Annotated in this window: 178 protein-coding genes, 2 tRNA genes, 1 pseudogene and 1 riboswitch (1 of these 182 cut by a window edge); of the genes and pseudogenes, 62 read left to right on the top strand and 119 right to left on the bottom strand. The window is 42.6% G+C overall.

The window, feature by feature from the left end:
• From odhB to ABIE26_RS24645, 4 genes are all read right to left on the bottom strand, one after another.
• On the bottom strand, positions 1–127 hold the start of the coding sequence (odhB, locus tag ABIE26_RS24660; RefSeq protein WP_354376259.1) for a 2-oxoglutarate dehydrogenase complex dihydrolipoyllysine-residue succinyltransferase. It extends 1,106 nt beyond the left edge of the window; the window shows 127 of its 1,233 coding nt (coding positions 1–127); the start codon lies at positions 125–127; its stop codon lies off the left edge, out of view.
• 18 nt (positions 128–145) lie between these two features.
• Positions 146–2,941, bottom strand: a complete 2,796-nt coding sequence (locus ABIE26_RS24655) for a 2-oxoglutarate dehydrogenase E1 component (protein WP_310146453.1) — start codon at positions 2,939–2,941, stop codon at positions 146–148.
• Between the two features lie 65 nt (positions 2,942–3,006).
• Positions 3,007–3,885: a MerR family transcriptional regulator gene (locus ABIE26_RS24650; RefSeq protein WP_310146451.1), complete on the bottom strand. Its 879-nt coding sequence runs from the start codon at positions 3,883–3,885 to the stop codon at positions 3,007–3,009.
• A 99-nt stretch (positions 3,886–3,984) separates the two neighbouring features.
• A complete protein-coding gene (locus tag ABIE26_RS24645; RefSeq protein ID WP_310146449.1) occupies positions 3,985–5,271 on the bottom strand; it encodes a DASH family cryptochrome in 1,287 nt (428 codons plus the stop codon).
• A 163-nt stretch (positions 5,272–5,434) separates the two neighbouring features.
• Here ABIE26_RS24645 and ABIE26_RS24640 point away from each other — a divergent pair, with 163 nt between their 5' ends.
• A complete protein-coding gene (locus ABIE26_RS24640; RefSeq protein ID WP_310146447.1) occupies positions 5,435–6,343 on the top strand; it encodes a TIGR01777 family oxidoreductase in 909 nt (302 codons plus the stop codon).
• A 20-nt stretch (positions 6,344–6,363) separates the two neighbouring features.
• On the top strand, positions 6,364–7,668 hold the full coding sequence (locus tag ABIE26_RS24635; protein WP_310146445.1) for a cryptochrome/photolyase family protein: 1,305 nt from the start codon (positions 6,364–6,366) through the stop codon (positions 7,666–7,668).
• A 10-nt stretch (positions 7,669–7,678) separates the two neighbouring features.
• On the opposite strand, the gene ABIE26_RS24630 is transcribed toward ABIE26_RS24635, so the two are convergent.
• From ABIE26_RS24630 to ABIE26_RS24590, 9 genes are all read right to left on the bottom strand, one after another.
• Positions 7,679–8,578: an FKBP-type peptidyl-prolyl cis-trans isomerase gene (locus tag ABIE26_RS24630; RefSeq protein ID WP_310146443.1), complete on the bottom strand. Its 900-nt coding sequence runs from the start codon at positions 8,576–8,578 to the stop codon at positions 7,679–7,681.
• A complete protein-coding gene (locus ABIE26_RS24625; protein ID WP_310146441.1) occupies positions 8,575–9,081 on the bottom strand; it encodes an FKBP-type peptidyl-prolyl cis-trans isomerase in 507 nt (168 codons plus the stop codon). Before ABIE26_RS24625 ends, ABIE26_RS24630 begins: the two co-directional genes overlap by 4 nt.
• 123 nt (positions 9,082–9,204) lie before the next feature.
• Positions 9,205–10,995: an acyl-CoA dehydrogenase family protein gene (locus ABIE26_RS24620; RefSeq protein WP_310146440.1), complete on the bottom strand. Its 1,791-nt coding sequence runs from the start codon at positions 10,993–10,995 to the stop codon at positions 9,205–9,207.
• 39 nt (positions 10,996–11,034) lie between these two features.
• Positions 11,035–12,213 (bottom strand): acetyl-CoA C-acyltransferase, encoded by a 1,179-nt coding sequence (locus ABIE26_RS24615; RefSeq protein WP_310146438.1) that lies wholly within the window; start codon positions 12,211–12,213, stop codon positions 11,035–11,037.
• 20 nt (positions 12,214–12,233) lie between these two features.
• A complete protein-coding gene (locus ABIE26_RS24610) occupies positions 12,234–14,594 on the bottom strand; it encodes a 3-hydroxyacyl-CoA dehydrogenase/enoyl-CoA hydratase family protein (RefSeq protein WP_310146741.1) in 2,361 nt (786 codons plus the stop codon).
• On the bottom strand, positions 14,575–15,033 hold the full coding sequence (locus tag ABIE26_RS24605; protein WP_310146436.1) for a MarR family winged helix-turn-helix transcriptional regulator: 459 nt from the start codon (positions 15,031–15,033) through the stop codon (positions 14,575–14,577). The genes ABIE26_RS24610 and ABIE26_RS24605 overlap by 20 nt, the downstream gene beginning before the upstream one ends.
• Before the next feature lie 133 nt (positions 15,034–15,166).
• Positions 15,167–16,477 (bottom strand): OmpA family protein, encoded by a 1,311-nt coding sequence (locus ABIE26_RS24600; protein WP_310146434.1) that lies wholly within the window; start codon positions 16,475–16,477, stop codon positions 15,167–15,169.
• 124 nt (positions 16,478–16,601) lie between these two features.
• Positions 16,602–18,317 (bottom strand): gamma-glutamyltransferase, encoded by a 1,716-nt coding sequence (gene ggt / locus ABIE26_RS24595; RefSeq protein WP_310146432.1) that lies wholly within the window; start codon positions 18,315–18,317, stop codon positions 16,602–16,604.
• The gene (locus ABIE26_RS24590) at positions 18,295–20,067 is read right to left on the bottom strand and encodes an AMP-dependent synthetase/ligase (RefSeq protein ID WP_310146430.1); all 1,773 of its coding nucleotides are present in this window, start codon (positions 20,065–20,067) and stop codon (positions 18,295–18,297) included. The genes ggt and ABIE26_RS24590 overlap by 23 nt, the downstream gene beginning before the upstream one ends.
• A gap of 219 nt (positions 20,068–20,286) precedes the next feature.
• Between ABIE26_RS24590 and ABIE26_RS24585 the strand changes: the two genes are divergently transcribed.
• Entirely contained in the window at positions 20,287–20,763 is a 477-nt protein-coding gene (locus tag ABIE26_RS24585; protein ID WP_235012551.1) for a hypothetical protein, read from the top strand.
• 81 nt (positions 20,764–20,844) lie between these two features.
• On the opposite strand, the gene ABIE26_RS24580 is transcribed toward ABIE26_RS24585, so the two are convergent.
• The 6 genes from ABIE26_RS24580 to ABIE26_RS24555 all read right to left on the bottom strand — a co-directional run bounded on the left by ABIE26_RS24580 (position 20,845) and on the right by ABIE26_RS24555 (position 29,130).
• Positions 20,845–22,830, bottom strand: coding sequence for a M1 family aminopeptidase (locus ABIE26_RS24580; protein WP_310146427.1), 1,986 nt, complete (start codon positions 22,828–22,830; stop codon positions 20,845–20,847).
• Between the two features lie 61 nt (positions 22,831–22,891).
• Positions 22,892–23,689, bottom strand: coding sequence for a helix-turn-helix transcriptional regulator (locus ABIE26_RS24575; protein WP_310146426.1), 798 nt, complete (start codon positions 23,687–23,689; stop codon positions 22,892–22,894).
• 186 nt (positions 23,690–23,875) lie between these two features.
• Positions 23,876–25,126 carry an OmpA family protein gene (locus ABIE26_RS24570; protein WP_310146424.1) on the bottom strand — a complete coding sequence of 417 codons (1,251 nt, stop codon included), beginning with the start codon at positions 25,124–25,126 and terminating at the stop codon, positions 23,876–23,878.
• A gap of 89 nt (positions 25,127–25,215) precedes the next feature.
• Entirely contained in the window at positions 25,216–27,018 is a 1,803-nt protein-coding gene (locus tag ABIE26_RS24565; RefSeq protein WP_310146422.1) for a sensor histidine kinase, read from the bottom strand.
• Position 27,019: 1 nt separating this feature from the next.
• Positions 27,020–27,664, bottom strand: coding sequence for a response regulator transcription factor (locus tag ABIE26_RS24560; RefSeq protein WP_310146421.1), 645 nt, complete (start codon positions 27,662–27,664; stop codon positions 27,020–27,022).
• Positions 27,661–29,130 (bottom strand): sensor histidine kinase, encoded by a 1,470-nt coding sequence (locus ABIE26_RS24555; protein ID WP_310146419.1) that lies wholly within the window; start codon positions 29,128–29,130, stop codon positions 27,661–27,663. Before ABIE26_RS24555 ends, ABIE26_RS24560 begins: the two co-directional genes overlap by 4 nt.
• A 149-nt stretch (positions 29,131–29,279) precedes the next feature.
• Between ABIE26_RS24555 and ABIE26_RS24550 the strand changes: the two genes are divergently transcribed.
• Genes ABIE26_RS24550 through ABIE26_RS24540 form a run of 3 tightly spaced genes read left to right on the top strand, consistent with a single transcriptional unit; the run spans position 29,280 to position 32,087 of the window.
• The gene (locus ABIE26_RS24550) at positions 29,280–30,536 is read left to right on the top strand and encodes a hypothetical protein (RefSeq protein WP_310146417.1); all 1,257 of its coding nucleotides are present in this window, start codon (positions 29,280–29,282) and stop codon (positions 30,534–30,536) included.
• A gap of 39 nt (positions 30,537–30,575) precedes the next feature.
• On the top strand, positions 30,576–31,208 hold the full coding sequence (locus ABIE26_RS24545) for a hypothetical protein (RefSeq protein ID WP_310146415.1): 633 nt from the start codon (positions 30,576–30,578) through the stop codon (positions 31,206–31,208).
• Positions 31,209–31,220: 12 nt separating this feature from the next.
• On the top strand, positions 31,221–32,087 hold the full coding sequence (locus ABIE26_RS24540) for an Ig-like domain-containing protein (protein ID WP_310146413.1): 867 nt from the start codon (positions 31,221–31,223) through the stop codon (positions 32,085–32,087).
• Between the two features lie 334 nt (positions 32,088–32,421).
• Here the strand turns inward: ABIE26_RS24540 and ABIE26_RS24535 are convergent, their stop codons facing one another.
• Complete coding sequence (locus tag ABIE26_RS24535) at positions 32,422–34,161, bottom strand: M61 family metallopeptidase (protein ID WP_310146411.1); 1,740 nt, start codon at positions 34,159–34,161, stop codon at positions 32,422–32,424.
• 192 nt (positions 34,162–34,353) lie between these two features.
• Here ABIE26_RS24535 and ABIE26_RS24530 point away from each other — a divergent pair, with 192 nt between their 5' ends.
• Genes ABIE26_RS24530 through ABIE26_RS24515 form a run of 4 tightly spaced genes read left to right on the top strand, consistent with a single transcriptional unit; the run spans position 34,354 to position 40,728 of the window.
• Positions 34,354–35,442 carry an efflux RND transporter periplasmic adaptor subunit gene (locus ABIE26_RS24530; protein WP_310146410.1) on the top strand — a complete coding sequence of 363 codons (1,089 nt, stop codon included), beginning with the start codon at positions 34,354–34,356 and terminating at the stop codon, positions 35,440–35,442.
• Positions 35,439–38,552, top strand: coding sequence for an efflux RND transporter permease subunit (locus ABIE26_RS24525; protein ID WP_310146409.1), 3,114 nt, complete (start codon positions 35,439–35,441; stop codon positions 38,550–38,552). The genes ABIE26_RS24530 and ABIE26_RS24525 overlap by 4 nt, the downstream gene beginning before the upstream one ends.
• Complete coding sequence (locus ABIE26_RS24520) at positions 38,530–39,855, top strand: TolC family protein (protein ID WP_310146408.1); 1,326 nt, start codon at positions 38,530–38,532, stop codon at positions 39,853–39,855. The genes ABIE26_RS24525 and ABIE26_RS24520 overlap by 23 nt, the downstream gene beginning before the upstream one ends.
• A gap of 18 nt (positions 39,856–39,873) precedes the next feature.
• Entirely contained in the window at positions 39,874–40,728 is an 855-nt protein-coding gene (locus tag ABIE26_RS24515) for an N-acetylglucosamine kinase (protein ID WP_310146405.1), read from the top strand.
• Positions 40,729–40,829: 101 nt separating this feature from the next.
• Here ABIE26_RS24515 and ABIE26_RS24510 read toward each other — a convergent pair whose 3' ends face one another.
• The 5 genes from ABIE26_RS24510 to ABIE26_RS24490 form a co-directional block, all read right to left on the bottom strand.
• Positions 40,830–41,360 carry a GAF domain-containing protein gene (locus tag ABIE26_RS24510; RefSeq protein WP_310146404.1) on the bottom strand — a complete coding sequence of 177 codons (531 nt, stop codon included), beginning with the start codon at positions 41,358–41,360 and terminating at the stop codon, positions 40,830–40,832.
• Between the two features lie 265 nt (positions 41,361–41,625).
• Positions 41,626–41,823, bottom strand: a complete 198-nt coding sequence (locus ABIE26_RS24505; protein WP_310146402.1) for a hypothetical protein — start codon at positions 41,821–41,823, stop codon at positions 41,626–41,628.
• Between the two features lie 205 nt (positions 41,824–42,028).
• Complete coding sequence (locus ABIE26_RS24500) at positions 42,029–44,023, bottom strand: OmpA family protein (protein ID WP_310146400.1); 1,995 nt, start codon at positions 44,021–44,023, stop codon at positions 42,029–42,031.
• 38 nt (positions 44,024–44,061) lie between these two features.
• Positions 44,062–45,057 (bottom strand): PorP/SprF family type IX secretion system membrane protein, encoded by a 996-nt coding sequence (locus tag ABIE26_RS24495; protein ID WP_310146397.1) that lies wholly within the window; start codon positions 45,055–45,057, stop codon positions 44,062–44,064.
• A 46-nt stretch (positions 45,058–45,103) separates the two neighbouring features.
• The gene (locus ABIE26_RS24490; protein ID WP_310146394.1) at positions 45,104–55,714 is read right to left on the bottom strand and encodes a putative Ig domain-containing protein; all 10,611 of its coding nucleotides are present in this window, start codon (positions 55,712–55,714) and stop codon (positions 45,104–45,106) included.
• A 302-nt stretch (positions 55,715–56,016) separates the two neighbouring features.
• Between ABIE26_RS24490 and ABIE26_RS24485 the strand changes: the two genes are divergently transcribed.
• A complete protein-coding gene (locus ABIE26_RS24485) occupies positions 56,017–58,563 on the top strand; it encodes a hypothetical protein (protein WP_310146392.1) in 2,547 nt (848 codons plus the stop codon).
• Between the two features lie 55 nt (positions 58,564–58,618).
• On the opposite strand, the gene ABIE26_RS24480 is transcribed toward ABIE26_RS24485, so the two are convergent.
• On the bottom strand, positions 58,619–60,214 hold the full coding sequence (locus ABIE26_RS24480) for a S8 family peptidase (protein ID WP_310146390.1): 1,596 nt from the start codon (positions 60,212–60,214) through the stop codon (positions 58,619–58,621).
• A 131-nt stretch (positions 60,215–60,345) separates the two neighbouring features.
• On the bottom strand, positions 60,346–60,783 hold the full coding sequence (locus ABIE26_RS24475; RefSeq protein ID WP_310146388.1) for an RrF2 family transcriptional regulator: 438 nt from the start codon (positions 60,781–60,783) through the stop codon (positions 60,346–60,348).
• 295 nt (positions 60,784–61,078) lie between these two features.
• Between ABIE26_RS24475 and ABIE26_RS24470 the strand changes: the two genes are divergently transcribed.
• Together ABIE26_RS24470 and ABIE26_RS24465 are read left to right on the top strand one after the other, a co-directional pair.
• A complete protein-coding gene (locus tag ABIE26_RS24470; protein WP_310146386.1) occupies positions 61,079–61,390 on the top strand; it encodes a hypothetical protein in 312 nt (103 codons plus the stop codon).
• A gap of 95 nt (positions 61,391–61,485) precedes the next feature.
• Complete coding sequence (locus ABIE26_RS24465; protein WP_310146384.1) at positions 61,486–62,814, top strand: sigma-54-dependent transcriptional regulator; 1,329 nt, start codon at positions 61,486–61,488, stop codon at positions 62,812–62,814.
• Here ABIE26_RS24465 and ABIE26_RS24460 read toward each other — a convergent pair.
• The gene (locus tag ABIE26_RS24460) at positions 62,799–65,285 is read right to left on the bottom strand and encodes an ATP-binding protein (protein WP_310146382.1); all 2,487 of its coding nucleotides are present in this window, start codon (positions 65,283–65,285) and stop codon (positions 62,799–62,801) included. The two genes, ABIE26_RS24465 and ABIE26_RS24460, sit on opposite strands and share 16 nt — an antisense overlap.
• A 91-nt stretch (positions 65,286–65,376) precedes the next feature.
• Positions 65,377–66,447 carry a patatin-like phospholipase family protein gene (locus ABIE26_RS24455; RefSeq protein ID WP_310146379.1) on the bottom strand — a complete coding sequence of 357 codons (1,071 nt, stop codon included), beginning with the start codon at positions 66,445–66,447 and terminating at the stop codon, positions 65,377–65,379.
• 152 nt (positions 66,448–66,599) lie between these two features.
• Here ABIE26_RS24455 and ABIE26_RS24450 point away from each other — a divergent pair, with 152 nt between their 5' ends.
• The gene (locus tag ABIE26_RS24450; protein ID WP_354376258.1) at positions 66,600–69,569 is read left to right on the top strand and encodes an endopygalactorunase; all 2,970 of its coding nucleotides are present in this window, start codon (positions 66,600–66,602) and stop codon (positions 69,567–69,569) included.
• Here ABIE26_RS24450 and ABIE26_RS24445 read toward each other — a convergent pair.
• Positions 69,550–70,434, bottom strand: a complete 885-nt coding sequence (locus ABIE26_RS24445; protein WP_310146376.1) for a LysR substrate-binding domain-containing protein — start codon at positions 70,432–70,434, stop codon at positions 69,550–69,552. The genes ABIE26_RS24450 and ABIE26_RS24445 overlap by 20 nt on opposite strands.
• Before the next feature lie 113 nt (positions 70,435–70,547).
• Here ABIE26_RS24445 and ABIE26_RS24440 point away from each other — a divergent pair, with 113 nt between their 5' ends.
• Positions 70,548–71,777, top strand: a complete 1,230-nt coding sequence (locus ABIE26_RS24440; protein ID WP_310146374.1) for an MFS transporter — start codon at positions 70,548–70,550, stop codon at positions 71,775–71,777.
• Positions 71,778–71,806: 29 nt separating this feature from the next.
• The gene (locus ABIE26_RS24435) at positions 71,807–72,529 is read left to right on the top strand and encodes a ThuA domain-containing protein (RefSeq protein WP_310146372.1); all 723 of its coding nucleotides are present in this window, start codon (positions 71,807–71,809) and stop codon (positions 72,527–72,529) included.
• A 4-nt stretch (positions 72,530–72,533) separates the two neighbouring features.
• Here ABIE26_RS24435 and ABIE26_RS24430 read toward each other — a convergent pair whose 3' ends face one another.
• The 3 genes from ABIE26_RS24430 to ABIE26_RS24420 form a co-directional block, all read right to left on the bottom strand.
• Positions 72,534–73,013, bottom strand: coding sequence for a hypothetical protein (locus tag ABIE26_RS24430; RefSeq protein ID WP_310146370.1), 480 nt, complete (start codon positions 73,011–73,013; stop codon positions 72,534–72,536).
• A gap of 71 nt (positions 73,014–73,084) precedes the next feature.
• Positions 73,085–73,942: an alpha/beta hydrolase gene (locus ABIE26_RS24425; protein ID WP_310146368.1), complete on the bottom strand. Its 858-nt coding sequence runs from the start codon at positions 73,940–73,942 to the stop codon at positions 73,085–73,087.
• Positions 73,943–73,978: 36 nt separating this feature from the next.
• The gene (locus tag ABIE26_RS24420; protein WP_310146366.1) at positions 73,979–74,971 is read right to left on the bottom strand and encodes a GlxA family transcriptional regulator; all 993 of its coding nucleotides are present in this window, start codon (positions 74,969–74,971) and stop codon (positions 73,979–73,981) included.
• Between the two features lie 152 nt (positions 74,972–75,123).
• Here ABIE26_RS24420 and ABIE26_RS24415 point away from each other — a divergent pair, with 152 nt between their 5' ends.
• The gene (locus ABIE26_RS24415; protein WP_310146365.1) at positions 75,124–76,047 is read left to right on the top strand and encodes an SRPBCC family protein; all 924 of its coding nucleotides are present in this window, start codon (positions 75,124–75,126) and stop codon (positions 76,045–76,047) included.
• Positions 76,048–76,376: 329 nt separating this feature from the next.
• On the opposite strand, the gene ABIE26_RS24410 is transcribed toward ABIE26_RS24415, so the two are convergent.
• A complete protein-coding gene (locus ABIE26_RS24410) occupies positions 76,377–76,844 on the bottom strand; it encodes an Lrp/AsnC family transcriptional regulator (protein ID WP_310146363.1) in 468 nt (155 codons plus the stop codon).
• Positions 76,845–76,990: 146 nt separating this feature from the next.
• Between ABIE26_RS24410 and ABIE26_RS24405 the strand changes: the two genes are divergently transcribed.
• Entirely contained in the window at positions 76,991–78,121 is a 1,131-nt protein-coding gene (locus ABIE26_RS24405) for a histidine decarboxylase (protein ID WP_310146361.1), read from the top strand.
• Between the two features lie 56 nt (positions 78,122–78,177).
• On the opposite strand, the gene ABIE26_RS24400 is transcribed toward ABIE26_RS24405, so the two are convergent.
• From ABIE26_RS24400 to murQ, 3 genes are read right to left on the bottom strand one after another with little or no spacing between them, the layout of a single operon-like run.
• The gene (locus ABIE26_RS24400; RefSeq protein WP_310146359.1) at positions 78,178–78,927 is read right to left on the bottom strand and encodes a Bax inhibitor-1/YccA family protein; all 750 of its coding nucleotides are present in this window, start codon (positions 78,925–78,927) and stop codon (positions 78,178–78,180) included.
• A gap of 50 nt (positions 78,928–78,977) precedes the next feature.
• Complete coding sequence (locus tag ABIE26_RS24395) at positions 78,978–79,547, bottom strand: hypothetical protein (RefSeq protein ID WP_310146357.1); 570 nt, start codon at positions 79,545–79,547, stop codon at positions 78,978–78,980.
• An 11-nt stretch (positions 79,548–79,558) separates the two neighbouring features.
• The gene (gene murQ / locus ABIE26_RS24390; RefSeq protein WP_310146355.1) at positions 79,559–80,365 is read right to left on the bottom strand and encodes an N-acetylmuramic acid 6-phosphate etherase; all 807 of its coding nucleotides are present in this window, start codon (positions 80,363–80,365) and stop codon (positions 79,559–79,561) included.
• Between the two features lie 195 nt (positions 80,366–80,560).
• On the opposite strand from murQ, the gene ABIE26_RS24385 reads away from it, so the two are divergent.
• Positions 80,561–82,141, top strand: coding sequence for a S41 family peptidase (locus tag ABIE26_RS24385; RefSeq protein WP_310146353.1), 1,581 nt, complete (start codon positions 80,561–80,563; stop codon positions 82,139–82,141).
• Position 82,142: 1 nt separating this feature from the next.
• Here the strand turns inward: ABIE26_RS24385 and der are convergent, their stop codons facing one another.
• The 3 genes from der to era all read right to left on the bottom strand — a co-directional run bounded on the left by der (position 82,143) and on the right by era (position 84,964).
• Positions 82,143–83,444, bottom strand: coding sequence for a ribosome biogenesis GTPase Der (gene der, locus ABIE26_RS24380; protein WP_310146351.1), 1,302 nt, complete (start codon positions 83,442–83,444; stop codon positions 82,143–82,145).
• 101 nt (positions 83,445–83,545) lie between these two features.
• The gene (locus ABIE26_RS24375) at positions 83,546–84,052 is read right to left on the bottom strand and encodes a TlpA family protein disulfide reductase (RefSeq protein ID WP_310146349.1); all 507 of its coding nucleotides are present in this window, start codon (positions 84,050–84,052) and stop codon (positions 83,546–83,548) included.
• Positions 84,053–84,085: 33 nt separating this feature from the next.
• The gene (gene era / locus ABIE26_RS24370) at positions 84,086–84,964 is read right to left on the bottom strand and encodes a GTPase Era (protein ID WP_310146347.1); all 879 of its coding nucleotides are present in this window, start codon (positions 84,962–84,964) and stop codon (positions 84,086–84,088) included.
• 111 nt (positions 84,965–85,075) lie between these two features.
• On the opposite strand from era, the gene ABIE26_RS24365 reads away from it, so the two are divergent.
• Positions 85,076–85,151, top strand: a tRNA-Met gene (locus tag ABIE26_RS24365).
• Positions 85,152–85,191: 40 nt separating this feature from the next.
• Positions 85,192–85,263 (top strand) — tRNA-Glu (locus ABIE26_RS24360).
• 117 nt (positions 85,264–85,380) lie between these two features.
• Here ABIE26_RS24360 and ABIE26_RS24355 read toward each other — a convergent pair.
• The gene (locus ABIE26_RS24355; RefSeq protein WP_310146345.1) at positions 85,381–85,653 is read right to left on the bottom strand and encodes a hypothetical protein; all 273 of its coding nucleotides are present in this window, start codon (positions 85,651–85,653) and stop codon (positions 85,381–85,383) included.
• Between the two features lie 185 nt (positions 85,654–85,838).
• Here ABIE26_RS24355 and ABIE26_RS24350 point away from each other — a divergent pair, with 185 nt between their 5' ends.
• The 4 genes from ABIE26_RS24350 (at position 85,839) to ABIE26_RS24335 (ending at position 92,687) form a co-directional block, all read left to right on the top strand.
• On the top strand, positions 85,839–87,203 hold the full coding sequence (locus ABIE26_RS24350; protein ID WP_310146344.1) for an alpha-L-fucosidase: 1,365 nt from the start codon (positions 85,839–85,841) through the stop codon (positions 87,201–87,203).
• Between the two features lie 116 nt (positions 87,204–87,319).
• Positions 87,320–87,429, top strand: a riboswitch (SAM riboswitch).
• A gap of 117 nt (positions 87,430–87,546) precedes the next feature.
• Positions 87,547–91,206, top strand: coding sequence for a methionine synthase (gene metH, locus ABIE26_RS24345; RefSeq protein WP_310146343.1), 3,660 nt, complete (start codon positions 87,547–87,549; stop codon positions 91,204–91,206).
• A 38-nt stretch (positions 91,207–91,244) separates the two neighbouring features.
• Positions 91,245–92,201 carry a methylenetetrahydrofolate reductase [NAD(P)H] gene (gene metF / locus ABIE26_RS24340; protein WP_310146342.1) on the top strand — a complete coding sequence of 319 codons (957 nt, stop codon included), beginning with the start codon at positions 91,245–91,247 and terminating at the stop codon, positions 92,199–92,201.
• 51 nt (positions 92,202–92,252) lie between these two features.
• Positions 92,253–92,687 (top strand): META domain-containing protein, encoded by a 435-nt coding sequence (locus ABIE26_RS24335; protein ID WP_310146341.1) that lies wholly within the window; start codon positions 92,253–92,255, stop codon positions 92,685–92,687.
• Here ABIE26_RS24335 and thrC read toward each other — a convergent pair.
• Genes thrC through thrA form a run of 3 tightly spaced genes read right to left on the bottom strand, consistent with a single transcriptional unit; the run spans position 92,674 to position 97,375 of the window.
• Positions 92,674–93,984, bottom strand: coding sequence for a threonine synthase (gene thrC / locus ABIE26_RS24330; protein WP_310146340.1), 1,311 nt, complete (start codon positions 93,982–93,984; stop codon positions 92,674–92,676). The two genes, ABIE26_RS24335 and thrC, sit on opposite strands and share 14 nt — an antisense overlap.
• Position 93,985: 1 nt before the next feature.
• On the bottom strand, positions 93,986–94,924 hold the full coding sequence (locus ABIE26_RS24325; RefSeq protein ID WP_310146339.1) for a homoserine kinase: 939 nt from the start codon (positions 94,922–94,924) through the stop codon (positions 93,986–93,988).
• 3 nt (positions 94,925–94,927) lie between these two features.
• Positions 94,928–97,375, bottom strand: a complete 2,448-nt coding sequence (thrA, locus tag ABIE26_RS24320) for a bifunctional aspartate kinase/homoserine dehydrogenase I (protein ID WP_310146338.1) — start codon at positions 97,373–97,375, stop codon at positions 94,928–94,930.
• 276 nt (positions 97,376–97,651) lie between these two features.
• On the opposite strand from thrA, the gene rsgA reads away from it, so the two are divergent.
• The 3 genes from rsgA to ABIE26_RS24305 are packed head-to-tail and all read left to right on the top strand — an operon-like array spanning position 97,652 to position 99,353.
• Positions 97,652–98,572, top strand: coding sequence for a ribosome small subunit-dependent GTPase A (gene rsgA, locus ABIE26_RS24315; RefSeq protein ID WP_310146337.1), 921 nt, complete (start codon positions 97,652–97,654; stop codon positions 98,570–98,572).
• 2 nt (positions 98,573–98,574) lie between these two features.
• Entirely contained in the window at positions 98,575–99,027 is a 453-nt protein-coding gene (gene dtd, locus ABIE26_RS24310) for a D-aminoacyl-tRNA deacylase (protein WP_310146336.1), read from the top strand.
• Positions 99,027–99,353 (top strand): nucleotide pyrophosphohydrolase, encoded by a 327-nt coding sequence (locus ABIE26_RS24305; protein WP_310146335.1) that lies wholly within the window; start codon positions 99,027–99,029, stop codon positions 99,351–99,353. The genes dtd and ABIE26_RS24305 overlap by 1 nt, the downstream gene beginning before the upstream one ends.
• A gap of 55 nt (positions 99,354–99,408) precedes the next feature.
• On the opposite strand, the gene ABIE26_RS24300 is transcribed toward ABIE26_RS24305, so the two are convergent.
• The 4 genes from ABIE26_RS24300 to rsmA all read right to left on the bottom strand — a co-directional run bounded on the left by ABIE26_RS24300 (position 99,409) and on the right by rsmA (position 102,136).
• The gene (locus ABIE26_RS24300) at positions 99,409–99,810 is read right to left on the bottom strand and encodes an HIT family protein (protein WP_310146334.1); all 402 of its coding nucleotides are present in this window, start codon (positions 99,808–99,810) and stop codon (positions 99,409–99,411) included.
• Positions 99,811–99,820: 10 nt separating this feature from the next.
• Positions 99,821–100,294: a transcription elongation factor GreA gene (gene greA / locus ABIE26_RS24295; RefSeq protein ID WP_310146333.1), complete on the bottom strand. Its 474-nt coding sequence runs from the start codon at positions 100,292–100,294 to the stop codon at positions 99,821–99,823.
• A 117-nt stretch (positions 100,295–100,411) separates the two neighbouring features.
• Entirely contained in the window at positions 100,412–101,341 is a 930-nt protein-coding gene (locus ABIE26_RS24290) for a 2-hydroxyacid dehydrogenase (protein ID WP_310146332.1), read from the bottom strand.
• Between the two features lie 12 nt (positions 101,342–101,353).
• On the bottom strand, positions 101,354–102,136 hold the full coding sequence (gene rsmA, locus ABIE26_RS24285) for a 16S rRNA (adenine(1518)-N(6)/adenine(1519)-N(6))-dimethyltransferase RsmA (RefSeq protein WP_310146331.1): 783 nt from the start codon (positions 102,134–102,136) through the stop codon (positions 101,354–101,356).
• A 97-nt stretch (positions 102,137–102,233) separates the two neighbouring features.
• On the opposite strand from rsmA, the gene pdxA reads away from it, so the two are divergent.
• The 12 genes from pdxA to ABIE26_RS24225 all read left to right on the top strand — a co-directional run bounded on the left by pdxA (position 102,234) and on the right by ABIE26_RS24225 (position 114,610).
• Positions 102,234–103,313: a 4-hydroxythreonine-4-phosphate dehydrogenase PdxA gene (gene pdxA, locus ABIE26_RS24280; RefSeq protein ID WP_310146330.1), complete on the top strand. Its 1,080-nt coding sequence runs from the start codon at positions 102,234–102,236 to the stop codon at positions 103,311–103,313.
• 71 nt (positions 103,314–103,384) lie between these two features.
• Positions 103,385–103,918: a YceD family protein gene (locus tag ABIE26_RS24275; protein ID WP_084239303.1), complete on the top strand. Its 534-nt coding sequence runs from the start codon at positions 103,385–103,387 to the stop codon at positions 103,916–103,918.
• An 18-nt stretch (positions 103,919–103,936) separates the two neighbouring features.
• The gene (gene rpmF, locus ABIE26_RS24270) at positions 103,937–104,128 is read left to right on the top strand and encodes a 50S ribosomal protein L32 (protein WP_084239301.1); all 192 of its coding nucleotides are present in this window, start codon (positions 103,937–103,939) and stop codon (positions 104,126–104,128) included.
• A 98-nt stretch (positions 104,129–104,226) separates the two neighbouring features.
• The gene (plsX, locus tag ABIE26_RS24265; protein WP_310146329.1) at positions 104,227–105,165 is read left to right on the top strand and encodes a phosphate acyltransferase PlsX; all 939 of its coding nucleotides are present in this window, start codon (positions 104,227–104,229) and stop codon (positions 105,163–105,165) included.
• Between the two features lie 10 nt (positions 105,166–105,175).
• Positions 105,176–106,165, top strand: a complete 990-nt coding sequence (locus ABIE26_RS24260; RefSeq protein ID WP_310146328.1) for a beta-ketoacyl-ACP synthase III — start codon at positions 105,176–105,178, stop codon at positions 106,163–106,165.
• Between the two features lie 73 nt (positions 106,166–106,238).
• Complete coding sequence (gene accB, locus ABIE26_RS24255; RefSeq protein WP_310146327.1) at positions 106,239–106,712, top strand: acetyl-CoA carboxylase biotin carboxyl carrier protein; 474 nt, start codon at positions 106,239–106,241, stop codon at positions 106,710–106,712.
• 14 nt (positions 106,713–106,726) lie between these two features.
• Positions 106,727–108,070 carry an acetyl-CoA carboxylase biotin carboxylase subunit gene (accC, locus tag ABIE26_RS24250; RefSeq protein WP_084239293.1) on the top strand — a complete coding sequence of 448 codons (1,344 nt, stop codon included), beginning with the start codon at positions 106,727–106,729 and terminating at the stop codon, positions 108,068–108,070.
• Between the two features lie 109 nt (positions 108,071–108,179).
• Positions 108,180–109,073 carry a twin-arginine translocase subunit TatC gene (tatC, locus tag ABIE26_RS24245; protein WP_310146326.1) on the top strand — a complete coding sequence of 298 codons (894 nt, stop codon included), beginning with the start codon at positions 108,180–108,182 and terminating at the stop codon, positions 109,071–109,073.
• A gap of 29 nt (positions 109,074–109,102) precedes the next feature.
• Positions 109,103–109,543, top strand: a complete 441-nt coding sequence (gene rpiB / locus ABIE26_RS24240; protein ID WP_310146325.1) for a ribose 5-phosphate isomerase B — start codon at positions 109,103–109,105, stop codon at positions 109,541–109,543.
• Between the two features lie 11 nt (positions 109,544–109,554).
• Positions 109,555–111,144 (top strand): M28 family peptidase, encoded by a 1,590-nt coding sequence (locus ABIE26_RS24235; RefSeq protein ID WP_310146324.1) that lies wholly within the window; start codon positions 109,555–109,557, stop codon positions 111,142–111,144.
• A 98-nt stretch (positions 111,145–111,242) separates the two neighbouring features.
• Positions 111,243–112,631 carry a LutB/LldF family L-lactate oxidation iron-sulfur protein gene (locus ABIE26_RS24230; RefSeq protein WP_310146323.1) on the top strand — a complete coding sequence of 463 codons (1,389 nt, stop codon included), beginning with the start codon at positions 111,243–111,245 and terminating at the stop codon, positions 112,629–112,631.
• A gap of 2 nt (positions 112,632–112,633) precedes the next feature.
• Positions 112,634–114,610 (top strand): alpha-ketoacid dehydrogenase subunit alpha/beta, encoded by a 1,977-nt coding sequence (locus ABIE26_RS24225; protein WP_310146322.1) that lies wholly within the window; start codon positions 112,634–112,636, stop codon positions 114,608–114,610.
• Between the two features lies 1 nt (position 114,611).
• Here ABIE26_RS24225 and ABIE26_RS24220 read toward each other — a convergent pair whose 3' ends face one another.
• The 20 genes from ABIE26_RS24220 to ABIE26_RS24125 form a co-directional block, all read right to left on the bottom strand.
• A complete protein-coding gene (locus tag ABIE26_RS24220; RefSeq protein WP_310146321.1) occupies positions 114,612–115,226 on the bottom strand; it encodes a SprT-like domain-containing protein in 615 nt (204 codons plus the stop codon).
• 19 nt (positions 115,227–115,245) lie between these two features.
• On the bottom strand, positions 115,246–117,354 hold the full coding sequence (gene feoB / locus ABIE26_RS24215) for a ferrous iron transport protein B (RefSeq protein ID WP_409035711.1): 2,109 nt from the start codon (positions 117,352–117,354) through the stop codon (positions 115,246–115,248).
• Positions 117,355–117,366: 12 nt separating this feature from the next.
• Positions 117,367–117,582, bottom strand: a complete 216-nt coding sequence (locus ABIE26_RS24210; RefSeq protein ID WP_310146319.1) for a FeoA family protein — start codon at positions 117,580–117,582, stop codon at positions 117,367–117,369.
• A gap of 251 nt (positions 117,583–117,833) precedes the next feature.
• Positions 117,834–118,241 carry a VanZ family protein gene (locus ABIE26_RS24205; RefSeq protein WP_310146318.1) on the bottom strand — a complete coding sequence of 136 codons (408 nt, stop codon included), beginning with the start codon at positions 118,239–118,241 and terminating at the stop codon, positions 117,834–117,836.
• A 3-nt stretch (positions 118,242–118,244) separates the two neighbouring features.
• Positions 118,245–118,625, bottom strand: a complete 381-nt coding sequence (gene gcvH, locus ABIE26_RS24200) for a glycine cleavage system protein GcvH (RefSeq protein WP_310146317.1) — start codon at positions 118,623–118,625, stop codon at positions 118,245–118,247.
• A 97-nt stretch (positions 118,626–118,722) separates the two neighbouring features.
• On the bottom strand, positions 118,723–125,919 hold the full coding sequence (gene sprA, locus ABIE26_RS24195; protein ID WP_310146316.1) for a cell surface protein SprA: 7,197 nt from the start codon (positions 125,917–125,919) through the stop codon (positions 118,723–118,725).
• A 9-nt stretch (positions 125,920–125,928) separates the two neighbouring features.
• Positions 125,929–126,513, bottom strand: a complete 585-nt coding sequence (gene ruvA / locus ABIE26_RS24190) for a Holliday junction branch migration protein RuvA (RefSeq protein WP_084239271.1) — start codon at positions 126,511–126,513, stop codon at positions 125,929–125,931.
• A gap of 3 nt (positions 126,514–126,516) precedes the next feature.
• Positions 126,517–128,832: an NADP-dependent malic enzyme gene (locus tag ABIE26_RS24185; protein WP_310146315.1), complete on the bottom strand. Its 2,316-nt coding sequence runs from the start codon at positions 128,830–128,832 to the stop codon at positions 126,517–126,519.
• 105 nt (positions 128,833–128,937) lie between these two features.
• Entirely contained in the window at positions 128,938–130,158 is a 1,221-nt protein-coding gene (locus tag ABIE26_RS24180; RefSeq protein ID WP_310146314.1) for a lytic transglycosylase domain-containing protein, read from the bottom strand.
• Positions 130,159–130,231: 73 nt separating this feature from the next.
• Positions 130,232–131,689 (bottom strand): Asp-tRNA(Asn)/Glu-tRNA(Gln) amidotransferase subunit GatA, encoded by a 1,458-nt coding sequence (gene gatA, locus ABIE26_RS24175; protein WP_310146313.1) that lies wholly within the window; start codon positions 131,687–131,689, stop codon positions 130,232–130,234.
• Between the two features lie 40 nt (positions 131,690–131,729).
• Complete coding sequence (locus tag ABIE26_RS24170) at positions 131,730–131,933, bottom strand: Sec-independent protein translocase subunit TatA/TatB (protein WP_084239263.1); 204 nt, start codon at positions 131,931–131,933, stop codon at positions 131,730–131,732.
• Positions 131,934–131,939: 6 nt separating this feature from the next.
• Positions 131,940–132,404 carry a Sec-independent protein translocase subunit TatA/TatB gene (locus ABIE26_RS24165; RefSeq protein WP_310146312.1) on the bottom strand — a complete coding sequence of 155 codons (465 nt, stop codon included), beginning with the start codon at positions 132,402–132,404 and terminating at the stop codon, positions 131,940–131,942.
• 132 nt (positions 132,405–132,536) lie between these two features.
• A complete protein-coding gene (locus ABIE26_RS24160) occupies positions 132,537–133,844 on the bottom strand; it encodes a murein hydrolase activator EnvC family protein (RefSeq protein WP_310146311.1) in 1,308 nt (435 codons plus the stop codon).
• A 22-nt stretch (positions 133,845–133,866) separates the two neighbouring features.
• Entirely contained in the window at positions 133,867–134,658 is a 792-nt protein-coding gene (locus tag ABIE26_RS24155) for a DUF4292 domain-containing protein (RefSeq protein WP_310146310.1), read from the bottom strand.
• On the bottom strand, positions 134,636–135,694 hold the full coding sequence (locus tag ABIE26_RS24150; protein ID WP_310146309.1) for a tetratricopeptide repeat protein: 1,059 nt from the start codon (positions 135,692–135,694) through the stop codon (positions 134,636–134,638). Before ABIE26_RS24150 ends, ABIE26_RS24155 begins: the two co-directional genes overlap by 23 nt.
• A 4-nt stretch (positions 135,695–135,698) precedes the next feature.
• Positions 135,699–136,130, bottom strand: a complete 432-nt coding sequence (gene dut, locus ABIE26_RS24145; RefSeq protein ID WP_310146308.1) for a dUTP diphosphatase — start codon at positions 136,128–136,130, stop codon at positions 135,699–135,701.
• Positions 136,127–137,626, bottom strand: coding sequence for a lipopolysaccharide biosynthesis protein (locus ABIE26_RS24140; RefSeq protein ID WP_310146307.1), 1,500 nt, complete (start codon positions 137,624–137,626; stop codon positions 136,127–136,129). The genes dut and ABIE26_RS24140 overlap by 4 nt, the downstream gene beginning before the upstream one ends.
• Before the next feature lie 25 nt (positions 137,627–137,651).
• Positions 137,652–137,930: an acylphosphatase gene (locus ABIE26_RS24135; protein ID WP_310146306.1), complete on the bottom strand. Its 279-nt coding sequence runs from the start codon at positions 137,928–137,930 to the stop codon at positions 137,652–137,654.
• Positions 137,927–138,874: an NAD(P)H-dependent flavin oxidoreductase gene (locus tag ABIE26_RS24130; RefSeq protein WP_310146305.1), complete on the bottom strand. Its 948-nt coding sequence runs from the start codon at positions 138,872–138,874 to the stop codon at positions 137,927–137,929. The genes ABIE26_RS24135 and ABIE26_RS24130 overlap by 4 nt, the downstream gene beginning before the upstream one ends.
• A gap of 9 nt (positions 138,875–138,883) precedes the next feature.
• A complete protein-coding gene (locus ABIE26_RS24125) occupies positions 138,884–140,065 on the bottom strand; it encodes an amidohydrolase family protein (protein ID WP_310146304.1) in 1,182 nt (393 codons plus the stop codon).
• A gap of 73 nt (positions 140,066–140,138) precedes the next feature.
• Here ABIE26_RS24125 and ABIE26_RS24120 point away from each other — a divergent pair, with 73 nt between their 5' ends.
• The 5 genes from ABIE26_RS24120 (at position 140,139) to ABIE26_RS24100 (ending at position 144,252) form a co-directional block, all read left to right on the top strand.
• Entirely contained in the window at positions 140,139–140,831 is a 693-nt protein-coding gene (locus ABIE26_RS24120; RefSeq protein ID WP_310146303.1) for a helix-turn-helix transcriptional regulator, read from the top strand.
• A gap of 87 nt (positions 140,832–140,918) precedes the next feature.
• Positions 140,919–141,416: a DinB family protein gene (locus ABIE26_RS24115; RefSeq protein ID WP_310146302.1), complete on the top strand. Its 498-nt coding sequence runs from the start codon at positions 140,919–140,921 to the stop codon at positions 141,414–141,416.
• A 73-nt stretch (positions 141,417–141,489) separates the two neighbouring features.
• Complete coding sequence (gene rluF / locus ABIE26_RS24110; RefSeq protein ID WP_310146301.1) at positions 141,490–142,422, top strand: 23S rRNA pseudouridine(2604) synthase RluF; 933 nt, start codon at positions 141,490–141,492, stop codon at positions 142,420–142,422.
• 29 nt (positions 142,423–142,451) lie between these two features.
• The gene (rlmN, locus tag ABIE26_RS24105; protein ID WP_310146300.1) at positions 142,452–143,501 is read left to right on the top strand and encodes a 23S rRNA (adenine(2503)-C(2))-methyltransferase RlmN; all 1,050 of its coding nucleotides are present in this window, start codon (positions 142,452–142,454) and stop codon (positions 143,499–143,501) included.
• Between the two features lie 52 nt (positions 143,502–143,553).
• A complete protein-coding gene (locus ABIE26_RS24100; RefSeq protein ID WP_310146299.1) occupies positions 143,554–144,252 on the top strand; it encodes a ComF family protein in 699 nt (232 codons plus the stop codon).
• A gap of 187 nt (positions 144,253–144,439) precedes the next feature.
• On the opposite strand, the gene ABIE26_RS24095 is transcribed toward ABIE26_RS24100, so the two are convergent.
• Together ABIE26_RS24095 and glyA are read right to left on the bottom strand one after the other, a co-directional pair.
• Positions 144,440–146,752: an ATP-binding protein gene (locus tag ABIE26_RS24095; protein WP_310146298.1), complete on the bottom strand. Its 2,313-nt coding sequence runs from the start codon at positions 146,750–146,752 to the stop codon at positions 144,440–144,442.
• Between the two features lie 19 nt (positions 146,753–146,771).
• Entirely contained in the window at positions 146,772–148,043 is a 1,272-nt protein-coding gene (gene glyA, locus ABIE26_RS24090) for a serine hydroxymethyltransferase (RefSeq protein ID WP_310146297.1), read from the bottom strand.
• 94 nt (positions 148,044–148,137) lie between these two features.
• Between glyA and dxs the strand changes: the two genes are divergently transcribed.
• The gene (gene dxs, locus ABIE26_RS24085; RefSeq protein ID WP_310146296.1) at positions 148,138–150,066 is read left to right on the top strand and encodes a 1-deoxy-D-xylulose-5-phosphate synthase; all 1,929 of its coding nucleotides are present in this window, start codon (positions 148,138–148,140) and stop codon (positions 150,064–150,066) included.
• Positions 150,067–150,070: 4 nt separating this feature from the next.
• On the opposite strand, the gene ABIE26_RS24080 is transcribed toward dxs, so the two are convergent.
• The gene (locus ABIE26_RS24080; protein WP_310146295.1) at positions 150,071–150,820 is read right to left on the bottom strand and encodes a DeoR/GlpR family DNA-binding transcription regulator; all 750 of its coding nucleotides are present in this window, start codon (positions 150,818–150,820) and stop codon (positions 150,071–150,073) included.
• Positions 150,821–150,911: 91 nt separating this feature from the next.
• Here ABIE26_RS24080 and ABIE26_RS24075 point away from each other — a divergent pair, with 91 nt between their 5' ends.
• Positions 150,912–151,469: a 5' nucleotidase, NT5C type gene (locus ABIE26_RS24075; protein WP_310146294.1), complete on the top strand. Its 558-nt coding sequence runs from the start codon at positions 150,912–150,914 to the stop codon at positions 151,467–151,469.
• On the opposite strand, the gene ABIE26_RS24070 is transcribed toward ABIE26_RS24075, so the two are convergent.
• The 7 genes from ABIE26_RS24070 to ABIE26_RS24040 all read right to left on the bottom strand — a co-directional run bounded on the left by ABIE26_RS24070 (position 151,442) and on the right by ABIE26_RS24040 (position 164,284).
• A complete protein-coding gene (locus ABIE26_RS24070) occupies positions 151,442–152,473 on the bottom strand; it encodes a GntR family transcriptional regulator (protein WP_310146293.1) in 1,032 nt (343 codons plus the stop codon). The two genes, ABIE26_RS24075 and ABIE26_RS24070, sit on opposite strands and share 28 nt — an antisense overlap.
• Positions 152,474–152,509: 36 nt before the next feature.
• The gene (locus tag ABIE26_RS24065; protein WP_409035710.1) at positions 152,510–153,913 is read right to left on the bottom strand and encodes an FGGY-family carbohydrate kinase; all 1,404 of its coding nucleotides are present in this window, start codon (positions 153,911–153,913) and stop codon (positions 152,510–152,512) included.
• 3 nt (positions 153,914–153,916) lie between these two features.
• A complete protein-coding gene (locus ABIE26_RS24060) occupies positions 153,917–155,191 on the bottom strand; it encodes a TIM barrel protein (protein WP_310146292.1) in 1,275 nt (424 codons plus the stop codon).
• A 27-nt stretch (positions 155,192–155,218) separates the two neighbouring features.
• Complete coding sequence (locus ABIE26_RS24055; protein WP_310146291.1) at positions 155,219–157,339, bottom strand: bifunctional aldolase/short-chain dehydrogenase; 2,121 nt, start codon at positions 157,337–157,339, stop codon at positions 155,219–155,221.
• A 22-nt stretch (positions 157,340–157,361) separates the two neighbouring features.
• Positions 157,362–158,441 carry an L-rhamnose/proton symporter RhaT gene (gene rhaT / locus ABIE26_RS24050; protein WP_310146290.1) on the bottom strand — a complete coding sequence of 360 codons (1,080 nt, stop codon included), beginning with the start codon at positions 158,439–158,441 and terminating at the stop codon, positions 157,362–157,364.
• Between the two features lie 87 nt (positions 158,442–158,528).
• Positions 158,529–161,555, bottom strand: a complete 3,027-nt coding sequence (locus ABIE26_RS24045) for a glycosyl hydrolase (protein ID WP_310146289.1) — start codon at positions 161,553–161,555, stop codon at positions 158,529–158,531.
• A 14-nt stretch (positions 161,556–161,569) separates the two neighbouring features.
• A complete protein-coding gene (locus tag ABIE26_RS24040) occupies positions 161,570–164,284 on the bottom strand; it encodes a glycoside hydrolase family 78 protein (RefSeq protein WP_310146288.1) in 2,715 nt (904 codons plus the stop codon).
• A gap of 388 nt (positions 164,285–164,672) precedes the next feature.
• Here ABIE26_RS24040 and ABIE26_RS24035 point away from each other — a divergent pair, with 388 nt between their 5' ends.
• On the top strand, positions 164,673–165,914 hold the full coding sequence (locus ABIE26_RS24035; RefSeq protein ID WP_310146287.1) for a sensor histidine kinase: 1,242 nt from the start codon (positions 164,673–164,675) through the stop codon (positions 165,912–165,914).
• Here ABIE26_RS24035 and ABIE26_RS24030 read toward each other — a convergent pair.
• The 3 genes from ABIE26_RS24030 to ABIE26_RS24020 form a co-directional block, all read right to left on the bottom strand.
• Positions 165,911–169,933: a chemotaxis protein CheB gene (locus ABIE26_RS24030; RefSeq protein WP_310146286.1), complete on the bottom strand. Its 4,023-nt coding sequence runs from the start codon at positions 169,931–169,933 to the stop codon at positions 165,911–165,913. The two genes, ABIE26_RS24035 and ABIE26_RS24030, sit on opposite strands and share 4 nt — an antisense overlap.
• An 8-nt stretch (positions 169,934–169,941) precedes the next feature.
• Complete coding sequence (locus tag ABIE26_RS24025) at positions 169,942–171,471, bottom strand: GAF domain-containing protein (RefSeq protein WP_310146285.1); 1,530 nt, start codon at positions 171,469–171,471, stop codon at positions 169,942–169,944.
• 163 nt (positions 171,472–171,634) lie between these two features.
• A complete protein-coding gene (locus ABIE26_RS24020) occupies positions 171,635–172,099 on the bottom strand; it encodes a hypothetical protein (RefSeq protein ID WP_310146284.1) in 465 nt (154 codons plus the stop codon).
• Positions 172,100–172,400: 301 nt separating this feature from the next.
• Between ABIE26_RS24020 and ABIE26_RS24015 the strand changes: the two genes are divergently transcribed.
• The 5 genes from ABIE26_RS24015 (at position 172,401) to ABIE26_RS23995 (ending at position 176,117) form a co-directional block, all read left to right on the top strand.
• Positions 172,401–173,075 (top strand): helix-turn-helix transcriptional regulator, encoded by a 675-nt coding sequence (locus ABIE26_RS24015; protein WP_310146283.1) that lies wholly within the window; start codon positions 172,401–172,403, stop codon positions 173,073–173,075.
• Between the two features lie 71 nt (positions 173,076–173,146).
• Entirely contained in the window at positions 173,147–173,470 is a 324-nt protein-coding gene (locus tag ABIE26_RS24010) for a hypothetical protein (protein WP_310146282.1), read from the top strand.
• A 51-nt stretch (positions 173,471–173,521) separates the two neighbouring features.
• Complete coding sequence (locus tag ABIE26_RS24005) at positions 173,522–174,526, top strand: TQO small subunit DoxD (protein WP_310146281.1); 1,005 nt, start codon at positions 173,522–173,524, stop codon at positions 174,524–174,526.
• Positions 174,527–174,642: 116 nt separating this feature from the next.
• Complete coding sequence (locus ABIE26_RS24000; RefSeq protein ID WP_310146280.1) at positions 174,643–175,464, top strand: alpha/beta fold hydrolase; 822 nt, start codon at positions 174,643–174,645, stop codon at positions 175,462–175,464.
• Positions 175,461–176,117 carry a lysophospholipid acyltransferase family protein gene (locus tag ABIE26_RS23995; protein WP_310146279.1) on the top strand — a complete coding sequence of 219 codons (657 nt, stop codon included), beginning with the start codon at positions 175,461–175,463 and terminating at the stop codon, positions 176,115–176,117. Before ABIE26_RS24000 ends, ABIE26_RS23995 begins: the two co-directional genes overlap by 4 nt.
• Here the strand turns inward: ABIE26_RS23995 and rfbD are convergent.
• The 33 genes from rfbD to ABIE26_RS23830 all read right to left on the bottom strand — a co-directional run bounded on the left by rfbD (position 176,114) and on the right by ABIE26_RS23830 (position 215,349).
• Entirely contained in the window at positions 176,114–176,968 is an 855-nt protein-coding gene (gene rfbD / locus ABIE26_RS23990) for a dTDP-4-dehydrorhamnose reductase (RefSeq protein ID WP_310146278.1), read from the bottom strand. The genes ABIE26_RS23995 and rfbD overlap by 4 nt on opposite strands.
• A gap of 90 nt (positions 176,969–177,058) precedes the next feature.
• Positions 177,059–179,947 (bottom strand): gliding motility-associated C-terminal domain-containing protein, encoded by a 2,889-nt coding sequence (locus ABIE26_RS23985; protein WP_310146277.1) that lies wholly within the window; start codon positions 179,945–179,947, stop codon positions 177,059–177,061.
• A 173-nt stretch (positions 179,948–180,120) separates the two neighbouring features.
• Positions 180,121–181,728: a gliding motility protein RemB gene (locus ABIE26_RS23980; RefSeq protein ID WP_310146276.1), complete on the bottom strand. Its 1,608-nt coding sequence runs from the start codon at positions 181,726–181,728 to the stop codon at positions 180,121–180,123.
• Positions 181,729–181,730: 2 nt separating this feature from the next.
• Positions 181,731–183,683: a polysaccharide biosynthesis protein gene (locus ABIE26_RS23975; RefSeq protein WP_310146275.1), complete on the bottom strand. Its 1,953-nt coding sequence runs from the start codon at positions 183,681–183,683 to the stop codon at positions 181,731–181,733.
• A gap of 174 nt (positions 183,684–183,857) precedes the next feature.
• Positions 183,858–184,694, bottom strand: coding sequence for a formyltransferase family protein (locus ABIE26_RS23970; protein WP_310146274.1), 837 nt, complete (start codon positions 184,692–184,694; stop codon positions 183,858–183,860).
• A gap of 2 nt (positions 184,695–184,696) precedes the next feature.
• A complete protein-coding gene (locus ABIE26_RS23965) occupies positions 184,697–185,263 on the bottom strand; it encodes a sugar transferase (protein WP_310146273.1) in 567 nt (188 codons plus the stop codon).
• 2 nt (positions 185,264–185,265) lie between these two features.
• Positions 185,266–185,955 (bottom strand): PIG-L deacetylase family protein, encoded by a 690-nt coding sequence (locus ABIE26_RS23960; protein WP_310146272.1) that lies wholly within the window; start codon positions 185,953–185,955, stop codon positions 185,266–185,268.
• 40 nt (positions 185,956–185,995) lie between these two features.
• Entirely contained in the window at positions 185,996–186,925 is a 930-nt protein-coding gene (locus ABIE26_RS23955; protein ID WP_310146271.1) for an NAD-dependent epimerase/dehydratase family protein, read from the bottom strand.
• Complete coding sequence (locus ABIE26_RS23950; RefSeq protein ID WP_310146270.1) at positions 186,925–188,091, bottom strand: glycosyltransferase family 4 protein; 1,167 nt, start codon at positions 188,089–188,091, stop codon at positions 186,925–186,927. The genes ABIE26_RS23955 and ABIE26_RS23950 overlap by 1 nt, the downstream gene beginning before the upstream one ends.
• Entirely contained in the window at positions 188,088–189,665 is a 1,578-nt protein-coding gene (locus ABIE26_RS23945) for an alginate lyase family protein (RefSeq protein ID WP_310146269.1), read from the bottom strand. The genes ABIE26_RS23950 and ABIE26_RS23945 overlap by 4 nt, the downstream gene beginning before the upstream one ends.
• Positions 189,662–190,756 carry a non-hydrolyzing UDP-N-acetylglucosamine 2-epimerase gene (gene wecB / locus ABIE26_RS23940; protein ID WP_310146268.1) on the bottom strand — a complete coding sequence of 365 codons (1,095 nt, stop codon included), beginning with the start codon at positions 190,754–190,756 and terminating at the stop codon, positions 189,662–189,664. Before wecB ends, ABIE26_RS23945 begins: the two co-directional genes overlap by 4 nt.
• Positions 190,757–190,776: 20 nt before the next feature.
• Entirely contained in the window at positions 190,777–192,891 is a 2,115-nt protein-coding gene (locus ABIE26_RS23935) for a bi-domain-containing oxidoreductase (protein WP_310146267.1), read from the bottom strand.
• Positions 192,888–193,661, bottom strand: coding sequence for an AglZ/HisF2 family acetamidino modification protein (locus tag ABIE26_RS23930; RefSeq protein ID WP_310146266.1), 774 nt, complete (start codon positions 193,659–193,661; stop codon positions 192,888–192,890). The genes ABIE26_RS23935 and ABIE26_RS23930 overlap by 4 nt, the downstream gene beginning before the upstream one ends.
• A complete protein-coding gene (gene hisH / locus ABIE26_RS23925; protein WP_310146265.1) occupies positions 193,661–194,275 on the bottom strand; it encodes an imidazole glycerol phosphate synthase subunit HisH in 615 nt (204 codons plus the stop codon). Before hisH ends, ABIE26_RS23930 begins: the two co-directional genes overlap by 1 nt.
• Entirely contained in the window at positions 194,272–195,408 is a 1,137-nt protein-coding gene (locus tag ABIE26_RS23920) for an N-acetyl sugar amidotransferase (protein WP_310146264.1), read from the bottom strand. The genes hisH and ABIE26_RS23920 overlap by 4 nt, the downstream gene beginning before the upstream one ends.
• A gap of 142 nt (positions 195,409–195,550) precedes the next feature.
• The gene (locus ABIE26_RS23915; RefSeq protein ID WP_310146263.1) at positions 195,551–196,594 is read right to left on the bottom strand and encodes an acyltransferase family protein; all 1,044 of its coding nucleotides are present in this window, start codon (positions 196,592–196,594) and stop codon (positions 195,551–195,553) included.
• Between the two features lie 36 nt (positions 196,595–196,630).
• Complete coding sequence (locus tag ABIE26_RS23910; protein ID WP_310146262.1) at positions 196,631–197,659, bottom strand: acyltransferase family protein; 1,029 nt, start codon at positions 197,657–197,659, stop codon at positions 196,631–196,633.
• A complete protein-coding gene (locus tag ABIE26_RS23905) occupies positions 197,656–198,774 on the bottom strand; it encodes a hypothetical protein (protein ID WP_310146261.1) in 1,119 nt (372 codons plus the stop codon). Before ABIE26_RS23905 ends, ABIE26_RS23910 begins: the two co-directional genes overlap by 4 nt.
• 23 nt (positions 198,775–198,797) lie before the next feature.
• Positions 198,798–200,045: a hypothetical protein gene (locus ABIE26_RS23900; protein ID WP_310146260.1), complete on the bottom strand. Its 1,248-nt coding sequence runs from the start codon at positions 200,043–200,045 to the stop codon at positions 198,798–198,800.
• A gap of 13 nt (positions 200,046–200,058) precedes the next feature.
• Entirely contained in the window at positions 200,059–201,402 is a 1,344-nt protein-coding gene (locus tag ABIE26_RS23895) for a lipopolysaccharide biosynthesis protein (RefSeq protein ID WP_310146259.1), read from the bottom strand.
• Between the two features lie 2 nt (positions 201,403–201,404).
• On the bottom strand, positions 201,405–202,445 hold the full coding sequence (pseI, locus tag ABIE26_RS23890; RefSeq protein WP_310146258.1) for a pseudaminic acid synthase: 1,041 nt from the start codon (positions 202,443–202,445) through the stop codon (positions 201,405–201,407).
• Positions 202,438–202,908: a GNAT family N-acetyltransferase gene (locus ABIE26_RS23885; RefSeq protein ID WP_310146257.1), complete on the bottom strand. Its 471-nt coding sequence runs from the start codon at positions 202,906–202,908 to the stop codon at positions 202,438–202,440. Before ABIE26_RS23885 ends, pseI begins: the two co-directional genes overlap by 8 nt.
• Entirely contained in the window at positions 202,892–203,446 is a 555-nt protein-coding gene (locus ABIE26_RS23880; protein WP_310146256.1) for a GNAT family N-acetyltransferase, read from the bottom strand. Before ABIE26_RS23880 ends, ABIE26_RS23885 begins: the two co-directional genes overlap by 17 nt.
• A gap of 36 nt (positions 203,447–203,482) precedes the next feature.
• Positions 203,483–204,280: a cytidylyltransferase domain-containing protein gene (locus tag ABIE26_RS23875; RefSeq protein WP_310146255.1), complete on the bottom strand. Its 798-nt coding sequence runs from the start codon at positions 204,278–204,280 to the stop codon at positions 203,483–203,485.
• Entirely contained in the window at positions 204,246–205,616 is a 1,371-nt protein-coding gene (locus tag ABIE26_RS23870; protein WP_310146254.1) for a glutamate-1-semialdehyde 2,1-aminomutase, read from the bottom strand. The genes ABIE26_RS23875 and ABIE26_RS23870 overlap by 35 nt, the downstream gene beginning before the upstream one ends.
• A 4-nt stretch (positions 205,617–205,620) precedes the next feature.
• Positions 205,621–206,541: a Gfo/Idh/MocA family protein gene (locus tag ABIE26_RS23865; protein WP_310146253.1), complete on the bottom strand. Its 921-nt coding sequence runs from the start codon at positions 206,539–206,541 to the stop codon at positions 205,621–205,623.
• A 7-nt stretch (positions 206,542–206,548) separates the two neighbouring features.
• Complete coding sequence (locus ABIE26_RS23860; protein ID WP_310146252.1) at positions 206,549–207,430, bottom strand: aldo/keto reductase; 882 nt, start codon at positions 207,428–207,430, stop codon at positions 206,549–206,551.
• Positions 207,431–207,447: 17 nt separating this feature from the next.
• Positions 207,448–208,638, bottom strand: a complete 1,191-nt coding sequence (gene pseC / locus ABIE26_RS23855; RefSeq protein WP_310146251.1) for a UDP-4-amino-4,6-dideoxy-N-acetyl-beta-L-altrosamine transaminase — start codon at positions 208,636–208,638, stop codon at positions 207,448–207,450.
• Positions 208,638–209,648, bottom strand: a complete 1,011-nt coding sequence (pseB, locus tag ABIE26_RS23850; protein ID WP_310146250.1) for a UDP-N-acetylglucosamine 4,6-dehydratase (inverting) — start codon at positions 209,646–209,648, stop codon at positions 208,638–208,640. Before pseB ends, pseC begins: the two co-directional genes overlap by 1 nt.
• 4 nt (positions 209,649–209,652) lie before the next feature.
• Positions 209,653–210,933, bottom strand: coding sequence for a nucleotide sugar dehydrogenase (locus ABIE26_RS23845; protein ID WP_310146249.1), 1,281 nt, complete (start codon positions 210,931–210,933; stop codon positions 209,653–209,655).
• Positions 210,926–212,011: a Wzz/FepE/Etk N-terminal domain-containing protein gene (locus tag ABIE26_RS23840; RefSeq protein ID WP_310146248.1), complete on the bottom strand. Its 1,086-nt coding sequence runs from the start codon at positions 212,009–212,011 to the stop codon at positions 210,926–210,928. The genes ABIE26_RS23845 and ABIE26_RS23840 overlap by 8 nt, the downstream gene beginning before the upstream one ends.
• 14 nt (positions 212,012–212,025) lie before the next feature.
• Positions 212,026–214,500 carry an SLBB domain-containing protein gene (locus ABIE26_RS23835; RefSeq protein ID WP_310146247.1) on the bottom strand — a complete coding sequence of 825 codons (2,475 nt, stop codon included), beginning with the start codon at positions 214,498–214,500 and terminating at the stop codon, positions 212,026–212,028.
• Between the two features lie 156 nt (positions 214,501–214,656).
• The gene (locus ABIE26_RS23830; protein WP_310146246.1) at positions 214,657–215,349 is read right to left on the bottom strand and encodes a hypothetical protein; all 693 of its coding nucleotides are present in this window, start codon (positions 215,347–215,349) and stop codon (positions 214,657–214,659) included.
• Between the two features lie 201 nt (positions 215,350–215,550).
• On the opposite strand from ABIE26_RS23830, the gene ABIE26_RS23825 reads away from it, so the two are divergent.
• Positions 215,551–215,898 carry a helix-turn-helix domain-containing protein gene (locus ABIE26_RS23825; RefSeq protein ID WP_310146245.1) on the top strand — a complete coding sequence of 116 codons (348 nt, stop codon included), beginning with the start codon at positions 215,551–215,553 and terminating at the stop codon, positions 215,896–215,898.
• On the opposite strand, the gene ABIE26_RS23820 is transcribed toward ABIE26_RS23825, so the two are convergent.
• From ABIE26_RS23820 to ABIE26_RS23800, 5 genes are all read right to left on the bottom strand, one after another.
• Entirely contained in the window at positions 215,895–216,107 is a 213-nt protein-coding gene (locus ABIE26_RS23820) for a hypothetical protein (RefSeq protein ID WP_310146244.1), read from the bottom strand. The genes ABIE26_RS23825 and ABIE26_RS23820 overlap by 4 nt on opposite strands.
• Before the next feature lie 301 nt (positions 216,108–216,408).
• Positions 216,409–216,594, bottom strand: coding sequence for a hypothetical protein (locus ABIE26_RS23815; protein WP_310146243.1), 186 nt, complete (start codon positions 216,592–216,594; stop codon positions 216,409–216,411).
• A gap of 95 nt (positions 216,595–216,689) precedes the next feature.
• A complete protein-coding gene (locus ABIE26_RS23810; protein ID WP_310146242.1) occupies positions 216,690–217,631 on the bottom strand; it encodes a hypothetical protein in 942 nt (313 codons plus the stop codon).
• Between the two features lie 356 nt (positions 217,632–217,987).
• Positions 217,988–218,419, bottom strand: a complete 432-nt coding sequence (locus ABIE26_RS23805; protein WP_310146241.1) for a hypothetical protein — start codon at positions 218,417–218,419, stop codon at positions 217,988–217,990.
• Between the two features lie 16 nt (positions 218,420–218,435).
• Positions 218,436–218,798, bottom strand: coding sequence for a DUF6266 family protein (locus tag ABIE26_RS23800; protein ID WP_310146738.1), 363 nt, complete (start codon positions 218,796–218,798; stop codon positions 218,436–218,438).
• Positions 218,799–219,331: 533 nt separating this feature from the next.
• On the opposite strand from ABIE26_RS23800, the gene ABIE26_RS23795 reads away from it, so the two are divergent.
• The 8 genes and pseudogenes from ABIE26_RS23795 to ABIE26_RS23760 form a co-directional block, all read left to right on the top strand.
• Positions 219,332–219,910, top strand: coding sequence for an RNA polymerase sigma factor (locus tag ABIE26_RS23795; protein WP_310146240.1), 579 nt, complete (start codon positions 219,332–219,334; stop codon positions 219,908–219,910).
• Between the two features lie 185 nt (positions 219,911–220,095).
• A complete protein-coding gene (locus tag ABIE26_RS23790) occupies positions 220,096–220,686 on the top strand; it encodes an RNA polymerase sigma factor (protein ID WP_310146239.1) in 591 nt (196 codons plus the stop codon).
• Positions 220,687–220,794: 108 nt separating this feature from the next.
• The gene (locus tag ABIE26_RS23785; RefSeq protein WP_310146238.1) at positions 220,795–221,934 is read left to right on the top strand and encodes a FecR family protein; all 1,140 of its coding nucleotides are present in this window, start codon (positions 220,795–220,797) and stop codon (positions 221,932–221,934) included.
• Between the two features lie 73 nt (positions 221,935–222,007).
• The gene (locus ABIE26_RS23780) at positions 222,008–225,313 is read left to right on the top strand and encodes a SusC/RagA family TonB-linked outer membrane protein (protein ID WP_310146237.1); all 3,306 of its coding nucleotides are present in this window, start codon (positions 222,008–222,010) and stop codon (positions 225,311–225,313) included.
• A gap of 8 nt (positions 225,314–225,321) precedes the next feature.
• Positions 225,322–226,782 carry a RagB/SusD family nutrient uptake outer membrane protein gene (locus ABIE26_RS23775; RefSeq protein WP_310146236.1) on the top strand — a complete coding sequence of 487 codons (1,461 nt, stop codon included), beginning with the start codon at positions 225,322–225,324 and terminating at the stop codon, positions 226,780–226,782.
• A 52-nt stretch (positions 226,783–226,834) separates the two neighbouring features.
• Positions 226,835–227,599: a hypothetical protein gene (locus ABIE26_RS23770; protein WP_310146235.1), complete on the top strand. Its 765-nt coding sequence runs from the start codon at positions 226,835–226,837 to the stop codon at positions 227,597–227,599.
• A 19-nt stretch (positions 227,600–227,618) separates the two neighbouring features.
• Entirely contained in the window at positions 227,619–229,988 is a 2,370-nt protein-coding gene (locus tag ABIE26_RS23765; protein ID WP_310146234.1) for a Gldg family protein, read from the top strand.
• A 6-nt stretch (positions 229,989–229,994) separates the two neighbouring features.
• Positions 229,995–230,686, top strand: a pseudogene (locus tag ABIE26_RS23760) (hypothetical protein); the annotation flags it as partial.

The following is a 230,686-nucleotide window of genomic DNA, read 5'->3' as shown; positions in this document are numbered from 1 at the left end:
TATCAGACTCTAACTCAGCAATCACTTCATCCATTTCAACTGCATCACCATCATTTTTCACCCAGCGGGATAAAACAACTTCTGTTATCGACTCGCCAACCGGCGGAACTTTTATTTCTATACTCATAACTGATGTATTATTTTTCTAATCTACATTAAATACTTTACTTACTGATTTTTTAGCGATCTTCTTCTCTACTTCAGTAACCGGCATTTCAAAAGCCTTTGCCAGGATATAAGCCTGCTGATCTGCATGTTGCCTGGCATACCCGGTGGCAGTACTGCTGCTTTCCTTTCTGGAAATCAGTTCAATATTGCTAAAAATAGTCTTTCTCAACCTGCGCAATAAATATGGCCATGCCCCCATATTCTCCGGTTCTTCCTGTACCCAAACCGCCTCAGTAGCGTTTTTATATTTTTTATAAACTGCTTCCATTTGCGCAACAGGTGTAGGGTACAGCTGTTCTACGCGAACAATGGCAACATCTTTAATTTTATCTTTTTGCTGTTTTTCCAGCAGCTCATAGTAAATCTTACCACTGCAGAACAATACCCTGGTTACATCTGCTGTTTTTACATTCGAATCAACGATTACTTCCTGGAATTTACCTTCAGTAAATTCAGCCAATGGTGAAACACATAATGGGTGACGCAGCAAGCTCTTAGGTGAGAATACCACCAAAGGCTTCCGGAAGTCGCGTTTAAACTGCCTGCGCAAAGCATGGAAGAAGTTTGCCGGTGTAGTACAGTTGGTTACCTGCATGTTATAATCCGCGCACAATTCCATAAAGCGTTCAATCCTGGCCGAGGAATGCTCAGGTCCCTGCCCCTCATAACCATGAGGCAACAACATCACCAGACCATTCTCGCGCTGCCATTTTGTTTCAGCACTGGCAATATACTGGTCTACTACAATCTGTGCGCCATTAAAGAAATCACCAAACTGGGCTTCCCAAATGGTTAAGGCATTAGGGTTGGCCATGGCATAACCATACTCAAAGCCCAGAACACCATACTCAGACAAGTGTGAGTTGTAAATATCAAATGGAGCCTGCTGATCAGAAATATGTGCCAATGGGATATATTCTTCCTCTGAGTCCTCCAGGGTGATCACTGCATGGCGGTGTGAAAACGTACCACGTTCCACATCCTGTCCGCTTAACCTTACCCTTTTACCTTCGGCCAGCAAAGTACCATAAGCCAGCTGCTCGCCCATAGCCCAATCAAATACATGCGTGGTATTGGCCATTTTACTGCGTTCTTCGAAAAGTTTTTCAATTTTCTTGAAGAATTTCTTGTTTGCAGGTAAAGTACTGATCCGCTTTGCAATCTCCAGCAATGTACTTTCCTTAACAGCGGTTACCGGAGAGCTTTCGAAGTCCTTAGGTGTAGCAATACGCATGTCAGACCAGGCACCGCCAAATTTAACATCCTGATAAGTAGAGGTAATTGCTTTTGCTTCATTCAAACGCTCCTGCAAAAGACCACGGAACTCTTTTTCCATCTCTTTTGCTGCACTTGCTTCTATCGACCCTTCTTTAACCAGCTGCTCAATATAAATATCTCTCGAATTGGCATGCTTCTCTATCGCTTTATAAAGCAGGGGTTGCGTGAATTTAGGTTCATCCGACTCATTATGTCCAAACCTGCGGTAGCATAGAATGTCGATGAACACATCATTTCTGTATTTCTGACGATATTCCATTGCAAGGTTAATGGCATAAACCAAAGCTTCTACATCGTCACCGTTTACATGAAATACCGGCGACAGGGTTACTTTTGCTATATCGGTACAGTAGGTACTCGTACGCGCGTCTTTAAAATTGGTTGTAAAACCAATCTGGTTGTTGATGATCAGGTGAATCGTACCACCGGTTTTGTAACCATCCAGTCCGGCCATCTGAATCACTTCATAAACAATACCCTGTCCTGCAACAGAAGCATCTCCATGGATCAGTATCGGTGCAATGCGGGCATTGTCGCCGCCATATTTAAAATCTATTTTAGACCTGGTCATTCCTTCAACCACACCGTCAACTGTCTCCAGATGGGATGGATTAGGACATAAGCTCAGGTGTACATTTTTGCCATCGTTTGTGGTTACGTCTGTAGAATATCCCAAGTGGTATTTAACATCGCCACCAAACGGAGAATCTGCACTGTAGCTTTTACCTTCAAACTCTGCAAAAATATCTTTGTAAGCTTTTTGCATAATATTAGCCAGCACATTCAGGCGCCCCCTGTGTGCCATACCAATCACAAATTCCTCGATGCCCAGTTCTGCCCCTTTTTCAATTACAGAATCAAGTGCCGGAATCAGCGCTTCTGCACCTTCCAGCGAGAACCTTTTTTGTCCAAGGAATTTGGTTCCTAAAAAGTTCTCAAAGCTAACGGCTTCGTTTAATTTTTTAAGGATCCTTTTCTTTTCATCAATAGAGAAACTTGCCGTATTACGAACACCTTCCATCTTTTGCTCTAACCAGGAGAGCACTTCCGGTGTACGCAGGTATTTATATTCAACCCCTATTGAACGGCAATAGGTTTGCTTTAAAAAAGCAATGATATCACTTAGTTTCGCTGCCCCGATGCCCAATTCAATACTTGCATTGAAAACAGTATCCAGATCTGATTGTGCCAGGCCAAAATTTTCAAGGTCCAGTGTAGGTAAATGCTGGCGCCGCTCCCTTACAGGATTGGTATGGGTAAACAAATGACCTCTTTGGCGATAGCCGTTGATCATGTTTAACACATTAATTTCTTTCAAAAAGTGTTCAGGGGCTTCAGCACTTACAGAAGCTCCTGAAGAATCTCTGCCAAAGTCGAAGCCTTCAAAGAATTTCTGCCAGCCAAATTCTACTGAATTCGGATCTCGCCTGTAAGATTGGTATAGGGACTCTATGTATTCGGCGTTTGCGCCATTGAGATAAGATAAATTATCCATTATATATAAATATGCTATAAGTGATGCAAAATTAGGATTTTACCTTATAAAACAGGCAAACTTCTTTATAATTCTTCAAGAAAATCGACCATGTCACAAACATTTTTTAAAGGTATAAGTTTATCCTTTACAAGAATGTCGAATTCAGAGATCAGGCTCCCTGCAACAAGCAGCGGAACATCTACATGGTCCATTACCCTGCCTATAATTTTGTTAATGTCTTTACCCAGATTTAAAGAGGTCAAAACAATAAATGTATAATCTGGTTTGTAAGATTTAATTAATTTCTGAATGTCAAGATAAGGAATCTCAGAACCCAGGTAAAGCGTCTCATGCCCACACCTTTTTAACAGGTAACGTGCAAAAAGCAATCCGGTTTCATGCATTTCAGTTTCCGGCAGGAAAAGGATAAAACGTAACGCATCCTTTTTTTCTGGCTTTTCTATTTTATCGATCTCTACAATGATACGATCTCTGATGAGATTGGAAGCAAAATGCTCCTGGGAAGGATCTATTGTGCCACTTTGCCACAGCATCCCAACTCTTTTCATAAAAGGGAACAAAACCACATCCATTGTCCTGATCAGGCCCATCTCGTCAATACAGCCCGTCAGTATATTTGAAAAATCATTTTCATCGTATCTCAATGCAGCATTCGAGAGGTTCAGCAACTGTACTGTTTCATTTCCCCACTCGGTATTCAGTTGCTTAACCAAATCTGCAATCTGTTCTTTGCTAAGTTTCGCAATCCGGCTGATTTTATAACCGTTTTCATTTAATGCCACAATATTAAGCAGCATTTTCAGGTCTTCTTCGTCGTAATAGCGGATGTTAGTTGCCGTACGCTTGGGTGGCACCAGGTTATACCTCACCTCCCAAGCCCTGATGGTATGGGCCTTTATACCTATAAGACGCTCTATGTCACTGATGGAATACTTCTTCACATTAATCAAACAACAAATGTTAAACAACTTTGTTTAAAATGCAACTTTTGTTTAACATTTGTCAATGCATTGCAGAATACGAAAGACTATTGTTGCTGATCAGGCAAAAGAAGGGCTGTCGAAAATAACCGTATCAAGAATTTTCAGCTGTTTATCCAGATCAAATGTATTTTTAGATTTGGCATCAATACCAATACCCGCAACATTTGCCCAGTTGCCCCAATTACTGGCTGGAGCATAATCAATTAATTTCTCCTCAAAATAAGCTGCACCGCTGGTCCAGTGTATTTTCAAAACATAGATCAGATAGGTTGCTACCAGTAAACGGCCAATATGAGGAATAAACCCTGTAGCATTCAACTCATACATATATTTGTCTACTATCGGATGTCCTGTATTGCCTGTTTTCCATTTTTCAAGAGTTGGACTAGCAATAGCAGTCAATATATCTGTTTCGGGTTCATCTTCTTTAAAAAAGGATATGCCATGCTTTTTGAACATAAACCGGAAATAATCCCGCCATAGCAAGCCCAATAGGATCTGGTTAAAATTGGCATTTGCTCCATATTTATTTTCAGCCTCCTTCACTTTCCAGTAAACTTTTCTGGGCGAAAGGCACCCAAGGGCCAGCCAGGCAGATAACCTTGAAGAGAAGCCCTGCTTTTCGGGACTGTTCCTGGCGTTTGGTTTAAGATAAACTTCAGAGCCTTCGGCCAATAAATTTTTCAAATGCATCAGTCCAGCTTCTTCCCCACCGGCAGACGGGCGGTCAGTAACTCCAATTTCTACTACCTCCAATCCAAGATCCGTCAAAGAGGGCAGCTCACCCCAGTCCACGTTTTCAACAAAGTCAATTTTATCCGGACTCAAAAAACAGGCTTTAACAATTGCATCCCGCTCCGTCTTCTTTTTAAACTGTGCAAATACGTTGGGAATATCTTTAATCGGGAAAGGCAGATCTTCCTTATTATACAAAGTATGACCTATGAAATGTTTTAAATTGAGCTTGAATGTCCATAAAAGATCTTCCACATGTCCGGAAATTTCAGTTTCTTCTGGCCCAACCTCTCTGTGATGATATACTTCCGTGATTTCAAATTGCTCAACAATTTCTTTGATCTTATCTTCAGGTTTCCCCTGAATCAACAAAATATCACCTCCTAGTTTCTGAAAGGCCAGTCGCAACGCAGCCACACTTTCCAGCAAAAACTGAGTTCTGTATACACCTGTTTTGGTCGTTTCAAATCTTGTAGGCTCGAAATAACGTGGATCAAAGAAATAAACGGGTAAAATACTGTCAGATTTAGCAATGGCTTCAATTAGCATTTCATTGTCATGCAAGCGAAGGTCGTTTCTAAACCAAACCAATATTTTTTTATTCTTCATTAACTGAACCAAACTTTATGATAATTTTCAAAATTATGCCATTTTTTATCTTAAAGCGAATGAAGACACAATCTTTACATAAGCAGAACAAAATATTTACTATAAAAAGATAATTTACCAAACATAAAACACAACAAATAGTTATATAACTAAAAACCTGTAGATGGGCAAGCACATTTTAATAACGGGAGCAACAGGAATGATCGGCAAAAAGCTGATCAGCATTTTACTAAAATCCGGCCATGAGGTTTCCGTGTTATCCAGAAAACAGAAAAAAATCCCAGGTGTAAAGGTGTTTTTATGGGACGTCTATCACCATAAAATAGACCAGGAATGCATGTCTGGCATAGACACCATCATCCATCTTGCCGGCGAAAACATTGCCGCACAAAAATGGAGTCCAAAACGTAAACAGCAAATTATAGACAGCAGGGTATTGTCTACGGAGTTGCTTTACCAAACGATAAAAGAGACTAAAGCCACTGTAAGCAGTTTCATATCGGCATCTGCTGTGGGCTACTATGGCGACAGCGGCGATGAAATCCTGAATGAAGAAAGCCCCCCTGGCTATGGCTTTATGGCAGAATGTTGCCAGATCTGGGAGCAGGCAGTTGATAAAGGAAAGCAGTTGGGCATTCGAGTTGTAAAGCTTAGGATCGGTGTTATACTAGCGGCCAAAGAAGGTGCACTGGCATCTTTTGAAAAACCCATACTTTTTTTTGCAGGTGCAGCACTCGGGTCAGGCAAACAATGGGTCCCATGGGTTCATGTAGATGATGTGGTATCCATGTTTGTTCATGCCCTAACGCAGCGTACGCTTTCAGGTGCGTACAACGCCTGTGCTCCATTTCCCGTAACCAATGCAACTTTAACTAAAGCAATTGCAAAAAAACTGCATCGCCCCGTATGGCCATTTAATGTACCGGAAAAAGCGCTGAAACTTATTCTTGGAGAAATGAGCGATGTCATTTTCCTGAGTACGAATACATCTGCTGAAAAAATACTGGAAACAGATTTTAAGTTTAAATATACCCAACTTAATGATGCATTAACCGATATTTACGGCATCTGAAATTCAGGCTATAAATTTACATGAAAACAGAAATCAGCATCTGCTGGCTGCGCAGAGACTTAAGAATTGACGACAATGCAGCGCTTTATCATGCGCTTAAAAGTAATTATCCCGTATTGCTGCTCTTCATTTTTGATGCAAATATCCTGAAGAAACTCAACGACAGGCAAGATGCACGTGTGAGCTTCATCCACCAAACACTTGAAGAACTTAATGAAAAGCTGAAAGACTACAATTCAGCAATTGAAATCAAGCATGGAACACCAGAAGAGGTATGGGCGGATGTATTAAACACCTACCAGGTTAAAGCAATATATGCCAATCACGATTATGAACCGTATGCCCGGGAGCGCGACGATAACCTGGCCGAATACCTGCGTTCAGAAAACATCGGGTTTAAAACATTTAAAGATCAGGTAATTTTCGAAAAAAATGAAATTACGAAAGCTGATGGTAAACCTTATACGGTATTCACTCCTTACTTTCGACAATGGCAGCAGCAGCTAAACTCTTTTTATCTCAAACCCTATCCGGTAAAAAAGTACCTCGGTAATTTACTGAAGAGGCAATACTTGCCCATCCCAAGGCTGGCAGCTCTTGGCTTTGAGCCATCCGTGCTGAAATTCCCGGGCAAGAATTTTATTGGCAAGCTGGCGGCATATGAACAAAAAAGAGATTTTCCGGCCGAAGATGCAACAACACGTATCGGTCTGCACCTTCGGTTTGGCACCATCAGTATCCGGCGGGCAGTAACAGAGGCACTTAACCAAAAAGCTGAAAAGTGGTTATCAGAGCTGGCCTGGCGGGAGTTCTATATGATGATCCTATGGCATTTTCCCAATATTGTTCATCAATCTTTCAAACCTGCATACGATAAGATCAGGTGGATCAATAACGAATCTGATTTCGAAAAATGGTGCAGTGGCAACACCGGCTATGCGCTGGTAGATGCAGGTATGCGGCAGCTCAATCAAACCGGCTACATGCACAACCGTGTCCGGATGGTGACGGCCAGCTTTTTAACCAAGCACCTGCTTATCGATTGGCGCTGGGGTGAAGCTTACTTTGCAGAAAAACTGCTTGACTACGAGCAGGCCAGTAACGTGGGCGGTTGGCAATGGGCCTGTGGAAGTGGCAATGATGCAGCCCCCTATTTTCGTGTATTTAACCCCGAACTGCAAGCCACGAAGTTCGATCCCGAAAATAAATACATCAATTACTGGGTACCCGAAATAAAACAACAAAAGCATGTACAACCTATTGTTGAACATGCTTTTGCAAGAGAAAGGGCCCTGAGGGTATTTAAAGAAGCCCTGCAGGAATAAACTTTTTTATCTAGTTTGTAATACTTACGACCTCTATGTCAAAGTCCAGGCAGGAATTTCCTGGAATGGTAACCGTTCCCATTCCATCAGTTTGTGAAGACTGCCCATAACCTAAATCAGAAGGTATGAGGAGCCTGATCTTACCACCAGTACCAATTTTTCCTGGCATCACTTTATACCATCCGGGAATCAGTTCATTCAGCGTAAACGTCACTCCATCTGTACTGGAATCAAATGTAGTCCCGCTTAAAAATCTTCCTGTATATTTCACATTTACTTTTGAAGTCTCTTTCAGATCAGTTTTTCCTGTACCTTCGGCTGAAATGATGTAGCGCACACGACTAGGATCTGTTGTAACCTGCAGGTTATTTGCCGTTATGAATTTATTGATCAGGAAATTATCTACTTCTACCTGGTTATTGAACAAAGGCAACGTCAGGTCAATCACAATAATCTCATTAGATTCAACCCCTAAAGCAGTAAGTCCGTTTTTTCCAAAGGCCATCCTTGAAGGCAGAATTACCCTTGCGGAGCCGCCTTTCTTTAATTTACCTAGAGTAATCCTGACTGCCGGTACGGTCAAAAAGCTAAAACGGTCAGTATACCCTAAAAAAGTCCTTGGAATGGTATAATCCCCATTTTTTGTAATGCTGGTACCATCAGCATGTTTAAAATCATAGGTATAATATACAGAATCGGTATTGGCTACCGCTCCACCTGTACCTGGATTAATGATCTGATAATAAAACCCTGAAGGATCTCTGTTTTCCGGGATATTATTTTTAGCAAGGTATTCTTTTATCGAACGCTCGTCTAATGTTTCAATAGATTCGTACTCTTTTTTACAGGAATTGAAAAGAACTAAAGCGCCTAATAAAGCAAAAGTATATAATGATAGTTTTTTAATCATTTTTTTCGTGATTTGGGGTCTTGATTTACAGAAAGTATTTCTAGTGTGATATCTAATATTGAATTTGGGGGGATAATCTTCCCTACAGTAATGCTCCTGTTCTGATAAGCCAGCGGGGAAGGGATCAGTAGCCGCACTTTACCTTCCACTTTTGCCAGTTCCACACCTCTTTGCCATCCCTTTATATAACCAGGGAGGTTGAACTTGAATGTAGTATCTAAGCTCTTGTCAAAATCTACGGTGTCTTTCAGAACCCTGGCTGTATAAAGGGCCCATATGGTATCAGTGGGTTGAATCACCTGATTTTTGCCCGTTTTGATCAGGTTATAATGCAAACCTGAAGCATCTTTTGTAGCTACAATTTTATTGTCAGCAATATACTTGGCAATGATCGCATCATCTATCGCCATCTGCCCTGCTTCATCATAAGGTGCCGGCTTTTCGCAGGCAGCAAATATGCATGCAATAAAAACACCCCCCAACAAAGCACTGGTTTTTAACATAATTCACAAAAATAGTCTTTTATTGCTCATGGAACAATTTTTAACCAATTTTAACAATTACGGGCACAATAAAAAACGCCCATAAATCTGCTACGGGCGTTCAGTTTAATTATGAATTGTTTCTTAGTAGCAATATTTATTGGCGGCTATCAGTTGCTGTGCAACCTTCTGACGGGCTTCTTTCACATTAAAGGCGTCCATTTTGGTAAAGCGCTTTAGGCCTACCATCATCATCCGCTGCTCATCACCCTCTGCAAAAGCCCATAGCGCTTCCTTTCCTGCCTTCTGAACAGCATCAACTGCCTCCACCAGGTAAATGCGCATCATATTCAGCTGTCCTTCGCATGCCGCTTCTCCACGCATGTTTACCAGTTTTTCAGTTCTTAGCAGGGCTGATTCCGCAACGTAAACATAGCTGGCCATATCGGCAATATTCATCAATATTTCCTGTTCTTTCGACAAACTCATCATCAGTTTCTGCACAGCGGCCCCGGCAACCATGAGTGTTGCTTTTTTCAGGTTCTTGATCATCTTTTTCTCCGCAACAAAAAGTGTGGTATCTTCTTCACCAAAATCAGGTATAGACATCAATTCAGCAGCCACGGCAGTAGCAGGTGTCATCAGATCCAACTCGCCTTTCATCGCGCGCTTCAACATCATGTCTACGGTAAGCAATCTGTTGATCTCATTGGTACCTTCAAATATCCTGTTGATCCTCGCATCGCGATAGGCCCTGTCCATCGGTGCATCGGCAGAAAAACCCATACCCCCGTAAATCTGCACCCCTTCGTCTACTACATAATCCAGCGCTTCCGATCCCCATACTTTAAGAATAGCACATTCAACCGCAAACTGCTCTGTCGATTTCAGTTTAGCCTTACCTGCATCCATACCACTTGCAACCAATGCATCATAGGCATCATCAATATTCTGCCCTGCCCGGTAATTGGCCGACTCTACCGCATAAACCTTGGTCGCCATTTCGGCAAGCTTGTATCTTATTGCCCCGTATTTCGAAATCTGACGGTCAAACTGGATACGTTCATTCGAATAATTTACTGCAGTATCAATTACCGCCTTCGACGCGCCTATAGCCGCCGCGGCCAGCTTGATACGGCCGATATTCAGAATATTCACCGCAATCTTAAATCCGTTCTGACGCTCTGACAACATGTTTTCTACCGGCACATGGCAGTCGTTAAAAAACACCTGGCGCGTAGAAGAACCCTTAATTCCCATTTTATGTTCTTCAGGGTTCATGGTAATTCCTCCAAACTCACGTTCAACAATAAACGCGGTTAAGTTTGCGTCGTCATCAATTTTGGCAAAAACGATAAATACATCAGCAAATCCACCATTGGTGATCCACATTTTCTGACCGTTGATCACATAATGTTTCCCGTCTGCCGATAACTTTGCTTTCGTTTTACCCGAGTTGGCGTCCGAGCCCGAGTTCGGCTCAGTCAGGCAATAAGCGGCTTTCCATTCACCAGTTCCAAGCTTAGGAATATATTTGCTTTTCTGCTCGGCAGTACCGTAGTACAAAATAGGTAGGGTTCCAATACCGGTATGCGCCGATAGGGCAACGGCAAAAGAATGCCCCGCACCAATCACATCAGCCACAAGCATAGAAGTGTTGAAGTTTTTGCCAAAGCCCCCGTATTCTTCAGGAATAGATACGCCTAAAATACCCAGCTCGCCAGCCTTATCCATCAGCGACTGCATCAAACCCTCTTCCTGGGCATCTATCCTGTCCAGGTTAGGATATACCTCTGCCGCCAGAAAATCCCGGCAGGTCTGGGCAATCATATTTTGCTCTTCATCAAATTCTTCAGGAATAAATACATCCTGGAAGGCGGTTTCAGTAATCAAAAATTCGCCCCCTTTAATAGTCTTTTTGTCTGTAGTTTCCATTTTATCCCATTATAATGCAGTTATCAATCCTGCTTTAAACTAATACACTTCAAAAATACCCGCAGCACCTTGTCCGGTACCTACACACATGGTTACCATGCCGTATTTCTGGTTTCTTCTTTTCAATTCATTAAATAATTGCACTGACAATTTAGCTCCGGTACAGCCCAATGGATGTCCAAGTGCAATCGCTCCTCCATTTACATTCAAAATTTCCGGGTTTAGGTTCAGTTCCCTTACAATAGCCAGCGATTGTGAAGCAAAGGCTTCATTCAGTTCTATCAATTGTATCTGATCTAAGGTCATACCTGCCTGCTCCAGTGCTTTTGGAATGGCATAAATTGGCCCGATTCCCATAATACGGGGTGGTACGCCTGCAATGCCATAACTCACCAGCCTGGCAATGGGCTCGGCCCCCAGTTCCTTCATTTTCTTTTCAGAAACGACCAGTACAAAAGCCGCCCCGTCTGAAGTTTGCGAAGAGTTCCCAGCGGTAATACAGCCATCGGCAGCAAATACCGGTTTCAGCTTAGCCAGCTTTTCTATAGAAGTATCTGCTCTTGGCCCCTCGTCTGTATCCACTACATAACTACGGGTTTTCTTCTTCATATCTGCATCCAGATAGTTTTCATTTACCGTAATGGGCAATACACCTGCTTTCAGGTGTCCGTTTTTAATGGCCTCAACCGCCTTCTGGTGCGATTGGTAAGCAAACACATCCTGATCTTCCCTGCTCACATTGTATTCTTTAGCCACCGCCTCTGCGGTTAAGCCCATACCCCAATACCAATCAGGGTTCACCCTGGCCACCTCAGCGTTAGGAACAATTTTCCATCCCCCGAAGGGCATGCCCGACATGACCTCGACACCCCCGGCAATGATACAATCGGCCATTCCGCTCCTGATCTTGGCCACAGCCGTTGCTATAGTTTCCAGGCCAGATGCACAGTAACGGTTTACTGTTACGCCCGGAACTTTATCCGTATCCAGGCCCATCAGCGAGATCATTCGGGCAATATTTAAGCCTTGCTCTGCTTCCGGTGTTGCATTACCTACAATCACATCATCAATCTGTTCTTTATTCAGGTTCGGGACAGTTGCCACCAGGTGCCTGATCACATCTGCAGCCAGGTCATCTGCCCGGGTGAAACGAAATACACCACGCGGGGCCTTGCCCACGGCGGTACGAAATCCTGCTATAATATATGCTTCCTGCATGTCTGTATCTTTTTAAAAGCTTAATTTCTAAGCGGTTTACCTTTTGTAACTATACTCTGAATGCGCTCAAGGGTCTTTCTTTCCCCACAAAGCGATAAAAATGCTTCCCTTTCCAGGTCAAGCAAATATTGCTCTGTTACCTCGGTTGGGGAAGACAAATCTCCGCCACACATTACCCAGCCCAGTTTCTCAGAGATCTTCTTGTCGTGTTCAGAAATATAATGCCCCGAGTACATGGTGTTCGCACCGGCATAAATAATACCCAATCCCTGCTTGCCCAGCACTTTAATATCTTTCCTTTGAACGGGTTTGGTGTAACCGGCATCTGCCAGCTCAATAGCTTTTGCCTTTGCATCTGCAATCAATCTGCTCCGGTTCATACTAACGGAATATTTATCTTTCTGCAGGTACCCCAATTCAAATGCTTCTACTGCAGAGGTAGAAACCTTGGCCATTCCTATCGTCAGGAACCTATCCCTTAACACTCCCTGCATAATCTGATCGTCCTTAAATTCATCCGAGGCACGCAGGGCAAATTCTTTTGTTCCGCCCCCACCGGGGATCACCCCTACACCAAATTCAACCAGCCCCATATAAGTCTCGGCGTTCAGCTGCACATGATCGGCGTGTAAGCTAAACTCACAGCCCCCGCCCAGGGTTAAGTTATGTGGTGCCACTACCACAGGTATCGAAGAATACCTGATCCTCATGGAAGTATTCTGGAACATACGAACGGCCATATTCAATTCTTCCCACTCCTGCTCCACTGCCATCATAAAAATCATCCCTACATTGGCCCCGGCCGAGAAATTAGCCCCATCGTTACCAATCACTACCCCTCGGTAATCTTTTTCGGCCATATCAATGGCTTTATTGATGGCTTGTAAAGTATCGCCACCAATTGTATTCATTTTCGAATGAAACTCAACATTGATGATGCCATCACCCAGATCAATGATAGAAGCACCTGAATTTTTCCAAAGCACTTTATTAGCCCTTAAGTTATCCAGAATAATAAATTCTTCGGCACCCGGTACAGCTTTATAGCTTTTGGATGGAATATCGTAATACTTTCTGATGCCATCTTCTACCTTGTAAAAAGAGGTATTACCTGCAGCCAGCATTTCCTGCACCCAGGCCGCAGCCTCGTGCCCATATTTTTTCATGCCTTCAATGGCCGCTGCCACGCCTACCGCATCCCAAACTTCAAAAGGACCAAGATCCCAGGCAAAGCCTGCCCGCATGGCATCATCTATCCTGTACAATTCGTCCGATATTTCAGGAATCCTGTCCGATACATACTCAAACAGACCGAAAAAAGAGGCCCTAAACAGTTCAGCAGCCTTATCCTTTCCGCTGGCAAAAACCTTCATCCGGTCTCTAACATTCTCCATGCTCTTTGTCAGGTCAAGCGTAGCTGATTTGACCTTTTCCTGAGGTCGGTACTCCAACGTTTTCAGGTCAAGCGCCAGGATCTCTGTCTTGCCTTCGGCAGATTTTGTTTTCTTATAAAAACCCTGTCCGGTCTTATCGCCAAGCCATTTATTGGCTTCCATTTTTTCTACATAGACTGGCAGCTTAAACAAATCATGTGCTTTGTCGTCCGGACAATTGTCGTAAAGTCCCTTTGACACTTTGATCATGGTATCCAGGCCTACTACATCGGTAGTGCGGAAGGTGGCTGATTTAGGCCGGCCTAAAGCCGGACCTGTAAATTTGTCAACTTCCTCTACTGTAAGTTCCATTTTTTCTACCAGGTGCAGCAGTGCCATAATCGAATAAACACCTACCCTGTTGGCAATAAATGCCGGAGTATCTTTACATAAAACCGTGGTTTTGCCCAGGAACTTATCGCCATAGTGCATCAGAAAGTCAACCAACTCCGGTTTGGTATAAGGTGTTGGTATAATTTCAAGCAAACGTAAATACCTTGGCGGATTAAAAAAGTGTGTCCCGCAAAAATTTGCCTTAAAATCTTCGCTTCTTCCTTCTGCCATCAGATGGATGGGAATACCCGATGTATTTGAAGTTACCAATGTTCCGGGTTTGCGGTATTGCTCTACCTGTTCAAATACTTTCTTTTTAATGTCCAGATTCTCTACCACTACCTCGATAATCCAGTCGTAACCCGAAATTTTAGGCATATCATCCTCAAAATTACCGGTCACAATCTTAGTCAGAACTTTCTTCGAGTAAACAGGGGAGGGATTTGTTTTTACTGCAGTTTGCAGGGCCGCATTCACAATACTGTTCTTATCCCCTTCTTTGGCTGCAACATCCAGTAAAAGTACCTCAACTCCTATATTCGCAAAGTGACAGGCAATACGGGAACCCATAATACCTGAGCCCAGTACGGCTACTTTATTTATCTTTTTGTTCATCATTTTCAACAGGAATTTTATATGCCAATGTAAGTTTGTTCAATTTTTGCAAGGTCAGCAGCAGGTTGTTTTTTTCTATGGTACTCAGGTTCTTATTTAAATATTCATTAAAAGCAATCACCACTCCCTTTGCCATATGCCTTTTCTCATATCCCAGTGGTGTAAGATAAACTTTAACCGAACGCTTATCGTCTGCAGAAACCTCGCGATATATTAACCCAAGTTCTTCCATATTGTTTAGCATTCTCGATAAACTTGTTGCTTTTACACCAAGCAGGGCAGCAAGCTGTGAAACAGCAGTTCCCTCCTTACCAATATTGATCAGTACGTAGCCGATGGCTTGCGTGATCCCAAAACCTGAGGCAATCTGGTTATATGTATTGGACACATTCTGCCAAACTACCTTCAAAAAATAATCAATTGTTTCCTGCTGTTTCATTAAATACTATGCTTGCATAACAAAGCTATACAATAATATCCTATAATGCAAGTAGATTTGTCAAAATAATTCAACATAAAAAAAGCCTTCCTAAATATTTAGAAAGGCTTTTTAAACTTAATACCAATTCAGACTAGAACAAAGTAAATTCTACCCTTCGGTTTTGCTGACGGCCTGCGGCAGTCTTATTTGAAGCGATAGGCTGGTTCATACCGTAACCTGTGGCTTCAATTCTTGATGCATTGGCACCTTGCGAAACCAGGTAAGCTTTTACCGATTCAGCCCTGTCTTTAGATAACCTCATATTTAAAGCTGCAGAACCTGTATTGTCCGTATGACCCGCAAGTTTCAGGCTGAAGTTTTTTTGGATCAGCAATTCTGCAACACGGTTCAAAGTAGCATAAGATTTTGAACGGATGGTTGCTTTACCCAAGTCAAATTCCAGGTTTTTTATCGCGTCAGCAACCACCTTACGATCAGACTCAGTAATGATTACTTTTTCTACCGGGGCAGGTACTTTCAGTGGGCAACCAGAGCCATCTACTACAGTTCCTGCAGGTGTGCCCGGGCATTTATCCAGTTTATCTGCAACACCATCACCATCACTGTCTTTTAACAAGTCGCCCATCTCAGCCCTTAATTTTGCATTTTCAGCTTTCTGTGCATCCAGGTCACTTTTTAATGCATTGGCTGTTTGTTTTGCCTGCAACGCTTCATCATAAGTTAGCGCCACAGGATTGTGCCATGCGAGTTGCTGTTTTCCACTACCCAAAGCAAATTCCAGACCTGCATAAGCATAGTTGTATTTGTCGTTACTTCCGCGGTAGTAACCATCCAGGTTATCCCCATCAACAAAATTCACAGTCCAACCCAAATCCAGATTAACTTTTTCAGCTACCTTAAATTTAGCGCCCAGACCTACCGGAATGATCAGCTCCTTAATAGTTTTACCACCTGCATAATCGGCAAGAGCTCCGCTACCTGCAGCTGTTTTTACTTTATAGCCTGCTAAACCGGCACCACCTGATGCGTACAATTGCACGGCACTGTTTTTGTTGAACATACTGATGTTAAACAGGTTCACTACAGCATTTAAGCTACCTGAGTAAGAAAGGTCGGTTTCAAAAGCACTAACGGGACTGGTATTGGTACCTCCACCATCCCAGGGCTCAGAATTATCACCTTTCAGCTTTCCTCTAACCCCATCCAAACGCAGCGAGAAATACGGAGTGATTTGTTTTTTAACGTATAAGCCATAACCCAGACTGGATTTCCAGTTCGAGAAATCATTTTTACCTCCAAACGGCGAAACCGGAGTCAATACACCGGCATTTACACCGATAGACCAGGTTGATAAATTAAGCTTTTCCTGTGCCTGTGTTGTGTTCACAAACAGTAAAGCAGCAGCAGCTAAGGGCAAACATTTAAATAATTTTTGTTTCATAACATGAGGGTTAAATAATTAGTAGAATATTTAATTCTAAATATAACTATTCAATTCTCAGGCCAAATCGTAAAACGGCTTGTAATCCTCAAATAAGCGGCAATGCTGAACATAATACTATACATTACCAGCCCAGTGCTGTATCGTCGCCCCGCGGGTCGGCGCCGCCCAGGTAATAGCCCCATTTCGTTTTCAAGATGGCGTCTACCCTTCCAATATCGCTTCTTTCCACAATCCGGTAACCCTTATCCGACAATTTTAACCTGGTTAAGCTATCCAGAGCGCCCTTTTCTACAAACACGGTATCCGGCAACCATTGGTGGTGAAACTTCCTGGCTGCAACAGCCGGCTGCATCTTCTGATCGAATTCAATTACATTTAAAATCGTTTGAAACACCGAAGTAATGATGGTAGAACCACCAGGTGTACCTACAATCATAAACAGTTGACCTTCCTTTTCGATAATAGTTGGTGTCATAGAACTGAGCATCCTTTTCTCCGGAGCAATGGCATTGGCTTCACCGCCCACTAAACCATACATATTTGGAGAACCCGGCTTTACTGAAAAATCGTCCATTTCATTGTTCAGCAAAAAGCCTGCACCTTTAACCACTACAGCCGAACCATAGGAACCGTTTAATGTAGTTGTTAATGACACCGCATTGCCATCTCTGTCTACAATAGAAAAATGTGTAGTCTCTTCATGCTCCTGGCCATTAAGCACACCAGCTTTAATTTCTGAACTAAGGCCGGCCTTGTCCCAGTTAAAACCAGCCATCCTCTTTTTGACATAGGCATTGGCAAGCAACGCGGTTTGAGGCACTTTATAAAAATCAGGATCGCCCAGATACTCGGCCCGGTCGGCATATACCCTTCTTTCGGCCTCCACCATCACCTGAACTGTAGAATCAGCATTCAGACCCCACCTTTTTAAAGGAAATGGTTCCACAGCTTTAAGCAGCTGCAATAAGGCAATTCCTCCGCTTGAAGGAGGCGGCATGGTAATAATTTTATATGCTTTATAGCTACCTGTAACAGGCTTACGCCAAATGGCCTTATAATTCTTCAGATCTTCCAGACTGATGATACCTCCGCCGCGCTTCATTTCAGCTACAATGCTATCGGCCACGGCCCCTTTGTAAAAACCAGCGGCCCCTTTGTCCCTGATCTGTTCCAAAGTATTGGCCAGCTCCGGCTGTACCAAAACATCGCCCTCCACCCAATCACCTTCTTTAACCAGGGCTGTGCCTGCAGGATTATATTTAATAAAACTCTCCCTTAAACGGTTCAGCTCTCTTGCCGTCCTTACACTTATTTTAAAGCCATCCCTTGCCAGCCTTACGGCAGGTGATACCAGTTCTTCCCATTTCAGCTTTCCATATTTCTGATGGGCTTGTGCCATACCCGCCACAGAACCCGGCACACCAGCCGCCAGATGCCCGTATAAACTCCGATCTGCAACCGGATTACCCGCGCTATCCAGATACATATCCCTGGTAGCGAGTACAGCGGCTTTCTCTCTAAAATCCAGTGCATCTATCTCTCCAGTAGCCGAGCGGTAAACCATAAAGCCTCCGCCACCCAAGTTCCCGGCATTGGGGTATACCACCGCCAGAGCAAACTGAACTGCAACCGCAGCATCTACGGCATTACCTCCTTTTTTCAAGATATTAAGGCCAACTTCAGATGCCTCAGCACTGGCAGAAACTACCATACCGTTACGGTATTCGGCACTGTTATTTTTACCGAGCTGTCCGCCAACACAGGAGTATAAAAATCCTGAAACCAAACATGCAAAACCCGAGCGGGTTAAAACCTTAAGCTTTATAGTTTTCAGCATCTTTGTAGATCTTTTCTATCACCTCTGCATTTTTTTCAAGAATAGCTTTTCTTTTCAGGCTTAACTTGGGTGTTAGCTCACCACCGTCGATACTCCACTCTTTAGCCAGCAAAGCAAAGCGCTTAACCTGCTCCCATTTTCCAAATTCTTTAGAACTGTAGGTTATGATCTGATCGTATTTTGCGATCACCTGTTCATTCCTGATCATCTCTTCTTTAGTGGTATAACTGATTCCCTTTTTGCCACACCATGCCTTTAATGCTTCAAAATTTGGCACAATAAGGGCAGACGGAAACTTTCGGTTTTCGCCCAACACCATGATCTGCTCCACCAAAGGTGATTCTTTATATTTATTTTCCAGCATCTGAGGCGCTACATATTTGCCCCCTGCAGTTTTAAAGATCTCTTTTTTCCTGTCGGTGATCTTTAAAAAGCGTCCTTCTTTGATTTCACCTATATCCCCGGTATGAAACCAGCCTTCACTATCTATGTTTTCTGCGGTAAGGTCTTCGCGATTATAATAGCCCTTCATCACATTGTGCCCTCTTGTCAGCACCTCTCCATCTTCGGCTATTTTGATCTCAACCCCTTCGATTACAGGGCCTACAGTGCCAAACATCGTAGCGCCAAAATGATTTACAGTGATTACCGGCGATGTTTCTGTCAAGCCATAACCTTCAAATACAGGCATGCCGGCAGCCCAGAAAATACGTGCCAGGCGTGGGTTTAATGCTGCACCTCCGGAAACAATCACCACAATTTCACCACCCAGTGCTTCCTGCCATTTTTTGAAGACCAGTTTACGGGCGATACCGAGCTTAAAATGATAAAACCAGCCATTATTGAAGTCGAACCGTTCGGCAAGCGCTACCGACCAGAAGAAAATACCACGTTTAATTCCGGCAAGGGCCTTACCTTTTTCCATGATCTTATCGTATACCTTTTCCAGTAAACGGGGTACAGTCGAAAATGCATTTGGTTTCACATATTGTATATCTGCCACAATTGTCTCAATACTTTCTGCATAATACACGGCAATGTCCGTATACATATACAGGTAAACAATCATCCGTTCAAAAATATGCGAGAGCGGCAAAAAACTTAAGCCCCTTTTTATGCCTTCCGGCATTACAACAGCCGAGTGTTCAAAATTCTTCACCAGGTTATTATGGGTCAGCATTACCCCTTTAGGCGTACCGGTTGTACCCGAAGTATAGATCAGTGTCAAAATGTCGTCCGGCCTTATCGCATTACGATAAGGAGCCAGGTCTGTATCTTTTAAGCTTTCACCTGCGGCAACCAGACTTTTCCAATGCGCTGCACCATCCACTTCATTGAAAGTATATATTTTAATTGGACTACTTACTTCCTCACATACAATTTTTAATTTAGTATATAATGCCTCGTCGGCCACAAATATCACCGTGATCTCTGCGTTTTCAATGATAAATTTAATATCATGTTCCGCAAGCGTAGGGTATAACGGTATCTGATAGGCGCCTATCTGCATAATGGCAAAATCGGTAAGGTTCCATTCCGGCCTGTTGGCCGACATTACCCCCACTCTGGAGCTTTTACCAACCCCGATATTAATAAGCCCCCTGCTCAGAGCATCAACAGTGTCACAAAACTCTTGTGTACTGTAGTTTTGCCATGCTCCGTTTACCTTGCCACTAATAAACTCTTTTTTTGGAAAATTCTCTAAATTGTATTGGAGTAAATCAAATACTCTTGTTACCGTTGTAGCCATACATCATCAGCTTATTTAATACATAACCTTGCTTCTCAAACTTAATTAAAAATAATTAATTTTTCCCGCTCTCCGGCCGTCCTTAAAATTTAATGAAAAATAACTAATGGTTTTCTGGTATTTTACAATACAGTCTCTCAAAAACATTTTTTATTTAAATACGGCACAATAGTTGCTGCGCATGGTTCAATAAGAAAATTAAACAAATACATTATGATTATGAAAAAATTACTTTTTACTGTAATTGCTGTTGCTGCATTTTTTACCCTTACAACAAATGAGGCAAGTGCCCAGGACTACAAAAATGCTATTGGTGGACGTTTTGGTAACGCCAATGGTGTGAGTTTTAAAACTGGCCTTAACAAAGGTGCAATGTTGGAACTGATTGGAAACTTTAGAAGCAATAGTGGTGTGAAGTATGCAAACCTTACCGGCTTATACGAAGTTTATAACCCAATTGGCGGTGCTGAAGGTTTACACTGGTTCTACGGTGCGGGTGCTACCATCGGTTCTTACAAAGTCAAAGGTTTTGATGGTGACATCTATCTTTCTGCCAATGGTGTTTTAGGTTTGGATTATAAATTCAAAGGTGCGCCTATCAACTTATCTTTAGACTGGATTCCTGCTTTACAGATCACTCCTGATACAGGTTTCTGGGGTGGCGATATAGGTTTAGGTGTACGTTTCACTTTCTAAGCAGTAATTACCTATCATAAAAAAGCCAGTGCTGAATTCAGCACTGGCTTTTTTATTTTCCAGCTGGCAGCAGGCAAATAGTTAAAAAGACAAACGATCTGTCATGGCCTGCATATGGTCGTTTCCATTGTTTAATTCATCGACCTTTATTGCCTGCTGAACTGCCCAGTTAAAAAGGTCTTTATCTTTTTTCAGGGCAGCAATCTCCGCTATACGGAAGTATGCGTAGGCAAGATAATCCATATTCCTGGAAGCGCAGCGTACTGCTTTCAGGTAATAGTCGAGGCCTTCCTCAGGCTTATTCTGATTGGCTTTCATCCTACCTAACAGATATAGCAGCGCAAATTCAACGCCATATCTATCCGATTTTGAAAGGCTATCGATACAACGGAACGCCAGCTTTTCAGCAGCTGCATATTGCTGGTCCATACGCAGTTTTTGTACTGCCGATACCATAGCCAAAGCTAGTGCCTCGTGCTTCATTTCCTCCTCCCAGTGAATGATGTTAAAACAAGGATCAGCCTTAACCGAAATCACTTTCCTTTTCACCGGAAAATTGATGTCGTTCAGTTTTTTGTTGATTTGCACTTTTTTCAACTCTCTTGCGCCATTTTCGTAGGTAACCAGCAAATCAAGCGGCAACTTATAAACATTGCCTTTTTGCAGCACAGTAACCCGCACGTCATTTTGCTGCTGCTTCCAATTCATCTCCCATTCGGGAACACCCGTTTGCTCAAACCATTGCCTAAAAAACCATTCCAGATCATGGCCGTAAGCCACACTTACTTCTGTTTTAAAGTTTTCCCAATTTAGCCCGGTTTTTTGGTACTTGTCAGCAATCTTAAAAAGCGCCGCATTAAATTTTTGTCTACCTATTGTTTGGGCTAGCAATTCCATTACAAGAAAACCCTTACTATTTGCGATGATATGTTCATTGCTGCCCGTCAATTTTGTCAAGGGCTCATCGTTGCCTGCAGCTGCATTCTTAAGATAGCCCAGGCCAGACTGATCGCTGATATATCCAGGATAGCCTTTTTTACGGTAGTCAATTGCATGTTCGGGGTCAAAATGCCGCACAACCTGCAGCGAGCCGTACTGCGCCATCCCTTCTGAAAGCAGGGCCTCACCTTTATCGCCTTTTGCCATAATCAGGTTGCCCCACCACTGATGTGAAAGTTCATGCCCAAACAAAGCATAATTAAATCGCCTTATGGCATTACTTGGCATCAATATACCGCCAAGCAAACTCGCCCCACCAATCCCTGTCTGTTCTGAAACATGATCCGGAAGTTCAATAATGCTAAAATCAGGGATTTTTAAGGGTCCAAACTGCGTTCGAAGAAAAGAAAGTACCCGATCTGATTGTATGGCAACCTCTTCGTCATAGCGACTGTTAACCAATGTAAAACTGTAGAAAGGTATCGGACCGTTGCGCTTATGCACTATATAATTTCCCACATACAACGAGAAAATATCAGGTTGTGCATATGTAAATGTCGCTGTTTTAGCGTTTGCCACATTTTCAACTGCCGAGGTACTAGCCGCCATTACGGCAGTAAATTCAGGAGCAGTAGTTACACTAATTGTCCCTGTAGCTCTTGTACACTTTGCATTACCCTCTTCGGACGGGCTGTTTAGCTGAGGATACCATGCAGAGCCATAGCCACCAGCCATACAAAAAGTGCTATCAATAAAATACTGAAAACTACGGGCCACCCCGCGCTCATATTGATACTCAAACTCGATTTTCCGGTCTGCAGGCAGGTTTTCAGAAAACCAGAAGCAATACACCACATCTCCGGCGGTATTACGGGAGGTATCGGTTTTGCTAATTGCTACATCTCGGTTAAGCAAGCGAATCAGGGGAGCCATATCCCCTTTAGTCAGCACCAGCTCTACTGATTTTGATGAAGTATGTTCAGTAAAAAAAGATAACGTACCATTTACCTTAAAGCTTTTTTTTTCCAGATCAACCTTCACCTGCATACGGTATTGGAGTTTTTTTTGCGCATACGCGAATGTGCTGAACATCAAAAGGCAACTCAGCACTACATTACAATAGTTCATATTACAACCCATATTTTTTATACAAAGGAAGTAAAGTGCAGAACCGAAAAATTGTATGAGATTAACTTTTTAACACGTCACGGAATTTATGCGGAGATACGGGGTAGTAAATCCGAAACGATTTAATAAAATGTGCAGCATCAGAAAAACCCAGGGTATAAGCAATTTCAGAGATGGAAAGTTTTGAAGCGAATAGAAGCGCTATAGACTTTTTTATGCGCAACCTCAGCTTATACTCTCCTAGGGTAACCCCCTCACGCTCCCTAAATGCCCTTGCCAGGTAAACTGGATGAACAAAGACCCTTTCAGCAATGGCATTTAAAGTATGTGTGATTTCCAATTCGGATTCCAGTATGCTTTTCACTTTGGGCAACCACAATAAACGCGAAGGAACGGTATAGTCCTGATTTTCCGCCAGCCAGTTGAAAATGTACGCTTCAGATAAATCTGGTTCAATGTTCTTGCTAAAGAAATAAAGGAGCCTGTAGAGATAGGTAAATGCCCCCGTTTTATAAATTACGGTCCGCTGCGGCAATGAAGGATTTAGCCCATATGCAATCAGGGTATCGTGTTTAAATTCAATATTCAGACAACTCCCCCCGGTGCCGGGAAAACGGTTTGCATGGTTATAAGCAGAAGGGCGAAAAATAACTTCGCCGGGATTCAGCAGCCCATCCCCCAGCTTATTGACTTCATTGTAATTACCTCTAATCAGAAGACTTAAATACGCGTTTTCATGATAATGTTCATGAATATGTTCAAACGGTGCATAATGTGTAATGTTCATTTTAAATAAAGGATACTCATTAGTCTTTTGCTCTACACCAAAATAATTCCCAGAGGATAATAGGATGGCCATATTCAAGGATTTTACTCAAATATACGGGTAAAGTTAGTTGCCTCTGCAGCAATCGCCTTCAATATTACAAATCAATTTTTTCTTACATGAATTAATTGGAAGGCCTTCACCCCCCAATGCCGGGCCTGCAGCAACGGCTCGCTTTAAACGCCGGCATACGGCAACAGTTCAGCACCATGCCCGGCATTAAATTTTTATGAATTCTACCCGTCTGTTCCTGGTTTTGCCCGCTTCGCTGTTGTCGTCTGCAACCGGCGAGCCGGAGCCTTTACCTTCGGTCTCTATGCGGTCTGCATTGATTTTATAGGTCCTTACCAGCGCACTGCGAACAGACTCGGCCCGTTTTGCAGATAAAATCTGGTTGGCCTCCTGTTTTCCCACCGCATCGGTATGGCCTATAATTCTGATCCTGAGGTCCGGGTTTTCGGCCATCGCCGCTGCCACTTCTTTAATTGTGCCTTCATTGTCCGATTTTACTTCAGCAGAATTGGTGGCAAACAGGATCCCACTGGTTTCCAGCCTACCGGTGGTCAGGAGTTTGGAACGCTTGTCGGAACTCCCCTCTGCAAACCGGAAATTGGATACATAATAACCCAGCTGTTCATTGGTGTAATTAGATGTTGACATGTCAATTTTAAGCTGGTTTAAATTGCCGTTCAATGGCGCCGCCTGTGGCAGGTCAAATACTTTTTCCTTGTCCAGCCATATCCTTACCCTTTCTTTTTGTATGCTGATGGCTACGTGGGTAACGTTGCCTACTTTTCTGTCAAAATTGGCCACCCTGTATTTATCGCTTTCCAGTTTCTTGGCTGCGTTTTCATAAGATGTCAGCTGTACAGCGGCCTCTGAACGGTAAGGGGCTATCCCAAATTTTAAACAATTTTTCAGCCGGTAATCGTACGAAAGAATCTCGCCTTTATTGCCCCGGTCGTAAAAGGCAAAGTTAATAGCAGGCACCATATAGCCCCCCGCCAGCGGCCAGTTCATGATCAGGTCAAACTCAATGGTAGCATTTTCTCCGATGTTAACCACCGGGCTTACAAAGGTACCCGGATAAAGGCGCAGCCAGTTGCCTTTGGCGGTATTTAGGGTAACAATTTCGCCTTTACTTCGGGTGTACCATTTTAAAGGGAACTGGCCCGCTGCATCCTGCGAGAAGTTGTCGGCCAGCAATACCCTGGTACCTGGAACAAAGTCATAAGCAGTGGTACTGGATAATGCCGGGTTGCTGGCAACCGTTCCGTTTTCAGTTGTCGCCGGATTGCTGTTTGCCGCAGCGCCGGCTTCGGTATTCTTTTTGCCTTTTCCCGCTAATGCCTTGTCAACGGTTTTGGAGGCCATGTCTTCAGCTTTTTGTTTCAGCCTGTTTAAAAAGCCTTGTGCCATTAAATTATTGCCGGCCAGCAATAAGGCCGAGATAAAAATTAGTCTTTTCATTTTCTTTGAAATATGATTCAAAATTAAGCCGGAAAAGTAGGCCAAGGAATAGGATATACTGCTCAAGTATCTGGGTAGTACTGCCTATTTTAAGGAGAAAATGGGATATTGACCCTGATTTCGGTAGTGTTTTGGCCATGTTGAACACTGATACTTCCATTAAGCAATTCCAGTCTGTTCCGGATATCGGGCGAATTGTTCATTAGCTGCCGGGTAGTCTGCAGGTCAAACCTGAACGTTATGCTGGTGGCCTGCCGGGTAATGGAATAATGGATTTGTTTAACCGGACTGCTGGCCACAATGCCATCGGTTAACAGCTGCAATATCCTGAAAATATGCATAGACTCGTCTGCATTGAAATACGGGTTGATTTCATCCGCATTCCCCTGCCCGATCTGGTAATCGGCAAAGGTGTCGCTGATGAGCCCCTGGATGCTTTGGGTTAGTCCAAGCAGGTCCATTTGATAGGGTCTGAGACGATGAAGCATGCCACGTACTTCGGCCATGGTAGCTGCTACCTGTGCTATTGGGCGGCTAACCAGGTCCTTTATGGGTGCTGCGCTGAGTTGCTGCAGCCGCCAGGACCGGTTCTTGATCAGGATCAGCTGCTGGCCAATGTTGTCGTGCAGTTCCATAGCTACCCGTTTTTTTTCCTGTTCCTGCCTTTCCAGGAGTTCTTTCAGAAAAGCCCTTTTTTCTTCAATACTCTTCAGCCGGATCTGCTCCTGCTGTTTTCCGTAAAAGTTTAATCTGCTGGCCAGGGCAAACGACAGGATCAATGCTTCCAGCAAGGTACCCCAGTGCATACTGGTCTGGGTAAGCAGGTTATCGGGCAAAATGTTCAGGTCTTTTAAGTTGTATATAGCATTGCCCAGCATTAAAAATCCGAATCCCAGTATAAAATAAATGGCGGGTTTGTAACCATTCCTGAAGCTCTGTATACCAGCCCCAAACCAGTAGACAAAATAGGGGTACATTAAATATTGTATCAGCATAAAGGCATAAGCGCCTTTCCAGAAAATATCGGTAATGAGGATAACCATGGAAAGCAGGCACATGAGCCCCCTTATTTTATAGAAAAATGGACTGTTCTTTTTGGTTTGCAAAAAGGAGTTGGTAAAAAAAATGCTCAAAAGGCTGGCAATGGCAATGATGGTACCTGCGCTGTTTAACCAGATGAGGCTGCTCAGGATGTCGGGCAGGAAGCCATTGTAAAAAAACAGGTTTAAGCTCCAGAAAAAGATATACCCCACATAGTATAGATAAGGCTGTTCTTTAGTAAGTATGTATACAAAAAGGTTGTAAATGGCAAAAGCGATCAGCATGCCGAAAACAATACCATTTAAAAGATCGGTAAGGTAACTCCGTTCAAAGGCCTTTTGCAAGGTAATCACTTTAATAGGCAGCCTGAGTATGTTGTGGCTGCTGGCCTGTATATAAAATTCTGCCCCGGTATGGATGGGAATCGAAACGGGGACCAGCAGATTATTTACCCTTACTTCCCCGTTCGTTTTGGGTTTACTGGCTATCCTGCTGAAAATTTTGACCAGGCGACCGTCTTTTTTCTGGTAAACTACGACCGATTGCAGCACCGGCGGGCTGTCAATCTGAATGTGCCAGTCCCTTTTGTTGCTTTGGTTCAGGATATGGGTTTTAACCCAAACCGAGGCGGTTGTGGCGCCCAAAGACAGGGTGGGAAACTCTGAGCGATTAAAGCTTTTATCCTGCAGCTGGTTAAGCTGCAGATTATTGTCAGCGTCAACCAGGTATAAGGGATGGCTAAGGGTATAGCTTTTTTCACTGTCTTTTAATACCATATCCTGGGCATAACCTGCACTTAGCCCAAACAGCATTACAATCCATAAAAAAGCCTTGATTAACCCTTTGCTCATTTTAGCGGTGTTCAATGGCAAAACGCAGCAGGCTGTTTTTGCCGTTCAGGTTTAATTTTTTCAATATGTTCATCCGGTGGTTCGAAACCGTCTTTTCACTGATGAAGAGTTCATCTGCAATGGCTTTGGTGCTTTTATAGCTCCCTACCATTTTCAGTATTTTAATTTCTGAAGGGGTTAGAGTACTGAGCAGTTCATTGGCCCCAGGATTGTTATTTGCTGCTCTGCGCTGGCTCAGCAAAAACGAACTCATCTCCGGACTGATGTAAGAATTACCTGTCATTACCGCTTCTATAGCCTGGATGATGTCCACTACCGCATTTTCTTTCAGCACATAGCCCGCAACCCCAACATCGAGTGCGCGCAGGAAGGTATCTTTTGCCTTGTGCATCGTTAGCAGGATAACGTTGGCCTCCGGAACCAGTTTAATCAGCTCTTCGGCAGCTACCAGGCCATTCATTTCGGGCATGTCTATGTCCAGTATGCTTACCATCGGATGACGGGTTCTGGCTATAGCCAACGCTTCGAGTCCATTTTTTGCTTCAAAAATTACTTCGTAACCCGGTTCAGATTCTATGACTTCTTTTAGGCCTTTGAGGAAGATCGGGTGATCGTCTGCGATGAGTATAGTTGTCTTTACGTTCATGTCAATATAGTTTGCGTGGGAATTTGTATAAACACTTTAGTGCCTTCATTAAGTTTGCTGCTTATTTTAAGTTCGGCCCTCAGAAGTTTGCAGCGTTCCCTGATACCTGACAGGCCAAGCCCTGATGAGAAGTCTTTGGTATGATATCCCTTACCGTTGTCCTGGTAATGCAGGTTTAAATGACTTGCTGCTGATTTGATACAGATGCTGCAACTGCTTGCGCCTGCATGTTTGATCAGGTTGCTGAGTAATTCCTGGACAATTCTGTACAGATTCATCTGGGCTTCTTTGTCCAGCAACTGCTTTGGATCGTCTATATCCAGATGAATTGTAGTGTCAGCTTCATTAGACATATCCTCTGCCAGGCGTTCCAGAGAGCGCTTCAGCCCGAGGGTGTCCATTTGATAAGGCCTTAAAGAGAAGGATACATTACTGACTTCTTCAATGGCCTTTCCAATGTCCTGGGTGATGCTGTTAAACAAGTCGGGGTTTGCGCCCTGGCTTTGTTTTTCCAGTACATAGATTTCATTTTTGAGCAGCACCAGTTGTTGTCCTATCCGGTCGTTCAGCTCGGCAGAAATACTTTCTTTTTCATTTTCCTGCGCAATGAGGAGTTCTTTGGAGAAACCTGCAGTCTGTTCCAGCATTTCGGTTTGCAAACGCATGGTTTGCTTTTTTGATTCGTTCAGTTTTACAGCCAGCGCAAATGAGAGTACCAGCGATTGCAGGCAGAGCCCCATCTGAAGGCTCATGGAGGAATGAAAGCCTTCATAAAATGCATAACTTAAGGGCACGCAGGCAAAAGCTGCCAGGTGATACAGCAACGTCCTGTACCCTTTCTTTAAATTGACATACACTGTGAGGAGCCAGAATGCGAGCGCCAGCAACAGGTTAATGAGCAGCTGCCCCTGAATGTAACCGTTCCAGATCAGCAAAAAGATGACGCTGAAAAACAGGTAGCCTAAATAAAAGATATAGGACTTATCTCTGATGGCGATGTAGATATACAGGTTGTAGATCATCAGGGCCAGCAAGGCCCCGAACATAAATCCGTTGACAACATTTTTGAAATGTTCTTCTTCGTAAATCGCTTCCAGGGTGCCCACATATACAGGCACTTTGAGCTTATAGCTGTTTTTGATGCGCAGGTAATAACGCCTGCTCTCCCCTTTTTGCAGTTTTAAAGGAAGGATAAATCCATTCACTTTAACCGGGTGGCTAAGCCCGATTCGCTGATGTTCTGTAAAAAGTTCTGCTTCGCTCATTGGTGACGGTACCTGAACATACCAGTCGTTTGAGCTGGAATTGTTGGTTAGGGTGATGCTGATCCAAAGGGCATTTTTATTAAGGCCTGCATCCTGGATCTTATAAAAGGCCTCTGTATTGCGCAGCACAATCTCTTTTGGCGCAGCGTTCAGGCTTGCTGCCAGCAGGATAAATACACAGAAGAGGCGCCGGATAAACATGTTTCAAATATAAATAAGATAAAGGGTTTGAACATGGGTAGTAGTACCTATAAATATGATGGATGTCACTCATTTATCTGTTGCGTTACCCAGTCTAATTTTGACCCCAGATTATTTATTCAACAAATACAAGCCATAAAGATTAAAATATGAAAAAGTTAAGTGTGTACCTGATAGGTACCTTGTTTGTGCTAGGCATACTCGCCTGTAAAAAGGATAAAGTAAAAACCACGGATGAGGAAAGTTCTGAAGTAGTGGCCCTGGTTAGGCCAAAGGGAGTTTCAACGGGAGCAGCGGTTACCCGGCGGATTGGACCAGCAGGTGGAGTGATTGCTTCTTCGGAATGCGGCCTGAGTATCAATATACCTGCTGGTGCGTTGAAAGTGGAAACAATCATTGGTATTGAGCCCATTACCAGAACGAATATCGCGGGAGCGGGAAAATCCTTCAGACTTAGCCCGCATGATGTGCAGTTTGAAAAACCGGTTTCACTGACATATGCATTTTCTGTTGAAACAGACTCGATAGCTATGATAGAAACCTTTGGATTTTCTTACCAGCTGGTAAGCGGAGCCTGGAAGTATGTAGGGGCAAGCAGTTACGATGTTCAGGGAAAGACAGTAACGTTTAAAACGACACATTTCAGTGATTGGTCTATGATGAACCGGGTGTCGCTTTCGCCACTTCATGCCAGTCTGGAGCCGGGAGACAAACAGGAAATTAAAGCGCTGATTTACACGGAATCGAAATACGAAGATCTGCTGGTGCCACTAACAGGTGCTACAGGGACTGAACCGGGCTATCCAGTCGGAACACCTGTACCTTTACCTGCCAAGTACATTAAATCCTGGGATTTGACTGGCCCCGGGAACATCATCAGTTCCAATGGGAATAAGATTACCTATCAGGCTCCTGCTACGGTGAATGGCTTTACGAATGCGACGGTGAGTCTGAACCTCAATGCGCCGGTGACCGGTACGTTTATGTTATTGTCCAATATTGAGATTATGGGTGATGGATGGGCCGAGTTAAATGTCAGCAATGGGAAATTTCCGGTTACACCGGCGGTAAAGTCAGGGCATCGCTGGATCTTATCCAATCCTGACGCTGAGGGTGGCGGCCAGTTTTTGCTAACCTGGAACGGTGGCGTAGGCACTTATGCTTATGATCTGACTCCCACAGGAAACAAGTTTCACTTTCTAATTGGTAATGGAGGATATACCAGCGCTTATGTAGATCAGCTACTCAATGATCTAGTACCAAGCGGTGGCAGCATCAACATCACAAGAATGGATAACAAATGGGTGGAAGGCAATTTTACTGTACCTAATGCAGGCATCGGGCCTTTGCTGATCCAGACCACCAGTATCAATGGCCGTTTCAGGGCACGGGTGTATAATCCTTAATCACCAGAAACATATTTATTCAATTTTAATAGTAAACAAATGAAAACCAGCAAAACAAAAATCTATAGCGGATCAGTCCGCTTATTTTTACCAGTCATTTTATTAACCATAGCGATGCTGGCAGGTACAGCTTACGGTTGTAAAGAAACCGAGGCAGCCTCGCCAGATATTGAAGAGGGCTACGGCAACCATCCCAGATCTGTGGTGCCCGATGAACTTGTAGGCTACTGGATAGCTGGAGTAAGCTCAATCAGCAACTTTTGGGGATATAATGGCACCTATCAAGGTCCAGCAAATGAGATCGCTCTGGGGTATATGCTGTATAAGGACGGGCGTGTAAAGGAGTATTTTTATTATACCAGTACTTCTACCTATTGCCGTACTCAGGTGCTGGGTTATAAGCAAGGAACTGTGAAGATTGATAAAGAAGCGAAAACTTTTGATGTATACTATGCCACTGGTCATTACAGGTCTTTTAATACCTGCGGGTCGGCTAACCCTCCGGGATTTGGGGAAACAAAACAATATACGGCTGCTGAACTTTCTCCCGCGAAGAAATCAACTCTGAACAACTGGAGTATTCAACAGATCAACGGAAAAACGGTATTGGTGGTTCCGATTGGAGATGGCGAAGTACAGCATTACGTGAAATCAACAGAACCGCAGAAATAAATCCCAAAGCATATGTTAGCCATTTTAACAGTAAGAAAGCCATTAGGTTATAGGGTTATGCTGCTTTTATTGATCATCCTGTCAGCCTGTAGCCGGAACATGGATATTCCAGGCCCAACTCTGGTAACTCAAATACAGTTTAAGGAAAATCTGATCACGGTAGCAGTTGGAAAGTCAGCCGAGCTAAAGGTACTCCATTCCCCTTCCGAATTAAATCCTCCTGACTATGACTGGTCGGTATCGGATGCCAATGTCGTTAGGGTAGAAAACGGTATCGTATATGGGCTAAAGGCTGGGGAAACAGAGGTTTCGGTGTCCGCGCAGTACCTGGGATTAAGCGCCCGCATAAAGATCAGGGTTGTTCCGGCAGCTCCGGTTCCGGTTGAATCGGTTTCATTGAATTTACAGCAAATAAATGTGCCGGTTGCGGAAGGCGCACGTCTTGTTTCCCGGATTTTGCCGGCCAATGCAACGGATCAGCAGGTAGTCTGGTCGTCTGCTGATCCGCAGATAGCCGATGTAGATGAGGGCATTGTACTGGGGATAAAAGAGGGGACAACCACCATTAGTGTTACCACTGCAGACGGTCAAAAGACCGCAGCGTGCCAGGTTAGGGTTACCCCTATACAGGTGCACAGAATCATCTTATCTACTACCCGCCTGGCTTTGCTGAAGGAACAGAAATATACCCTGGCAACAACGGTATTGCCTAACGAGGCGAAGGATAAATCATTGAAATGGAACTCTTCCAATGTAAGCGTTGCTACGGTAGACCAGCAGGGAGAGGTTATGGCTAAAGGAAAAGGGACTGCCTTTATCTGGGCGGTATCTGTCAGCAATCCCAGGGCACAGGCGGCTTGCCAGGTAATGGTGGAGTAAATTGAAGCGCTGTAAACCTTTCCATCTCTTGCATGGTGCCTACTGTAATCCTCGTCCATTTTCTCCGCTCTTCATATATTCGGGTTCCCTGAATATTGTTGTCTGTCAACTTTTGAAAATAGTCGCCCTTAAAATTAGCTAATGAAAAGTAGATAAAGTTTGTACTTGAAGGTGTACAACGCAAGTTTAGTTTTTGCAATTCATCAATGTTATATTTTTATCTACAGAGGTTAATCGTGGAGATGATATGCACTTGTTAAGTGTCAAAGTAAGGATAAAGAAATAGACCGTATAAAAAAAGCAAAAAAGAACAGGGAGGCTTTGCCTCCCTGTTTTAAAACAAAACTGCCTTTCTTACTGCCTTTTGCAATTCAGTCGCATTTTCGTCAATTACCCCTGCAAGTTTCACATTCGTGGTGGCTTTAAGCTTAACCTTAATGTCTTTGAGCATACCGTCCCTTGCCACCCTGATCTCTACCACATCGCCTACCTTTTTACTGGTAATGGCCGGCATACGGTCAATCGCCGATTCAATTGGCGTACCGTCCACACTGATCAGCTCATCGTTTACATTTATCCCATCAACCCAGGCTGCCGAATTGCGTGCGATAGCAGAAACAAACATCCTGCCTTCTGTTTTTTTAGAGGCGACACCCAGGTAAGGAATGTTTTTCCCTTCGTTTTCATTTGTAACCTTGACACCAGCGTAGTCAAAATATTTTGCGTACTCAATCACATCTGTACCATTTACGTATCTGGCCCAGAAAGCAGTAAAATCTTTTCCACTGATGTGCTCTACCATCTTCTTAAACTCCGCATCGGTATAGCCTCTTTTCAGTTTTTTGCCCATATCATACATGGCCTTCATTACATCATCAAGGCTTTTTGCGCCTTTTGTGGCATGTGCAATCTCAATATCCATCAGCAAGCCAACCACCTCGCCTTTCGCGTAATAGGAAACAGTGGTATTGTTTGAATTCTCATTAGGCCTGTACAGCTTTATCCAGGCATCGTAGCTGGCTTCAGCAACCGACTGTACCCTGGCGCCCGGAGTGTTGTAAACATTGTTAACCGCTGTAACCAGCTGATCAATACATTCCTTTTCGGTAATGAAGCCTGAGCGTACCATCAGTTTATTCTCATAATAGGCTGTAAAGCCCTCTGCTACCCACAAACTGGTGGTATAGTTCTCGTTATCATAATCAAACGGTCCTAAAGCAATCGGACGCAGCCTTTTTACATTCCAAAGGTGGTAATACTCGTGTGCTACCAGGTTTAAAAAGCCGTTATATCCTTCCCTTTTATCGTAAGCATCCCTGCTGGCGCCTAAAACTGTAGAATTTAAATGCTCCAGCCCTCCGCTCCCCTGTGCGAAATTGTGCACAATGAACGTATAATGTTTATTCGGGTTTTCTCCGTAAATGGCCGTTCCCTGTTCTACAATTTTGGCCATGTCTGCTTTCAGGCGTTCTTTATCGTAATTTCCGCCACCATACATGGCTACTTCGTGCTTTACACCCGAAGCGGTAAACTCAAACACATCCTGGTTTCCAACCTCAATAGGGCTGTCAAACAAAATATCAAAATCGGCCGCAGTATAAGTAAAAGCCTGTCCTGCTAGCGGCTCCAGTCCGGTCGAAACTTTAGTCCAGCCTTTATAAGGAATGATTTTTACAGTACTTGGAAGTTTCAGCATACCATCAGGATACATGAATACCCCGGTAGTCGATAAAAATGCATGGCTTTCGTCTATGAACGAAGTACGTACCGAAACCTCAAAAGCATATACCCTATAGTTTATTTTAATGGTATTGGCTTTAGCTGAATACACCCTCCAGGCATTTTTTCTTACTTTTTCATACTTAAGCGCTTTACCAGCGGTAGTAGCCGCAAAACCTTCCACGCTTTTGGAAAATTCCCGAACCAGGTATGATCCAGGGGCCCAAACCGGCATTTTTACATCTACATAATCCTTAACCAGACCTGAAATGGTCATTTCTACTTCTGCATAATGTGCTTGCGGTTCTTTAAAGCTTACTTCGAACCCTACTTTTACCTGTGATTTGGCTGTCATACCTATTGATAGTAATATTACTAATCCCAATAATGATGTTTTAGTCATGTTTACATTAATTGATACGCCAAACTTAGAGAAATTCCTTCACAATAATTATACGCTGTAACACACTTAATACAACTTGTTTTGTTCTATTTAAATATTTTTGTGTGTTGACGATCTCCGCAACCCAACCATAAAAACTTACAAATGAAACTAAAATACGTCGTTTACACCCTGATCGTTCTGGGGATTGCTTACTTAATCTATTACCGCATTTCCGCCAATAAAAAAATTGCAGAAGAAGGCGGCGGAATGGGCAAAGGTAAAGGCGGGGCTTCAAAAGGCCTGCAGGTAGAAGGCATTGTGGTAAAAGCAAGCGATTTTACCAACGACCTGGACATTACCGGAACACTGGAAGCCAATGAGTCTGTAGAATTGCGCAGCGAAGTTTCAGGACTGGTGACCAGCATCAACTTTAAAGAAGGTGCCCAGGTAAGCAAAGGCCAGCTGCTGGTGAAAATTAACGACCGCGACATACAAGCCCAGCTGCAGGAAGCGCTGACCAAGCAAAAACTCTCAGCTACCAACGAAAACCGCTCGCGGCAATTGCTGGAGAAAGGGGCCATCAGTCAGGAAGAATACGACACCTCATTGGCCGACCTGCAATCGCTTAAGGCACAAACACAGCTGATCAGGGCGCAGCTGGCAAAAACGGCCATCTATGCACCTTTTAGTGGAAAAATTGGTTTACGTTCTATCTCTGTGGGAGGCTATATTACCCCTACCACACTCATTGCAAACCTTTCGAGCGTTAACCCTTTAAAGATCAGCTTCTCTGTACCGGAGAAATACATGGGACAGATTAAAACCGGTTCCGAAATTTCATTTACCACGGATGGTTCCGGCAAAAAGTTTACAGGTAAGGTTTTCGCCATAGAGCCGGGCATCAACACGCAAACACGTACTTTACAGATTAAGGCGCTGGTACCCAATGCCAGCAACGAACTACTGCCTGGTTCCTTCGCTAAGATAAGGCTGGCCCTTAGTACATTGAAAGATGCGCTGCTGATCCCTAACGAAGCCATTATCCCGGTACTTAAAGGTAAAACGGTTTTTGTAAGTAAAGAAGGCAAAGCCCAGCAGATTGAGGTGGAAGCGGGTACGCGCACTGCCGATCATATTGTGATTACATCCGGGTTGAATATTGGTGATACGGTGCTTACCACTGGTGCAATGGCCCTTAAGCCCGATGCTCCCGTTAAAGTTACTGTGGTTAAAAACAAAGCTGCGCTATGAGTATTTCAACCACCAGTATCAAGAGACCGGTCCTGGCCATAGTCATGAACCTGATGATCCTTTTGTTTGGGGTTATTGGTTACAATTTTCTGGGTGTACGTGAATATCCCAATATAGACCCAACGGTCATCAACGTACGGACATCTTATCCCGGGGCCAATTCGGACATTATTGAATCGCAAATAACCGAGCCGCTAGAAAAATCCATCAATGGCATCGATGGGATCAGGAACATTTCTTCTTCCAGCAACCAGGGAAGCAGTAACATTACCATAGAATTTAACCTGGATAAAGACATTGACGATGCGGCCAACGACGTGCGCGACAAAGTATCGGAAGCAGCCAGACGATTGCCCAAAGACATTGACGGCAACCCTGTTGTGAGTAAAGCTGATGCCAATTCTGACGCGGTAATTACCATGACGGTACAAAGCGACAAGCGTAATGTGATGGAATTGAGTGATTACGCAGAAAATGTGATCTCTGACAGGCTACAGACCATTACCGGTATCAGCAGTATTCAAATCATGGGCCAGCGTAAATACGCCATGCGCATCAGGATATCACCGGATAAGCTGGCCGCATATGGCTTAACATCACAGGATATTGTGTCTGCGCTCGACCGCGAGAATGTGGAATTGCCATCAGGCAAGATCACCGGTGCCAATACCGAACTGATCGTAAAAACCCTGGGCAAGCTAACCGACGTAGACCAGTTCAATAACCTGATCCTGAAAAACGATACCGACAATGTGGTAAAGTTAAAAGACGTAGGCTTTGTAGAGCTGGGTTCAGAAAATGAGGAAACAGTGTTGCGTGAGTCGGGCAAGCCCATGGTGGCCGTTGGCCTCATCCCGCAGCCGGGCGCAAATTACCTGGATATCTCCAAAGAGTTCGATAAGCGGTTTGCCCAACTGCAAAAAGATGTACCTCAAGACATTAAACTGAACATCTCCTTAGATACCACTAAGTTCATCAAGGCTTCGGTAACCGAGGTTGCAGAAACCATTGTGCTGTCGCTGATCCTGGTAATCCTGATCATTTATCTGTTCTTCAGGGATTGGGCTATCGCTTTCAGGCCACTTATAGATATCCCCGTATCGTTGGTCTTCACTTTTTTTATCATGTACATTTTTGGATTTTCCATAAATGTACTATCGCTTCTGGCCATCGTACTGGCCACCGGACTGGTAGTTGACGATGGGATTGTGGTGACTGAAAACATCTTTAAAAAAGTAGAAGAGGGCTATTCGCCTTTTGAAGCCGCCATCAAAGGATCGAACGAGATATTTTTCGCAGTAATTTCCATCTCCATTACCCTGGCAGCTGTGTTTTTACCGGTAATATTCCTGCAGGGTTTTGTAGGGCGACTGTTCCGGGAGTTCGGGGTGGTAATTGGTGCCGCGGTGTTGATCTCTGCCTTTGTATCCCTTACCCTGACACCCATGCTGAATGCCTACCTGATGAAAAAGACAGGACATAAAAAGACAAGGTTCTATGAGCTTACAGAGCCTTATTTTGTAAAGCTGAATGATGGCTATGCCGAGAAGCTGAACAAGTTCCTGGACAGAAAATGGCTGGCCATACCCATTATTGCCATTTGTGTGGGCATCATAGTGCTGTTCTGGAAAATACTGCCTAAGGAAACAGCTCCGTATGACGACCGCAGTGCCATCAATATGAACCTCAGCACCCCTGAGGGCTCTTCATTTGTGTATACAGACCGTTTTATGATGAAGGTACAGCAAATGATCTCCGATTCGGTACCCGAGAAAAAGGTTAACATTACGATCACTTCGCCAGGCTTCGGCGGCTCGGGTTCTACCAATAGCGGCTTTGTGAGAATGGGACTGGTTGATCCGGGCGACAGGACACGTTCGCAGGCAGAGATAGCGGCAAACCTGACCAAAATTACCCGTAAATATTCGGAGGGTAAAGTGGTGGTAACCCAGCAGCCTACCATTTCCGTTGGCCGCCGCGGCGGCTTACCCGTAAACTATATTATCCAGGCACAAAACTTTGAAAAGCTGAGGGAGAAAGTACCTCAGTTTATGGACGAGGTATCGAAAGACCCTACTTTTACCACTTCAGATGTAAACCTGAAATTCAACAAACCTGAAATTGACCTGACCATAGACAGGGATAAAGCTAAAAACCTGGGCGTCTCTGTCTCTGACATTGGAACTGCGCTGCAGCTGGGCTTAAGCGGACAGCGTTTCTCCTATTTCTTTATGAACGGCAAGCAATATCAGGTAATAGGACAGTTTGAGGTAGGCGACCGTAAAGATCCCTTAGATCTGAGCTCGGTATACGTTCGGAACGATAAAAATGAACTGATCCAGCTAGACAATCTTGTAACCGCAAAAGAAGAAAGTAGCCCCCCGCAGCTTTACCGGAACAACCGCTTTACGGCCGCCACAGTTTCTGCAGGCCTTGCCCCTGGTAAAAGTATTGGAGAAGGTATTGCCGCAATGGACAGGATCTCTGAAAAAGTGTTGGATGAGTCTTTTTCTACCGATTTGGGTGGCGAATCGAGGGATTTTAAGGAAAGTTCATCCAATACCCTCTTTGCCTTCGGCCTTGCCCTGTTATTGGTTTATTTAATCCTTTCCGCACAGTTCGAAAGTTTTATAGATCCTATCATCATCATTTTAACGGTGCCAATGGCTGTAGCAGGTGCCTTTCTATCGCTCTGGCTGTTCGGACAAAGCTGGAACATCTTCAGCCAGATCGGTACGATCATGCTCATAGGTCTGGTTACAAAAAACGGGATCCTGATTGTCGAATTTGCCAATCAGCTAAAAGAGCAAGGCAAAAGTGTACACGATGCCATAAGAGAAGCTTCGGTTTCAAGGCTAAGACCTATATTAATGACCAGTCTGGCCATTGCCATCGGCGCCCTACCTATTGCTATGGCCCTGGGTGCAGCAGCAAAAAGCCGGATGGGCATGGGGATTGTAATTGTTGGCGGAACAACTTTTGCACTGATATTAACCTTGTTTGTAATACCGGCAATTTACTCGTACTGGTCTAAAGAACACAAAGCAAATACAGAACTGGAACTTTCATTAAAAGCAGCCTTAGAACATGAGAAAGATAAAGAAGCATAGCGCTATTTTAATGCTACTGTCCCTTTTACTCGGCGGGGCTCAGCTGGCTTCCGGACAGGAAAAACTGAGCCTGGAAGCTGCGATTGCCACTGCATTGAAAAACAACTACGACATAAAACTGGTCAACAACGATGTTCAGATCGCTAAAAACAATGCAAATATCGGCAATGCGGGGATGCTCCCAACACTGGATGGCAGCTTTAGCGATGGGGGCAGCAGACAAAACATTACCCGGACGCAAAGCAACGGCAATCAGCAAACACTCGATGGGGTAAAAAACACCAATATGAGTTACGGTGCTGCATTGGGCTGGACAATTTTTGATGGCCTGCAGATGTTTACCAACTATGAGCGGTTAAAGGAGTTGCAGAAACTGGGCGAAGTAAATGCCAGAGCCACCATCCTGACTACGGTAAGCAATGTCATCAACGCATACTATACTGTATTAAAGGAACAGCAGCTGGTAAAAGCAAAAGACACGGCACTGGACATCTCACAGCTTCGCCTAAAAATTGCGGACAATAAATTAGCCATAGGCAGGGGCTCAAAACTGGATGTACTTGCAGCTAAGGTCGATTATAATACCGATACTTCTTCTTATCTGCAGGAGATCAACCTGCTGAAAAATGCGAAGACAGCCCTGAACCAGGTTATGGCACGCGACCTGAATACTAGCTTTACAGTGGATGAAACCATTGCCATTGATACACGGTTAAGTTATCCCACACTGGCCGGGCAGATGGAACAGCTGAACCCCGATCTGCAAAATGCCTTCATCAGTAAAAAGATTGCTGAACTGAACCTGAAACAGGTTAAAGGGCAACGATATCCTGTAGTAGCTATAAACAGCGGGTACGAATTCCAGAAAAGTACAAGCCCCACAGGTTTCAATACCCAAACCCGTTCCAATGGCTTTACTTATGGCCTTACAGCAAGCCTAAACATTTTTAATGGCTTTCTGCAAAGGCAAAACGAACGCAATGCAAAGATTGGCATCAACTCATCAGCGCTTACCCTGGATAAAACAAAACAGCACCTTACCGCACAACTGATCTCTACCTACCAAAGTTATGGGACCAATCTGGATCTCCTGAAAATAGAAAAGAACAACGTGGACATTGCGAGACAGAACCTGGATATCACACTTGAAAAGTACAGACTGGGCAGCATCTCCCCGCTGGAGCTCAGAGAGGCACAAAGAAACTCGATTGATGCGGTAACCCGCTATCTTGAAGCGCAATATCAGGCAAAACTTACTGAAATCAGCCTAAAAGAAATCAGTGGTACTTTAAATATTCAATAAGATTACTATTTTTAGCAAATGATTCTAGTAGCAGACAGCGGTTCTACCAAAACTGATTGGATGGGCTATAGCCCCAATGAACAAATCAGCTTTAATACGCAGGGAATAAACCCTTATTTTTTAAATGCCCACGACATTTTTAAACTTTTTTCCAAGAAAAAAGAGATTGCGGCTTATGCAGGTCAGGTAAAAGAGGTTTATTTTTTTGGGGCTGGCTGTTCTTCACCTGATAAAGTAGAAGTGATCTCCAATGGGATTTCTTCATTTTTCACCAATGCTTACGTTTCTGTTGAACACGACTTGATGGGTTCTGCCTATGCTACCTGTGGCAATAAGAAAGGACTGACCTGCATTTTAGGAACGGGATCAAACATTTCCTACTATGATGGAAAAAACCTGCACCACGGATCTCATGGTTTGGGTTATGTATTAGGCGATGAGGGTTCGGGTACCTGGTTTGGCCGCAAACTGATCACCAGCTACCTTTACAATCAAATGCCACCGGAACTTGCTTTTGAATTTAGCCAGGAATTCCAGATCGATAAAGAAACCGTTATTACCAATATTTACCAAAAGCCAGGCCCAAATACATACCTTGCATCGATAAGCCGTTTTATGGTGAATCATAAGGACCACCCATTCATTATAAATATCCTTCGTGAAGGATTTCAGGAGTTTGTAGATACCAACATCAAAGATTACGGCAATTACAAAAGCCTCGACTGTCATTTTGTAGGCTCGATAGCTTTTATTTATCAGGATATTTTAAGGGAAGTTTGCTTAAACAACCAGGTTAAGCTGGGTCAGATTCTTCAAAAACCGATTGAGGGCATTTACAACTATATCTTAAGAAAAGAAGGCATAACGGTTTAATCGCCCCCTATCCCTGATACATTTTACGCAAAGGTCGCACCACCTTTTACAGAAGCCTGATCTTCTTTCGGGAACAAAAAACATAATAAAGGAGAAATTAACTACGCACAGATGCTTCCTGCATTTTTCTTGTTCATCTCCTTTGCAACCACAGCCGCTACCCAATCCAGTTGCTGCTGTTCATAAGTAGAGAACTGACGGTACTTTTTATCAAGAATGCAAACAGTTCCTACCCTAACACCTTCATTATTAGTTATCGGGGCAGCGGCGTAAAATTTCAAGCCAGATTCGCCTGCGATAAGTGCATTCGACATCAGTTCCGGACTTTCTGCAAATTGTTTAAATGCTCCTGCATTTTCATTAATTATCGCCATTGAACACAAATTGCTTTCTGCTTCAGGCAGCGATGCATTCTGATTTCTATTTTTATCGGCATTTTTCCAAACATGCGATCTGTCAATAAAATTGATAAGTGCTATAGGCGTATTTAACATCGTTGCAGTAAATGCCGCCAATTGATCAAAAACGGATTCTGTTTTAGAATATAAGATTTTATATTTTTTCAGATTTTCTAACTGGTATTTTTCATCCAGCCGTATGTTCTTTCTAAGTCTGTTTTCCAATTTTTTCATATTTAGATGTATAATACCTAGGCAATTACCATACCTTATTTTTTCTCAAACCTTCAAGAACAGCCGCAATATTATATCTATAAATGGAAAGTTGGAATAAACTGCATTTTTGATGATTTATCCTATACTTTTAATCGGAGCGGTTTAAAATGCTATAAAAAACGACAGACAATGTATCTGAAAAATTACAGCAGCAGAAACAACAAAGGGGGCAATTTTTACTCACAATGTTGAATTAAATAGCAAACATCCGCAATCAGACAATTCAGCCTGCATTAGAATCAACCTTTTCGTAGCTATTTAACTCCCATTTGTCCGTATGGTTCTTTTTATAATTCACTTTGTAAGTATGGTTTGGCGGGATCGTAAAATGAAAACTAAATTCCTTAAGCTGACCGTCTTTAGGTATAAAACCTGGCAGCAGCATATCAGCAATAGATTTAATCTGCGTTTCTGAGTACATAAAACATCGTTTAATTAGAGATTTATTTTAAGTGTTTATTATACACAAAAAATGGCTTATTATTGATTATCCAACGGCTATTTAATTTACAATGAGTATACCCCCTTCAGTTATGTAAATAGCCTACTTTACAAATCAGAAACCCCATACAAATTCCGGTAAAACCGGAAATTCATACGGGGCGCTGCTGAGAATTAATATTTGTTTATTTTTTGGTAACCTTAAATTCGGTTCTTCTGTTTAGTGCCCTTCCCGCAGGGTTATCTTTACCGTTTGGAAGTTCATTTGGTGCAACCGGCCTGGTTTCGCCGTAGCCTTTGCTGGTCATCCTTGATAAGGGAATCCCTTTTCCTACCAGGTAATCCACACAGGACTTGGCCCTCCTGTTAGACAGGTCGAGGTTGTAGGCATCCTTACCTTTGCTATCAGTATGTGCACTTAATTCGATCTCTATCGTTGGGTTGTCTACCATAATTGTATAAAGGTGGTCCAGCTTCCCTTTCGAATCTTCTGTCAGTTCAGCTTTATTGAATTCGTACAAAACATCCTTCAATACAATTGGCTTATCTATTTCATAGGGGATCAGGCACAATTCAGGACTAAACAAGGTATCTCTCTGCGCCATCTGCTCATAGCTAAATGAGATATTCTTGCTGAAATATTTTTCCTTCTCGGCAGTCAACTTAAAACCGCGATTGGAATTCACCTGGAAAAGATATTTTCCCATTTCATCAGTAATCACCTTAAACTGCTGTGTAGAATCGCTTAAAGTTATGGTGGCATCTTTTAAAGGTTTCATCGTATTGCAATCCAACAGCGTTCCCTTGATAAAAAGGACTTCCCTTTTAACAAAGAAAATTTCGAGGCAGCAAAGCGATTCCCTGTCGGAGCTGATATAGCCCTCGGAATCTGTATTATTGGTTGGGGTAAAATAAAGGTCATCCTTAGACGAATTGAAAGGATAACCAAGGTTCCTGGCTTCAGACCATTTCGTAAAGTCCCCTTCACTTTCAAAAAAGTCGAACCCTCCCATTCCTACTCTACCATTACTGCTATATAGCAATTTCTTTGTCCCGTTATTGTAATAAGGAGCTTGTTCATCTTCAGCGGTATTGATCACATTACCCATATTGACAGCTACCCCAAGTGAGCCATCAGCGCGGATGGCAGCATACCATAGGTCGTATTTGCCAGTACCTCCCGGACGATCGGAAGAAAAAATCAGATATCTCCCATCGGAAGTAACAAAGGGCTGCATGGAATTAAATCCTTTAACATTGACCTGGTTACCTAACTCTATGGGTTCCGACCAATCCTTTCCTATTCCAGGAGTAGCATTGAGCTGGTATATTTTTTTATTTCCTGTGGTTGTCCAGCTGGTTACATAGGCAACCTTTCCATTAGGATGAAAAGCCGGTGCAGCAGACTCCCTGTCCTTACCATCAACAGCTGTTTTTTTAATTGAAATGTTACCACCCATCGGATTCCCCGAAGCCACATAAACTGCATTTAAAAACGGGGTCTCTTTTTTGGCTACCTTGGCATTTTTATCGGTCAGGATTTCTTTTTTTCCTCCTGTACCTACAGGTCTGGATGAAGTAAAGTAAAAATTACCACCCCTTACGGTAGGCGTATAATTAGATCCTTTATCGTTGATGTTATTCTGAAGCCTGTTCAGTTTAAACAACCTTGGATAGCGCAGTTCATGAAGCGCAAATTTACAGGATGCAATTTCGGTTTTTGCTTTGGTGGTATAGCTATCTTTTACTTTATATCTATCCAGAAATTCATTAAACATGCCAATGGCCTCGTCAAATTTCTGGTTGGAACGCATGGTCTCGGCATACCAGAAGGTGCTGAGTATGTACTTCGGATTTGTAAAATCCTTAGCCACCGCATACCATTTCTCTGCATCTATAGAATTTTTGTAAAGTCTCAAAGATTCGGCAAGCTGAAAAGTACAATACTCAAAATCCTCTCTTTTCGGACTTTCTTCCTTTATCTTACTTTCAAAACCATAGGGAACTACAAAGCCAACACTATCGGCCGAGATCTGCAACGCTTTTTTATAATACTCGGCCGCCGCATAATACTCCTTATTTTGGAAATATACATCTGCCACTCTCTTACTGTTGGTTACAAATTGCGCATGGGCGGCAGAGGCAAGTAAGCATAAGATCAGTAGTATCTTTGTTTTCATCAGTATATGTATTTCAGGTTCTATTTTAATTTTCATTGTTATAGCCTAGGACAAAAGAAATTAGGTCCCAGCACGCCTTTTCTACCGGTAAATGATATCGAAAGTTCCAATCCCCCCTTACTTCCCGTGGCCCGGTTTAAGTTGGAAGTATTGAAATCATAACTCAATCCAAAAACCATATTTCTCAGGTGCAACCCGAAAAAGGCAATTGCCGAATCGTCTACCCGATAATTCGATCCAAAAAGCAGGTCAGATTCTGAGTTGAGCATGAACTGGGCATAGGCACCTGCCGAAATTTCACGTGCGGTTCCCTGTTTCATGTACAAACCATTTGGAGTAATGTCAAATACCTCAGAAATTTTGATACGTGCCCCTCCATGGGCAGCATACCTGATCGGCATACGTACACTATTTCCTAAAAATTTATCAACAGGCCGGGTCAAGTGCGCAGCCATAACACCACCAAATACATTTATATTTTTATCAGGGTTACCATCGAAAAACATCGCCCCGAAGTTAACATCCGGAACCAGGGTGTTAGATGAAGCAAATGATTCGCTGATCCCGAAACTTGGATCATAACCTGTAACAGGGTTAAACTGACTGCCGAGGGTAATTTTAGAAGGATCAAAACTTTTGTTCAGGATACCTGCCTGCAGGCCAAAGTTGATCATGCTCAATCCTTCCTTTCCAAAATGAATACGATAAGCCCCCGAAACCAAAGCACTCAGGTGATTGTAACTGATGTCCCCTGCATTTTGGTTGAGTACCATAGCGCCAAAAGCAAGATTTTTAACAGGTGCCATATCGAAAGATGCACCACCTGTTAAGAATGAGTTGGAAATAGACCCCCACTGTTGTTTCGCATTTAACGATACCCTGTACTCACCATCGGTTACCCCGGTTAAGGCCGGATTTAACCATAGCGGATGCGCATAATACTGAGAGAAGTGAGGATCAATTTGCGCGATCCCCTCTAAAGCACCCAGACTTAAAAATGCAGCAACTGCTATTGTTCTTATTAGTTTCTTCATAACAAATTTGTTTTTCATCAGTATGTATTTGTTTATCAGGTACATTTTATCGTAACAGGGTTATTGTTCCTTTTTTCGTGGTTTTGGTACCATCATTAAATTCAGCTTCCAGATAGTAAACATATACTCCGTTTGGTTGCATATCTCCTTTATGGGTTCCATCCCACCCGTTCTGAATGTTCAGGGATTCATAAAGGAATTGTCCCCATTGATTGTATACACGCAACCTCATCTTGGCAATTGTGTTGCCATATACGTACAGAATATCGTTTTTACCATCATTATTTGGCGTGAAAGTATTTGGAACAAATATGGTATTGCCCAATGGGTTATCAGCTGTTCCATCGATACTGCTGGCATCGCTTAACTGGCAATCCAGCTGCCCTTTGGCCCTCACCCTGATGTTTACTTTCTGATTTGGCTGCAGGCCATTTACAACATGGCTGATCCCTGCAGCGCCGGAACTAGGTGCAATCCACGTAAGTCCGCCATCAACAGAAACCTCATAAGCAGTGGCTCCGGGAACAGCGTTCCAAACAAATGTTACACTTGTTGCTGTAACACCCTGAACAGATACTACCGGTGCTGCAAGCTTGGTCAGTACAGTGACAGTGACAGCAGTACGTGTGCTGCTCACGCAACCTGTTAACAGATTTATACTCGCCACATAGTAAACGGTAGTAGCATTCAATGCCGGAACGTTGAAGATGTTTCCTTCTGCAAGCGCAGTACCTCCTGTTTGAACATCGTACCATGCATATTTAAGGGATGCATTCGGATTGTTTACCGACAATACCGTTCTGCTTCCCGGACATAAAGGATCGTTCGCACCAGATACCGAAACAGGAGGCAGTGGGAGATCTCCGGCATTTACCACAACCGGAGTACGCGAAGTGCTGGTACAGTTGCCCGACCGCGCTTCCACATAGAATGTTGTGGTAGCAGTATTGATCTGAGGCGTTGTAAAGTTCGCACCCGACCCAAGTATAGTGGTACTTGTAGCTGTTGCATACCAGTTATAGGTAACACCTGCTACAGGGTTAGCTACGCTTAACGCCGCTGTACTTCCAATACAGGTATTTACCGTACCGGACACTACCGATGGCGGCAAAGGTTTAGGGGTAACCGTTACAGTTACTTTTACCCTACCTGTTGCACTTCCGCAGCCAGAGGCACTGGTTGCCTGAACATAGTAATCTTTTGTTGCACTAAGTGCATTAATGGTAAATGTTGTACCTGTATTTACCAGTGTTCCACCTGTTGCAGCATCGTACCATTCGTAGTTCACACCTACTTGCGGATTTTGAACACTCAGCACCGTGCCGTCGCCAGAGCAGATTGCCGTGCCGGCAGTTCCTATAATTGGTACATTTGGCAGCGGGTTAACTGTGACCGTAACAATTTTGGCTGATCCCGGAAGGTTGGCACAAACGCCCGTTCCGCTTACGGTTACATAGTACCTGGTGGTAGCAGTTAATCCTGTAGCTGTAACATTTGCACCTGTAAAGGCTACATCCGTTAGCGCCGCATCGCGGTACCAGGTAAATACCGGACTCGTTATTGTAGTACTGCTTGCACTCAGTGCAGCCGAATTCCCGGCACAAATGGTCTGGTCGGCAGCAATAATATCAGTCGCCACAGCATTACGTGTTACCGTTACAGTGACTACTTTAGCCGAAAGCACATCATTCGCGCAGGCATTGCTTCCACTTACAGTTACATAATATCTGGTAGTTAGTGTTAATGCAGGAGTTGTAAAGTTAGGTCCTTCAAATGCCAGATCGGTCAATGAAGCATCACGGTACCATTTGAATACCGGATTACTTACCGTGGTGCTGCTTGCACTCAGTACAGTTGTATTACCAGCACAAATGGTTTTATCAGCCAAGGTAATGTCGGCAGCCGTTGCATTGCGGTTTACAGTCACAGTTACCACTTTAGCAGATAAAGCATCATTGGCACAAACATCTGCCGAGCTTACAGTAACATAGTATTTTGTAGTCACCGTTAAAGCAGGAGTAGTCAGTGAACTTCCTCTTACCGCAAGATCTGTAAGATTGGCATCGCGGTACCAGCTAAATACAGGGTTGGTTATTGTTGTCGTTGAAGCCGTCAGGGTTACTGCGGTGCCCGAGCAGGTTGTCCTGTCGGCCGCAATAATATCTGCAGCGGTAGCATTTCTGTTTACGGTTACAGTAACCACTTTGGCAGCTGCAGCATTGTTGGCGCAGGCATTGCTTCCGCTCACGGTTACATAATATTTCGTTGTTGCAGTTAATGCGTCAGTAGTAAAATTGGCACCTACAAACGGAGCATCGCTTAAGTCTGCAGTTTTATACCAGCGGAACACCGGACTCGTAACTGTAGTACTTGAAGCAGCCAGCGTAGCTGTTGTTCCTGAACAAATAGTCCTGTCGGATGCAGTAATATCTGCAGCGGTAGCATTCCTGTTCACTGTAACTGTAACTACCTTAGCCGACGACGCGTCATTGGTACAGGTACCCGGACCACTCACAGTCACATAATATTTGGTGGTGGCGGTCAAGGCATCAGTTACAAAGCTTGCCCCTACAAATGGTACATCCGTTAATGTCGGTGTTTTATACCAGCTGAACACAGGTGCACTTACCGTAGTGCTTGATGCAGTTAAAGTAGCAGTAGATCCTGAACAGATCGTTTGATCGGCAGCAGTGATATCACTGGCTACCGCGTTTGATTTAACCGTAATAGTAATTTTTGTTCTGCCTGTATTGGTACAGCTGTTGGTATTTACAGCTTCAACATAGTAATCGTAAGTGCCCACACCCAGATTTGCAGGAGTGGTATAACTTATATTATTGCCTACAAGCAGGTTCCCACCAGTAGCAGCGTCATACCAGTTATAGGTAGTACCCGCTACAGCAGTAACTTTTAAAGTCACAGGTGTATTGATGCAGGTTGTTGCCGGATTAGCTGGATCAGGAACCGGTGGAACAGGTAATGGCAATATAGTTACCACTACTTTTACCCTTCTGCTTTCGCATCCGTTCCTGGCAGCTGTTACAAAGAAATCGTAAGTTCCGGCAGCTAAAGAGCCTGGTGTTGTAAATGTTACCCCATCAGCCTGGAACACTGTACCCTGGTACCATTTATAGGTCACGTTGGCTTGCGGATTCGTTACAGCTAAAGTGGCAGACGAGCCCTGACATGCGCTGGCCGTTTGCGCTTGAACAGTCGGCGCTACAATCACACGTTGTGCATAATTTACATCTATAGAAGTAAACGCACCCAGTAGTCCTGAGTTCAGTTTCACTTCTACGGCATCAAACTTACTTGTTGGGACAAAGCTTAGCAGGGCCTGTGTTCCTCCGCTCAGCAGCTCAAGTTTGATCAGTGAACTGCTGATGGTTGTAGCGTCGTTATTACTTACGCCATTGTTATAAGTAGTGATATCAAGAGATGGTAAAACTGCGAGAGAAAGTATTTTACCTGGCGACGAAAGCAGTACACGAACAGTATCTCCAATATTGGAAACACCTGTGAAAGCCAGACGCTGGTAAACTGAGCCCAATACCCCTACAGGTATCACCAGTGAGGAAGCGGTAGACGCATCCTGATCAACTGCCAGTGCCGGATTATACACATCAGCAAGAATTCCTATTCCGTTTACACCATGTGTTTCAGCAACTGCTGCTTCGCAAGGTACAGGAAGAGGGGTACCATCAGGTATGGCTGTTACCACAACCGATGCACGTGCCAGTGTAGTACAGCCAGATGGAGCCACACCTTCTACATAATAAGTTACGTTTCCAGGGGCTGTCAGCGCAGGTGCAGTAAAGCTCGGCCCTGTATGCAGTAAGTTACCTCCTGTCGGAGCATCGTACCAGGTAAACACAACACCTGAAGTACTTGAACTTGCGGTTAAAACTGCCGCTACGCCAACCCTTACAGTAACCGAAGGCGGGGTAATAATAGGCGCATCCAGTGATCCTACATTAATGGTTGCTGTCGCCGCCGCAGAAGCTACTCCGCAGCTGTTTACAGCTTTTACCGAATAGGTTGTAGTTGCAGTAACCCCGGTAATAGTCAGCGATGTCCCATCCTTACCGGTTAGGTAATTATTGCTGCTGTCAAACCACTGATAAGTTATACCCGCAACCGGATTTTTAACACGTAAAATCACATCACTTCCCACACAGGTATTTACCGTTGGAGACTGCAGTTCAGGAACTGCAGGTACTGGTGTTACACTTACATTGATTAAGGTTTTATAGCTCAGACAGCCTGAAGCATTGCTGGCTGCAACGTAATATTTTGTATTGGCAGTTAAGGCAGGGGTAACGAACGAAGTGCCGTCTTTACCTGTGAGGTAAGCGCCTGTTCCGTCATACCATTTATAAGTTATGCCTGCCTGCGGATTAGCGACCTGTAAAGTAGCGGTCTGGGTAGCACAAGCAGTTACATCTGCCGAAACCACTTTTGGTGCCATCAGTACACGTTGCGCATAATTCAGGTCTACAGTTGTCAATACTCCTGCAAGGCCTGCGTTTAGACGTACCTCAACTTTATCAAAAACCTGCGTAGGCACAAAAGAAAGCAGCGCTTCCGTATTTCCGCTTAACAGTTCCAGCTTAATCAGTGGATTACCCAGATTTAAAGCATCATTGTTGCTGGTGTTTCCATTATAGGTCGTTAAGGTAATGCCTGATAGCAGGCCTACCGACAACAATTTACCAGGGGCTGTTAACTGGATCCTTACGGTATCTCCAACAGTTGAAAGTCCGTTAAAGCCTACCCTCTGATACACCGATCCGCCCAGCAAGCCTACTGGCAATACCAACGACGAACTTGTTTTCGTATCATTATCGATGGCCAATGCCGGATTAAACACTCCCGCCAGCAATCCGATTCCATCAACACCATTCGTTTCTGTAATCGCTGCTTCACACGGTACAGGGTTAGGCACCCCACCGTTGTCAACGTTAATAGTCACTTGTACGCGGCTGGCTGATGCACAACCTGTAGTCGTAGAAACTGCCTCCAGGTAATAGGTAGTTGCAACCATAAGTGGAGGGGTTACATAAGTAGGACCCGTGGCTACCGGTGTAGTGGCGTTTGCTGTGTTATACCAGTTAAAAATAACATTGGTTTCTGTAGATGAAGCGTTAAGGATAGCTGTTTGTCCTGGATTAACAGTTGTTGACGAAGCCTGCAACTGCGGCAATACCGGACGAGGGTTTACCGTTACAGCAGCTGTAGCCCGGCTCGCACTGGTACAGTTTCCATTCGCAGCCTCAACAAAATAAGTTGTATTTGCATTTAGTGCCGGAGTGGTAAATACCGGCCCTTCAAAGATGGATGTACCGCCGGTTGATGCGGTATACCATTTATAGGTTGTTCCGGGTACAGGGTTGCTTACCGCTAAAACTGCCGGCGATCCTGCACATACTGCAGATGAAGCGGCCAGTACCGGAACATCAGGGGCTGTAGTTACTGTAACAGTAACCGGTACACGTTGTACATTGGCACAAGTACCTTTGCTAACCTCTATATAATACGTTGTTGTAAAAGTTAATGGACCTGGTGTAGTAAATGTTTCACCGGTTGCCAATGCTGTACCACCACTTGGGGTTGCATACCATTTTAAAGTAGTGCCCCCATTTGCGGTTGCAGTTAATGTAGTACCACTTCCCGCACAGATCAGTGTTCCTGTAGCAGCCACAGTTGGATTAGGATATATGATCTCTGCTCCGTAAATGCTCAGGTTACTTAATGCTGCAACCAATGCGCCAAAGCGGATTTCCACGCGGTCATAAATTCCACCTGCTGCTAAAGTTGCTTTGAAGCGGTTACCGCTCAACAGTTTAAGATCCAGAAGAGATGAATTTAACGGATAGGTACCTACAACAGTATTTCCGTTCATTACTGTTACCGTAATATTACCTAGTAAGCTTAAGTCGGCCAGGCCAACCGGAGTAGCCAGGTCCAGCCTGATGCTGTCTGTTGCAGCTCCCGGACCAGCAAATATCAGGCGTTGGTATCCTGTAGACCCTACACCGACTGCCAGGTTAATTTTAGTAAAGTTATTCGGATCAGCATCCACTGAATTGCCGGGATCCTGAACAGAGCAAAGCAGGCAAATGCCGTCTATACCCGACTGCTGACTTACCGCAGCATTACAATTTGGATTAGCCGGACCATTGGTTACAGTTACAGTAACCGCAGCCCTCACCGGGCTTACACAACCAGAGGCGTTTTCTGTTTCTACATAATAGGTTGTAGTGGTATTTAATGCCGGGGTGGTATAGCTTGTTCCGCTAAAGAATGAAGCTCCCCCTGTTGGAGTTGTATACCATTTTACGGTATTGCCCGCATCAGTGCTCACCAATAATGTAGCCGTCTGACCGGCGCTGATGGTTTCATTTGCAGTAACTACAGTAGCCGGGTTAGGGCTGGCGTTTACCGTAACATTCACCTGCGTCCGGCTGCTTACCGCAGTTCCCGACACGGCCTCCACATAATAGGTTGTGCTTGCATTAAGTGCAGCGGTAGTATAAGTGGTACCTGTAAATATAGCGGTGCTACCTGTCGCAGCATACCAGTTATAAGTAACACCCGCCTGAGCATTTGATACCGACAAAGTAGCTGCTGTTCCGCTGCAGATCACGACGGCATTCACAACCGGTGCAGCAACATTTACAACAATAGTATAATCTGTAGAAGTAGTTAAGCCATTGTTATCCGTTGCAGTCATGGTTACCGTAAATGTTCCCCCCGATAGCGGAGTACCTTTAATTTCACGTGTTGCAGGGGTAAAAGTTAAACCCGGAGGCAAACCTGCAATTGCATAGGTATAGGGCGCGGTTCCACCGGTTACTGCAGGTAAAGTTTGTGCAGGGTATACTGTACCCACCAATCCATTTGGCAATGTAGCCGATGGAAGATTGAGTTCTCCATTTACTTTAATGACATAGATCTGGCTGGCAGTAGCATTGTTCGCATCTGTTACCTTAACTCCAACATTATATGACCCCGATTGCGTAGGCGTGCCGGCAATCTGGCGTGTGGCCGGATTAAAGCTTAAACCCGGAGGCAGGTTTGTTGCCTCGTAAACATAAGGTCCTGTACCTCCTGTTGCGGCTGGAATAGTTTCGGTTGCATAAATGGTTCCTACTGTTCCATCGGCAAGCGTTTTTGCAGCCAGTACAAGTGGGTTTCCAACCACGATGGTATAATTGGTAGTGATCGTATTTCCTTCTGTATCGTTAACCTGTACCGGAACAGTAAATGTACCAGCCTGTGTAGGTGTACCTTTAATCTCCCTTGTTGCCGGATCGAAGGTCAATCCCGGAGGAAGTCCACTTGCCGAATAGGTATAAGAACCACTTCCACCAGTAGCAGCAGGAATAATCTGGGTTGGATATAACGTATTTACAGTACCATTAGCCAAAGTAGCAGCAGGTAGCGCCAGTGGATCTCTCACCACAATAGTATAATCCCTGGTGATACTGTTGCCATTTAAGTCTGTTGCTGTAACATGCACCGGGTAAGTTCCTTTTTGTGTAGGCGTACCTTTGATCTCCCTTGTCGCCGGATCGAAAGTCAGCCCCGGAGGGAGATTAGATGCAGTATAAGTATATGGTGTCGTTCCACCTGTCGCTGCAGGTATAACCTGAGTAGGATAAGTTACACCTACTGTTCCGTTTGGCAGGGCCATTGCCGGAATGGCCATTTCAGGGGTTACCTTTAAGGTATACGCCGTAGTAGCCGTACAGCCTTTACTGTCTGTAGCGGTTATTGAAAAATTAAAGTCGCCTGCGGCTGCAGTCGGCGTACCGGCGATGGTGCCATCGGCCGATAAAGTCAATCCGGCAGGTAAATTACTTCCGGCTGCAAGTGCATAGGTATATGCAGGGCTTCCGCCTGTTGCAGGCGTAATTTGTTTGGAATAAGCAGATGCGATCGTGGCATTGCTCAATGTTGTAGCTGCAAGTACGATCTGAGGGTTTACTGTTACCTCTACAGGTACACGCTCTGTATTGGCACAACTACCTTTGCTTACTTCCAGATAAAATGCAGTAGTCCCTGTTAATGGTGCAGCAGTGGTAAAAGTATTCCCGGTAGCTAGTAAAGTACCTCCTGTTGGCGCTGAATACCATTTTAATGATGTCCCACCATTTGGAGCGGCATTTAAAGTGGTATTGGAATTGTAGCATATAGCCAGTCCGCCCGGAGCAATAGTTGGGTTAGGGTAAATCACCTCTGCACCATAAATCTCTACACTGCTCAATGCTGCCACTGTTCCACCAAAACGCACTTCTACACGATCATATGCAGCACCAGCAGGTAAAGTTGCCTTAAACCGGTTGCCACCTAAAAGTCTTAAATTGATCAGCGCGTTGTTTAGCTGATAGGTTTTAACGATTGTATTTCCGTTCATTACATTCACTGTAATGCCACCTAAAACTGTAGCATCCAATAAACCTGTAGGTAAATTCATATCCAGGCGGATACTATCTGTTGCCAGTCCTGCACCAGGGAAGATCAAACGCTGGTAACCTGTTGCACCTACGCCAACGGCAAGGTTAATGGTCGAGAAAGTTGCCGGATCGTTATCTACTGCACCCATTGGATTGTTTACCGCACAAATCAGACATAAAAGTCCGTTTACACCACTTTCCTGACTATTGGCAGCCTTGCAATTTACTCCTGTAGATACACCCGTTACCGTAATGGTAACGGCAACCCTGTTTGCGCTTGGACAGCCACTTGCACTTTGTGTTCCTACATAATAAGTGGTATTGGCATTGATAGGGCCGGTAGTATAGCTGGAGCCTGTTGCAATTGGTGTACCACCATTGGCAGCAGTATACCAGCTAACCGTACTTCCTGCCGGCGCTACCGCCTCCAGGGTAACCGTTTGTCCCGCAGTAACGGTAATGCTGTTTGTCGAAACCTGCGCATCGGCCGGGATGGGGTTAACCGTTACCGGAACCTCTACTCTGCTTGCACTAACACAAGGGCCGTTTACGGCTTCAACAAAATAAGAAGTATTTGCTGTTAAAGGCGCAGCTGATGTAAAAGTAGTACCAGTGGCAAGGGCTGTTCCCCCCGTTGCAGCCGTGTACCACTGGTAAGTTTGTCCTGCTACCGCATTTGTAACCGTTAAAACAGCAGATGACCCTGAACAGATCTGCGGTGCAGAAACAACCGGTACCGTTGGCGTTGCAGTAACATTCACAATAGCCACATCTGCATCAGATTCACCAACGCAGCCTGCTTTTTGGGCAGATACATAATAAGTATATTGTCCCTGTGGGATATTCGATTCAGAAAAGGAAGATCCGGTACCGCTGGCCAGCAATACCCGTGGGCCTGCCCCTGTTTGCCGGTACCAGTTATAAGTAAAACCTGCATTTGGATTATTAACCGACAGCGAAACCTGGTTACCGCATACGGCTAAAGCCCCACCGGTTAAGCCTGCGAAAGAAGGCTTTTCTACTGTACGTTGTACTTCATGGATGTTTAGTCCACCCGATAAAATATTCCCTCCTACTGCCAGTGTATTGTCTATACTCACCTTAACACGGTCAAATGGTGCTCCAGGCTTAAAAAATACAGGGGTAACTGTAGTATTTGCCAACAAGCCTAACAAATCCAATGTAAGCAGACTACTTATGGGACTTGGCGTACCTACAGGTGTATTGCCATTAAAGGCCTGTACCGTAATTGTATTAAAAAGATTTACATTCAGCACACTTGCTGGTACCGACAAGACTACCTTCGCATAATCATCGGTAGTCGAAAGCCCGTTTAAATATATGGTCTGAGAAATGGTTGATCCAAGGCCTACAACACCTGCCTGAAGCTGAGAGGAAGTGGCCATATTATTGTCTATCGCATTTTGGGGTGTCTTAACCAACTCTGTGAGCGTCACATTTACCCCGGTTGATTCTCCTGTGGTAGCATATATAGCAGGAGCACAATTTTCAGGGGCAACAGTAGATCCATTGTAAACCTTCATTGATATGGTCGAATTCAGATCAATGCTCAGCAGATTGGCCCTCACCCTTAACCTGATCCTTACTGAATTATAAGCTTCAGTTGAAGTTACTGCAAAATAATAATTACCTACAGCATCCTGAACAACACTAGTGCTCACACTGGCAGCAGACACAAGGGTCCCGTTGCCTCCAGCTGAAGCTCCGGAGTAAGCATCTACCTGAACAATCTGATTTTTAATCAGTCCGGTTAAATTACCTACAATTTTGAGCAGGTCCAGACTAAGTCCGGTGGTTGTTGGCACATCAAATCTGATATAAGTTGTTTTCCCTGCAGTTACCGTAGCTGGATACTTCAGCTGCAACCAGGACTCACCTTCTGTACCGCCAACAAGCAAATTGGCATTTATCGAAGTTAGCGTTGCAAAACTGTTGTCAGCAATCGCCGCATTACCAGGACTTACAACAGAACCAGCTCCTGCTCCTGGATTATTATTCTGACTCAGCTCTGCTCCTAGCAGCATGGTATAAGATACCAACCCGCTTGACGGCGTTACTGTTGCATAACTTCTTGCCTGTCCATACGATTTTGAATTTAAGATCGTTATAGATAAAAGGCAGATGAGAAGAAAGAGTGATTTTTTAAACAATTCTAACGGTGTAGATGTCCTTTTCATAGGAGAGGGATTGAGATTATTAGATTTACAGCTACAATTTTAGTCATAGATTGCATCCCATTCTCCGTTCGAATTGTTCATTCAGGCATCCCCCGCCGCTTATTTTTGTTCATTTTGTTCATTTTCATAATCCCAAACATCCCACGAAATTGCGTTATGGCCCAATAAAGCACTGTAGGCTAGGTTTTTGGCCTTTTGTTATCTTTTTTATTCATTTTTTATCAAAATTATCGGTGTTCATTATTCTTACTAAAGCATTATATTCGTTTAGTTGAAATATTTAACGCTCACTTACAAAGTGTATGGATGAAATATCTATCTTAAATGAACTCAAAGGATTAATTCTAATTAAGACAGGAATTAGGACAATTACTCCGGCTGATTGTAAAAGGATATCCATTGAAATCAGCAAGACTTTAAATAAGAACGTTAGTGAAACAACCATTAAGAGGTTATTTGGTTTTGCAGTTGTAAAACACAACTTCTCAAAATTCACGATCACCACCCTATCTGAATATGTTAGTGGTGAAAGCCTCGAAAATTGGCCCTCAGCAATAAACATCAATGCAGAAAATACTCCGCTAAGCTGGACGGCAATTAGAAATAAGGTAAACAAAATCACTGATTTCACATTGAAGGGTGTAAAAAACCGTTCGGGTATGCCTTATAACATGACCATCAGCAGGAAGTTTGCCGAACATGATTTTGAAGACTTCTTTAAGAGTAAACATAGCTTTACAGCTTTTATCTCTCAGCCAGGTTATGGAAAAACCATTCTGCTCAGTCACCTGGCCGAAAAAGTACTTACTGAAGATACACCTCATTATAAAGAGTCTACCATTTTGTTCATTCAGGCATACAGCTTCTTTAATGCTGAACAAGGTTCTCTAAATTTTGAGGATCAGCTCAAATTATTGCTTAACATTTCAAAAAAAGAGAACCTCATAGGTTTTATAGACAATAACTATGCACAATCCGGAGGAAAGTTTGTCATCTTTCTTGATGGCTTCTCTGAGCTTAACCTCAAGAAAGACCTGAAAAAACAGCTGTTCGACAGTATCATCAATTTTCTGTGTGCTATAGAAAATATGGACTCCATTAAACTGGTGATGGGGATGCGTTCTACCACCTGGATCAGGTTCTATGAACTCATCAGGCATTCTGCTTATCTAAAAACAAAATGGTTCCCGGGGAACTACTTTAATGTGAACGATGTATCTAATGTACCTTCTCTTACCGAAAAAGAGGTTGACCTCATTATATCGAAGATAGATGGAATTGATATCAGGGAAATTAATCCAAAACTAAAAGCCCAGTTAAAATTCCCTTTCCATATACAGTTATACTACCAGCTGCGCGAAGAGGACCCCGACTTCAACTATTCAACCAATATTACTTTTCATGAACTGATATCCCGGTTTATACAGGAAAATATCTACCGTTCTAATTACTATACTGAAAAGATCCTGTTCCTGAAAAAAGTCATACAGCTTACCAGCTATGGCAAAAAAGGAAATTCAGTTCCAAAAGACAACCTCATTGCCGAACTGTCTGCCTTTAAAAATGCTTATATGGAGCTGCTATCGGATGGGATTCTTATGGAAGAAAAACGTTACGAAGACTATCATCCAAGAGAATTTGTCAGGTTTATTCATCCACATATATTTGAATATTTTCTATTCATCGAATTGCTCGAAAAATTCCATTTGCAGGTCGACACGGAATTTTTCCAGTACATTCAGAATGAATATGAAACTGAAGCGGTCCGGTTCCAGCTGCTGCAGTGGACAATACGTTTTATCGTCCGGATCGGAGACCTGAAATCCCTTGCCAATGTATTCCATCTGCCATTGAACCATTTCGAGCATGGTTATTTAATCCTGTTCATTGCGGAAAACCTAAAATATCGTGCCCGCTACAGTACCGATACGGTCCAGCTGTTGAAAGAGCATGATTTGCACGAAACCATTATCGGGGAACTGATCAATTTTGATTTTGTGGATTCAGGCTACAAAGAGGCCATAAGTGTTTTACTGGAAATCGCTGATTCAGAAAAACACAGTTTAACCTACCACGCCATTCTTGCCATACTGGACATTCAGAGCCTGAATCAATCTGCAATAAGCAACCGGTTCCAGTTGCTTGAAGGCTTTGATGCCTCTGGCTGGCAGGTAGACCCTTACGAAATCACCTTGTTGGCGCATTCAAAAATCACCGGCAAGCCCATCGAAAGAAATGAACTGATTACGGGACTAGAGAATTTTAAATATCCATTTTTTAAGCCTGGAACCCCACTTGACACCAGACAAGGTATTATTTATTTATCGACCATAACGTTAAACATGTTTTATGGATCGGATGAAGGAAACATTCGATTGATCGATACCATTATCAAATTACATCCGGCTGAATTTTCGAAAAGGTCTGCCTTTACCATTTTGATCATGAACCTTAAGGCGCTATCACTGGCCCAGTCCTGCCCCGGCAAAGAAGCCGATCGGCTTGAAAGGATTCTTTCTAACCTGCATGAACACAAATCGCGTTTTAAAATCACGCAATATGCCGAGTCTCTCCTAAAAATGACCCAGGCCTACCAGCTTAAAAATAAGGGAGAGTACACCAAAGCGTGTCAGTATTGCGAAGAGTGCATACAATTGTTTAAAAGAAATGATCTGAACTTAAACTGCCTGTTGATGTACAATCTGATCATATCTATCTATTCCGATCTGAACTACATTGCCAAGGTAAATGAGTACAAGTACGAGCGGCTTTGCTTTATGGAAGAGAAAAATATTCCTACTACCCTATTCACACTACCAAAGGAATTCACAGATTTCAAACATCATTAACATAAAAAGACCCCTCTAGTTTGTCAAGGGGTCTTTTTATCAGTTAACCTTACTGCTATTTTTTATATTCGGCTGCAAGTTGTAATGCATTATAGGCATTTACAATTCCGCCGGTTACACATAGATCTGCAAAAGGAATGGTTTTAACACCTGACTCGCTTTCAACTTCTACCGATTGGTTTACCTTCACTACGGATTTCATAATGATATCCTTAACCTGTAAAGCAGTTAACTTTGGATAGTAGGAACGGATCAATGCAGCTAAGCCGGCAACAACAGGAGCAGCCATACTTGTTCCATTCAATTTTTCATACTTTGACCCGGGAACAGTTGAATTGATGTTTACACCAGGTGCAAAAACATCCACTTTGGTTTTTCCATAGTTGGAAAAATTAGCTTTTATCTTTCCATCGTTTGTCCAGCCTGAAGCACCAACCGTAATCCAGGAAGCAGCTTTACCCCCACCTACATAGTCAGGATCAGGAAAATTAGGCTCAACCTCCAAATCTTTATTATCGTTACCCGCAGCATGTACCAGCAAAACATCTTTAGAAACTGCATACTTCACTGCTTCGTCAACAATGGTTTTATCCCAGGAATAAGATTTTCCAAAACTCATATTGATCACTTTGGCTCCGTTGTCAACAGCATAACGGATGGAGTTTGCCACATCCTTATCCCGCTCATCACCATTTGGTGTGCTGCGCACACCCATAATAACAACATTGTCTGCAACACCTTTGATACCAATATCATTGGTTCGTACTGCGCCAATGATACCCGCAACATGAGACCCGTGTTTAGCATCCGGGCCAGTCACATCATTGTTTCCATAAAAACGTTCCTTACTGTTGTTAGGATCATCCCCAACAATAGCACGGGGATCATAATCAACATTTAAGTTATATTCAACCTGGTTTTTAAAATGCTCAAAACCCGGGAGGATCTGGCTATTGTAAAACTCATCATAGCTGCTGTTTTTTAATTGGCTAACCATAATCCGCTGGATATTGGTTTCCATATCATTTTCAGGCTTGAATGCCTGAAAATCAGCTACCGTAGGATTTTCCTTACCAATTTTCTTTACTACCGCATCAATAGCCGATTTTATTCCTGAGAAACGCTCAAGACCGGTTTTTGCTTCTGCAAGTTCCTGTTCCAAAGCAGCTTTGTTTTTTTGATAGGCTTCAAATGCAGTAAGGTCACTCGCTTTTACCGAAGTAGCATCGGCATTGGCAAATCTGGCATTGTCCCTTTTTACCAAACGCGTAAGTTCAAGGGTTTCATAGTTAACAGAACCTTTTGATGAACCTAAAAAATTCCAGCCATTTACATCGTCTATATAACCGTTTTTATCATCGTCCTTACCGTTACCTGCCTTTTCTTTCTTATTTACCCATATCAGGGCTTTCAGGTCCTCATGTGCGATATCTACGCCACCATCCAATACGGCCACTATTACAGGAACAGATTTTTTACCTTTGAGCAATTCATTATAAGCTTTTTCGGTACTTATACCAAATGTAGAATCTACTTTTAAATCAAGGTTCTGCCAGTTTGGTTTCTGTGCAAATGATATAAAAGGCAATGCTGTCAGCAACCCCAGATATACCCCCCTGCTGCAGAAAAAATTCATTTTATTCTTATTCATATACATTAAATTTTGATCAAAGTTAATCAATTATAAGACCAAGATTGTAATATGTTATAGGTCAATCTCACCACAAACAAAAAACCAGGGGTACACCCTGGTTTTGATATCAAAAAAATTACCTGTAAATTTTAATGAACTATTTTATCGTCAGTTTCCCTGGCAATCACGTCTGCAATTGAGGTCTGTGCCAGCACCTTTAGTGTAGCATCTCTTACATCGATAAAAGTTTTACGGATACCACAGGTTACCTCGTCATGGCATTCATCGCATTTGCGGTAAAACTTAAGGCTTGCGCAGGGAACCATAGCAATAGGCCCATCGGTAATCCGAAGGATATCGGCCAGGTAAATGTCATTCGGGTCCTTGTTTAAGCTATATCCTCCACCCGCTCCCTTTTTGCTATACAAATAACCAGCATTACGCATATCCAGCAGGATCTGCTCCAGAAATTTTCTGGGTATCATTTCCTGCTCTGCCAGCCTCACTATTTGCATTGGAGGGTTCTCTCTGTTTTTGCCAAGAGCAACCAGTGCCTTTATTGCATATTTCGTTTTCTTAGACAGCATATTAGCAAAGCTAAGAAAAGATTTATGTATTTGTAAAGGTTTTGCTTTACAAACTGTAGCGAGCAAAGGTCTGCTTTATATTGTATCCATTTTTCATCTGTTATAACTTCCTCTATTCCCTGAACACAGCATGAATACTATAGCCACATATTGTGGAATAAGTCAACAACATCAAAAAACACAAAACAATACAACAAACTGAATCACAATTATTTACAACATACCAAATATTGTGGCATCATTATGCACTATACCTAACCGTAATTAATCAGAACAAAAATTTAAAATTATAATTATGAAAAAGATCATTTTATCAGCAGCTATCCTTGCCTTTGCAGGATTAACAACAGTAAAAGCGAATGACGTTAAAGTTCCGGTTGCCATTACCGCTCAGCAAGACAGTGTAACTAAAACACCTGTTGAAGTGAAGGACCTACCGGACGCGGTTAAAACTACGCTGGGATCAGATAAGTATAAAGAATGGATTCCTACCGCAGCATTTTTGGTAACAAAAGCTGATAAATCGGAATATTATCAGGTAGATGTTAAAAAACAAGAAGAAACAGCCTCTTTAAAAATAGGTAAAGATGGCGTAGTGATAGAATAGCCCTATATCCCTAATAATAATAACAATTTCACCTTGCAAAAGCCGGATTTCGTTCCGGCTTTTGTATTTTTGCTATATCTACAGCGAAAATCCCTATGGCAAAAATACTGATCATTGAAGACGATTCCACTTTTTCCCAGGTACTTGAAGGCTTTCTGACCAAATATGGGCATGAAACCCATGTTGTGAATGATGTAAAGAAAACTTTTAAGATAATCGGGCAGCAGGGCTTTGATCTGTTACTGATAGATTATCGTTTGCCTGACGGAACAGGATTGGACATTCTTGCTCACCTCCTTGAGCAGGGAATGCAGCAGCCGGTGATTATCATGACCAGCTTTAACGATGTCAGGACTGCCGTAAAGTCGATACAATTGGGTGCTTTCGACTACATTACCAAACCCGTTAATCCTGATGAGCTCCTGATGATCATCAAAAATGCATTGCGCAAAAAAGAAAAGGGCCACACCAGCAAATCAATAGAACATGACGATGCCATAAAGGGCAAAAGCGCAACCGCAGATAAGTTATATGAACACATTAATCTGGTAGCTCCTACCGACATGTCGGTAATTATTCAGGGAGAGAGTGGTACTGGAAAAGAATATGCAGCCAGGGCATTACACATGCAGAGCAAGCGGAGCAACAAACCTTTTGTTGCCATAGACTGCGGTGCCCTGTCTAAAGAACTTGCTGCCAGCGAACTGTTTGGTCATGCAAAAGGAGCCTTTACCGGAGCGCTGACTGACAAAAAAGGGCAATTTGAGGCTGCAGATGGAGGGACACTGTTCCTCGATGAAGTTGGAAACCTCAGCTATGAAGTCCAGGTAAAAATGCTGCGGGCCCTGCAAGAAAGAACTGTGCAACCCCTGGGCAGTACGAAAACTATTAAAGTAGATGTCAGGATCATTACTGCCACTAACGACGACCTAAAAAACAGCGTCGCTAACGGTACATTCAGGGAAGACCTTTACCATCGGCTCAACGAATTCAAAATTCAACTCCCTGCCCTCAGGGAAAGAGGGAAAGACATCGAACTTTTCATTAGCCATTTCATAAATCTTTCCAATGAAGAATTGGACAGGAATGTAAAGAACATTTCGGCGCAGGCTAAAGACCTGTTATTGCAATACGACTGGCCCGGAAACCTGCGTGAATTAAAAAATGTGATCAAACGCATGGTACTATTGACGCCCGGAGAAACTGCTGAACTTGATTCCCTGCCAGAAGAGATGATCATTTCTGTAAACCAGGCCCCAAGGCTTCAAACATCTGACCTGAAAGCGATCAATGAAATTAACGAGAAGGCCATCATTATTGAAACCCTGGTAAAAGTTAAATACAATAAATCTAAAGCCGCTAAGCTCCTGAATATCGACCGGAAAACTCTATACAGCAAAATGGAGCGCTACGATATAGAGTAAGCTGAAGCCTGCTGCCTTACCAGGTTCAATAGCTGGTTCAGTTGCTGCAATAACCCCAGCACTTTGTTTTTCTGGTGCAGATCTATGGCCCCATCTCCTGAAAGTGCGATTTCCATCAGCCGGAATTCAGCAGCCAGCTTTTTTGACCCGACCTGGGCAATCCTGCCAGCAAGGCGATGGACAATCAGGCTTAAGGTAGCCTTATCATCATTTGTCAAGGCTTCACTTACCGCTTCACTATCTGCCATACAGTCTTCAGAAAACCGCAGCAATATCCTGTTCAGCTGAACTTCATCGTCAAAGGTCATTTTCTTTAATCCGCGGAGGTCAAGCTCTATTCCCAACGCTTGTAGTGATTCGTCTTTCTGCTGAAACACAGCCAAAAGCTCATTTTCCTTAAAAGGCTTCATCAACAGCCCATCGAACCCATTACCGAGAAGAAACTCCCGTTCATCTGGCAAAACCTGTGCCGTCATGGCAAAGATCTTTACGCCTTTGCCTACCCGTTCCCTCATTAACTTACAGAGTTTTATACCTGTCATTTCAGGCATGCGCATGTCCATCAGTATGTATTTCACGTTCCTGTCCCATTCGGCATTCAACAGCTGGGAGGGTGAGTTAAAAACACGCGCAGCAATTTCATGTTGTTGAAGGATCAACTCACAAAGATCCAGGATCAACTGGTCATCATCAACTATCCACACCTTATCTGTGTATACTGGTTTTAAAACACTTGCCGTTTCATATTCCGGCGCTTCGGCAACGGTAAATGTCAGGTAAACTGTAAATACACTTCCTTCATTCTTTTTGCTTTTAACATAAATTCTTCCCCCCTGGTTTTCAATGAGTGCCTTAATGATCGTGAGTCCCAAGCCTGCACCTGTCTTGTTCACCTCTTCATTTTCATCACTATCAACCTGTTCAAACTCATTGAAAATGAGCTTACTTTCTGCTTCTGTAAGCCCTACCCCGGTATCTTTAACCATGAAGCTGAAATGCAAACGCTCTCCCTGACGCTTGTAAAAAACAGACAGGGTAACCTTTCCCGCCGGGGTAAATTTGATGGCATTGCCAAGCAGGTTGTAAAGGATCTGTTTCAACCGGAAAGGATCCCCTTTCATATATTTTTGCCCGTCAAGCACAAAATCAGTATACAGTTCCAACGTCTTCGATTCTGCCTGGGGCCGGATTACCGAAACAACCTCCTCCAGCAGCTGCTCCATATCAAAAACCTTTTCTGAAAAGGTAAACCTGCCGGAGATGATCCTGTTGTAATCCAGTACTTCATTCACAATCTGCAGCAAGTGTTCTGAAGAATGGTAAATTGCATCTACATCCTTTTTTTGCGGGTGGTCCTGCTTTCTGATCAACTCCGAATAACCGATAATAGATTGCAGCGGGGTTCTGATTTCATGGCTCATATTAGAAAGGAAGCGTTGCTTGGCCATGCTGTGATATTCCGCCTCGTCTTTCGCCTGTTCCAGTTCGTTCCGATACTGATTGCTTCTTGTAATATCGGTTAGAATGAAATACAGCAGCAATACGGTAAGCAAAAAAAACACAAGCATAATGATACTAATGGTATTTATTCCTGTGTTTACCACATTTTTTGCCTGCATACCATTCAGCTCTATCTGAGCGACTACCTCGCTTTCCACTTTGCGCAATACATCCAGCATCTGACTGATCAGCTGGTTATTTGCATTGGCAAGCATGGCCTCCCGGTTTAAAAAGCTGGTATTCTTAATGCGTTGTTCCTTTTCAATCACCTTCAAAGACTCGCCAAGGTTTTTGGCCATGCGTTCCTCTGCAGACAAAGCTATGGTATCCCGTTTTACCTTTTCTTCATTGACGATCTTAAAAGAATTGTCGTTGTTCTTTCTGCGGCCAAAAATCTTGCTGAGAAAACTTCTTGGCCGTTCTTCTGTCGGATAGATGGTCGTTGTAGAAGTTTTCTCTTCAGTAGCAACAATCGTACTGTCGGTTGGTTCAGAGCCCTTCGAAACAAGTAAATTCAGGTTCTTAACCTGGGCAGAGAAAGCTTTATTGTTTACCAGCCGTTCCCTGACTTTAAGGTAGTTAATAAACTGTTTATCCCTTTCGGTAAGTAATTTTTTGATGGTTAAAATCCGTGCAAGCTGCAAAGAGTCATCCCGGTACAGCGTACCCAGTGTGTCCAGCACCAGCCTCAATTGCCTCGATTCCTTAAAAAGTTTGCCATAATTACCAGGGTCATTAAAAGCCTGTTTTTTTTGAAGCTGATCCAGGCTGCTGATTTTCCTGGATATAGCATTTACAATCCTGAGCCTTTCGCTGGGTGCAGAGATGTTTTCAACAGTTGTTAACATCTCTTTAAAAGCTACTTTACTTACCCCCCAGGCCATAAACAAGGCAAAGCATGCAAGCAACAGCGCTATGATGATCTTTCCTTTAACTGCCTTGAAAAAACTTTTACGGGGTATAGCATTCATCTTTCTTCCTTATGAAACGCCTTTATGCGAATCGTATTTTAAACCTTCACATTTTACAACGACAAAAAACATGCTACAAATCGGGCAAGCCCTAAAAGGAGCCCAGTGATCTTACTGCTTTGAGGAAATCCCAGGGTTTGGTGGCCCCCTGCTTATGCTCGGCGATAAGCAGTCTTGCCAGCAGTGTTAACCGGACTTCATTCTCGCTAACCGTCCTGTCGCCCAGTGCCACCAGCTTTTCTATGTTTGCAGGATTGGCGGCATCCAGGCCTTCTTTAATACTTTCAAGGCTATTCGGCTCTATGCGGATATAGTTTTCTGCCTTCCCGGCCGAGTGGAACAGCTGCTGTAAAAAGAAATCACTCGTTTCTGCAACACCGCTCATCATGATATCCAGAATTGCAGGCACAATGGCCATAGCACTGCTTTTTTTAAAGTGCTCATAATCATAAGATCTGCGGGAACGCCCCGTTCCCAGTGAAACCAATAAAATATCATTAATCCGGGTCTGGTTAAATGCTTTGGTCACCTCAATCAGTCCACTTAAAGCCGGATTGGTCGCAAACACCCCTCCATCCAGCAGAGGGTAACGTACATTAGCCATTGAATGGATCTCCGCAACGCTGAAATAAGTAGGGGCTGCAGAAGTGGCGCGGCACACATCTCTCAGGTAAAAGTCCCGCGCGTCACCTCTTGCAATGGCACTCTGCTGCCTGAAGAAGTGTGTTTTCCGCAGTTCAATATTGTAGGCACTGATGATACAGGGTTTGATGAGCTGACTAAGCCGGGTATCCTGAAAGTAATTTTTTAATACCCCCTCAAAAATCGCACTGTTGTACCGCTCGCCCGCAAGCCCGAATTTCGCCCTTATCCGTTTAAAGAAACTCATTTTGAAAATCTCATTCCCATGCTTAAGGTACAGATCAAGCGCTTCACGCGCCGAGAAACGGGGCCTTCCCGGATTTTCTTCAGAAGGACATAACAACAAACAGGTAAGAATTCCACCCGTACTGGTGCCCGCAAAAAAATCAAAATAATCGACAATAGCAGCATCCGGGTTTTTACTTTCGCGCTTTAATTTCTCTTCAAGCGCTACCAATATCATCCCGGGTATCACTCCCCTTATTCCGCCGCCGTCAATAGAAAGAATCTTCTTCATCATCAGTAAATATAGGTTTTTGGACATTACTTAGATGTAATTTTAATGTAAATGCTGTCCAAAACAGCTAAAGGTCAAAGCAATAAAAGCCAGAATAGCTGAATACCTGGCCATAAAAATTTACTATTTAATGCCGATTTTTAACAACCATTTATATGCTTATGACCAGGCTAAAACCTTTATTTTTTATACTGCTGATGTGTACGGTCTGCTTTTCGGCCGCTGCCACTCCTGCCACAAACCCCGTTGCAACTATAGAGATCAGCAAAAACGCAACCCATATTGTCAGGATCGCAAATGATACACTTGTGCTCGTTTCCGGAACCACTTACTGTTTTACGGTGGACACACCGGAAGACAAAGGATTGGTTGCTACCACAATTGATGTACAGCAACTCCCGCAGCAAATCCGCTCAAAAGATGGATCACCGCAAAAATATAGGGTAACCGATAAGAACGGCAATGTTAAAACAGATGGACCCCTGGTCAGCGGCGATCAACTCATCGTCACTTCTGTGGATGGGCAGCAAAGCAAAAAATATTTTATCCTGTTAAAACCTATGGCGGTAGGCGGACAGCTCAATCTGCAGCACCAGCAAGCCACTGTAAACAGCAAAGGCAAACTAACACTTTATTTCAGTGCCGGACAACGAACACCTGATGCGACTGTCAGGGTATTTTTGCCTGCAGGGATAAATGTAACGATGGACAATACGACGGTAAATGTCATTGGACGCGGTGATGTGAAGTTAAAAGACCTGTCGTCGCAGTCCATTGGTCGCGTAGGTGGCAACTATTCTTATTCAAAAGTAGGTAATGTACGCATCACCAAACAGGATAACAGCAGTACGGTCCTTACCTTTGACAATCTTGATTTCAGGCCAGCCAACGGACACGATCTGAAGATCGTTATCAGCGATGTAAAACTGGATAAAGCCGGTTTATATTCCTTTAAAGCAGATTACACCACCTCAAAACCAGAAATTCTACATAGTGCCGGCATCGGTGCCGAAACGGCTGTACTCACTGTTACCAATCAAATGAGCGATTTTGAACGCGTATTGTATAAAGATATTCAGTATAAAGATATTCCTGAAAACTATACCAGTGTAAATTTTACCTGGGGCGCTAACGATAATATCAGTAGACTGGCGTTAATGCAATCCTCCGATGATGGCAAAACCTGGAAGGCTTCAAAGGCTGTTATAGATCCTAAAAATTCAAAGGCTACTGTTACCGGCCTGCAAAGCAATAAAATGTATCATTTTAAACTGAGGGTAGCAGAAGGACCAAACAAAGGTTTTTCCAATGTACTGAAGTACTTTTCTGGAAAAATGGACGTGAAAGGCTTTGGGGTGAGGGGTGATGGAAAACAAGATGAGACAGCGGGAATAAATGTGGCCATAGCCTCATTAAATGAAATGGGTGGTGGCACACTGCTTTTTAGTCCGGGTATCTATAACGTAAGAACTGTCCACCTGAAAAGCAACGTTTACCTTTTTTTAGCTAAGGGGGCCACCATCAGGGCCATTAAAGGCGCTGATGCGCCGGAACTAACCTGGTTTAGTGATAAAAAATACCGCTCAGGGCTTTCACCCACAGATGCAGGCCCCTATGCAGATCCGGAAAACTATCTGACCAAACAGGATGTGGGGCATCATTACTTCCGGAACGCTATGTTTTTTGGAGAAAGACTGGACAACATCAAAATTATAGGCAATGGATTGATCACGGGAAATGGAAATCTGGTGACGAGTGATAAGGTCATGAACAATGCCCCTGACAACCGGGCAGATAAAATGTTTAGCCTGAAACTTTGCACCAACCTGGAAATTGGCGGCCTTTACCGCGCTGAGGACCTATGGTATGATCCCGAAAAGGACGAGCCCTACTATATTGGCAAAGATGGCTCCAGGCAGTTCAACGTAGACAACATGCTGCACATCGATCGTGCGGGCCACTTTGTACTGCTTGCAACCGGCACAGATCACATCAACGTTCACAATACTTATTTCGCTAAAGAAAACCAATCCAGCGCACGCGACATTTACGACTTTATGGGTTGTAATCATGTAACAGCAACCAATATCTATTCAAAAGTAAGCTCTGATGACATCATTAAGCCAGGCTCTGACTGCGCCCTGGGTTTTACCCGACCAGCCCGTAATTACAAGGTCAGGAACATCATAGGGGATACCAATTGTAATCTGTTCCAGATTGGATCGGAAACCGCAGATGACATTAAAGACATCTGTGTAGACAACATTTATGTACTTGGCGCAAATAAGGCCGGGTTCTCCATTTCCACGAACGACGGTGCACATATCAGCGACATTCACCTGAACTGCGGGCATACCGGAAAGCTGCATTCCCGGTCTAAGATGTACCGCACCAGAGCGCCCTTTTTTATTTCCATATCCAACAGGGCACGCATTCTTGGGGCTTCTGCTGGCAGGTATAAGTTTATTGAAAATGGGGTCCAGCACGATGAACTGCTGATTAAAAATGTAAATATTGGAAAAGTAGAAAATATTATCCTTAATGGAATAGACATCTACGAAGTGTATGGAGGAAGTTCTTATGGCGGAAAAAACGAACGTTGGAAGGCCTACAACGGCACCCAGGATAAGGCCACTCCTATTATTGCAGGATATAAACTCCCGGATACCGAAACAGTAAACGGGGGACTGGATTTTAAACTACCCAACGGCCTGCATACCGGTTATATCACCAATATCAGCTTTAATGATGTACATGTACTGGTAAAGGGCGGTAATGCTGTAGCCGATACAGCAAACCTGGCACCAGAGCTAGGCGTGGGGCAGTACAATGTTTCCAACCTTAAGGTTCAACCCTCTTATGGTATCTGGGCAAGGCATGTAAAAGACCTTACCGTTAAGAACAGTACTTTCAACTACGAAAAGCGCGATAGCAGGTACGCCATTTTTCTGGATGATGTTGTCGGGGCAAACCTATCTTCATTGAAGGTTGTCCGCGCCAGCGACAACAACACAGTAATAAAACTAAAGGATGCATCAGCCCTGAGTACCGAAAACATCATTTATTTCAATGATAAATGGGGCAATTCACCTGCAACATTACCGGCTATCCGAGCAGGGTTTTAATCAATTCGTTCACAAATAAGGTAGCTGATTTTTTGCGGTACCCACCTTTCTGCCATAATATAAAGGCCTGTTTGTAATATTCCTTGCCCGATATCGGGACAGCCACCAGGTTCTCCCAGGTAATAAGGGCCTTCTCGTTAAGAATGGTAGCCCAGTTCCCTTCATCCACCAGTGAAAGCAGGGAGTGTATATTGTTGAGTTCGATTTTTATTAGTGGTGAAAGGTTTGCTTTATGGAACAACTCATCCAGCAGATCCCTGGAACTAAACCCTTTGCTAGGTAAACACAGTTCTATTTTAGCGAGGTTGGCCAGAGATATCTTTTTAAGGGCAGCCAATGGATGACGTTTAGATACCACCATCATTATCCTGGATGAAAAAAGATGCTCCATCTCCAGACTGGTCCGATCACTATCCGTCTGTTCATGAAAGGCAAGAAGCACATCCAGCTCAGCCTGCTTCAGTTTTTGCTCCAGTTCGGCCGCTGTTCCATATTCGACAACGATCTTAATTCCCGGGTATTTTGAAGAAAAAGGTGCCAGAGCAGGCAGCAATACCGAACTAAAGGCAGAGGTTACCCCTATTCTCAATTCACCGATAACCAGGTTGTTCAATTCAAAAACTGCCTGTTTCGATTTATTTACGCTCAATATGATTTGCCGGGCGTGATGGAGAAAAACACTTCCGGCTTCTGTTAGCCTCACATGTTTACCTATTCTATCAAACAGCAACATTCCCAGTTCCTGTTCAAGTTGCTTGATCTGCTGCGACAAGGTAGACTGTGTAACAAAGCATGCTGCAGCGGCTTCGGTAAAGTGTAGCAGTTCGGCAGCTTTAATGAAATAATTGATTTGTCTGATTTCCATATAGCGGCAACTATCAATCGTTAAAACTAATCAATATCATTAAAACAATCAATTTTATCTATTTAAATCGAATCCCGAAATTTGTGGCACATCATTAAAAACAAAAGACACCTATGTTCAGATCATTAAAGTACCGCAATTTTCAACTCTTCTTTTACGGACAATCCATTTCGCTCATTGGCACATGGATGCAGAAAACTGCGGTAAGCTGGCTGGTGTACAGATTAACAGATTCGGCTATGATGCTGGGACTGGTGGGTTTTGTAAGCTTAATACCCTCGCTCTTGTTGTCGCCCTACGCAGGCAGCTTAATAGACAGGCATAACCGTTATAAAATTCTGCTGATCACCCAGGTCATTTCCATGCTGCAGGCTGGCGCCCTTGCCCTCCTGATATTCTTTAAGTTCTACAACATTCCACTCATTATTGCCCTAAGCCTTATTCAGGGGATCATCAACGCCTTTGATGTCACCTGCCGACAATCCCTGATGGTAGAAATGGTGGAAGATAAAGATGATCTGCCCAATGCGATTGCCCTGAACTCTACCATGGCCAATCTTGCCCGCATTATGGGCCCGGCCATTGCCGGTGTAATCCTCAGTACCCTGGGTGAAGATTTTTGTTTTATCGGAAATTTTGTAAGTTATATACCTGTACTCATCTGCCTGATGATGATGAAACTCAACATCAGGGTATTGCCTCATGGTCAAAAAAGTATCTGGGCAGAGCTTGAGGAGGGCTTCAAATACATTTCCGGGGATAAAGACCTGAGCAGCATGATTGTAATGATCGGAATCAGCAGTCTGTTTGTCATTCCATTCAACACCCTGATGCCCATTTTTGCCAAGGACCTTTTTCATGGCGATGCCGGTACCTTCAGCTGGTTTGAGAGTTCAGCCGGCTTAGGTTCCGTTGTTGCGGCCATGTACCTGGCCAACCTGAAATCAGCCAAGCCTATCATGAAGATCACCATTGTCGCCAGTGCCATATTTGGCGTCAGCCTGATGCTGCTCTCCTGGTCGGGCATTTTGCCATTGGCACTTGTGTTTATGGGATTAAGCGGACTTGGCATGATGGCACAGACCTCATCCATCAATACCTATATTCAAACACATGCGATTCCCGAAATGAGAGGCAGAGCCATCAGCTATTACGTAATGGCCTACCAGGGCATGATCCCTATCGGGAGCCTCCTGATCGGCTGGACAGCACATGCTTTCGGCCCACGACTGGCGGTTTGCCTATCCGGAATGATCGGCCTGCTGGCAACCGTATTGTTTGTGCTCTATAAAACAAAATTTTCAGGTCGGCAAGCGGCCGCCCTTCTGTTAAATCACAAATAGAAAGCTTATCTTCATTAAAATTTAATGCAATGAAGACTATCAGGTTAATCCTATTATTCTGGCTATTCAGTATTACAGCCTTTGCTCAAAAAAAAACACACCTGCTGATTGTTACGGGAGGCCATGGCTTTAAGCAGGCACCCTTTTATCAGATGTTTGACGACCTAAACTTTAGCTACGACAAACTTGAACAGCCCAAAGCCAACGAATTGATCGCCAGCGAGGGTGTAGCCCGCTATGATGCCCTGGTCTTTTACGATATGTACAACAGCATTACCGAACAGCAAAAGCAGGCTTACCTGCGGTTGCTGCAAAAAGGCAAAGCTATGATATTCCTTCACCATGCACTGGTCTCCTATCAGGACTGGGATGAATTTCAACACATCATTGGCGGAAAATACTATGAAAAAGCTACCGTCGTTAATGGCGATACGCTTCAATCCACCTACCAGCACGATGTCACCATTCCGGTAAAAATAGAAAACAAGCGCCATCCTGTAACCAGGGGCATTAACGATTTTGAAATATTTGATGAGGTGTACGGCAAGTTTGGTACTCAACCAGGCATTAAACCTTTGTTGAGCACCAGCCACCCCGGCAGTTCCAGGTATATTGCCTGGACCAATCACTACGGCAACACTGATGTCTTGTTTATCCAACCAGGTCACGGGCCGGAGGCTTTTGCAAATCCCAATTTCAGGAAGCTGCTTCAACAGGGCATCAACTGGTCTGTAAAGCAACATAAAAAATAAATCCTTATTCCTTACACTCTGCAGGACTAAAGATAAACCGGCCTTTGTCAAAGCTGATGGGTTTCCCCTTAACAAAATAAGACCTGCCCATAGTCGTTTCTATCTGCCCAACGCCAAGCACCATTTTACCGTCTTTCTTCAGTAAAGCAAGCGGGTTTTTGTAAACGGTCTTGTTGGTCTCACCTATTTTAAAAGTATAATCAACAAATAAGGTATCGCCACTAAATTTACCCTCTATTTCCCCGTCATTCTTCCCTTTTTCTGCATAATTAATGGTCAGATGGCCGCTTACCTTTCCACTTCCTTTTGTATTTACCAACAGATTCGCAGTGTCTTTTCCGTCGGCAGCAACAAAACACTGTTTACTGATCACCGAATCCGCATCGGCTAAATCGCCTTTCTGTTCTGTATTACTATTGCCACTGCAGCTGAATAACAACGGCAAGGCCATAAACGCAAGGTAGAGGGGGGTGTTTTTCATCATAAAGTTAATTATTGAACAATCGGTTAATTAATTACTTAATATACCCAATAAAAGTCAAATTGTTTTAAACCTTATTGTTTTTTTGGATATAAAAGACGGAATGCATTAAACAATGCCGGATGGCCTGCCGTAGCATGGTCCTCTTCGGGCAGGTAATCAAAATACACTTTCAGGTTTTTAGACTGCCCCCGCTTTATTTTATCGGCCAGCAGCCTGGCATCATCTTCCATGATGTGATTTTTTGAACCGTCGATAGCACCTTCTTTTCCTACACCAATATAGATTTTCGTTGGAATGGCATAATCCGCTTTCAAAATCGCGGGACTGCCCTTTAGCAAAGCGCCGTCTTTCCACCATAAACTCGGACTGATAATGATGTAAGTATTGAACAGTGAAGGTTTTGTGAACAATATTTCAGTTGCCAGCAAGCCGCCTAAAGACTGTCCGATAATGGTTTTATCGGAAGTTGTCCTATACTTCTTTTCGATGAATGGCTGAAGTTCCTTCTCGAGGAAAGCCATAAATTTTTCACTTCCCCCATTCCGGGGGATGATCTTTTGATCACTTTCCCGAGCAGAAGGTGCAGTAAAATCCCTGCGCCTGTTGGTATTGGCAATGCCTACCACTACAGACTGCGGAATCCTGCTGATCCAGGAAAAAGTGTTGTATTGTACCAAACCAACTACATGAATAAAATCTTCATCAGCGGCCCCGTCCAGCAGGTAAATCACCGGATATTGTTTTTTAGGATCATAGTCTTCCGGCAGGTAAATATTGAGGACCCGGTTCTCCTTCAAAATTTCGGAATGCAGCTGATCTACGTAGCCAAGGCCGAATGTTTTGGTATTTTCGGGAATCCATTTAGATTGCGCATTCACGCCAGAAAGTGCAAAAAAAGTAAATAAGGCAATTAGCAATGTGTTTTTCATAGTATATCGTTTGCGCCCGCGGGCGATGCAACGAAATTAAAAATTCCCCAGCGATTTATTGTATTTGCTTTTATATTCAAGGGGCGACATGCCGGTAATTTTACGAAAAACTTCTCTGAAAGCCTTCACATCCGCGTACCCCACCTCGTACATTACCTCGTTGATCGTTTTGCGCGAAGTTTCCAAAGCCTTTTTTGCAGACTCAATCTTTACACGCTGCTGGTATTCTACTGGCGTATTACCTGTTGCTTTAATAAAGCGGCGGTCAAAATTCCTCCGTCCAACAGTAAACCTTTCGGAAAGCTGTTCAACGGAAAGCTTCTCGGCAAAATTCGCTTCAATATATTCCTGTGCCTGCCTGATCACTTCATCTCCATGCGACTTTTGTCCTCTGAAAATGACAAAGTCAGATTGCGTTTGCCGGTCTATGTCAATCTGAAAAATCTTGGAACAATAAATCGCTGTTTGCCGGTCGTAATATTTTTCAACCAGGTAAATCAACAGGTTCAAAAACGAGTACCCCCCACCATTGGTATAAATACCGTCCTCATCTGTAATCAGTTTTTCAGCTTTTAAATTTACCTGGGGAAATAGCATTCGGAAATTCGCAGCAGCATTCCAGTGGATAGAGCAACTCTTTTTATCCAGCAAGCCTGTCGAAGCCAGTATGTACGCTCCGGTACACATGCTGGCAACCTCAGCTCCTATTTTATACTGTTTAAGTATCCAATCGACCAGCACGGCATTGCCCGCTTCCACTTCCTTAAAGGCCGCGGCAATTGCAGGAATAATAATCAGATCGGTTTTGTCTATCGTATCCACATGCACCTGTGGCATAATGGTCAGCAAACCATTCACAAAACTCGATTGCCCGGCTACCCCTGCCAGTTCAATACTGAACACCTCTGGCTGATTGTGTTGTTTCCTATATTTATTGGCCTCTGTAAAAATATGATAGGCCCCCACTATGCAGGATAAAGTATTAGGGCCAGCCTGGGCATCCGGCACCAGTATACTGAGGTGTTTCATAACTATGGATCTGTATGACAAAGTTAAACAAGTCAACTGTCCAAATCAACCCCTTATAAAGTCTATTTTACACCCTCCTTAAGTCATAAGCCATCCGTAAATTTGATCTAATAAAATGAAAACTTGACAATTACATATCAAAAAGCCCAAAGATGAAACAAGAAGATTTCACAACAGAAATTACCGTAGATGCTACCCCCGAACAGGTATTTAAGGCCATTAATAACGTCCGCGGATGGTGGTCAGAAAATATAGAAGGATCTACAGACAAACTCAATGATGAGTTTTTATACCATTACCAGGATGTACACCGCTGTAAAATAAAAATTACGGAAATGGAAATGAACACCAGGGTAACCTGGCATGTGCTTGATAACTATTTTAAGTTTACTACCGACAAAACGGAATGGAAAGACACCAATGTAACTTTTGAACTTACCAAAAAGGGAGAAAAGACAACATTAAAATTCACGCACAAAGGCCTGGTTCCTACCTACGAATGTTACCAGGTTTGCCACGATGCATGGACACATTACATACAGGACAGTTTAAAAATGCTCATTACAACAGGCATAGGTAAGCCTACACCAAAAGAAACCGCAGCGGCTATTACCAGCCAGCCTACGGAAACCGCTGACCAGCAGGCAACAAAAAGCATTTACCACAGGCTATTGATTATGGCACCTGTAGAAACAGTGTATGAGGCCATCACCACCCAAAAAGGCCTGGCTGGCTGGTGGACACCAGATACGATTGCAAAGCCTGAAACCGGAACTATCCTGAGGTTCGGTTTCGGCCCCGACTACTTCAAGGAGATGGAGGTAACGGAACTCAGGCCTTACAGCCTGGTTAAATGGCGCTGCTTAAAAGCTTTTGAGGACTGGATCGGCACTACGCTTACTTTTGAACTGGAAGCACACAAAAAGGGATGTGTTTTATTATTTCATCACGATGGCTGGGCAGCATATACACCAGAATTTGCAAGCTGCAGCTTTGACTGGGCACTTTTTTTCAGGAGCCTGAAATCACTCTGCGAAACCGGAAAGGGTTTTCCTTATCCGGAGTTTAATAAATAATGATACAAGCAAAAATGGTACAGGTTGATAAAAAGTTGCCTGGGGATATAATTATCAAAAAGGCCACTTTTCCCCGGAATGAGCGGATCAGGCTCTGCTTGGGTACTATAACTCAGACAACGGAATCAGATGAGCACGGGATAATGAACTGTTAAGCTAAATGCCTGATTAAGGTTAAGTAAACACCAAATCAAAGGCTGGTCCAAGTCCGCTTCGAAACTTATTGGGATAAAAGTTACTTTTTCCCAGTCAAACCCGAAGCAATCCCGAATCAGTCCTTGATTTGCCCAATAGTTGGTGCTTGGTCGGGGCAAGAAAAACAGAAGACTTTAGTCAATCTCCAATGCAGTCTCTTTTTTAATCTCTTTTAAAATAAAGCTACTGTTCAGATTAGATACATTGGAAAAGGTAGACAGGTGTTGCATCACAAACTCGTGGTAGTCATTTACATCTTTTACGGCAATTTTAAGCACATAATCCTGACTGCCGGCAATGCACATCACTTCAAGCACTTCGTTGAGAGAAACTACGGCCTCTTCAAATTGTTTTAGGGTGTCCAGCGACTGCTGTTTTAAGGTAACGTGACAAAGCACCAGGAGGTGCTTACCCAGTTTAACACGATTTACCAGCGCTACATATTTATCGATGTAACCATCCTGCTTTAGCCTTTTGATGCGTTCGTAAGTAGGAGAAACACTGAGGCCTATCTGCGCTGCAATGTCTTTAGCCGCCAGGGCAGCATCTTTTTGAAGGATGTTAAGTATCTGCTTGTCAAAGTTGTCCAGTTCGCCGGCCATAAAATTTTACTGTTAAAATGAATAATAGTATTGATGTTTAGTTAAAATTCCTGTAAATATCTATTAAATCAGACAATATTACTGAATTTTATTATTAACATAGTTTTAATACTTGTAAATGTACTTTTGTGGCATAAATAATTTTTATGCAAACCAAATTAAATTCTGTCGACTTTGAACGTTTAAATGCTTATATGAAAAAGGCTGAAGAACGTTCTGAACACTTTATCGGCTATCCGATTGCCAGGGATTTTGACTATTCTGAATTGTATCCGCTGTTGAAACTCCCTTTGAATAATGTGGGTGATCCGCAAGTTGAATCTACATACGACCTCAATTCCAGGTCACTTGAACAGGAAGTACTGCAGTTCTTTGCGCAATTGTTTAATGCACCCGAAAACAACTGGTGGGGCTATGTGACCAATGGCGGTTCGGAAGGTAATTTATATGGCCTTTATGTAGCACGGGAGCTGTATCCTAATGGGATTGTTTACTACTCTGAATCCACTCACTATAGTGTCCAAAAGAACATTCAATTGCTGAACCTGAGAAGTATCGTTATCAGTACCGAGGAGAACGGGGAGATGGATTACAACGATCTGAAGCAGATGATACAGATGCACCGCGATCAGCCGGTAATTATTCTGGCCAATATTGGCACTACGATGACGGAAGCCAAGGATGATTTGATTGAAATAAAGAAAATCCTAAGGCAGCTGGCTGTAAAAAATCATTATATCCATTGTGATGCGGCTTTGGCTGGAACTTACAGTGCGGTGCTCGACTTAAAACCGGGCTTCGATTTTACCTGCGGCTCCGATAGTCTGGCTATCAGTGGCCATAAATTTATAGGCTCACCAATTCCATGTGGCTTGGTGCTGGTTAAAAAGAACTATAAGGAAAGGATTGGCAGGTCTATACCTTATATTGGCACCGTAGACACTACCATCACCGGCAGTAGAAACGGGCATAGTCCGGTTTTTTTATGGTATGCCATTAAAAAGATGGGCATAGATGGCTTGAGACAGCGGGCACTGGAAAGCCTGGAAGTTGCCGCCTATGCGGTTGAAAAGCTAAACGAGATGGGCATTAGCGCCTGGAGAAACCCCTCGGCGCTTACCGTAGTGTTTCCGCAACCTTCGCTTAAATTGTGCCTGAAATGGCAGATCGCTACAGAGAACGGACAGAGCCACATCATCTGTATGCCTGGTATTACCAGAAAAAAAATAGATGAGTTTGTATCTGATCTGGTGACTGAAATGGAACTCGTGGTATAAAAAAGAAAGGCCCGGACATAAAATGTCCGGGCCTTTCTTTTTTATATTGTTAAAGACTATCTTCTGTCTCCGAATATTCTTAACAGGTAGATAAAGATGTTCAGGAAGTCCAGGTATAAAGACAGGGCGCCCATAATAGCTAGTTTCTTTGTATCTGCGTCTTCCATTGTTGCACCGCTTTCTTCTATTCCGGCACCAATTCTCTTTAGCTTTTGTACATCATAAGCTGTTAAAGCAGTGAATATGGCAATACCAATGAAAGCCATGAAAAGACTAAAGTTCTCGCTTTGGATAAACATGTTTATTACACTGGCGACAATGAGCCCTACCACACCGATCATTAATATCGGTCCAAATTTGCTCAGGTCTACGTTGGTGGTGTAACCCATAAAGGCCATGATACCAAATATACCCGCAGCGCCTATAAAGCAACTCAAAACAGAGCCAGAAGTGTATGCCAGTAAAATAAAGCTTAAACTAACACCGGTTAATACTGAATAAAGTATAAAAACGCCTACTAAAGCTCCAAAAGAAAGGCGGTTAAGACCTGCACTCATCAATAAAACCAAACCAAGTGGGGCAAACATTGCTACCCAACCCAATATGCCCATTTTGCCGGTCTCCTGGTTAATCAGGTAAGAAAGCACTTCAGGCGTGCTGGCCATGTAATAGGCGGCAAAGCTTGAAATACTTAATGCCACAAACATCCAAAGGAATACATTGGCAAAGAATTTTTTGGCAACTCTACCCGTAATATTTTCTACAAAAACGGATTGTTTTGACCAATCTTGATTGTTGTTGTCCATAGTTATTATAAATTTATTTAAAGGTACTAATTGTTTTACTCATACAAAAGCTATGCCCCGAGCCTTTTTGTCAGGGTTTCTTCAACTTTTTTGAAGAATTGAAGGGGTTTTAAAGTTCTCCATGCCAAATCGTCAAGCTGTCCGCCAAAATTAATATAGTAATCAATATTGTTGTTCCGGAATTCATCGATTACATGCGGCTGGAAATTGATGCCGGTAATCCAGCCATCTTCGACCTCCTGAAACCACTCTTCGTAATAACTGTCTTCGGAGGAATGGAAGTTCAGAACGTTTTCTCCGATCAGAATGAACTTATTGATGCCCTCATCCATCATGAGTTCCAGAATTTCACGCTTCAAAAGCATAATATCATTGCCTATGGCATCGTTCCATTCCCCTATGAATTCAATAATGGCGTATTCTCTGTCATAATCAACAAATAATACTTTCAGGTATAAAGTAGCCGATCCAAAATCATCCCATTGTGGATGGATCAGAAAATTGTACAGCTGTTTATCGAAATAAAACTCCGAATACTCCGTATTGTAAAAAGGCGAACGATCATCTTCGGCGGCAATATAATCATCGCGCCAAAGATAAAAAGGTTCAATTTCGTGCATGGTCCGGAATTTTACTTGTGGCTGGCCTCAACCGCCTTGCGGACACTTCCATAACGAATCAGCAGATCAGCAGCATGATCATGGTCTATATTCAGTTCGTCCATTACCATTTGTGTGCCCCTGTCAACCAGTTTATGGTTGGTCAACTGCATGTCTACCATTTTGTTCCCTTTTACCCGGCCAAGCCTGATCATAACAGTTGTGCTCAGCATATTCAGGACCAGCTTTTGTGCTGTCCCCGATTTCATGCGGGTTGATCCGGTTAAGAATTCTGGCCCCACCACTACTTCTACGGGATAATCGCTTTCAGCGGCAATAGGGCCGCCTTCATTGCAAACAATACAGCCGGTAAGTACACCATTTTCACGGGCTGTATGTAAGCCACCGATTACATATGGGGTTGTGCCTGATGCAGCAAGGCCAATCAGGCAGTCTTTTTCATTAATCTTAAACTCCTGTAGGTCTACCCAGGCCTGGGCTGAATCGTCTTCAGCATTTTCAACTGCTTTTCTTATTGCAGTATCACCACCTGCTATGATGCCTACCACCCAGTCAAATGGGACACCAAAAGTAGGCGGACATTCAGAAGCATCAACTACCCCTAAACGACCACTTGTGCCTGCCCCGATGTAAAATAACCTGCCCCCTTTCATCATACGTTCAGCAACCGCAGAGGCCAGCTTTTCGATCTGAGGAAGTGCTTTCTCTACTGCCTGGGGAACAATTTTATCTTCATTATTTATGCCTGTCAGAATCTCCAGTACCGACATTTTATCGATGTCGTGGTATTTTGATTCCTGCTCGGTTACTCTAATCATAATGCTCTGTTTTCTTTAATTTTTGCTCATTTTCCGATTGCCTCCCGGCAAGCCTTTCACATAAGTCGCTTTCAATTTGGCAAATGTTTCATAAAATTCGGTATTTTCTTCCTAAACGCGAAATATAAGCTTAAAATCAGCACAATATATTTATTTATTGAAGGGTAATTTTATAACTTTACACAGCATTTACCCATGAAGAAAAATACCTCTTATAATGCCCTTATTGCCCTCACTTATTCTGTTACATTAATAGGTGGGATGTTTTTTGGTTACAAATTTTTAAAAGATCAGGGGTATCAATTTCAGAAGCCTGTTCAGTTTGCAGATAGTAACGCCGAAAAGGTGGATGAAATTATCCATATCATCAATAAAAAATATGTTGATGAGGTAAATGCAGACTCGTTGAACCATTTACCTATCGACAGCCTCCTGCACCAGTTGGATCCTCATAGTATCTACCTTCCACCAGCCAAAGCCAGCGAAATGCTGGAAACCCTGGGAGGCAATTTTGAAGGGATCGGGATTGAATATTATATTCTGAATGACACTTTGCTGGTTACCAACGTGGTAAAAGACGGACCTGCATTTATGGCCGGAATAAGGCAGGGAGATAAGATATTACAAATTGATACAGCCGTAGTGAGTGGAAAAGCGCTGCCGCGCGAACAGATGGTAGGACGTATCAGGGGCCGTAAAGGGACTGCTGTAAAATTAACCATTCTGCATCCAGGAGATACACAACGTACAGTATATACAGTTAATCGTAACCGCGTAAAGGTAAGCAGCATTGATGCGGCTTACATGTTGAACCCTGAGACGGCCTATGTCAGGATCAGTAAGTTTGGGGCGGATACAGACAAAGATTTTGTAGAATCGGTAAGGCAGCTCAAAGCAAAAGGGATGAAGAAGTTAGTCCTCGATTTGAGGGACAATGGCGGTGGTTATCTCAGTGCTGCAACCGGACTGGCCAACCAGATACTCGAAGAAAATAAACTGATTGTTTATACGGAAGGTAAACATGAGCCCAGGACAGATTACGTGGCTACCGGCGGAGGAGAGTTTGAGCAAGGGAAACTGGCAGTACTGATCAATGAGAACTCTGCTTCGGCAAGCGAAATCCTGGCAGGGGCAGTACAGGATTGGGGCAGGGGCGTAATTATCGGCAGGCGCTCGTTTGGCAAGGGCCTGGTACAGGAGCAATTTCCCTTTGGAGATGGTTCTGCTTTGAATCTTACCATTGCCAGGTATTACACGCCTTCAGGTAAAAGCATTCAAAAATCTTACAAAAAAGGATACAACGCTTACCAGAATGAAATTGAAGATCGCTTTAATGATGGCGAGCTTACTTCGGATGTAGCTGGCGCAGGAAAAGACAGTCTGCAGCGCAAAAATCTGACCCGTGGCGGTATCCGTCCGGATATTTATGTAAAGCTGGATACGAATGGCTACAATCGGTTTTACGGCAAACTGGTAGCCAAAAAAGTCTTATTCGATTTTGTGTACGATATACTGGGTGCCCGATACAATGCAGAGCAGCTGGAACAGAGAATGGCGAAGTTTGCAATCAGTGAATCAGACTACAGCGATTTTCTAAAGTACATTCAAAAGCGCAATATTCCAATAGATCCGAAGCAGCTATATATAGCCAAGCCTTTGATATATAACGACCTCAAGGTGCTTTTATACAAATACCATTTGGGTGATGCGGGTTATTACAAGGCCCTAAACCTAAATGACCCCGTGGTGAAGCAAGCCGTTACCAGCCTGCAATAACTTATTTCTGTCTGAAATAGATCTGAACCGGTACCCCACTGAAATCAAAATGCTCGCGTAGTTTATTTTCAAGGAAACGCTTATAGGGCTCTTTAATATATTGAGGAAGGTTGCAGAAGAAAGCAAACATCGGAGAACTTGCATTGATCTGTGTAATGTATTTGATCTTGATGTATTTTCCTTTCAATGCTGGCGGTGGGTAATTCTCGATGATAGGCAGCATGACGTCATTTAACTTTGATGTAGGTATCTTCTTGCTTCTGTTTTTAAATACATCTAATGCTGTTTCCACCGCCTGGAATATCCGCTGTTTATTTAGCGCAGAAATGAAAATGATGGGAACGTCGGTAAAAGGCTGCAGTTTCTGGCGGATCTGCTCTTCAAAAACATTCACTGTTTTGCTGTTTTTTTCTATCAGGTCCCATTTGTTGACCAAAACGACAATTCCTTTTTTGTTCTTTTCTGCCAGGTGAAAAATGTTTACATCCTGTGATTCCAGGCCCTCTACGGCATCTATCATCAGGATCACTACATCGGCTTCTTCAAGGGCCTTGATGGTCCGCATGACAGAGTAAAACTCTATGTTTTCCTTAACCTTGGTCTTTTTACGCAGCCCGGCCGTATCAATAAACATAAACTCATGTCCGAATTGGTTGTAATGGATGTGTATAGAATCGCGGGTTGTACCTGCTATAGGCGTTACAATATTTCTTTCTTTACCGATTAAGGCATTGATGAGGGAAGATTTTCCAACATTTGGACGGCCTACAATGGTAATTTTTGGCAAAGTGTTCTCTTCTTCCGGAACATCTTCAAAATGTTTGATCACCTCATCCAGCAAATCCCCTGTTCCGGAACCTGTCATCGAAGAAATGGGGTGGATTTCGCCCAGGCCAAAGCCATAAAATTCAGCGGCATCGTTTTGAAGCTGCGTATTATCAACCTTGTTTACGACAACAAATACCGGTTTTTTGCTTCTTCTCAGCAACTGAGCGATTTCATCGTCGAGATCAGTAATTCCTGTAGTTACGTCTACCATGAACAGCAAAACAGTCGCTTCTTCGATAGCAATAACCACCTGTTCGCGAATAGCGGCCTCAAAAACATCCTCTGAATTGGCTACATAGCCACCGGTATCAATCACAGTGAATTGCTTGTCCGTCCACTCCGCCACACCATAATGACGGTCGCGCGTAACGCCGCTAAAATCATCAACAATAGCTTTACGACTTTCGGTTAAGCGGTTAAAAAGGGTAGATTTGCCTACGTTTGGTCTTCCGACAATTGCGATAATATTTGACATGGGTATTTTATACGAATATTTTAAAAGCCACAAAGATACATAATCCCATCGATATGATTGGGTTTAGTTTTTTGTGGCTTCAAAAAGGTACTTAAACCAGCTTAGGATTTGTATTTTTCCATTAGCCCCTTCAATACATCTTCTGTAAGCTGGTGGTTGTCAAGCAAAGGAAAGCCTTCCCAGATCACAACACCTTTTGGACTAATGAGGATTACATGGGGGATTCCTTTTACCTGTAAGGCATTTTTTAGTGTTGCTTTGGTATCTACAGCCTCGCTGTACTTGATTTTAGGGTTTTCAAATTTCTCCACAGTTTCAGCGGTCTCATCAGATAAGCCTATGACTGCAAGTTTGTCCCCGAATTTTTCGTGAAAATTGTTTAAGGTGGGGATGTATTTTCTGCAAGGCCCACACCATGTGGCCCAGAAGTCTATCAGCACAAATTTGCCCTTTGTTTCTGGCTGGGCACTGATCCATTTTTCTACGACCAGTTCAGGTGCTTTCTGATTAAGGACAGATGAAGCCCATAACTTTTTGTCGTGATTGGATTCCTGTGCAAAAGCCATATTAACGCTTAAAATGGCAATCAATAAAAATAATTTTTTCATGATAAGTATTTAGTCTAATACAAAGAAAAAATGTTATTGGTCATAACCAAAGCTTTTGAGGTAATTTTTTTTGCTGCGCCAGTCGGGCAACACCTTTACAAAAGTTTCCAGAAAAACCTTCTGGTCCAGGAATTTTTCAATGTCCTTACGGGCTTCCATGCCTACTTTTTTTAGACTGGCCCCACCCTTGCCAATCAGGATGTTCTTCTGGGAATCACGTTCTACAATAATTTCAGCACTGATGCGGGTAATGTTTTCTTCTTCTTTAAATGCGGTAATGATTACCTCTGTGCTGTAAGGAATTTCCTTCTGGTAATTGTTGAAAATCTTTTCGCGGATGATCTCTGAAACGAAAAAACGCAGGTTACGATCGGTAAGGTCCTCCTTGTCGTAAAATGGGGCATGTTCGGGCAGGTAATTCAGTACAGTATTTAAGATGCCATCCAGGTTATACTGATGCAATGCCGAAATGGCAAAAATATGTTTAGGTTTTAGCTGTTCCTGCCAGTAGGCTACTTTTTCATCTACCTGTTCCTGGGTCGCATTGTCGATTTTGTTGATCAGGACGATCATAGGGATACTGGTGTGTGTAATTTTCTCCAATACATCGTTTTCATCGTGCTGTTCATTGATATCGGTAACAAACAGGATCAGGTCAGCGTCTGTTAATGCCCCTTTAACAGAATTCATCATAGAATCCTGGAGCCCATACCGGGGTTTGATGATGCCGGGCGTGTCAGAAAAAACAATTTGATAGTCTTCTTCGTTCACGATTCCTAAAATCCGGTGACGGGTGGTCTGCGCTTTGGGAGTGATGATAGAGAGTTTTTCACCCACCAGGGCGTTCATTAGGGTTGATTTGCCTACGTTGGGCTTACCGATGATGCTTACAAAACCTGCTTTATGTGACATGAAAATATTTTTTAAAATAAATTTGCACCACAAAGAAACGAATTATATCTTTGCATTCCAATTCGGAAGAAGAGTTAAGGATTTAACAGAAACTAAAAGAATTGCATATAGTGCGGGGTGGAGCAGTTGGTAGCTCGTCGGGCTCATAACCCGAAGGTCATCAGTTCGAGTCTGGTCCCCGCTACCAAAAGGTTCGCAGCTTTAATACAGCTGAGGCAATCTTAAATGGCCCGTTCGTCTAGGGGTGAGGACGCCAGATTTTCATTCTGGAAACAGGGGTTCGATTCCCCTACGGGCTACAAGACATTAGTCAAAATCATCAAAAAGGCTGTAAATTCAAAATTTACAGCCTTTTGTGCAATATAGGCAATATCATTTTACCAATTCGCTAATCCCTTATCGTATTAGCGCATCAATCAATTTGCCATCTTTTTATTGTCCTTCCCTGTCTTGAAAGTATCATAAAACTCTCCTTTTAGCCATTGTATCTTGCTAACATCATACATGGATGGAGCAATGATGTAATGCCCGGTTTCAGTATCCAGGATTACAACAACATGATCATGCACTTCTGTGCTGAACCTGCCACTCCCCTGCCCTTGTGTACTTTTGAAACTGAAGGCGGTAAACATTAAGCCTGCTGCCAAGACTCCCAATAAGAGGGATTTTACGTCTAATGTAATTTTCATATCTGTAAGATTTTATTTGTGTGTAAATCAAGATACAATCTTTACCGAAGAATGTTGACTTTGCCAGGTAACAATTACACTGATGCTATTTTTTGCAAAAAACGCTTAATTATTTGCCAATATTACTTATTTAAGGTTGAAATTAGCTTGTAATTTTGACACAAACTATTGAAAACCAACCACAAATGAACACGAAAAAACTATTAATGCGCCTGGGTATGATTTTAATGATACTCGTTTCCTCAACATCATCGCAAGCGCAGAAAAAAATCGGAACCGAAACCCCGGAACAAAAAGAAAAAAGAATGAAATGGTGGACAGACGCCAGGTTTGGAATGTTTATCCATTGGGGACTTTATGCCCTGCCTGCCCGTCATGAATGGGTACAAAGCAGGGAAAAGATATCAGAACAGGATTACGATAAATATTTTAAAAATTTTAACCCAGACCAGTTTCAGCCTAAATTATGGGCAAAAAAGGCCAAAGCCGCCGGCATGAAATATGCCGTTTTAACCACCAAACACCACGAAGGCTTTACTTTGTTTGATAGTAAATTTACCAATTACAAGGCAACAAATACCCCTGCCAAAAGGGATCTGGTAAAAGAATTTGTGGATGCCTTCAGGGCAGAGGGCATCAGAATAGGCTTCTATTATTCTCTGATAGATTGGCATCACCCTGATTTTACGGTTGACAGGTACCACCCCTCAAGACCCGCAGATAATAACGACCAGGAATACCTGGCCTTGAATAAAGGAAGAAATATGGCAAATTACCGCAAGTACCTGCACGATCAGGTAACTGAAATCTTAACAAAATATGGAAAAATTGACATCCTGTGGCTCGACTTTTCTTATCCGGGCAAACATGGAAAAGGGAAAGATGACTGGGGATCAGTAGAACTACTGAAACAGATCAGAAAGTTACAGCCCGGTATCATTGTAGATAACAGGTTAGATCTGGCAGCGTACAGCGATGCCGAAGATTTTGAAACCCCCGAACAGGTTAGTGCCAAAAGCTTAGCAAAATATAAAGGGAAGACCTGGGAAACCTGCCAGACTTTTTCAGGTTCATGGGGTTATTACAGAGATGAGAACACCTGGAAAACGAACACACAATTGTTAGATCTATTAATTACATCAGTAGCCAATGGTGGTAATCTGCTGTTAAATGTTGGGCCAACGGCAAGAGGCGAATTTGACAACAGGGCAAACACGGCTTTGGATAGCCTTGGAACCTGGATGCATGCAAATTCAAAATCAGTTTATGACTGCAGTTTTGCTCCAGACAAATTTAAGCCAGTTCCCGGAACACAACTCACTTACAATAAAGTCAATAAAAAATTATACGTTCATCTTTTTGACTATCCTAAAGACGGAAAGCTCCTGCTTGAAGGCTATAAAGACGAGGTTATCTACGCACAGTTTTTACATGACAATTCTGAGCTTTTAACAGATAAAGACCTATCAGTTTCGGGAAATCTGGCACTAAAACTTCCGCTGCAAAAACCAAACTTCACAGTTCCGGTTATTGAATTGAGCCTGAAATAGCCGAGCTGTACAGAATAATATTCCAAAAGTTAAGTTATCTGGCACCCGCTTTGCAATTTTATATGCTTTAAACCGCTTTTTTTTGGAATTGATTTTTCTTTGTTGCACCTTTGTAACGCTTATAGAGAAAGATGGAGGGATTAGACCCTGCGAAGTCTTGGCAACCTGTGCTAACAAGGTGCTACATTCTACAGGAAATGCAGCCGTACTTCCTGAAAGATAAGTGGAAACTGCTCCCCAAACAGATTCTCAGATAAGCTTTGCATGCAATTGGTTCGGCACTTGTTTAGGCCCCGGCCTCTATCAACTTTAGCTGATTGTCTGCTCATATCATTATTGTTAAATGGATATCAGAAAAGAATTAGAGAAACGTATCCTGATCATTGATGGTGCAATGGGCACCATGATACAACGTTACGCCTTAACAGAGGAAGATTTTAGAGGCGAACGGTTCAAAGATCACCCTTGCGATGTAAAAGGGAACAATGACATGCTGAACATTACCCGTCCGGATGTCATTAAAGAAATCCATACCGAGTACTTAAAAGCCGGTACAGACATCATTGAAACCAACACTTTCAGCACTCAGCGCATTTCACTGGCCGACTACCAGATGGAGCCTCTGGCCTATGAAATGAGTTTTGAAGGCGCTAAAATTGCCAAAGAAGCCGTAAATGAATTTATGGCCGCAAATCCAGAGCGCAAATGCTTTGTTGCAGGTGCTGTAGGCCCAACCAACAGAACACTGTCGATTTCTCCCGATGTAAATGACCCGGGTTTTCGGGCCATTACTTTTGACGAACTGGTGGAGGCGTATGACGAGCAGGTACGCGGACTCGTAGACGGCGGTGCTGACCTGCTCCTCATTGAAACGATTTTTGACACCCTGAATGCCAAAGCAGCCATATTTTCGATAAAAAAATATGAAGCTGAAATTGGCCGTAAAATTGAGATCATGATCTCAGGCACCATTACGGATGCATCCGGAAGAACTTTATCCGGGCAAACAGCCGAAGCATTCCTGAATTCTGTTATGCATGCCCAGCCATTAAGCATAGGCTTTAACTGTGCTTTGGGTGCAAAAGATATGCGTCCGCATATTGAAGAACTTTCTGCCAAAGCTGGCTGCTACGTTTCAGCCTATCCAAATGCAGGTTTGCCCAATGAATTTGGCGCATACGATGAGATGCCGCATGAAACAGCCCATCTGGTTGAAGATTTCATCCAGCATGGCTTTGTAAATATTGTAGGCGGCTGCTGTGGTACCACCCCCGATCATATCGGTTGTATAGCTGAAAAAGCAAAAAATGTGGAACCGCGAAAAATACCAGAAATAGCACCTTACCTGCGTCTGAGTGGTTTAGAACCGGTAACCATTACCCCTGAAAGCATTTTTGTAAACATTGGGGAAAGGACCAATATTACCGGTTCCCCTAAATTCAGCAAGCTGATTTTAGGGGGCGATTTTGAAGCTGCCCTTGCCGTTGCCCGTCAGCAGGTGGAAGGTGGCGCCCAGGTAATTGACGTGAACATGGATGAGGGAATGATCGACTCCGAAGCGTCGATGACGAAATTTCTGAATCTGATCGCTTCCGAACCGGATATTTCCAAACTGCCCATCATGGTCGATTCTTCCAAGTGGACGGTAATTGAAGCGGGTCTGAAATGCCTGCAGGGGAAAGGAATCGTAAACTCCATCTCCTTAAAAGAGGGTGAAGATAAATTCCGCGAGAATGCACGAAAAATCATGACCTATGGCGCAGCTGTAGTAGTAATGGCTTTTGATGAACTGGGACAGGCAGACAATTTTGAAAGAAGAAAAGAGATTTGTAAAAGATCTTACGACATACTGGTGAACGAGGTCGGCTTCCCGGCGCAGGACATCATTTTTGACCCGAACATCCTTACCGTAGCAACCGGTCTGGAAGAGCACAACAACTATGCAGTCGATTTTATCAATGCCACACGCTGGATTAAAGAGAACCTTCCACATGCCAAGGTAAGCGGTGGTGTTTCCAACATTTCCTTTTCTTTCAGGGGCAATAATACTGTAAGGGAAGCCATGCACTCTGCATTTCTGTACCATGCCATCCACGCCGGACTGGATATGGGGATTGTAAATGCCGGGATGCTGGAAGTTTACCAGGAAATTCCACCAGAATTGCTGGTGCTTGTTGAAGATGTGCTGCTGAACCGGAGGCCGGATGCCACAGAGCGTCTGGTTGAATTTGCAGACACCATCAAGTCTAAAGGAAAAGAAGTTGTAAGAGATGAAGAATGGCGCAAGGCCGGCGTAGAGGAACGCTTATCGCACGCATTGGTAAAAGGGATCATTGAATACCTGGATGCAGACGTTGAAGAGGCCCGCCAAAAGTATGACAGGCCGATCCAGGTGATCGAAGGCCCTTTAATGGACGGAATGAATGTGGTAGGCGATCTGTTCGGAGCCGGAAAAATGTTTCTGCCACAGGTGGTAAAATCTGCCCGTGTAATGAAAAAAGCCGTGGCTTACCTGCTGCCTTTTATTGAGCAGGAAAAGCTGAACAATCCTGATCAGGACCAGAATTCATCGGCCGGAAAAATACTGATGGCTACAGTTAAGGGCGATGTACATGATATCGGCAAGAACATTGTTGGTGTTGTGCTGGCCTGTAACAACTTCGAGATTGTAGACATGGGCGTAATGGTGCCTGCCCAGGACATCATCAAAAAGGCTAAGGAAATTAATGCCGACATTATTGGCTTAAGTGGCCTCATCACACCTTCACTGGATGAGATGGTACACTTTGCGAAAGAAATGGAGCGTGAAGGCTTTACCATCCCGCTGATGATAGGCGGAGCAACAACCTCCCGTATCCATGCGGCGGTTAAAGTAGCGCCTAATTATTCCGGCCCTGCCATACATGTGCTCGATGCTTCAAGGAGTGTTACTGTTGCGAGTACCTTGATGAACAAAGATACGCGAGATGAGTATATTGCCAACATCAGGGCAGAATACGATAAAGCCCGTGAGGCCCATCTGAACAAACGTTCGGACAAACGCTTCAAAACGATAGAAGAGGCCCGTAAGGGGAACTTTAAAATAGACTCTTCATTGGTTGCCCCTGCTCCGGAATTTACCGGAACCCGGGTATTTGAAAATTATCCCCTGGAAGAGCTGGTTCCTTATATCGACTGGACCCCGTTTTTTCAAACCTGGGAGTTACGCGGCAGCTACCCAAGGATACTGGAAGACAAAACAGTGGGCGACGAAGCCAGAAAGCTTTTCAGTGATGCCCAGGCTTTGCTGAAAAGAATTGTTGAGGAGAAGCTGTTAACTGCTAAAGCCGTAATTGGTTTCTGGCCGGCGAATGCGGTTGGAGATGACATCATTTTAAATGTTGAGGGCAAAGAGGTTGTGATCCATACCCTTCGCCAGCAGGCCGAAAAAACTGATGGACAGCCATATTATGCCCTGTCTGACTTTGTGGCCCAAAAGGAAAGCGGTATCCCTGATTATTTTGGGGGCTTTGCCCTTACTGCGGGGATTGGCTGTGATGAACTGGTAGCTGAATTTGAAGCTGTTTACGACGATTATAACAGCATTATGGCCAAAGCACTGGCCGACAGGCTGGCTGAGGCTTTCGCAGAACGCATGCACGAACTGGTCCGTAAGGAATACTGGGGTTATGCCAAGGATGAAAACCTGGACAATGAAGCACTGATTAAGGAAGAATACGCAGGTATACGCCCGGCGCCAGGCTATCCTGCCTGTCCGGAGCATACTGAAAAAGGGACTTTATTTGCCTTGCTGGATGCAGAGGCCAGAATTGGTCTGAAACTCACAGAAAGCTATGCAATGTACCCCACCGCAGCGGTAAGCGGTTTCTATTTTGCGCACCCACAATCCAGGTATTTCGGCCTGGGTAAAATCACCAAAGACCAGGTAGAAGATTATGCTGTTAGAAAAGGGATGCCGCTGGAAGAGGCGGAAAGATGGTTAAGCCCCAATCTGGCCTATTAACTTTCATAATTATTTAGTACTAATACAAACCAGACACGATGAAGATCACCGATCATATTATAAATGCCAAAGGCAAAACCCTCTTCTCATTCGAATTGCTGCCACCTATTAAAGGCCAGAGCATCAAAGGTATCTTTGATGCCATAGATCCTTTGATGGAGTTTAACCCTCCTTTTATAGATGTAACCTATCTGAGAGAAGACTACATTTACAAGCAGCACGCCAATGGGCTGCTGGAAAAAGTAGCTTACCGCAAACGCCCAAGCACCGTAGCTACCTGCGCTGCCATCATGAATAAATATAAAGTAGATGCAGTGCCGCACCTCATTTGCGGTGGCTTTACCAAAGATGAAACAGAAAATGCATTGATAGACCTGCAATTTCTGGGCATTGACAATGTTCTTGTTTTAAGAGGCGATGCCCGCAAAAGCGACAATGCCTTTATCCCTACTCCAAATGGCCATGCCTATGCTTCGGAACTGTTGCAGCATGTTGTCGATATGAACAAGGGAAAATACCTGCACGATGATATGGAAAGTCCGGAGAAAACGGATTTCTGCATTGGCGTTGCCGGTTATCCGGAAAAACACTTTGAATCGCCCAACCTGGATACTGATTTCAGGTACCTGAAACATAAGGTAGACACAGGTGCAGACTTTATTGTAACGCAAATGTTCTTCGACAACCAAAAATATAAGGCCTTTGTTGATAAATGTAGAGAAAACGGTATTAATGTGCCCATCATACCAGGCTTAAAACCCATTACCAGCAGCAAGCAGCTCATTAGTCTGCCAAAAATATTCCATCTCGACATTCCTGTGGAACTCAGTGAGGCAGTACAGGCCTGTAAATCGGAGAAAGAAGTCAAAGAGGTGGGAATAGAATGGATGATCAACCAATGCAATGAACTGAAAGCAATGGGTGCCCCGGTATTACATTTTTATACCATGGGAAATCCTGAGCCAACCAAAAGAATTGCAAGGGCTATATTTTAATATCAGGCCTCATTATGCATTTCTGGAATACTCTTTGTAACTTTAGTAGATATGAAAAGGTTGATGCTATTGATATTGGTTACTGCAGGTTCTTTAACCGCCTGCACAACAATTAAACCCGGAACTATTGGTAATGGCGGATTATCCCAGCTTGGAGGAAGCTGGGAACTAAGCTATATATCCGGTCCCAGAATAGCGTTTAACGGATTGTATCCGGGTAAAAAACCCACCATCAAATTTGATATTGCAGAAAAAAGGTTCAGTGGAAATACCAGTTGTAATTCTTTTTCCGGGCAACTGATAGCTGATGATTCAGGCATCAATTTCACAAAACCCTTTATAATGACAAAAATGGCCTGCCCCGGTGAGGGAGAGGCCATTTTTGTTGAAATGCTTAAAAAAACTAGTAACTACGAAGTAACCAGTGATAGCACGCTGAACTTTATGATGGGCGACATTGCCATCATGCGCTTTAGTAAGAAGTAAGCAGGTAGTTTTTAAAGGATTCAAAACTGGTATCCATTGTCGTAGCTTGTTTTTCTTTTTCGGCAAGCACCGCAACCTGCTCCGGTACCTGAACATTTGCTTTGATCTCTTTCGGGAAAACATCAGGAAACTTACATGGATGTGCGGTAGACAGGAAAACTCCTGCAGATTCCTGGTCCGCAACCTCCATTCTATATTCCTGCAAGGCCAGCCATGCTATTGCAGTATGCGGACAGGCAACGTAATTGAATTCATTGTAAATGGCGTTGATCCCTTCCAGTGTTTCTTCATCCGTAAAACGATAACCCTTCATGACCTGCTGCAAAGCACGCTTATCCTGATTAAACAGATCCATGATCCTTACCCAGTTACTTGGTGCCCCCACATCCATTGCATTGGCATAGGTCTGTACAGAAGGCCTGGTCTGGTAAAGCCCGGTTTCTAAAAAGCGCGGCACAGTATCATTTACATTGGTAGCCGCCACAAACTGTTTTACCGGCAGCCCCATTTTATAAGCCAGTAAGCCTGCTGCAATATTTCCAAAATTGCCGCTCGGCACTACAAATACGATGTCCTTCTTTCCTTGTCGGCGGAGTTGTGCATAGGCATTGAAATAGTAAAAAGTCTGAGGAATAAGTCGCGCAATGTTAATCGAGTTGGCGGAAGTCAGCCTGAGTTTTTTATTCAGTTCCTCATCTGCAAAAGCTTGTTTTACCAGGTGCTGGCAATCGTCAAACGTACCATCCACTTCGATCGCATGGATGTTTTGTCCATTCGTACACAGTTGAAGTTCCTGAATATCGCTCACTTTTCCTTTAGGGTAAAGAATGGTTACCCGGGTATTTTCTACTCCCAGAAAGCCCAGGGCAACTGCCCCGCCGGTATCACCTGAAGTGGCAACCAGCACATCAAGTATCTGCTCATTTTTCTTTAAAAAATAGCCCATTACCCGGCTCATGAACCTGGCGCCGAAATCCTTGAAGGCAAGTGAGGGGCCATGAAACAGCTCCAGGACATAGTCGTTATCGGCCAGCTTCAGTACCGGTGCATCAAAATTTATCGCATCATCAATGATAATTTTAAGATCGGCTGCAGGAATAGCATCTTTCAATAAGGCGGAAGCTACTTTAAAGGCGATCTGCGGCAAACTGAACTGATCAATCTGATCTATAAACTCCTGATCGAGCCGCGGAATGTCGACAGGCATATATAAACCTTTATCAAGGGGCATGCTGTTAAAAACAGCAGTAGGGAAGTCTACACTTAAGTTATGGTTATTGGTACTGTATAATTTCATTTTAGTCTAGTATTACTGGTCCTTTTTTGTTGACTTCCGAGACGAAAGCCAGGCTATTGATAGCAATGCTTTTCAAGTGCTGCTGTAAGCTTGCTGTAATTTGCAGGGCAGTCTCCTTATCCTTTGTAAGTGCAAATACAGAGGGCCCGGAACCTGAAATCCCAAATCCTACAGCCCCTGCTTTCATGGCCTGGGACCTGAGCTTATAAAAATCAGGGATAAGGATGGATCGGGTAGGTTCAACCAGTACATCGGTCATACTCCGACCTATCAGTTCATAATCATTCATAAACAATCCTGAAACCAGCCCTGCTACATTTCCCCATTGAGTCACAGCATCTTTCAGGAAAACCTTCGACCGGATCATTTGCCGGGCGTCTTTGGTAGGCACATCCACTTCTGGGTATACAATTGCTGCGTGGAGATCAGCAGGAAAAGGAAGGCTGATGATATCCAAAGGGCTGTAACTTCTGATGAGGACGAAGCCACCCATCAAAGCAGGGGCAACATTGTCGGCATGCCCATAACCACATGCCAGTTCTTCACCCTTCATGGCAAAAGGAACAAGTTCTTTGTTACTGAGCGGACTGTCCATTAAGGAATTGATGGCAAAAAGCCCGGCTACGGTGCTGGCAGAACTGGAGCCCAGGCCACTGCCAATCGGCATTTTCTTATGTAATTCTATTTCTACCCCCACTTCGGGCCGGCCAATATGTTCCAGGTACTCACGGGCAATGGCGCTCACCGTATTTTTCTCAGGATTCAGGGGCAGCTTTCCGCCGTCACCGGTAATTTTCAAAAGGGAAACACCTGGTTTATCGTTCAGGCGCATGATCACTTCATCACCGGGTTGGTCTACCGCAAAACCCAGTACATCAAAACCACAAACCACATTGGCAACAGTAGCAGGGGCAAAAACTTTTATAGATCTTTTAGTCATGACTTATCTTTTTCCTACGTTTATAATGTCAGCAAATACACCCGCGGCGGTAACCTCGGCCCCGGCTCCCGGCCCCTTAACCACCAGCGGGCGGTCTTTATAGCGATCGGTGGTAAAAGAGATGATGTTGTCACTTCCCGAAAGCATGAAGAAAGGATGCGCATCATCAACCATTTGCAGGGTAATAGCAACCTTGCCATCTTCCAGTTTACCAATATATCTTAACACTTTTTGGCTTTGTGCAGCTTCATTTTTAAGGTTTTCAAAATAAGCCGCGTTGTTTTGTAATTCTGCATAGAATTCATCCACACTTTTTGCAGCAAGACAGGCAGCTGGGAGCATGCTTTCAATAGTTACATCTTTTTCTTCCAGTGCATAACCTGCATCGCGGGCCAGGATCAGCATCTTGCGCATAAAATCTTTTCCGTTCAGGTCGTCACGCGGATCCGGCTCAGTATACCCCAGGTCCTGTGCCTCTTTTACCACTTCATGAAATAAACGTTCGCCTTTAAAATTATTAAAGATATAAGATATGGTACCCGACAAAATAGCTTCTATACGGGCAATCCGGTCGCCGCTCATCATCAGGTCTTTCAAAGTCCGGATGATGGGCAGTCCTGCACCAACATTGGTCTCATAATAGAAATCTACTCCATGCTTTCTGGCGGCCTGCTTAAAGGCTACATACTGGTCATATTCGGCAGAATTTCCGATTTTGTTACAGGTTACCACGGAAATGCTGGATTGCAGCACATCCAGGTAATGCTGGATGGGGTTGTGGCTTGCGGTATTGTCTACAAACACACAATTGGCCAGGTTCATGTCCTTCATCTGGCCGATAAATTCTGTAAGATCGGCTTTTTGTCCTTTTTGTTGCAGGCTTTTTTCCCAGTTGCTGAGGTCTATCCCTTCCGGGTTGAGGTACATTTTTCGGGTATTGCTTACTCCCATTACCTTTACCTGCAGGTCGTTGTTTTGCGCAAGGAAGGGCATTTGGTCCTGCAATTGCCTGAACAGGGTTTTGCCGATATTTCCGGTACCCAGGCAGAACACGTTCAGCGTTTTTTTAAGGTCGGCATAAAAGGCATCATGTACCGCATTAACGGCCTTCGACAGGTCGGAACGCCCAATGATTACAGAGATGTTATACTCTGAAGAACCCTGCGCGATAGCACGGATGTTCACACCATTTCTTCCCAGGGCACTAAACAAACGTCCTGAAATCCCGGGGGTCCGTTTCATGTTTTCGCCAACGATAGCCAGCACAGAAAGCCCGTTCTCTACCTCCGGATATTCCAGCTTACGGGCCTGAAGTTCAAGCTCAAATTCCCTGTTGATGAGCGAAAGTGCCTTTAAAGCATCTGCAGGTTTAACTGCAAAGGTAATGCTGTGCTCTGATGACGATTGGGTGATGAGTACCACATTGACCTGCTCTCTTGACAACAGAGAAAAAAGCCGGCCGGCAAAACCTGCCTTGCCTACCATACCGCTTCCTGAAAGATTCAGAATACTGATCTCATCAATAGAAGAAATACCCTTGATAGGTAGTTTTGATGTCTGTACCCCATGTTTGATGTAAGTTCCCGGAAAGTCAACATTGAAGGTATTTTTAATGACGATTGGAATTTTCTTCAGGAAAGCAGGGATCATCGTCGGCGGGTAGATCACCTTTGCACCAAAATAAGAAAGCTCCATTGCTTCGGTATAACTTAGTTCAGGTAAAGAAAATGCCTTTTTTACAATTCTCGGGTCAGCGGTCAGCATCCCATCCACATCTGTCCAGATCTCTATTTCATCGGCATTAAGGGCGGCACCCCAGATGGCCGCAGTATAATCGCTTCCGCCACGACCAAGCGTAGTGATCCGGCCTTCGTCGTTACTGGATATGAAACCAGTAACAAACAACAGCTTATCTGCGTTGGATTCGTAGAAATCGCGGATGAGTGTTTCAGTCAGATAGGTATTTACCTTAGCCTGCCCGAAGTTGCTGTCGGTCTTGATCAGTTCAGAACCATCCACATATTCGGCATTGGCAAAATGTTGCCTGGCGATGTGGCTTACCATTACATTTGAACACCGTTCGCCATAACTGAGTATCAGGTCTTTGGTCTGCAGGCTCAGCTCACGCAGGTTGTATACCGATTGAAGGATATCCTCCAACTCATTAAAATAGATTTTCAACCTGGTCAGGACCGGGTTCTGGGCAATGGCTGGCAGCAATGCACGTATCACGTCAAAATGTTTCTGCTCTATCTTTTTAAGGTCATCGGCATAGTCCTGTGCGTTCCGGGCATTTTCGGCCATCTGCAGCAGGGAGTTGGTTACGCCCCCCATGGCCGACAGGACAACAACAGGTTTTTCAGCTCCCTTTCTCTCTTTGAGTATCCCGATCAGGGCTCGTATGCTTTCGACAGAACCGACAGAAGTACCTCCAAATTTTAAAATATTCATAGTTGTTGGTTAAAAAAAAAGCGCCTTCCTGGTTTAGAGGAAGGCGCTTTTTTGTGGTTTTTTATTTTTTTCTCAGCCCACTAGCTTACCCTCCTCCGTGCTATGCCGGTGGTTGTGGTAGTTGTAGTGGTAATGATTGAATTGTTAAACATGTATATTTTACACTATCTGTAATGCGGCGGTAAAGTAAAGCTATATTTTTCTAATTAGCAAATGATTATAAAAATAAATTATTCAGTTTGATGGAGTTGGTATTTATTATCTTTACCCACTTATATGCAAGGATTAGTTATAAAATCAACAGGAAGCTGGTACCAGGTACATGCAGAAGATGGCCAGGATTACGATTGCAGGATAAAGGGAAAATTCAGGATACAGGGCATTCAAACCACCAACCCTATTGCGGTGGGTGACCGTGTAGAATTTGAATTAGAACCAAATTCCGACAATGGCATCATCAATAAGTTGCATGACCGGCGAAATTACATCATCCGTAAGTCGATCAACTTATCTAAGCAGGCCCAGATCATTGCCGCCAATATGGATCAGGCTTTCCTGGTGGTTACCCTGGCTTCTCCACGTACTTCGCTGGGTTTTATAGACAGGTTTTTAGCCACCGCCGAAGCCTATGATATTCCGGCAATACTGATTTTCAATAAGCTTGATCTTTTTCATGAAGAAGGCCTGGCCATTCTTGCCGAATATGCGGCAATTTATGAGAACATTGGTTATCCCTGTTACACGGTATCAGCCCTGAAAGGCACAAATATCTCTTTGATTGAAACCTTATTAAAAGATAAAACCACCTTATTTTCAGGGCATTCTGGCGTGGGTAAGTCCAGCCTCATCAATGCTTTGTTGCCGGGAAGAGACATCAAAACCGGTGAAATATCAGAGTCGAGCGATAAAGGCCAGCATACCACCACCTTTGCAGAGATGCATACCCTGCCTTTCGGTGGCTATCTGATTGATACGCCAGGCATACGTGAATTGGGCATATTTGACATCCGGCCGGAAGAACTGGGCCATTATTTCAGAGAAATGAGGGACATGATGCACGAATGTAAATTCAACAACTGCAGGCATGTCAATGAACCTGGCTGTGCAGTAATAAAAGCAGTTGAGCGGGGCGAGATTGCCCCTAGCAGGTACGAAAGCTACCTGAGTATTTATCACGGGAACGAAACCAGGGCTTAAAGATGCGTGCGGTTATTCAAAGGGTTACAGCAGCAAACTGCGAAGTAGAGGGCATAGTTACAGGAGCTATTGATACCGGTTTTGTGGTATTATTGGGTATTGAAGATGCAGACAATATCGAAGATCTGGAATGGCTGGCCTCAAAAATAGTGAACATGCGGGTATTCAGTGATGAAGCCGGACTGATGAACAAAGCATTGCCCGAAGTTGAGGGGGATATTCTTCTGATCAGTCAGTTTACCTTATTTGCATCTACCAAAAAGGGGAACCGGCCAGGTTTCACAAAGGCTGCAAGACCAGATAAGGCCATTCCTTTGTATGAGGCAATGACCAAGCAGCTCTCAGTATTGCTTGGAAAACCTGTACAAACTGGCGTATTTGGGGCCGATATGAAAATCAGCCTGGTAAATGATGGCCCGGTAACCATAACAATTGACACAAAAAATAAAGAATAATGACCATACAGGAAGCGCAGGAAACCGTAGATCAATGGATCAAAACAACAGGTATCCGTTATTTCAATGAACTGACCAATACCGCCATCCTGATGGAAGAGGTTGGAGAAGTGGCCAGGATCATGTCGCGTAAATATGGTGAGCAGTCATTCAAAAAGAGTGATGAAGCTGTAGACCTGGGTGATGAAATGGCTGATGTCCTTTTTGTGTTGATCTGCCTGGCCAACCAAACGGGCATAGACCTGACAGCAGCTATGGAAAAAAACCTGGCAAAAAAGAGCATCCGAGATGCTGAACGGCACAAGAACAACGAGAAATTGAAATAAACAGAAACGGCAGCATTATTATCATGCTGCCGTTTCTGCTAATGCCTTACAGGCGCTAATCTTTTCCCAGCACAGTTTTTATTTTAACTGCCGCTTCGGCAAGTTCTTCCTGGCTAGGTTTCAGTTTTTCTCTACTGAAATTCATATCGCTGACGTTGTTCATCGGGATGAGATGAATGTGTACATGAGGCACCTCCAACCCAATCACTGCCACGCCTACCTTTTTACATGGGAAAGCCTCTTTTAATCCTGTCGCTACAATTTTAGCGAACAGGGTCAGCCCAAAATAGCTTTCATCGTCCATATCAAAAATATAGTCGACCTCTTTTTTAGGGATGACCAGTACATGCCCCATAACCAGAGGGTTCACATCCAGGAAAGCCAGAAATTCAGTAGTTTCTGCCACCACGTGGGCAGGAATCTCGCCGCTTACTATTTTAGAAAAGATACTTGCCATGTTATAGAATTTATCTGCTGATCTCTAAAATTTCGAACTCTATTTTTCCTGCCGGAACTTCAATTTCGGTTTTATCGCCGACCGATTTTCCCAGTAATCCCTTTGCAATAGGTGATTTTACTGAAATTTTTCCGGTTTTAAGATCTGCTTCCGACTCTGCTACCAACTGGTAGGACATCGTAGCCCCATTCTTTACATTTTTTATTTTTACGATAGAAAGTGCAAGCACTTTTGAAGTATCCAGTTTAGACTCATCGATCAGTCGGGCAGTGGAAAGGGTAGCCTCAAGCTTAGCTATTTTTGCTTCATGCAAACCCTGCGCTTCTTTTGCTGCATCATACTCCGCATTCTCAGAAAGATCTCCTTTATCCCTCGCCTCTGCTATTGCCTTAGAAATTAACTGCCTTCCGGTAGTCTTCAGTTGCTGCAGTTCTTCTTTCAGTTTATCTAAACCATCTTGGGTATAATACGTTACCTCTGTCATAGCTCATTTATTTTTTGTAAGTCCTCTAAAAAACAAACAAGACTATATCGGCTTTTAAGCCTACATAGTCTTGCTTCAATTAAAACGAAGATAATAGCGGGCTACCAGAAAAGCAAATTATTTCTTTAATTCCTTAAGTTTTTCTGCCAGTACTTCCGAAATCCTGCGGTAAGAATCGAAAGTCCAGCCCCCTACATGGGGTGTCAGGATCACTTTTTCTGAAGAACGGAGTGCAGGATACCAATCCTGTGTGCCTAATGCGGGGAATTTCTCTGTTTCCAGTACATCCAATCCTGCGCCCAGTATTTTTCCCTGTTCAATGGCTTGTAATAGGGCTTTGGTTTGCACAATTTCCCCTCTGGCAGTATTGATAAAGAAAATGGGCTTACGGAAATGGAACAGGTATTCCTCATTTACCATATGCCGGGTTTCTTTTGTCAAAGGGATGTGCAGGCTCAGCACATCGCTGTCCTTTACTATTTCTTCCATACTCACCTCTTTTGCCCAGGTATCACTAAAACCTGTTTTATATTTATCATAGGCTATCACTTTAAGGTCGAGCCCCGAAAGTTTTTTTGCAAAGCTCTGCCCCATATGCCCATAACCAATGACACCTACTGTTTTTCCTTTCAGTTCATAGCCACGGTTACCTTCCCTGTCCCATATGCCATTGCGAACTTCGGCATCCGCCCTGCGAAAATTATTCATCAGTGCGAGCAATAAACCAAGGGCGTGTTCACCCACCGCATCCATATTGCCTTCGGGTGCATTCAGAAGTTGAATTCCTCTTTGTTTAGCCGGAGCTTCATCAATATTATCCAGCCCTGCCCCCGCCCTTGCAATAAATTTAAGCCCTGGTGCCGCCGCCAAAAGTTCTTCGTCAATGCGGAATTTTGTACGTACTGCAATTCCCTCATAATCTGCAATTATGGCCATGGTCTCCGCCCTGGTAATTAAAGGTTGGTCGTTCACTTCATATCCCATATCTGCAGCTGCGTCCTTAAACGCGGGGTGCAGGTCGTCAACAATTAAGATTTTTCCTTTCATACTTGGCATTCCTTATTTTGAGAGCTGGGATAAATGAATGGTAAGGTCAATAAAGTCTGCAACGCTCAGCTGTTCTGCACGTTTATCGAAGAATAGATGATTGTCCATTTTATCCTTGGGAACAATCCCTGAAAGTGCATTTCGAAGCGTTTTCCGGCGCTGGTTAAATCCGGCCTTAACGGTCCGCCAGAACAATTTTTCATCACATGGAAGTGTTTCCACTTTATTCCTGCTCAGCCTGATCACTCCCGAATTCACTTTTGGGGGAGGATTAAAAGTCCCTGGTTTTACCGTAAAAAGGTATTCTATATCGTAATAGGCCTGAATCAGTACACTCAAGATGCCATAATCTTTGGTTCCGGCTTTCGAAGCGCAGCGTTCCGCCACCTCTTTCTGGAACATGCCCACCATCTCTACTACATTTGCCCTGTTTTCCAATACCTTGAACAGGATCTGGGAGGAGATGTTATAAGGAAAATTGCCGATGATGGCATATTTCCCTTTAAAAATGGCCGAAAGATCAAGGGCCAGAAAATCTCCATTGATCAGCCTATTGCCCAGTTGCGGATATTTCTGCTGCAGGAAGTGATAGGACTCTACATCAATATCAATTAAAAAGGTTTCCAGGTCTTTCCGTTCCAACAGCAAATCGGACAAAATACCCATACCTGGCCCTACTTCCAATACCTGTGTATATTTATCGGTATGAACAAGGCCATTTACTATTTTTGCCGCGATATTTTTATCGGTTAAAAAATGTTGTCCTAAATGTTTTTTTGCCTTAACCAAACTCATATATTTTGCCCTTAGACTACAAAATAAGTAAAGTTTTATCAGTATCGGGTTAACATTAATTGAAAAACTGTAATTTGCGCCAAATTTCTATTTGGGTATGAGCAATAAAATTAAAATTGGGATAAGCATAGGTGACACAAATGGCATCGGACTGGAAGTGATTTTAAAAACACTATCGCACAACAGCATCCTTGATTACTGTACACCTATAGTTTACGGACATACAAAAGTTGCATCATATCATAGAAAAGCCCTGGGCCTTGCTGATTTTGCATTCAATGTAATAAATGCACCTGATTCGGCCAATCCAAAAAAACCAAACCTGATCAATTGCTGGGAAGAAGATGTGAAGATAGAACTGGGTATATCAAACGATACAGGAGGAAAATATGCCTTGCTATCGCTTCAGAAAGCTACTGAAGCTTTGGTGAAAGGAGAAATTGATGCGCTGGTTACTGCCCCGATCAATAAGCACAACATCCAGTCGGACGCTTTTAAGTTTCCCGGACATACGGAATATTTGCAGCAGCAAAGTAACAGCAATGATGTGCTGATGTTTATGATCAGCGAAGACATACGTGTTGGCGTGGTAACCGGGCATATACCGGTTAAAGATATAGCGCAAAGCATTTCAAAAGAACAGATTGTCAAAAAGCTGGTACTGATGAACGAGAGCCTGAAGAAAGATTTCTGGATTGAGAAACCTAAAATTGCCGTGCTTGGTTTAAACCCTCATGCCGGCGATAACGGTCTGCTGGGGAAAGAAGAAGAAACGGTAATTATGCCTGCCATCCAGGAAGCATTTGACAAAGGTGTGATCTGTTTTGGCCCTTATCCTGCTGATGGTTTTTTTGGAAATGGCAGCTACAAGCAATTTGATGCTGTATTGGCTATGTACCACGACCAGGGTCTGATCCCTTTCAAAACCATCGCATTTGGCAGAGGAGTTAATTTTTCGGCCGGACTAAAGATTGTGCGCACTTCGCCCGACCACGGTACGGGATACGATATTGCCGGGAAAAACCTGGCCGATCCCTCTTCATTTATTGAAGCTGTATTTGCGGCTACCCATATTGTACAGCACAGAAGAGAGCAGGAAGCCATGCTGGGCAACCAGCTGAGAAGCGGCGGAAAAATCACTGAGACCCAGTTCGATATTAAAGATGATGCTTCATAACGGGGCAATTAAATAAAATTTGCAGGCAATTAAAATAATCCATACATTTGCGGGCTAAAATTTTGTTACAATTGAAACCATTAAAACAATTTTCAATCCCCTTTACAGGCTTAAAAATTGGCAAACATCAGTTTGATTTTGAGATTGATAACAGCTTTTTTGATGCGTTTGAGTATTCTCTGGTAAAAAAGGGAAACTTAAAAGCAGAAGTTGAGCTAGACAAACAGGAAACTATGCTGATACTTCAGTTCCGGATTAATGGAACAATAGTATTGGATTGCGACAAGTGTTTAGCTGAATTTGAGGCACCGATAAGCATACAGGAAAGGCAGATTGTAAAGTTTGCTGAAGATGAACTGGAAAGCGATGATCTGGAGATCATTGTACTGAGTAAAAAGGAAAGCGAAATCAATGTAGCTGAACTGATTTACGAATTCATCACCGTATCGGTACCTTATATAAAGATATGTGAAGAGAATGGAACTGGTGTTAAATGCGACCAGGAGATGATCGCCAGACTGGAAAGCTTGGCTGTAGGATCACAACAGGAAGAAGAACAACAAAATGATGACCCAAGGTGGGCGGCATTAAAGAAATTAAAATAATAATTAAATAAATCAGCAATGGCACATCCAAAACGTAAAGTTTCTAAGAGCAGAAGAGATAAGAGAAGAACTCACTATAAAGCAGAAGCTCCTTCTTTAGCTACTTGTCAGACAACAGGTGCAATACACACTCCTCACCGCGCTTATAACGTTGATGGTAACTTATACTACAACGGTAAATTGGTTATTGAAAACACTTCAATAGGTTAATTTTCTTGAAAAATAGTTTGTGTTTTAAGTCCTGTATAGTTTAACTTAGAGGCCTTAATAAAGCGGCAATTTTGCCTGGTACACAAACTGATTTTACTATGAAAATAGGTCTCGATATAATGGGCGGAGACTATGCTCCTAAAGCAAATGTTTTAGGAGCAATAGCAGCTCATCCATTGTTATCTCCGGATGAACACTTAGTGCTTATCGGAGATACCCAGCAGATTAAGCCCCTCCTATCCGAAAACGGATTCAATCCTGATCACTTTGAATATGTTCATACCGAAGAAGTAATTGGTATGGGCGAACATCCCACTAAGGCTATTGTTCAAAAGCCTAACTCAAGCATTTCTGTTGGGTTCAATTTACTGAAAGAAGGTAAACTGGACTCCTTTGCCAGCGCCGGGAACTCCGGAGCAATGCTTGTAGGTGCTGTATTTAGTGTAAAAACTATTCCTGGCATCATCAGACCTTGTCTTTCTACTTTTCTTCCAAAATTAAGCGGTGGTGTAGGCCTTATGGTTGACGTTGGCGCCAATGCTGATTGTAAACCGGATACCTTACTCCAGTTTGGCGTTCTGGGCAGTCTTTATGCCGAAAATGTGATGGGCATCAAAACGCCTAAAGTAGCATTGATGAATATTGGTGAAGAAGATGAAAAAGGCAATATGCTGAGCCTGGCTACTTTTCCTTTAATGAAAGACACCCGGCTGTTTAATTTTGTGGGCAATGTGGAAGGAAGGGATTTATTTAACGATAAGGCCGACGTTATTGTTTGTGATGGATTTACAGGAAATGTAATGCTCAAACTTGCTGAATCGTTTTACGTTTTGACCTTAAAAAGAGGTTTAAAAGATGATTTCTTTGACCGCTTTAACTATGAGAACTACGGAGGAAGCCCTGTTTTAGGGGTAAACGCCCCTGTAATCATCGGCCATGGCATTTCGAGCCCTCTGGCTGTGAAAAACATGATCCTGCAGTCCAGAGACATGATTACAACTGGCCTGGTTGGTAAAATACAGGCCGCATTTAAATAATTTTAACAAAATGAATAAAATTCACGCTGCGATTACAGCTGTTCATGGTTATGTACCAGACTATGTGCTGACCAACAAAGAGCTTGAATCGATTGTAGACACTACCGATGAATGGATTACATCCAGAACAGGGATCAAAGAGCGAAGAATATTAAAAGGCGAAGGATTGGGCACCTCGGATATGGCAGTACATGCTGTAAACGGACTGCTTAAAAAACGCGGCATCAGCGCTGAAGAAATTGAACTGATCATCTTTTGTACAACTACTCCTGATATGCCCTTTCCGGCATCAGCCAATATACTGGCCGATAAAATCGGCGCAAAAAATGCCTGGGGTTATGATCTTCAGGCGGCCTGTTCCGGATTTATTTTCGGATTATCAACTGCCTCGCAGTTCATTGAATCTGGCAAGCATAAAAAAGTTCTGGTTGTAGGAGGCGATAAAATGTCGTCTATTATCAATTATCAGGACCGGACTACCTGTATCATTTTTGGTGATGGCTGCGGCGCAGTACTCCTTGAACCCAACGAAGAAGGGCTTGGCGTGATGGATTCTATTCTGAGGACAGACGGTTCCGGGAAACAATTCCTGCATCAGAAAGCTGGCGGTTCTGCCAGGCCTGCAACCCATGAAACCATAGATAATAATGAACATGTGGTTTACCAGGAAGGTCAGGCGGTGTTTAAATTTGCCGTTACCAATATGGCCGATGTAGCTGCTGAGATCATGGAACGCAATAGCCTGACTTCAGAAGACGTAACCTGGCTGGTTCCACATCAGGCCAACAAACGTATTATTGATGCTACAGCTTCCAGAATGGGTGTAGGCTCAGAGAAAGTGATGATCAACATTCAACGTTATGGCAATACCACAAACGGAACTATTCCGCTGTGTTTATGGGAGTGGGAAAATCAACTGAAAAAAGGCGACAATGTAATATTGGCCGCATTTGGAGGAGGCTTTACCTGGGGTTCCGTTTATTTAAAATGGGCCTACTAACTTTATAAAATAAATAATCTTAACTTAGATAGTTCTTAAGACGTACTATTTTTTCTACTATAACACCTAAAAAATGGATATTAAACAAATTCAGGAACTTATTAAATTTGTTTCTCGTTCGGGCGTAAATGAAGTTGCTATTGAGCAGGAAAACTTCAAAATCACAATCAAAACCAACCAGGCTCCAACAATTGTTCAGGCAACTGTACCTCCCCAGATTGCGCCTGCTGTTGTGCCGGCTGCTGCTGCACCACAACCGGTTGCCCCAACAGAACCAAAAGCTGCACCTGTTGAAGATACTTCAAAATACATCACCATCAAATCGCCAATGATTGGTACTTTCTATCGTTCTGCAAGCCCGGAAAAACCATCATTTGTAAATGTTGGCGATGAAATTGCTTCAGGTAAAGTGGTATGTATTATTGAAGCCATGAAACTTTTTAATGAGATTGAAAGTGAAGTATCAGGAAGAATCGTAAAAGTTCTTGTTGAAAACGCATCTCCTGTGGAATACGATCAACCTTTATTTTTAGTAGAACCGATTTAATCGGAAGGAAGTATATGTTTAAAAAAATACTAATTGCCAACAGGGGCGAGATTGCCTTGCGCATTATTCGTACCTGTAAAGAAATGGGCATCAAAACTGTAGCTGTGTATTCTACTGCCGACAGGGAGAGTTTACATGTGCGCTTTGCTGATGAAGCTGTTTGTATTGGTCCTCCACCAAGTAAGGACTCTTACCTGAGCATTCCAAATATCATTTCTGCTGCTGAACTGACCAATGCTGATGCCATACACCCAGGTTACGGTTTCTTATCTGAAAATGCTAAGTTTTCTTCCGTTTGCCGCGATTATGGGATCAAGTTTATCGGCGCAACTCCAGAGCAGATCAATTCAATGGGTGATAAAGCATCAGCCAAAGAAACCATGAAGCTGGCGGGCGTACCTACCATCCCGGGATCGGAAGGGCTGCTTGAAAACGTAAAAGAAGGAATCAGACTGGCAAATGAAATCGGCTATCCGGTAATTCTAAAAGCAACTGCCGGTGGCGGTGGCCGTGGAATGCGTGTGGTTTGGAAAGATGAAGACTTTGAAAATGCCTGGGATAGTGCCAGACAAGAATCAGGTGCAGCCTTTGGCAACGATGGACTTTACCTGGAAAAATACATTGAGGACCCACGCCACATCGAAATACAGATTATTGGCGACCAGTATGGCAAAGCCTGTCATTTGTCTGAGCGCGACTGCTCTATTCAGCGCAGGCACCAAAAGCTGGTAGAAGAAGCACCTTCGCCGTTTATGACCCCTGAACTTCGTGAAAAAATGGGTGAAGCAGCCATAAAAGGAGCCATTGCCGTACAGTATGAAGGTGCAGGAACCATAGAATTCCTGGTCGACAAGCACCGCAATTTCTATTTCATGGAAATGAACACCCGTATCCAGGTAGAGCATCCGGTAACCGAAGAAGTGATCAACTACGATCTGATCAAAGAACAGATCAAAGTCGCTTCAGGTGTTCCCATCTCCGGAAAAAACTACATGCCGGATATGCATGCTATTGAATGCAGGATAAACGCGGAAGACCCTTTCAACAATTTCAGGCCTTCGCCAGGTAAAATTACCAATTTCCACTCACCGGGTGGCCATGGCGTAAGGGTAGATACGCATGTTTATGCAGGCTATCAAATCCCTCCAAATTACGATTCGATGATTGCCAAACTGATCTGTGTTGCGCAAACCCGCGAGGAAGCGATCAGTACTATGGAACGCGCACTGAGTGAATTTGTGATAGAAGGTGTAAAAACTACGATACCATTTCACCTGAAATTAATGAAAGATCCTAACTTTAGGGCCGGTAACTTTACGACTAAGTTTATGGAAACTTTCGAGTTTTCAGAAGGATAAACTCACTGATAAAATATAAGTTATACAGTTGAAAAACTATTTGTCAGATTTTAACCGTAAATACCATTCTAAATAAAAGAATGGTATTTTTGTTTTACAAATAACACACATGAGTGAAAATAAAAAGCGCGACCTGATTGGGGCCATAAAAGAAAAAGGAAAAACTTTAGAGGCTGAGATGTCCTTCTTTGACCATATTGATGTACTCAGGAAGCATTTACTTCGTGCGTTACTGGTTGTTGTGCTGCTTACCGCCGGGGCATTCTGGTTTTCAGATTTTATATTCAATGAGCTGATCATGGGGCCGAAGAACCCCAATTTCTGGACCTATAGAATGATGTGCAAAATGGCCGAAGCATGGCCGAGCCTCATTGGCTCTGACTTTTGTATTACCCATATCGATGCCAAGATCATCAATACAGAAATGGCCGGACAATTTACGCTGCAGATCAATGCCTGTGTAATGGTAGGCATAGCGTTGGGCATTCCATACATACTTTTTGAAATCTGGCTCTTTGTTAAGCCTGCATTGCATGCAAATGAGCGCAAATCTGCCAGCAGTTTTGTAACCTTTGCCTCTGTCCTGTTCTTTATTGGCATTCTGTTTGGGTACTATATTGTGTGTCCATTGTCTGTTAACTTCCTGACAAATTTTACAGTAAGCCCCGACATAGAAAATACCTTTACCATCTCTTCTTATCTTTCTTCAGTAGCGACACTTACCATCGGTTCAGGAATCATTTTTCAGCTTCCGGTAGTCATCTATATCTTGTCTAAATTCGGAATCATGACACCTGCATTTATGCGTTCTACCAGAAGGTATGCAGCAGTAGTTATTCTGATAATTGCAGCTGTTGTAACCCCTACCCCAGATATCCTGACCATGCTTGTAGTCGCATTGCCTTTATTTATTCTTTATGAACTGAGTATATTTATCTCGGCAAATATCGAGAGGAAAAGGAACAAAGAACTATATGGCGTAGCCAAAATAAAGAAATCGTAAACACTATCAACCAAATATAAATAACAGAAATGTCAGCAGATACAAAATTTAAAATTGCAATTGGCGCAGATCATGCCGGTTTTGAATACAAAGAACTCTTAAAATCATTTTTAAACGGGCATGAACTGAAAGATTTTGGCACCTATTCGGCCGACTCTGTTGATTATCCTGATTTTGCCCATCCGGTGGCAGAAGCAGTGGAAAGCGGCGAATATAATTTTGGGATATTGGTTTGTGGTAGCGCCAATGGGGTTGCCATCACCGCCAACAAACATCAGCAGGTCCGCGCCGCCATCTGCTGGCAAAAAGAAATTGCCGAACTGGCAAGACAGCACAACAATGCGAACATCATTTGCGTACCCGCCCGTTTCGTTTCTGAAGCGCTGGCTAAAGAAATGGTTACTGCCTTCCTGAATGCCGCTTTTGAAGGTGGAAGACATGCCACAAGAGTGAACAAAATGTCATGCTAAACCAAAAGACGATGAAAAAGCACTTAATTTATACCGGCCTTGTCTTATTAATGGGCTGCACTGCCATTGCACAAAATAAGGACGCCATAAGGTTTAGTCAGACGATCAATAAAGACAATGCCTATAAGCACCTCTCCGTACTGGCCTCTGATGCTTACGAAGGCCGTGAAACCGGCACAAAGGGAGGTTGGATGGCTGCGGATTACATTCGCGGGCATTTTAAAAACCTGGGTTTAAAAGGCCCTGTAAACGGCGATTATTTTCAGCCGGTTGATATGGTTACTTTTGGCACGGCTCAGATTTTAACAGTAGAGGGGCAGCCTGCAGAACCCCTGAAAGATTTTTATATCATGCCATCTTCAGTATCCGGAAGTGGCTTTGCCTTTAATTGCGGACAGGTACTGTTTGCCGGTTATGGTTTGAATAAAGAAGGTTATAATGATTTTGAAAACCAGAATGTGACCGGGAAGGTAGTCATGATCTTTAAATCAGGCGATCCGGCAGGTTCAACTGCAAAAAATGCAGGCGGAAATATAAACAGCAAGATCAAATACCTGTCGGACAATAAAGCGAAGGCAGTGTTGGTTATAGACCCTCTGGTAGACAATATGCCTGATAACTTAAAAAGTTATCTGCAGTCGGGACAAATGATAATGAAAACCAAAGAAAACATTGAACGCATGAACAGCCCGCAGGGGACACCAGTGGTTTATATTGGGACTGCCATTGCCAACCAGCTGCTTAAAGCGGCAAAGACCAATGTTGATGCGGTAAAAAAGAAAATAACAGAGAGCGGCAAACCCGCTTCGCAGGAACTGCAGATTGCTGTTACTGCAAGTGCACAAAGAACTGAAACAAAAGTAAGGGCCGAAAATGTGCTGGGCTTTCTGGAGGGTTCTGATCCTAAATTAAAGAAAGAAGTACTGGTGATTACCGCGCACTACGATCACATTGGAATCGATGCAAATGCCAAAGGTGACGATAAGATCAACAACGGGGCGGACGATGATGGCTCAGGAACAACAGGTGTACTGATGATCGCCGAAGCTTTTGCCAAAGCAAAAAAAGCCGGCAAGGGGCCTAAGAGGAGCATACTGTTTATGACCGTAACGGGTGAAGAGAAAGGCTTGCTGGGCTCGGAATGGTATTCTGAATACCCTGTATTTCCACTGGCCAACACCATCACCAATTTAAATATTGACATGATCGGACGGGGCGACAAAGACCACGCATCTGACAACAATTTTGTGTACATCATTGGCTCGGATATGTTAAGTACCGACCTGGACCGCATAGGTAAAAAAGCAAATAAGGATTATGTAAAAATGAACCTCGACGAGCGGTACAACAACCGTACAGATCCGAATCGCTTTTACTACCGTTCAGACCATTACAACTTTGCCAAACACGGCATCCCGGTTATCTTCTATTTCAACGGTGTGCATGAGGATTATCACCAGCCTGGCGACGAGATCAGCAAGATAGATTTTCCGATGCTGGCCAAAAGATCGAAACTGGTGTACTTCACGGCCTGGGAACTCGCAAATGGCTTGAAGCGCCCTGTAGTTGACAAGAACGAAGACGGCACCCGAAAAAAATAAATTACAAAGAACCTGTCCTTAGCCGGCAGGTTTTTTTTATGCCATATATCTCTGGCATAACAAATGCTTAATGTGATTTATTTTTATATTTGAAAGATATGAAGGTATCTGAGGAATTTTTGGTGAAGGCGGATGAAAAAGCCTTTGATTTAGGACATCGCAAAACAATTAACTTCAATATTGGCAGGTACAACACTGCTGTAGAGCGTGGACTGTCCAAGTTTGAAAACCTGGAAAATTCCAAGAAGAAAGCCCATGTCATCAAATGGCGGGTGATGGAGAACCTGGATAAATATCTGCCCGAGTTTGAATCCAACTTTCAGCGCCGCGGGGGGAAAGTCATCTGGGCAACAGATGCACAGGAAGCACAAAAAGAAATCCTCAACATCATCAATAAGAGTGGAGGCAAGACGGTCATCAAGTCAAAATCCATGACCACCGAGGAAATCCACCTTAATGAATTTCTTGGAGAACATGGGATAGAATCGCTGGAAAGTGACCTTGGGGAGTATATTGTTCAATTGCTGGGGCAACACCCCTACCACATTGTAACACCTGCCATGCACCTCAGTAAAGAGGACATTGCCAAACTGTTCCATGAAAAATTTGGTACCCCCTTAGATTATACACCCGAGCAGCTTACCCATAAGGCCCGGGAACTTTTAAGGGAGAAATATCTGAATGCAGATATTGGTATCAGCGGAGGGAACTTCCTGATTGCAGATACCGGAAGCATTGCCTTAACCGAAAATGAAGGAAATGCACGATTGTGTACTACTTTTCCAAAAATACACATCGCAATAGTAGGCATTGAAAAAGTCATCCCTTCTATGGCCGATCTCGACCTCTTCTGGCCCTTACTTGCCAGTCATGGTACAGGGCAGAATTTAACCGTTTACAATACCATTTTAAGTGGTCCCAGACGTGGTGATGAAACAGATGGGCCAGAGGAAATGTATGTGATTTTGCTGGACAACGGCCGCACCAATTTGCTGGCACAGAAAGAGCAGCGCCAGGGACTGTATTGTATCCGTTGCGGGGCCTGTCTTAATGCCTGTCCGGTTTATAAAAACATTGGCGGCCATACTTACAATACAACTTATAGTGGACCTATCGGTTCTATCATTACCCCTCATTTAAAGGGGATGAAAGAGTTTAAGCACCTGAGTTATGCTTCGAGTTTGTGTGGAAAATGCTCGGAAGTCTGCCCTGTTAAGATAGACATACACAAAATGCTGCTGCTTAACCGAAGGGACGCAGCCACACAGCATGAAAACACAAAAACAGAAGAAATCGGCTGGAAAATCTGGAAGATCGGCATGCTGAAAAGAAAAAGGATGGATGGCTTTAGCGGTAAAATAAAGAACTTCTTTCTGAAATTCATGTTTAAAAAGATCTGGGGTAAATACCGCAATATGCCTGAGGTTGCCCCCAAGTCTTTTGCTAAGTTGTGGGAAGAAAGAAATAAAGACACAAAAAACCAGTAAACATGACTTTCGACCGAAAAGACAAGGATAACGTTACTTTGCTGAATTTCTATTTACAGTTGCTTTATCCACGTATGGTCGAAGAAAAAATGCTGATTCTCCTGCGTCAGGGCCGCATAGGAAAATGGTTTTCGGGGATAGGTCAGGAAGCTATTGCCGTTGGCAGTACCATGGCCATGAAAAGCGAGGAGTATATCCTGCCCATGCATCGGAACCTTGGTGTTTTTACCTCCCGGAATGTTCCCCTTACACGACTCATGGCACAATGGCAGGGCAAGCTAAGCGGCTTTACCAAAGGACGCGACCGCTCTTTTCATTTCGGCACACAGGAGCATAAGATCATTGGTATGATCTCTCATCTGGGGCCTCAAATGGCACTTGCGGATGGCATTGCACTGGGAGATCTGATTGCCAGTAAAGAAAAAGCGACATTGGTATTTACCGGTGAAGGTGCAACCAGTGAAGGTGATTTCCACGAAGCCATAAATGTGGCGGCTGTATGGAACCTTCCCGTCATCTTCCTTATAGAAAACAATGGTTACGGGCTTTCCACGCCGGTTAACGAACAATACAAATGCAAAAACCTGGTAGACAGAGCTATCGGCTATGGAATAGAGGGCTTACAGGTAGATGGCAACAACATCCTTGCGGTATACGACCTGATCGATTCGGTGGCGACAAGAATGCGGGAAAACCCGAGACCAGTGCTCATTGAATGCCTGACCTTCCGGATGCGTGGTCATGAGGAGGCCTCGGGTACAAAATATGTTCCTCACGAACTGCTTGAGGAATGGGCAAAAAAAGACCCTATTCTGAATTTTGAGCAATACCTGCTGGAACAGGATATCCTTACTCCTGATGCAGTTGCCGAAATCAAGGCAAACCTAAAAATGGAGATTGAACAGGAAGTTGAAGCAGCCTTCAATGAGCCTGAACCCCTGGCCAAGGAGGAAGAGGAATTGAAAGATATGTATTTTCCTTACACAAGCGATCCGGTAAGTCCGGAAGGACCAGTAAAAGAACTGCGTTACCTCGATGCCATTTCAGACGGGCTCCGCATTGCGATGCAGAAACATACCAACCTGGTACTGATGGGTCAGGACATTGCTGAATATGGTGGCGCATTTAAGATTACCGAGGGTTTTGTTCAGGAGTTTGGCAAAGCCAGAGTACGCAATACACCTATCTGCGAATCTGCCATAGTAGGTGCAGGCCTGGGACTTTCAATTAATGGCTTCAAGGCCGTAGTAGAAATGCAGTTCGCAGACTTTGTTTCCTGCGGATTTAATCAGATTGTAAATAACCTGGCCAAAACACACTACCGCTGGGGAGAAAAAGCCGATGTTGTAGTACGTATGCCCACAGGTGCAGGTACCGGGGCCGGTCCTTTTCACTCTCAAAGCAACGAGGCATGGTTTACAAAAACGCCTGGACTAAAAGTAGTATATCCCGCTTTTCCTGCTGACGCCAAAGGGCTATTGCTGGCTGCTATTGAAGACCCTAACCCCGTGATGTATTTTGAGCATAAATATTTATACCGAAGCTTAACCGGGCCTGTTCCGGAAGGCTTCTATACGATGGAGATCGGAAAAGCAAATGTCTTGAGGCAAGGCCAACAATTGTGCATCATTACTTACGGACTGGGGGTACACTGGGCACTGGATTACCTGGACGAAAATCCTGACATTTCAGCCACTTTGGTTGATCTGCGGAGTCTCCAGCCCTGGGACAAAGAAACAGTAAGTGCGGCCGTTAAAAACACCGGCAGGGCCCTTATTTTACATGAAGACACCTTAAGCTGTGGATTTGGTGCCGAACTGGCTGCCTGGATCTCTGAGCATTGCTTTAAATACCTGGATGCACCGGTTATGCGCTGTGCAAGCAGTGATACCGCCATACCAATGAATAAGGCGCTTGAAGACGGGTTCCTGGCAAAAAGCCGCTTAAAACATACCCTCAATCAACTATTGGCCTACTAACTTAGGTTCCCGTTGCAGCCATGCTAACTTCTGCAAGCGGATTGAAGAGATAAATATTGCCATTATCCAGGCATATGCAACGATAGCGCTTCCTCAGCTTCTCTCCTTTTTTAAACTGGCGGCCATCCTTAATGCTGAATACCGCGTTCAAGGGTAATTCTTCCAATCGGGATACATCCATATGCCGGTCGTATTTCTTTAAGGCACGTGAAAGTTTCAGATCGGTACAGCTGGCCGCAGAAGGATTGTTCAGATAACCAACAATTGCCTTCTTTAAATCTTCGGGAAACACGTCCTTTTCTAAAAAGGGTGCCATCATCCTTTTAAAATTATGCTTCCACTCGTTACCATGAGGTTTAACCTTGTTGCGATGATCGTTCCAGGTCAACAAATGGGCAAACTCATGTACCGTGGTTACCAGGAACGCATAGGCATTCAGGTTGTTATTTACAGAGATCTTATGCCCGGCATCCCGGAAAGGGTGACGGTAATCGCCCAACTTTGTAGCCCTGCCCTTGGATATTTTAAATTCACATTGAAAATAATCGATCCATTTTGCTATGACCGGGGCTGCTCCGGGAGGCATATATTGTGATAAAATGCTTTCCTTTTCCACAAAGGCCAATATAACTAAATTACTTCAAAAATTGATAGGCAATAAGGGCTGCAACATAGGCCATAGCTGTCATATATCCCAATTGTATCATTGGCCATTTCCATCCCTTTGTTTCGCGGTATACAATGGCGATGGTACTCATACATTGCATGGCGAAGGCGTAAAACAACATCAGGGAAATACCGGTAGCAAAGGTATAAACAGGCAGCCCTGTCTTACTGTTCACGGAAGCGGCCATTCTTTCACGTATGGTTTCACTATCTTCATCTCCCCCATCAACACTGTAAATGGTGGCCATAGTACCTACGAAGGCTTCGCGGGCAGCAAAAGAGGTGATCAAAGCTATACCTATCTTCCAATCGTAACCTAAGGGGCGTATAACCGGCTCTACAGCATGTCCGAGCAATCCGACATAAGAGTTTTCCAGCTTTTCTGTTGCGATCAGCGTCTCCACATGTTTGATATTAGCCTTTGGATCTGCCAGGGCAGACGCATACTTCTGATCAATTTCTTCAAATCGGTTTCCCGGGCCAAAAGAAGCCATCACCCAGAGTATAATAGAAATTGCAATAATAACCTTACCTGCTTCAATCACAAAAGTCTTCGATTTTTCATACATGGTGTAGATTACATTCTTCCATCTCGGTGCGCGATATATCGGCAGCTCCATAATGAAATACGACCTTTCTTTTGTTTTGATGATGAGCTTCATTACCCATGCCACCAGAATGGCAGCCACAAAACTGATCAGGTACATCACCATCAAGGCCAGCCCTTGCAAATTAATGATGCCAAAAACGGTATCCGCAGGAATGATCAGCGAAATGAGCAAAATATACACCGGAAGCCTGGCAGAACAACTGATCAGCGGTGTAACCATTATGGTGATCATCCGGTCTTTCCAGTTTTCTATATTTCTTGCCGCCATAATTGAAGGAACGGCACAGGCCAATCCGCCAATCATAGGAACGACTGATTTACCGTTCAGTCCTACTTTACTCATGACCTTATCCATCATGAAGGTTACCCGGGCCATATAGCCAGTATCTTCTAAAATCGAGATAAAAGCAAACAGTATCGCAATTTGTGGGATGAACACAAAGATACCTCCCAGCCCGGCAACCACCCCATCCAAAAGCAGATCCGTCAGCATTCCGGCAGGCAAATGCTCATGTCCAAATCCGGTAACCCAGCCAAACCCATTTTCAATCCACTCCATAGGATAGGTTGCCCAGGCAAATATGGCATTGAAAATGATAAAAAGGATCAGCATGAATATAGCAAAGCCCCATACTTTATGTGTGAGTACTGCATCCAACCTATCGCTGAAAGAGTTTTTAGGTTTGTTATTTGGTATCTCTGTAACCACATCAGTTAAAATATTGCTCAGATGTTTATAACGTGCTATGGTTTCTTCAGCCTGGATTTTAGAGGACTCGAAACCATTAGACTGCTCTATATGTTCAATTTCCTCTTGCTCAGCATTGTCAAAAAAACTCAGATGCTCATGCTGGTGCAATACCTGCAATGCGAAATAATTGTTGCTGGAACTGAGTTTATGTTTAATGGCGTTTATGGCCTCCGGTGCCAGAAAATTAACATCAAAATCACTTACCTGGGTAGCAATATTCGTATGTTCTATAGCTTTTTTTAACGCATCGATGCCAATATTGTTCCGGGCAGAAATTGGAACAACCTGAACACCGAGTTTTGCCGCCAGTTTATCTATACTGATCTTTATTCCCTGCTTCTCCGTCAGATCGATCATATTCAGGGCAAGTACCACTGGAATTCCCAGGTCGGCAACCTGCGAGTACAGCAGCATATTGCGTTTCAGGTTAGAGGCATCCACAATAAGCACAATTACATCCGGGTAACTCTTGCCTTTTGCGTCAGCAAGTACCTGGAATACGATGCGCTCATCGGCACTTTTAGGGTACAGACTATAAGTACCGGGCAAATCGGTGATCTGTGCCTGCCTGCCGTCGGCCAATCGGGTATAGCCTGTTTTCTTATCAACTGTAACTCCGGGAAAATTTCCTACTTTTTGATTTAATCCCGTCAGGCGGTTAAAAAGGGTAGATTTACCAGTATTGGGATTACCAACTAATGCAACTTTAATATCCAAGACCAAGTAATTTTATTGAACAATAATAACAGCAGCCTCAGTTTTGCGCAAGCAAAGCTGATAACCTGCAACACGGATAGCTATAGGACATCCTAGTGGTGCAAAGCGCTCAACAGCCACCACTTCACCTGGCAAACAACCCATTTCCATTAATTTTACAGACATTTCCAAATCTGTAAATGCTACTATAGTTCCTTGTTCTCCTGGATTCAGCTGCGAAAGTTTCATCGTATAAGGTTTGTGTTAATATGCTATAGGGCGCAATTTAGACTTAATTTATAATAATTCCAAATAAAGACCCTGCCTGAGGGTACTCTGACAGGGTCTTTATTTAGTCATTTTTATACTGAGCTATTCTTCGGTTAAAATCTGATTCTTAACGTTGAGGATAATTGTTGTAGCGCACCGGCGGGCATTTACAGCCGGAATTAAAAATACCGCAACTGCTTATTGTACAAACAAGTACCAGAATCGCCAGTTTAACTGCTGCTCTTCTCATTGTAATTGGATTTATGTAACAGTATATAACTGAAAACGCCCATAAAAACACCGATCATATCACAGCCAAAATCCCACCATTCGGCAGAGCGGTAGTTAAAAAATTTCCATTGTAACATTTCTATTCCTGCGCCAAGTGCAGCGGTGATCACGATGATCTTAAAAATGGTTAAAGAACGGAAACTGTAATTGTGTTGGTGCCTGATCTTTCCGTAAAACAGCAATATGGTGAGCACATAAAAAAATCCCATATGGGCAAATTTATCAAAGCCTTCAAAGAAGAAGCCTGTTCCGTTACCTGCAGGCATCTTTATACTGCAAAGCACCACCACCACTATAGCCCAGATCACGGCCCATAGCTGATATTTCAATTGCCCTAAAATGTTCATTTACTAGGCGCCTACAAGAGCTTTGTAAGCATCAGCCGTTAACAGGCCTTCAACCTGCGCTGCATCTGCAACAGCTACTTTTACCATCCAGCCCTGGCCATAAGGATCAGTATTTACCAGCTCAGGATTATCGTTTAATGCCGCATTGGTTTCCAATACAGTACCAGTAACTGGCATAAACAAATCTGAAACCGTTTTAACAGCTTCAACAGTACCAAATACATCATCCTTAGCTACCTCATCACCTACACTATTGATATCGATGTATACAATATCGCCAAGCTCACGCTGTGCAAAATCTGTGATGCCTACGTAAGCCTCATTACCTTCAATCCTAACCCACTCGTGGTCTTTTGTGTACTTTAATTCTGATGGAAAATTCATTGTTTTATTTTATTTATTTTGCAATTCTTTGTTAAGCCGCAGCAGGTCCGCGACCTACCGCTCCAAAGGTAATTAAATCTGCCCATTTAAAACAACTCTAATTCAGTGTAATCCTCAGGCTAAAACCAAAATTACTGAAGGATGTGTTAAAGGTTTGGGAAGTATAAGGCTTGGTAACATTTGAATCATAGAACACCCTGATGTTAAAACGCTGGTTCAGGATGTAGTCTACACTAGGCCTCAAAGTAATGTTTTTAGCACCAGATGAAACTTCTGCTTCAATCACATCGGCTCTGTAAATAACTGTTTTGTTATCCCGCACTGCGATATCAAGCTTAAAGTCCATGTTGTTATCTGTTTTTAAACCCTTAAACAAGCCAAAAGGGAAACGGAATTTGGTAGTTCGGTAGCCCAGGCCGAAAACCATATTATTTTCCGACAACTGCGCAAGCTGACTATTAGCCATACTCAATCCCAGCAATCTCGTCCTGCCCAGCTCAAAATTAAGGGTCATGTTGTTTTTCAACCTGGTGTCTACACCGATCAGCGGAGAAAATTGTTCTGCAATGGTTACCTGGGTATATTGGTAAAAAGGCAGGAAGTTTCCGTTTTCGTCTTTACTGCTCACAAAGCCGTTCGTTTCCCTGTAGCGGATCAATGAGTTAAAGCCGTTAACACTGTATACAGAACGATAGGAATGACGCAGGTCAATAGAGCTGAAACGATCAGCCAGGAAAGGAATCCTGGTTAATCCTCTATAGTTTAAGCGCCAGTTCGGCAATGGGATTTTTGGCAAGGAATTCAGGCTAATGGATGAAGCACTTTTTCCGGTATAAGCAGCCAGGAATGCAGAAACAATTACATCTTGTGAATTTTTGTCATAACCATCTGCATAGCCAGATGGGCTAAGCCCTCCTGAATTCACATTGGTTTCGCCCAGGCGTTGTGAAATCACCTGCCGGTTGTCCATAAACTGTCTGAACAATTTAGAGAAAGTACTGCCCTGCTTTTCTGAAAATGCTGTACCCAATGAAATGAAAGAGACACTGTAATCGCCGGTAGTAAAGGGGCTCAGGTTATCAAAATCCCGCTGTGCCTGGTCGTACCTGAAATTGGTGGAGTAGTTCAGTGTACGATTTTTATTGGCCGTTAAGGTAATGCTTAAATCTTTGATTGGCTCAACCAAACCAGTTATGCTCAGATCTTCCCGTAAGGTATTGATATATAGCTGATTTTGCAGGGTATCCCTGGTAATCCAGCCATTGTTTAGCGCCATTTGCCGGATGTCACGCTGACTACCGAAAACAAATCCCAATCCCGGTGCCCCTGTAGCCTCGTCCAAACCAAAATAACTCACCCTTGGCAGGTAACCAGGTAAAAATGTACCCTTGGTTTGTGTAAACGCTGCATTAACGTTTTTAACACTTGTCAGTAATCCTACAAAGAATGAAGTTGCTCCCGGTACCTGTTTATCGCCACTGCCTCCGGCACGTCTTACAAAACCAAATTTATTGTATAAGCCCGCCAGGTTTAAAGTAGGGTTTACCTGTATCGTACGCGAATTCTGAATGGTATTGCCCAGATCGATCTGAGGATCCCTTAAGGTCGACAGCGGTTCAGTCTGCCAGTTGAAATTGGTACCGTAACGTGTTGCCACCGTTACCCAGTCCATGCCCGGAATTTTGTTCATTGGCAGCGAATAGGTAATGTTCATGTTATGGTTATAATCGGTAGTCCGGCCCAAACGCTTCAGGTTCTGCCATACCGTATCTCTCTTCAACCCTTCAATCCTACCCTCCGGTTCGTCAATAATGGAATAGTTGGTGGCATCAAAATCCAGGGTCAGGGATTTGGTCAGGTTCCAGGAAATACCGTATACCCGTGTTACCAGGAAATTTTTGTTAAAGGTAGTATTGATCGGGATTGCATTGTTAGGATCGTTGTTCCTCAGGCTGTTTTCTGCATAATAACGGTCAACATCTATCCTGAAATTGATAGCACTTGGCAGGATGCTAAAGTTAAAATCCTTCAGCAGGGCCAGGGTATTTGATTTAATGATCTTATTAAAAGGCTCAATAGACTTCGGTTGTCCCGAGTAATTGTAAGCCAGCGAGCCCCGGTAAGTTTTTTGTGTGTTGTTTTCGTTGATAAAATCACGGTGCGATAATTTCGTATAGGCATAACTTACATTAAAGTTCTCAATGTCCCATAACTGCGGCTTCTTGTCCGGATTGGTACGTTCCTTCCTTACATTGGTAAAGTTGATGCTGTTCCTGGTGGTATAATCCTGCGCGTATTCCAAGATGGCCTTCTTCTCCGATTTAGAGGCCTTATCCAATGCATTTTTCAGTTCGATGTCCGGCATCTTAGGGTCGTATTGAGGCGTGCTGACCTGGCTTGAATGGCTCACAAACATCGGGATTTTAATACCGCTTTTCTGAGGGAAAAACTTACCCAGTTCCACACTGGACGAGATATCAAAAAATACATTATCTGCCCGGTTCCGCTCGCTCACCCTCGTTTCCAATGCACCAAAACCGATGGTCGATTTACTTCCCGACACATTTACATCCGCAAAATCGGCCAGCTTTGCGTTCATCCTCGCAGTTGCTGCCCAGCCTCCGCGCTCATCAAATTCCGTAAGCCGCATTTCATTGAACCATAACTGCGCATTTTTGTCCAGCCCATCATCCCCTGCAGGATTAGCACCGTTACGATAAGGGTTCATCACACCAAGCATGTAAACCCTTACTTTACTCATATCCGGCTGCCCCTTCACAATAATCGTCTTCCCATCAACCACATAGGTAAAGGGCTTACTGATGTTCCAAGGCAGGCCATCGCTGTCCAGCGCATTGTTACGGGCAATCTTTGCCTTCTGGAACAGCTCTAGCTGGATGTCCAGTTTGTTCTGATCCGGCCAGATCGAATAGGGATCACTTGTCCCCGGCCTGGTAACCTTTAATGGTTGTGAATATTCATAATAGTTGTCCTGATTATCTGTCCCTATCCTTAAAAAGGCATTCAGCTCATTATCGTTGATCGGTGAATTGCCCAAGGCCTCCAGGTGAATGTACATCTCCAGATGTTTATACGACCTGAAATCGTTCAGCGCAGTTTTAAATGCTGCCCTTCCATAACCATCTCTCAGGTTTTTAATGGTTACCGCCAGCGATTGCTCATTCTGACGGGTATCCCCTCTGTAATTGCTAAAATCACGTTCCCTTTCTATGCCTGGCGGGATCACGTAAGGGATAGGGGTACGCTTGCCGTTCTCTTCAATGTTTACTGTAGAAATTTCTATGGTCGAATTATCCGGACCGGCATTCTGCAAGGCAGGATCAAGGATGATCTGCGAAGCTTCGTTCTTTGCGTTGTATTGCCTCCACTCGCCCCTTACCAACTGTATCTTTCCAAAACGGAGTACAGCGGTATCGGCAAAATTGGTCATGAACATCCGCACAAAACGAATGGATTTGAAGTCCTGAATATTCCCTACTCTTTGCGTGTGCTGCGCCAGTGGAATCCGGATCTGGTACCAGGTTACTGCCTGCGTTTGCCCGTTTGCCAATTTAACCTGCGAAGTGATCTTATCGGTTACAAAGTTCTGCCCCACCATCAGGTCGCCCGGACGCATGGAAACTTTGTATTCAAAATATTCATCGCTCTGGGTCATGTTGTTGTCCCTGTTGATGTCTTCTCCATCAGGCAGGGAAGTAGAGGCAGAATTGTCTACGCCAAAATCTTCCTGCGATTGCTGTGCGGTCTTAGAGTTGCCTTCCGGACCGTTATATCGCTGATAGCGTTTCAATATGCCCGCATTTGCCTGGTCAAGTGCCCTTCCCCTGAAATAGACGTAATCATCTGACGAAGGGTCGTTGTCAAGCTCTGCTGCCGCATCCGGATTCAGTTGTGCTTTAATCTGGTTGATCAGGATAGAAAATTTTGTTTTCTCATCTGCATTCGACAATCCGTCCAGACCAACATCCTGCACCTTCCTTGCAGCAGGGTCGTTGTCAAAGGCCTGCACCACCGGCTGCAACTTTGGTACCCTGCCCCATCTGGTCTCATCATACTTAGATGGGTCGCCATCAGCTGGCAATCCGTTTTCAAGGGATTTCCGGCCATCTTTCAGGATGTCTTCAGAGATGTTCCCCAAATTAAAATACAGATCGCCACCCGCCGAGTTGGGTTTATAAATAAAGGGATCCATTACCCAAAGTTCAATATACTCAATGTTCAGCGCTTCGAAATCATTGGTTTCTATCCTCCTGAACAAGCCGCCCCAACGCGAGCGCGGATTGGTAAGCGTGCCATTTGCATTAAAACCGGTAGTGGTATAATTGTAAGGCCCGCGGAGTGTAGGGTAAAAAGCAACGTCGAGGGTGGGTAAAGTAATGGCCTGTCCTGTACTGGTTTCCTTAAAAGGAAAAACTTCCTGCTCAATAATTTCACGTACGTAATGATTGGAAAGTTCATTCCGGTTGTTTCTCAGGTTATCCGGAATATTTCCTGTACTCCTGTTGTAGAAAAGAGGGTCGATATTGTAAAAGGCTATCCTTGCCCTGTTGAAACCATAGCTCAGGTCATCTATCCTGCTCGCCTCAGGAAAAAGCTGTGGTGTTCCCGACAACTGCCAGGCTACCGCACTTTTCAGGTCTATCACCGAGCGTGAAGCCTCAAAATCATCCAGATAACTCACTCCTCCTTTTTTTCCTCCAAAATTCAGCGCACTTGGATGCCCGGGTATCAATTGCGCAAATTCCCCGGCAAAAGTAATACTGGAGGGCGCCTTGGTTGAGATGAGCGGGAGTTTATCTACCAGCTTGGTCAGAAACCGTGAAGGCGAACTGTAGTTCATGTCCAGCCCCCACATCGTATTCGAAATTGGCTCCTCGCCAATGTTCACTTTAGCCGTCAGCGGCTTCTCCGTCAGGTTCATCAGCGTACCGCCCAGGTTCAGCTTGTTGTTCACCTTATAATCCAGCCTTGTCCCGAACAAGGAGCGCTGCTGCAATCCGAAAAGCTCATTATTTTCTGTGGATATACGGATAGGCTGCCCCGAGCTCAGCAAGGCCGGGTTAATGATCCTGACCCTCCCCCCCTGGTAATCTACAGTGAAATCTACCCCCTCCTGCAATGGAATTGTTCCGGCAAAAACTTTTACCGAACCTTCCGGAACATTAATGGCATTTAAACTGAATTCTGAGGCAATTTCCGATTGATATGCTCCTTTGATCACGTACCTGTTCCTGTTGCTGAACAGCTGCTGGGCAATCACCTTTGTCGAATCATACAATGCGGTAAAGGTATATTTATCAATCAATGCCTGCTCAGTAGGCAAAAACTGGTCGGCAAGGTCTTTTCCAAACGGTTCTATCAGCGGGAAAATGATGCGCCCATTCAGCGGATCTATTGTGATATAACCATTAACGGTATTCAGCGAGAAATTCAGCTGTGTATTGCTATTGTTCGTGCTTCCCGAATTCGGACTGTTAAAGGATGGGTTCTGCCCATTATTTGCTGAAGTACCAAATGGCCTGTTCTCTGTCTCAAAATCAAAAACTCCATCAGGTTTACGTTCTTTCTGTTGGTTCAGCCGATCAAGCCCCGTTACCTGTATCCATTGTTTTCCGTTCAGGGGCCTGCGGTCGGCATCCAGTTTCTCCCCCTCCTGTATCAACGGCTTTTCCACACCGGTCCGTTCGTCGATCCGGAATATATCCAGTTTAAAGTTTTGCTGGCTGATCTGATAACCGCCAATGGAATAGATATTTTTCATCATCAGGTCCCAGGTAGGCAGACTGGTCTTGATCACATCATTTTTCAGCAATTTGGTGTACAACACCTTAGGCTTTTCGGGGTCAAATGGAACATCGGTCGAAAATTCCCCCACCTGGTACTCCACCCCGTTAAAAGTATACCTGTAGGCAACTGCAAGTACCTCATCCGAGTTCAATGCATTGTTCAGGGAGATATAACCCAGCTGGGGATGAAAATAATACTCCCTATCGGTCAGCTTTCTGGCGTAGGTAAGCTTGGCATAATTATCCGTACCACCCGTTGGCGCAAAATAAGAAATAATCTCGTTGGAGTTCGTCAGCCTGGAATTGGCAGGAATTTTACTCAAAAGGTCGTTTGAGCTCCTTGGAAACTGGGGGTTTGAAAAAGCCGATGGAAGCACCGAAGCTCCGCCTGCAATACCACTGTTGTAAGGCTGATTTTCCGCCATGTCAAGAAAAGCGAGTACATCCCTTGAATCCTGGGTATTGCCAGATTTATTGGTGATCCAAACCTCCATTCTGGTGATCTGTACACCAGAAGTAATGGTTGGTGCATTCAGCTGCGATTTATTGTAATTGTCCCTGAAATACCTCGCCAGGAAAAAGTGCTTGTTGGCCTCATAGTTATCCGCATTCAGCCTGAACTCATTTTGCTGCGCCCCGTTATTGATCTGGATCTGTCTGGATTGCGATTTCTGCTGTGTAAACACCGTAGCCACATTTAACTTACCAAACTTGAGCTGGGTTTTTACCCCGAACAAAGCCTGGGTACCATTAATGAGCGTGGTATTTAAAGGTAAGCTTACATTACCTGCCTCAATTTTCTGAATGATATCGTCTTCACCACCAGTATAATCCAGTTTTACCTGATTTTCAAAATCAAACTGAGCTTCAGTATTGTAGTTCATGTTGATTTTCAGCTTGGTACCGATGTTACCAATCACATCCATTTGAATGCGCTGATTAAAATCAAAATTCCCCTGTACACGCTGACGCTCATTAAACAAGGGGTTTTCGTTCTTATTGATCCTGCCTAAAAATGTAAGTTCAGCTTCTCCCCGGGGCTGTATATCAATGGTAGTTCCACCGAAAATCTTTTCAAAGGCCCTGCTGTTTATCTTCAGGCTTGGAATGATACCTGTTCTGCGCACATCATTAACCTCCTGGTCAGACAAGGTTCTCCAGTTTTCGCGTTTGATCTCGCTGTTTACCAGGCGCATGTATTCCTCTACAGTAAGGTATTGAACCGGTCCAAAAGGCTTATCTCCAAGCAGTTCCTGGATGACGTATCTTTTGTTTAAAGCGTCGTATTCAACTTTACGGTGTAAATTGTCTGGCAAAGGGTAAAAAGGAGTCGTTAAAGACCTGATGCCAAGCCTCTTCTTCTCCTTCAGGCCGAAGGAGTTTCTTGCGGTGTCCTGCCTGGATTTTTGCGGTGTAACCTGCGAAAAAGCCTGTTGTCCGCCAAAAGTAACCGTCAGGAAGAGAAATAGCGTTAATAAGTTTTTCAAGGGCAATTTTTATAAATTCTTCAATGCTATTTTTATCATTTGTTCAACAGACAAATCTTGCCCACCTACTTTCACCGCATTGTCTATTGCCTTTTCAGAAGCAGGTTTCGCAAATCCAAGCATCATTAATGCCGATAGCGCCTCTTCTTTTACTGTATTGTTTAACGGAGCAGCCATCAATGAGCCTGATCCTTCTTTTTTTAATTTGTCCTGCAGCTCCAAAACCAGGCGCTGCGCAGATTTTGCACCAATCCCCTTAATCCGCTGGATCAATGCAAGGTCTGCATTCACTATTGCCGTCTGGATTTCAGCCGGTGTGATCGAGGAGAGCATCATTCTACCCGTATTCGGACCAATGCCCGAAACAGAGATGAGGTGTAAAAAAAGCCTGCGCTCACCCTCGTCGGCAAAGCCGTAAAGGGTGTGCGCATCTTCTTTTACATGCAACCAGGTATAAACCTTACACCTTTCGGTATCGGCCAGATTGCTATAAGTATTTAAAGATATATTCAAATGGTAGCCAACACCACCCGCCTCAACAACGATATACGTAGGGCATTTAAAAGCTAGCTTGCCATCAATATACTCAAACATATTCTATTTCTTAGCTGTTCTTTTTAAAAATCCGCCCTTTTTAGGGTTTGCTTCCTGTTCTTTTCCCTGAACATCCAGTACTGCTAAGGTAACCATATTTACAATCTCCCTAACCGAACTTCCAAGTTGAACAATATGAACAGGTTTGTTTAAACCCAGCAAAATAGGCCCTATGGCCTCTGCTTCGCCCAATTCCTGTAAAAGCTTATAGGCAATATTGCCCGATTCCAGGTTAGGGAAGATCAGTGTATTCGCAGGTCCGTCTACCAACCTGCTGAACGGAAAATTGTCTTTCAGCAAGGCATTGTTAATGGCAAAATTCCCTTGCATTTCTCCGTCAACCATCACTTCAGGATGTTTTTCATGTAATATTTTAACTGCCTTTCTTACCTTTTCCGGAACAACGCCCTGGTTAGAGCCAAAGTTGGAATAAGACAACAGTGCTACACGCGGATGAATATTGAATTTGCTTACCGATTGTGCAACGAGCAGCGTCAGGTCTACCAGTTCCTCTGCCGTAGGGTCAACGTTTACTGTAGTATCCCCAAAAAACACAGGCCCTTTTTTGGTCATCATCATGTACATCCCTGCTACCCTGTTTACACCCGGGGCAGTACCAATTACCTGCAAAGCAGGCTTAATGGTCGACACGTAATTTCTGGTCAGACCAGAGATCATGGCATCGGCCTCACCAAACTCTACCATAGATGCACCAAAGTAGTTTCTGTCGCGCATCAGTTTGGTAGCCTCAAACAGTGTCAGTCCGCGGCGCTGTCTTTTTTCGTAAAGTGCCTGTCCGTATTTCTGCATCAACTCAGGCTCTTTAAAAGTATCAATAATGGTCACACCTTCCAGATCGAGCGCGCTTTCTTCTATGATCCTTTCAATAACGTCCTTGTTCCCCAATAAAATAGGTATGGCAATGTTCTCGTCTTTTACGATCTGCGCTGCCTTTAATATTTTATAGTGATCTGCTTCGGCAAAAACCACACGCTTAGGATCAGATTTAGCCTTATTGGTAATCGCACGCATAATGGCATCGTCCATACCCAGGCGGTGCTTCAGCTCCTCTTCGTAAGCATCCCAGTCGGTAATCACTTTCCTGGCCACTCCCGATTCGATTGCGGCTTTGGCTACAGCGGCCGAAACATTGGTCATCAACCTTAAGTCCATCGGCTTAGGGATGATGTATTCTTTACCAAATTTGATGTTCTTTTCATTATAGGCCATATTTACAGCCTCAGGAACAGATTTCTTAGCCAGTTCGGCAATTGCCCTTACTGCCGCAATCTTCATTTCCTCATTTATAGCGGTGGCCCTCACATCAAGCGCTCCTCTGAAAATATAAGGGAAACCCAACACATTGTTTACCTGGTTAGGATAGTCAGAACGGCCGGTAGCCATAATGATGTCCTTACGGGATTTAATGGCCAGTTCATAAGCAATTTCCGGATTTGGGTTGGCCATGGCAAATACAATAGGGTTTTTGGCCATAGACTTCAGCATTTCCTCTGTTACGCAATCTGCAGACGACAATCCGATAAATACATCAGAATCTTTCATTGCCTCTTCAAGCGTATCCAATTTTCTGGATGTAGCAAACTCGGCTTTGATCTCGTCCAGGTTCTCCCGGTCATTCCGGATCACCCCTGTTCTGTCGCACATCACAATATTTTCTTTCTTTGCACCTAAGGAAACGTACAAGCGTGAGCAGGAAATGGCCGCAGCACCTGCACCATTTACCACGATCTTTATTTTGTCCATTTTCTTTTTCTGCAACTCACAGGCATTTAACAATGCCGCAGCAGAAATAATGGCTGTACCATGCTGGTCGTCGTGCATCACCGGAATATTCATTTCCGCTTTTAACCTGCGTTCAATTTCAAAACACTCAGGTGCCTTAATATCTTCCAGGTTTACCCCGCCAAAAGTAGGCTCAAGGGCCTTTACAATCTTAACAAATTCGTCAACATTTGTGGTATCCAGTTCCAGATCAAAAACATCAATATCAGCAAATATTTTAAACAAAAGGCCCTTGCCCTCCATTACCGGTTTACCCGCCTCCGGACCAATGTTACCTAAACCCAAAACTGCGGTACCATTGCTGATTACTGCTACAAGATTTCCTTTGGCAGTATATTTATAAACGTCTTCTGTATTTTCGGCTATCTTTAAACAAGGCTCTGCAACTCCCGGTGAATACGCAAGTGCCAGATCTCTTTGAGAATTTGTTGGCTTGGTTGGTATAACCTGAATTTTTCCGGGCCGCCCTTGCGAGTGGTAGTCCAGTGCATCTTGTTTTCTATTAATCTTACTCATAAAATGATCCTATGTAAGGGGCCAAAGTTACAATTCTTTTGATAAGCCATAAATAAAAAAACGCAGATAAAATTTAATCCGGAAAAAGAGCGGCACAACCTGAGCCTAACCTTTAAAAGGTTTTGCAGCATGCCTGCTTTCGGCAGTATTGAATATCTTTAGGCGCTGGCCCGGCACAATAGAGGAACTTTTCAGGTTATTCCATACTTTCAGGTCCTGCACCTCTACGTGATACTTATCGGCAATAACACTTAGATTTTGCCCCTGCAGCACTTTATGGTACACCACAGCAGGCTTTGCCGGACTGGTACTTCTGGCTTTACGCTTCACTCTTCCATCGTTGGAAGCCAGGACCACATGTCTGTCTACATCTGCTTCCGTCTCATTCAGCAGCTCATAAATCCGGGTAAAGCTGGCGAGGTTCACTTTTGGTAAAATTACCCGCTTGGGTGCATCTTCAGTCCCGTTCACAATCTTCTTCTTATAAGATGGGTTCAGGTTCAGCAACTCCTCTGTCTCTACGTTCATGGCCTCGGCCAGTGAAGTCAGAGATACAAAGCGACTTACCTGGATGGTATCGGTATTTTTTAGCAAAGCGGGTTTCTGGGTTTTAATCTGGTGATTTCCCGAGTAGTTCATTACATAAACTGCAGCAATAAAAGCAGGCACGTAGTTGCGCGTTTCCATAGGTAAAAAGCGCCTGATCTCCCAGAAATCCCTGGAGTCTGCTTTTGCAATGGCCTTATTTACATTCCCCATACCACAGTTATAGGCGGCAATGGCCAGCAGCCAGTCGCCCAGTTCTTCGTAAGCATCCCTGAAATAGGCAGCAGCAGCATAACTGGCCTGAATAGGATCTTTACGCTCATCAACAAAGTTATCCATATTTAAGCCGTAGCCTTTTGCTGTAGCAAACATGAACTGCCACAATCCGGTAGCACCAACTCTGGATACCGCATGCGGATTCATGGAGGACTCAATAATCGGAAGGTATTTGATCTCCTCCGGAATATTGTAGCTTTTTAATGCTTTTTCGAAAATTGGAAAATAATAGCCGGATAATCCGAGCATCTTCCCCATCATATCCTTACGTCCGGCATAAATGTCAATGTACTTTTGTACAAATTCATTGTAGCTAAGCGGCACCGTTTTTTCTATGGAATCCAGCCTGGCTTTGTAAATATAGTTATGATTGTAAAAAACAGTTTCATCCACCATTGGTACATAGGTGGTATCGGTTAAATTAAGGCTCCTTGTTTGTGCTGTTGCAGAAAGACAGCTCAGGATCAGCATGCAATAAAATACACAACGTACGACTAGTTTCATAGGCACATCATTAGTTTTTTAATGTTTATGTTCTGTCACAGGCATTTGGTGGTGCAAAGGCTTATGGTTTGGTTTAATGGTTAATCAATTGCCTGGCATTTAAAAAAGTGTGGGACAGAGACAACAGCTCCTGTTCCGCGAAATGCTTGGCCATTAACTGTACACTTAACGGTAAACCGTCGGTATTATTGCCCAAAGGAATAGCAATTGCCGGAATTCCTGTCAACGAGGCCAGTACGGTAAATATATCCGCCATATACATGACCAGGGGATCATCAATATTTTCTCCTATATTAAAAGCTGGCGTCGGGGTTACAGGGCTGATGACCACATCAAAATGGCTCAGCATCTCCTCCATCTTTTCCCTGATCAGGCGCCTCACTTGCTGAGCTTTCTGATAATAGGCATCATAATAACCCGCACTCAGTACAAAAGTGCCCAGTAAGATCCTTCGTTTTACTTCTTCACCAAAGCCTTCTGCCCTCGACAATTTATAGAGTTCATTTAAACTTCCCGCTTCCAGGTTACGATGTCCGTAATGTACCCCATCATAACGTGATAAATTGGATGAAGCCTCTGCAGTCGTCAGCACATAATAGGCTGGCACCAGGTAATCCAGTAAATCAAAAGACACATATTCTACGGTATGTCCCTGCGCTTTAAATTCCTCAATCGCTTCAAGTATACTATTTTTGATATCAGCATCCAGGGCATCGCTCTCCAATGTTTCCTTTAAAACTGCAATTTTCTTAGGCTCCTGCGTTCCCTGCGTGCCGGCATCCTTCAAAGCCTTCTGATATGCACCAACAGGCAATCTGGAGACTGTACTGTCGTAAGCATCGGCCCCTGCCAGTACTTCCAGCAAAATGGCCGCGTCGGCAACTGAAGAGGTGATGGTCCCGACCTGGTCAAAAGATGAGGCATAGGCGATCACACCGTATCTTGAAATCCGGCCATAGGTAGGTTTCAAGCCTATACAGCCACAAAAAGCGGCAGGCTGTCTTACCGAACCTCCCGTATCCGTTCCCAATGCCGACAGGCATAAATCTGCCTGCACAGCAACCGCCGAACCGCCCGAAGAACCTCCGGCAACCTTCTCATGAGCTGCTGCATTTTTTACCGGACCATAGTAAGAAGTTTCATTGGAACCGCCCATGGCAAACTCATCACAGTTTAACCGGCCTATAATGACCGCATCTTCTGCAATCAGCCGCTCAACCACGGTCGCAGAATAGGGGGAAACAAATTCCTCAAGCATTTTTGAAGAAGCACTGACCTGATGGTCCCGGTAACAGATATTATCTTTGATACCAATAACCATTCCGGCAAGTTTGCCCTGTAAACCTTTATCTATCTTTTCCTGCACAAGCTTCGCCTGGCTGGCCGCAGAATAAAAAAACACCTCGTTAAACGCATTGAGGTGTTGATGTTCTTCTATTTGCTTAAAATAATGGTCTAATAACCCGGGTACGCTGAGCTTTTTTTGCTCAATAAGGGTTTGTATCTCTGCTAAGGAGCTATACTTCTTCAAAATAAAGAATACATTAAATTAAAAAATCAGATTGGTAATCCTATACAGGTTTGTTGGTGTTGCTGCGGTTTTGCTCAACCGGATCATCAGCACCATCTTTACCATCTTTAAATTCTTTAATCCCTTTCCCAAGACCACGCATCAGCTCAGGAATTTTTCTACCACCAAAAAGTAATAGTACAATTACCAGGATTATGGCAATTTCCGGCCCGCCAAGCATGGCTAATATTGTTGTGTCAAACATGATGTTTTAATTAATTTTAGTTTTATCTGTTTCTGTTTTAGTGTGTTCGTTGCTATCTGCAGGACTGTGCGCTGTACCTGGTTTTGTTGTATCTTCAGTATGGACCGCAGCCTGTTGCTTATCAAAATTTGCAGCCTCACTGTAAGGCTCATCATGCCCCGAATAAGGATCTGGCGTGTAGGTACCATCATTTGGGGTATGGTCGTATGGATGATTCCGGTTAGAAGGTTCGTCATTAAATGCCGATTTAAATTCGTTGATCTCATCATTTATACCTACGGAATTGATGTTCCTGTGGATTTCACGTTTTACGCCATCAGATGCATCTTTAAATTCTCTCAATCCTTTTCCCAGCCCTCTTGCCAGTTCAGGCAATTTTTTACCTCCAAATAACAAAAGTACAACGGCAAGGATCAGCATGATCTCTCCACCGCCCATATTTAAGAATTCAACTAACGTACCTGTATACATCTTTCGCTCTGTTTTTACCTCTTTAACACAAACTTAGCAAATATTGTTGCCAATAGCAATATTTGCGATCTCTCCGACACCTTAAAAACAACTAAATACAGTTGAAATATCATCATTTGATTGCAATAGTCTTTACCTCGCAATCCAGGCTTCAGGATTTTGTTTGGCTGTTCCTCTAAAAATCTGGAACTCCATTTGCGGCACCCCAGCGTTAAGCGCCACACTACCTATAGTTTGCTTGGTTGCAACCTTATCACCTACTCCTACACTTACAGTCTTTAAATTTGAATAAACCGTAAAAAATTGACCATGCCTGATCAGTACATAATACCCCCCCATTATACTGCTCACCATTCTCACTTCGCCGTTAAAAACAGCCCTTACCGATGCTCCCTCCGCCGTTTGAATAGTAATTCCCGGTCTGTCATAATTAGCCTGGCCAATCTTATGGCTCCCAAACCGCTCTGTAATTGTTCCAGCAGCTACAGGCCAAGGTAATGAACCTCGATTGCTTTCAAATGCTGCAGACAATTTGGCCGCCTCAGGAGTTGCCGCCAGGTAATCACCGCCTGCCTTAGGTTTTGCAACGGGCGGGGCAACAGGTGCAGGCCTGTTTTCGGCCTTGGCTTTGGCTGCTGCAGCGGCGGCAGCGGCTTTGGCTTTTGCTGCAGCAGCCCTTGCGGCTTCTTCAGCACGTTTTCGTTCCAGTGCAATCTCACGTGCAATAGCAGCCCTGATGCTCCTGTCGATCTGCGCCTGCTGCTTTTTACGATTCGCTATATCTTGTTTAAACTGTTTTTCTTGTTTGGCATACTTGTTCAGTACGGCCGATTGTTCCGACTTGTTCTTGCCCAGCTTGTCTTTTTCGTTTTCCTGTTCGTGCAGCAAATTGCTTTTTTCTTTCAGGTTTTTATCCAATACAACAATTTTATTGTTCAGGTCTTTTTGTGTACCCTGTATATATCCCGCCTGTTTTTTACGGTATTGTCCAAATTGCTGCAGGTACTTAATACGCTTATAAGCCTGATTAAAATCTTTGGCCGCAAAAATAAACATCATCTTATCATAGGCATTCTTATTGCGCTGTGCAAAGCGGATCATCGCTCCATACTCTTTTTTAAGCTGGCTAAGCTGCCCTTTAAGACTGATCACCGTGTTGGTATTTTCGTGAATCTGGTTATCCAGGTTTTTGATTTCCGAGTTGATCACCGTGATTTTATCCTGCATCAGGTTAATCTTTGCATTTAAAGCGCTGATCTGTCCCAATGTCAGTTTCTTACTTTTTGCAGTTTTGGTCAGATTGCGCTGCAGGAGTTCAATCTCCCTTTGTATGGCTTCTTTTTTTCTTTTGAGCTCCGCACTGCTTTGGGCAAATACGGCCGATGTAACGAAGGTAAAGAAAACAAATAATAAGAGTATAAGGGATTTGCGTAGCTTCATTGGGTCAAAAGTATAAAAAAAATCAATTTATTACTTCATACTTCCCTGGAACACTAAACGGAAAATCAAGCGGAAGATTGCGCTCAATTTTTGAAAAGTTGAGCTTAAGCCCTATGTTTTTAGTCCCCGCCATAGAACTGATCTGCATGCTCGAAGGGAACAGCTCTTCTGCTACTTTCTGGTAATCGCCATACACAACTTTCAAGGCTTTACCCGATCTTACATCATTCAGGTTGTTTTCCTGCACTTTCATCAAAGTATTGAACAATACCCTGTAAGCCAGGTCCTGCTGCTGTCCTTTTAACTCCCATACCCCATCCTTCTGCTCCAGTTCAGATTGTTCGGTCATAAAATCATCTATCGTATTTCCTAAAAATATAGACTGCAGCAATTTAAAATTCACCTGTTTATTGGTGAAGGTATGAACATAGCTAAAAGGTTTTTTCAGATATACATTCTGAAAGTTGTTTCTGACCTTAAGGCTATCGGGAGTAATCAATACCCGGGCAACTTCAATTCCGGCAATGGCAGTTACACTGATCCAGATCATTTCATCTTTCTTCATCCTGATGTTCATGCTTACATTGTTTGTGTTGCCATTGATATCCAGACTGGCCTTTCCTTTTAAAGCAAGGGTATTAAATGCAAGATCGTTCTTTTTCAGCAAAGCCAGGTTTTCTGCTTTTTTGCTGCCTATTACCTTTGATGCATCTGTAGGAGGGGCAACAACCACTGCTTTCTTTACTTTACAGCCCAGCAAAGTACCTACAACCAATGCCATGCATATCAACCTATTCCACATACTTCTGCTCATTGATCTTCTTATTTAATTTTTCCGATCCCATACCGGTTGCTTTCGCTTTTTTCCATTGCTGTAAAGCCAGGTCTTTGTCCCCTTTCAAATACAACACATCACCATACAATTCCATGTAAAGGCCATTTCCTTCATCCAGCTGTAAGGCCGACCTGATATTTACCAGCGCTTCAGTGTACCTGGCTTCCCGCTGTAAAGCAATAGCCAGGTGGTAATACAACACCGCTTGATTTGGATAAATCCCCAAAGCATCATCAGCCGTTTTCAGTGCTTCTTTGTACAGTCCCAGTGCAATTTCGATATTCAGCGTACGTTCCCAGGCCGCATAGATCTGGTCCGTATTTTTCAATATCGATTTATACTGGATCAGCGCGCCATTCAGGTCGCCCTGTTTATACAGCTTTTCTGCCAGCAGCAGTTTAGACTGATCTGGTGTAAGCGAAGCCTCTGCCTGTCTGTTATCCTGCTGCGTCGTTCCGTTACCCTGTGTTTTTTCTGCGGTTATCCTTTGTTTCGCATGAACCAGCGCCTCTGAACTGCCAAATTTCTTTTCCAGCTCCTCATATCCTTTCATGGCCTCTTCAGTTTTACCTGCAAGCAACCAGGCATTGGAACGGTCAAAATAATAAGCTTCAGTTTGCGGAGAGAGCCGGATCATCTGGTTCAAGACCTTAACCAAAGCCTCCATATCCCCTTTTCGCTTGTACAATTCGGCCATCAGCAGCCAGTACCAGATGTTATTGGCATTAACAGCAGTTGCCTTTTTGATGGCCATTTCGGCCTCAAACAGTTTGTTCTGCCGGTAGTTCAGCACCGCAATTTCGTAATGAACAGCTGAATTATTAGGATCAATGGCCAGTATTTTGGTAAAACTCTCGTTTGCTTTATTATAGTCTTCACTCAGTTTGTCCCTGAGACCGGCAAAAAAAAGTGTTTTTATCACATTGCTGTCTACCTGCACAGCTACCGGCGGTTGCTGTGCGGCCGCTGCAATTGTACAGCCCAGTAAAGTCCATAAAAACACCATGTATTTCATCTGTTTATTTTCCTGTATGTCCGTAACCACCTGTACCACGTACCGTATCACTCAGTTCTTCAACGGCGTTCCATACCACGGTTTCATGCCTGGCTATTACCATCTGTGCTATCCTGTCGCCATTGTTGACAACAAAATCTGTGTCCGACAAGTTCACCAGCAGCACTTTCAGCTCTCCGCGATAATCGGCATCAATGGTACCCGGTGCATTCACAATACTGATCCCATGCTTATAAGCCAGGCCACTGCGCGGACGGATCTGCGCTTCATATCCTACCGGAAGTTCAATATATAAACCTGTTGGAACCAATACACGCTGCAAAGGTTTAATCGTAATTTCTGTTTCTATAAAGGCACGAAGGTCCATTCCTGCAGCATGAGCAGTTTCATATTGCGGCAGGGGGTGTCCGGAATGGTTAATGATATTGATGTTCATCGTTTTTTCAATATAAGTTTCAACTGGTCTTTCTCAAAATAAACAACGCCTGCTAAAAATAGCAGCAGCAGGGCATTGCCAATATAAACATTCCGCTTAAACACCCAAAAAGAAAGCACCACCAGCAGTACTGAAACCAACAGGTAAGCCACAATCCTTTTCAGATCGTAAGGTATAGGATAATATTTCTGCCCCAGCACATAAGACATCATCATCATTACAAAATACGCCAGCATAGATACCCAGGCTGAGCCCATATAGCTGTACCTTGGGATCAGCACAAAATTCATTACTATAGTAATAACGGCCCCGGCAATAGAAATGTATAAGCCAAACCTTGTTTGATCAGATAAACGGTACCAGATGGAAAGGTTCATGTAAATCCCCAGACAAACATAACCGAATAAGAGATATGGAACTGCCGGCAGGCCTACCCAATATTCAGCAATGTGAGCCTCGTCCCTGCTTATAAAATATTTAAGTATCTCTATATTGGCAACCAGTGCTACAAACAACAGCGCCAGCGCGACTACAAAATAATGCAGGATAATGGCATAGGTCTTTTTTGCATTCTCATTTTTGGCAAAACTGAAAAAGAATGGCTCGGCACCCAGCCGGAAAGCCGTAATAAATATGCTCATAAATATGGCGATCTTACAAACCGCCCCATATATCCCTACCTCCCTGTCGGCAATCCCTTTCGGCAAAAGCTCACTCAATACAATCTTATCCAGGTTTTCATTTACAATGAACGAGAGGTTGGCCACCAGAATAGGCCAGGAATAGGAGAACATCTTTACAAAAAGCGCTCGATCAAACCTAAGCTGCAGTTTTAAAAATTCGGGTAAGAGCATCAGCAAGGTGGCTGCACTGGCAATAAGATTAGAGATGAACACATACCCCACCCATTTTCCGCGGTACCAGGAGGCCAGCCATTCGGCCATTGGCCATTGGTGTTTAATAATAACCGGAACAATAAAGATGAAGATCAGGTTAAAGCCGACAAAACTCCCGATGTTCAGGAATTTAACCAAACTGTATTTAAAGGCCTTATTTTCTGCTCTTAACTTAGCAAAAGGGATTACACAAATGGCATCTATAAATAAAATGCCTATAAAATACTGCACATACTTGATATAGTCAGGCAGCTGTGCTGGCTCGGCAGACAAGTAACCTGCTATTGGTTTTACAAACACAAAGCCCGTAACCAGGAACAGGAGCGAAATAAAAGCAATGCACAAAAAAGAGTTGTTGTAGACCTCCTGTTTTTTGTCTTCATGCTTATTGAGGTACCGGAAATAGGTACTCTCCATACCAAACGCCAATATCGCATTGATCATTGATGCATAGGCATACATTTTTGTAAATATGCCATATGTTGCCGAGGCATAAGCCTTGACAAAAAGCGGTGTTAAAATAAAATTAAACAGCCGCGAAAAAACAGTACTGATGCCATAAACAGCCGTTTGGCCTAAAAACTTCTTTACTACCGACATCTTATAGCTTTAACAACATATACCTCTATTTTTTAACGATCACAAAATCCTTAAAATCTTTCAATTCTCCTTCAGTAACCTCACAGCTGTCTACTCTTGCCCTGTCAGGACCATCGTTACACCATTCCAAAAAGGTATCCAGTTCCCATTGTTCAGCTTCGGCCTCCATGTATAACGAACCATCGGGTTCATTTCTTACAAAACCTTTGATGCCCGACTGGTCGGCTACATATTTTGTGGTCTGCCTGAAAGTCACGCCCTGCACCTTTCCTATAAGCTTTATATTTAAATGTACTTTATTCATATATTAAAATTCCTGATCCGCAGGGTTTCCGACAAAAAGCCCTCCCAGATCTCCTCTAAAATTACTGCCGCTGGTTTCACTTCTTTCAGCATTGCCGATACCTGCCCGATCTCCAGTTCACCTTCCTGCATATTTCCTTCAAACATACCCAATTTTGCGCGCGCTCTCCCTAAAATATTCACCAGTTCTTCTGCACTCGCTCCTTCCGCTTCTGCCCGGGCAACGGCATCGGCAAATTCGTTCTTCAGCAAACGCACCGGTACCAGCTTTTTCATCCTCAGCTGGGTATCCCCTTCAGCAGCATGGACAATCCGGTCTTTAAAGTGCGGATGTGCAGATGACTCTTCTGCAACAGCAAAAGCCGATCCGATTTGTACACCCTCTGCACCCAGGGCCATGGCTGCAAGCATTGCCCTTCCGCTGCCAACCCCACCGGCCGCAATTACCGGTATCTTCACTGCATCACATACCATAGGGATCAGGCACATGCTGGTGGTTTCTTCGCGGCCGTTATGTCCTCCGGCTTCAAATCCCTCCGCAACAATAGCATCTACACCACATGCTTCGGCTTTCAATGCAAATTTGGTATTGGCAATTACATGCACTACAATGATCCCCTTTTCCTTTAAAAATGAGGTCCAGCTTGCAGGGTTACCGGCAGAGGTGAATACAATGGGCACCTGTTCCCCGGCAATGATCTGCATGATTTCCTGTATATTCGGATATAGCAGGGGTACATTTACAGCAAAAGGTTTTGAAGTCGCAGCTTTACATTTGCGGATATGCTCACGTAGTACTTCCGGGTACATTGAGCCGGCTCCCAGGATGCCTAAACCACCTGCATTGGAAACTGCGGATGCCAGTCGCCAGCCACTGCACCAGATCATCCCTGCCTGTATAATGGGATATTGTATGTTAAAAAGTTCAGTAATCCTGTTCTTCATAAATCTGCATTATTTTAATAAGCGCTGTAGCTTATTGCCTAAAATCACTGTTCCATCCTTTTCCTCAAAGCTAAGCAGGTTTACGCCGGGCTGCTTGCCGGGTTCAAAGCTACCAAACTGCTCCGTTATCCCTAAAAATTCTGCACCATTAAATGTAGCCCATTTCAGCAATTCCTCGGTAGGGATACTAAAATGCTCCTGCAGTACATTCAACTCCGAAAGCAAATCCAGACTGGTATTGCTGGCCAGGCTATCTGTTCCTATTGTGATCCTCAGCCCGGCCTTGCGCATCATGTCTACATCAGGCAGGCGGTTCTCTATATATAAATTTGCCCTGGGGCAAAGGCACCAGTAAAGATTTGGATGAATGGACACTGCAAAAGCGGCATCAGCTGCTGAGGTATAAGTATTGTGGACCAGCAAGGTTTTTAACTCTGGCGGCAGCAAGGGTAAATAAGTCTGCAGCGATGTCTTTCCCGATGGCTGATAAAAGCCTATGTCCTGTCCCAGAAATTCAAAAAGACCTAAAAAGCCGCCTTTTTTATCTTCAAAAAAAGCATTTTCATCTTTAGTCTCCTGGTTATGAATGCTGATCGGCCCACCTGCTTCAGCTGCATATTGAGCAAGCACCTTAAACAGCGCGGCCGACACGGAGTACGGAGCATGAGGCACCAGGGACACGGGCAGCAGTTCAAACTCCGCTTTTAACTGTTTCGCCCTTTCCATGATGGCGTCAGCCTGCTCGGGCCTGAATCCCATAATCTCAAGAAAAGTGTGGTAATATAGTTCTGAATGCTGTTTGATGTGCTTTGTAACCGGCTGATTGGAAATATCACCCACAGCCACAATGCCCTGTGCATACATGACCGCATCAGCCTTAGCCATAGCCTCCTCCCGTTCCTGCTCATTGAAGTTTCTGAGTTTGATCACCAATTGTACAAACTCCGGTAAGCCGGTATGCTGCGGAATCTGGTCTTTCAAATGAGAAAGCTCCAGGTGGCAATGTGTGTTTACAAAGCCCGGAGCCAGTAGGCCCTCATAATGTCGTACATTTTTCAGCTGATTCTCCCTGGCTTCTTCCGCTGTAAAAACACCATTTATCGCGCCTTGTTCATCAAAAGTTAAGACGCCATTTTTTATGGGCGGGGCAGAAACAGGATAAATGTATGTTGCTGAAACAGGAGATATCATATGCAAATTAAAGAATTTTTTATGCAAACGCCCTGCCCATCTCTTATATTTGTGCAACACCATTCCAGCTCCCATGAATCGTATAGACCGCCTTTTTGGCATACTTGTACTACTGCAAACCAAGAAATATGTTACTGCAGAAAAAATTTCTGAACAGTTCGGGATCAGCGTACGTACGGTCTATCGCGACGTAAAAGCGCTTTTGGAACAAGGGGTGCCCATCAGCTTTGAGCAACCCAAAGGTTATTTTATTGTACAGGGTTATTTCCTGCCCCCGGTCTCTTTCACTTCTGATGAGGCCAATGCACTACTGATCATGGAGCGCCTGGTTTCCCGCTTTGCAGACAAATCTATTTTTACCAATTATACCACCGCCCTCAATAAGGTAAAGGCTGTACTGAAACATTCGCAAAAGGAAAAATTGGAACTGCTCAATGACAGCATCAAGTTTCAGCTGCACCATGAAATGATCAATGAGGAATTTGACCATCTGGCCGGTCTTCAAAATGCGATATCAGGTCAGTACGTAATAGAGCTCGATTACCAGAACAACAATAAAGAAAGCAGCAAACGCCAGGTTGAGCCCATAGGGCTTGTATTCTATGCCTTTAACTGGCACCTGATCGCCTGGTGCCACCTGCGTAAGGAATACCGCGATTTCAGGGTTTCCCGCATCAAAAAAGTAAGGAACCAGGAAATGCCCTTCCGCAAAACAGACCACATGCACATCAATGAGTATATGAAGCTGCTACCTGTTAAATATTAGATCAAAAAAAAACAGACTGCCATAGGGTTGTCAGTGCCCCTCTGTTTCTTTGTGTTGTTAATCATTAAAACTCAAATAAACAACGTTATGAACAGAATTGGAATGTTTTTGAAAGAACTGAATGAAGCCGCAGCAACTACCCGTAAAATGCTGGAAAGAGTACCAACCGATAAATTTGACTGGCAGCCACATCCAAAAAGTATGACGGTTAAAAGGCTTGCTACACACATCGCCGAACTTCCTTCCTGGATAACAATGGCACTAACTACCGATGAACTTGATTTTGCCAATAACCCTTATCAACCGGAAGACATCAAAAATACAGAAGAGCTGCTCGCTTATTTTGAAAAATCGCTGGCAGACGGGCGCAGCCACCTTACAGATAAATATGAAGAAGTGTTAGATAAAGGCTGGACGCTAAGAAACGGAGAACAGGTTTACAGCGTAGAGCCTAAGGCCGATGTGATCCGCATGAGCCTGAACCAGGTTGTTCATCACCGGGCACAATTAGGCGTATATCTGAGGCTGCTCAACATCCCTATACCAGGAAGTTTCGGCCCGAGTGCCGATGAAATGGATTTTTAAAATATACAATTTGATAGTTTATATGGGTATAAATTGATTTCTTTGTAAATAATTTCAATTTATACCCATATCCATGTCTGATTCGACTACCCGATTAAATAAATACATTAGTGAGAGTGGCTTGTGCTCAAGAAGAGCGGCCGACAGGTATATAGAGCAGGGAAATGTATACATTAACGGCAAAAAAGCCAAGGTAGGCGACAAGGTATTTTTTGGGGACATTGTAACGGTGAACGGCCAGAGCATTGAGCCTAAAGAAGTGGAACAATCTGTTTTAATTGCCTACAACAAACCCGTTGGCATTACCAGCACCACAGAAGCCGGGGTAAAAGGAAATATTGTTGACCACGTAAACCATAGTGAACGGGTATTCCCTATAGGCCGTTTGGACAAGGACTCGCAGGGGCTGATTTTCCTGACCAATAATGGCGATCTGGTCAATAAAATCCTGCGTGCGGGCAACAACCACGAAAAAGAATATGTGGTAACGGTAAACAAACCGATTACCGATCAGTTCATTACCGGAATGGCTAAAGGCGTTCCTGTTTTAGGGGTGATGACCAAAAAATGCAAAGTGGTAAAGGAAAGTCCGCTGGTATTCAGGATTACGCTTATACAGGGCCTGAACCGCCAGATCAGGAGAATGTGCGAGTATTTTGGTTATGAGGTGACCAAACTGGAGCGGGTGCGGATCATGAACATTCAGTTAAAAGGTATTCCCCTGGGCGAATGGCGTGAACTGACCCCGGAAGAGCTGACAGAGATCTATAATATGGTGGCCAAATCCAATGCCCAGGCCGATACCACACCAAAAAGGGTAAATAAAAAGCCTAAGGCGCAGAACGAGGAAGTCCCGGCAGGTAAAAAAGCCGCAGCAAAACCGCGCAATGCAGATAACCGGAAAAAGCCCGGAACAGCAAAGCCTGCAGGTAAACACAAAGCCGCAGCGGCTAACGACTGGAACAAATCTGGTGGACCATCCAAAAAGAACAGCAGGCGCCGTTAGAAATTTTATTTTTGGTATCTTTGCAGCAAATGCCTGCTACAAGTAAAACAGATATCCGCTCATTAGACCTCGCTCAGCTGCAACAGCACTTTACTGCTATGCAGGAGCCTGCCTATAGGGCAAAACAGGTTTATCAATGGCTTTGGGAAAAATCGGCGCGCAGTTTTGCCGAGATGAGCAATCTTTCAAAAGAACTCAGGGCCAAGCTGGATGCCAGTTACGCCATCAATGTCGTTGAGGTAAATAAATCACAGATCAGTAACGACCATACCATAAAAAGCGCTTTCAGGCTATACGATGGTAACATTGTAGAAGGGGTGCTGATCCCTATGGATGAGCGGATGACGGCCTGTGTAAGCTCGCAGGTAGGTTGCAGTTTGACCTGCAAATTCTGCGCCACAGGATATATGGACCGTAAGCGGAACTTAAACGCCGATGAGATCTACGATCAGGTAGTGCTGATAGACCAGCAGGCCAAACAAAATTACAATGCACCTTTAACCAATATTGTATACATGGGCATGGGCGAGCCCCTGCTGAATTATGCCAATGTATTAAAATCCATAGACAGAATTACCGCTCCCGACGGACTAAACATGTCGTACAAGCGGATTACAGTTTCTACCGCAGGTATTGCCAAGATGATCAAAAAGCTGGGGGACGATGGCGTGAAATTTAACCTTGCACTCTCCCTGCATGCGGCCAACGACAAAAAACGCAATGAGATCATGCCCATCAATGAGCACAACTCCCTGAAAGCGCTGGCCGACGCATTAAAATATTATTTCGCAAAAACCAAGAATCCGGTAACCTATGAGTATATCGTTTTTAACCAGTTTAACGATGAGATAGCCGATGCCATGGAACTGGCCAGGTTCTGCAAACATGTGCCTTGCAAGGTTAACCTGATCGAATATAACCCCATACAATTTGCAGGTTTCCTCAATGCAGAAGGCGATAAGATAGATGCCTTTTCCAATTACCTGAAAAGTCAGGGCATCAACACCAACATCAGGCGCAGTCGCGGTAAAGATATAGATGCAGCCTGCGGACAGCTTGCCGTTAAGGAGACCGTTTAACTCAGCTTAAAAAATTTACCAGCGTAAATCTAAATCTGTATAGCTTGGCAGTATGATGCTGCTTAAAAATATTTTCAGGGACCTGCTGGCCCTGCTGTTCCCTAATCTGTGCTGTGGTTGTGACACCCATTTGTATAAAGGGGAAGACCTGATCTGTACCCGCTGCCTGTACCGGTTACCCTATACCGATTACCACGTCTTTCCTGAAAATAAAGCCGCCAAACAGCTTTGGGGACGGGTACACTGTAATGCGGTAATGTCCCTCCTTTATTTTAAGAAAGGCTCCCGCACACAAAACCTCATTCATCATTTAAAATACAGGGGAGGTAGGGAGCTGGGTGTTAAGCTGGGCCATATGATTGCCGAAAAGCTGATACAGGCACCTGCGTATAGCGGGATTGATCTGATCGTGCCGGTTCCACTTCACCCGCGCAGGGAGCGCAGCAGAGGATATAACCAAAGCATGTGTATTGCTGAGGGTATTGGAGCGGTGTTAAATGTGCCGGTAAGCCGTAACGGGTTAATAAGAACAGGGCTTACCAAAAGCCAGACAAAAAAAGGGAGATACGACCGGTTCAGGAATATGCAGGCTATGTTTGAGGTACGTGATACAGCTTCGTTTAAAAACCTGCATATTTTATTGGTAGATGATGTAATGACAACGGGTGCAACCCTGGAGGCTTGTTGTATTGCACTTCAAACCTGTAGCCCGGCAAAAATAAGTATCGCCACTGTTGCTTATGCGGAATAAGCGCTTTTGAACAAAAATGGCCTTCTCAAAAATAATTTCAGATATTTTTGGGAATTCAAAAAAAATTATCATCTTTGTCCTGAGAGCGTTAATTTAAGGGTCGACACATTCATCCCAATGAATTGTCGGCCCTTTATCTTTTAAGAAAATCTCCAATTTACCACGCTAATCGGTCAATAATTCAACCTTATAAATAAGCAGAAAGGATATCCCGGATTTCTTCTGGCTTGAACGGTTTTAAAATATGCCCGTTCATTCCCGACGCTTTAAATTTGATGTATTCGTTATGAAGCGTAGACGCTGTTAAAGCAATAATTGGCACACTTTTGAAATAATCACCATCCAGTGCCCTGATGCCGCGTGTAGTCTCAAATCCGTCCATCCCCGGCATTTTGATATCCATAAAAATGAGATCATAGGTTTGTTTTTGCACCATTCCAATGGCTTCTTCTCCGTTCAGCGCAAAATCCATTTCAGGCCCGAACTTCATCAGGATCCTTTTTGCGATCAGCAGGTTGATCTCATTGTCGTCTACAATCAGTATTTTTTTACCGCTAAAATTAACTGGCTGTGCCGAAGGTTTCATTGAAGGGAAAACAATGGGCGCTTTATCAAAGGCCAGTGTAAATGAAAAAGAAGTCCCCTCGCCTTCCTTGCTTTTTACCTCAATCTCTGAGTTGTAGAGCTCCAGCAGCTTTCTGGTGATGGCGAGACCAAGACCTGTCCCGCCATATTTTCTTGAAATATCGGTTTTGGCCTGTGTAAATGTTTCAAAAACGTAGGACAGCTTATCTTCCGGAATCCCGATTCCGGTATCTGTTATTTCAAAATATATGGTGGCCTGCGTTTCGCTGGCTGCAACCAGCTTTAATTGCAGGGTTATTTTACCCTGATCGGTAAATTTAATGGCATTACCCAACAAATTCATCAGGATCTGGTACAACCGTGTTTTATCCCCCAGCAAGCTGGACGGAATCTGATCATCACCCAGCAGCTCCAGCACATTCCCTTTCTTGGTTGCATTCACATACAAAGAAGTGATGATGTCTGTAGTAAGGTCTTTCATACTAAATGGCAGCGACTCCAGCTGGAGGTTCCCTGTTTCCATTTTAGTGAAGTCAAGAATATCGTTGATGATGTTCAGCAGGTTTTCACCCGAAAATTTAAGGATATTGAGGTCTTCCAGCTGTGATGGCTTTGGGTCATTCTCCATCAGCAAATGCGTCATGCCGATTACAGCGTTCAGGGGCGTCCTGATTTCATGGCTCATTACAGAAAGAAACATTTCTTTAGCCTCGCTCAATTGCAGTGCCTGCTCACGGGCTTCTACCATTTCCCGTTCGGCTTGTTTTTTTTCGGTAATGTCAATAATGATCTCAACTTCTATTTCAACTTTACCGGATTCGTTAAAGACCACCGTATTGTAAATAGATAGCCATATGGGTTGCTTGTCTTTCCGGTAAGCAAGCATGTCGACGGTGAACGATTGGTTTTGCCTGGTGAGTTCTCTTGCTCTTGCCAGGAGCTCCATATCGGTTTTTGGCCCGGCAATTAAATCGCCTAACCTTTTTCCTTTCAGGTCATCCAGGTTAAACCCTGTAATTTTTTCAAAAGCCTCGTTTACCCAGGTTACATGGTTGTTGGCATCATTGATCACCACTGCATTGTTCACCTTGCTGGCTACGAATGAGAGTTTTCTGAGTTCATGCTCTACTTTTTTGTTGTCGCTAATGTCGCGGCCGTAAGCATACCAGCGCCCATTTTTAGCAATCATGCTCCAGCCCAGCCAGCGGATCACGCCTGTTTTACTCACTACACGAAAATCGATGGCAAATTCTTTGATCCTTTTTCTCAGCCCATCCTCAATTGTCCCCACCACACGGTCAACATCATCCCTGTGAAAAAAATTCCAGATGTTTAAACCAATGGCTTCTTCAACGGTATATTCAAGAATATTGGTAACGGCATCGTTGATAAACAATACATTCCCGCTGTAATCAAGAATACAGTGAATCTCGGGAGAAACAGCAGAGATGTTGAGCAACTCTTCATATCGATGGGTATTGGCTTCCAGTTCCTTGCTTTTCTTCTCCAGGACAATATGGGTAATGATCTCCTGGGCCAGGGTTTCGAGCCCCTCCTTTTGCGATTCGCTGAGGCTTCTCGGCGTAGGATCTAATACACAAAGGGCGCCTAATTTCACACCATTTTCGTCTATCAAAGGCGCTCCGGCATAAAACCTGACATGGGGATGGCCTACAACAGAAGGGTGGTCTTTGAATCTTTCATCCGCCTGGGCATCATATACTTCAAAAGTATGTTCACCCTGCATGGTATGTTCACAAAATGAGATGCCCCGTGGCATCTCATTTAATACAGTACCTATTGCTGATTTGAACCAGAGCCTGTCACCATCTACCAATCCAATAATTGCAATTGGTGCATTACATAAAAGTGATGCGAGTTTGGCAATACGATCAAACTGGTTCTCTGATAACATTTAGCTTTGGTAAAAGCCGTTATTTATAAAGTGGAAAACGGCTTACTAAACTTATAACTTTTTCTTTAACCTGCTTCAAATTATTTTCATCTTCTGCATTGGTCAGTACCTGATCAATCAGGTCAACAATTTGTTCCATTTCCGATTCTTTGAAACCTCTTGTGGTAATCGCAGCAGTACCTACCCGGATTCCCGAAGTTACAAATGGTGACTTATCATCAAAAGGAACCATATTTTTGTTTACGGTAATGTCTGCCTTTTCCAGTGCGCTCTCGGCCAGTTTACCGGTAATGTTTTTATTGCGAAGGTCGATCAGCATCAGGTGGTTATCTGTCCCTCCTGATATGATGCCGTATCCTTTAGCTACAAAAGCCTTGGCCATGGCCTGGGCATTTGCCTGTACCTGTTTCACATAAACCAGGTATTCATCGCTCAAAGCCTCACCAAAAGCAATTGCTTTAGCGGCAATGATGTGCTCCAGCGGTCCGCCCTGTGTTCCCGGGAAAACAGCCATATCCAAAACGGATGACATCATGCGGGTTTCGCCTTTAGGGGTTTTCAATCCGAACGGGTTTTCAAAATCTTTGCCCATCATGATCATACCGCCACGTGGGCCACGTAAGGTTTTATGTGTGGTAGTGGTAACGATGTGACAGTGCGGAAGCGGATTTTGTAACAATCCGCGGGCAATTAAACCGGCAGGGTGAGAAATATCAGCCATCAGGAGGGCACCAATTTTATCGGCCACGCTACGTACAAAAGCATAATCCCATTCCCTTGAATAGGCAGATGCACCAACAATGATCAGCTTAGGACGTTCTGCCAGTGCTACCTCTTCCAGTTTTGCATAATCTATTCTTCCATCTTCTTTTTTTACACCGTAAAATAATGGATGATACAATTTTCCTGAAAAATTAACCGGTGAACCATGTGTTAAGTGACCGCCGTGTGAAAGGTCAAAACCCAGGATCTTATCTCCCGGCTGGATCACGGCCAGCATTACTGCTGCGTTTGCTTGTGCACCAGAGTGGGGCTGAACGTTAACCCATTCTGCACCAAAAAGTTTTTTAGCTCTTTCAATCGCAATACTCTCCACCTCATCAACCACCTGGCATCCACCATAATACCTTTTACCTGGCAGGCCTTCAGCATATTTATTAGTTAAACAAGAACCTGCGGCCTCCATTACCTGCTTGCTTACAAAATTCTCCGAAGCAATCAGTTCCAGACCATTTTCCTGACGGTCCAATTCCCTGTCAATCAAATCAAAAATTAAAGTATCTCTAGTCATTTATCGAATTATTATTTTGTAAAATTAACGATTTTCCTTCTTAGTTTGATAACAAAATACCTTACTTTGTACTTTCTATTCGAATAAAGCCTGCATGGAAGATAATAACGGCCCGTTTTTACCAAACATAAATTATCCTGCTGATTTAAAGCAGTATAAAGAACAAGATCTGGAACAAATCGCTCAGGAACTGCGTCAGTACATTATTGATGTGGTCAGTGTAAACGGCGGACATTTTGCAGCCAGTTTAGGTGTTGTGGAATTAACGGTAGCCCTGCATTATGTGTTAAACACACCCTACGACAAGCTGGTATGGGATGTTGGCCATCAGGCCTACGGGCACAAAATACTTACCGGCAGGAAATCTGTATTTCATACCAACCGCCTGCTGAATGGCATCAGTGGTTTCCCAAAGATCAGTGAAAGTGAATACGATACTTTTGGGGTGGGGCACTCTTCTACTTCCATTTCTGCTGCTTTGGGTATGGCTGTAGCTTCTCATTATAAAGGCGAAACAGACAGGCAGCACGTAGCCGTGATTGGCGATGGAGCCATGACCGCCGGACTTGCTTTTGAAGGCTTAAACCATGCCGGAATTGAAAATTCGAACCTGCTGGTGATCCTCAACGACAACTGTATGTCTATTGACCCGAATGTGGGTGCCTTAAAAGAATACCTCACCAGCATTACCACTTCGAAATCCTATAACCGTTTCCGTGAAGACATTTCGCAGGTACTGTTTAAGCTTTCCGAACTGGGGCCAAACGCACATAAGTTTGTAAAAAAGATAGAAAAAAGCATTAAAGGTACCCTGCTTAAACAAAGCAATATGTTTGAGGCACTGAACTTCAGGTATTTTGGTCCGGTTGACGGACATGATGTACAGCGTTTAGTGCAGGTGATCCGGGACCTGAAAGATATCCCGGGACCTAAACTTTTACATTGTGTAACCTTAAAAGGAAAGGGCTTTGCCCTGGCCGAAAAAGACCAGACCAAATGGCATGCGCCGGGTTTGTTCGACAAGATTACCGGCGAGATCAAAAAATCCGTATCCGAAAAGCCGCAACCGCCTAAATACCAGGATGTGTTTGGGCATACCCTGGTGGAACTTGCCGAAGCCAACAAAAAAATTGTAGGGATTACCCCTGCCATGCCTTCGGGTTCATCTATGAACATCATGATGAAGGCCATGCCCAACCGCGCGTTTGATGTAGGCATTGCAGAACAGCACGCCGTTACATTTTCGGCCGGATTGGCAACACAAGGCCTGGTACCCTTCTGCAACATCTACTCCAGTTTTATGCAAAGGGCATACGACCAGGTGATCCATGATGTAGCCATTCAGAAATTAAATGTCGTGTTTTGTCTGGATCGTGCAGGTTTTGCTGGCGCAGATGGCGCCACTCACCATGGTGCATACGACCTTGCCTACATGCGTTGCATACCCAATATGACCGTAGCTGCCCCAATGAATGAGGAAGAACTGCGTAACCTGATGTACACCGCACAACAGGAAAATGCAGGTCCGTTTTCTATCCGTTACCCAAGGGGAAATGGAGTGATGCCAGATTGGAAAAGACCTTTCAAGGCCCTTGAAATTGGAAAAGGGAGAAAGATATGCGACGGAGAAGATGTAGCTATACTAACCATTGGCCATGTAGGTAACTTTGCCGTAGAAGCCTGTAAAGAACTGAACAGCGAAGGCATACACCCAGCGCATTACGACATGCGCTTTGTTAAACCATTAGATGAGGCATTGCTGCACGATGTATTTAAACGCTATAAGAATGTAATTACCGTTGAGGATGGCTGTTTACAGGGAGGAATGGGCTCTGCCGTGCTAGAATTTATGGCCGACCATAAATACAGCGCACAGCTGATCAGACTGGGTATCCCCGATAGCTTTATTGATCATGGAGAGCAAGCGGAACTATGGGCATTGTGTGGCTATGATACCAATTCGATCATCAAAACCATTAAAAAGATTGCGGTAGGCAGAACTACCGAAACCATGGCTTCTTAAACTTTCATACAATTGCTATTCCGGCAGCTGTATAAACCTGCAGCGCTTCGTGATCAGGATCCATGTCTGTAATGATGGCATCGATCGACTGTGCCTCGCAGATCAGATAAGGCTCTGCTGTCCCGATCTTTTCCAATGTTGAAAGGGCTATCACATACCTGGCCCGCTCTACCATCATTTTCTTGACCTGCGAATCTTCGTAATCTTTTCCGGTTATTCCGTGGCTTACATCAATACTGCAAATCCCCAGAAAACAGACATCCGGACTAACGCCGCTAAGTGCCCGGATAACCTCATGACCCGACGTTGAAAATGCGGTCTTATTTAAACGGCCTCCAATAAAGATCACCTCGGCATTGGGATGGTCTTCCAGTACAGCCGCCACAGGGAAACTATTGGTGACTGCTGTAATCTTCCGTTCTTTGGGCAGATGGCTAGCTACTGCAAGTGCAGAGGTACCAGAATCAAAAAGCACCACCTGCCCATCGCTGATAAATTGCTGGGCCTTCTGTGCTATGATCTCCTTATGACTCACATCGTAATGTTCCCTGTCCCTGAAGTGCAAGGGAATGGGCGAATGAGAAATTGCACCTCCACGGACGGCCTTAAGCAGTCCCTGATCGGAAAGTTCTTTAATATCTCTCCTTACGGTATCCTCAGATACATTCAATAACGCACTCAGATCGCTCAATAGTACCTTTTGGTCTTTACTGACATGCGAGATAATCAGCTGTTGTCTTTCTGCCTTAATCATAATTTAACTGCAATATTATGCAAATATAATAAATATAATTGCAATATTCTGCAATATATAATTACATTTGTTGCAAAATAATTCGAAATACATGAAAAGAACAATTGGAATTGATATGGACGGGGTCCTCGCAAACATTGAGGCCCAATGGTTAGACTGGTATGAGCGCGACTATGGTGTTAAACTGGGGCATGAGGTTTTTATTGGCGTAAAAGAGTCAGATGCCTTCCCTGATAAAGAGGCAGTAAAAAGGTTTGTTTACACCCCTGGATTTTTCCGCACCATCCCGGTAATGGAGGGCGCTGTAGCAGCTGTTAAAAAACTGGCCGAAGACTTTGAAATTTACATCGTTTCGGCCGCAATGGAATTCCCGCTGTCTTTATTTGAAAAAAGAGAATGGCTTGCCGAGCACTTCCCTTTTATCAGCTGGAAAAATATTATTTTCTGCGGAGACAAAAGTGTGGTAAATACCGATTACCTGATTGACGACCACTGCAAAAATCTTGATTACTGCAAAGGGATGCCAATTATGTTTACTGCAGGGCACAATACCAGTCATACCCACCACACCAGGGCAAACAACTGGGAGGAAGTACTTGCCTTAATGGAAGAACAAAAATATCAAAGCGAAGCCCTGAGCGTTAAGTGAAAAGGCACTTCCAGGTGATCCTTGGCATTGTCCAGGATCAGCCTTGCAGTCATTTCGCCCATCTGCCTGAAATCTGTAGATACAGTAGTAATACCGTTTAAAATGATTTTCTTTAAAGGGGTTTCATTGTAGGAAATCACCCCGATATCTTTTCCAAGCTCCAGCTTCAGGTTAATGATCCTTTCTATGAGAATAACCAGGTCATCTTCCATCAGGTTGATGTAAACCTCCCCTTCTGCAATCTCTTCGGCCTGGATCTGGTTCACCACCTTAGCCGCAAAAGCATATTGCTGACAGAAGCGGTAAAAACCTTTCAGGATCTCCATCGGGTAATAACTCCTTTTGGGCATAATGAGCTTAATGGTATGGTATTTACTCAGGTGTTCCCTGGCCTGTTCAAGCGCATTGTAAATGTCATTTTCAAAATTCTCATACACCGCAGCATACTCACCGCTAACCCCCGGCACCAGTTTATCGAGCAAGACCAGCTTTTCTTTGGGAATCTGGTTGATCACCTCGTGTACATGATCATTTGCTTCCATAAAATGAGGGATGATGACATAGTGGGAATAATCGCCCTTTTTATTGGCAATCAGTTTTTTAAACAGATTAAAATCGTTGTTGTAGATGTAAAAATCCACAGCTACGTGCTCGCCCAGGGCCTTGATAAAGGAATCGTAAATGATCTTTTTATGCGCACTGAGCTTATTGAAGAGCAGGAATATTTTTAGGGTACGCCTGAAAGCCGTACTGATGATGTAATAGCCTTTGCCTGGAACCGAGCCTACAATACCAATCTTTTTAAGATGCTTGTAGCCTTTTTCGGCAGTATCCCTGGAAATATCCAGTTCATAGCTCAGTTCGTTGATAGAAGGCAGCAGGTAGCCTTGCTCAATCTTACCGGATTCTATACCGCTTAAGATAGAATTGGTTAACTGCAGGTATTTGGGCGTAGAAGAATATTCATCTACATGGATAAAATCGAAAAAATTCAGCGGCTTCATCTCATCGGCTAAGGTTAAGGCTTAAGTTAGCAAAATTTAAGACAAAACCGTACCTGCGGCATAATATTTCAGCTCCACAATATCGTTGGGCAAAGGCTTCGTGTTCCATGACTTGTGGATGGCCAGGGCCGCCCCTACCGCAGTAGCCTGGGCCATATAAGCGGCAAAAACTTCCAGCTGCGGAAATGCGGCTGCCAGCAGGTTCATAAATATTACATTTTTGCTGAACCCCCCATCTACAAATATGCGTTTTGCCGCCGTGCCCTGAAGCACCCTGTTTGTAGAAATGTACTGCTGGTTAACCAGGTCCAGCATTAACTGGTGATAAGCAGCGGTATCCGAAACGAACTGACTTAAGTCGCGCTTACCAAAAGCAGATTCTTTCAATCCGCCACCCCGCTGTTCTTCGGATCGATCTGATTGATTTGCCTGCTGTAACGTAGTAATAAGTTGCGGATCGTAAGGCACCGAGCGGTAAGCAATCACATCTGTTCCAAAATGCGCCGCTATGCGCTTTACCTGCTGTTCATGCTCATAGCCTGCAAACAGCCTGGAAGCTTTTACCGGCTTTCCCTCATATTGCAGATAACATAAACAATCGTTTTCCAGCTCGTCCGCCGTAAGCGGAATTGAATTGAAGGGGTTTAAGCTGATGCACCAGGTACCGGTAGACAACAAAATAAAAGGCTCATGAAAATTAATCAGGTAAGGCACCAATGCCGCAGAACTATCGTGAAAACCCGCACCAACCGCATAATTATTTCCCGGAAAAGCAGCAGGGATTACGCTGTCTGAGGGAACGATAGGAGCCAGTTTATCTATGATGCCTTCTTTGCGTACCCATTCATGGTAATCGTTACGGGTAAAATCCCAGAGATTGGTATGGCAGCCTATGCTCGTCAGGTCAGAATAGGCTTCGCCCGAGATCAGGTAGCTTAAATACTGCGGCAGGTGAAGCGCATATCTGATCTGCCTGAAAAGCTCTGGTTTTTCGTATTTGACGCGGTAGAGCTGCATGCCCGAATTGAGGCTGCCCAGCACCGGAGAGGCCGCACGGTGTGAAAACTCAGCTTCTCCACCATAAGCAGCGTAAAACTGGTTCTGCAAGGCCTTTGGATATTCCTTCAGGTAATTGTACAGCGGCGCCAGGGGCTTACCATCTTCGTCTACATAAACAAAGCTGGCACCATAGGTAGCAAAATTGATGGCCCTGATCTCAAATGCAGGGTTTTTAAATACCTCCCGTAAGGAGTCAAAAACAGACAGTCTAAGGCTCTCCAGGTTCTCACAGGGGTCGCCATCTTCATCTACAGTTTCGGTAAATCTTGCCGAGCGCTCAAAAACAATCTTATACTGTTCATCAAAGAGGAACAGTTTTTTGTTTGTCTTACCCACATCAAAAACCGCTATTACCGGAACCGCCTTCATCTTTACCTCCATCCCTTACAAGCCTGTTGCTACGGTTTTTAACCCACGGCTTTTAATGAGTTCTTCCCTCACTTTGATTTTTCTGAACAGTTCCAGCGGGGCCAGGGCCGCTCCGGCCCGCAAACGGGCTTCGGCTACCAGCGGACGGAGATCTGTGCGGAAGGCCTGCTGCAATAGCTCCTGGGCACGGGCCACATCGTTTGCTTCCTGCGCCTGCTCCAAGGCCTTACGGTCTACAGACAAAGCCTGGGCATAGGCCAGCATAATGGCTTCAACCGACTGTAAAAGGTCTTCCAGCGGGTCTTTGACATTGTGTGAGGCATCAATCATCCAACCCAGATCGCTATGGTGTTTCATGTTGCGGGCGTCCATTCCTTCCACCAGTTCATTGAAGATCAGGAACAGTTGGTAAGGTTTCAGACTTCCGGCTGTAAGGTCGTCGTCACCATATTTGGAATCGTTAAAGTGGAAGCCGCCCAGTTTACCTTCCATTAACAGCAGGGAAACGATCTGCTCGATGTTGGCGTTTGGCAGGTGATGACCAAGGTCTACCAGCGTATAAGCTTTAGGTCCTAATTTACTGGCGTACAATAAAGACTGGCCCCAATCCCCTACAGTTGTAGAATAGAAATTAGGTTCAAAAGCTTTATACTCCACAAAAACCTTCCAATCGGCGGGCAAAGCAGCATAAATTTCCTGCAGGCTTTCCAGGGTATTCTGGAAGGCTGTACGGAAGTTGAGCTGTCCTGGAAAACAGGAACCATCGGCCAGCCATACGGTAAGTGCTTTGGAACCCAGTTCTACCCCTTGCCGGATCACCTCTATATTGTGTTCGATGGCTTGTTTCCGTACTCCTTTATTGACATGCTGTAAGGAGCCAAACTTATAGCTATGTGCCTGACCGGCCTGGTCCTGAAAGGTATTGGAGTTCATGGCATCAAAGCTCAAACCATGCTGCGCTACCAGGGCCTTAATCGCCTGCACATCATCTGCGGTATCCCAGGGAATATGCAGCGAGATGGAACCGCTTGCCGCATTTAACTTGTGCAGCAAACCTATATCTTCTATTTTCTCTTCGATGTTACGGGGTTCCCCTCCTGAAGAGAAGCGCCCAAAGCGTGTACCGCCTGTACCCAGGGCCCAGCTTGGGATACCAATCTGAAAATTGATCAGTTTCTGAATGATGGCTTCGGTATCCGCTACCTCATCAGCAATAAAGGCAAGTCTGCGCTGGTGTTTGGCTAAAAGTTCACTGTTGTGTGATGCTATCTGATAATTCTCTAGTATCATAATTTCTTGTTTTTTAACGCTCTCTTTTTAACGGACAAAGGCATTGGCTACACCGCCATCCACATTCAGTACATTTCCTGTCGATTTGTTCAGCAAGCCCCCTGCAAAAGCAAAGCAGGCATTGGCAATATCTTCGGGTAAAATTATTTCATTCAGCAAGGTACGTTTTGCATAATAAGCCGGCAACTCTGCCACAGTAATTCCATACGCTTTTGCGCGGCCTTCGGCCCATCCTCCTGCCCAGATGTTACTGTCGCTGATCACAGCATCCGGGTTCACTACATTTACACGGATCCGGTCTGCCCCCAGTTCTGCGGCATTTAACCTGCTCAGGTGCAGCTGGGCCGCCTTGGCGCTGCCATAACCTGCGTTATTGGGGCCACTAACCAGTGCATTTTTACTTACAATGTTCAAAATGTCACCTCCAATATCCTGTTTCTGCATTACTGCGGCAGCAGCCTGGGTAACGAAAAACTGGCCTTTCACCAATACATCGTAAAGCAGGTCCCAGTCTTTTTCTGAATGATCGGCAATGGTTTTAGAGATCGAAAGGCCGGCATTGTTCACCACAATATCTACCCCTCCAAAAGCCAAAGCTGCCGCATCAAATGCCGCTGCAATATCTTCAGCGCTCGTTACGTTCAGGGTGGCTGTGGCATAGCTGTCCTTACCATATTTACTTTCAAATTCCGCGCCGGCACCTTCCAGGCGCTCTGCGTTCATATCGTTCAATACCACTACAGCACCCTCTTCTACAAACTTTTTAGCTATGGCCTTGCCTATTCCACCGGCGCTGCCTGTAATCAGGGCAATTTTTCCGGTAAGGGCTTTCGGCTTAGGCATGCGCTGCAGTTTGGCTTCTTCCAGCAACCAGTACTCAATGTTAAACGCTTCCTGTCTCGGTAAAGAAGTGTATGCTGAAATGGCTTCTGCGCCTTTCATTACATTGATGGCGTTGGTGTAGAATTCTGCAGCGACCCTTGCCGTTTGCTTATCTTTTGAAAAAGAGAACATACCTATGCCCGGATACAGAATGATGACCGGATTGGCATCACGTATAGCAGGGCTGTTGCTGTGTTTGCATGAATCGTAATATTCGGCATACATTTTACGGTAAGCCTCAAATGCTGGCCTTAGTTTTTCCTTCAGGGACGTAACATCGCTAAGGTCCTCGCTAATGTCCAGCTTCAGTACCAGCGGACTGATCTTGGTGCGCAAAAAGTGATCAGGGCAGCTGGTACCTAATGGGGCCAGCCTGTCCAGGTCATTGGAATTGATAAATTCAAGTACCCTGGCATCATCGGTAAAATGGCCAACCATATTTCTTTCACTGGAGCAGAAGCCCCTCAGTACAGGAGCTATTGCAGCAGCCTGTTTCAAGCGTTGTTCTTTTGCAGCGCTTTCTATTTTCTGGCCGCCAAACACCGGGCCTTTTTTTCCGTAGTTTTCTTCCAGGTATTCGGCGCATCTTTCAATAACTTCCAGGGTATTGATGTAACTTTCGTAAGCAGTATCGCCCCAGGTAAACAATCCGTGCGAACCCAGCATAATGCCCCTGATACCCGGATTCTCATCCAGGCATTTGCGCAGCATTAAGCCCAGTTCAAAACCCGGCTTTTGCCATGGCACCCAGCCTATGGTACCATTAAACAGCTCTTTGGTGATGCGCTCTCCGTCTTTGGCCGCAGCAATGGCAATGGCCGCATCAGGATGCAGGTGATCTATGTGCTTAAAGGGCAGGAAACCATGCAAAGGCGTATCAATAGAAGGGGCTTTACTGGCCAGATCGTAAATACAATGGTTAAACAATTCCACCATTTCATCTTCATGTTCCAGCCCCCGGTAAATATTTTTAAGGCTGCGCAGCCGGTCTGCATAGAGTGCGGCCAGACCACTTTTCTTTAAAGTACCTAAATCGCCGCCAGATCCTTTCACCCACATCACTTCGGCTTCCTGTCCGGTAAGCGGATCTTTGGCCATAGCTTTACATGAAGTATTGCCTCCGCCGTAATTGGTTAAACGCAGGTCGGCACCTAATAAATTTGAACGGTAGATCAACAAGGCTACTTCATCTCCGGCCATTTCAGCAGCCTTTGCATCATCCCACAAATAGCTTACATGTTTAAAAATCTTTGTTCGAGTATTCATATAGATATTTTATTAATTGTTTTTACTTGATAGAATTTCCATAACCTACAATGAGGATAGATAAGATGAGGATCACAATTCCGGCTACAACGGTACCGAAAGTCTTTTTCTTTACCCCGCTCCATTCTTTAAACACCAGCCCCCAGCCATTGGCTACCAGGATGATGCAGGCCATGTGCAGAATCCAGCCACTGGCGCCATTGCCCAGTTTGCTTTCGCCCATCCCGTAAAAGAAGAACTGCAGGAACCAGGTTGTGCCCGCCAGGGCAGAGAAGATGTAATTTTTAACCAGCGGGGCCTTTTTATCGGTATAATCCCCAAAAGTTTTGTTGCGGGCATTGAGCAGCATGCACCAGAACAGGTTGGTGGTTAAACCTCCCCATAAAATCACCACATAGGTTACGTTGTTCTGGAAAAGAAATTCACCTTGCCCCGGATTAAGCAGCTTCCAGGCCTCATTGGCATGCTGGGCCATGTCTTTTCCGGCGTCAATACCAAAGGCAAAACAAGCACTCAGAACACCCGAAACAATAGATACGATAAGACCTATGCCCAGTTTGTATTCTTTATTGGAAGGATCTGCTTTACCAGAGGCCACAAGGTCCTTTTCTTTCATGCTTCCCGCCAGTCCGCATACCACGATGCCGATTACACAGACCAGCAAACCGAAGAGCACCATCTGGCCCCATTGCGTTCCGGCCATGTCCGACAGGCTGTCTTTTCCGGCTACCGGGTTAAAATCGTAATATAGAGATGGAATCAGCGCCCCAAATACAGAGCAAAGCCCCAGTATGATGGTACTGCCCAGCGAAATGCCCAGGTACCGTACGCCTAAACCATAAGTAAGCCCACCTATGCCCCACAATACACCAAAAAAATAGGTAAGCAGTAAAATCTTGCCATTGGTTTGGGCAATGATGTCCATAAAACCAGGAATGGTGAGGTAAGCCGCCAGCGGAGGTACAATGAGCCAGGAAAACAGCCCGCCAACAATCCAGTAGGTTTCCCAGGCCCAGCCTTTAACTTTTTTAAAAGGGATGTAAAAACTCCCGGAGGCAAAACCGCCGATGAAATGAAAGATGACGCCTAGTAAGACCTGCATAGTTTAGGATTTAAATTTGGTTTGACTAAAGTAGACTGATTCCCCTAAACTTCTGTCATGTACTGTCATGCCATCCTGCTATTGTTTTTATTTTTTAAGCACAACCGGCCCCAGTAAACCGGAAGCCAGCAATTTATCCTCCTTTTTGAAACTGATGTTCGTATTGGTAAGCCGCTTTTCTTTGGGCAAGGCGGCATCGCCAATCAGGCGGTTAGGCCATAAATTGACCACTTCTATTTTCAGCTCGTTTTTTCCTTTCTGCAAAGCAGGGCTGATGTCTACCTGCCAGGGCGCTGTCCAGATGATCCCCAGGTTTTGGCCATTCAGGCTAACCTCGGCAATGTTCTTTACCGTACCCAGGTCCAGATAAACCGGGTTGCCTGCTTCAGGCTCAAGGGCCAATTCAAATTGTTTGGTATAAACCGCGGTACCCGAAAAATACCTGATCCTGTCATCGCTGTGCAAGCTCCAGTCTTGCAGCCTATCAAAAGTAACCATTTCCGGCCCGCCCCAATGGGTATCAAACTGAACCTGCCATGGGCCTGATAGTTCCTGAACGGCTTTCAGTTCCGGATAATTGAGCGCCACCTTTTTCACCTGGGTTATTTTACTATTCTTTGGAAATACAATGAACCAGGATTGAAAGGCTTCAAATTTTAAAGGCAATTGAATCCGGCCATCGGTTATTTTAAAATTAACCTGCCGGTTGATACTGCCTTTTACCGGGTCCCAGATTTCCGGCATGCGGTTTTTTATCCGGAAGCTGCAATCTGTGAGCAGGGATTTACTATGCTTATTGGTAACAAAATAAATTTCAGCCTCGGGGGTACTGCGGTGGATAAAATCGATGGGGGCGTCGCCGGAGCATTCGAAATCCGGCTTAATCCCGTCATTCAGCAAAATGTTACGGATCGGTCCTTTATCAAACACCCGCCCTTTTCCATAACTATTTATACGCAGCTGTGCCCCTGCTTTGCCCCAGAGTGCCTTGGCCAGGCCCTTCAGCTGCACATCACAATCGGGATAGTTCTTAAGTCCGGAATCACTGATGGGCTTAGGCCCTGCAATGGTAGCCCCTGTTTTCACCAGGCTGCTGATTTTCTGGAGTACGGCCAAAGGCATCCTTGTACTTTCAGGCAAGACCAGGATACGGTAGCTCATGCCATCCGGCAGGGTCAATTTCCCGTTCCTAACGGATAAGCGTGTCAGTAAAACCTCTTCATTGCACACATCATAATCGTAACCCTTGCCCAATTGCGGGTCGATATGTTTCTGGGCAACCAGGTTAGGCACCCCATCGCCATTATAATACAGCACATCGGCTACAAAACTGCCCGAACGCAGCAGGTACTGCGATCTGGCCACATAATCAAAAAATGGCCCCGATTTGTTCCACCAGGTTACATTGGGGTTAAAATGTGTACCGGCACCATATTCATAGCCTGGCTTACCATCTTCGGGCCGGGTAGAGGTTGAGGTATGTATGGCAATGCGGTTGATGCCCTCGCAAAAAGCACGGTCTAAAGCCTGTTTCAAAGAACCGGGATAGTCCAGCCAGTGCCGCATACTCGTAAAAGCTTCGGCCGAGGCGGTTTTCTTACCGTAAAGGTGGGCGGCAGAAGCCACCATTTTACATACTTTATTTTGTCCGTAATCGAGCCTCGACACGCCATAAGGCTTATCGGGCGTAATGGTACTTTCATCTTCATGGTTGTTTCCCAGCCAGAATTCGCCCATAGGGAAATCGCTCCGCCCAAGGTTCTTTAACCCATCGATGGAAATGGTACCCGAGCGGCTAGGCCCTGCCGATTCGTTCTGTACCAGCATGTTTTCTTTATGGCACAGGTCGGCAAAATGCCTGTAATGTTCATCTGCCATACAATCGCCCAGTGTTTTGCGGTAATCGTGCATAAAACGGTCAGAGATTTCCGCGCTTCCTACCAGGTAACCCAACAATGCCGGGAGATAAGGCGTAGGGTCGTAACCCCTGTATTTCTTAAAATGCTGAACGATCTTTTCCGTCCAGTTCGGGAAACCGTCTTCAAAACTATCGTCGCAAAAATAAATAGGCTTATTGCCCACTTTGGCGGCTTCATCTATAAACATCCGGCCCAGATTTTCGAACTGCAGGTCTACCCCTTTACGATCGTACCAGTCTACCGAAAGCCCATCGCCTTCGGGCTGGGCAATCATCAGCCTGGAACCGGTCATTCTGTGTCCGGTACGGATGATCTTCCAGCTGCCGGCAGGCACTTCCCAGTTCAGCTGCCCATCTTTTGAAACCTTAGCGGTAAGATCAATTACCTGCTCAACAGGAATTGCAGCATCCGCAGGCTCATTTTCCCAGGGTTCTGAAACCGGCCCCATCACTTCAGTAGATTTTGCCCAGTTGCTGATGTCTTTGTGGTTAGACTTGGCGGCCAGGAGTTCGGCCCGCTTACCACTGATTTGTTGGTTCCGGCCCTGGTGCAAAGGAATGGCCACAACAGCGGTATCCCTGTAGTCCAGTTTTTCCAAAGGAAGATCAATGTATTCCTTATATCCCGGGGGGTTGAACACCTTATCGTAGCCTACCCTGTTTCCGGGCAGGGGTAATTTCCCCGAGAATTTCTGCGGCCCTTCAAGCTCCATTTCTGCCTGCAGGTACCAGCGGCCCGAATTTTCGGGTTCAATCCATGGCCCGCCCATGCACCATCCCGAGCTCATATTGATGCCAACGCCAATGTTCAGCCTTTTGGCCTCTTTCATCGCATGGCGGTAAAGCGCTTTCCATTCTTCCGAAAGAAATTTGGCACCCTGGGGGAAGGGCACTCCGCCCAGGCCACCGGCAGAGTTCACCAGCAGTACCTCACCCATTCCTTTTGCACGGAACTCTTCCAGGTCGCGGGTAATGCCTGCTTCATTCACCAGGCCGTTAAACCACCACCAGTAGCAGGAAGATTTGCTGCTATCCGGAGGATGTATGAAGTTCGCCTCGAGATCAGCTAAAGCTGAGTTTTCTCCCGCTGTTAAATTGCTGTTTATTACTGCCGCAGTACCTTTTAGCCCCAGCAGGGATAGGTTCAATGTTGCTACAGAACTGATTTTTATAAAATTCCTTCTTCCTGGTTTCATTTTGGGCAGCTGCATTAATATTCAAACTGGTAAGTACCTGAACCCGCCAGGAGTTCGGTATTGCCGGCTACATTTTTCACATCACTTATGGCTTTAACCTTATCCAAGGCCGTTCCAGACTCCGTTATTTTCAGCCCTGCTGTGTTAGGCAACACAATTCTGGCCGTAGTATTGGCCGGAATGGTTACGGTCAATTTTGTTTTGCCACCTTCAATTGCCCATAACGATTTTACGCTGCCATAGATGGTTTGCAGTTCTGCCGAGGCATTTTTAAGGTTTCCACCTGGCTTTGGGGCAATGCTGATCTTTTTATAGCCCGGTTCCAGTTCAGCAATTCCGGCCACATTACGGTACATCCAATCGCCTATGGCACCATAAGCGTAATGGTTAAATGAGTTCATACTTACAGCCTGGAAAGAGCCGTCGGGCTTAATCCCGTCCCACCTTTCCCAGATGGTGGTTGCCCCTTTTTTTACCGGATAAAGCCAGGAAGGATAGGTATCCTGCAGCAACAGCTTATAGGCCACATCATTGTAGCCAAAGCGGGTAAGCACATGACACAGATAAGGCGTTCCCAAAAAGCCCGTTGTTAAATGGTTGCCATAAGCAGCAACGTTATCTGCCAGTCGTTTGGCCGCCTGCGCCCTCAGGTTTTCGGGCAGAAGGTCAAAATTCAGCGCAAGTACGTAGGCCGTCTGAGAGCTGGACACCAGCCTGCCCGAAGGGGTAACATATTCATTCAGGAATGCCTCTTTAATGGCCTTGAGCAATTCAGTATAGGTTTGCACATCGGCCTTGTTGCCCAATACTTTCGCCGCATTGATGAGGTTTTGTGTAGAGTGCGCATAAAAGGCCTGGGCAATGAAAAACTTATCGGTTATGGCAGCCTTACCATCGCGGTCATCGGCCATGGTGTAAAAAAGCCAGTCGCCATAATGCGGCCCGCTGTTCCACAAATTGTTTTTGCTGATGCTGCGGATGTACGCTACCCAGGCTTTCATGCTCGGGTACTGACGGGCAAGAAGTGCTTTATCGCCATAGGCCTGGTAAAAATCCCAGGGAATGATGGTCGCCACATCTCCCCATCCTGCCGAGCCCGCATTTTTTACGGCGCGCACATCGGGTATCACCACAGGCACATTTCCGTTGGCATGCTGATCCACATTAAGGTCACTCAGCCATTTACTGAAGAAAGCCGATACATCCATATTGTAGGCTGCAGTTTTAAAGAATACCTGCGCATCGCCGGTCCAGCCCAGGCGCTCATCACGCTGCGGGCAGTCTGTTGGCACATCCACAAAATTCCCTTTTTGCCCCCATTGGATATTGCTTTGCAGCTGGTTCAATAAGGGGTTAGATGTAGCGAACCTGCCGGTTGGGGCCATAGCAGAATATACAGCAATGGCATTTAAATTGGTACTGTCCAGCTTGCCGCTATAGCCGCTAATTTTAACATACCTGAAACCCTGGAAGGTAAAATGAGGTTCCAGCACATCTGTTTTAAAGCCGCTCAGGATGTATTTGTTTTCCTGCCTGGCATTCCTTAAGTTCTCTGTATAAAAGTTTCCGTCCTTATCCAGTACCTCGGCATGGTTTAGGGTAACCGTATCGCCTGCTTTCCCTTTCAGCTTCAGCTGCACCCAACCCACCAGGTTCTGGCCAAAATCGGCTACAAGCTCGCCTTTGGGGGTTTTAAAAACTTTTACCGGTGCAAAGCGCTCATGCTTACTTACGGTTGGGCCTATCGGGGCAACCAGGTTATCCAGCTTAAAGTCAACTGTTTTTACCTTTTGCCAGCCGGTATTATTAAATTCCTGCACTGCGGCATTTTTTTCCAGGCGGGCATCATAGGTCTCGCCATTATAAATATCAGAAGCTTTTACCGGCCCGTTGAACGACGCTTTCCAGCTGTCGTCTGACGAGAGGCTTTCCCTTCTGCCATCTGCATATTCGATCTCGAGCTGGAACAGCAGCCCCACCTCTTTTCCGTATAAATTGCGTTTATGGTTAAACTCCAGGTTGCCCCGGTACCAGCCATCTCCAATGGTTACCAGTGCTGCATTTTTCCCCGGCTTCAGCATAGTGGTTACATCATAAGTCTGGTACTGCAGGCGTTTATGGTAGCTGGTCCAACCCGGGGTAAAATAATGGTTGCCAATTTTTTGCCCGTTCAGCTTTGCCTCGTACAGGCCATGCGCGGTAATGTAAAGCCTTGCATTTTTAACCTGGCCCCGCACATCAAAGCTGCGGCCAAACATGGGCGCAGGCCCTGGTTTTCCTTCCGTGTCGGTACTGGTCTGGATCCATTTTGCAGTCCAGTCATTTGGTGTAAGCAAACCTGTTTCCCAAAAATTTACGGCAGACCATGCAGAGGCATTTTTATGATTGTCCCATACCCTTACCTGCCAGTAATAGCGTGTTTTACTTTTTAGCGCTGCGCCTTTGTAAGGCAAATGGGCAGACTGGTCTGAGCTTACTTTACCACTTTGCCATTTCAGGTTCTTCCCGTTCAGCAGATCTGTTTTGCTCAATGCAACCCGCAGTTCGAAGGCAGTTTGCATGGTGTTTCTTTCCGCAGCCTGCAGTTTCCAGCCCAACTGCGGCTGGAGGCCATCAATGCCCACAGGATCAGATTTATAATTACAGGTAAGCTGGGCAACCTGAAGCTGCTGGGCCTTTACCATGAGGGAAAAACAAATAAGAAAAAGGAACAAGCTGGTTTTACGCATTTGGTGTGGTTTATATAAGGTTACAAAATAACAATACCCGTGTTAAATATTTAATAAAGTTTAATTAACTTTCAAAAAATAACCCGAATACCCCCTAAAGTATAACATTATGAAAGCAAAACTGTCATGGGCTGTCCTGTCCAAACCTGCTCAGTAAGGCGCCTGATAAATTTTTTATCCGCTCCAGAGCCCGGTAACGCTATAGGTTACGTAACCTCTTTGTATAAATTATTAACCGATCGGAATTATAGTTTCATATTTATATAGTAAATGTTAAATTTGCTGTCGAAAAGAGTCTCATCCCACCTGCTCTTAGTTCCGGTTTTTCAAATTGCTGTCAAAAGAAATAATGTTAAAAAAGTACTGGTTTTGGTTGGTTGGGGATCCTATGTCAATTTCGCTGGAAGGGCGCATCTTTCACACCATCTCAGTTATCGCTATCCCTACGGTATGTATACAGGTAGTTTTCAACCTGTTCATCCATTTGTACCAGGCCGCTGTTGTGGCGGCAGTAGTTGCCACTATCCAGCTTTTCCTTTACTATTTAAGCCGGTTTAAAAATAAGCTCAACCTGGCCATCATTCTTTCGGCCATAGAGATCAACATTTCCAATTCCTTTGCATACATCTACAATTCGGGAATTGAGGGTTCCATTTTACTACTGTTTGCAGTTTCCCTGTTCCTTACCATCCTCATTTCGGCCCGCAGGCAATGGCTCTTCCTGTTTATACTCAATGCAGCCACGGTAATTTCCCTGTTGTATGTAGAGTTCATGCGGCCGGGTATGATCCTGCAGCATTACAGCAGCCGGCAGGAAATGTTTATCGACATCGGGGTTACTTACTTTATTGTGATCTGCCTGCTGTACATCTGCACCACGCTGGTCAGGAAAAGCTACGACAGGCAAAAGAACGAGGCGGTAGAAAAAGCGCATAAGCTGGAACTGATCAATATAGAAAAAGACAAGCTGTTTTCCCTGATCTCGCACGACCTGACCACACCCCTGGCTTCTGTGAAGCAGTACATGCAGCTGCTTACTGCGGTAGAGCTGGACATCCAGGACCGCAGTGCGATGGAGCAAAAGCTGATCAGTTCTGTTGACGATGCCCAGTACCTGCTCAACAACCTGCTGCTCTGGGCAAGGAACCAGCTGCAGAACAACGAGGTTCAGCTGGAGCAGCTCAATTTTAAGGATACCCTGAACCACACTTTAAACATGTTTTTGCAGATGGCCAAAAACAAGAACATCCGGGTACTGGTTAACATCCCGGAAAACCTGATGGTTAAGGGCGATAAGCTCATGATCCAGTCGGTAGCACGTAACCTGCTCAACAACGCTTTTAAATTTACCCCAGCCAATGGCGATATAGAGGTAAAGGCCCGGCAGGATGGCAACCGCTGTATCTTTTCGGTAAAAGATAGCGGGGTTGGGATATCCGCAGAAAAACAGCGCCAGATATTTACCTTAAGGATCGCTTCAAGTTATGGTACCGAAAATGAAAAAGGCACTGGCCTGGGCTTATCGCTGTGCAAAGATTTCATAGAAAAGCAGGGCGGGAAGATCTGGTTTGAAAGTGTACCCAAAGCAGGGACAACATTTTATATTGCCCTGCAGTCAAGCCATCACTAACCGGTTGCTTCAGGCCCTTTTAAAGGTATCTGGAACCAAAATTCAGAGCCTTTCCCTTCTTCACTTTCCGCACCAACCGTTCCGCCATGCCTGGTCACAATTTCGGCGCAGATGTACAGTCCAAGGCCCAGGCCAGAGAACTGATAACTGGCATTATCTACCCTAAAGAAACGGTCAAAAACCAGGCTGGTCTTATCGGCCGGTATGCCAATCCCAAAATCTTTCACTACAACTTTTATTTCCTTGCCTGTAAGTACCGTATAAACAATTACAGCATTGCTTTCCGGTGAATATTTAATGGCATTAGAGAGAAAGTTTTTAAGCACCTGCTCTATCCTGGGCTGATCTGCATACACATCAATATCGTCCACATGTTCCATAACAATCTCAAAGTCTTCCGTATTCTGCATGTCGCTCACACATTCAGTTATCAGGTTCTTCATATTGAAGTGACTGTAATTGAACTGCATTTTGCCCGCCTGTATTTTCGAAACATCCAGCAGGTCGCTCACCAGGAAGGTCAGGTTGTTCAGCTGCCTGGAGGCCTTGTCAATATAGGTGAGCATGTCATCGTTTACCACACCTTTCCGGGCTACCCTGGCCGTTAGCTGTAAAAAGGCCTTAATGCTGGTAATTGGCGTTTTAAGTTCATGGCTGGCAATACTCATAAACTCGTCTTTCTTCTGCATCAGCTCCTTTTGCAGCTCATTGGTTTTCGTAATGTCAACCATTGAGCCCACCATTCTGTAAGGCATATTGAAATCATCATGCAGTATACTGCCCCGATCAAAAATAACCGCATAATTCCCGTCGGCTTTTAAAAAACGGTATTCGGCCGACCACTGCTTCTGGTTACCGTTTATGGCTTCGTAAACACTATCTTTCACCTGTTTGCGGTCTTCGGGGTGAATCTTTTCAAACCAGAAAGCAATATTGCTGGTTTCGGCCGAGTTCGAATACCCAAACATCAGGTCAAGGTTATTGCTCCGCCACATGGTGTTGTTTACCAGGCTCCAGTCCCAGATGGTATCATTGGTAGCTTTGGCTATTTCGTGGAACCTTTCCTCACTCGCGGTCAGTTCCATAGTCCTTTCCCGCACCTTTTCTTCCAGCTCAGTATTCAACAGCTTCAGGTTTTCGCGGGTATCGATCAGTTCATTGTAGTTCTTTTTCAGGCGCTGGTCTGCCAGCCTGCGTTCAGTAATATCTGTTATGGTTGCAGCAAAGCCGTCAGACATTTTTACGGCTACCAGCTGAAACCATTTTTTAGGCCCCATCTGGAATTCTGCCTGCAATGAGCTGCCTTTCTCTGCTACAGCCACGTAACGGGCAAAAAGGCTTCCCTCGGTTAGTTCGGGCAGTTGTTTTACCAGCATGGCATCGTTAAGCTGCTTTTTGGTTTTGCCCAGCAACTCCAGCGCAGCGCTGTTAAATGCTACACATTTAAAGTCAACAATAAAATGGTCCTGGTTTCTTACAGCGGTAAAGGCCAGCACCGCGTTTAAGCTCGCATTAAAAACACCAGATATAATGTTGTTCAGCTCGGTAATGTGCGATATATCTACAAAAGTAATCACCACACCATCGGTTTTCTTATCCTTGCGCAGGTAAGGCATAATCCGCATCAAGCTTCGGCGCCCGTTTTTCAGCTGCACCTCCTTTTCCAGTACCTGGCCCGCCAGCATCACACTACGGATGTCATCAGACAGGTGTTCAGATTTAATGTTGTTGGAAATGTGATCAATCGAACGGCCTATATCTGCATCTATCAAATTCACCATGCTGGTTGCTGCAGGGTTAAACTTACGGATCTGCAGGTTGCCATCCAGAAATACCTGGCCAATATCTATGCTCCTGAAGTAATTGTCAAGGTCATCGTTCAGCTCTATCAGCTCGCGTATCTTCAGCTGATGCTCGGTATTTAAGGTATGGAGCTCCTCGTTAAGCGATTGCAGTTCCTCATTGCCCGATTGCAACTCTTCATTTGCGGACAATAATTCTTCGTTACTGGATTGCAGTTCCTCATTGCTGGTTTCCATTTCCTCTATGGCCAGCTGCAGGTTGCTCCTGGTTTCGTTCAACTCTGCTTCCAGCTCAAAAACGTATTCATTCTGCTGGTCGTTCGAGAGCAGGGACATCATCAGGTCTTCCTTATCGGGAATGATTTCTGTGGTACTTTCACCAAACACGATCATGGTAAAATCGCTGTTGTTATCCAAACCCGGAGGCTGTATGGATATGTTCAGGTATACCTCATCCTTCTTGCGCTTAAAGCGGATCCTTTTCAGATGCGTTCTTTTGTTTTCTTTCCAGGATTTGCGCAGGGCGGTATTGAGCACAATGGAGATTTCCCTCGGTACCATTTTCAGGATGTTGAGCTCTATTTTCTCATCCGGCAGGGAAAGGAACTGCCGGTAATTGCCCACGGCTTCCTGTATAATGTAAGCCTTGTCAATAAAAACGCCTACATAACCAAGGTCTTTGGTTATGAAACTATTGAAGGCCTTCTCTGCCCCGGTTAAAGGCGTATCGATGCTGCTCTTTTTCTTTTCCGCGCGTGCCACAATCCGGCCGCTGGTATTATAGGTATTGTAAGTAGAATAGTTTATCGGGCCAGACTTCTGATAGATCTTCCATTTGCCCGAAAACTCCCTGAGGCCTTCCTTCAGTGCAGAGGCCGTTTCACTTGTTCCAAGAAACAGATACCCGTTTTTATTCAGCGAAAAATGAAAGGTAGATAAGATCTTTTGCTGCAATATATTGTTCACGTAGATCAGCATATTGCGGCAGGTTACCATATCGTTCTTGATAAACGGGGGCGATTTGATCACATCATGTTTTGCAAATACCACCTGTTTCCTGATGTGCGGAAGCACGCCATAAAAAGCGCCATCTTTTACAAAATATTTGCGGAACAAAGCAGGCGGTATTTCTTTAATTACCGATTCGGGGTACTGATTGCGGCCGGCAATCTCTATGCTTTTTTCATCAATGTCTGTTGCAAAGATCTTGACATCCAGTTTCCTGCCCGCCTTTTCCAGGCATTCATTCACCAGTACCGCTATAGAATAGGCTTCCTGCCCTGTGCTGCAGGCGCATACCCAGATCTTGAGCATATCATTATCCACTTTGGTATGGATAAGGTCTGGCAATATTTTATCTGCCAGCATATCAAAGGCCTCTTTATCTCTAAAGAACCCTGTTACTCCAATCAGAAAGTCCTGGCCCAGGATGTTAACCTCCTCTTTATTGGCAGACAGGTATTTCACATAATCTTCCACCTTTTTTTGCCCGATTTCATTCATTCGGCGCCCTATCCTGCGGATGATGGTAGGGGTTTTATACAGGTTAAAATCGTTGCCGCTCTGCCGGTGTACCAGGTTAAAAATTTCATCCAGCAGCCGCTCATCAAATTTACCTTTTTCAAGGGCCGTATGCGGTTCTTCCTTTATATAGTTGAACAGCTCTTCGTTCATTTTTGCGGGCGGCATAATAAAATCCACGCTTCCCGAAGCAATGGCGCTGTTGGGCATCCCGTCAAACCTGGCTGTTTCCGGATCCTGAACCATCACCATCCCGCCGCAATCTTTAATGCTCTGGATACCTTTTGTGCCGTCGGTTCCGGTTCCAGACAGGATAATGGCTATGGCTTTGTCCTTTTTCTCGTTGGCCAGTGTGTACAGAAAAGTATCTATTGCCGTATTGGGTGCTTTTACCAATGACTTATCGGCCAGCTTCAGCTTGCCCTGCTTCACGGTCATCAATTTATTATTGGGGATGATGTATACACAATCGGGCTCAATGGCCATATCATGGGCTGCTTCCAGCACTTTCATATCGGTATGCTTGCCTACCAGTTCTACCAGCAGGCTTTTATAGTCTGAAGAAAGATGCTGGATCACAATAAAAGAGAAACTGGAACTTGGGGGCATGTGGTCAAAGAACTCATGAATGGCTTCGAGCCCACCTGCCGATGCACCAATAGCAACTATATACCTGTCGTTATTCCTGGTTTTCATATGCTCAATTAACTATATAACTGCCTGGTCCTGAATTCAAAGAGAAAGCTCCTTAAGTTCTCTGCTATCTGCAGCTCCTCTTCCTTCCAGGGCAGCGCATGTAGCTTAAGGGTTTCCTGCCAAAGCTTAAACGATGCCCGCGGATGGTATTTAATGCCATCTTTTTCAAAATTTATAGCCTGGTTGGGGTCACCACCCCAGTTGATGGTTTCAACCGCCTCTGGCCTGAAACAAATGATGTAATCGCCCTTCATCGCATCTATGGGTATCACCAGTATCCCACTGCCCACATCAGCAAAAGCCGCAGCCTCGTCGTAAAGGCCGGCCATATGGCTGTGGGCAAAAACTTTGTTCCCACTTTTGCCTTCTACCCAAAGCAGCAGGTTGTCTAAAGCATCCTGCTCAGGTACCTGCCCTATAGTATCTATCTTCCCGTTCAGCATCACAACCGCCCCTGTAGCATCAAAAACATCGAGCAAGCTCATCCCTTGTTTGGGTAGTAAGCCCGAAATGATATTGTCTTCTTCGTAAATGCGGTCTGTAAGCACGCCGCGTTTGTACTGAAGGGCCGAAGAAAAATCGTACTGTTCTTTATCTAAAATGCGGCTAACCCCAGCCGATATCACTGCAGACAGCCACTCAAATACCGAGCATACTTCATAATCCAGGTATTTTGGGCCAAGGTGATGACAGGAAATGAGGCCCCATAATTCACCGTTCCTGATTACCCTGACAGACATGGAGGCTTCAATACCCATATTCTTCATGTATTCCAGGTGTACCACCACTACGCCCCTTAGGTTGCAATCAGACAGGTCAATAAAGGAATGGGTTATGGGGTTAATTATCGGGTACAGGCGCTGCGGCTGGTAAGACCTGTTTGGGATCAGGCGGTAAGGATTTTTCAGATAAAGCTGCCTGGCCTGCCTGGGCACATCCGAGGCGGGAAATGTTTGTCCTAAATAAGGTTCCAGCCTATCGTCCTTTTCTTCGGCAATTACCTTGCCGTTCCAGTCCTGGTCAAAACGGTACATCAGCACGCCATCAAAGCCAGATATCTTGCGCAGTTCATGTACGCTGATCTCACAAACTTCCTGCACAGTTTCGGCCTGGTCTATTGCCGCCATTATTTTCTTCACTTCCTGAAAAACATCCGTAAAGGTTCTTTTATGCTGTGCATTTACCTGCTCAAGTTCAATCAGCAAGTAGCCGGTTTTAATGTGCATCAACGCGTGGAATTGCCCTATGGCCTGGCCATCGCTTATCCCCAGGTCAAAAGGGATTCGCTGGCTAAGGCCACTTTTCAGGCCGTCCCTGATCTTTTTCAGATCGCTATCGTTTATATATTCAGCTATAGGGCTATCAATCAGTTCCTGCACCGACCTGCCGGTTATTGCAGAAGTATTTTCGCTGGCCTGTATAATTTTTAAGCCATCTGGCTCCAAAACCAGCAAATACCCATAATCCTGTATCAGGTTAACATTGTGCAAAGGCAAATTGCCGCAAAATTCGGAATCAAAGTTTTTTTTCTCTGTCATATGTACTCCCCTGTTGCCTGTGCAGCAGCAATTACCGGTTATGTATAAGTAAGGTGAAAATTAGTTCAACACTTTCTTAATACCAAATAATATACCAAATTGTTTGGAGCAGACATCCCTGCCAACTGAAATTGATGTTCTGTAAATAAAGTTCAAAGTGGATTTAAAGGATCTTCCCTTCCTTTTGGGCTTTAAGATTAATTCCAGCTCCAATTGCCAAGCCAAGTCCAAGCCCCAGGGAAAGCCCTAGTGCAAGATTTTTCATTGCTATCCCTATAGACAAACCTATAGCCACGCCCAATGGCATCCATACCGCCATGTAATAACCATTAGGCACAATCTTGTACTTTTTCATCAGCATGGCTTTATAGGCCGAAAGTTTTCCTGTATAGTTTTTAGCGGATAATTTCTGATCACCGGCCGGAGTTGGAAGATAAGCTATCAATTCTTCAGTGTCTTTTTTGAATTCCGAAAGCTGCAGTTCATCACTGATCTGTTCAGGAACTTTCAGGATCGCTTTCGCAATGAAGTCAAGCTCGTAGCTTTTTCGTTGTTTGTCGGTCAACTCTACGGCTTTGTTATCTAAGTCCTTTTGAATCTGTGTTTGCCAGATGTGATGATCGCTCATAGGGTAGGGTTTACCAAAGATAACTAATTCAACCATCAAATGAATCTCTAAGTTCAAAAATTATGACGTTAAAGATGTGCTTAGAAAGCCCTGCTACATTTTCTACTTTCATCAAAGTATTGAAAAAAAAATCATCATTCAGATTATATTTTCAATTATTTGATTAATAAGTGTTTAATAAAAATAAATTCATCTTTTTCTTACCAATGTAATCTCAAATCTATATAGACTTGTAGAGGAATTTTATTTAATATTCAGCAACAAAATTCGGATAAAAACCGAAGTTTATGATTATATTTGTATGAAACTATTTAGGAAAAACCTGCTGGAAAAACTTAAGACTAAAAATAAAGGCAATATTAAACTAACCAAGGCAATTGATGAATTAATATCTACGATTGAGATGAAAACATGGAAAACGAAAGAAGATATTGGATTAAAAAAGATATTGAGAAAGGGTATACTAACGTCAGAGCTTGAATTTGAAAGAGCTTCCATCATAGACCGTAAGCTTAGGTTGCTCGTAAAAGAGCATCCGGAATTAGCTGAAGAACATAGTCGTTTGCTGGACATATTGTATGCATACGAGACGGAACATTGGGTAAATCGTAAAATTACCCATGAAAAGATAACAGAAAATGATATTGCCGAACAGATTGCCGAATACGAAAACAAGTTCTATAAGCAACGTAAAGATGTGATCAAAACCAAGCTTAAGGAAAAAGGACTTACACAAAAGCAATTGGGAATGTTGTTAGGCCATTCCAGCGAAACTTACATCTCAGAATTAGTAAGTGGAGTAACCCCTTTTACATTAAATGATTTGATATTGATTAACAAATTGTTTGGCATTCCTATGGATCAACTGATTCCAACTACTTTGAATGTTCAAACCATATTTAAAGTGAGAGCGGTTATTGCAAAATTGAACAATCCGAAAATTCATTTGGAAATGAGAGATTTGATACCTGTATAACATTAAAGCTTCGTACCTTTGATATTGTGCAAAAGCTAAGCCGTCATATCAGAAAATACAACCGCATCATAATGCTGTGGCTCATTGTGTTTTCGCTGGCACCCTGCACCGTAAAAGAAGCCTGGCTTTCTATAGTCGATATCGACTATTCAAAACCGCTTAACCAATCCCGTACCACTGCCGGGCAGCAATGCCAGTTTACAAATACCGAACGGGGCGTAGTTTCAGTTGTCAAAAAGATCAAATTCAACAGGCAGCCTGCTTCTCCAGATTTTTCAATAAAAAATTACCGTACTGCTGCAGCAGCAATTAACACCCGAAATCCAAATGGCTTTTCGGGCAGCAGCCCACCTAAATATATTTTATACAAACGATTAAAGCTTGATGTGGTGTAGCGCTGCTACCTTAACAATATCATTTTAATCGTTTAATAAAATATCAATTCCATGAAATATCTTCCTACTGCTACGGCCAATCCGGCCGGGCTTTTCACTTTGTCTTTACGTTGGGTTATCGGCTGGACCTACTTTTCGGCTTTCTGGCGCCGGCTTGTGCTGGAAAACAAACTCATACCAGAAGAAGCCGGATACATCGGCGAAAAATTCAACCATTTTCTTCCTAACGCTCTTGGTATCAAACCCATTATTGAATACCTGGTTTCCAACCCCGAAGAACTGCAGCTGGCTATGGTTGTATTTACGGTAGTAGAGGCCATTGTTGGCCTGTTCATTATTTTAGGCTTGTTTACACGCCTAATGAGCATCGGTGTTGTGCTGCTCGCTTCGGGAATTCTGCTGGGTTCGGGCTGGCTGGGCACCACCTGCCTTGATGAATGGCAAATCGGGGTGCTGGGAATTGCCGGTGGCTTTACCATTTTTCTGAGCGGAAGCGGGGCCTGGTCAGTCGATGATTTCCTGAGCCGGAAAAACTATCCCTTTACCCACAAAAAGTGGTTTCCCTTTTTGGCCTCGGGTGTGCTGCCCCTCAAAAACCTGCAGCGGGTTGTTTTGATAGCTTCTGTTTTCATTTTCGGGCTTACCCTGTTTACCAACCAGTATTTCCACGGGGGTGTTTGGGGCAAGCTGCACAATAAATCCGTTAAACCAAAAGTCGAAATTTCCGATATCCGCTACAACAGCCCGGAACTTGCTTTCCGGCTGTTCCGTACAGAAGGTGCAGATGTATACGGTTCCTTTTTAATTGGAATAGATATCCTGAATAAAAATGGGGAGGTTGTGAAATCTCTTAGCCAAAAAGAGCTGGCCCAATTCCCTGAGCACAGGATTAAAAACCACTATGTTGCCAAAATTAAACCCGGAAAGCACAGTTTAATATTGCCACTTGGCGCAAAGGCAGATTTGGCGATAGATGTTAACGGCTTAGTTTTAAAAGAGGGCTATTCCATCAGGTTAACAGACATCAGCGGGGCACAGTGGCGTGCCAATCTTTAATAACAGAAATGATGTTTGCGGCAAAGCTGCAGCCCGGTACTAAAAATGAGGAAAAAACGAGGGCAAAAGCCTGTTTTTGGTATAGCAATTGATAGTAATTTGATCGCTAAACCACCATGACAGATCATTATTTTGAACATCCATTCGTAAAACTGCATTATTATAAATTTGGTACCGGGCCGCGGCATATGCTGTGCTTTCATGGCTTTGGGATGCATGGCAAACAGTTTAAGCTGCTTACCGCCCAGTTGGGCGGGCAGTATACTTTCTGGGGCTTTGACCTCTTTTTTCATAAGGAAACACAGTTAAAAGATCAGAGCCTGGGCACGGTAAAAAAAGGCCTGCAAAAAGCAGAACTGGCGGCCCTGATTGTTGATTTTTGTAAGCACGAGCAGATTGCTTCTTTTTCTGTGATCGGGTATTCTATGGGTTCTCATTACGCCACGGCCCTGGTAGAAGAACTACCTGCCATGATTAATGAATATATTGTAGCTGCACCTTCTTCTGTATATCCGGGCAAACTGGTTCGGTTTTTCAGCAGCAATAAGGCCGGCAATAAAATGCTAGAGAAGTTCCTGCTTAGCGAAAAGGCTACGGTAAGGCTAATAGATTTTGCCAAATGGCTCCGCTTTATTGATGCAACCGGGCAAAAGCTATTACACAAAGAGATTGGCACCCCAGAGCTGCGCTTTGCATTATATGCTTGTTTTACCTATCTGCGCCTGCTGGAAACAAACGAAGAGAAGCTGATTGGCCATTTGGATTCCTACAAGATCAAAAGTATTTTTATATTTGGCCGGTACGATAAGATGTACCTGCCAAGTATAGGAAAACGGTTCTTTTCCAAATTCAAATCAGCAGATGTGATTGTACTGGAAGAAACCCATGAAATGATCAATCTTAACTTTGTAAACAGACTTGTCCAATCCCTTTTATGATCATTAAATCGAAACCCCTTTCTCCTTTCCTTTTCAAGATTGTAACGGTTTTGATTGGCTGGATATTAAAAAGGCGTTTCAATAAGCTGGTGATACGGGACATAGAAATTAAGCCAGGTCATTCCTACCTGCTGATGTGTAACCATTTCAGTTTTCTGGATGGTTTTCTGGCTTATTACCTGTGCAATAAAATATTCAAAGAAAAGAAGGTGTTTCGAAGCCTGTATATCATGTCGTTAAAAAAACAGATGCAGAAGAACAAATGGCTCAGGTATTTTGGCTCGTTCTCTGTTGAACCCGGCAAGCGCTCTGTTAAAGAAAGTTTTGATTATGCTGCCGAGGTGTTATCTACTCCTGGAAATGTATTGCTGTTTTATCCCCAGGGAAACCTGGAAAGCACGCATGTAAGGTACATCCAGTTCCAGAATGGGCTTCGGGAAATCGTTCCTTTTGTAAAAGGCAAATGCCAGCTGGTATGGAGCAGCAACCTGATTGAATATTTTGAAAGCACCAAACCTTCGGTTTATTTTAACCTGCTACATTGCGGCACAAACGAAGGTTTTGATTTTGATGTTTTAAAACAAAAGGTAAACACACATCACAGGGATGCGATAGTGAAAAGCATCCGGTTCACCCAAGAGCCTATTCTTTAGCTTATTAACCTATCTATACAAACTTTCAAACTGTCTCTCCAATAAGGCACTGCAATTCCAAATGTCGATTTGATTTTTGATTTGTCCATTACAGAGAACTTAGGCCGTGTAGCCTTTGTTGGATAGGCAGACGTTGGAATGGGGCTAACCTTAACCTGTGTATTGCTCAATTCAAAAATGCCTTTGGCAAAATCAAACCAGGATACTGATCCCTCATTGCTGTAGTGGTATACACCATAAGCCTCTTTTCCAGAAGCTATAATATCCAAAATTGCACCAGCCAGATCAATGGCATAAGTTGGCGAACCAATCTGATCTGCAATAATGCTCAGTTCATCTCTTTCGGCGCCCAGCTTTAACATCGTTTTAACAAAGTTATTGGCATATTCAGAATACAGCCAGCTTGTTCTGATGATGTAATGTTCAGCAAGGGTGGTTTGAATATCCTTTTCCCCTTCCAGCTTGGTTAAACCATAGACATTTATCGGTTTAGCAATATCATTTTCCTTTAACAAATTTACTTCAGTACCTTCAAATACAAAGTCTGTAGAAACATGGATCAATGTAGCACCAAATTCTTTGCACACCTGCGCTACATTTAAAGCTCCCTGTTGGTTAATTAACCTGCAAAGCGCTATCTCATCTTCGGCTTTATCTACCGCGGTATAAGCTGCGCAATTGATCACAAAATCTGGTTTCTTTTCAGAAAACAGGCTTTTTAACGCTGCCACATCCAGAATATCCCCTGTAGTTTCATCAGGAAATTCGAGGGTGTTTATGTTTCTTTCAGTTGCAACAGCTTTTAAGCATTGGCCCAACTGGCCGGAGGCACCTAGTACTAATGTTTTCAAGTTTTTGTTTATATGTTTAAATAGATTACGAATATATAATTAAAAATCATGGTACAAGTTCGGAACGTACCGAAGTACTCCGAAAAATTTTTACCGAATTAACGTAACAGAACCCTTTCTCACAACCGCCTCATTTCGTTGGGTAGTAAATGTAGCAACCCAGAAGTAAACGGCTGTGGGCATTACCTCACCTTTATAGTTTCCGTCCCAACAGTTGTGCAATTCATTTGAAGTTGCTATCAATACACCTCTCCTGTCGTAAATCTGTATTTTAAAATTTGTTGCCTTACTATCGCTATTTGCTTTAAAAATGTCATTAACACCGTCGTGGTTTGGGCTAAACGCGGTAGGGAAAAACACTTCACTGCATTCCTCTCTAAGCAACTGTATATTGACATCATCAACAATACAGCCGTTCTTTTTCAAAATAGAGAAACGGTAATTCCCCGCATATAGCTTTGTAAAAACATGGTCAACCGGATAAGTGGAAGAGTTATATCTGATCATGTAAAGATCCGGGTTGGGTTTTATTGTAAATTTCACCTGACCGGGAAGATCACAAACCGGCTGTACCTTATTTACGATGCTTGTTGGTTTATTTAATGAAAAATCCGGGACAGCAACAGAGCGGATTTGAACCCCTCCGCCGCCCGACGTAGTTACAGTTACCTCATAAATACCCTGATCCAGCATATTAAAAATACCCGTGTTATTGCTCATGCCATTATTCAGGGTATAAGTGTAGGTTTCTGGAATGGCCGGACATACAACGCGTATTGCAGCCTTTCCCAGTACATCACATTCCGCAAAAACATCAATATCTGTTATCACAACAGGACAAGGTTGATAAACCAATGCTATATCATATTCATCAACCAAACAGCCTGCCTGGTTTAAAACTACAAAATGATGTGTTCCTGGAGAAAGGTTATCAAATATATGGTCAAAAGGCATCACATCGGTTTTGTACCGGATTTTGTACAAACTGCTATTTGCAGCTATGCTAAACTTAACAGTTCCTTTTAAGTCGCAGGCCGGATTGTTACTGCTATAAGTAATGTTTGGATGCAACAACCTATAATCCGGAACGGTTACTGTACGCGTTTGAGGAGCTCCTCCTCCAGATGCGGTCACCGTTAGGACATAGATGCCCGGATCCAACAGATTAAAAATACCGGTATGATTGGTCATGCCATTATTGAGCGTGTAGGTATAAGTTTCAGGTATCGGTGGGCAATTGACCTGGATTGCGCCCTTACTCAACACATTACACTCAGGAGAAATGTCAATGCTGCTGATCACAACAGGGCAGGGCTGATAGACCAGCTCCACATCGTATTCGTCAATTAAACAACCAGCCGCACTAAGTACCACAAAATGGTGTACCCCCGGCAAAAGGTTATCAAACACATGGTCAAAAGGCATCAAACTGGTCCCATATCGTATTTTGTATAAATTGCTATTGCCTACCATACTGAATTTGATATCCCCCTTTTGTGCACAGGAAGGATTGTTTTTACTGTGGGTTATTAAGGGCTGAAGCAATTTATAGTCAGGAACAGTTACAGCCGGAATGTCCAATACGTCCTCAGAAGAAGTGATTTTGATATCGTACTGCCCCGGGGCAAGGTTCTCGAAAATACCTGTGGAATTGCTCATCGTTCCATTTAAGGTATAAGTGTATGCATACGTATGAGGCTTGGTCAATACCTTCAAAATCCCTTTGTGATAGACATCACACTGTTGTTGTACCTGAACCTGGTCCAGCTCAATCTTACAGATGTCTTTTAGAACGGGGATGTCTACTGCATCCACTTTACAGCCATTTTTATTCAGGATTTCAAAGTGATATGAATTTCCAGAGCTTAAGCCTGTAAAAGTATGATTTATGGGGAATGTGCTATTGTTGTACCTAACCTGGTAAGTGGTTTGTGCAGAAGTAAAAGTAATTTCTCCTGGTATGCCACAAGTTTCATTTTTTGTTTGCCAGATATATACTGGCTTTATGAGGTCATAAGATCCTATTGTAACAGTAGTATTTAACTGGTCTGAAGCTGACGTGATGCTTACATTATAAGTTCCAGGCGCAATTCCCGTAAATTTGCCGGTAGTATTACTTACTCCGTTCAAAACATAGGTAAATTCCTCAAGATGGGGCTTTGTTATAATCTCAACCATGGCCTTATCAGGACCGCTACAATCCTGGTACATCTCAATTCTATCCAACTGTATACCCAATATGCTGCCATCTTCCACTATGCTTGCCGCATCCAATACCCCATAAGGCAGGGAGCCAACAAGCCCTACCACTTGTTTATTTTCTATATCGATCTCAATAACATCTGTCTGAAAAGGGGTTATAGCACGTAGGCCGTACACCGTATTTTTGTGAAGACTGGTTGCTACACTAACCAACCCAAACATATTTAGGGTAGAGCTAAGTGGAAGGTATACAAAACTTTTAGACGGATCGTTTCTATCTACTTTAACAATACCCTGGCTGGCTGCCATATAAAGCCCCCCATCAAAAAAACACATATCTCCCGTAGGGTAATACTGCATCGGTCCCAGGCTTGTATTTTGCCCAGTAACCAAATCAACCTGATATAAATTATTTGAAGAATAATAGAGTTTATTGTCGGGCCCAACAGTAAGCGCGGATGACGACATGCTGGCCGTTGCAAAGCGCTGGCAATTGTTTATGGTATTTCCACTCCAATCTGATTTATATAAGTAGGGACTTGTGAGCCAATAAAAACCAGTCTTATTCATTGCTATTGAAAAAAACTGGTCATTTGCAGCACATGTGCTCATCAATTCAGAAACCAGCCCAGCAGGTGTTAATGTAACCTTATAAATATTACTCCCCGTTGTAATGTTCATTGGGTTCCTGGGAGCACTTACGTAAAAAGTCTGTGCCTGTAGTTTAAAACAGCATAAAAAGATGATAAAACAAAGCTGCCAAAGTTTTTTTGTCATTAAAAGCGTTAATTGACCTGTTCCCTATACTTTAAAAATTATCACAAATAACTACATTATCTTACTAAGAAGCAATGATTAGATAAAGAAGAAACCGTACGGAAAATAATAAATACAAATACCCATCACCTGGAGGCAATAGTAAAAAGCAGAAGTTCAGCCAGCAAAGCTTATTAAAAATCCTGATACAAATTTCTGAATGTGCTGCGTAAACCAAAAGTAAACAATGCTGTATTGGTATTTTTGACAGAATTGGTTTCTCTTCTCAGTATACCACCCAGTTCCAGGCGTAAGTTATATTTGGGGTTGATCAGATAAGAGGCCCTTCCCTCAGCAAAATAAAGATTGGTTTTGATGCCCTGTCCAATGTTATTACCGTAATCAGCAACCCTGGTGTTGTAATCTTTAAAGATATCCTTACCATAGTTCATCCCCTCTGGGTCCAGTCCATATCGGGCGTACATTATTTGCCCCTGCAAATCAAATCGCTTATAGCTATAGTTTAATATACCCAACGCCTCTTTAAAATTAGCCCCCATTGGATGAGCTAATGGCTGGTTCATTGCAGCATAATTAGAGATTCTATTAAAGTGAGCATAAGTGTAAGGCCTTGCAGCATTGAATTCAGCAAGATAATTCAGATTTTCGACTTTAAACAAATCAGATCCTCTAACTCCGACCTGCAAAGCCCATTTATTAGTCCAATAACCATCACCCGCAAAAAATTCCTTAGCAACAAACTCATCAAACATGAATTGTCCGTAAACGGTGGTCTTATCCAAAACCTCATATTTAGCATTGATTCCCAAACGCATTTTATCGGGAGAGGCTGTATTAGCACTCTCTACAGACCTTAAGAAGATAAAAGGGTGCACGTAATTAAAATCAAAACCACGTTTACCTTCTTTTTCTGCATCAGCCCAGGTTACTGCCTGAAAAAAACCTACAGAAAAACGATCGGTAGCATTCCAATCGAGGTAATGCATTGCCGCCCATTTACCTCGGTCTCCCAACCTTCTACCGGTTGCAAGCTTTTCTGCCCCAGGATCCAACATATAACCAAATATCGTTTGGTACTGTACGTTCCCCAAATTTGCTCTTACCCTTAAAAAGGAATAATTAGCAGCCACATCAGACAAGAGCATTGAACGATAACCATCGCCAATAAAGTTTTTGTCATATCCTAATGCGATATTTAAATGCTTGTTAGGTGTATAAGATAACAAAGCGGTAACATAAGACCAGTCTTTTGCTTTTTTACCCAATTTCCCAGTCATTTCGCTTGGCACTACCCCGTTCGCATGGATAAAATCAGTAATATAATTGGCAAACACCCCTTGATTTTCAAAGCCATTGGTATAAAATGAGAATTTTTCGCCTACGGTACCACCGATCTGGAAACCTCTTGTGTTTTTCCAGGCTGTGGAACTATTTTTAAAATCACGACCAATTAATAAATCAGGAAGATAATCTGCGTAAACAGTATAGTCATCACCCTTAACATTAACCAAATGCTCTTGTGTTAGCTTTCTACGAAACCACGAGCGTTGATTTAAAGAGTCGACCCCCATCTCCATCAAACTTTGATAGCGATTTACCAGCAAAGAATCATCCGCATAAAACCCCTTGATCGCTGAATGCGAGCGGCTGTTTACATCATATACGGACCTGTTCAGCTTTTGATAAAATTGGTAGGAGTAGGGTATGTTTACATTAGGCGTTTGTGCGTTTAAGCTTTCGAAAGCCAAAACGAGCATACCTAGCAATAGGGATTTTCTCATTTTTAAGGGGTTTCTTCTACCGGAACCTGGGTATCCAGTTCTTCAAATACAGAGTTTTTGCTAATAAATTCTGGCACAATGACCTTCATTTGCTTTACTACCTGCCTGTTGTTGCTGGTTGTCGCATATTGTACCAGCTGATAAATCTGGGCTTCAATCTCATTAAAGATATATTCCCTTACCTGGCCAATCATAATTTTTTCATGGTGGGTAGGTTTAGTTATTTCACTATCATTTAAAAGTTCTTCAAAGAGTTTCTCTCCTGGTCTTAACCCTGAATAAGAAATTTTAATATCCTGATTTGGTACTAAGCCAGCCAAACGGATCATTTTTTTCGCTAGTTCCACAATCTTTACGGATTTGCCCATATCAAATACATAAATCTCGCCTCCTTTACCCATGCATCCGGCCTCTAGCACCAATCGGCAAGCTTCAGGAATGGTCATAAAGTATCTTGTGATTTCGGGATGGGTTACTGTAACAGGTCCGCCCTTTTCTATTTGCTGTTTAAAGCGTGGGATCACCGAACCATTAGAACCTAATACGTTTCCAAAGCGGGTAGTGATGAATTTAGTAATCGGCTTTACATTACCATCATTCAAATAGCTAAGCCCATTCGAAAATATCAGATCTGGATTATTTAATGAATTATTCAATGATTGTACATAAATCTCTGCTATACGCTTTGAAGCCCCCATCACATTAGTTGGGTTTACAGCCTTATCTGTCGAAATCATTACAAATTTCTGCACGCCATGTTTTACAGAAAGATCTGCAATGGTTTTAGTACCCAAAACGTTGGTTTTAATAGCCTCTGCGGGGTTATCCTCCATTAATGGCACGTGCTTATATGCTGCAGCATGATATACGTAATGAGGCTTATAGGCGGTAAACAGCACCTCCATTCTCTTCTGATCTTTCACATCCCCAATAAAAGCATGGAAATTGGTATTGATATGTGTTTCTTCCAGTTCTAAATAGATGTTATGTAAAGCTGTCTCACTTTGGTCACATAATATGATCAACCCAGTTTCAAACTTCAGCAACTGTCTAACAATCTCGCTACCTATTGACCCAGCGGCTCCAGTAATGAGTATTCTCTTATCCTTCAACTGATTTTGAATTCCATCAATGTCTATCTCAATAGTCTTTCTATTTAATAGATCTTCTATGTTGATGTTCTGAATCTGTGCTGTCGTTACATGTCCCTTAGCCCAAACTTCAGGCGACGGAATATTTAAAATCTTTACATCATTCTCCAAGCAAATATCCACTATTTGATTTTTTCTTTCGGATGGGATGGTGTAGGAAGCAAAGATAATTTCATCAACCTCATGTTTGGTTATCAGATGCTCGAGCTGAGCTGCATCCAAAATTCTTACCCCATCGATAGTTTTTCCTACCTTGCGCAAATCATCATCAACAAAGGCAATAATAGTTTTATTTACTTTAGGGTCATGGTCAAATGTTCTTTTGGTAGCAACACCAGCTTCACCCGCCCCATAAATGATAATCCTGATTTTGTCCAGATTAGCATTCTTTATGTACATAAAAAAGTACTTTACAATTATTCTGTATGTAATTAACATCAAGAAATTAAATAAAGTATATGTAATAGTGGTAACGCTACTGATAACGTGCTCACCAGTGATAACTATAGCTAAGGCATGAGTAAAAAACAAGATTAAAGAGCCGAGAACCACTGCAAAAAGAATTCTAAATGAATCCTGTGCAGATGTATATCTCACGATCCCTGCGTATGTTTTTACCGAATAAAAAACAAAGGAGTTGACTACGATTACCAAAACTACAGCTTTATAAAAAGCCATAAAATCGATATTATTAATAATAAAATTCTTCTGAAGAATAACTGCAAACAACAATGCAATAATGCTTAAGCAGATATCAATGGTAAAAATAATCCAGCGTGATACAATTTGTAGCTTTGTAAACATACACTTTACATAAAAATGATCCTTGCAAAACTAACAATAATTACACCAAATTATCGCATTAAACTAATAAGAAAAAGATTAAAGCACCGGAATAAGATGAAAAAATCTAAAATGTTGAATTAAAAATCTATTAAACACCGACTAAATTCAGAAATAGCAACTAAAAAAACATCGTCAGTGATTTATAACTATTTCGTACTCGACTGGTAGTAAATAGCCGTCCTTTAATTTTAAGTGCATTTGAGAATTGTCAGGTAGAATTTTCTGAACATCTCCTGACCATACTATTATCTTTTTATCTTCTGTAGTAAAAAAAGCACCAGGATAAGGAAATGTCGTTGCTCTAACTAAACAAGCAGCCTCACCCATCGTCATGGAGTTATTTAACTGCCCATCTTCCGGCCGTCTACCTTCCCAATAACTCGCAAGAGCATCATTTTGTTTCCTTAACTCTAAACGATCCGTTACAAGATCATCCCAGACCTTTTCAATTAAAAACTGATGAGCATCGTTTACTTTTCCATAGAGTTCAGTTGCTGTTGTTTCTTTCGAAAGCGAAATTTCATAGACACCCATGATATCTCCTGTATCAACTCCAGTATCTAACTTAAACATGGTAACTCCTGTTTTATCTAATCCTTTTAATATAGCCCAAGGAATTGCAGCACGTCCTCTCCCTTCGGGTAGTAACGTTGGGTGCATTCCAATTGCACCCCTATTGGGGGCATCTAGCACTTCTTTTCCTGCAATTTGCGACCACCCTATTATAAATAACCAATCTATATTTTTTCTTTTAATTTTTTCAACAACGTCCTGATCGTTGATATGATTAATTTTAAAAAGGTCGATTTTGTGTTGATTTGCAAAATCATCCAAGTAAATTCTACCTGATTTATTTTTTGCCTTATGGTCATGTAAGGTAATTAGCAGATCTAAACTACCCCCAACCTCATAAATTTTTTCTATACATGATAGTCCCAATTGAACACAGGTAACAAAAGCAAATTTCATTTCTAATAAGTTGGTGGTTTTTTAGTTAAATATAAAAATGTCTTCAACAATATGTGTAAATCTTGCTTGAAAGTAATATTTGAAGCATAGATACCATCCCAGTTCGCCTTTTCTTCTTCGGGCATAAAATCATATGAATTCACTTGCGCCAATCCTGTTAAGCCGGGCTTGCATTCTAGGGAGCCATTTCGAGTTCTTAATTGAATAAGTCTTTCTTGGGAAGGAATACATGGCCTTGGACCAAAAATGCTCATATCACCTTTAAGAATATTAAATAACTGCGGCAATTCGTCAAGATTAGTCCTTCTAATAAATTTACCGAAAGCAGTTATTTTTAATTTACCCGTGTCTGAAGATTGGACATTGGGCGTATTAACTGGCATACTTCTAAATTTATAAAACTTAAATAGTTTCCCTCCCTTACCAACTCTTTCCTGTCTAAATATACTTGGCCCAAAATCCTGGAAAAAAATTAGTATGCCTGTTAGTACAAAAAGAGGGAATAATAAAATAATAGCAAAGAAAGCACAAATAAAATCGACTATCCTTTTTACATATAATTTATACATTTCTAAATATCTAAAATTTGATACGCCATTTGAAATGCCTCAGCATATTTTAAGCCACTTTGCCCACCACGATAAGCTGATAGTCCAGTAATTACTTCCCTCGATCTTGAATGTGGAAAGGCCCTCATAACCCCTTTATACGCTTCTATTGCCTGTATTTTAGTTTCCAAAAATTCTTCTCCAATCTCAAAAAAAGTATTTGCCTGAAACGAGTTCCCATCCACTGGAAATGCCCAATCTGTGGAAGATAAAATTTCCATAAAATAAAGCGCCATTACCGGTTTCATAGGCCTTCGTTGGGACAACCGTGAGGCAGCTTGACAAGCTTTCGAAACATGATAATGATCATTATTCAAGTCATAAGGATGATGAGTAAAAACCCAATCCGGTTTTATTTCTTCAATTACACTTTCTATGAATTGTACCAATTCCAAATGTGGAACAGTGTTAAATTCAATATTCGGAAAATTACCAAGAATTGGACTTTGTGCACCCATGATTTTTTGAGCAGAAACAGTATGTTTATAAAGTTCCTCTACCTCTGGACGATGTTGACGTGCATTCACATTTCCAGACATAATACAATTATAAACAAGGTGACCGTCAGCTGCTAATTTGGATGCTGTTCCTCCAAACCCTAACGCCTCATCGTCTGGATGAGCTGTCACGGATAAAATTACTTTCTTTTTCATCTTTTTATATTGCAGAATTGATAAAATTCTTTAGTAAAAATCAATCTTTGACAAATGAGTCCGCTGTGACCCCAAGTCCGACCATAGCATTTTTAGGAAAATCGATTCTAAGCGCATTTTTAATTTTTTTATTGCTAACAACATAATTTTCCGTCATTTTTGTTAATCTTTCCGAATTAAGCGGAAGCTTAAGGAAATCTCCAATCTTGGCAAGAACTTTAACAAAACCAATTGGAATGTGCCACAAAATGGGTTTATTCCCTGAGGACTTTGCTAAAATCCGGACAACTTCACTGGTGGACAAAGGTTCGTCATCGGCAACATTGTAAATTCCCGAAGGCAAATCATCATGATCTATTACATTTCTGATTACAAAGCATAAATTTTCAACGCTTAAAAATGATCGTCTATTATGAAAGGCGGCTAAAGGATATGGTATACCCTTTTGAACAAACTGATATAATAAATTTAGATTTCCTTTATTCCCCGGCCCATGTATCATACAAGGTCTTAAAATATAATAAGCCTTGCCAGCGGGCAATATTTGCGTTTGTATATACTGCTCTGCCATCAATTTTGATTTTCCATAGTCTGTTTCCGGCAAAGGTACTTCATCTTCTGTTAGTACTCCATGAACTGTATCCGCCGCAGCCTTAACAGAACTGATAAAAATAAATTTTTTAGCAGCAGAATTTAAAAAGGCATCATAGAGTTCCTTAGTAAGCTCATAATTAATCTTATAATAGTCTTCAGGATTACTTGTTTTCTTTAAGTCATGTGCTTTTCCTGCTGAATGTATAATAATGTCCACTGGCTCTTTTTCAATTTTATCCAAATTGTCCCAAGAATAATCAACGTTCTGACCCAATGAACGGCCTAAATTTAAAATATTATAGGGATGATTGGCCAAATATGAACTAAGATTCTGCCCTACAAAACCATTAAATCCAGTTAAAATGATTTTTTTCATTATCCCAGGTAATTTTTTATCGATTTAGCCATTTCTGCATTTATTGCACTACGTTTAAACTTTTCTTTAAACTCATTTCTAAAACCCACCCGATAGCTATAGCTCTTCAATTGTGAAACCATATCGTTAACATCTTTAGGCGAAAATAGTATCTTATTGTCAATATTTTCACTAATAAACTGATTAGCAAAACCGGCTACACCTGCAATAATTGGTTTATCATAAGCTCCTAATTCAAAAATTTTAGATGGCAATACCTTCTTAAATGCTTCATAGTCGTTTAGATGCAAAAATAAAAAATCAGAATCTTCGTAAACTTTCAATAGATCCCTACGTGGTATAGGCGTTCTTAGCTCCACATTCTTAATTTTCAGTCTTTGTATTTCATCTATTAGTTTTTGTTTTGCTCCCCCATCACCAATAACCAAGAATCGAAATCCATCACCTAATATCTTGGCTGCTTGGGGTATTATCGTATCAAGGCCCTGGCTTTCTCCCAAATTTCCTGCATAAGTGATTAACTTATACGGTCGATCATGGGCTTTTGAAGCAGGTAATTTCAAAAATTCGTCATCTATACCATTTGAAAAATATGTGAAATTTGCTTTTTTAAATCGATCGAAATATCCCTTGAAGCCACCAGAAATTAGGTTAATATGAGACGCATAATTAAAGACCCTATTTTCAACAACCCTTAATATTGGCAGTACTCCCATTTTAACTATAGGATTTTTTAATACATCCTTTATCGTATCAACAAAAATATCTCTGATATCAACATACAAAACTGTTTTTGATTTCTTTGCTAGCTTATAACCCAGATATGCCGTAAATAGTCTTGAAGATGAGGCAAATACGAGATCATACTTTTTACCTTTAGTTAATTCTAATGCAGCTTCAAAATACGTCTTGAAAGAAATAATTTGGTCGAAAAAACCGCTATTATGTTTAGGGATTAGAATGCGGTTGATTGTAATGCCTTTTTTTTCGTATTGAGGAGCACTAGCTTCAAATGTACTATATCTATTGGGAAGTGTTGTTATGACGTCAATCTCAGCGCTTTCATTTAATTGACTATACAACTCATATGCTAATGGTGTATTTCTGAACGATCCAGCACACAAGTCGGGTTCAAAATAAAAGCTTAAATAAAGAATTCTTTTCATCTAATTTTTTCAAATTTAATAGTTGATGACAATGCTCTGGTAAAGGTAACGGCTATTTTCTTCCCAATTCGATAATTGTAGTAGCCACTCGCATATTCATAGTCTCTAATCACTATATCATCGAAATCAGAAAATTCCATAACTGCAATATCTCCTATCGAAATCACATTAGACGTTAAAGAAAGAGTCAAATCAGGGTGGAAATGAAAATAAGCAGTTCCCGTTACATCCCCAATTGTATCATTGATTATGATTGCTTCCCCCTTAAAAGTAAAATGTCTTTTGTGAATGGCGTTGAGTTTTTTCAAATAACCATCGTGACTGGCGATAAGGCTATAGTCTTCGTCCCTATAGATGGTTACTTTCGCCCTATTGGCGACCCTAAAACCAGACCAAACCTGCGATTGACTTGTACGAGCAACAACAACAGTATTATGTGCTTCCGTTGAACGTTCAAAGTCTCTCCTTTCTCCTATTTGGTAAGTAGAAGTACCCGCTTCTATGAGCAAAGGTCTATTACAAGCATATAAAATAAATGATAACGCGTCTGCGTGGCCATGGGCTGGCTGATAGTCCACACTAATTTTGCCAACATCGACGATGCATTCATAATTCTCGTTCCTAAAGGATCTGTAGCCCGAATCCGATAAAGATTGATAATTGGATATTGCCAATTCTAAAAATCTTGCATAAGAAAATAGCTGCTCTGAAGTATAGGTAATATTATTTGCGCTATCATTGAGCAACGGAATGTCTCCATTTCGAAAAGTCATGTTTTCTAACCAGTTCCACATTTTCGCAGCTATAGAACGATAAAACTCTAGGGTCTCTATATCTTTACCCTTCCATTTGGAATACCAATCAATCAATTCCAGTAATCTATAAAAAATAATCTGATGATACATAGGACTCAGCTCGAAATGCCCACCGTCACTAAGTACTTGTTCTTCTAGTTGTTCAGCGAGTAAAAAATATCCCTTGGAAGTCCAGCTTTTGTTCTTAAAAAAAGCTCCTGAAAGCAGCAGTGCAAAAGCATTTTCAAGAAGATGATTCCCAAGTAGATTAAATTCAATTCGCTGAGAAAGAAAATTAGCTTCAGCTTGAATATTCTTCAATAATATTGGATCTGTTAATTTATGTCGACAGACTAGGCGAATGGAATTAATCAATCTAATAGACACAGGATAAGGCTCGAGCCCCTTATTACTTTTATTCAATTCAGCATGCAAGCTGTAAAGCCACTTTAAGCGCTTTTCTAGTGGAATTTCCTCTTGTAAAATATAATTAGCATAATGAAGATTATAATTCCATAATTTACCATTACCTAAAAAGTGCCAATCGACCGATCCTTCAAATGAGACTTTTTTATTCAGAAAATTAAAAGAATTCTCATCATCCACATAACAATGGTCATCTAAATAATTAGAAAAATCCTGATACTCAACTTCAATATTTCCGTAATAGCTATATTCTTTAAGGGGCTTTACCTTCTTGATCCTGTACCAAAGTTGATAAACTATTTGTTTAACTTTTAAAAATCGTACAGTATTAAAAAGCAAAATAATTTTATTCATACCTCAAATAATGCTGATATGGAATTAATTATTCGTTCAGCTGTATGTCCATCCCACAACTCTGGAATACTTCCTTTTTTCCATTCTCCATTGAAAAGTTTTTCAAAAGCTGGCTTAATGGCCCTAGGATTTGTCCCAATCAGCTCATTGGTACCAATAGTAATTGTTTCTGGTCTTTCTGTATTATCTCTAAGGGTAATGCAAGGTACCCCCATAACTGTAGTTTCTTCAGTAATTCCTCCGGAATCAGTAACAACAAGTTTAGCTTTTTCTACAAGAAAATTAAATTCAAGATAACTCAAAGGTTCAGTAAAATGTAAATTAGGGGCAGCTATCCCCATTCCTTGAAGACTTTTAGCCGTACGTGGATGAACGGGAAATATAATTGGAATAGAATTGCTGTTTAAGATGATTTCATTCAGCAACAACTTGAGATGCTGCTCTTGATCTACATTGCCTGGCCTGTGCAAAGTCAGTACAATATAATTCTTATCGGATAAACCCACTTCATTCCAGATAAGTGGAGCAACAAATCGTTCTCTATTTTTTAGCAGGGTGTCTATCATAGTATTCCCGACAAAAAAAACACGTTCTTTTTCAACTCCGGATCGTATCAGATTCTCATTAGCGATTTCAGAGGTAGTAAAAAAGAAATTGGTAATACTATCTGTTACCAACCTATTTATTTCTTCAGGCATGGTCCAATCATTAGACCGAATACCAGCTTCGACATGAGCAACCTTTACACCTAATTTTTGTGCCGTTATAGCGCAAGCCATTGTAGAAGTCACATCTCCAACAACTAATACCAAATCCGTGGGATTTGTTAAAAGTTCCTGCTCAAACCGAACCATTATGGCCGCCGTTTGTTCTGCCTGTGTTCCACCACCAGCTTCTAAATTTGCATGTGGTTCAGGTATATTCAACTGTTCAAAAAAATCTCCAGACATTTTTTTATCAAAATGCTGCCCGGTATGAATTAATCTAAAATCCATTTCTTTGCCTCCCTTCTTAGCTTTTTGAATAGCATGCACAATAGGTGCGATTTTCATAAAATTTGGACGGGCCCCAGCAATAAGCGTAATTAGCATTATAGATTGTTTTTTTATTATTAATTAATTTTAATCCAGCTTTTAGTCTTTAAACTTTCAATAGCAGCAAAACTTGCTTTTGTCGTATTCACTATTTCATCAAAAGGTATTAATGACGGACCGCCATCTTTTATTCTTTCCATCAGTAACTTAAATTGATTGACATGCCCTTTATCTATTTTTGTTTTCAACTTTGAAAATCCTTTAAACCCGTAGGCTTCAGTTACTCTGAAATTATCCATGATTACCGTACGACCTTGCGAGTATACCTCCACCCTTTCTTTTGAATACGCTTTAGACCCATTTGAGAAATAATTTATCACCCCTGTACTTCCATTTTCATATTCCAGTAAGATTGACGCATTATCTGTGTTCTCCTGTGGATTAATTCCCATTGAATTCATACACACCGTTTTAACCTTACTTCCAGTTAAGAAAGTAATCAAATCAATAAAATGACATGCTTCTCCGATTATCCTTCCACCACCGATTTCCAAATCATGCACCCAAACATTTGCAGGGATATGCCCCGCATTCATTGTCGCAATAACATTCATCGGTGAAGAACCAACTAAAGATTTTATCTTTTGTATATGGGGAGAAAACCTTCTGTTAAAACCAACTGTTAAGGTTCTAGATCCATCGTAACTCCCTACAATATGTTCAAGCTCTCGTATATTTAGTGCCAAAGGTTTTTCTACAAAAACGTTTTTACCAGACTTTAAAGATTCAACAACCAAATTAGCGTGTTGGTCATGACGGGTCATTATCATCACCAGATTCACTGCTCCATCCGTCAAAATTTCTTTATAATCTGTAGTGCTTTTAGCTATTGAATATTTTTTCGCAAGTGTTGTACCAGACAAGCCGCCTTTGCTGGCTATTGAGATCAGATTAGCTTTGGCCTTCTTTAAAGCTGGGAGCAAAGTCATTTGCGTAAAATTACCCGCACCAATAATTCCAATGCCTCCACTACCACCAACAAAATCGGTCGATTTTAGTAAAATAGTGTTTAAATTATTACTATCCTCATTATATTCAAGAACAGACGCTATTGAGTTCCCTCCATTACTTAAGTTATTATAAATACTGGCATAATTAGCTAATTTTACTCGATCAGTGATCAACGACTTTACCTCTAGTTTACCTGAAGCAATTGCTTGCAAGACCGCTTCAAAATTTCTTTTTTCGGTCCATCTTACAAACGATAAAGGATAATCATTACCTCTTTGCTCATAGTTTTCATCATATCTTCCAGGGCCATATGAACATGAAACTTGAAAACTTAATTCTTTTTCATAAAAATCTGCACGGCTGATATCCAACCCTGTTACACCAATTAAAATGATACGCCCGCGTTTTCTACTCATTTTAGCTGCCTGGGAAATGAGTTCATTTGATTTGGCAGATGCTGTTATGATAACCCCATCTGCTCCTGTATCATTGGTAAGGCTATGTATATATTTTACAACGTCCGTCCCATCCTTTGGATTAATCGCAATTACTCCCTTCTTGCGTGCGATCTCAACTTTACGTTCATCTAGGTCAGTTCCAACGACTCTACAGCCATTAGCAATTAATAGTTCTGCGGTAATTATTCCAATCAGCCCCAATCCAACAACTACTATCGTTTCGCCCAAAGTAGGATTACACAATCTGATTCCTTGTAAACCTATAGCACCAATAACAGTAAATGTAGCTTCTTCATCAGAAACATTGTCCGGAATAGAAACGACAAGGTTCTTAGGCACACAAACATACTCGGCATGATGACCGTTGGAAGCAACTCGATCGCCAACTTTAAATTCGCTTACCCCCTTTCCTACCTCTACAACTGTCCCAACATTACAATACCCCAATGGCAACGGACTTCCTAACTTATTAAAGACAGCTTCAAGCGTAGGCATTAAACCTTCTGTTTTTATTTTATCCAGTACCTGTTTTACTTTGTCTGGCTGTTGACGAGCTTTTTGAATTAAATTGGCCTTACCAAATTCTACAAGCATCCTTTCTGTACCTAAAGAGACCAGACTCTTAGTCGTTTTTATCAAAACGCATCCGTTACTTATTATAGGAGCGGGAACTTCTTCTAAAATAGTTTCACCTGTTCTAAAAGATTGAATAATTTGTTTCATGAGTTTATTTGGTATAATTCCTTTTTTTCCTGTTTTCCCGGATAGCTAATTAAAACGGCCTTGTATTTGCCTTTAAATACAAAAAGACTTCCTGCAGAAACTCCAATTATTTTATATTTTGAGATAACAGATTTAATGTCTTCTAAACTTCCTGCCCCTCCTAATACAGTCATAGGCATATCCGTATTTTCTCTTACAAGATCAATCATTGCAAAATCAAATCCCTCCATTTTTCCATCGCGATCGATTGAGTTAATTATAATTTCACCCACTCCTATCTCGTTCAGCTTTTTAATGAAGTCCTTTAATTTTATTCCCGTTGCCTTCTTTCCATTATGGGTAAAAATCTCATAATTTTTAATGATGCCTGTTCTTTTGACATCCAAAACAACAACAACACTCTGAATTCCGACAGCCTTACCAATTTCTTTGATCATATCAAAATTGTATATTGCCGTTGTACTTAATGCGACTTTTTCCGCACCCAAATTAATTATTTTCTTTGCTTCGCTTGCAGTTGTAACTCCCCCACCATAACAAAAAGGCATTCTACATTCAACAGCTAAATTTTTAATCAACTCAAAATCAGGGCCACGCCCTTCAACAGATGCATCAATGTCTAAGACAATTAGCTCATCTACTTCTTTTTCATTAAAAATTTTCACTGCGTTAATTGGATCTCCCACGTATTTTGGGTCTTTGAAGTTGACTGTTTTCACCAATCCTTTATTGTGAACAAGCAGACACGGTGTTATTCTAGATCTAAGCATTACAATTTTGCAAAATTTTGTAACAATTTAACGCCATTATGGTGGCTTTTTTCTGGATGAAACTGTACGCCGTAAATATTATTCTTATTTACAGAGGACGCAAAAGATGTACCATAGAATGTTTTAGACATTATATTTGACTCTTCCTCACACTCAAAATAATAGCTATGAAGAAAATAAAAACCCTCCTCTTTATCGACACCCTTATATAGAGGAAGATCATCCGAAAATTCTAGAGAATTCCAACCTAAATGAGGGACTTTTGGTTTTTGTACAAGTAACTCTTTGTCTATTTTTTTAACATATCCGTTGATCCACCCAAGCCCAGATAATTGTCCCTCTTCACTGCCGTTAGCTAAAATTTGCATGCCAACACAAATCCCTAATACGGGGACATTATTTTCCAAAACCTCTTTATCCAAAACATCTCTAAAACCAGATTTATCTAACATAGAGATGGTTTCATCAAAAGCACCCACTCCTGGTAAGATAATTTTTTCAGCTCCATTAACATCCTCGGGACAATTAGCTATCTTAAATGGAATTTTTAGGCGGGTATATATATTCCCTATTGCCTGAATGTTCCCAGAACCATAATTGATTATCGTGATCATCTTTTTATCGATTTTTCAGCTCCAAAAAATTTCAAAACTTTTGCGCCAAGATTAAACAAATTCTCTTGCGATTTATAATCCTTATATGATTTTTTCGGAGCATCAAAATAACCTCGCAACTCTTCAGGGGAGATCCTCAATTTAGTCGCAATATAGTTGAAGTCATCTTCTATTGCGTTTTTATCATATGATGGTAATTTTAATTTCTCAAGTGCTTCTTCACGAGTCATCTGACCAGTTAATATAAGACTCGAAAACTGCACCTTTCGGGTATCATATCCAAATCTTTCCGGCAACCAGTATCCTTCAAAAAACTTCGTGAATCTTGACTCAAAATGTTTTTGAGGATAAGGCCTCCACCCATACACATCTGTCAACAGTTGTATGGCTTCCTTTTTATCATAAGGCAAGTAATTTAATGGTCTGATTACTTTTATTCCCTTAATAAACTTAAGATAAAGTTTGTGCTTTAAAATAGGGCTTAACGGATAATTTTTCAATGGCTTACTTCCAAATTGTCCGTGTATATCATTAATTTGTGCCATGTCCGTACCATAATAAAGCCACTCTAAAGGATTTCTAACACCTTCCGTCGAAATATTGTACCCGTTCAAGATGTACTTAATTCCATACTTGTTCGCAAAGTTGTACAAAGTAGCGACAAAAGCATGGTCTTGAGGAATATCAAGGTGAGGAACCCCCGACTTAAAGAAAGCCAGTTGAAAATCCCTCATCTCCTCCCAGTCAATTACTTCAGTAAACAAATCCAAGCCCAATTTATCGACTATAACTTCTATATTATTAACTGCTAAATCAGAATTCCAGCCACCATCTACGTGAAAAATCAATGGTCTAAGACCCAACTCTTTAACAGCGAGATGTGCCATATAAGAACTATCTACTCCTCCACTCATCCCTAAGATGCAATCAAAATCCTTTCCCTTACCTTCCTTCTTTATTTTTTCTACAATCCTATCAAGTTCAACGCGACCTAAGTCATCTGGATGCCAGTTGGGTAGAACATTTTCCTTAAAATCATTACAATGGTCACACACGCCACTCTCATCAAAGGAAATCTTTGAGTCAGAAGTGTCCATTACACAATTTGTACATATTTGGTATTTAGAACTCATATATTAGTAATTTGTATTAATATGTCTCAAAATAATTGTTTTAAAAATCTTGCGAACTTAAGTATTCTTTATGATTATTTAATCCTGATGCTAAAAAGGATTTATTTCTAAATAGCACTTTGCATATATAACCATTATGTAGCTACTTCTCTCTACATAACTTCTTGCCCAGATTAATAAAACCAGTTTCAAAATAACGCCATGAAAAATAACTTAAAAAAATAGTAGCAATTATAAAGCCGAATAACTTAAAAGACCAGCAGAGAACTAAATTATTTAACTCCAATTTCTCAAAGGTACGCAATATTAGAAAATACACTATTGGATGCAAAATATAAATGGAGTAGCTAGATTTTCCAAAGGCTTCCAAAGGCCTATGAAGAACATCTGGTAGTTTAATTTCAATTTTATAAAAAATCAAAACCAGAGCTACAGTATTTAGTGAAAATACGATACGGTTAAGCCCATACAATAAATTAACGGGAGAACCAACAGCGGGATAAAGTTTATATATGCTTATAACAAATATCAGTGCCAGAATTAAATATCTTTGGCTAAACTCGCTTTTCTTAAAAAACAATCCGATCATTAATCCAGCAACAAAAAAGAAAATATGATTTAATGGATTTACATAATTTAACCATTCCTGTAAAATATTCGGAGTGCGGCCTACAACCCTGAATGCAAAATAGATGAGCAGAGCAAAACTAATCACACACATTGCTATTCCAAAAACCTTACTAAAATTAAACCCTAAAAATAAAATTGGGAAGAAAAGATAATAAACCAGCTCATTTCCAATAGACCAGGAGCCAGTAACTATATAATTATTCCAATCTACAACAGCATATAAACCGGTTATGTTCAAAAACAAAGTTTGCCAATCAGCCCTTCTAGTGATTACTATAGTCAAAAGAAGCGCCAACCAGAATAAAGGGAATATCCTGAAAAAACGGGTGACATAAAATTTTCCGATATTTGTTCTTTTAGACAAATCAACCTTGCTATAAACTAAAAAGAGGGTAAGACCGCTTAAACAGTAAAAAGAATTTACACCAAATAGGCAAAGCCGATAAACAAAACTATCGGCATTAAAAATACACCCCTGCCAACTTAAGAAATGATATATTGCAATCAATAAAGCAAATATTCCTCTTAAATAATCCAAATTGTGGATTCTAGACATTTTCATTATTTATTAATAACCTATCATCTCCATTATCTACTTCTTTAAACGCATCATCGATCGTTCAATCAATACCCAAGATAAAAAAGCAAATAGAATAGTTAGCAGCACCGTGACTATAATATTTGTACACAACGAAAACACATTTAAGAACAATAAAGCATTGATTACCGGCATATGATAAATATAAATTCCATACGAAATATCATATTTATCTATGAACCTTTCAATCCTTCCTGGAAGATAAATCCGGGCCTCAGAAAATTTGAACACTAAAATTGACAATAACAATACAGCAATTGGATTTATCGAATTCATAGCATTTTCTCTATAGCTTCCTATAAAAATCATGGATATTATATACAAGCCGAGCACAATCCAGATATTAATAACCCTGATATTTTCCTTCAGCTGTTTAAAATGACTAAAGAAATAGCCAATTAAAAACATATATATCCATGGCAAGAACGATACTGTTAGTAGTTTCATATACAATAACTCCCAATTTGGATTTACCCTAATGTAGATATTCACAAGCACAGATAAAATCAACAGAATAAAAATCAATTCCCTACGGTTCTTTAACAAATAAAAAATGATAGGAGTAAGTAAATAAAACTGTATTTCCACTGCAATAGTCCATAATGCCCCATTCAAAACCCCTGTGCCATATCCTCGCATAAATTCTGGATTATAAAACTGAAAAAATGAAATTTGACCAACAACCCATACAAAAAATTGAGACACATTAAATTGAACTGAAGCTAAATAGCCAGTTGTAAAAGCAACAAAAACGGAGAGAGCTGTACATACGATCAATGCTGGATACAGTCTCAAAGCTCGGTTTCTAAAAAAGACAGCCAAACCTTTCTGGTGATTTTTAATATAGGTGCCTCCAATTAAATACCCACTTATAAAAAAAAAGAGTGGAACGCCCGGGAAGCACTTCAACATCCTAATTGGCAATGTGTCGTAGCCAAAATGATTGCATGTATGAACAATTAGCACCTGAAGAGAAGCTAACAGTCTTATTAAATTGAAATTATTATTAATCTTCGTACTCATATTTTTTCTCTTACTATCCGAAATTTAACTGTTGCAATCATTAAAAACATGGCGAAGAAGTAGAAATCGAATATTGTTGGAAGAATTATTGGTTCAGAAAATATTCTAAAAAAGAGAATCACAACTGCGGAGCCATAATAAAATATCTCAATGACTTTTTCCTTTTGAAAGATGCAATAAAAAGGAAACAATACAACAAATAACAAATAAGGCAAACCAAAAATATGATGCGCTCTAATAAATGAATTATGAGGGTTGCCATTAAATTCTGACAGAACCGATGTATTCGTATAATCCACCCCTTTAAACAAAGTTATAAGATCAATCCCTTCAATATATTCTTTTATAATTTTAGAACGCGAAACATCCACTATCCCGGCCGATAATTTTGTATTTGCCTCAAGAAACAGTAAAATTTCATCGAAGTAAATTCCAACCATTAAAAAAAACAAAATAGCTGTAAAACCGAAATACAGAATAGATTTCAACTTACTTTTCAGGGCGTAAAAAGTAATTAGGTTCAACATTAGAATCAAAAAAGAGGCAATAATTGACCCCCTTCCGTATCCCAATAGCGCTATAATTAGCGTTGTCATTGAAGTAAAAAGCGATACCCTTCTAAAGAGCAAAAAACTTATTACTGAAAAGTTAACCTGAAGTAGTACCGCATATGAAGTAATACCATTGGCACTGGACCCCTCAACAATGTTATCAAATGGGACAATTGCAGGAAATCCATCCAGTCCTTTAAAAGCCACATATGATAAGACAACAATATGAAATGCAATCAGTGTAATTTTGCTGGAATAATAGTACACAACAGGATCCCTAGTGAAAATTATCGCCGTTAACATAACTATTATTCCTATAAATAGGTGATAAGCTACAACGGGTTCTTCTATAAAATTTACACAGGTCATAGCCACAATACTCACAAAATAAACAATAATGGCTGGAAACTCAGATTTATTCAGATGAAGAAATGAATTATAATTTACTATTAATACATAAACTGTTGTAACTCCCAGTAAAAGATAAAGAGGTATACTTCCTGTAGCAAAAGCCAAGATCACCAGGGCATGAAAGCAAGTTGATACCTTTAAGGAGTTATTCATTTACTCTAGTATAAAATCAGTATCTATTTCTCAGTTAAAAATGAAATGAGCTCATTATACTTTTGATCATAGTTTTCATAGTCTTCACCATAACTTTTACTTTCAATATTGGCACTGATCCAATCTGTAATAGCATTTACATCGTCTTCAACGAAGTCTATAAATCCAAGTTTTTTATAATAATCATAATAATCGTCAGCATATGCGCCTCTAAATCTTGGATCGAGCAAAGCAGATTTAACACCTAGCTGGGCCCCCTCAATTGCCACAGAACTATGCCAGGCGATATGTAAATCTGAGCTCAACAAAACCGCAGGGAGAGCACTTCTTGTAGCTACTTCCCATTCGGCATGCCCCTCTAGACTTGACTTAAACAGCTTGAAAAATATTTCTGATTCATGAGACGCAAATCCCTTTAATTGATTAGGGTGTAACCTCAAAATCCATTTATATTTTTTAGAAGTATTTTGTATCACTTTAATAAGTGATTCGGAAATAATACCATTTTTCATCCCCTCAGAACAGGAGGACAGTCCAACAAGAATGCTCCTTTTATTTTCTTCGTTATTAAACTGCTGTCGATATGAATTCAGGGTATTACTCACTAAAAGATCATCTTGTTTCGGATTCTTAAACCTGGAAATCCACCTGTTGCCAATTACATTAATTGTAATGCCCTTGGGCTTCGCCCACTTTTCCAAGACTTCCGCACTTCCATGGTCCCAAACTAAAAAAGCATTAGGTAGAAACTGGTTAGTATCCTTTGCTCTAAATTGAGCGCCATACCAAGGATGATTTTCAGCGATAACCCCATGTTGTACATCAGCGACCCATATTCCTCTTTTGTGACACGCAGTACACAGTTCGCGAGAAGGCAGTATACCAACAACTTTCTCAGCCTTTGTTTCATCTAAAATCTCTCCCCAAACTCTTTCTTCCATATTTGAATAAGGGTACTTATTCCTGATCAAAAATCCCTTAAGTCTTTTCATTAACAGCGCCCTGGCAAAACCTCCCTCTGGAGAATGAACATTTCCATAACTGATGTTGCCTTTTACACTTGAAATAATTCTCGCTATACTTACGCATTCAAATCCCCTCTTTCTTAAATCATCTTCAATAGTATCAACTAATTGGGAGTAATACTTACCATTGTAAACAAATCCCCTATCATTATCGTGTGCAATCGTTAATACCTTAGACTCCCCATAGTTAATCTTATCAATTTTTATTAAATCAAGTAAAATCTTTCTGATCAATTTATAATCCATAACTCCTATTTAACTAATAAGTTCGCGTAATTAATAAAGCAACAAACAACAACCCCATTCCTATTGATATTCCGATCCAATCAAAATGTACCTTCCAGTGATTTCTTGAATTGAAATAGACAATTAGTGATTTAATAGCCATTTGCAGAAAAAAACCAACATAAATACCCTCTTTACCTAAAAAAAGCATGCATAAAATCCAAACAAAATAACCAATAATTCCGGAAATAAGAGTAAGGTTCATCAATGACTTTCCTTTATTATTTATCATATAGTAATTCTGATAATGCCACCAAGGAATAGAGACAACATAGCCAGCAAAAAGGAAGAACATTTCATTATGCGAATTATTGAATTTTGAGAGCTTCGTGAAATAATTCAGGACTAATGGGGCCGATAAAATTAAAAATGCACCAACCCCACCTAACACTAAGCCTTGAATATTTGTAAACTTTCTATATTTGGCTTCTAAAGCTTCAAATGTTTCCTCCTCAAAACTCAAAAAAAACCTTGGAGACCACACTTGGTTCATTGAATTCGCAACCAATTGCAATATCGATGAAATTGTAAAGAGAAAAATAAAAGTCGCTACCTGTAAATCATCAAAAAGGTACTTAATAAGAAATGTATTTCCATATCCAAGTACCCAGGCAATTACAGAAATAATCAGATAGGGGGTAATTCTCGAAAAAATGAGATGGATATCACTTTTTAAAAAAGAGAATCCTTTAAAATCCTTTTTTACAAAGGGGGTCAATAACGCCATAGCTACAATCACGCCAAGAAATGTCCCCAAAAAATAAGAAGAACCTGACTTTAAGTAACGGACAGCAACATAACCGGCAATATATCCTAACAGTGCGGGTAAAAACGAGAATAGAATAGATAATCTATGTTTTTCTTCTAATCTTACAATTATTGACTGAAAAACAAAATATGATGATACACCTGCACCTAAAAGGATAAACAAATAATCTCCAGCACTGGAGAAATTATTGTTGTAAAAAAAGCCTACGAATATTGTTGTTAAAACAAAAGAAAACAAAGTTAAAAGCACAAAAACAGAATTCGCTGCTTTGAACAGGTTTGCCAAGTTATTACTAGTTTTATATTCATGCATTAAGCTAACTACAGATTCTAAAATCCCTGAATAGCTTAACGCAGAAACAATGGTAAAAATTGAATAGCTTAAACCAAATTTTGCATATTCGCCAGTAGTGAGGATACTGGCAAAAAACATAAAAACAATAAAACCTACTCCCTTTTGAATTGTTGAAGTTAATGTATATGCAATGCCATAGTTGGCAAGACTTCCAAATTTTGGAAGATATCTCTTAAGCTTTAAAGAGTAAGACATGATTAGCTTATATATTCCCAAGCAAGGGGAGTTCCTGCAAGGATATCCTTATTAATTCTCTTTCCCAAAACGTTCTCATAATGTTTTGGGGCTAGGCCAACTCCTGGTCTTATAACCCGAACATTTTCTTTTGTTAAAACTTCACCAGCTTTAATATCTTTTACAACATACAGTGACCTTTTAAAAAGTAAACTTTTCTCTTCTGCCTTTTGTATACCATATTTAACGGTTCCTAATGCAAGTGCTGCCCTTTCTGTTTCAATAACCAAAGATGCAAGTTCGGCAGGCTCAAGTGAAAATGCCGAATCAACACCTCCTTCTTCTCTACTTAAAGTAAAATGTTTTTCAATCACCCTCGCCCCCAGGGAAACAGCAGCAACCGCGACCCCAACACCCATAGTATGATCAGATAGGCCTACGTGACAACCAAACATTTCAGCCATATGCGGAATAGTTAAAAGATTTGTATTTTCGGGTGTAGAAGGATAAGTACTTGTACATTTTAATAAAATCAGATCCTTAACCCCCGCTTCTCTTAACACATTTACACCTTGGGAAATATCTGAAAGCGTGCTTGCTCCCGTAGACATTATTACCGGTTTCCCCGTTAAAGCAACTTTCTTTAACAATGGCCAGTCTGTATTTTCAAAAGATGCTATTTTATAGAATGGTACTTCCAGAGATTCTAAAAAGTCAACAGCTGTTTCATCAAAAGGAGATGAAAATGCAAGCATTCCTAACTCCCTTGCTTTATCAAAAATAGGTTTATGCCAATCCCAAGGAGTGTAAGCTTCTTCATATAGTTCATATAATTCTCTACCATACCACAATGATTTTTCATCCTCAATGGTGTATGCTCCCTTAACCGTCATGGTGTCCGCAGTATAAGTCTGAAGCTTAATAGCATGGGCGCCTGCTTTAGCTGCAGCCTCTACAATTTGGAGTGCTCTTTCCAGTGACTGGTTATGATTCCCAGACATCTCGGCTATTATGAAAGTATTTTTACTGGTATTCGAGATTTCAAATTCTCCTAATTTAATCATATTTCGATAGTTTTATGCTCTTAATCCCAAAGTACTGACACTCTGTCTCATTCTTAAAACCTGCAGAGCGAAAGCTTTTTATCGAGCTAATATTTTCTTTTTTTATATACGCAGTTATCTTATTCTCAGGAAAAACATCATGAAAATATGAGGTGGACAAGGTTAACAATTCCGGAGCCAGTCCCATGCCTCTATAGTTTTTATCAATTGAGATTCCAATGATAGATTCCAAATTTGCCTCATTTTCAAATCTCACTTGTCCAACCGGTTGTCCAGAGTCTTCAACAAAAAAAAGCAACAACAAACTTGAGGGAGACTCTATTTTAGCCTCAAACCACCGTACATGATTCTCGTAAGGAATGGCTTCCTGAGAATAAGAATTTTTCCTTACTTCATTTTCATTTGCCCATTCATAGTAAAGAGTCACATCTTCACGTCCGGCTTTTCTAAACCTTAACCTCATCTTTAAATTTTGAATGAATTAAAACATCCTGCCATTCCCCATTTATATTCACATGTTTTTTTAATCTTGCTTCTAAAGTATATCCTGAAACATGCAATACTTTATTAAGATGAGGCCGAACATCATAGGAGTAAGTAAATATTTTCATCATGTCAAGCTGATGAAATGCTATTTTCTCGATCATTCCCAAATAAACACTCCAATCATTAATAAAAACTTCCTGGGTTTTACTTCTTTTGGACTCAGTAAGAAACGAAATTTCTGCATGCTGGTCTTCCCAGTTTATATGTACCAGCCCTCCATACCCAACTAAGATATCATTCTCATAAAATCCGAAAAGTAACTGAGAAGGGTAGTCTACTTCAAAAAGTTTTTCTACAACATTTTTAAAGTAAGAACTCTGATCAGCTTCTGTAAGGATAGTAGCCTGTCTTAGAATGTCAATCTGTTGATTGCGCCAATTCATAATGGAAAATTTATCCTTATCCAGAATAGGAGCAATCCTAAAGTTGCCACATTCTTCGGTTTGTTTCTTCAAACATCTATAAACGTTCTCCATCGAATATGTCATTCGTTAATCATTAAACCCTGCATGTAAATGTTTGTTACCAATGGTTAGGAGACCTGAATCGTACAGTTCAATCAATTCCCTCTGGGTAAACGAATGTACTTTCCCTATACCATCAAAATGTTCAAAGACCTCCTTTACTAAAGAAAGATCTTCGGGGTAGTCAACTGATAAGTAAATATCGGGTCTTAGTTCAAATTCAGAAATCGGGCCAATTTTTCGTTTACTAAAGCCTTCATATCTTTTAATAAAAGGGTTAACATGCTCCCTATCTAATTCGGTTTTTGCAGTGTTGTAAGTTAGCTTAAGGCACTCAAAATTTATTAATTCTGCTGTAGTTCCATAAACCCAACCTCTTTTATGAGATGCGGTGATAAAGTCAACCGGATCATTTGTCTGAGATTCAATTAGCGCTCGTATGCACTCGGGGTCAATTAAAGGATCATCCCCACATAACCTTACAATATTTTTTACATCATTCACCTTTGCGGCCTTATAGTATCTTTCTAAAACATCCGATTCAGATCCGCGAAAATACCCTACATTACATTTTTCTGCTATCTCAACGACCTTATCATCAAGCGAACTAATTGAAGTCGCAATAATCACATTATTTAAGCCATTTTTCAATAACCTCTGTATTTGATGATAAAGCATCTCATGGCCAGCCATTATCGCTCCTACCTTTCCCGGCGTGCGACTGGAACCCATTCTTGCCTGAAGAATTATTGCATATTCCATATCAATGATTAATGATGATCCTTTTATTTTAATTGTACTTCCTGAAAACAGGCTTAACAGCATCTCCCTGATAAGAATCCTCAATATTATCCATCGCTATCGCCCTTTTAATTTTTTGCATTCCCTTTTCTAAAGCTTTTAAAGTCAACTCCAGCTCAACGTCTGTATGAGCATATGTTATTGTTATCCAAGGAATTAAAACTCCGCATTCAATAACCTCTTCATGAAAAGAAGTTTGTAATTCAGGCCAATAACTGCCATCACTTTTAGTACATAAAATTTGTGGATTACAATCAAAACCAATCATTTTGATATACTCTCCAACGTTTTCCTGCTCAACCAATTTTAAAAACCCTTCTCGCAATTTCTTTCCCATCGACCAAATGTGCTCGTTTATTTTTACTCTTTCACATTCCTTTAATGTTGCTATTGCCGCAGCTAAACCAACAGTTTCGGATCCATGAGTTTGGGAAAGTACAAAAACACGTTCTTTATCATGATCTAAACCGCCCAACCTCATAATTTCTTTCTTACCGGCTAACATAGAGAAACAGAAACCGTTACTGATGCATTTACCATAAGTTGCAAGATCCGGATAAACTTCCCATAAATGATGAGCACCTCTGATATCAAATCGAATCCCACTAATCATCTCATCAAAAATTAAGACCGTTCCATTTTTCGTACACAAGTCTCTCAGCCTGGTTAAGAAATTATCCTTCCCATGATTAATTTTGCCATTTTTATAAATTGGTTCAAAATTGCCATCATAGTTTAAAGGCAAATCATTTTTAACCGGTTCTAAAATTAAACATGCTATTTTACCTTCATACTCATCGAACATTCGGTTAACACTATCAATATCATTGTAGTCAAACCCAATTGTATATTGCTTCTCAGACTCGATTACGCCAGAGTTCATGTTAGTTGATCCAATAAACCAATCATGTATACTAAAAAATGGGTGTTGTTTACATACTGCTACATGTGTTCTACCTGTAAACGCACGCGATAATTTAACAGCTGCTGTTGTTACATCTGATCCGTTTTTACCAAATTTAACCATCTCAGCAACAGGAAAGAAATCCACTGCAAATTTGGCAACCTCATACTCTAAAATACCAGGTCGAGTATAATTCGTACTCCTATCTATTGCATCCTTAGCTGCATTATTTACAACCTTATTATTATGACCAAGTATAAAAACCCTATTCCCCATAGCCCAATCAATAAATTTATTCCCATCCATGTCCCAGCAATAAGCCCCATCCGCATGAGAAATTATTGGGGGAGAAGCAAAAGGGAACTGATCATCCCCCTTAGAATAAGTATGACTGCCTCCTGGAACCAAATTATGCAGTTCCTTTGATATTTCACGTCCTTTTTTATAGCTTTTCATAATATTAAATTTGCTTATTGGATAATATATTCCCTTTTTCGATGATATCAACGATTTTTAAAGTATGAGCCATTGGTATGCCATTTTCCAAATCTCTTATTACATTAATAAATGAAATCAGCGACGTTTTAAAGGCATTAAAACTATCCATAAAATTCATTGTCCGATATCCTCGACTTCCGCTAACAGTAATAGTTATCGGGCTAGCAGCTGCCTCAATTGCTTTAATGCTGCATGTTATCGCATTCGAAAATTTAAGTGTTACCACTACTCCTTCCTCTGTTCTAACAGAATTAAAATAAAGAATCTCTTTATCAAACCCAACAATTGCCAGAATTGGCTCAATAACATGTACACCATATTTATTCCAGCTTTTAGGAACAGTTGCGTCAATGAATCTAATTTGACCAATGTTATCCATGGCTTGTTGATCAAGCAAAAATTCATTAGCATACCTTAAAGAACTGCATGAGAAAATCTGATTTGGATATTTTTGCAATGCAAATATAGCCTTTGCAGTGTCAACATCGTAAGCCAAAGGTTTATCAATAAAAATTGGAAGTCCCGCATCAAGAAACTCACGGCTCATCTCATAATGATTTTCGGCATCATCTCTTGCCAATAAAACTGCATCCACACGGCCAATCATTTCGCGATAATCTTTTACAATATAGGGTATATTGGATGACCTAGCGATGTGTTCAGACAACCGTATGTCCTGGGTCCAGACATGTGTTACAGAAGCTTCGATTATCATATCCTCAGGAAATTTTTGTTTTTCAAGATACTCAAAGATTCCAGGGAAGGGACCATTTTTCATGTGTTCCCTCTCATAGCCATTAAAAATAGCAGACCAGGAGTAAGGATGGCCATTCCCATCACTCATTCCTAAAACCCCCAATCTAATATGTGATGATGAATTCATTTATTCTTTACCAGTTACTTGGATTTAATAAGTCTTTGTCTATAATATTAATTTCGTTGATAAGATTGAAAATTCTTTCCGGTATAATTTTTGACTCATTGATATGATTTACATTGGCCAACAATTGATCCTTATCATCAACCCCGATTAGCACATGATCAATAAAGTCATTTTCTAGAGCATATCCCAACGCCAATGAACTAATTGAAGTGCAAGCTACGTTTGCTATCTCATTTAGTCTTACTAGTTCTTTTTTTAAACCGCTTAGTTTTTCAGATAAATCATTTATATCCTTATAAAAAAGGCCTTGCAAAAACACAGACCTCACATGCACTTCCTTTCCACTTAACTTTAGTTGTTTTAAAGCCGATAATCTTAAATTATTGTTGTCAAAAAGATTGAATGGCAATTGTACAAAATCAATATCAGAATCGTCAAGGAGATCATAAATTTCTTCATTTGTATATGTAGAAACACCTATCTTTTTTACCAGCCCCTCTTTTTTTAAAGAAGCAAGGCTGGCTATCTTACTTTGATTTTTCTTATAATCGGAGAAATTATGAAACATGTACCCGGATAATGAGTTCACAGATAGCTCTTTTAAGTCATTAAGAATATTATAGATCAGGTCATTTTTGTCATTTGCTGAACTAGAGTACTTTGTAATTACTTCAAACTTTCTTTGTGGGTTGTGCTTATGATAGTCCCCAATTACTTTTTGTGCAAAACCGTAAGCTTCCGCGGTATCAAGCACACGGATTCCTAAATCGTGCGCGGTCGAAAGAATCTCTATCGATTCATCAACTGTCGGCACCCCTTTAAAGTTATTAACTCCGTATGGAAGCCCCAATTGTACTGTACCAAGAATTACTTTAAACAAATTTTCCACAAAAATAGCAGCCCCCTTTATTTATAATAATCATTTATCAATTTTATAACATGCTCTTGCTCACCATCAGTTAATGTTGGGTACATGGGTAAGCTGATGCAGTGTTTATAATAATTTTCAGCATTTGGAAAGTCGCCCTCCTTCCATCCAAACTGGCGGTAATAAGGCATTAAATGACAAGGTATATAATGAATTTGGGCAAATATTTGATTTTCTCTAAGGTAATTATACAACCCCAGCCTATCCTCTACTTCAATGATATATAAGTGATAAGCATGTCCACGAATTACACCAGATTGTCCTTTCACAAACTGTTTGTCTGCAAATGCACTTTCATATTTACGGGCAATTTCTTTTCTTTTAAGCAGGCCTTCACCAGCTCTTTTTAATTGGCTGATGCCTAATGCAGCTTGGAAATCTGTTAAGCGATAATTGTATCCCAGAAGTTGCATTTCCATATACCAATTTGGATATTTGTTACTTTCAGTACCAGCTGCAAAGCTCGCTGAATTTATATACTGACCATCATCTTTGGTAATTCCGTGGGTCCTGAGCTGCATTAGCTTACTATAAAGATCCGGATCATTAGTGGTAATCATACCACCTTCGCCAGAAGCAATGTGTTTTACGGGATGAAATGAAAATATAGCCAAATCTGCAAAATTACCATTTCCACAATTCTGATCAACACCTTTGCTATCCTTAAAAGTCCCACCAGGAGCGTGGCATGCATCTTCAATTAGCCAAAGATCATACTCATCCGCCAATTTTCTAAAAGCCTCAAGGTCTATCGCCCTGCCTGCAAAGTCTACAGGAATAATCCCCTTGTAAGTTCCTCTGGGCGATGCGGCCAATAGTCCACGTACTTTCTCAATGTCAAGCAAATAGGTTTCGGGATCTATATCTGAGAACACTACCTCGCCTCCACAGTAACGCACACAATTAGCTGAAGCAGCAAAAGTAATAGGTGTTGTAATAACTTTATCTCCTTCCTTAACATCTAATGCCAAAGCACACAAATGCAGGGCAGCTGTACCATTTGCCACAGCAACCGCATATTTACAACCAATGTACTCAGCAAATTTTTGTTCAAATTCTAGAATTTTTGGTCCTTGCGTCAGAAAGTCGGATGTCAAAGTTTCTATTACTACCTTAATATCTTCCTCTGTTATATTTTGCTTTCCATAAGGAATGACTTTATTCTCCATTATATTTTAAAAGTATCGTCAACGTGCTCAGTTATCAAATTTCTTAGGCTTTCAACTGTTTCCCATTCTGTATTATTTCCAGAGTTGTAAGCGAAACCTTCTTCAACTATTTTAGCCCTAAATTTTTCCTTAAACTCATTCAAGCTCCATTTGTGAGTTGCAGGTAGAATAGTATAATACTTACCTAAATCGTAAGTATAAAATGAGTCTGATGGAGTTATCATTTCTTCATGGACTTTTTCACCTGGTCTGATACCAACCACTATTTGATCACACTCTGGTCCAATTGCCTTTGCAACATCAGTAACTTTATAAGATGGTATTTTAGGGATAAAAATTTCTCCTCCCCAGGCATTTTCCAAAGCATGCATCACCATATCAACCCCTCCATCTAACGAAATATTAAATCGCGTCATATTTGGATCGGTAATAGGCAGCTTTCCTTCTTTTTTCTTTTTGATAAAGAATGGGATAACTGACCCGTTTGACCCCATTACGTTACCATAACGAACTACTGAGAAAATTATTGGATTATCCCCCTTTATATTATTTGCTGCCACGAATAATTTGTCGGATGTTAGTTTTGTAGCACCATACAAATTAATTGGCGCACAGGCTTTATCGGTTGACAAAGCAACCACCCTTTGGACATTCGTTTGGAAGCAGGCATGGATAACATTCTGCGCTCCCATAACGTTTGTTTTAATACACTCATCCGGGTTATATTCAGCAATAGGCACATGTTTCATTGCCGCGGCATGAATTACGAAATCAACTCCCTTAAATGCTCTTACGAGTCTTTGTTCATCCCTGACATCACCTATAAAAAATCTTAGCTGAGGATAATCTTTCTCTGGATATTCCTGAGCCATTTGAAATTGTTTTTGCTCATCTCTAGAAAAGATTACTAATCTTTTTACTTCAGGCCATTTTGTTAGAATTCTTTTGGTAAGTGCTTTCCCTAGTGAACCGGTACCACCGGTAATGAGTATTGATTTATTATTTAACATAAATTTATAATCTTGAATCTATTAATGATCTGTCTAGAAATGATTTGGTATCAAAAATAACAGTATTGTTTCCATTTTTAAGTCTTACAAAATCAATCTCCAAAAATTCTTTATGGCTTACTGCTAGTATAACCGAATCATATTTGTCCTCAATGTGATCAACCAAATGTATCCCATACTCTTCCTCAACCTCGGCTGGGTTTGCATGGGGATCAAACACATTGACCTCCAAACCAAACTGTTTTAGTTCTGAATAAATATCAATAACCCTTGAATTACGAATATCAGGACAATCTTCTTTAAAAGTAACACCAAGTATGAGTGCCTTTGCTCCCTGAATTTTATGCCCTTTGTGAATCATCAATTTAATGACCTTATTGGCAACAAACATTCCCATGTTATCATTTACCCTACGGCCTGAAAGAATGACCTGGGGATGATAGCCTAGCGATTCAGCTTTATGGGCTAAATAATACGGATCAACTCCAATGCAATGTCCTCCGACCAGCCCTGGCTTGTATTTTAAAAAGTTCCATTTAGTTCCTGCAGCTTCAATTACATCTGTGGTATCGATGCCAACACGATCAAAAATTAGTGCCAATTCGTTAACAAATGAAATGTTAATATCACGTTGGGCATTCTCAATAGCTTTTGAGGCTTCGGCAACTTTTAAACTAGGGGCTTTATGAGTTCCGGCTGTAATGATACTCTTGTAAAGCTGATCAACCGTTTCAGCTATTTCAGGCGTTGAACCAGAAGTTACTTTTTTAATTTTTGTAAGTGTATTTACTTTATCACCAGGGTTGATCCTTTCAGGAGAATAACCACAATAAAATTCCTGGTTAAATTTCAATCCTGAATGTTTTTCCAAAACCGGAACACAATCTTCTTCTGTACAACCGGGATATACTGTTGATTCATAAATCACTATATCTCCCTGTTTCAGCACCTTCCCAAGCATTTCAGACGCTTTTAAAAGTGGTGTTAAATCCGGCGCTTTGAACTGGTCAATCGGCGTTGGTACCGTTACAATATAAACATTGTATGCACTTAAGTCGGCTGTTACAGACGAAAATTTCAATCCAGTTGACTCAGAATCGTCAGCTATTAACTTATTTAATGCATCAACATCAGCTTCTTTAGTTCTATCTTCACCAGCGTTTAGTTCATTGATTCTGGCATGATTAATATCAAATCCCAAAACCTGATATTTTTTTGCAAATTCCAAAGCTAAAGGCAAACCGACATAGCCTAGTCCAATTACTGCGATTTTATACTTATTCACTCAATATAGTTTTAAAAAATCTTTTGATTAACAATATCACGACACTAATAAATCCACCTAAAATACCTCCAAGTAAAATGCCCTTTTTTTTACCCAATTGTTCTTTTCTTAAAGGATAAACGGGCTGATCTATAACCTGTATTAATGGCGCGTCCTTCATATAACTAATTTTTGCAAGCTCAAGATTTTTCACCATTTCGCCCAATATTGCTTTATTTGTTTCGGCATTAAACTGTGATCTCTGCATAGGCGCAGCCCGCTGAATTTGCCGAGTCGGGTTTAGATTAGGAGTTGCATCTGAAACCGCCGCTGCCGCATATATTGCACCATTCATTACACTCCTTACCGAATCAGTTTTATGCTGTAAAATGTCAACATTTTGAGCGGACTTTTTTGTGACTGTTTGAAAATAAAAATCGTTTACATTTTTTACAATAAGATCATTAAATGCCTTAGCAAATGATTCATCACCGCATCTGATGCTTACTTTTATTATACTGGACTGCTTATCAAGCTTTTGCACAACTAAGTAGTTTTTTGTAATATCCTCGGCAATATCGTTTAAGATACTGTCTCTTACCCTGGAATAACCTGCAGTCGGCTCATCAAATTTAATATTTTTTAAGGCTGGTTTTGTTTCCCATTGTTCACGTAGTGCTTTGAACTTAATATAATTCTCAATAAGCAACTGTTTCTTGCCATTAATATCAATCTCACTAAGCAGAGTTTTCTCAATCATGGTCCGGGATTTATATAGCTCAAGAATATTATCCCCCTGAAACAAACCGCCTCCACCATCAATATTAACCCCTGCCATCGACGCCAATCCTGCTAAAGAACCTAAACCTGCCCCTCCGCCTTTGTCGTCTTGCAATACAAAGCTTGTAGTCGCTGTATAGACTGGTTTCTTAAAGTATGCATAAGCAAACCCAAAAACAGCGCCTATTAAGCCAAAAATGAGAATAGTAAGCCATTTAGACATTAAAAACTTACACCATTCCTGTATTTTTAGAATCAGTTCCTTTAAAGTGATCTCGTCATTCTCTGTCAGTCGCTTATGAGATGGATTTTCCTTCATTATACTCTAAACTTCTATCTCAACAAACTAACAATAATTGCTGCCAAAGAGGCTAATCCGGTACCTATACCAATCCAACTTTGAGCGCTCAGTCTTTCTCTCTCTGCTTTCTTCGGCACCAATATCTCTGCGCCAGGCTTCACCTTTGGATAATTGTTAAAGAACAAAAACTTACTTCCCGCCTCAACGGAGCCATTTGCATATTTAATGTATGCACCTCTTTTTAATGCACTCGAAGTAAAACCACCTGCACCATTTACATATTGCTTAAAGCTTTTTCCCGGCAAATAAACAATGCTATTCGGGTTTAAAACCTCTCCAGTAACTTTAACCGTTTGCAACTGCCTTGGTACACGAATCACGTCCCCATCTTCAACGATTAAGTCATACCGGGATCCAGGCTTTTTCATAATTTTTTCCAAATCAATTCCTACTAAATCAGATTGAATTAATAACTGCTCCACGTCGGGTTTAACCGTATCTTTTACTCCTGCCTCCTGTGCACGCTTTAAATTTAAAAGTTTCTTCTTTTCATCATCCTGGTTGTTGATCGCATTCTTATCACCAGGGTTCACCTTTTCAGCACCAGGCCTCTTTAAAGAAGCACCTTCAGTGTAAGCAATCGGCGTCAACCCACCTGCCCTTTTAATGATATCAGAGATACGTTCGTTCTTTTGAGCAATGGTATATGAACCTGGATACAAGACTTCTCCTTCCAGTTTCACCTGTTTCTGAACCTGGTAACCTTCAGAACTTCTTACCGAGATTACATCAAATGGTTTCAACACAAATGTCTTATCCAATACCTTCAGGTTCTGATCTACCCCAACGGTAAACACCTGCGCCGTCCTCGCGGATGCAGATTTTGCGTCGCTATTCTTAATCCTACGAGAAATCTCTATCCTTCTCGGTGTAGCATTTTCTTTAAAGCCACCAGCCATCTGGATTACATCTTCTAATGTCATGTTATCTGCATAGTCAAAAGTACCACCAGCCCTTACTTCGCCCTGAATGGTAACCTTGTATTCATCTCTTAAATCAAACAAAGATGAAATTGTTACCTTGTCTTCGCGCTGTAAAGTGATATCTTCCTGAGTACCAGCTATAATTTTTGCCACATCAAAAGAAAGCAGGCTTTGTGTATTGTCGGCATTTAGGCGGTTAATGTAACCTCTGTTCAAGAACGCATCCTCGGTTAAACCATCTGCCTTGGTAATCAAGCCTTTTAAAGTTAGACCTGAACCCAATTCATACAAACCAGGACGGAAAACTGCACCAAGTATTTCAACACGATTTTGAAAACGATCTAAAATTGCCTCTACTACATATTTATCGCCATTTCTTGGCGCATATGTAGCAAATTCGTCAGCAGAAATGTCTATGATCTTACGCTCCTTATCTGTATTCTGGAAAGATTTGATCTTGGCCGTATAGGCTTGAGGCGTAAAGCCACCTGCAAAACCGATCACATCCTTTAAATTCTCACCATTAACCACCTCAAATAGGGCAGCATTTTTAATCTCACCCAGTATTTCTACCCTGGTGTCATAAACAGGCACATTAATTACGTCTTGATCCTGCAGGCGTAGATTGTTCTGCTGGATTCCTCTTAACAGGAAATCATATACATCAATCGTTGAAACAACTTTATTGCCCCGAATCAACTGAATTTTACGGAATGAACCGTTCTGCGATGGGCCTCCTGAAGCGTATAATGCATTATAAACAGTAGCCAAAGAAGACAAAGTATAAGTTCCAGGTTTGGTCACCTGACCAGTCAACACAACTTTAATGCTCCGTATGTTACCAAGGTTAATCGAAACATTGGTACGGCCAGAGCGTAAAGAAGGATAAGTTTTACCCATGGCTGAACGAATCTTTGAAGTAGCCTGATCAATCGTCAACCCACCTACTGCAATTCTACCTACGTATTGCAAATTAATCACCCCTTCCGGGCTAACCTGCAGATTATAACTAGCCTCATTGTCACCCGTCAAATCAATTAACAGTTTATCATCAGGGCCGATCACATATCCTTTGGGCGTAGCAATACGCAAATTAGGTTCAAAGGTAATGCTCCCATTACGAAAGAGCTCTGCACCAAATATTTTCGGGCCAATCTCATCGTCTTTTACTTTCTTCTCATTATTAACTGAGCCTCCATCGGTAGTCTCACTCATCTCCCGGCCAGTATTGGTAGTTTTATTGTCTACCTGAACTGCTGTGGCCGCCCCTTGCTTCTTTACTTTTTCTACCCTTAACTTCAGCTTCTGCACTTCCTCTGCTTTCATCCCCTGCGCAGCAGCCATCTGCTCCAATTGAGCTTCAGTATATCCTATGGATTCCGCACGTTTTATCATCTGCAAAATCTGGGCGTCAGACAATTCATCCACTTTTACATTGGCATAATTGCCTTGAGAAAAGGCTGTCTGCGTAACCAGAACGGCAAAGAGAAATAATATTGCAGTTATCGTTCTTTTAAAATTCATATTTGTGTGTAGAGAGGGTAATGGGTTATTTTAGATGATAAGCGTTAAAATTCTCACTGTTCAACTCAACTTTCATAGGGCAAAATGTTTAGTTTTTAGTTTCGGTTGCAAATATATCAATTATATTCATATGTGATAAAATTGTGACTAAAGTCCTCAACGGTTACTCCCCAGGTGTACCTGTATTCCAACTGTAACCGGGTTCAAAAGAAACTCTGCCTTATTATATTTATTAAACGTTCGGGTATTGTTGGCATCGGCCGCAACCGTTTCCTGCCTTTCATACGAATAAAACATTTCCAGGTTACTCTCCGCAAAAACAGAAATGAAAGGAACCGGATTAATCTTGATACCAATAAGCGGAGCTGCAGTAAAACCAGTTTTGGTAGTTTCCACCCCATTTGGCCCCAAAGCACTTGGCGAAGCCATTGCATCATTAGTAGAAACCAACGAACCATCAAACTTATTAAACCGAAAACCGATGTCGAACCCAACATAGGGTTGTATGCGCGCAAAATTCATGTTCTTTTCGAACCCGACTTTAAACGCATAGTCTTTCATTTCTCCGTTTGCTTCCTGGCAGCCTACACAATTGTTTACCAGTTTTACATCTTTCTTCAGGTAAGTGCCCCCCAAACGGAAATTGATCTGGTTGTCGTTAAACTTAATCATCCCCCCATGAAAGGTAGCATTGGTAAACCTATCGGAATTTTTCTGGTTTAAGATTTTCGGCATCTGCATCTGGCTGAAACCGTAAACGGCCAGACTGTAATTGTAATTGCCGTTCATTTGCGAAAATGCGGTCCCACTTAGTAGAATTAATAGGACAATTAGTAGATTTTTCTTCATTTATTTCCCCCCGGAATGTAAATTTTAAGATTAGTCAAATGTAAAATAATTATGCATAATTACAATCTGTATGTAAAATTCATAACCTTACATTTATTATGCCATAATATTAGCCATTTATTTCAAAAAGCAAGGTTTTTTAAAAATTTAGGCCTGAATATTGTTACTTAATTGATAATCGAATATCCTCAAACGAAACCAATGAGCTCAATAAGTAAAAACATAAAGACATTCAGACAAAAGAAGGGATGGAGCCAGAAACAAATGGCGGAACAGTTAAAAATTTCTATCCCTGCGTTTTCTAAAATTGAGAATGGTATTACCGATGTAAACATCAACAGGCTGATGCAAATTGCAGTAATACTAGACACTACATTGATGGACCTGATGGCAAAAGAGGGCGAAAGCCCACAAGTGCTGCACATTCAGCGCGTAAAACAACTTAAAATTAAGCTGGCCAAAAAAGAAGAAGAGCTCATCGAACTTCAAAAGAAGGTGATTGAGCTTTATGATGAGCTAAGGGAAAAGAAGGAAAAAGCCAACGGTTAAGCGCATACATCTAATTGTATGCTAATGTCATCTACAGTAAGCTCGGGTAGACCCTTTATTTCAGCTACCGAATTGTATGCATCTACATTATTGATCCTTAATTCGGTCATATTATCCGCTGATGTTGAGGCCGGAATACTATCATCCTCGGCATAAGTAGAAAAACCGGTTCCTGTTTTTTCAACTATAAATACGATCTTTTTCTTCATCTCTGTAATTTTAACTTTTCAACTCCTGAACTGACCAACAAGGACCGTCCAATTGCATTTGTTTTTTCTGCCCATTCCTTTACGCTTACTTTAAAAGTATTAATCCAACCTGACTTTTAATTACGTCGAATTCGACGCAATTAAAATTAGGATTGTAAATTTTTTCCCAAATAGAAAGAAATTCAGTGGTGTCCGGTTCCTAAGCCAATGTTCAATGAAGAAGTTTCCACCTTTAGCTTTAATCATGTCTGTAAGAGAGATGTAGTTAGATTGTGTGTCAACCACCTGTTACTGTATGGGCTTATTCAGCCCTTACGGCCATAGGTGGTAAATTTTCAGGGATTAATCGTCCTTCACGTATGAGTGCACCGATCTTGAAATTTTCATAACCAGCTTCAAGTACCATTCGTTTTTCAGTGCCTGCTTTGCCGTAATGTTTGTCTTTAAACTGCTCCAGGCTTATTATATTTGGTTTACCTGTTTTCATACTCTTCTTCATTAGCACTCCTAGGCACCCTGGTGAAAAAAGCAAATTGTCTCTTTTTCAACATCATGAAGGGATTGGATTTTGGTTTCATTGCGCTATAGCGCCTGGATTTCTTCTATTGAAAGTTTGGTAAGTTTCGAAATCGTTTCGATCGGGAATTTGTCTTTTTTCATTTCAGCAGCAATTTCCAGAGCCTCGACATGACGGCCTTCTTCTCTGCCCTCTTTTTTGAATTTGTCTAATAGATATTCTTCTGTTCCCATAGGAGTAGTCCTTCCCAGTAGTAGTTCAACTTCTTTAGTAAATGTAGTCATCATTTTTGGGTTATTAAAATTTACATAGTATTTGATGAAGTTCATAATGCCTTTATGCTTAGCCGCATCAACCTTCCTTCTTGTTAGTTCAAGATGCAGATTGTGCTTTATGGCTTTTAAATCAAGGTCATTTGCGTTTTTATTTTTAATGGCCGATAGTGCCACTAAAATAACTACAGCAAACGGGTTTGGATTGGCTTTTAACTCTGCTTCATTTTGGTCAAGTAGTTTATAGGTGTTGTATTGATAGGTAAGTTTGGTACCCAGATATTCTTCAGTATATGGCCCGGGTTTGAACTGCTTATTATTGCTAGTTAAAATAGCCAGCGCGGTAATAGATACGTTGTATTTGTCCTTCATCAAATACCAATAGCGGAGCATCCGGAAACTAAAATCTTCCTTGCCCTTTTGGTTTTGCACCTCTATGTGCACAGAAATCCATTTTGCTCCGCCATCTTTCAGATAAACCTTAATTAATTTATCTACGTAACGCACACGCCCGCTGGTGTCTTCTTCATGAGGAAAGAAGGGATCAAATTCTTTGTCTAGGTACTCGCACTTTCTGTTCAGATCAAATAGTTTGTCAGCATCCGGGAAGAAAAAGCGTAGGAAATCTACCGAGAGATCCTCAAATATCGCCTTCCACATCAGGTCATCCCGGCGGCGCGGCTTCCTTTTTGCTTTCCGTTTCGGTAATTCTGCAATGCTGAGTTCCTGGTGCATACGTTTGGTTTGAATACTACAAATGTATACCGTTTAGATTAAATATTAAACATATAATTAAATAAAAGCTTTAAATATTTATTCAAAAGAAAATATTGGAATTTTCTACAGATTTTTGGAATATTCAAAATGGCGAAAGTACACGCCCTACAGAATTATATTTTGGCACTCTCTCTTCAAGAACCACCTGTTACCATAAGGGCTGAAAAAGCCTATACAGCAACGGGTCGTAAAATTTTTAGAGAAACCCGATATCTATAGCGCATCATCATCGGCAAATAGTAGTTTTTACCGGCCTTGTTATCAGTGCACCTTAATAAGATAAGCACAAGGAAAAAGGATGTAATTTAAATTTGCTACTCATGCAAATCGTCATTAATGTACACTCTGTTGTTTGTAAGGTCAATAAAGGTCTTATCACCCATTATACCATAAAAAATAAGCTGGCTTGAATTCATTTCAATATAGCCAAACTCCTTTAGTGGAACAACTTTGATTGGCATGTATTTTATATTCTTTGTGGTGATAAAATCAGCTAGATAATCCGGCTGTTCTTTTTTTAGCAATCCTAATTTGTCACTATACTTATTCAAGGCGGCTTTAACAGCGACATTTTTTTTATCCCATCTAATCACTGTGCCATCGTACAGTTTGTATCCGTCCTGATGGCCCCAGGTGTTATCTTTAAAAAGAATACTAACACTTCTAATGTTGTCTTTTAACAAAAGTTTATGGCTAACACAACCAGATAAAAAAACTAAAGAAATTACGAATGATAAATTTTTCACGTTATTAAGTTAATGATTATTCGCAATAAACACTATCACTTATCCCCTTCCCATCGCTGCTTTTAAAAGCAATATAACAATGCAGTTCCTTGCCAACATATTCCGGCGGCAGTTCCATTGTATCTGTGCCCGTACTTCTGCGCGCACCAGAAAAGAAATAACTGGCTTTGCCCAGCTCCGGGCAGTAAACCAGTAACATCGTCCGGTCGTTTTTAATGCCCCAATCCATATTGGGGTCAACCAACCAGGTAAAGGTTAACAGTGTGCCTGTTAAATGAACGGCAGGTGCAATGGCCGGTTGTAACCCACCCATACTTACCAGTGCCTTACTATAATCCAAACTCATATTCGGATACTCACCCCAAAAAGCATGTTTAATATGTTGATGTTATAATTCTTGTCCTAAGGTACCGGAACGTGGCCATTGCCGTCATCTCGAACCAAAGGGAGAAATCTTTGTTGCGTAATTCAAGAGACCTCTCGTCGCAGCGCTTCCCGCTAAATAACGGCGGCGCAGCGTAACCAGTTTAACAATAAATCTGCCAAACCCACTTTACCTGCGTTCGATGTGCATTAACCCTGCGCTTTGGCTTTTGGCCGGGTATGGCAGGAATTGAGCAACCGCTGAAAAGGCAAAAGGCTAAAGCAAGGCCCTGTCAACCCTTCCCCAACGCCGGCGTAATGCCCCCGAAAAACAAAACGCACCCTTAACGCAACTCGAATGGTGCCACAACCTACCTGTTATCGATAACTAGCCTCAAATACAATTTCAAGCTCATTTTTCACCTAAACACCTGAGTCTTACCCTTACACTATTAAAATTTTTCTGAAAATATTTTACCAACCAATACTATTTTATTTCTACACTTGCCACGAAAATTTCTTAACTTTATTTAAAGGGGTACGCATATTATGGTTGCTTACAGCACATTATCGGATCAGGAACTGACCAGCTTGTTAAGGCAGGGGGATAGAATGGCTTATACCGAAATTTACCACCGTTATAAGTTTATACTGCACAACCATGCCTGGAACAAAACCCGCAACCGCGAGGAAGCGCAGGATGTAATTCAGGAGATTTTTGCCATGTTATGGGCAAAGCGGGAAGGATTAGATGTAGGCACAAACCTTGCAGGCTATTTGTACCGTAGTTTACGGAATTACATTCTTAACCAAATTGTCCGTAAGGATGTTCAGAATAAATACATTGCTTCAATTAAGGATTTTGTAGATCGCGATCCCGTAATTGCCGATCACCTGGTTAGAGAACACCAGTTGAGCAGCCTGATTGAAAAAGAAATCCAGGCCTTGCCGCCAAGAATGCGCGAAGTATTTGAATTGAGCCGTAAAGAAAACCTTAGCCACAAACAAATTGCAGAAAGGCTGGGCACTACAGAACAAACGGTTAAAAAACAAATGACCAACACGTTAAAAATTTTAAAAACAAAATTGGGGCTGATGGTATATCTAATGTACATTTTCAGGTTTTAGCAATCATGTATATTAATTTCCATCTAAAAAATTTAACAGATAACTTCTCCAGGATCTTTGTAAATAATTAAAAGTTGAATATTTGAGGCCTGATATTTTATAGTTGAGTTTTCAAAATATTTCCTATCATTGTCTGATTAACATTAAGGGCTTAACGTTTAAGGGGATATAAAAAAAGACACTTCATGATTTTATACGCTGAACTTTCCGACACTGACCTTGTTGTTTTGTTAAAGCAGGCAGATCATGCGGCATTTACCGAAATCTATAAGCGTTACGCCCTGCTTTTTTTTCACAAAGTGAATAAAATGCTAAAAGATGAAGACAGTTCTAAAGACATTATTCAGGAACTTTTCATCCGCTTGTGGAATAATCCGGAGAAGCTTCAGGAGAACGGAAACCTTTCAGGTTATCTGTATGTGTCGGTAAGAAACCTGGTCCTGCAGTTAATCCGGAAAGGAAAAGTGATGAATGACTATCTCAATTCTATCGCCGGTTTTGTCGAAGAAGTAAACATGGATACCTTAAATGAGCTCGACGAGCGTGAGCTTACAAGGATCTTACAGGAGGAAATAGAAAAGTTACCGGCTAAAATGAAGCAGGTTTTTGAGATGAGCCGTAACCAATACCTTTCCCATGCCGAGATTGCAGCGCAACTGGGCATCTCCGACCAAACCGTAAAAAAGCAAGTCAACAATGCCCTTAAAATTCTTCGTTCGAAGGTAAGCGCCTATGCCCCTGCAGGCTGGATGATTATAGAACTGCTTAAAAAATGAAATTTAATAACTGAAAAACAAGCAGTTACACATTTCTCATCTTCTCATCTACGCCCTTATACCCCTTTCAAACATATTAGTTATATACCGCGGTAAAAGGTAACTATTATGAATAAAATACAGGTACAGGAATTACTGGAAAAATTTGGTGAAGGCAGGGCCACTGAACAGGAGCTAAGGCTACTGGAACACTGGTTCAGCAAACAAACCAAGTTGAACCACGATGATCGTATGCTGGAAAACAGCGCTGAAGTATCGCAGCAGATGTGGATGGAAGTTTACCATGCAACTGCTCCCGTAAGCAAACCAAATAGGGTAAAACTCTGGCCTCGAATTGCAGTGGCGGCATCGGTTGTTTTTGTACTTGGCATCAGCGGATATTTATTCTTTAAAAACCAGGAAACTAAGGTTACACCTTTAACTACATTTGCCACTGATGTAGCTCCGGGTACCTCCGGTGCCACGCTGACATTGGCCAATGGTAAAAAAATTAAACTTCAAAATGCTGCCAAAGGACAGTTGGCCAATGAAGCAGGGGTACTGATCAATAAAACTGCCGAAGGTAAGCTCGTTTACGAGCTGAAAAGCTCCGGCGCAGAGGCAGAAGATATCAATACATTAACAACAGCCAAAGGCGAAACCTTTGAAGTGCGTTTACCTGATGGTTCACTGGTTTGGTTAAATGCAGAATCCAGTATCAGTTACGCTGCTACACTGAATAATAAAGGACTACGACAGGTAAAACTTGATGGCGAAGCCTATTTTGAAGTAGCTCACAATGCGGAAAGACCATTCAGGGTATCGTCCAAAGGACAGCTGATAGAAGTTCTGGGAACAAAATTTAACATTAATGCCTATGCTGATGAACCGGCAACCACCACCACCTTGCTACAGGGCGCGGTTAAAGTTTCTAAACAAGGGGCGCCAGGAAAAGACGGCATCAGGTTACAACCGGGCCAGCAGTCTACATTGACAAAAAATGGTCTTAACCTAAGCAATGTAAACCCCGAGAACGCCATAGCCTGGAAGAAGGGATATTTTGATTTTAAAGCAGAAAACATGGAAAGTGTGATGCGTAAACTTTCAAGGTGGTACAATATTGAAGTGGAATACCAGGGCGATTTAAGTAATGTCCTTATTGAAGGGGAAATCCCACGTAACACCAGCTTGTCTCAAGTTTTACAAGTCCTGAAAGCAGCAAACATTAATTTTACCATAACAGGCAGAAAACTAATTGTAAGCCCTTAATGAACCAACCCCTAACCAGGGTATTATGATATAACCAATAAACTAAACTTAAACTTCATTAACCAAACCGTCTATGAGAATTTTCAGATTACTCATGGTGTGTCTTTTACTACACGTAAAACTATACGCACAACAAACCAAAAGCATCACAATTTCTGTAAAGGATGTGTCTATTGAAACTGTGCTCTCTCAGGTTAAAAAACAAACCGGTGTCTCCTTTTTCTATAAAAAGGAAGTGTTAAAAGCAGTCGGAAAAATAACCATAGATGCTAAAAATGTAACGCTAAAAACCGTTTTGGACCACTGTTTTCAAGACACTCCGCTGGGTTATACCATAGTGGGGAATATTGTGACCATAGGGATAAAAAACGAACGGAAAAGTGAAAAAGAGAGGAAAGATAATTTCTCTCAGCATACGGTCCAGGGGATTGTCTTTGGTCCCAGAGGGGAAAGGCTGAGCGGGGCCAATGTCATCATCAAACGCAGCCATCTGGGCACCAGTACAAATACCAAAGGAGAATTTACATTGAAAAATGTATACAGCAATGACACCCTGAGCATCAGCTATATCGGTTATACACGTTTGGAAGTGCCTGTAGCCATGCAAACCGAATTCAATATTTCCATGAAAGTGGCCGAAAATGCGTTGGATGCGGTGATGGTGCAGGCCTATGGAACTACTACCAAACGGATGTCGGTAGGCGAAATTACCCAGATCAGTGGGGCAGAACTTGCCAAGCAACCGGTAACCAATGTTTTGCTGGCGTTACAGGGAAAGGTGCCGGGCATGCTGGTTACACCTACCAGTGGTGTTAGCGGAGCCCCGGTAAGGATAGAGATCAGGGGAAGGAATTCCATTGCAAATGTCCCTTCCGAGCCACTGTATGTGATAGATGGAATCCCCATAGTTATACCGGAATTTAAGGGCTCTGGTTCTCGTAATACTTATGAAAGTGGTTCTGCAGGAGTTATCCAGACCGGGCTTCCCTACTCCGCAGGACAGAGCCCATTGTTTGGACTTAATATGCAGGATATCGAAAGTGTTAGTATCCTTTCAGACGCTGCGGCTACAGCCAGGTATGGGGCAAGAGCGGGAAATGGTGTAATATTGATCACGACCAAGAAAGGAAAGGCCGGAGCCGCACAGTTTAACATCAATGTAGACCGTTCAGTAAACAAGGTTATTGGGCATTGGGACATGTTGAACACGAGCCAGTACCTGCAAATGAGGCGAGAAGCACTTCAGAATGATGGGGTAAGTCTGGCAACAGCGCCCGACCTGGTTTTGTGGGACACGACCAGGAATGTGGACTGGCAAAAGGAACTCTGGAAAGCCAACAGCAGCACTAAAGTATCCACATCTTTATCTGGCGGAAGTAACCTGACAACATTTAGCTTAAGTGCTAATTATGAGGCAATTCAAGATGTTTCTGCCTTAAGTGATCAGAATAAAAATCAAACAGCATCGGTGGGGCTAAGTTTAAGCCACAGCAGCTTGAACCAAAAATTAACCATCTCAGTAAACGGGCGGTACACCTATACCAATACCAATGAGGTATCAATTGGTGGCACACCCAACATGGCACCTAACCTGCCACCAATATTTGATGAAAAGGGGAATTTAAACTATGGGGCTTTCCGGTATCCCGGTGCACAGGGGAGCTTTCCATTTGCCGGACTTTTTCAACCGGGTAATGCCAATACTTATAGCCTTTCGGGTGGGATGAACATAGGTTATAAACCTATAAAAGGTTTAGACATCGGCCTGGCATTAGGGTATGGTTATCTCTCCGCAAAAAACAAGTATTTTTTTACCATTGCTTCCTATGATCCCATCGACTCCCCCCTTGGAACCGCTTATTTCGGAAATAACGGAAATATTAGTTATAACGTTAATCCTATGCTAACCTATTCCAGGTATATTGGTAAGGGAAATTTTAGAATTTCATTAGCAGGAACGCTCAATAACGCCACTGCAGATGGGACCACATTGATTGGATCCGGATATAAAGGGGATGAATTACTGAAATCAATTAATCACGCCCCTAATAAAATGATCACTGAATATTATGCACAAAATAAATATATAGATGTAAACGGGAGTGTCAATTATAACTGGGAAAGCAAATATGTTATAGAATTTAATGGAAACAGGAGCGGCTCTTCCAGTTTTGGCCCGGGCAGACGCTTTGGCAATTTCTGGTCGGCCGGGGCCAATTGGTTTCCCCTGGAAGAAAAATGGCTGAAAGGCGTAGCGCCAAAATGGCTCAGTTTAATCAAGTTTAGCGGCAATTACGGTATTATAGGAAAGTCAGGTGGCGATTATCAATATTTGTCTCAGTGGTCTTCTGGCCCGCCTCACATGCCCTATTACAGCTACAACGGCAATTTACCGTTAATCCCATTAAATCCTGTAAACCAAGACTATCGCTGGCAAACTGTTACCAAAAGATCTGCGTCCTTAACCTTGGGTTTTCTGGAAGACCGATTTAATCTGGAGCTTACAGCTTACAAAGACAATTGCGACAACCAGTTAACGGCGCTGCCTACACCAATGTTTACAGGTTTTCTTACCGTACAAGGAAATTCAGCAGCAAATGTGCAAAACACAGGCATAACTGCTAATTTAAATACGAACATCATCAATACGAAAAATTTTTCCTGGTCAGCCTCGTTTAATATCAGCCGCAACAGGAATAAACTCCTGTCCTATCCGGGAATAGAATACACTGGCGATTATACCAATCTTGAAATAGGTAAATCACTGAATACAAGCTATCTATTGCATTACCTGGGCGTCGATCCACAAACCGGGGTACGAGTATATGAGGATTATAATAATGATGGAAAGATCGGCTTTGGACCAAGAAGTTCTCCGGGTAGTGGTATGGACGACAGGTATCTTGAGTTTGATAGAAGCCCTAAATTCAATGGAGGCGCAAACACAAGTTTAAGGTATAAAAATTTATCCCTTGACTTGATGTTTTCCTTTCAAAAAATGATTGCGACCAGGGCTTATACAGGAACTCCTGGTGCGTTTATGCAGAATGTACCGGTATCAGCTCTGGATAACTATTGGAAAAAACCAGGCGATATTGCCGTTTACCCACGTTTGACAGAAAATATTGTTGACTCTAATTTTATTCTTTCTGACGGTTCCATTACTGATGCTTCTTTTTTACGGTTGAATACGATTGCTATCGCTTATTCTTTGTCTGAGGGGTTTGCCAGGAAGCTGGGCATAAAAGGACTGAGTTTTGGGCTTAACATACAGAATATCTTTACGCTTACAAAATATGAGGGCATAGATCCCCAATTGCCTTTTGGCAGCTTTCCGCAACCGCGGACTTTTAATGGACGTTTGGCAATTACTTTATAAAAATGTTTATGGATTCACTTAACTTAAAAGCAGCATATATTTTTGGTGCCCTGGCCTGCATCCTTGGTATGGGATGTAAAAAACTGATCGAAATAGACCCGCCCATAGATACGGTTACTACTGTGGAGGTATTTGCGAATGACGGCCTTGCGATTTCAGCGATGACCGGCGTTTATTCATTAATGATAAATGGGGCCGGATCTGCTCCAGGCGCAAAATTCGGATTTAGCATGGGGCTGACAACCATCCTTGGGGGTATGTCTTCAGATGAGCTGTACCATGTTAATGGTCCGGTAGCCGGAACCGAATATTTATACAACACCAATCGCATTACTGAATTAACTTCGGGTACTTCAGACGTTATATGGAACTCGGCCTACAAGGTCATTTATGGTACAAACGCAGTTATTGAAGGCATCGCGGCATCAACTTCCGAGGCACTGCATAATGATGTGAAAACCGAGCTTACCGGACAAGCCAGGTTTGTACGGGCATTCTGTTATTTCTACCTTACTAATTTTTTCGGGGATGTACCTATGGTGCTTACTGTTGATTTTAACAAGACCCGGAACCTGGCCCGCATGAGCCAAAAAGAGGTTTACCAGCAAATCATCAGCGACCTGAAAGAAGCGCAGGCTGTGCTGCCCGAAGACTATTCGGCTGGGTATGGCGAAAGGATCATCCCCAATAAATGGGCCGCCACTTTATTGCTGGCCCGTGTGTACCTGTATACCGGAGATTATGCTAACGCTGCTGCGCAGGCTGCAGCAGTGATTAACCACACTTCATTATATGAGCTGGAGCCGGATTTGAATGGGGTGTTTTTAACCGGCAGCAGGGAAGCGGTATGGCAGTTAAAACAAACAAATGAGCATAGTTCGTTAAAAAATGCAACAACAGAGGGGCATGTTTTCCTTCCGAACGGCGGTTCCCCGGAATACGGGTTAACCAATCAACTGCTATCTGGTTTTGAAACAAATGACCAGCGTAAACTGGCATGGACAGGTAATGTTGTATTCTCAGGTAGAAACTATAACTATCCCGCTAAATACAAGACCGGCCGTTCCAATGGTGTTGTGAGGCAGCCGTCTCCCGAATATTATACCACGTTGCGTTTGGCGGAGGCCTACCTGATACGTGCAGAAGCCATTGCCAATGGAGCCCCGGGAGGAACTACACTCGCGATTGCTGATTTAAACACCCTTCGCGACAGGGCCGGCCTTGATGACTTAAGCAATGACTTAAGCCAACAGGAATTAATTACAGCCGTAGCCAAAGAAAACCAGATAGAATTTTTTGCTGAGTGGGGGCACCGCTGGTTTGATTTAAAGCGGACAGGAAAAGCCAGCGCTGTGCTTTCGGCAATCCCCCTGAAGCAACCCTGGGCAGGTGACTACCAGCTGCTGTACCCTATACCCGCCAGTGAAATAATCAGAGATCATTTTTTAATACAGAATCCGATGTACTGAGGGGGTATATAAAATGAAGACAGAAAAATTAAGACAAATAATATCCACAACAATGAAACGAATATATTTTAATCTTTTTTCAACGGTATTGCTTTTGTTGGTGATGAGCTCATGCAAAAAGGACACCGTAAAGCCTGGGCAAGGTACGTCGAGACTTAATATTGTTAATTTGATAACTGTCGACAGCGACTTGCTGGTCAATTTTAACGGTACAGGTCTAAGCAGCAAAACGAAATTTTATAAACAACTGTATTCTCTTTACTATAGAAACAATCAATTTACAGCAAGTTATATTGGTCAGCAAAAACTGGGCCTATACCGGCCTGCAGATACCGTACAGGGAGGAAAGCCTTTGTTCAATTTAATCCTGAACCTGCGGGTGAATACCATGAATACCCTGTTTTTAACGGGCACGGAACAGGCTCCTGATACTTTGTTTACCACAAATCAGCTGCCTTATCATGTTCCGGCAGATTCGACCATGGGCATCCGTTTTGTGAATGTGTCGTTAGGGGGCAACCCGGTGAGTGTAAACCTGGCCGGACAGGCCAATGGCTCAGCGGCAGCTAACCTGCCCTATAAAAGTGCTACCGGGTATAAGAATTACGCTACCCGTTCTGCAATAGCCAGTTATACTTTCGAATTTCGGGACGGGGTTACCGGTGAATTGCTGGCCACGCATAAACTTGATGGAATCAATGCTATTGGTACTCCAGACACTGGTGGTCCCAACAGGTGGTTAAATAATAACATCACGCTTGCCTTGTATGGCGCTCCCGGAAACAAGCAGCTCCTGATGTTAATGGAAAGCCGTTGATGATAAAACAACAAAACAGATGAAGATCATATTCAAAATTGCCAAAAACGAGATCCGTAACCTTTGTTACTCGCCCGTAGCCTGGTTTCTGGCGATTATATTTTTAGTACAATGTGCTATTTTTTATGCGGCGCCTTTAATCCACCATGCAAATATTCAGGATACCATGCTGAAAAACAATCCTGAGTTTACTGGGTTTGCTAAACCCATCACGGTGTCCATTTTTTTAAATGAGGACGGCATTTTTGCAAATGCACTACAGAACTTATTTCTGTTTATCCCCCTGCTTACCATGGGCATATTGAGCAGGGAAATTAACAATGGTACCCTTAAGTTATTGTACTCCTCACCCATCAGGATAAGGGAGATCGTTTTAGGGAAATACCTGGCCTTAATGGCCTATAATCTAGCCCTGGTTGGGATAATAGGTATATTTATGGTGTCGGCAGCCTTTCAGATCCAGTTTGTTGATTATGGGATGCTGCTGTCGGCAACGCTGGGCTTTTACCTGCTGGTTTGCGCCTTCGCAGCCATAGGTCTGTTTATGTCCAGCCTCAGCACCTATCAGATCATTTCCGGGATTGGCACTTTCCTGGTTCTTTTTGCATTGGGCTATGTAGGGGACCTATGGCAGAAATACGACTTTTTGCGTGACCTTACCTACTTTTTATCTATTTCAGGGAGAACAGATAAGATGTTGCTCGGCTTGATCACCAGCAAGGATGTGATCTATTTCCTGGTAGTGATTTATATGTTCCTGGGTTTTACACTTTTTAAACTGAGAGGCGAAAGAGAGACAAAGCCCTGGTCGGTGAAAGCCTTAAGGTATCTTGCTGTAGTGGTTTCAGGGGTGCTAATCGGGTACATCAGTTCGCGCCCCGCCCTTACCGGTTACTGGGACATTACCGCCGGTAAAACCAATACACTTCATCCACGTACCCAGAAAATACTGAAAGCGCTGGATGAAAATGCCCCGCTGGAGGTAACGATGTATACCAATTTATTGGGTAAAGGTATGGAATATGGAATTCCTGAAGCACGAAACCCATACCTTGCTGCTCTTTGGGAACCCTTTTTACGCTTTAAGCCTGATATTCAGTTTAAATACGTTTATTATTATGACTATGACGGGAAGTCTGATAATAACATGTATTTCAAATTTTATCCCGGTAAAACAGTAAAACAGATCGCTGGTATAAGGGCACAAATAACAGATCAGGATCCGACGTTGTTTATGCCCCCGGAGGAGGTCAGTAAAATGATTGATCCGAAGGCGGAAAACGGCCGCCTGTTTTTACAGATGAAGTATAAAGGGCGGAAGATTAACCTGCGGACTTTTAATGACAATGTTTTCTGGCCGGATGAGCGCCAGATCGATGATGCCTTAAAACGGTTGATTGCAGAAAAGGCACCAAAAATATATTTCCTGTCGGGCAACCTGGAGCGCAGCATCTATAAAACCGGGGAACGGGAATATTCCGCGATCTCCACAGAGAAACTCAACCGTGGTTCGTTAATTAACCATGCTTTTGATGTGGATACGCTCTCTACGTTCTCTGCACTTTCACTGGAAAGGCACAATATCCCTGAGGACATTGCTGCCCTGGTAATTGCGGATCCGAAGATTATTCTTGGGGAGGTTACCCTGGCTAAAATCCGTCAATACATTGATAAGGGCGGTAATTTGATGATCTGTGGCGAGCCAGGTAAACAATATGTCCTGAACCCCCTGCTTAAACAGCTGGGTGTACAATTGATGAAAGGCACGCTGGTAGAGCTGAGTAAAAACGAGACACCGGACAAAGTGATACCCTACATTACCGAAGCAGCCGCAGGCCTTGCAGAAGAAGGGGCACTTTTAGCCTGGAAAGATGCCATTAGAAAGAAAGACACTGAAGACGACTCGCTGAAGATAGTTATGCCTGGCGTAACAGGGCTTTCCTATGCAGAACAAGGGGGCTTTACCATCAGCCCGATATTAAAAACGACTGCTCAAAAAACATGGCTTAAGGCGGGCACCCTGGTGTTGGATTCAGTACCCCCGGTATTTAGTCCAAATGAAGGTGACAGCAAAGAGGCCTCTTTTGCAACCGGCGTTCAGCTAACCCGGCAGGTCAATAATAGGCAGCAACGCATTATCGTATGCGGAGATGCAGATTTTACCAGTAATATGAGACTGGTCTACAATGTATTTGGGAATGCTTTCTATAGCTGGTTTGTTAATGGCGCCTATCCGCAGTATCTGCCCCAGCCGGTGAAGCCTAAAGATATCTTACTCCGCATCACTGAGCCGCAGGCCTATGCCTTTAAAATAGCTACCCTATGGGTATTGCCGGGGCTGTTGCTGGTGGGTGGAACTTTATTATTAATCAGACGCAAACGAAAATAAGAAAAGATGTTTTTACAAACAGACGAACAAACGATAGAGGACCTTGGCATATTTGGCAAGCAGAATTCGGGGGGCATATTTGACCTCTACAATGCTGCCCATACCCGTGGAGGCGAGGAAGTGCTGAAAACGCTGTTCCGCCATCCCCTTTCAGACCAGGTAGCGATAAACCAGCGGAGCAGTATTATTTCACATTTTGCAGACATGAAGGCGGTGTTCCCCTTCGACTCCAGCTCTTTTGATGCTGCCGAGCGGTATTTGCTGAACAACAGCGGGCGCAGCAAAGATACTTCCAGCCACAGCACTGTACTCAATGAGAAAGAGATGCACAATGGGGTAACGGCCATTATCGGCATTTTATGGCGTACCAGGGAGTTTATTAACAGCCCGGCAGTAAATGCCATAGCAGCTTACAGGGATGAACGGGAAGCCATTGCCATGCTGCTGGCCGATGCTGCCTTTGAACCCGCCTTAAAGGAAAAGCCCCAGGCCAAACTGCCCTACCCTGCAATTACGGCTTATGATGTGCTGTTCCGAGTACGCGAACACGAGAAAATAAAAAAGCTGTTTGCTCATATTTATACCCTGGATGTGTATTTGTCGGTAGCAGAGGTGGCGGTAAAACGAAACTTTGTTTTTCCCACAGCCCTGGAAAAAGGATTAAATATCTTGAACCTGAGTGGGGTTTACCATCCAGA

The organism is Pedobacter africanus, assembly GCF_040548825.1.
In the GTDB taxonomy this organism is placed as follows: Bacteria; Bacteroidota; Bacteroidia; order Sphingobacteriales; family Sphingobacteriaceae; genus Pedobacter; species Pedobacter africanus_A.
The sequence above is the reverse complement of the archived record's forward strand: the minus strand, read 5'-3'. Positions and strand labels throughout refer to the sequence as shown.

Coding starts and splice junctions, on each gene's coding strand:
- ABIE26_RS23795 (WP_310146240.1), top strand. CDS start 219,332: ATGGTTGCTTACAGCACATTATCGGATCAGGAACTGACCAGCTTGTTA.
- ABIE26_RS24325 (WP_310146339.1), bottom strand. CDS start 94,924: ATGACTAAAAGATCTATAAAAGTTTTTGCCCCTGCTACTGTTGCCAAT.
- ABIE26_RS24180 (WP_310146314.1), bottom strand. CDS start 130,158: ATGAAACTAGTCGTACGTTGTGTATTTTATTGCATGCTGATCCTGAGC.
- rpmF (WP_084239301.1), top strand. CDS start 103,937: ATGGCACATCCAAAACGTAAAGTTTCTAAGAGCAGAAGAGATAAGAGA.
- ABIE26_RS24055 (WP_310146291.1), bottom strand. CDS start 157,339: ATGAATACTCGAACAAAGATTTTTAAACATGTAAGCTATTTGTGGGAT.
- ABIE26_RS24170 (WP_084239263.1), bottom strand. CDS start 131,933: ATGTTTGACACAACAATATTAGCCATGCTTGGCGGGCCGGAAATTGCC.
- ABIE26_RS23810 (WP_310146242.1), bottom strand. CDS start 217,631: ATGCACCAGGAACTCAGCATTGCAGAATTACCGAAACGGAAAGCAAAA.
- ABIE26_RS23930 (WP_310146266.1), bottom strand. CDS start 193,661: ATGCTTAGATCTAGAATAACACCGTGTCTGCTTGTTCACAATAAAGGA.
- ABIE26_RS24410 (WP_310146363.1), bottom strand. CDS start 76,844: ATGGCCGGCGAACTGGACAACTTTGACAAGCAGATACTTAACATCCTT.
- ABIE26_RS24135 (WP_310146306.1), bottom strand. CDS start 137,930: ATGAATAAAGTACATTTAAATATAAAGCTTATAGGAAAGGTGCAGGGC.
- ABIE26_RS24520 (WP_310146408.1), top strand. CDS start 38,530: ATGAGAAAGATAAAGAAGCATAGCGCTATTTTAATGCTACTGTCCCTT.
- ABIE26_RS24545 (WP_310146415.1), top strand. CDS start 30,576: ATGAAAACCAGCAAAACAAAAATCTATAGCGGATCAGTCCGCTTATTT.
- rsgA (WP_310146337.1), top strand. CDS start 97,652: ATGCAAGGATTAGTTATAAAATCAACAGGAAGCTGGTACCAGGTACAT.
- ABIE26_RS24480 (WP_310146390.1), bottom strand. CDS start 60,214: ATGAATAAGAATAAAATGAATTTTTTCTGCAGCAGGGGGGTATATCTG.
- ABIE26_RS23865 (WP_310146253.1), bottom strand. CDS start 206,541: ATGAATTCATCATCACATATTAGATTGGGGGTTTTAGGAATGAGTGAT.
- dut (WP_310146308.1), bottom strand. CDS start 136,130: ATGAACATCAATATCATTAACCATTCCGGACACCCCCTGCCGCAATAT.
- ABIE26_RS23965 (WP_310146273.1), bottom strand. CDS start 185,263: ATGTATAAATTATATGTAAAAAGGATAGTCGATTTTATTTGTGCTTTC.
- ABIE26_RS24155 (WP_310146310.1), bottom strand. CDS start 134,658: ATGAGCAGAAGTATGTGGAATAGGTTGATATGCATGGCATTGGTTGTA.
- ABIE26_RS24035 (WP_310146287.1), top strand. CDS start 164,673: ATGTCAATTTCGCTGGAAGGGCGCATCTTTCACACCATCTCAGTTATC.
- ABIE26_RS23920 (WP_310146264.1), bottom strand. CDS start 195,408: ATGAGTTCTAAATACCAAATATGTACAAATTGTGTAATGGACACTTCT.
- ABIE26_RS24120 (WP_310146303.1), top strand. CDS start 140,139: ATGAATCGTATAGACCGCCTTTTTGGCATACTTGTACTACTGCAAACC.
- pdxA (WP_310146330.1), top strand. CDS start 102,234: ATGAGCAATAAAATTAAAATTGGGATAAGCATAGGTGACACAAATGGC.
- ABIE26_RS24150 (WP_310146309.1), bottom strand. CDS start 135,694: ATGAAATACATGGTGTTTTTATGGACTTTACTGGGCTGTACAATTGCA.
- ABIE26_RS24460 (WP_310146382.1), bottom strand. CDS start 65,285: ATGAATGCTATACCCCGTAAAAGTTTTTTCAAGGCAGTTAAAGGAAAG.
- ABIE26_RS24130 (WP_310146305.1), bottom strand. CDS start 138,874: ATGAAGAACAGGATTACTGAACTTTTTAACATACAATATCCCATTATA.
- ABIE26_RS23960 (WP_310146272.1), bottom strand. CDS start 185,955: ATGAAAAAGAAAGTAATTTTATCCGTGACAGCTCATCCAGACGATGAG.
- wecB (WP_310146268.1), bottom strand. CDS start 190,756: ATGCTAATTACGCTTATTGCTGGGGCCCGTCCAAATTTTATGAAAATC.
- ABIE26_RS24435 (WP_310146372.1), top strand. CDS start 71,807: ATGAAGACTATCAGGTTAATCCTATTATTCTGGCTATTCAGTATTACA.
- ABIE26_RS24500 (WP_310146400.1), bottom strand. CDS start 44,023: ATGAAAACAAAGATACTACTGATCTTATGCTTACTTGCCTCTGCCGCC.
- pseC (WP_310146251.1), bottom strand. CDS start 208,638: ATGGAGAATAAAGTCATTCCTTATGGAAAGCAAAATATAACAGAGGAA.
- ABIE26_RS23870 (WP_310146254.1), bottom strand. CDS start 205,616: ATGAAAAGCTATAAAAAAGGACGTGAAATATCAAAGGAACTGCATAAT.
- ABIE26_RS24355 (WP_310146345.1), bottom strand. CDS start 85,653: ATGAAAATTACATTAGACGTAAAATCCCTCTTATTGGGAGTCTTGGCA.
- ABIE26_RS24615 (WP_310146438.1), bottom strand. CDS start 12,213: ATGCAGGAAGCATATATTATAGCAGGATTTCGTACCGCCGTGGGCAAG.
- ABIE26_RS24625 (WP_310146441.1), bottom strand. CDS start 9,081: ATGTTAAAAACCAGTGCTTTGTTGGGGGGTGTTTTTATTGCATGCATA.
- ABIE26_RS23775 (WP_310146236.1), top strand. CDS start 225,322: ATGGATTCACTTAACTTAAAAGCAGCATATATTTTTGGTGCCCTGGCC.
- ggt (WP_310146432.1), bottom strand. CDS start 18,317: ATGCTGAAAACTATAAAGCTTAAGGTTTTAACCCGCTCGGGTTTTGCA.
- ABIE26_RS24445 (WP_310146376.1), bottom strand. CDS start 70,434: ATGGAAATCAGACAAATCAATTATTTCATTAAAGCTGCCGAACTGCTA.
- ABIE26_RS24605 (WP_310146436.1), bottom strand. CDS start 15,033: ATGAAACAGCAGGAAACAATTGATTATTTTTTGAAGGTAGTTTGGCAG.
- ABIE26_RS24015 (WP_310146283.1), top strand. CDS start 172,401: ATGAAACTATTTAGGAAAAACCTGCTGGAAAAACTTAAGACTAAAAAT.
- ABIE26_RS24585 (WP_235012551.1), top strand. CDS start 20,287: ATGAAAAAATTACTTTTTACTGTAATTGCTGTTGCTGCATTTTTTACC.
- ABIE26_RS23825 (WP_310146245.1), top strand. CDS start 215,551: ATGAGCTCAATAAGTAAAAACATAAAGACATTCAGACAAAAGAAGGGA.
- ABIE26_RS24225 (WP_310146322.1), top strand. CDS start 112,634: ATGACTTTCGACCGAAAAGACAAGGATAACGTTACTTTGCTGAATTTC.
- ABIE26_RS23875 (WP_310146255.1), bottom strand. CDS start 204,280: ATGCTGTTAAGCCTGTTTTCAGGAAGTACAATTAAAATAAAAGGATCA.
- ABIE26_RS24510 (WP_310146404.1), bottom strand. CDS start 41,360: ATGAAAAAATTGGAAAACAGACTTAGAAAGAACATACGGCTGGATGAA.
- der (WP_310146351.1), bottom strand. CDS start 83,444: ATGTCAAATATTATCGCAATTGTCGGAAGACCAAACGTAGGCAAATCT.
- ABIE26_RS23820 (WP_310146244.1), bottom strand. CDS start 216,107: ATGAAGAAAAAGATCGTATTTATAGTTGAAAAAACAGGAACCGGTTTT.
- ABIE26_RS24565 (WP_310146422.1), bottom strand. CDS start 27,018: ATGAGCAAAGGGTTAATCAAGGCTTTTTTATGGATTGTAATGCTGTTT.
- ABIE26_RS24230 (WP_310146323.1), top strand. CDS start 111,243: ATGAAGGTATCTGAGGAATTTTTGGTGAAGGCGGATGAAAAAGCCTTT.
- ABIE26_RS24570 (WP_310146424.1), bottom strand. CDS start 25,126: ATGAAAAGACTAATTTTTATCTCGGCCTTATTGCTGGCCGGCAATAAT.
- glyA (WP_310146297.1), bottom strand. CDS start 148,043: ATGACTAGAGATACTTTAATTTTTGATTTGATTGACAGGGAATTGGAC.
- ABIE26_RS23910 (WP_310146262.1), bottom strand. CDS start 197,659: ATGAGTACGAAGATTAATAATAATTTCAATTTAATAAGACTGTTAGCT.
- ABIE26_RS24165 (WP_310146312.1), bottom strand. CDS start 132,404: ATGTATACAGGTACGTTAGTTGAATTCTTAAATATGGGCGGTGGAGAG.
- ABIE26_RS24000 (WP_310146280.1), top strand. CDS start 174,643: ATGACAGATCATTATTTTGAACATCCATTCGTAAAACTGCATTATTAT.
- ABIE26_RS24060 (WP_310146292.1), bottom strand. CDS start 155,191: ATGATACTAGAGAATTATCAGATAGCATCACACAACAGTGAACTTTTA.
- ABIE26_RS24495 (WP_310146397.1), bottom strand. CDS start 45,057: ATGAAGAAACTAATAAGAACAATAGCAGTTGCTGCATTTTTAAGTCTG.
- ABIE26_RS24490 (WP_310146394.1), bottom strand. CDS start 55,714: ATGAAAAGGACATCTACACCGTTAGAATTGTTTAAAAAATCACTCTTT.
- ABIE26_RS24440 (WP_310146374.1), top strand. CDS start 70,548: ATGTTCAGATCATTAAAGTACCGCAATTTTCAACTCTTCTTTTACGGA.
- ABIE26_RS23785 (WP_310146238.1), top strand. CDS start 220,795: ATGAATAAAATACAGGTACAGGAATTACTGGAAAAATTTGGTGAAGGC.
- accB (WP_310146327.1), top strand. CDS start 106,239: ATGGATATTAAACAAATTCAGGAACTTATTAAATTTGTTTCTCGTTCG.
- thrC (WP_310146340.1), bottom strand. CDS start 93,984: ATGAAATTATACAGTACCAATAACCATAACTTAAGTGTAGACTTCCCT.
- gcvH (WP_310146317.1), bottom strand. CDS start 118,625: ATGAATTTTCCATCAGAATTAAAGTACACAAAAGACCACGAGTGGGTT.
- ABIE26_RS24455 (WP_310146379.1), bottom strand. CDS start 66,447: ATGATGAAGAAGATTCTTTCTATTGACGGCGGCGGAATAAGGGGAGTG.
- greA (WP_310146333.1), bottom strand. CDS start 100,294: ATGACAGAGGTAACGTATTATACCCAAGATGGTTTAGATAAACTGAAA.
- ABIE26_RS24415 (WP_310146365.1), top strand. CDS start 75,124: ATGAAACAAGAAGATTTCACAACAGAAATTACCGTAGATGCTACCCCC.
- ABIE26_RS24600 (WP_310146434.1), bottom strand. CDS start 16,477: ATGAAACAAAAATTATTTAAATGTTTGCCCTTAGCTGCTGCTGCTTTA.
- ABIE26_RS24470 (WP_310146386.1), top strand. CDS start 61,079: ATGAAAAAGATCATTTTATCAGCAGCTATCCTTGCCTTTGCAGGATTA.
- ABIE26_RS24335 (WP_310146341.1), top strand. CDS start 92,253: ATGAAAAGGTTGATGCTATTGATATTGGTTACTGCAGGTTCTTTAACC.
- ABIE26_RS23985 (WP_310146277.1), bottom strand. CDS start 179,947: ATGACAAAAAAACTTTGGCAGCTTTGTTTTATCATCTTTTTATGCTGT.
- ABIE26_RS23975 (WP_310146275.1), bottom strand. CDS start 183,683: ATGTTTACAAAGCTACAAATTGTATCACGCTGGATTATTTTTACCATT.
- ABIE26_RS24045 (WP_310146289.1), bottom strand. CDS start 161,555: ATGAAACCAGGAAGAAGGAATTTTATAAAAATCAGTTCTGTAGCAACA.
- ABIE26_RS24030 (WP_310146286.1), bottom strand. CDS start 169,933: ATGAAAACCAGGAATAACGACAGGTATATAGTTGCTATTGGTGCATCG.
- ABIE26_RS24405 (WP_310146361.1), top strand. CDS start 76,991: ATGCAAACCAAATTAAATTCTGTCGACTTTGAACGTTTAAATGCTTAT.
- ABIE26_RS23955 (WP_310146271.1), bottom strand. CDS start 186,925: ATGAAAAAAATCATTTTAACTGGATTTAATGGTTTTGTAGGGCAGAAT.
- ABIE26_RS24185 (WP_310146315.1), bottom strand. CDS start 128,832: ATGAGTAAGATTAATAGAAAACAAGATGCACTGGACTACCACTCGCAA.
- ABIE26_RS24430 (WP_310146370.1), bottom strand. CDS start 73,013: ATGATGAAAAACACCCCCCTCTACCTTGCGTTTATGGCCTTGCCGTTG.
- ABIE26_RS24450 (WP_354376258.1), top strand. CDS start 66,600: ATGCTTATGACCAGGCTAAAACCTTTATTTTTTATACTGCTGATGTGT.
- ABIE26_RS24025 (WP_310146285.1), bottom strand. CDS start 171,471: ATGACAGAGAAAAAAAACTTTGATTCCGAATTTTGCGGCAATTTGCCT.
- ABIE26_RS24540 (WP_310146413.1), top strand. CDS start 31,221: ATGTTAGCCATTTTAACAGTAAGAAAGCCATTAGGTTATAGGGTTATG.
- ABIE26_RS24115 (WP_310146302.1), top strand. CDS start 140,919: ATGAACAGAATTGGAATGTTTTTGAAAGAACTGAATGAAGCCGCAGCA.
- ABIE26_RS23770 (WP_310146235.1), top strand. CDS start 226,835: ATGAAACGAATATATTTTAATCTTTTTTCAACGGTATTGCTTTTGTTG.
- ABIE26_RS24635 (WP_310146445.1), top strand. CDS start 6,364: ATGAAAACAGAAATCAGCATCTGCTGGCTGCGCAGAGACTTAAGAATT.
- pseI (WP_310146258.1), bottom strand. CDS start 202,445: ATGATTAAATTAGGAGAATTTGAAATCTCGAATACCAGTAAAAATACT.
- murQ (WP_310146355.1), bottom strand. CDS start 80,365: ATGATTAGAGTAACCGAGCAGGAATCAAAATACCACGACATCGATAAA.
- ABIE26_RS24005 (WP_310146281.1), top strand. CDS start 173,522: ATGAAATATCTTCCTACTGCTACGGCCAATCCGGCCGGGCTTTTCACT.
- ABIE26_RS24590 (WP_310146430.1), bottom strand. CDS start 20,067: ATGGCTACAACGGTAACAAGAGTATTTGATTTACTCCAATACAATTTA.
- ABIE26_RS23815 (WP_310146243.1), bottom strand. CDS start 216,594: ATGAAAACAGGTAAACCAAATATAATAAGCCTGGAGCAGTTTAAAGAC.
- rhaT (WP_310146290.1), bottom strand. CDS start 158,441: ATGCAGGTCTTACTAGGCGTCATCTTTCATTTCATCGGCGGTTTTGCC.
- ABIE26_RS23790 (WP_310146239.1), top strand. CDS start 220,096: ATGATTTTATACGCTGAACTTTCCGACACTGACCTTGTTGTTTTGTTA.
- ABIE26_RS23905 (WP_310146261.1), bottom strand. CDS start 198,774: ATGAATAACTCCTTAAAGGTATCAACTTGCTTTCATGCCCTGGTGATC.
- accC (WP_084239293.1), top strand. CDS start 106,727: ATGTTTAAAAAAATACTAATTGCCAACAGGGGCGAGATTGCCTTGCGC.
- ABIE26_RS24395 (WP_310146357.1), bottom strand. CDS start 79,547: ATGCACGAAATTGAACCTTTTTATCTTTGGCGCGATGATTATATTGCC.
- ABIE26_RS24530 (WP_310146410.1), top strand. CDS start 34,354: ATGAAACTAAAATACGTCGTTTACACCCTGATCGTTCTGGGGATTGCT.
- metF (WP_310146342.1), top strand. CDS start 91,245: ATGAAGATCACCGATCATATTATAAATGCCAAAGGCAAAACCCTCTTC.
- ABIE26_RS23980 (WP_310146276.1), bottom strand. CDS start 181,728: ATGAGAAAATCCCTATTGCTAGGTATGCTCGTTTTGGCTTTCGAAAGC.
- ABIE26_RS24555 (WP_310146419.1), bottom strand. CDS start 29,130: ATGTTTATCCGGCGCCTCTTCTGTGTATTTATCCTGCTGGCAGCAAGC.
- tatC (WP_310146326.1), top strand. CDS start 108,180: ATGAGTGAAAATAAAAAGCGCGACCTGATTGGGGCCATAAAAGAAAAA.
- ABIE26_RS24070 (WP_310146293.1), bottom strand. CDS start 152,473: ATGAAGCCGCTGAATTTTTTCGATTTTATCCATGTAGATGAATATTCT.
- ABIE26_RS24300 (WP_310146334.1), bottom strand. CDS start 99,810: ATGGCAAGTATCTTTTCTAAAATAGTAAGCGGCGAGATTCCTGCCCAC.
- ABIE26_RS23900 (WP_310146260.1), bottom strand. CDS start 200,045: ATGGATTATAAATTGATCAGAAAGATTTTACTTGATTTAATAAAAATT.
- ABIE26_RS24235 (WP_310146324.1), top strand. CDS start 109,555: ATGAAAAAGCACTTAATTTATACCGGCCTTGTCTTATTAATGGGCTGC.
- ABIE26_RS24425 (WP_310146368.1), bottom strand. CDS start 73,942: ATGAAAAACACATTGCTAATTGCCTTATTTACTTTTTTTGCACTTTCT.
- ABIE26_RS24040 (WP_310146288.1), bottom strand. CDS start 164,284: ATGCGTAAAACCAGCTTGTTCCTTTTTCTTATTTGTTTTTCCCTCATG.
- ABIE26_RS24485 (WP_310146392.1), top strand. CDS start 56,017: ATGGATGAAATATCTATCTTAAATGAACTCAAAGGATTAATTCTAATT.
- thrA (WP_310146338.1), bottom strand. CDS start 97,375: ATGAATATTTTAAAATTTGGAGGTACTTCTGTCGGTTCTGTCGAAAGC.
- ABIE26_RS24620 (WP_310146440.1), bottom strand. CDS start 10,995: ATGGAAACTACAGACAAAAAGACTATTAAAGGGGGCGAATTTTTGATT.
- ABIE26_RS24095 (WP_310146298.1), bottom strand. CDS start 146,752: ATGTTATCAGAGAACCAGTTTGATCGTATTGCCAAACTCGCATCACTT.
- ABIE26_RS24160 (WP_310146311.1), bottom strand. CDS start 133,844: ATGAAGCTACGCAAATCCCTTATACTCTTATTATTTGTTTTCTTTACC.
- ABIE26_RS24100 (WP_310146299.1), top strand. CDS start 143,554: ATGATGCTGCTTAAAAATATTTTCAGGGACCTGCTGGCCCTGCTGTTC.
- ABIE26_RS24505 (WP_310146402.1), bottom strand. CDS start 41,823: ATGTACTCAGAAACGCAGATTAAATCTATTGCTGATATGCTGCTGCCA.
- ABIE26_RS24655 (WP_310146453.1), bottom strand. CDS start 2,941: ATGGATAATTTATCTTATCTCAATGGCGCAAACGCCGAATACATAGAG.
- ABIE26_RS24535 (WP_310146411.1), bottom strand. CDS start 34,161: ATGACAGCCAAATCACAGGTAAAAGTAGGGTTCGAAGTAAGCTTTAAA.
- rpiB (WP_310146325.1), top strand. CDS start 109,103: ATGTCAGCAGATACAAAATTTAAAATTGCAATTGGCGCAGATCATGCC.
- ABIE26_RS24080 (WP_310146295.1), bottom strand. CDS start 150,820: ATGATTAAGGCAGAAAGACAACAGCTGATTATCTCGCATGTCAGTAAA.
- hisH (WP_310146265.1), bottom strand. CDS start 194,275: ATGATCACGATAATCAATTATGGTTCTGGGAACATTCAGGCAATAGGG.
- ABIE26_RS24610 (WP_310146741.1), bottom strand. CDS start 14,594: ATGAACAAAAAGATAAATAAAGTAGCCGTACTGGGCTCAGGTATTATG.
- rsmA (WP_310146331.1), bottom strand. CDS start 102,136: ATGAGTTTGGTTAAGGCAAAAAAACATTTAGGACAACATTTTTTAACC.
- ABIE26_RS24475 (WP_310146388.1), bottom strand. CDS start 60,783: ATGCTGTCTAAGAAAACGAAATATGCAATAAAGGCACTGGTTGCTCTT.
- ABIE26_RS23970 (WP_310146274.1), bottom strand. CDS start 184,694: ATGAAATTTGCTTTTGTTACCTGTGTTCAATTGGGACTATCATGTATA.
- ABIE26_RS24420 (WP_310146366.1), bottom strand. CDS start 74,971: ATGAAACACCTCAGTATACTGGTGCCGGATGCCCAGGCTGGCCCTAAT.
- ABIE26_RS24010 (WP_310146282.1), top strand. CDS start 173,147: ATGCTGTGGCTCATTGTGTTTTCGCTGGCACCCTGCACCGTAAAAGAA.
- ABIE26_RS23950 (WP_310146270.1), bottom strand. CDS start 188,091: ATGAAAAGAATTCTTTATTTAAGCTTTTATTTTGAACCCGACTTGTGT.
- ABIE26_RS24125 (WP_310146304.1), bottom strand. CDS start 140,065: ATGATATCTCCTGTTTCAGCAACATACATTTATCCTGTTTCTGCCCCG.
- ABIE26_RS24075 (WP_310146294.1), top strand. CDS start 150,912: ATGAAAAGAACAATTGGAATTGATATGGACGGGGTCCTCGCAAACATT.
- ABIE26_RS24465 (WP_310146384.1), top strand. CDS start 61,486: ATGGCAAAAATACTGATCATTGAAGACGATTCCACTTTTTCCCAGGTA.
- ABIE26_RS24260 (WP_310146328.1), top strand. CDS start 105,176: ATGAATAAAATTCACGCTGCGATTACAGCTGTTCATGGTTATGTACCA.
- ABIE26_RS23840 (WP_310146248.1), bottom strand. CDS start 212,011: ATGAAGGAAAATCCATCTCATAAGCGACTGACAGAGAATGACGAGATC.
- ruvA (WP_084239271.1), bottom strand. CDS start 126,513: ATGTTTGAGTATATTGATGGCAAGCTAGCTTTTAAATGCCCTACGTAT.
- ABIE26_RS23885 (WP_310146257.1), bottom strand. CDS start 202,908: ATGAGGTTAAGGTTTAGAAAAGCCGGACGTGAAGATGTGACTCTTTAC.
- ABIE26_RS23935 (WP_310146267.1), bottom strand. CDS start 192,891: ATGAAACAAATTATTCAATCTTTTAGAACAGGTGAAACTATTTTAGAA.
- ABIE26_RS24630 (WP_310146443.1), bottom strand. CDS start 8,578: ATGATTAAAAAACTATCATTATATACTTTTGCTTTATTAGGCGCTTTA.
- ABIE26_RS24065 (WP_409035710.1), bottom strand. CDS start 153,913: ATGGAGGTAAAGATGAAGGCGGTTCCGGTAATAGCGGTTTTTGATGTG.
- ABIE26_RS23765 (WP_310146234.1), top strand. CDS start 227,619: ATGAAGATCATATTCAAAATTGCCAAAAACGAGATCCGTAACCTTTGT.
- ABIE26_RS24375 (WP_310146349.1), bottom strand. CDS start 84,052: ATGAAAAAATTATTTTTATTGATTGCCATTTTAAGCGTTAATATGGCT.
- ABIE26_RS24385 (WP_310146353.1), top strand. CDS start 80,561: ATGAAGAAAAATACCTCTTATAATGCCCTTATTGCCCTCACTTATTCT.
- ABIE26_RS23895 (WP_310146259.1), bottom strand. CDS start 201,402: ATGTCTTACTCTTTAAAGCTTAAGAGATATCTTCCAAAATTTGGAAGT.
- era (WP_310146347.1), bottom strand. CDS start 84,964: ATGTCACATAAAGCAGGTTTTGTAAGCATCATCGGTAAGCCCAACGTA.
- ABIE26_RS24350 (WP_310146344.1), top strand. CDS start 85,839: ATGAACACGAAAAAACTATTAATGCGCCTGGGTATGATTTTAATGATA.
- ABIE26_RS24205 (WP_310146318.1), bottom strand. CDS start 118,241: ATGAACATTTTAGGGCAATTGAAATATCAGCTATGGGCCGTGATCTGG.
- ABIE26_RS23830 (WP_310146246.1), bottom strand. CDS start 215,349: ATGAAGAAAAATCTACTAATTGTCCTATTAATTCTACTAAGTGGGACC.
- rlmN (WP_310146300.1), top strand. CDS start 142,452: ATGCCTGCTACAAGTAAAACAGATATCCGCTCATTAGACCTCGCTCAG.
- ABIE26_RS23945 (WP_310146269.1), bottom strand. CDS start 189,665: ATGAATAAAATTATTTTGCTTTTTAATACTGTACGATTTTTAAAAGTT.
- plsX (WP_310146329.1), top strand. CDS start 104,227: ATGAAAATAGGTCTCGATATAATGGGCGGAGACTATGCTCCTAAAGCA.
- ABIE26_RS23780 (WP_310146237.1), top strand. CDS start 222,008: ATGAGAATTTTCAGATTACTCATGGTGTGTCTTTTACTACACGTAAAA.
- ABIE26_RS24550 (WP_310146417.1), top strand. CDS start 29,280: ATGAAAAAGTTAAGTGTGTACCTGATAGGTACCTTGTTTGTGCTAGGC.
- dtd (WP_310146336.1), top strand. CDS start 98,575: ATGCGTGCGGTTATTCAAAGGGTTACAGCAGCAAACTGCGAAGTAGAG.
- ABIE26_RS24400 (WP_310146359.1), bottom strand. CDS start 78,927: ATGGACAACAACAATCAAGATTGGTCAAAACAATCCGTTTTTGTAGAA.
- ABIE26_RS24140 (WP_310146307.1), bottom strand. CDS start 137,626: ATGTCGGTAGTAAAGAAGTTTTTAGGCCAAACGGCTGTTTATGGCATC.
- ABIE26_RS23995 (WP_310146279.1), top strand. CDS start 175,461: ATGATCATTAAATCGAAACCCCTTTCTCCTTTCCTTTTCAAGATTGTA.
- ABIE26_RS24645 (WP_310146449.1), bottom strand. CDS start 5,271: ATGAAGAATAAAAAAATATTGGTTTGGTTTAGAAACGACCTTCGCTTG.
- ABIE26_RS24640 (WP_310146447.1), top strand. CDS start 5,435: ATGGGCAAGCACATTTTAATAACGGGAGCAACAGGAATGATCGGCAAA.
- rluF (WP_310146301.1), top strand. CDS start 141,490: ATGTCTGATTCGACTACCCGATTAAATAAATACATTAGTGAGAGTGGC.
- ABIE26_RS24580 (WP_310146427.1), bottom strand. CDS start 22,830: ATGAACTATTGTAATGTAGTGCTGAGTTGCCTTTTGATGTTCAGCACA.
- ABIE26_RS24210 (WP_310146319.1), bottom strand. CDS start 117,582: ATGAAACTTTCGCAGCTGAATCCAGGAGAACAAGGAACTATAGTAGCA.
- ABIE26_RS24020 (WP_310146284.1), bottom strand. CDS start 172,099: ATGAGCGATCATCACATCTGGCAAACACAGATTCAAAAGGACTTAGAT.
- ABIE26_RS24305 (WP_310146335.1), top strand. CDS start 99,027: ATGACCATACAGGAAGCGCAGGAAACCGTAGATCAATGGATCAAAACA.
- ABIE26_RS24290 (WP_310146332.1), bottom strand. CDS start 101,341: ATGAAAGGAAAAATCTTAATTGTTGACGACCTGCACCCCGCGTTTAAG.
- ABIE26_RS24560 (WP_310146421.1), bottom strand. CDS start 27,664: ATGAACGTAAAGACAACTATACTCATCGCAGACGATCACCCGATCTTC.
- ABIE26_RS24515 (WP_310146405.1), top strand. CDS start 39,874: ATGATTCTAGTAGCAGACAGCGGTTCTACCAAAACTGATTGGATGGGC.
- metH (WP_310146343.1), top strand. CDS start 87,547: ATGGATATCAGAAAAGAATTAGAGAAACGTATCCTGATCATTGATGGT.
- pseB (WP_310146250.1), bottom strand. CDS start 209,648: ATGTTAAATAATAAATCAATACTCATTACCGGTGGTACCGGTTCACTA.
- ABIE26_RS23835 (WP_310146247.1), bottom strand. CDS start 214,500: ATGAATTTTAAAAGAACGATAACTGCAATATTATTTCTCTTTGCCGTT.
- ABIE26_RS24525 (WP_310146409.1), top strand. CDS start 35,439: ATGAGTATTTCAACCACCAGTATCAAGAGACCGGTCCTGGCCATAGTC.
- dxs (WP_310146296.1), top strand. CDS start 148,138: ATGGAAGATAATAACGGCCCGTTTTTACCAAACATAAATTATCCTGCT.
- ABIE26_RS24575 (WP_310146426.1), bottom strand. CDS start 23,689: ATGGCCATCCTATTATCCTCTGGGAATTATTTTGGTGTAGAGCAAAAG.
- ABIE26_RS23915 (WP_310146263.1), bottom strand. CDS start 196,594: ATGTCTAGAATCCACAATTTGGATTATTTAAGAGGAATATTTGCTTTA.